The organism is Agrobacterium sp. LY4, from assembly GCF_001526585.1.
Lineage (GTDB): Bacteria > Pseudomonadota > Alphaproteobacteria > Rhizobiales > Rhizobiaceae > Agrobacterium > Agrobacterium leguminum.
On the sequence record NZ_ASYA01000001.1, the window covers coordinates 114962 to 340095 of the forward strand.

The following is a 225134-nucleotide window of genomic DNA, read 5'->3' on the forward strand; positions in this document are numbered from 1 at the left end:
TGATGGTGTAATAACCGCTGGAGCCGTCAGAACCCGTATAGGTCAGGATCGGGTCGACAGCCTTGGGGTCGGCCAGAGCGATCTTGGCGTAGGAGGACGCGCCCATGGAAGCGATGTCGATGGTGCCGCCGAGAAGACCCTGGATGACGCCGTTATAGTCCGGCGACGGGAAAACCTGAACTTCGGCAACGCCGGTCGCGGCCTTCAGGCCATCGGCAACGCACTTGGTGTTGCGGATCTGGTCGGCTTCGTTTTCGGAGCCGTCGAGACCGATGCGCAGAACCTTGACGTCCTGAGCCATGGCGGAACCGGCCAGAACGCCAAGGGCGACTGCCGAAAGAAGGACTTTCTTCAACATGGACTTTCTCCTGTTTCCCGGCGAGCCGGAGTTTGTTGTGAAGTATCGGCCCTTGACGCGGGCGCAAACGATGCTGAGCGGTTCCTCAGAGCCCGGCGAGAGCGAGCGGTTCGGGGCCGGCAGATTGCTGCACCGGACGCGCGGGAAGCTGCGCGCCGGGAATATTGATGCTGGTCGAGGTCATGGTCTCGTCGATACCTGACCCCTGTGAATCGGTTCCGTAAATCTCCGTGACGGCCGCAGCCGTCAGCTCAGTAGGGGTTCCGTCGAAGACGACGCGGCCCTGAGACATGCCGATGATGCGTTCGCAATAATTGCGCGCCGTATCCAGCGTATGCAGGTTGGTGATGACCGTAATGCCCTCGCGTTCGTTGATGTCGCGCAGCGCGTCCATCACGATCTTGGCGTTCAGCGGGTCGAGCGAAGCGATAGGCTCATCGGCCAGAACCATCTTCGGAGACTGCATCAGGGCGCGGGCGATGGCGACGCGCTGCTGCTGACCGCCCGAAAGCGTGCCGGCCGCCTGCATGGCCACATGCTCGATGCCAAGCCTTTCCAGGGCGGCGATGGCCATCAGGCGCTCGTCATTGGTGAAGATGTTGAACAGGCTGAGCGCCGTCGAGCGGTGATTGAGGCGGCCGAGCATGACATTGGTGAGCACATCGAGGCGCGGCACCAGATTGAACTGCTGGAAGATCATGGCGCAGTCGCGCTGCCAGCTGCGCAGCGCCGCGCCCTTCAGCGCCGAAACTTCCGTGTCGTTGAAATGGATGGAACCCGAGGACGGATCGACGAGGCGGTTGATCATGCGCAGCAGCGTCGATTTTCCCGCACCCGAACGTCCGATAACGCCAACCATCTGGCCCTGCGGTATCTCGACATTCACGGAATCGACCGCAGTGTGGTTGCCAAAGCGGCGCGTGACTTGCTTCAGGTGAAAGCTCATTTCCCCGTCCAATCTTCTTTTTGACGGGGTTCGGCGTAACAGCGGTGCGTGAAGTATGGATGTCAGTTTGATGAACAAAATATTACAGATTTCACGGATCTCGCATCCTCCTGTTCGCCGACAAAGCTTTCGGGACGAATCTTGGACCGTTCAAATCCGTGTGTTTTTTTGATCGCATAAACACAAATCCCGGGGTTTTGCCCCGGGATTTGCAGGTGTTCGGTAGAGGGAGATTTCATCCGCCATACTTCGCGACGAAATCCTCGGCGTCCAGATTGCGGAAATCGTCGAGAGCGACGCGCAATGTAGCGTGGTCCCAGTCCCACCACTTCAGATTATCCATTTGCCGGCCCAGTTCCGCCGGGAAGCGTTCCCGGATCAGCCGGGCGGGCACGCCGCCGACGATGGTATAGGGCGCGACGTCTTTTGAGACGACTGCACCCGCCCCGATCACCGCGCCGTTTCCTACCGTGACGCCGGGCAGGATCGTCGCACCATGGCCGATCCACACATCGTGGCCGATGACGACGCGCTTGGCGCGGCGGGCGGTAAAGAAGTCCGTCTCATCCTCCGCATCGTCCCAATAGTTGTGGGCACGATAGGTGAAGTGATGCAGCGTCGCTCGCTGCATCGGGTGATTGGTGGCGTTGATGCGGACGGAGGCGGCGATGTTGACGAATTTGCCGATGGTGGCGCACCAGATCGCACCATCCTGCATGACATAGGAGTAATCGCCCATTTCGACTTCCTCGATGCGGCAGCGTTCCGAAATTTCGGTATAGCGGCCGATCGCGGAGTTGCTGACACGGGCGGTCTCATGGATGACCGGTTCCAGACCGACCTTGACGCTCATGCCGCTGCCTTTCTGGGAGAAAACTGTGAGACGTCCAGAATGCGGTCGGCCACGGCTTCCCGCACCTCCTCGTCATGGAAAATGCCGAGCAGTGCCGTGCCCTTCTGTTTTTTCTCGACGATCATATCGACGACGACACGCCGGTTAAGGGCGTCCAGCGAGGCCGTCGGCTCGTCCAGAAGCAGGATCGCATGGTCGGTGATGAAGCCGCGGGCGATATTCACGCGCTGCTGCTCGCCGCCCGAAAATGTCGCCGGAGGCAGTGACCATAGTTCCCGTGGCAGGTTGAGCTTCGAAAGCAGCATGGCTGCGTGTTCGCGGGCTTCATCGGCGGCAACCTTGCGCGCCAGAAGCGGTTCGGCAACGACATCTATGGCGGCGACACGCGGCACGGTGCGCAGGAACTGGCTGACATAACCGATGGTGCGGTGGCGGATATCGAGGATCGTGCGCGGCGAGGCGTTGCCGATATCGACGACCTGGCCCTCATGACGAACGAGAATCTGCCCGCTGTCGATGGCGTAGTTGCCATAGAGCATTTTCAGGATCGAGCTTTTGCCGATGCCGGACGGGCCGCCGAGCACGACACATTCGCCGCCGCAAACGGAGAAATTGACATCGCGCACAACGGGCAATTCGATACCGTCGCGAAGATGCATGGTGAAGCTTTTGAAGACTTCCGAAACGATAAGAGGCGTCGGCATGGCGTCAAACCTGCAGAATAGAGGAAACAAGCAATTGCGTGTAGGGCTCGCGCGGGTCGTCCAGCACCCGGTCGGTCAGGCCGTGCTCGATGACATCGCCGCCCTTCATCACCATCATGCGATGGGAAAGCAGCCGCGCCACCGCAAGATCATGGGTGACGACCACGACGGCGAGACCGAGATCGTTGACGAGACCGCGGACCAGATCGAGCAGGCGCGCCTGCACGGAGACATCGAGGCCCCCGGTCGGTTCGTCCATGAAGACGAGGCGCGGCGAGGTGACGAGGTTGCGGGCGATCTGCAGGCGCTGGCGCATGCCGCCGGAAAAGGCGCGCGGCTGATCGTCGATGCGGTCGGTGCCGATTTCCACCCGCTCCAGCCATTCGCTGGCCGATTGCCTGATATTGCCGTAATGCCGGTTGCCGACGGCCATCAGCCGCTCGCCGACATTGGCGCCGGCCGAAACCGCCATGCGCAGCCCGTCCGCCGGGTTCTGGTGTACGAAGCCCCAGTCGGTCCGCATCAGGAAACGTCGTTCGGCCTCACCCATATGATAGAGGTCACGCACCGAACCGTCGCGCATGCGATATTCCACGCTGCCCGCGGTCGGCATCAGCCGGGTGGAAATGCAGTTGAGGAGCGTGGTCTTGCCGGAGCCGGATTCGCCGACAATGGCCAGAACCTCGCCGGGATAAAGCTCGAAGGAGACATTGCGGCAGCCGGCGCGGTCGCCATAATATTTGGAAACGTCCCTGACTTTCAGAAGCGGTGCGTCGCTCATTCTGCGGCCTCCTTCACATCCGCCAGCAGGTGGCCTTTATGGCCATGGGCGCGGCGGTCCTCGCAATGGTCGGTATCGGAGCAGACGAACATCCGTCCGCCCTTATCATCAAGCACCACCTCGTCCAGATAGACATTCTCCGCACCGCACAGCGCGCAGGGCTTGTCGAAGCGCTGGATCTCGAAGGGATGGTCCTCGAAATCGAGGCTGACGACGTCGGTATAGGGCGGCACGGCATAGATGCGCTTTTCGCGTCCTGCGCCGAAGAGCTGCAGGGCGTCCGAGAGATGCATTTTCGGATTGTCGAATTTAGGGGTCGGAGACGGATCCATCACGTAACGCCCGGCCACCTTTACCGGATAGGCATAGGTGGTGGAGATGCGTCCGTTGCGGGCGATATCCTCGTAAAGCTTGACGTGCATCAGGCCGTATTCCTCCAGCGCGTGCATGACACGCGTTTCGGTCTCGCGCGGTTCGAGGAAGCGCAGGGGCTCGGGAATGGGAACCTGATAGACGAGGACCTGACCCGAATGCAGTTCTTCTTCGGGAATGCGGTGCCGCGTCTGGATGATGGTCGCATCCTTGGTGCGGGTGGTGACGGTAACATTAGCCACCTTCTGGAAAAAGGCGCGGATGGAAACCGCATTGGTCGTGTCGTCCGCGCCCTGGTCGATGACCTTCAGTACATCGTCTGGGCCGAGGATGGAGGCGGTTACCTGCACGCCGCCAGTGCCCCAGCCATAGGGCATGGGCATTTCGCGGGAAGCGAAGGGAACCTGATAACCGGGAATGGCGATGGCCTTGAGGATCGCCCGGCGGATCATTCGCTTGGTCTGTTCGTCCAGATAGGCGAAGTTGTAGACAGCCAGCCCGTCGTCAAATGAAACTTCTTCAAGCATTGCGCGTTAGCCTTGTGAAAAAAGGAGTACAAGCTCATGGAGATTGGAATTCTTGCAGCCGTGTTCTTTGCTGTGTTTGCAGCATCGACCGTCTTTTGCGCTTACTGGTTTGGCGAGCAGCACAGCCGCTGAGCTATTCGGCCGCATTGCCCATCCACTCCGCGCCATTGGCGTTGACCGCCTCGAAATCGGCACGCATTTTCCTGACCAGACCGAGTTCGGCCTGGAAATCCACATAATGCGGCAGTTTCAGATGTTCGACGAAGCCCGTTGCCTGCACGTTGTCGGCGTGTGAAATGACGAATTCCTCGTCCTGCGCGGGGGCCACGACGTCCTCGCCGAATTCGCCTGCCCGCAGCGCCCGGTCGACCAGCGACATGGCCATGGCCTTGCGCTCGCTTTGGCCGAACACCAGACCGTAGCCGCGCGTGAATTGCGGTGGCGCCTTGGCAGAACCCTTGAACTGGTTGACCATCTGGCATTCGGTGACCTGTATGTCGCCCAGCGAGACGGAAAACCCGAGTTCCGGCACCTCCAGTTCCACCTCCACCTCGCCGATGCGGATTTCGCCGACGAACGGATGGGTGCGGCCGTAGCCGCGCTGCGTCGAGTAAGCGAGCGCCAGAAGGAAACCCTCGTCACCGCGCGCCAGCGATTGCAGGCGCAGGTCACGCGGCATCGGAAACTCCATCGGCTCCCGTGTCAGATCGCCGGCAATATGGTCAGCCGGCATATCGCCGTCGGTTTCGATCAATCCTTCTTGCGCTAGAATGTCTGAAACCCGCATGACATGTTCCGGCTCGCCTTCGCGCTGGGTGGCTGTCTCAACGGCCTCGTCCTCAAGAAGCGAAGGATCGAGCAGGCGATGGGTGTAGTCGAAGGTCGGTCCCAGCAATTGCCCGCCGGGCAGATCCTTGTAGGTCGCGGAAACGCGCCGCTGCACCGTCATGTCAGCGGTATCGACCGGAACCGAATAACCGAAGCGCGGCAGCGTCGTGCGGTAGGCACGCAGCAGGAAGATGGCCTCAATCATGTCGCCGCGGGCCTGCTTGACGGCAAGGGCTGCAAGCGACTGATCATAAAGAGACGCTTCCGCCATCACCCGGTCGACGGCGAGCGAAAGCTGCGAAACGATCTGCGACACCGTCATCGCGGGCAGGTCACGGTCTCCGCGCCGCTTGTCGGCCAGAAGCCGGTGGGCGTTGGCAATGGCGGTTTCCCCGCCTTTGACAGCAACATACATCTTACGCCTCCACGGGTTGAATGCGCGTCGTGCGCGGCAGGCAGACAAATCTGTCGGCGGATGTCAGGATGACATCGACGCCGCGCGGGAAAATGGCATTGTTTTCCGCCCACAGCCGCGGGAATATGTCCGGCAGGCCGGTGGGGCTGATGATGTTGACGTGGCGGATACCGGGGCCGGAGAGCAGCAATTCCCGTCCCCCATCCAGATCAGGCAACTCGATGATGAGCGTGGTGGAGCGGTCGGGATATTCCTGACTTCCCTGCGCGAAGAGACCGAAGGAGGCTATGGCGCTGCCCGCTTCGATGACGGCGAAATGCGCTGCGCTTTTTTCTTCGGTCGGGACCGCACCGGTATGAAATCCGATCCAGCCGGGGACGGTCGTTTTCCGTAGGGCGCCGCTCAGCCAGACCGGCGTATCGTGATCGCAGAGCGCCAGCAGGACCGCGCCGGTGGCGGGGGCGAGAGGCGATGGCGGGGAGACTGCGGTTTCGATTGTCTGCGGCGTGCCCGGCCGGGCCATGCCATCCATGAGTTTCTTGAAAATCCGTTGGGAATCGAAGACGGCATCGGAAAAACCGCCCGTCAATGCTTCGGCCTTGACGCTCATCAATCCTCTCCTCGAACCATGGTGAAGAAATCGACCCGGGTGGCGGCGGTCTCTTTTGTTTTCCTGTCCTTCTCCTCGGCCAATCGTTTCTCGACCGGTGAAAGAAGCTCGGTCTCGATGAAACCGCGGGTCGGGCTTTCCTGCCAGAGCGCATCGAAAACGGCGGCGTACCAGGCCTTCTTGCGGCCGGTGCCGAGAACATGGGCGTGACCCACTGTGCCCGAAGCAAGCTTGACGGTTGCCCGGGTAACGGTCGTCTCACCCAGATTGAAGGGCGCGCCGCCGCCGCCGATGCGGCCTTTGACCATGACGAGGCCGGTTTCCGGCCCGCGCACATTTTCCGTCCGGGGGCTCTCATCCTGCCGGTTCCAGACGGTTTCGAGTTCCTGCACGGTGGCGCGGGCAAGAAGCGCCGCCACCCGCTTTCTGTCTGCATGCAAGTCTGCAGTTTCGTGAATCATCGCTTGACCTCTAATGTCTATTGATATAGACAACTATACAATATAAGGTACATTTAACGTTCGTGAATGACAAGCGTGTGACATGAGCCCTTCGGCAGCGATGAAAAGAAAGAACGGCGTGGCGCTCTGGCGGCAGATCGCCGACAGGATCAGAGGCGAGATCGCGGCGGGCGATCACGATGAAACCGGCATGTTGCCGCCGGAAATGACGCTGGCCGAAAAATTCGGCGTCAACCGCCATACTGTCCGAAGCGCCATTGCCGCACTGGCCAGCGAAGGCATTCTCGAGCCGATGCAGGGGCGCGGTACGATGATCGCCCGCAAGGAGCGCCTGAGTTTTCCGATTTCACGGCGCACGCGATTTACGGAGGGCATCGGCGATCAGGTCAAGGAAATGGAAGCGCTGCTTCTTTCCCACACGACCGAACCGGCCAATGCCGATCTGGCGGCGCGGCTGCAATTGCCGGCGGGTGCGCCGCTCATACGTCTCGAAACGCTGCGCAAGGCCGATAACCGCCCGGTGTCCCGCTCGACCACATGGTTTCCGGCGGATCGTTTCGCCGGAATAGGGGAGGCTTACCAGAAGAGCGGCTCGATTACCGCTGCCTTCAATATGCTGGGCGTGGCGGATTACGTGCGTATTTCCACCGTCATCTCCGCCAGCCATGCGGACACGCAGGATCTGGCCGATCTGGAGCTGTCGCCGGGTGCAATTCTGCTCGTCACTCAGGCGCTGAATGCCGATATGGATGGCGTACCGGTGCAATATGCCATCAGCCGTTTTTCGGCCGATACGGTCGAATTCACGGTGGAGAATTAAGCCGAAGCTTACTCCGCCTGCGAAAGCCCCAGCACATCCAGCATGGAATAGAAGCCCGGTTTCTTGTCTAAGGCCCAGACGGCTGCAGCAATCGCGCCGCGTGCGAAAATAGAGCGGTCGCCGGCATAATGCGAAAGCTCGACGCGCTCGCCCTCTCCGGCGAAGATCACCGAATGTTCGCCGATCACCGAGCCGCCACGCAGCGTGGCAAAACCGATGGTCCCGGCTTCACGCGCACCCGTATGCCCGTCGCGCACGCGAACGGACGATGTGGTGAGATCGACCTTGCGGCCCGCCGCCGCCGCCTCGCCGAGCAGAAGGGCGGTGCCGGAGGGCGCATCCACCTTGTGCTTGTGGTGCATTTCAAGGATTTCGATATCCCAGTTCTGCGCATCCAGCGCCTGCGCCGCCTGCTGTGTGAGAACACTGAGCAGGTTGACGCCGAGGCTCATATTGCCCGATTTGACGATGCGGGCATGGCGCGACGCCGCCTTGAATTTTTCCTCGTCTTCCGCCGAGCAACCCGTGGTGCCGATGATATGCACGATGCGGGCCTGTGCGGCGAGGCCGGCAAAGGTGACGCTGGTTGCCGGCGAAGTGAAATCGATCACCCCTTCCGCATGCAGAAATGCCTGAAGCGGATCGCTGGTGATTTCGACGCCGATCGGGCCGAGACCGGCGATCTCGCCCGCATCGCGGCCGACAAAGGCAGAGCTCTCGCGCGCGACGGCGGCGTGCAGCTGGACGCCGGGCGTCTGGTGAATAAGGCGGATTAGCGCCTGTCCCATGCGGCCCGCCGCGCCGACCACCACCAGTTTCATGCCGCTGCTGCCCATGCTGTCACTCACTTTTCATCTCGGGCGGATCGAGATCCGCCGGTATCTGTCGATTGATGTTTGCAGCAGCGACGTTAAAGACCGCCCGCCCGCTTCGCAAGCATCACATAAGAACAGGCCAAGCGATCAAGCCCTCCAGCGTCGTCCGTCCAGCGACAGGCCGAAATCGGATGGCGTTCTCGAATAGGTGGCAAGCCCGGAAAGAGCCGCCTGCGGATGGGTGACGACGAAGGTGGGGATGGTCCGCATCAGCGCGCTGTGCGGCGCCTTGTCTTCGAAGGCAGCCCGGAATTCCGGGCTCTTCAGCGCCGGAATGATCTTCTGCGAAATGCCGCCGGCCAGATAGACACCGCCCTTCGCCATGAAGATCAGCGCGAGGTCACCGGCCACGCGGCCGAGATAGGTGCTGAAAAGGGACAGGGTCTCTTTCGCCTGCCGGTTATCGCCCGAAAGCCCCTGTGAGGTAATGTCGGCCGGATCGGAAAAGACAGGCTCGACGCCATCGGCGGTGCAGATGGCCCGGTAAAGATTGACCAGCCCGCGCCCGCAAAGGATCTGCTCCCCGGCGACACGGCCCTCGATGGTTTCGATATGCGGGAAAACCGCATAATCACGCGTGCTTCTCGGGCCGATGTCGATATGGCCGCCCTCACCGGGCACCGGGAACCACATATGGCGGGCGTAAACCAGCCCGGCGACGCCAAGCCCCGTGCCCGGCCCAAGAACGACGCGCGATGCCAGCACATCCTTGCGGCCGGAGCCGATGGATTCGCGGTTGTCGTCGTCAAGTGCTGCAATCGCCAGAGCCTGCGCCTCGAAGTCGTTGATGACGATGACATCCTTCAGGCCGAGATTGGCCAGCATGTCCTTCGGCCTGACGACCCAATGGCAGTTGGTGAGCGGAATCTCGTCACCTTCGATGGGGCCGGCAATCGCCAGAATGGTCGAGACCGGCTGGAGTGAGGTCTTGTCCAGAACCGCCTGCTGGATGGCGTCGTCGATGGTCGGATATTCCGCTGTCTTCACGGTGGTGAGGTGAACTGGTTCGGCAAAGGAATCGATCAGAATGGAAAAGCGGGCATTGGTGCCGCCGATGTCGCCAAGAAGGATCGGAAAGGACAGATATTCGGTATCGGACGTCTTCGGCATTGCCTGTTCCATGTTGGGAGGTTCAGTTGGCGACGTGGAAGTCGATGAGATTTTCTGCGGTGGCGCGGTTGAGCGCCATGGGAATATCGTAAACCGTAGCAAGCCGGGTCAGCGCCTTCACATCCACATCATGCGGCATCGCCGTCAGCGGGTCGGTGAAGAAGATCAGCATGTCCACCTCGCCGGTGGCGATCATCGCGCCGATCTGCTGGTCTCCGCCGAGAGGTCCGCTTTTGAGGCGAATGACTTCGAGCCCCGGACAGGCTTCCTGCACCCGCCCGCCCGTCGTGCCGGTGGCGACGATCCTGAAACCGGCAAGCGCTTTCTGGTGGTGACGGGCGAAATCCGCCATATCGTCCTTTTTCTCGTCATGAGCGATGAGCGCGATACAGCGTTGTTCTTCCATGGTCCCAGCCCGTTCCATCAAGAATTAAATCGATTTGAAGCCTTCTATAACAGCTTGCCGCCATTTGAAAAGGGAAGCTGTTGAATGCCCCATTTCTGTTTCAGTTCAATGTCGGGCGCTGGGTGGGAAGCGGAATATCCGAAGGCGGCTGCAGGGCGGGGGCTGCCTGAATGACCTGTTCCACGCTTTGCTGGCGCGTTGCCGGAGCAGGCGAATAGGCTTGGGCCGCAAGTCCCTCGGGGTTAGTGGAAGGGGCGGCAGCCACGGCGGCGCAGGCCGAGGGCAGATCGGAAACCATGACCGGGCGCGGTTTCACCGGCTTGGCATTGGGATCCTTTTTCGGCGGCGCCCATGGTTCCTTGCTGAACCACCACGCAAGCGACTTGTCGCACCCGTCGCCTTTGCCCACGGCCGCCTGCGGTTTGCAATTGGGCGCGCCGGGCGGGCATTCGAGACGGATGTGGAAATGCTCGTCATGGCCGTAGATCGGCCTGATCTTGCCCATGAAGGTGCGGTCGCCGGTCCATGTCTGGCAGAGTTTCTGCTTGATGGCCGGGTTCACGAAGACACGCTCCACCTGCGGGTAGCTTGCCGCCATCATCACCAGCCGGGCATTGAGCGGTGACCACTTGCGGTCATCGACCGTCAGGAACTTGCTCTTGTCCAGCATGGAGATGAAAGGCACGGTTTCGCGCTGCTCCGCGGTGAGCCGTGGGCTCGGCATCGGTCGCCACCAGATGTCGACATCGAGGCCGATCTGGTGCGACGCATGGCCGGTCAGCATCGGCCCGCCGCGCGGCTGGGAAATATCGCCCAGTAGCAGGCCCGGCCAGCCGATCTTCTGGGCATCCTGCGAAAATTGCTCGAGGAAGGAAATCATCTGCGGCTGGCCCCAGCGCCGGTTGCGGGAAAGGCGCATGGCCTGCCAGCCTGGACCGTCCGTCGGCATGGCGATGGCGCCGGACTGGCAGCCCTTGGCATAGGAGCCGATTGGCTGCGAGCCCGTGGCGGAAGGCAGCGCCATGTGGCCGAACACTTCTTTCGCGGGCCTGTCCTCGGCCGATGCGGTTTCCATCTGCAACTGCAGCGCGGAGACGACCGAAATCGCCAGCATGGCCGCTTTGAAAACTCTCGATGATCCCGCCGTCATATCGTCGTGCCCGTCCGATCAGATGATTCTCTTCCCCTTAAGATAAACTGGAACGGGATTTTGTTGAAACCGTGTTTCACCCCGCCTGTTGCAAAGCGGGAGGATAAAGGCGCGGATAAAGAGCTTGTGAGCCAGCGCATCTGTTTTTTGCCAATCTTTGTTTTATGCTCTCTCCAACAAACGCGAAAACAGGGACATTCCCCCGATGATATTGGCACCACTGAAATCCCGTCTCCTCATTGCTCTTGCGGCATCCGCCCTGCTGATACCGGCGGCGGCCTCCGCACAATCGGCCGATGTATGGCGGAAGGGGATTTCGACGGTCGGGGAACTGAGACATCCCGATGGCTTCGATCATTTCGACTATGTGAACACCAAGGCGCCGAAAGGCGGCACCCTTCGCCTGTCGACGGCGGGCACCTTCGATACCCTCAATCCGCTGCTTGCCAAGGGCGAGGCGGCAACGGGCCTTTCTCTTGTTTTCGATACGTTGATGAAATCGACGGAAGAGGAGCTGTCGGCCTCCTACGGTCTTCTTGCCGAGGGCGTGAGTTACCCGGACGATATTTCGAAAGCCACCTTCCGGCTGCGCGCGGAGGCGAAATGGGCGGATGGCAAACCGGTGACGCCGGAGGATGTCGTCTTCAGCTTCGAAAAGGCCAAGGATTTGAGCCCGCAGCTTGCGACCTATTACACCCACGTCACCAAGGCGGAGGTGAGCGGCGAAAGGGACATTACCTTCACTTTCGACGAAAAGAACAATCGCGAATTGCCGCAGATTGTCGGGCAATTGCTGATCGTTCCCAAGCACTGGTGGGAAGCCGCCGGCCCGGATGGCAAGCCGCGCGACATATCGCGTGGCACGCTGGAGCCGGTGATGGGTTCCGGCCCCTACAAGATTGCCTCGGTCTCTCCCGGCTCGACAATCGCTTATGAACGCCGCGACGACTACTGGGGCAAGGACGTCAACGTGAATGTCGGGCTGAACAATTTCAAAACCATCGCCTACACCTTCTTCGCCGATCAGGATGTCGAATTCCAGGCCTTCAAGTCCGGCACCGTCGATTTCCGCCAGGAAGCCTCCTCCAGCCGCTGGGTCACGGGTTATGATTTCCCGGCCGTCAAGGAAGGCCGCGTCAAGAAGGAAGAACTGCCGAATATCTATCGTTCCGTCGGCATCATGCAGGCCTTTGTGCCGAATATGCGCCGCGAAAAGTTCCAGAACCCGAACCTGCGCAAGGCGCTCAACTACGCTTTCGATTTCGAGGAGCTGAACCGAACGCTGGCTTACGGCCAGTTCCAGCGCATCAACAGCTTCTTCATGGGCAGTGAACTGGCCTCGTCCGGCCTGCCGACCGGGCGAGAGCTGGAGATTCTTCAGGAACTGAAGGATCATGTTCCGCCGGAGGTCTTCACGACAGAATATCGCAACCCCGTGGCAGGCGACCCCGCTAAGCAGCGCGACAATCTGCGCGAGGCGGTCAGGCTGATGAAGGAAGCCGGTTACGAGCTGCGCGGCAACCGCATGGTCAATGCGAAAACCGGACAGCCGCTCGATATGGAGTTTCTGATCGATTCCGCCGGCATGGAAAGAACCATCCTTCCCTATGTCCAGAACCTCAAGAAGATCGGCATCAACGCGACGATCCGGACCGTCGACGCCTCGCAATATACCAACCGCACCCGCAGCTTCGATTATGACGTGATCGTCAAGCTCTGGGCGACTTCGGCGAACCCCGGAAACGAACAGGCGGATTTCTGGGGCTCGACCGCCGCCGACCGGCAAGGGTCCAACAATATTGCCGGCATCAAGAACCCCGCCGTCGATGCGTTGGTCAGGAAGGTCATATTTGCGCCCGACCGGGATGAACAGGTGGCCGCCGCACGCGCGCTCGACCGGGTACTTCTGGCAAACAGTTACGTCATACCGCAATTCTACCGTGGTGAGATGTTCATCGCTTACTGGAATACGCTTATCCGTCCGGAAAACCTGCCCCAATATGGTGTCGGTTTTCCGGAAGCATGGTGGTCCAGCCAGGCCGCGAATTGACGCTGGCCTTGCTTTCGCGCCGAAGGCTTGATTCACATAGGGCGAGACGAATCGCTTAAAGCGCAGGCAGCGCTTTCAGGAAAGGACCGGGTTTGACAGAAACGAAGACCGCTGACGTATCGGCCGGGAGCAGAGGCTGATGGGCGCCTATATCCTCAGACGTCTGGCGCTGATGATCCCGACCATCATCGGCATTATGGGCATTTCGTTTCTCGTCATCCAGTTCGCGCCGGGCGGGCCGGTGGAACAGGTCGTCGCGCAATTGACGGGGCAGGGCGACAGCGCCTCCGACCGGCTCTCGGGCGGCGGCGATCTCATGGGTCAGTCCGGCGGTTTCGATGATAGCGGTTCGAAATATCGCGGCGCGCAGGGTCTCGATCCGGAACTGATCGCCAAGCTCGAAAAACAGTTCGGTTTCGACAAGCCGCCGCTCACCCGTTTTCTCGAGATGATGTGGAATTACATCCGCTTCGATTTCGGTGACAGCTTCTTCCGCAATTCCTCGGTGATCGATCTCATCATCGACAAGCTGCCGGTGTCCGCGTCGCTCGGCTTCTGGATCCTGATCATTTCCTACATCATCTCCATTCCGCTCGGCATCAAGAAGGCCGTGTCCGACGGCTCGACCTTCGACGTCTGGACCTCCGGCATCATCATCATCGGTTATGCCGTGCCGAGCTTCCTGTTCGGTATCCTGCTTATCGTCCTCTTTGCCGGCGGATCCTTCTTCGACTGGTTCCCGCTGCGCGGTCTGGTGTCGGATAATTTTGATCAGCTGAACTGGTGGCAGAAGATCATCGACTATTTCTGGCACCTGACCCTGCCGCTTATCGCACTGTCGCTTTCGGCCTTTGCGACAACGACGCTGCTGACCAAGAATTCCTTCATCGACGAGATCAAGAAGCAATATGTCATCACCGCCCGCGCCAAGGGGCTCACGGAGCGCAAGGTTCTTTATGGTCATGTCTTCCGCAACGCGATGCTGATCGTGATCGCCGGTTTTCCGGGCGCCTTCATCTCGGCCTTCTTCACCGGATCGCTGCTGATCGAGAATATCTTCTCGCTCGATGGCCTTGGCCGCCTCGGTTATCTCTCGGTCGTCAACCGCGACTATCCAATCGTGTTCGGCACGCTCTTCATCTTCTCCCTGATGGGCCTCGTGGTCGGCCTCATTTCCGACCTTATCTATACGTGGATCGATCCTCGCATCGATTTCGAGCGGAGGGACGTGTGATGACGCTTGCCCATACCGCCGCAGCCGAAACGATAGAAAAGCCGAAGCGCCCATGGTTTTCGCCGACTACCAAACGCCGCTGGCAGAATTTCAAGGCGAACCGGCGCGGTTACTGGTCCTTCTGGCTGTTCCTGCTCCTGTTTTTCCTGAGCCTGATCGCGGAATTCATCGCCAATGACAAACCCATTCTCGCTTCCTACAAGGGCGAGATTCTGGTGCCGGTTATGGTGGATTATCCGGAGGAAAAATTCGGCGGGTTCCTTGCCCAGACCGATTACAAATCCTCCTTCATTCAGGATGAGATCAACGCCAATGGCTGGATGATCTGGCCGCCGATCCGCTATTCCTATCAGACAGTCAATTCCAATATTCCGCACTCTGCGCCGACCGCGCCTTTCTGGTTGATGGATGAAAAAGACCGTTGCTCGGCCTACCCGCAGGGCGATGCCGATCCCGGCTGCACGCTTGGCAATCTCAACTGGCTCGGAACCGACAATCAGGCCCGCGATGTCACGGCGCGGATGATCTACGGTTTCCGCATTTCCGTACTTTTCGGCCTGACGCTGACCATCGCGTCGGCCCTTGTCGGCGTCACCGCCGGCGCGATCCAGGGTTATTTCGGCGGCTGGACCGACCTGCTGTTGCAGCGTTTCATCGAAATCTGGTCTTCCATGCCGGTGCTTTACATCCTGCTCATCATCGCGGCCATCCTGCCGCCGGGCTTCTTCGTGCTGCTCGGCATCATGCTGCTCTTTTCATGGGTCGGCTTCGTCGGCATCGTGCGCGCGGAATTCCTGCGGGCCAGAAACTTCGAATATGTCCGCGCCGCCCGCGCCCTTGGCGTCGGCAACTGGACGATCATGTTCCGCCACCTTCTGCCAAACGCCATGGTGGCGACACTGACCTTCCTGCCCTTCATCCTTTCCGGATCGATCACGACGCTCACCTCACTCGACTTCCTCGGCTTCGGCATGCCGCCGGGATCGCCGTCGCTGGGCGAGATGATCGCGCAGGGCAAGAATAACCTTCAGGCCCCCTGGCTTGGCCTCACTGCGTTTTTCACCATGTCCATCATGCTCTCACTGTTGATTTTCGTCGGTGAAGCGGTGCGCGACGCCTTCGATCCACGCAAGACGTTCCGGTGATCGCCATGACGGAAACAAAGACCCAACCGCTTCTCTCCGTCCGTGATCTCTCCGTCGCTTTCCACCAGGGCGGCGCGACCAGCATCGCCGTTGATCACGTCTCTTTCGATCTGATGCCGGGTGAGGTCGTCGCCCTCGTTGGCGAGTCCGGTTCCGGCAAGTCCGTGACGGCGAACTCCATTCTCAAATTGCTGCCCTATCCGGCGGCAAGCCATCCATCGGGAAAAATCCTGTTCGACGGCAAGGACATGCTGACTTTGCCGGAACGCTCCCTGCGTGCGGTCCGCGGCAACGACGTCACCATGATTTTTCAGGAGCCGATGACCTCGCTCAACCCGCTCCACACCATCGAGCGGCAGATCGGCGAGATTCTGGAGCTGCATCAGGCAATCACCGGGGCGCAGGCGCAGGCGCGCACGCTGGAACTGCTCTGCAGGTGGGTATCCGTGAACCGGAAAAGCGCCTGAAGGCTTATCCGCACGAATTGTCCGGCGGTCAGCGGCAGCGCGTGATGATTGCCATGGCGCTTGCCAACCGGCCGAAACTGCTGATCGCCGACGAGCCGACGACGGCGCTCGACGTGACGGTTCAGGCCCAGATCCTCGAACTTCTGAGCGACCTCAAGACGAAGCACGGCATGTCCATGCTGTTCATCACCCACGATCTCGGCATTGTCCGCAAATTTGCCGACCGCGTCTGCGTCATGACCAAGGGCAAGATCGTTGAGACCGGCACGGTGGAGCAGGTGTTTACCGATCCGCAGCACGCTTATACGCGCCATCTTCTGGCGGCAGAGCCGAAGGGCGAGCCGCCGCATTCCGACGCGACCAAACCGGTGGTCATGCAGGGTGATGATATCAAGGTCTGGTTCCCCATCAAGGCGGGACTGATGCGCCGGGTGGTCGACCATGTGAAGGCGGTGGACGGCATCGATATCACCCTTCGCGCCGGCCAGACTGTGGGCGTGGTGGGCGAATCCGGTTCCGGCAAGACCACGCTCGGTTTGGCGCTCTCGCGGTTGATTGCGTCTGAAGGGCGCATCAGCTTCATCGGCCAGTCGATCGACCACTATTCCTACGAGATGATGAAGCCGCTCAGAAACCGGCTGCAGGTGGTGTTTCAGGATCCTTATGGGTCGCTCAGCCCGCGCATGTCGGTCGGCGAGATCGTCGCCGAAGGCCTGAAGGTGCATGAGCGGTCTCTGTCTGCCGACGAGCGCGATACGCGTGTCGCCACCGCGCTGGAAGAGGTCGGTCTCGACCCGGCCACCCGCTGGCGGTATCCGCATGAATTTTCTGGCGGCCAGCGCCAGCGCATCGCCATTGCCCGCGCCATGGTGCTTAAACCCCGTTTCGTCATGCTGGATGAGCCGACCTCCGCGCTCGACATGAGTGTGCAGGCGCAGGTGGTCGATCTGCTGCGCGATCTGCAGGCGAAGCACGAACTCGCCTATCTCTTCATCAGCCACGATCTGAAGGTGGTGAAGGCGCTCGCTAACGACCTGATCGTCATGCGCCACGGCAAGGTGGTGGAGAGCGGCCCGGCGGCGGAAATCTTCGCCAACCCGCAGCAGGACTATACCAAGGCGTTGCTGGCGGCCGCCTTCAACATCGAGGCGATGAAAACGAAGGCGATAAGCCAGTAGGCCGCGTTGCGGTTTCTGTTAAGGTGATGATTTTTCTGTTGCTTCGCGGAAAATGCCGACCCATGTTGAGGGGCATGTGATGCGGAAACGGATTGATTGCCATGGCAGCGGATGTGATCGTTTTGGGGGCAGGGATCATCGGGGTCTCCATCGCCCTGCAGCTGGCCCGCAGGGGTAAGTCGGTGGTGCTGGTCGACCGGCGCGGGCCGGGCGAGGAGACCTCCTTCGGCAATGCCGGGCTGATCCAGAGAGAAGGCGTCGTGCCTTACGCCTTCCCGCAGGACCTCGCCCTGCTGCTGCGCTATTCCCTGAACAACAGCGTCGATGCCCGCTATCACCTCTTTGCCCTGCCGAAGATCGCGCCTTTTCTCGGCCGTTACTGGTACAATTCCGCAGCCACGCGCCACGCGGCAATTGCCCGTGCCTATGCGCCGCTGATCGAATATTCGGTTTCGGAGCACAATATCCTGATCGAGGAGGCGAAAGCCGGTGATCTGATCGTCAAGAACGGCTGGATGGAGGCCTACAGGACCGCCGCGAGGCGGGATGCCGATTTTGCTTTCGCCGAGCGTCTGGCGCGCGACCACGGTATTTCCCATACGAAACTCGACGCCGAGGAACTTGCCGCAGCCGAACCGCATCTGAGCCATGATTTCGTCGGCGGCCTGAAATGGAACGATCCCTGGTCGGTGCGCGATCCGCATGCGCTGACGCTCGCTTATGTCCGGCTGTTCGAGAGCCTCGGCGGAAGCTTCGTCAGGGGTGATGCTTCCACCCTCAGCCAGACGGTGAGCGGGTGGACGGTGCGCACCGAAACCGGCGCGGTCGAGGCCGAACATGCCGTCGTGGCGCTAGGCCCCTGGGCGGACACCGTTACGGAACGGCTGGGTTATCGTTTTCCGCTTGGTGTGAAACGCGGTTACCACATGCATTACGCGCCGCAGGAGGGCACGAAGCTCAATAACTGGCTGATCGACGCCGAGCGCGGTTATTTCCTCGCGCCGATGCGAAAGGGCATCCGCCTGACGACGGGCGCTGAATTTGCCGAACGCGATGCACCGAAATCTCCCGTGCAGATCGAGCGGGCAGAGCGGGTGGCGCGCACCGTCTTTCCTCTCGGCGGCCGGCTGGATGCGGAACCGTGGATGGGTGCGCGGCCCTGCACGCCGGATATGATGCCGATCATCGGTAAAGCGCCGCGGCATAAAACATTGTGGTTTGCTTTCGGGCACGCCCACCATGGCCTCACACTTGGGCCGATCACCGGCCGTGTGCTGGCCGAAACCATGCTTGGCGAAACGCCGGTTATCGCCATCGACGCCTATCGCCCGGAAAGGTTCAATCCCTGATAGCTAAATCCGCTGGCCTTCCGGGGACAGGCCACGTAACATGGTCGCATGCAAAGGGAAAAGGGGCAAAACGTCATCATGGTGGCGAGGTTTCTCATCTATCAGCAGCAGGACGACTTTCGTTAGCGCAATTCGCTGCGCATGAAACGAGATGGAAACGGCTTGCTGGTGCATGATGGATGATATTGAAAACGCAAAGAAATTTTTCGCCGATAACCCCGATATCGAAATTCTCGAAGCTTTCGTCATAGACGCGAACGGCGTGCCGCGCGGCAAATGGATTCCGCGCGAACGGGCAATCGACGTGCTCGAAAAGGGAATGGCCATTCCCCGGTCGGTTTATGCGCTGGATATCTGGGGCCGGGATGTGCATGCCGCAGGTCTTGCGGAAGGCACGGGCGATCCGGACGGGTTTTGTTTCCCCGTCCCAGGCACGCTGTCGCGGGTAACATGGCTTGGCCGCCCGACGGCACAGGTTCTGCTGGCCATGAAAAATCCGGATGGAACCGGCTTTTATGGCGATCCGCGCCATGTTCTGGCGCAGGTTCTGGGCGCTTATAAAAAGGCCGGCCTCACGCCGGTCGTGGCGACCGAACTCGAGTTTTACCTGATCGATCCCGTCCGCTCCGCGCTTGATCCCGTTCGTCCGCCGCACAGCCGCGAGGGTCGGTGGCATACGGGCCAGACACAGGTTCTGTCGATTTCCGAACTGCAGGATTTCGAGGACGTCTTCCATGATATTGCCACGGCCTGCCGCGCACAGGGCGTGCTTGCCGATACGACGCTGCGGGAAAACGGTCCCGGCCAATATGAGATCAACCTCAATCATGTGCCGGATGCATTGCAGGCGGCCGATTTCGCGGTCTTTCTGAAACGTATCGTAAAGGGCGTGGCGCGACGGCATGACCTCGACGCCACCTTCATGGCCAAGCCTTACGGGTTGCAGGCCGGCAATGGCATGCATGTGCATTTTTCCGTTCTCGACAGGGACGGCAGGAACATCTACGCCGGAGAGGATGGCCCATCGGATGCCTTGATGCATTCGGTCGGCGGCCTTTTGGAAAACATGGGTGAAAGCATGGCGATCTTCGCCCCCCATGCCAATTCTTATCGACGTCTGACCCCCAGCGAACACGCACCGACCTACGCCTCCTGGGGCATTGACAACCGCTCGGCGGCTGTGCGTGTCATCGTTGCCAGCAAGGCCGCGACCCGTATCGAACACCGGGTCGCCGGCGCCGATACCAATCCCTATCTCGTTGTCGCGATGATCCTGAGCGCCGCATTGGCAGGCATGAAGGAGAAGCGCCAACCGGGCGGCGCAATTGCCGGCGACAGCCATGCGATCAATCACGAGCCGCTGCCCACCAACTGGGACTATGCGTTGCAGCGCTTCACGCGGTCGAGCTTTGCCTATGCGACGCTCGGCCAGAGGTACCGCACGCTGTTTTCCGCCTGCAAGCAGCAGGAGCTTTCCGAATTTTCCCTGCGTGTAACCGACGTCGAATATGACGCCTATATCAGGACGGTGTGAAATGGCTGAGGTAACGAACATTCCCAATCCCGGCCACACATCGTCATGGTATGCGGCCTCCGCGAATGTCAAAACCGTGCGGCCGACGCTCGAAGGCGCGCTGGACGCCGATGTCTGCATCATCGGCGGTGGCTTTACCGGCATTTCCGCCGCGCTGGAACTCAGTGAGCGCGGCTATTCCGTCATCGTTCTGGAAGGCGTCCGCGTCGGCTTCGGCGCTTCGGGTCGCAATGGCGGCCAGATCGTCAACGGCTATAGCCGCGATCTCGAGACCATCGCTGGCCGCTATGGGCATGACAAGGCGGTGAAACTCGGCGAAATGTCGCTTGAAGGCGGCGCGATCATCCGCAACCGCATCGCCAAATACGCCATCGATTGTGATCTGGTCGATGGCGGTTTCTTTGCCGCCTTTACGCCGAAACAGATCCGCGAGATGGAGGCCCATAAGGCCCATTGGGAGAAACATGGCCATGGCGGGCTTGAAATGGTCTCGAAGGCGGATGTCGGCCAGTATGTGAAGACCGATCGATATGCCGGCGGCATGATCGACCGCTTCGGCGGGCATATCCACCCGCTCAATCTGGTGCAGGGCGAAGCGGCGGCGGCGGAAAGCCTCGGTGCTCGCATATTCGAAAATTCGCGGGTCATTGCGGTGGAGCAGAGCGCAAACCCCATCGTGCGCACGGCAACAGGCAGCGTCAAGACGAAATATGTCCTCGTCTGCGGCAACGCTTATCTCGGCAAACTCTTGCCGGAAATCGGCGACCGGATGATGCCGGTCTCAAGCCAGGTTATGGCGACGGAGCCGCTCGATGCCGACCTGATCGAGGCTCTTCTGCCTGCCAATTATTGCGTTGAGGATGCCAATTACATTCTCGATTATTATCGCCGGACATCGGACAATCGCCTGCTCTATGGCGGCGGCATCGGTTATGGCGGCAGCGATCCGGCCGACCTCACGGGCGTGATCCGCCCGAACATGCTCAAAACCTTCCCGCAACTGGAAAAAACGAAAATCGACTTTGCCTGGAGCGGAAATTTCGCGCTGACCCTGACGCGCATTCCGCATATGGGCAGGCTGTCGGACAATATCTATTTCTCGCATGGCGACAGCGGCCATGGTGTTACGACAACCCATCTGCTCGGCAAGATACTGGGCGAGGCCGTTGCCGGCCACGCCGAACGTTTCGATATCTGGAGTTCGCTGCCGAACTATCCGTTCCCCGGCGGCAAGACCTTCCGGGTGCCGCTGACCGTGCTTGGCGCATGGTGGTACGGCATGCGCGACAGGCTTGGATTTTAGAACGTCACCGTCTTCAAACCGGAAAGTGCGTTCTTCGCAATATCCTCCGGTGTGGCATCGATGCTGACGGTCACGACGCCCGGTTCGCCGGTCGGCACTTCCAGCGTGGCAAGCTGGGTCTGCAGCAGCGAAAGCGGCATGAAATGGCCCTTGCGTTCGCCCATGCGCCGGCTGAGAAGCTCCAGGCTGCCATCCAGATAGACGAAAGCCAGCGGGCCGCCAGTGGCCTTGCGAAGCCGGTCGCGATAGATTTTCTTGAGCGCCGAGCAGGAAACGACGACACCGTTGCTTTCGCTGCCCTTGCGCAGTTCCGCGCCGATAAGATCGAGCCAGGGCCAGCGGTCTTCGTCCGTCAGCGGAATACCCTCGGACATTTTATCGACGTTGGATTTCGGGTGAAGCTTGTCGCCCTCTATGAAAGCAACGCCCAGTTTCTCCGCCACTGCTTCCGCGACCGTGGACTTGCCGGAGCCGCTCACTCCCATCACGACAATTGCCTGTGTCACCCGAACCTCGAATGTTTCTGTTTCGACGGTCAGCCCCTACCATGTGCGGCAGGCATCGGGAATATAAAAATGCGGGGCTTGCCTGTGTCAGTGCCCGGTTTTGCGCGCCGCACTCTTCTCCAGGGCGAAAAAGGCAGCATGAATCAGGATCGCCAGCGCCGCAACGATCAGCCCGCCCTGAAGAATGAAGGCCAGATTATTGGATTGCAGGCCGGCAATGATCACTTCGCCGAGGGTGCGCGCCGCGACGGTCGAGCCGATGGTCGCGGTCGAAAGGCTGATGACCGCCGAAAGCCGGATGCCGGCGAGAATGGCTGGAAGGGCAAGCGGCAACTCCACTTTGACAAGGCGTTGCCAGCCGGTCATGCCGCTGCCTCTCGCGGCATCCATCACCGTGGCGGGCAGGGTTGTAAGACCCGTCAGCGTATTTTCGAATACCGGCAAAAGCGCATAGAGAAACAGGGCAATGAGCGTTGGTTTTTCGCCAAAACCGATCATCGGTACGGCCAGCGCCAGCACCGCTACCGGCGGAAAGGTCTGGCCGATATTGACGATGCTGCGCGACAGCGGCAGGAAATCCGCCCCGAACGGCCGGGTGGCGAGAACCGCGAGCGCTCCCGCCGTGAGCGTGGCCAGCCCCGTGGCAATCGCCACAATGGTCAGATGCGACAGCGTGAGGGAAAACAGATTGGCCTGCGTGTAGATTGCCGGCGCATTGGCCTGCACGAGAGGGCGAAACACCGGTGCGAAGACCTGTGGCACGGCAAGGAAGATGGCCAGCGCCAGCGTCAGGAAACCGAGGGCAAACAAGGATAAGGCGTTTTTCATGGGGCTCCGGCGGCACGCTGGAGGAGAACGTCACGCCGCACCCGGCCGGCGGGTTGCCCATTGTCCCTGACGACCGGCAAGGCATCGCAGCCCGCCCATAACATAGCCGACAGAGCGTCGCGCTGGCTTGTATGTTCGCTGAGCGGTTCGCCCTCTGCGTTTCCCGGCTCCACGACATCGGCAACGGAGAGAACGGACAGCAGTTTCAGCGCCCGTTCGTTGTCGCCGATCATGGTGCGCACGAAATCTGTTGCCGGTTTCAGCACCAGTTCGGCCGGCGGGCAGTCCTGCACGATGCGGCCCTTGTCCATCACGGCGATACGATCCGCCAGATGAAAGGCCTCGTCCATATCGTGCGTGACGAGAACGACGGTCACGCCGAGCTTTTTCTGGATATCGAGAAGATCGTTCTGGGCCTTGGCGCGGATCACCGGGTCCAGCGCGCCGAAGGGTTCGTCCATCAGGAGAATGTTCGGCTCGGCGGCCAGCGCACGCGCCACGCCGACACGCTGCTGCTGACCGCCTGAGAGTTCATGCGGGAAACGGTCGGCATAAAGCGCGGGATCGAGCTGGAAGAGATGCATCAGCGCGTCGATCTTCGCCTCGATCCGCTTGCGATCCCAGCCGATCAGCTGCGGAACGGTCGCGATATTTTCGGCCACCGTCCGGTGCGGAAACAGGCCATGGCCCTGAATGGCGTAGCCGATCTGGCGGCGCAGCTTGAAACCGGGCATCGCACTGACATCCTCACCATCGATACGGATCGTGCCGGAGGTCGGCTCCACCAGCCGGTTTATCATGCGCAGCAGAGTGGTTTTTCCCGAGCCGGAGGTACCGACGATGACGGTGACGGTGCGCGGCGCGACAGTCAGCGATACCTGATCCACGACGGCTGCATCGCCATATCGTTTCGTGATGGTGTCGATTTCGATCATGCCTTTTGCCTTCCGCCTGCGCTGAAGAGATTGCTGTCGATGATGGCGTCGAGTGTTATCGCGGCCGCAAAGCCGAGAAGAACCGTCGGCACGGTGCCGAGCAGCACGAGGTCCATCGCTGTCTGCCCGATGCCCTGAAATACGAAAACGCCAAAGCCGCCGCCGCCGATCAGGGCGGCAATCGTCGCCAGGCCGATATTCTGCACCAGCACGATGCGAATGCCGGTGAGGATGACCGGCATGGCCAGCGGAAATTCCACCCGCAGCAGCCGTTGCACCGGCGTCATGCCAAGCCCGCGCGCCGCTTCCCGGACCGCCTGCGAAACACCGGAAAGACCGACCACCGTGTTGGAAACCACCGGCAGCAGCGAATAAAGAAACAGTGCCACGAAAGCGGGCGCCATGCCGATGCCGGCAATGCCGATTTTCGCGGCACCCGGCACAGTGGCCGCGATCCACCCGAGCGGTGCGATCAAAAGGCCGAAAAGGGCGATGGAGGGAATGGTCTGGACGATGTTGAGGCTGTTCAGTACGCCTGCGCGCAACCGCTCGACCTTGTAACAGAGTATCCCCAGGGGGATGCCCACCACGGTCGCTGCGATCAGCGAGCCGATGGCAAGTTCCACATGCCGCAAAGCCTCGGTCCAGAATGTATCGGCCCGGCCGGTATATTCCTTGATGATGGAGAGGTCGTTCCAGAGGCCGCTTGTCAGCACGGCCGCGAGCGCGGCGATGGCCACCAGCAGCAGCAAAATCCGGGCAGCGGGCTTCGGCTCAAGACGCGCAATACAATCCGTAGCGAGCAGAGCCAGCCCGGCAAATATCAGCCAGAAGCCGCTGGCAGGTGAAACGCGGGCAAAACCGTTGCCCTCCGGCATGAGGAAAGATGCCGCCTGCCCGACGAAAACCGCCAGTGCCGCAAGACCGGTGAGCGCGAATGCGAGTTTCAATCGCGTGGGAAAGCGGAAAAAGGCGATGATGGCCGAAAGAAGAACGATGGTGACGAGAACAGTTGCAGCCGAACCCGGAAGAGCTTCAAAGACCGTTCGTGTCTCGCCCTGAACGATCCGGTTGGCACGGAATGTCATGAAAGGTGAGGCAAAAAGCGCATAAAGAAGCAGGCACGAAATCACAACGCCCACTTTGTCAGGCCATTTCGTCAAATCCTGCTCCCCTGTCTTTTGGCCCGTGTACCATGATTTGGGACGGGACCACGGGAACGCACCGGTTCCCGCAACCCGCTCCGGTGCCGCGAGCGGTTACTTGACGAAGCCGTTCTTTGTCAGAAAGTCGAGCGCCACGGTCTTGGCCTGTTCGCCGCCAACCTGCACGCGGGCGTTCAAATCCTGCAGCGTTGCCAGATCGAGTTTTTCGAACACGGGTTTCAGCAGCTCTTCGATATTCGGGTGCTTTTTCAGAACCTCTTCGCGAATGATCGGCGCTGGCTGATAGACTGGCTGCACATGTTTGTCGTCCTCCAGCACCACGAGACCTGAAGGCGCGATGCCGCCATCCGTGCCATAGACCATGGCGGCATTGGCGTTGTTCGTCTGGTTGGCGGCGGCGGCAATCGTGGCCGCGGTGTCGCCGCCGGAAAGCGTGATCAGCTGCTCAGGCTTCATGGTGAAGCCATAGGTGGTCTGAAATGCAGGGAGCGCGGCGGCGGAGTTGACGAATTCGGAAGAAGCGGCAAGGACGACCTCGCCACCATCGGCAACATATTTGCCGAAATCGGAAAGCGTCTTCAGATTGTTCTTGTCGGCAACATCCTTGCGCAGCGCAATTGCCCAGGTGTTGTTTGCCGGCGATGGTGTCAGCCAGACGATCTTGTTAGCGTCGAAGTCGAGTGTTTTCGCCTCTTCATAGCCCTTGGCTGCATCTTTCCAGAGCGGATCGTCCGCCTTGGAGAAAAAGAACGCGGCGTTGCCGGTATATTCCGGATAGATGTCGATCTCACCGGCCGTTATCGCTTTTCGCACAACCGGCGTGGCGCCAAGCTGGATGCGATCCGTCGTTTCGATCTTGTTCTGGTTAAGGACGGCAAGGATGATGTTGCCGAGAACACCGCCTTCCGTGTCGATTTTCGACGACACGACCACCTGCGCCTGAGCGATGGAAACAGAAAGGGCAAGCGCAAGTCCGGCGCCCGTCAACGTCATCAAGCGGTTCATGAATGTTCCTCCGGTGGGTCAGCCTGCCGAACAGGCGAAAGATCGCCGCCGCAATTGCGGCGGAATATAAACGGCCGGGAGGAAAAATGGTTGCATGCCACCTGCGTTTTTGCGTCGATAGCTCCGCTACACGCCGATGGTCAGGTTTCTCCGTCGCGCTTGCGTGCATCCTTGCCCATGACGAGCGGCATGAGAACCGAAAGAAACAAGAGCCTGATGACGTGGTGGGAGCCGACATAGGCGGTATCGGCATGCATCATCACCGCCATCGCCGCCATGGTTTCCAGGCCGCCCGGCGAATAGGCGATCATGACGGCATTGAGCGGAACGCCGGTCACGCCGGAAATCATCCAGGCAATGCTTCCGGCAATCAGCATCACGGCGATGGTGACGACGAAGCCTGCCAGAAAGCCTTTCCGCACGTCCATCAGTGAGACATTCGAAAAGCGCGTGCCGATAAGGCAACCGATCAGCACATAGACGGGCAGGCTGAGCCAGGTGGGAACGCCGCCTTCGGTAAGGCCGGTAATGTGGGTGCCGATGGAAATGGCGACGCCGCCAAGCAGCAGCGCGGCCGGAAACTTCCAGCGCAGGAAAAGCCAGCCGGTCAGAAGCGATGCGCCGATGGTCAGCGCGAGTGTGAGCAGACCCATTGGCGGGTTGGCCACAAGCGGTTCCGTGCTGACGAGATCGAAATATTCGACGATCAGCGGCACGGAAAGCGTCAGCGCCAGCACCCGCACGCTTTGCACGATGCTGACGGTCGCAAGGTCGCTTTTCGTCTCTGCGCCGAGGCTGATAATATAGCTGAGATGACCGGGAGAGGCGCCCAGCATCGCCGTTGTCCGGTCGTAACCGAAGCCATAATGCAGGATCCAGTAGGCGACATAGAGCATGATAACGACAGCGACGAGCACAACGACGAAGCTCACGGGCCAGGTCTTTGCCGCGTCGATCACGGAGGGCGTCACGCTCGTTCCCATAGAAATGCCGACGACGACGAAACAGGCATTGCGGATGAAGGCGGGAACGCCAAGCCTTACACCGGCCAGCCCCGTGATCGTCACGGCAAGCGCCGGGCCGGAAAGAAAAGGTGCCGGAATATCGATGAGGCTGGCGAGTAGCGCCCCTATGCCGCCGACGAGCGCGGTGAGCGCAAATGTATGGAATTCAGGCTTGATGATCATTGCGACGCTGATTGGTTGCTTGAAAAAGCTCGCGACCAAATGCGCCGCTTCCATTCGCGACGTCAACACGCAGGATCAAAAATATTACATTTCATGCGTATTCTATAAAAGAAAAGCCCGTGGCCTGAAGGACACGGGCTATGGCAATTGTCGATGCGACAATGGGATGGTCAGGCAGCCGGAAGGGCGGCGATCTTCGGCATTTCCGTATCGAGGCCCAGCAGGAAGTTGATCTGGGGCCGCGCCTTGACGAGATCGTCGATCGAATATTCCGCCAGAACGTCGAAAAAGGCATTGAGCGCCTTGCGAAGCGCCGAGTTGAGGCCGCAGCTATCCACAAGCGGACACTCCACAGCACCGTCCTCGAAGCATTCGGCCATGGCGAAGCTGTCTTCAGTCACTTTCACCACGTCGAACAGGCTGATCTTTTCGGCAGGTTTGCCAAGACGCACGCCGCCGTTGCGACCGCGCACGGTTTCCACCAGGCCCGCCTTGTTGAGCGGCTGCAGGATTTTGAACAGGAACAGCTCCGAAACGCCATAGGCTCTGGCGATCTCAGGAATGCGGCTCAGATGGCCTTCATTGGCGGCGCAATACATCAACATGCGAACGGCATAGTTGGTCTGTTTGGTCAAGCGCATGCTGGTCTCCTAACTCTCAATGTGGAGTTATATAGTCTCTTTTTCAGTTTAGAACAATTCCAGAAACTGAAAAAACTGGCACCCATCCGATATTTCTCGAACAGCCTTGTTGACCGTCCGGATGATTCATGAACAAACAAGTCAAGAATCGGAATGTAATGGAGGCATTCATAATGGCAAGCTTGAAATCATACTTTTCCGCTGCCGTTTTTTCAGGGCTGACGATCCTTGTCGCCGCGCCCGTCGCTTTGGCAGAGGGGGAGGTTAACGTCTATTCCTATCGCCAGCCTGAATTGATCCAGCCGCTGCTCGATGCTTTCACGAAGGAAACCGGGATAGAGGCGAATGTGCTTTTTCTCGACAAGGGGCTGGTGGAACGCATTCAGGCTGAGGGCGTCAATTCGCCTGCCGATGTGCTGCTGACGGTCGATATCGCCCGTCTCGTCGAGGCGAAGGAGGGCAAGGTTACCCAGCCGGTCCTCAACGATCCCGTCATCGAAAAGGATATCCCTGCCAATCTGCGCGATCCCGAGGGCGAATGGTTTGGTCTCACCACGCGCGGCCGGGTGGTCTATGCGTCTAAGGAGCGGGTGACCCAGAAGGATATTACCTATGAGGAGCTTGCCGATCCGAAATGGAAGGGCAAGATCTGCATTCGCGACGGCCAGCATTCCTATAATATCGCGCTGATCGCCTCGATGATCGCCCATCACGGCGTCGATTATACCCGCACATGGCTGACCGGTCTGAAGAACAATCTCGCTCGCAAGCCTGACGGAACCGACCGCAGCCAGGCGAAATCGATCTTTTCCGGTGAATGCGACATCGCGCTCGGCAACACCTATTATGTCGGCCTGATGCTGACGAATGATCGCGAGCCGGAAGAAAAGGAATGGGCCGGATCGGTGCGGGTGATCTTCCCCAATGCGGGCGATCGCGGCACACATGTAAATATCTCCGGCATGGCGCTGACGAAATACGCACCCAACAAAGACAATGCGCTGAAGCTGATGGAATTCCTGGCCTCGCGCGAGGCGCAGGAAATCTACGCCAAGCAGGTCTTCGAATATCCGGTGCTGCCCGGCGCGGAGCCATCCGATGTCGTGAAGGGCTTCGGCCCCATCAATCCGGACAAGCTGCCGCTGACGGACATAGCGGCCCATCGCAAGCAGGCGTCCGAACTGGTTGATGAAGTGGGTTTCAACGACGGCCCGACCAACTGAGTTAGCTCTTGATCGAACTCTGATAGTTGCGATACCGGTGGGTCAGTTGCCCGCCGGTTTGTTGTCCAGGGAAGCGTTGTAATCGAGAATGGCCTTGCGCCTTTCCGGTGTTCCGGGATGGGTGGACACGATGCTGGTGCCGTCCTTGTCGCCCAGCTTTTCCTCCAGCAGCGCAAAGAACCGTTCGATGGCGGTTGGGTCGAGCCCGGCCTTGCGCATCAGTTCGACGGAGCGCTGGTCCGCCTGCCGCTCGGCATCGCGCGAATGCGATAGCGCCAGAAGACCGCCACCCTGGGTGAGAATATCTTCCATTGCCGAACCGACATCGCCGGCAATCAGCATGACGAGACCGGCAACCCCGGCGGCGCGGTAAAGCTGCCGCAGGCTGTGTTCATATTCCACATGGCCGATTTCATGGGCGAGAACCCCGGTGATCATCTGCCTGTCGTCGCCTGCGAGTTCCACCAGCTCGTCCGTCAGTACCAGCGTGCCATCCGGAAGCGCAAAGGCATTGGGGCCGATATAACCGCCCTTGCGGAAATTCAGCTTGTAGTCCTCGGGCGAACCTTCCGCATGGGCGACGATCCGGGCAAATTCCGCACGGATGGCGTCCTGCTCTTCCTGCGGAAGTTCGCTTGGAGAAAACACCGCCTGGTCGAAGGCCTGCATGGTGCTGGCCGACATGACCTGTGGAACGATGGGCGGCGTTACGGCGACCGCCAGTTCCACCAGCGCCGGAAGCGCCAGCTTATAGGTGCCGTAAGCCAGAAGAACGGCTGCGGCGGTGATGCCGATCAGCCGTGGGCGGAACTGTTCCAGCCAGTGCACGAAACCGGAACGCTTGGTAATGTGCTGGCCAAGCAGCCGGTCCACGCCGTCATTGTCGCGGGTTTCGAACAGCGACCCGTCGGGAAAATGCAACTCCCGGGGGATGGTGCCGACCCGGTGGCTGATCTCCACCGTTTTTATCTCGGCCTGGGTTCTGACGTGGTTGTCCTTCGCGTCGAGCACGAGAAGGACCGTGCCGCCAAGCTTCAGCCTGGCGACGCTGGAAAGGTTGGAGCGAGCGGCATGCCACTCGCCCGCAACGGTTTCTCCGGTATCAGAAACCAAATTCGAAACCTTCCATATCCATATATTCGGCGCTGACGGCGGCGCCTGTCGCCTCCATCGAGGAGAGAACCTCGCCGACATCGCCATTGAAACGGATTGCCGTGCGTTCAACGGTATAACGCGCTTCGCGCACCGCCGCCCATGGCCGCATCAGGCCAAGCGTGAAGACGGTGACGATCAGGTTGGAGATGACGATCCACAGGTAGCGACCGCGATGAAGATCGCTGTGCAGGTCGTGCTTTCCGTCCAGCAGCATGGAGGAGATGACGACATTGCGAACGCCGGTGCGATAGACGACACCCGCAAGACCATAGACCAGAAACGCGCCGAAAATTCCGACATAAAGGGAAGCCAGCGCCGTGGCCATGGCTGCCGTCTCGTCTTCGAGCATAGCGCTATTGGCCGCAAAGGCGGCAATGCCGAAAAAGCCGACTACGATGCCGCCGATCACCACCATGATCGCGGGAATGATCCAGACCCGGTAGAGCTTGCCGATCCTGGGATCGGCGCTGAAAGGCCGGTCGCCGTAACGCAGGTTGCTGAAAATATAGCGGTTCGCCCAGCGGCTGGACAGCGGCGCCAGAATGCCGAAGGAGAAGAACGCGACGAGGCTGCCAAGCAGGATGGAGACAAAAGCGCCCCATGCCGTTCCGACAAAATCAAAACGCACATTGCGATAGCTCGTCACCCGCGCATTGAAACGAATGCTGCGCGTGATCAGCCATGGAAAGAAGATCATCAGCAGGATTGCCGGCACGAAAACCAGGAAGGGATGGATGAGGCCGACGAGCTGCGAGACGACGATGAAGGCAAAGGCGATCAGCCGGCCCTTGAAGATTTGCCCGCCGGTGGCGTGATAACCGAAGGCACGACCGGCCAGCACGGTATTGCCATTGAAATAACGCTTGCGGCGCACCTTTGCCCAGGCGGAATAGATGCCGATGGTGATGATCGTCAGCAGAATATTGACGATCCAGATTCCGAAATATTCCTTGGCATTTCCGCTGAACGAGCCGCGTTCAAGCGCACGCTGATCCGCACTCACTGAGATATCACTCATAATAGTCCCTCATGATATGCCCCTCTCCGGGCAGATTGAGTTTGCAGGCTTCCCCGTTATCGTCGGTTGGCAGCGTCCCCACGCCGCAACTGCTCTCTTACGCCATAACAGCTTTAAGTGGAAATATTTTGAAGGAAAAACTTGATTTTTTAAGTTATCTTTTAATCGAAAAAGCCCCGCCGTGAAAACAGCGAGGCTCTTTGTAATGTAGAGGGCTCTGCCCGCTTACTTCATTGTCGGCATCACGAATTCAGCGCCCGACTTGATACCCGACGGCCAGCGCGAGGTGATCGTCTTGGTCTTCGTCCAGAACTTGATCGAATCCGTCCCGTGCTGGTTGAGGTCGCCGAAGCTCGAAGCCTTCCAGCCGCCGAAGGAGTGATAGGCAAGCGGAACCGGGATCGGAACGTTGACGCCGATCATGCCGATATTGACGCGGCTTGCGAAGTCGCGGGCGGCGTCGCCGTCGCGGGTATAGATCGCGACGCCGTTGCCATATTCATGCTTCATCGGCAGTTCCAGCGCGTCTTCGTAATTCTTGGCGCGAACGACGGAGAGAACGGGTCCGAAGATTTCCGTCTTGTAGATGTCCATATCAGGGGTCACGTGGTCGAACAGGCAGCCGCCGACGAAATAGCCGTCTTCATAGCCCTGCAGCTTGAAGTCGCGGCCATCGACCAGAAGCTTCGCACCCTGTGCGACGCCGCTGTCGATCAGGCCCTTGACGCGCGTCTGCGCTTCTTTGGTGACGAGCGGACCCATATCGGCCTTGTCGTCGGTATAGGGGCCGATTCTCAGGCTTTCGATCTGCGGAATGAGCTTTTCGACGAGACGGTTTGCCGTCTCCTCACCAACCGGAACCGCAACGGAAACAGCCATGCAGCGCTCGCCCGCCGAACCGTAACCCGCGCCCATCAACGCGTTTACCGCCTGGTCGAGATCGGCATCCGGCATGATGATCATGTGGTTCTTCGCACCGCCGAAGCACTGCGCACGCTTGCCGTTCATGGCGGCCGTGCCATAGACATAGCGGGCGATCGGCGTCGAGCCGACGAAGGAGACCGCGCCGATATCGGGATCGGTCAGGATGGCGTCGACGGCGCCCTTGTCACCGTTGACGACGTTCAGGATGCCGGCCGGAAGACCGGCTTCGATCATCAGTTCGGCAAGACGGATCGGCAGCGACGGGTCGCGCTCGGAAGGCTTGAGGATGAAGGCGTTGCCGCAGGCGATCGCCGGCGCGAACATCCACATCGGGATCATGCCGGGGAAGTTGAACGGGGTGATGCCTGCGCCGATGCCGACCGGCTGGCGGATCGAATACATGTCGATGGCCGGACCGGCACCCTCGGTGAATTCACCCTTTTGCAGGTGCGGAATGCCGCAGACGAATTCGCAGACTTCAAGGCCGCGCACGATATCGCCCTTGGAATCCTCGACGGTCTTACCATGCTCGCTGGAGAGCAGCACAGCCAGCTCGTTCATGTCGCGGTTCAGAAGTTCGACGAACTTGAAGAAAACGCGGGCGCGACGCTGCGGGTTGGTAGCGGCCCATTTCGGCTGCGCAGCCTTGGCGCTCTCCACGGCGGCGCGCAATTCGGCGTCGCTGGCAAGCGCAACGGTTGCCTGCACTTCGCCGGTGGCCGGGTTGTAGACATTCGATGTGCGGCCGCTGGTGCCTGGCACATGCTTGCCGTTAATGAAATGACCGATTTCCTTCATGGGTTTTCCTCCAGAATGTGATGGCGCAGCATTACCTTTCGATTTGCACAAATCAATCGCCTGAAATAAGCATCCATTGTGCAAAAATAGACATAAGGAGGGTGTTGTGAACTGGGATGATGTGCGTTTGTTTCTAAGCGTCGCGCGAAGCGGCCAGTTTCTTTCGGCGGCCAGAAAGCTTGGCGTCAACCATGCCACCCTCAGCCGGCGCATTTCCGCACTGGAAGCGGCCATCGGCACGCAGCTCTTCCTGCGGAGCACCAATGGCTGCGAGCTGACCGAAGAGGGGCAGCGCCTTCTTGCCGGGGCCGAGCACATGGAAACCGAAATGCTGAATGCCCAGGCAAATCTCGGCCGCGTCGATACGGCGGTGGCGGGAACGGTGCGCATCGGCGCGCCGGATGGTCTCGGCGTTTCCTTCCTCGCGCCGCGGCTCGGCCGGCTGACGGCGCGTTATCCTGATCTGAAAATCCAGCTCGTGCCGGTGCCGCGCTCTTTCTCCCTGTCGCAGCGTGAGGCCGATATCGCCATCACCATCGAAAGGCCGGAGCAGGGCAGGCTGATGTTTTCGAAGCTCACCGATTATTCGCTGGGCCTTTATGCCTCGGCGGATTATCTGGCCGATTATGGAACGCCTGATGATGTCGAGGCGCTGAAGCGCCACCGGCGGATCGGCTACGTGGAGGATCTGATCTTTTCGCCTTCACTGAACTTTACCGGTGAGATCATGCGCGACTGGGACGCCGCCTTTGAAATCTCCAGCGCCACCGGGCAGACCGAGGCGGTGCGTTCCGGTGCGGGTATCGGCATCCTGCATAATTACATCGCCGGGCAATATCCAGAACTTCTGCGGATCATGCCGCACCTCACCATCAGCCGGTCCTACTGGACGGCCTATCACGAATCCGCCCGTCAACTGGTCCGGGTCCGAACGGTGGTCGATTTTCTCCAGGAACTCGTAGCCGAAGAACGGCGAATCTTCATCTGACATCCCACATGCCGATATTATTAGTACTATTAATTGTTCGGGCCCGGCCGTTCGGGGCTTGACAAAGGATGGCTGGCTGGACGACCAATGCAGCCATTGGGAGAGATCGGAACTGACATGTCTATGATACGTAAGCTTTCGCCGACTGGCCTCGGCGTGGCCGTCATGCTGCTTGGAATGCTGCTTTTCGCACTGAACGACGCCATGGGGAAATGGCTCGTAGCCACCTATAGCCAGGGTCAGGTGATCCTTATTCGCAGCGCGGCGGCGCTTATTATCCTCGTTCCGATCGTCTGGCGTGCCGGCCTCTCCGGCCTTGTCAGAATTGAGCGTCCCGGCCTTCAGTTTGCGCGCGTCTTCTTTTCCACCGCAGAGCTTTTCTGTTTCTATTTCGCGGTCGCGGCCCTGCCGCTCGCCGATGTCATGACCTATTGGCTGGCCGCCCCCATCTATGTGGCGGCGCTCTCGCCGTTTCTGCTCGGAGAAAAGGTGGGCTGGCGTCGCTGGACGGCCATCGCCATCGGTTTTGTCGGCGTTCTCATTGCGCTCAAACCCAGTTCGGCAAGCCTCACCTCCGCAGCATTGTTTTCGATCCTCGGCAGTGCCGCTTTCGCTTTCATGATGTTATCTGGCCGCCAGCTGCGCAATACGCCGGATACGGTGCTTGCCTTCTGGCAGATCATCGGTGCGGCGCTTGCGGGCATTGTCGCGGTATTCCTCACGCCATCGGGATGGCTGCCGGTTCAGTCCAGTTTCGATCTGGCATTCCTCGGCCTGCTCGGCGTCGTCGCCATGACGGCGCATGTGCTGGTCAACCGGGCGCTTAAACTCGCCGATGCCGCCACCGTCGCGCCGCTGCAATATACGCTGCTGCTCTGGGCGGTGATTTTCGGCTGGCTGTTCTTCGGCGATGTGCCGCAGACGAGTATCGTCGTCGGCGCGGGCCTGATCGTTCTTTCCGGCCTTTATATCTTCTTCCGCGAAAATACTCTCAAACGCCGCCGCGAAACCGCTGAAGGACTGGCTGTGGAGCAGGTTTGATCTTTCTCAGGGCCTTGATCACGATCACGGGACTTGACGAAGGCGTGATCTTCGGGGAGTAAGAAAGAGCCCTGCGATGATTTGTCTCGCAACGGCAGAGGAAACAAAGGTGCCGGGCCCCTCTGGCGAGAGTTTTACGGCGCTCTCGCGATGTCGGTACCGCCTGCAAAAATTGGCCGGCGGATTAAAAACTATGAAAAACCTGAATGTGCTTCGCGCGCGTGCTTTCTGCGTGCGGCCTGACGCCCTGCGTCGGTCCGTGAACGCCCTCGTTATGGGAGGCGACCGGACATGAGCGCTGCCCAGAAAAACACCCTTACCTACTTCAAGTGGGCCTTTATCGTCACCGTGGTCGGTTTGATCCTCGGCGGTTATCTCGGTTGGGAAATGACCGGAACGGTCGGCGGCACGGCGACGATCTTCTTCATCTGCGTCGTGCTGGCGGTGCTGGAAATCTCGCTTTCCTTCGACAACGCCATCGTCAACGCCAACAAGCTGAAGGACATGACACCGGTCTGGCAGCACCGCTTCCTGACCTGGGGTATCCTGATTGCCGTTTTCGGCATGCGTATCGTCTTCCCGCTTCTCATCGTGGTCGTCGCGGCCAATGTCGGCCCGTGGACGGCTCTCGTCATGGCGGCCACGCAGCCGGAACGTTATGCGGAAATCATGCGTGACGCCCATCTGCCGATTGCGGCTTTCGGCGGCACCTTCCTGATGATGGTCGGTCTCAACTTCTTCTTCGACCATGAAAAAGACGTGCACTGGGTGCGCTGGATCGAGGAAAAGGCTGCAACCTATTCCTCCGTCAAGGGCATCGAGATTGCCTTCGTGCTGGTCGTCATGCTGATCTTTTCCCGCATCATCGGTGCTAGCGACAATCCGGAACTTGGTCCGGTCGCGGCCAACACTTTCTTCCATTCGGCGATCTGGGGTCTTTTGACCTTCCTGCTGGTGGAAGTCGTCGGCGGCATTCTCGATCGCAGCCAGGAAATGCTGGAAGGTGCGGCGAAAGGCGGCTTCGGTGCGTTTCTTTATCTCGAAGTGCTGGATGCCAGCTTCTCCTTCGACGGCGTTATCGGCGCTTTCGCGCTGACGCAGAACCTCTTCATCATCGCCATCGGCCTCGGCATCGGCGCCATGTATGTGCGTTCGATGACCATCATGCTGGTCGAGAAGGGAACCCTGGCTGAATATCGCTATCTGGAGCACGGCGCCTTTTATGCAATCCTCATCCTGTCCGTCATCATGTACGTGCAGACCATGGTGCATATTCCGGAGGTCATCACGGGCCTTGGCGGCGCGGGCCTGATCGGCATCTCGCTCTGGTCGTCGATCCGCTATAACCGGCGACAGAATGCCGATGCGGTCGATGCCGCGCGCGGCGCGGAGATCTGATCCGCGATATCCTTGCCTTCCGCTGTCGCGGCGGAAGGCAGTTTTTAAGCATTGAATTATTTTTTGCCTGTTTTTATTGCTGTTTATCCTTTGCGAAAAACTTCGCCACAACGCGGAGTTTTTGCCTTAAGTTGCTGTTTTTACGAGTATTTGTGCGCTGCATCAAAATTGGCACGCTTCCTGCGTCTCATTCCGCAAGTCCAGAGGGGACATCATGGCTCGAAAACGGGTCAGCAAATACCGCCGCGCCGCGCGATCTTTCTGATCTGCGCCGTGCGGCGGTTCTGTTTGTGCGGGATGGTTCTTGAGTTTTCCGTTCGGTTGAATGAAAACGATAAGACAACGACTGGAAGGGTCACGGTTTGCCTGCACAATTGTCGCCCACGGAGGCCCTGGGTCTCTGGCATCGTGTATCCACGGCGCAGGTCATTGACGATCAGCCGGATTTGACCTTGCGCCAAACCGCCATCCTGCTGCAGATTTATCTCGTGCCGCCGCCGCACACCGTGCGGGGCCTCGCCGCCATGCTGGGTGTAACCAAACCGGTTATTACCCGCGCCCTCGACAGTCTCGGTGCTCTCGGACTGGTCGACCGGGTTCGGGATGAGCGGGACAAGCGCAATGTCGTGATAAAACGCACCGTGGCCGGTGCGCTTTATCTGGAAAAATTCGGCGATCTGATTATTGATCAGGCACGCAAGATCTAACCTCTGGATGTGAAACCCATGATGCTCGACCGCCGCCTGAATGTCTTCCGCTCCGATCTCGCCGATGAAAAGCTGCAGGGCGTGGTGCAGGCCGAACGTTTTGTCAGCGGCTCGCCCGCGCAGATCGCGGTGCCGGTTGTTGGCCTGCGGCCGACGCCGGACCTTGCCGCCGGCATCGATACCGAGCTGCTGTCTGGCGAAACCATCCGTGTTTTCGACAGGGCGAACGGCTGGGCATGGGTGCAGGCGGATGCGGATGGTTATGCCGGCTATGTGCCGGAAACGGCGATCGGCGATGTCGTTGTCGCCACCCATCGGGTGATTGCACCGCGCACTTTTCTCTATCCGGCCGCTGAATTGCGCAAACCGCCGGTCGCAGCGCTGTCCATGGGTAGCCTGATCCAGATCGTAGGCGAGGCGGAGACACGCGGCACCCGTTACCTGCTGACCGAAAAGGGCGAAGGCATCATCGCCGCCCATTGCCGCGCCGTCGATGTGGCGCTTGAAGAGGACTATGTGGCGGTGGCGCTGCGCTTTATCGAAACGCCCTATCTCTGGGGCGGCCGTTCGGGCTTCGGTATCGATTGTTCCGGCCTCGTGCAGCTTTCCATGGCCATGACGGGCCGGCGGGTTCTGCGCGATACCGACATGCAGGTGAAGTCGCTCGGCGTGGAAATAGAGCGTGATGAATTACGCCGCGGCGATCTCGTCTTCTGGAAGGGCCATGTCGGCCTCATGGAAAACGAGGAAACGCTGCTGCATGCCAATGGCCATACGATGAATGTCGCACGCGAAAATCTCGATGCGGCCATCGAGCGCATCGGCTGGCTTTACGAAAAGCCGACGGCTTTTCGCCGCCTGGAAGACTGAAAAGGCGGCTTTCACGAAATTGTGCCTGTGCGGCCCTTTGTGCGAGAGCCGCCGACAGCCTACATCGGTTGGATGATGGTTCGGGACCGGCATCGATGAAGACAAGAACGGCGACACGATTGGCAGCGATCCTCACGGCGGTTTTGCTGAGCGCGTCGGCGCAGGCGCAGACTGTTTTCCAGAATGGTTTTGCCCCCGCGCCGGATGCCTATGCAAACCTGCCCGGCGTCAAGGATCCGCGCACGCTGCAGCCAAAGGTCCGTTACAATTGCCACAGCGCACTTGGCTCGACCGGATATTCGCGCGGCCCCTATCGGAATGTTTTCGGCAGCCGTGGACTTCCCGTTCAAGGTTACCGCTGCACCGATGAAAACGGAATTTCCAGCTTCGGCGGCAGAAACCCGGTTTCCAAGGACTGGTATCCCGGCATAAACCCCGTAGACCCGACCTTTTGAGGCGGCATCGCCCCAGCAGCGGACCGAAAACCCCATTGCGGTCTTCGGGAAATCGATGCGTGAGCGGTGGCGGCGGGCATTTGCCTGGCCGGTGCTCTGGACTTGTTGTCGCTTTTTCAGATAAATCTTCCGCATGACAGGTTGATACCTGCCGGGGTGCGGAGTGACATCGGCTATTCTGACCTTTGGCCGATATTGGGGAATGCGAGTATGACGAAGACCGATATAGCCACCCGTGTCCATAATCATACCTGGAAACTCGACCCTATCGTCCGCAGCCTGATCGATACGGATTTCTACAAGCTCCTGATGTTGCAGATGATCTGGAAGCTCTATCCGGAAGTCGACGCGACGTTTTCCCTGATCAACCGCACGAAGACGGTGCGGCTGGCGGAAGAGATCGACGAGATGGAGCTGCGCGAACAGCTCGATCATGCACGCACCCTGCGTCTTTCCAAGAAGGAAAACATCTGGCTTGCGGGTAACACGTTTTACGGCCGCTCGCAGATTTTCGAGCCGGAATTCCTCTCCTGGCTGTCGAGCTATCAATTGCCGGAATATGAGCTTTTCAAGCGCGACGGGCAATATGAGCTGAATTTTCATGGCCGCTGGATGGATACGACGCTCTGGGAAATCCCGGCGCTCGCCATCATCAACGAGTTGCGCTCGCGCAGCGCCATGCGTTCGCTCGGTTATTTCACGCTCGATGTGCTTTATGCCCGCGCAAAGGCCAAGATGTGGGAGAAGGTCGAGCGGCTGCGGGAACTGCCGGGCCTGCGCATTTCCGATTTCGGCACCCGCCGCCGCCACAGCTTCCTTTGGCAACGCTGGTGCGTCGAAGCGCTGAAGGAAGGCATCGGGCCCGCCTTTACCGGTACGAGTAACGTCCTGCTCGCCATGGATTCCGATCTCGAAGCCGTGGGCACGAACGCGCATGAACTGCCCATGGTGGTAGCAGCGCTGGCGCAAACGAATGAGGAGCTGGCCGCTGCCCCCTATCAGGTTCTGAAGGACTGGAACCGGCTTTATGGCGGCAACCTGCTGATCGTGCTTCCCGACGCCTTCGGCACGGCGGCTTTCCTGCGCAATGCGCCGGAATGGGTGGCAGACTGGACGGGTTTCCGTCCCGACAGTGCGCCGCCGATCGAAGGCGGCGAAAAAATCATCGAGTGGTGGCAGAAGATGGGCCGCGACCCACGCAAGAAGATGTTGATCTTCTCCGACGGTCTCGATGTCGACGCCATCATCGACACCTACAGGCATTTCGAAGGCCGCGTCCGCATGAGCTTCGGCTGGGGCACCAACCTCACCAATGATTTTGCCGGTTGCGCGCCAAAAACCATCGCCAGCCTCAAGCCGATTTCCATCGTCTGCAAGGTGAGCGACGCCAATGGCCGGCCGGCCGTGAAGCTCTCGGACAATCCGCAAAAGGCCACCGGTGACCCGGCCGAAGTGGAGCGTTACCTGAAGTTCTTCGGCGAAGAAGACCACAAGGAACAGAAGGTTCTGGTTTAAAGCTTTTCCAGGAAAAGTGGAGCCCGGTTTTCCGCCCGGAAATGCTCTAAATTGAGAACGGGCGCTCCGGTTGAGGAAGCGCCCGTGGAAGCCCGAACCTATCAGCAGATTACTTCGCGAACTGGTGTGCGATGTAATGGAAGAGTGCGCGGATGCCCTGCGCTTCCCCGCCGATCGATGAATGATGCCTCTCGCTCAGAGACCAGCCGTAAATATCGAAATGCGCCCAGCGCCTGGTATTGGTAACGAAACGCTTCAGGAACAGGGCGGCGGTGATCGATCCGCCCATGCCGCCCGAAGGCGCGTTGGTGATATCGGCTGCGCGTGAGCGGATATCCTTGTCGTAGCCCATATAGAGCGGCATGCGCCACAGCGGATCGTCCGTGTCGATGCTGGCTTCCGCGATATCATGCGCCAGATCCTCGTCATCTGTATAGAAGGGCGGCAGATCCGGGCCGAGCGCGACGCGTGCGGCACCCGTCAGCGTCGCCATGTCGATCATCAGGTCTGGCGCATCTTCGTCCGCATAGGCCAGCGCATCCGCCAGAACAAGACGGCCTTCAGCGTCGGTATTGTCGATCTGCACCGTCAGCCCCTTGCGGCTGCGGTAGATATCGCCAGGGCGGAAGGCATTGGAGGAGATAGAGTTTTCGACCGCGGGCACGAGAACACGAAGATCGACCGGCAGCTTCGCATCCATGATCATCAGCGCAAGGCCGAGCACATTGGCCGCACCTCCCATATCCTTCTTCATCAACGCCATCGAAGCGGCGGGTTTGATATCGAGGCCGCCGGTATCGAAGCAGACGCCCTTGCCGACGAGGGTGAGGCGTGGATTGCCCTTCTTGCCCCAGTTCATCTCCAGAAGCCGCGGCGCACTTTCGCTGGCCCGGCCGACAGCATGGATCAGGGGTAAGTTTTCCTTGAGCAGATCGTCACCGGTGGTGACCTTCACCTTTGCCTTGTAATGGGCGGCAAGCGCGCGGAAGGCAATCTCAAGCTCATCCGGTCCCATATCGTTGGCCGGAACATTGATGAGGTCGCGCGCAAGGAAAACGCCGGCCAGAACGCGCTTGATCTCGCCGTCTTCCGCATCCTGCGGAATGAGGAGCTTTGCCCCGTTCGTCTTGGTGGTCTTGTATTTGTCGAAGCGGTAGCTGCCGAGACCGAAACCGAGAGCGAGGCGATTGGCGGTCAGTGGTGCGGTCTCGATGTGCCACTCGCCTTCCGGCAGCTCACGGGCGAGTTTCCCGGTGATGAAGGGGATTTCCGAGGGATTGCCGCCGAGGCCGAGAAGCACGCCGCCCAGCGAACCATCGGCGGAAGGAACGAGGAGAATGGCGCCTGCCTCCGCCTTGAACCCCGCCTTCTTTGCCCAATCCAGAGCAACAGGATCGATGGCGCCCTGTTCGATATGGGCCGGCGTGACGGCGAAAACCGGCAATGTGCTGCCGGCCTTGGAGCTGAAAGGGGTTGGGCGTTCGATGAACTGATAGGGCGCCATTGTATGCTTCCGTAAATGTCGAGAATCGGTGCGATTAACGCTCTGTTAGGGTTAACAGATTATTGCTTAAGCGAAAGTTGCGTCATGTGAGTCTGTCGTGTGTCGGGCGCAAGATTGATCATTCTTGGGCGGGGGCGCTGCCATGACTGCATTTTCTTTGGGCGAGACAGGCCGGACCGGGTTGCTGCGGGGAGCATGTCTTGCCGCATTGGTTCTTGCGGTTTCAGGATGCGCGGGCACCAACAAGCCCGATCGCATGTCCACCGGCTCCATTCCCGCCGCCACACGCTCCTATGATCACATGAACATGGAGCAGCTTCGGCAGGCGGAGGAGAGCGCCGGCAAAGCCTATGAACGCAGCCCCAAGGATAAATCGGTCGGCATGAATTATGCCAGCGTGCTGATGATGACCGGCAAGAACACACAGGCTCTCGCCGTCATGCAGCAGATCGCCATCGCCAATCCAGCCGACCGCGATGTCCTTGCCGCCTATGGCAAATCGCAGGCCGCCGCCGGTCAGCTGGAGCAGGCGCTTTCGACCATCCAGCGGGCGCAGACGCCGGACCGGCCCGACTGGCGGCTTTATTCCGCCGAGGGCGCCGTGCTCGATCAGCTTGGACGCTCGAACGAGGCGCGTTCCCGCTACAGGCAGGCGCTTGACCTGAAGCCGAACGACCCGAGCGTATTGTCCAACCTCGGCATGTCCTATGTCCTGTCGAGCGATCCGCGCACTGCCGAAACATATCTGCAATCCGCCATCGCCCAGCCGGGCGCCGATAGCCGCGTTCGCCAGAACCTTGCGCTCGTGGTCGGTCTACAGGGCCGCTTTGCCGAAGCCGAGCGCATCGCGGTTCAGGAACTCTCGCCACAGCAGGCGCAGGCAAACCTCACCTATCTGCGTGCCATGCTTTCGCAGCAGAACTCCTGGCAGCAACTGGCGAAAAAGGACGGCAAGCCGGCTGGTTGATACGCTTTCGCAGGTATAGAAGGGTTGCGCCCTGATCGAACGATTTCCGGTTTCGCTCCTGCGCGTTTCCGTCGCTAGAACGTGTCGGCGACACGAATGCCGGCAGGCCCGAGAATAACGGCGATGAGAACCGGCAGGAAGAACACTATCATCGGCACAGTCAGTTTGGGCGGCAGCGCTGCGGCCTTTTTCTCAGCTTCATTCATTCGCTCGTCTCGACCTTCCTGCGCGAGAACGCGCAGAGCCTGTGCGAGCGGCGTGCCATATCGTTCCGCCTGGATGAGGGCCTGCACCACGCTTTTGACACCGTCCAGTTGGGTGCGCATACCAAAATTCTCAAGCGCGACACGCCTGTCCTGAAGGAAGGACAATTCCGCTGTCGTCAGGATCATTTCTTCCGCCAGTTCAGGCGACTGTTCACCCATCTCTTCCGCTACGCGGCGCATGGCTGCTTCCATTGATACGCCGGATTCGATGCAGATCAGCATCAGGTCAAGTGCATCTGGCCAAGCCCGCTTGATCGAGGCCTGTCGCTTGGTCATGCGGTTAGAAACGTAGATATTGGGAGCATAAAAGCCGATATAGCCGAAAAGAAGAACGGCCATCAGTCGAATGAAGAAGGCTTTATCCGCAAGATTTCCGAGAACGAAAATCCAGGTGAATGCGACGGCCAGAAAAATGAACGGCAATATGAATCGGGCAGCAAGAAATGTATTAAGCGCATTTTGCGAACGAAAACCGGCTGCACGCAGCTTGTTCATTGTGTTCTTGTCGGCGAGCGCTTCCTGGAGATTGAATTTTTCAACGATTCGCCGTGCGGACTTGTTGTTGTTGCCACGCAGGGAGGCCTTGCCGTCTCTGGTTGCAGTTGCCAGACGCTCGCGCTCGCGGCTGCGAATAAGTTCCCGCTCCGACGATACGGCTTTCATGCGCTTGGCAAAGTCCTTTCGTTCGAAGAAAGGCGTAATGAGCGTATAAAGGGTGGCGAAAACTGCCACTGTTACGAGAATCGCAATGATAGTTTGCGGATTCGTCAGGTCTGAAAGGAGATTTCCCGTCATCGGTGACCTCAAATATCGAAATTGATCATTTGGCGCATGATGAAAATTCCGATGAGCATCCATAGTCCGGATGCACCCAGAATGATGTGCCCGCGCATATCCGTGAAGAGGACTGCAAGATAGTCGGGCGATGTGAAGTGCACCAGCAGCATCACAATAAAAGGCAATGCGCCGATAATGACGGCCGACGCTTTTGCCTCCATCGACAGAGCGTTCACTTTGGCGCGCATTTTCTTTCGGTCACGCAATACCTTCGAAAGGTTGGATAAAGCCTCCGAAAGATTGCCGCCTGCCTGTGCCTGGATATTGATGACGGTGCTGAAGAAGCTGACTTCGAAAAGCGGCATGGTCAGCATCATGCGCTCTATCCCTTGGGGAATCCCGATACCAACCTGCTGCGCGTCTACGACCCGTTGAAACTCTGTTTTCACCGGCTCCTGACCATCCGACGCGATCAGTCGCACGGCGTCATTCAGCGGCAATCCGGATTTGATCGAGCGGCACATGACATCCAGCGCATTGGGAAACTCCTCAAGGAATTTTTTCTGCCGGCGCTTGAGGATAAACGCCAATACCCAACGGGGCAGCCCTAAAGCCACCACTGCGCCTATGAGCAGGGCGGTTATTAATGATAGATCATATAGAAGTGCGATGAGAGTGGCGAAAGCCGAAGCACCTGCGCTCAGGAGATGAAACTGCCGAACGGAGATTGCCAGCCCAGCCTGCACGAGTTTATCGCGCAGGCTGACATTTTTTGCTTTTTTCGCCTTTTCATTTTGTTTTTTTTCCATATCCCGCAGGCTGTCCTGCATGGATTTGCGGCGCTTGCTGAGTTCCTGGACCCGATCGCGTGCAGCTTTGATATTTACGTGATCCGTCTCTGCGGCCTGCACCCGCTTGAAACGGCTTGTGGTCTTTTTCTCGACCTCTATCCGCTGAAAAAGAAAGACGTAGGCGAGTGCTCCTGCCGAGATGGCGACAAGTACGGCCAGTAACACTATTGTCGGGTCCATGGCAGTCGCTTTCCCTTAGGATGTCTTTTCCATTTCATCGAGCGCGGCCGCCAGACGTTTCTCTTCGCCGTAATAGCGTGCACGATCCCAGAAATTGGGCTTGCTGATGCCGGTCGATACGTGCCTGCCGATCAGCTTGCCATTCGCATCTTCGCCTTCGATTTCGTATCGCATCAGATCCTGAGTGACGATGACATCGCCTTCCATGCCGATCACTTCCGTAATCTGCGTTATCCGGCGCGAGCCGTCACGCAGACGCGCCGCCTGAATGACGACATCAATCGAGCCTGAGATGATTTCACGTACGGTCTTGGCCGGCAGGGTGAAGCCGCCCATGGCGATCATCGATTCGATACGGCTGAGGCATTCGCGTGGCGTATTGGCGTGAAGTGTTCCCATCGAACCGTCGTGACCGGTGTTCATGGCCTGGAGAAGGTCGAAAACTTCCGGTCCGCGCACTTCGCCGACGATGATACGTTCGGGCCGCATGCGAAGGCAGTTCTTGACGAGATCGCGCATGGTGATCTCGCCTTCCCCTTCGATATTGGGCGGACGTGTTTCGAGCCTCACCACATGCGGCTGCTGCAGCTGAAGTTCGGCGGTGTCTTCGCAGGTGATAACGCGTTCATCCCTGTCGATGAAGCTCGTCAGGCAGTTGAGAAGCGTCGTCTTGCCCGAGCCGGTGCCGCCCGAGATGACGACATTGCAGCGGACGCGACCGATGATCTTGAGCAATGTCGCGCCTTCGGGCGTGATCGCTCCAAAACGCACGAGCTGGTCGAGTGTCAGTTTGTCTTTCTTGAATTTTCGGATCGTCAGCGCCGGACCGTCGATGGCAAGCGGCGGAGCGATGACGTTGACGCGCGATCCATCCGGCAGGCGTGCGTCGCATATCGGGCTCGACTCATCCACGCGTCGGCCGACCTGGCTGACGATGCGCTGGCAGATGGAAAGCAACTGCGCATTGTCACGAAAGCGGATATCGGATTCGATGGTCTTGCCGCCGACTTCGATGAAGGTTTGGCCGGAACCGTTGACCATGATATCGGCAATGTCGTCGCGTGCCAGGAGAGGCTCCAGCGGCCCGTAACCAAGAACGTCGTTGCAGATATCTTCGAGCAGCTCTTCCTGCTCGGCGATCGACATGGCGAAATTTTTGATCGTGATGATGTCGTTGACGATATCGCGAATTTCCTCGCGCGCACTTTCCGCGTCGAGCTTGGCGAGCTGCGAAAGGTCGATCGTATCGATAAGTGCGGAAAATACCTGGCTCTTGGTATTGTAGTAATCTTCCGTGCGGGTACGTTTTCTCTGCGCGGGCGGTGCGTTTGCAGTTGCCTGACGCATTGCCGGTGATTGGCCGGGTTCAAGAGTGTCAATTGCAGCAGAACGAGGCTCAGGCGCTGTCGTCACCTGCATGGGCGCAGGTGCAGCAAGATCCGGCTTTGTGCTTCTGGCTGGGCTTTCAGGCCCGCGTTTTCCGAACATCGGCGTTTCCGTCTAAGGACGCAGGCAGAAGGCCTACTTGCGCTTGAGAATATTCTTCAGTTTTTCCAGACCGCCACGCCTGCTTTTGCGCAGCACGGAGCGGCCTGTGATGGTATGGGCGATTTGCGAAAAGGTTTCCGCCGTCTGGGATTTTTCATCCATTTCGCTGATCATACGGCCGCTATTGGCGGCATTTCCGAACAATTGTGCGTCGAACGGAATGATCGCGATCGGCTCGATTTCCAGCGGCTCAAGGAAATCCGCCGGCGCGATTTCCGGACGCTTGGGCATGCCGACCTGATTGAGAACGAGATGCGGCAATTTATCGTTGGGTCTCAGCTTGATCAGTGCGTCGAAGAGGTTCTTCGTATTGCGCAGATTTGCGAGATCGGGAACCGCCGTTATGACCACCTCATCGGCTTCCGAAAGGACTGCCCGCGTCCAGTCGCACCATTGGTGGGGAAGATCGAGAACCGCGACCGGGGCACTGCGCTGCAAAACCTCGAGGATCGGCAGAAAGGCCTGACGATCGAGATCATAGGTCCTGTCGAGAAGAGACGGCGCTGCCAAAAGCGACAGATGATCGGAACATTTCGTCAAGAGACGGTCGAGAAATACCTCGTCCAGTCGCTCCGGCGAAAAGACCGCTTCAGCCATGCCTTGGGCAGGGTCCTGATCGAAATCGATATTCGCCGTTCCATAGGCAAGGTCCATATCCGCCAGAATGGTTTCCGTGGAGAAAAGACTCGAAATGCCGAAGGCGCAATTATGCGCGATGGTGGACGAGCCTACGCCGCCCTTGGCGCCAATGAAGGCGATGTTGCGACCCAGCGGCTCCGCGTCCGGATCGACGAAGATCGCAGCGATCGAAGCCAGGAGATCGGCCATATTGACCGGGGCGACGAGATATTCGGAAATGCCGTTGCGGATGAGATCGCGATAGAGCGTTATATCGTTGTGCCGGCCGACGATGATGACACGGGTGGAAGGATCGCAAACCTCCGCCAAAGGCGCGAGATCGTCCAGCAGCGAGGCAGGTGAGCTTGCTGTCTCGAGAATTATGAGATTGGGCGTGGGCGACGTGGAAAACATCGTGGCTGCCGCATTGATATCACCTTTGGTCACCCGCAGGGTGACCTTGCTCATGCGCCGGTCGCTGGACAATGCGTCCATGACGCCTTGCATATTGTCGCTGACGCAGAAAGCGTGAACGGAAATGCGGGGCAGGGGCCGCAGGTGGTCCATATCCGAAGCGCGCACGGGCGGCTCGGCTTCTGTGCCGCCGCTTGGCTTGATATCGTATTCTACAGCGCTCATCGTATTTCCTGCCGTGACAAATGTTGGATCCGCATCAATCTGTCGTCGTCGTCGAAGTCTTACCGCGATAGGTGTCGATGACGACCGCGCGGCGCTCGGCATCGATCGGGCTCATGCCGCGCGGACCGACCAGATCCATTGGGTTGGCGATCTGCGCTGCGAGATTGCTTTGGGACGCGCACCCGAAATTATACCAGTTCTTGTTGGCGAAGGTATTATCCGAGAGATCCTCGGGCCATTGCCCGCACTGGCCAGTCATGGCGGTAACGGCGACATAGCTCAGGCGGATGGGGGAGGCGTCGCCATTCGGGGATGCGGCATAACGCGTCTCCATGATCTTGCCGGGCGCCACACCAGCACCGGAAAGCGTCGAGCGGATCTGTTTCGCCATTCGCGATGCGGCCGCCGAATTGGCCGATCCCGACGGGGTCTGAATATTGATGATCCCTGTCGACATCGACGCATAATTCTGGGCAAAACCGCGAACATTATCCGCCATCGCTGTGGTCAGCCGGCTGTCGCTGGCCGAGACCGGAATATCCAGCGAATGCTCCGCTTCCGATAGGGTAATCGGGTGGCGTGTGCGATAATCGTCAGGAATGGCGTTGGTGGTCATCGGATCGCGTGCGCAGCCCTGCAACAGGCCGGCGGCAAGCGCGGCAACGACGACGAGGCCGGTCCGTCTTCCGGAAAAGTAGGGGGAAAAGGAGGAATAGGGTTCCTTCATGACGCTTCCTGCCCTGACCGGGCTTGCTTTGAAGAGGGGATTTTGTGTGCATGTCGTCATTTGTAGATGAATCCCACTGATCCCTGATAGGGCGCCGCCTGAACCTGATCCTTGCGGCCATAGACCTTGTTGACGCGGTTCATGAAATACATGGCGGCATCGTTTTCCGGATTGAAGTTATCGTCTGGCCGGGCGATCTGATTGCGGGCAACGGGCCGCACCAGATAGGGCGTTGCGATGATGACCAGTTCGGTTTCGTTGCGGAGGAAGTCCTTGCTGCGGAAAAGCGTGCCGAAAATCGGAATCTTCGACATGCCCGGAAGCCCGGACATGGCCTGACGGACATTGTCCTGAACGAGACCTGCGATCACGATCGATCCCCCCGAGGGAAGCTCGACCGTTGTGGAGGTTTCGCGCTTTCTGACCGACATGTAGGTCGAACCTGGGACCGTGCGGCCCGAATTACCGGTTACAACATTGCCTTCGTAGGTGGGCTCGGAAACATTGGTTTCAATTTTGAGACTTATTCGGCCTGGCGAAAGCACCACGGGCTTGAAGTTTAACGTGATGCCATAATCGACAGTATTGGTCGTGCGCGTAATTGTGGGCCGCCCGGTGTCTTCGTCGATGTCGACTTCCTGTTCTCCGGCAATCCTGAAATCGCCTCCGACGTAGAACTTTGCCTGCTCTCCGGAAATAGCCGTCAGGCTTGGTTCCGCCAATGTACGCATGACGCCCGCCTGCTCCATTGCAGTGAGATAAGAAGCGAATCTGAGAGACCCCGAGCCTATCGCACCACTGGCAATTCTTGACGCGCCATCGATCACATTGCCAAGATTAGACGGATTCGCAAATTCGAAACCATTACCGCTTGTTGAACTGCTGATGGAGCCGTTGAAGCCGAGTTGCTTCAGAACCTGTTGCTCACTTCGGCGACGGTAACCTTCAGTGTTACCTGATCTTCCCCCTCAATCGTCAGCATGTTGACAATTTGCGATACCTGCCGGCGCTCCGCAAAAATCGCTGCATCGCCGCCATTGTCACCGCCTGTCAGAGATATATTACGGGTGGTGGCCTCACCGCCTTTTAGAAAGGCGTCGGCAAGTTGAACGGCGCGTGCGGAGTCCTGCGGTGTCCGCACCGATCCTGTAAGAACGATGTTGTCCGAAACGATTTCTACCTTGATATCAGACTCGGGAATGAACCGGCGAATATTCGCCTCGAGTCCGGCGATGTCCCGCTCTACTTCCAGATCGAGACTGACGATTTCCCGGCCGCCCTCACCAAAAATGAAAATGTTGGTCTGTCCTACCGTTTTACCGAAAAGATAAATACGTCTGGACGTGCGGGTGACGGCATCGGCAAGGCTCGGATCGGCAACGAGAATGTCGTGTGCATCTTCGGGCAGGTCGATGACCAGCGCCTTGTTTAAACCCAGCTTTAAGCGCTTGCGAATGCCTGTGCCGCTTTCGGTAATCCGCACGATGCTTGCGCTTTGCGCCTCCGCTTCGCTGACGCGCAGAAACTTGGGGGAATGTTGGCCGGGAACGCCTGAAAAGGCCAGGCAGAATGCGAGCCCACCCGCTATCGATGAACGCAGGCGTTGGTTGAGACGATTTGTCATGAGCCTTCCGGTCATTGTGATGCTCCTTGACCGCTCTTCACGATCGAGCCGGATTTGATCACCTGAATTTCCGGCTGTCCGGAACCGCCGCTGAGAAGATGGCCAGCCGAAAGCGTATCGTTTTCCTGCGCATCGGCGACGGAGCGCAAAGCAAGCGTGAGACGGTCCGCCATTTGCTGCGCCACCGTTATGATCTTCGCCTGTTCCGGTGTGAGTTCGAGTGTAGCGGTTGCGCCGACCACCGCCGACGTTCCGTCCTCGCCTTCCTTGATCTGCTGATCGATTGCCAGGACACGAACATTGTTCAAAACATTTTCGGTCAGAAAGTTGTTGTTGTCGCCCTTGCGGACCATGATCACATCGACCCGGTCATTCGGCAGAACGAAACCGCCTGCGCCTGTCGAGACGGAAATCTCGGTGGCGACAGCGCGTTTCCCGGCCGGCAAAAGCGAGGACATGATGCGCGTGCTGGAATCGACCACTTTTTCCGGCCGGATCGGTTCACCTTCGAACAGAGGCAGCCGCACGACCGCGCCGGTGAGTTCGGTGATGGCGTCAGGCCTTTTCGCTTCCGTTATGAAACTGTCGACCACATTGCCCTGTGGCCAGGGTGTCCAGCGCACGGAACTGTCGTTCAGGCGGCTACCGACGGGCAGATTGACCGAAGAGACGAGAACGTTGACCGTCGGTTCTTTCTGGATGATCGTTTCTGCTTTTTCGATGACCTGCTTCGCGCCGGAAATCTGCATGGCGACAAGGCCGGCAAGACCGGCGGCCACCAGAGCAACGGAAAGAATGAAGATACGCGACGGTTTCATGCTCGATCCTTGAGGGAATCAGATTCTTCTCCCGTCAGGATGACGCGCGATTGGTATAATTATGGTTAATAGTGTGCTTGGATTTGTAGTTAACAATTCTATAAACGATTGGGATCGAAATCCTGATCTAGTATAGGCTTGTGATCGCCGCTTTTACGAGGGGGCAATTCCCATAGGTCAGAAGCCCCGCTGCAGCGATACCGATACCGTATGGAATCTTCTTTGCAACCATAAGGGAATCAGGGATCGGTATGCCGATGGCTATGATTTCCTGGGACCGTGATCTCAGCAGTAGTATGCCAACTGTCAATGCGCCGCCGATCAGCGTCACCGCAAGTAAAAATTCTATGAGAGAAATGTTGAAGCCGTACCAGACTGCCGCTCCAGTCAACAGTTTTGCGTCTCCTCCACCCATGACATTGGCAGCGAAGAGCACAAAACAGCAGAGAAAAACGGCGAGGCCGCCTGCGAGACTTAAGATAAAAGTCTGCAAATCCATTCCCGACAGGGGCGCAACGAAAGCGAAAGATAGCAAGAGCACGACGGTTATCGAGTTGGGGATCGTCATGCTGAAAAGATCGTTCAAGGCCGCGAAACTGAGGCAGAGCGGGACAATAAGAAAAATCGCTGCGACGATCATGATTACCCTGCCTTAATCTATCCAATTCAGCTGGAAGAATAGCAAATGCAGGTGATTTCCCAATTCTGGGTAAATCACCTGCATTATACTTTTTATCAATCAAACGCCGCCGGTAGAGGCTTTCGAGTTCGTGAACGAGGTGCTGATGAAAGTGAAAGTGTCTTTCAGCTTACCGCCGACTGCCGTTGTACCACCGATAATGCCAACGGAAATAAGTGCAGCAATCAAACCATATTCGATTGCAGTGGCACCGGATTCGTCTTTCAGGAAACGAGCGAAAATCTTGGTCATAGGGTCTCTCCTAACTTGTGTTGGTTCAGCACGCCGACAACTGTTCTCCGTTGTTCGGTTGGGTTCAAACTACAACGGAGCGATTTCCAAGCGCTTAAAAAAAACGATTAACTCAAAGTAAACGGCAGGATGAGTTTCTCTTGGTAAATAAAAACGAAAAGTATTGTCTGCATTTTTATATTTGCTGATAAACAAATATATTCAGACGCTGGCCATTTCTCTCGTCCGGCTAAGTTTCGGTTGAAAGAGGCGCAGCTGTTCAGTTTTGACGCGGGGCGGAGAGACGTGAAAATATCAATACATTACGAATGGTTACCATCCTCATTGCGGATTTTTGCCATTTAACGCTTCATTCACTAAAACCGCGCATTCTGTGGAGCAATAAAGTGCGGGTAGTGAGCAAGGGCCAAACGCGTGTCATTCGGAAAACTGGCGAAAATTGTGGTCGGCTTGTCCGTCTTTATATCGGGTTCGCTGCAGCCCGCTTTTGCTGAGGATGACATATTGCGCGTTTCGATGAATCACGCCCGTGTCCTTCGTCTCGACCGTGCCGTCAGCAAGGTTATCGTCGGCAACTCCAAAGTCGCCGATGCCACGGTTGCCGATGCCACCACGATTGTTCTGACAGGTCGCAGTTTCGGCACGACCAATCTCGTGCTTCTGGATGCCGATGGCAATCCAATCGTGGATGAACGCATTCTCGTCTCCATCGACGAGGGCAATACGGTGCGTGTTTTCCGCCAGACGGAGCGAACCGTTCTGTCCTGTACGCCGAATTGCGAACAGCATTCGCAAAATAGTGGCGACAAAGACGCTCAGCCATAACAGGCAAGGTCGATCATATTTCAGACAGGACAACAGGCCTTCCGACAAAAAAGGAAGCGGCCTGTTCGTAGCTTTTATGTAAGTGGAAAAGACGAAAAAGCAACACGCTTCCCGGCGTTTACCGGTCGGCTATATGTTGCTGTTTTTTCGGCTAAGTTCTTGATCTGGCTAAGATCAAAAATGGAATGGTGCCCAGAAGAGGACTCGAACCTCCACACCCTTGCGAGTACCAGCACCTGAAGCTGGCGCGTCTACCAATTCCGCCATCTGGGCGACGGAGAGCGATGTACGAGGGCAGCCGCCCGGTGTCAACAGACTTTTTGAACTTTTATGACGATCATTGATTTTAAAGGGAAAAAACTTGGTTGGGGCTGTTGAAACATGTCGCCGGATCAGGTGTCGAGCCCTTCATGCTTCGTTCTGTCCACATGGCCGAGGTCGCGCTGCGGGTCGATGATGTCACGGATTCTCTGCTTGAGTTCTTTGGGGCCAGGAAAACCGCCATCGCGTTTGCGTTCCCATATGGTCGTGCCGTCCACGGTGATCTCGAACAGACCGCCGGTTGAGGGAACGAGGCTGACTTCGCCGACATCGGAAGCGAAGGTCTGCAGGATTTCCTGCGCCATCCAGCCTGCCCGAAGCAGCCAGTTGCATTGCGTGCAATAGCGGATGGTTATGCGGGGTTTGGTCTCGGTCATCCTCACGTCTCCTTCACTGCCTGACGGCAATAATGTTCACGATAATGTCAACTATAATACTCATGTTTTTACCGGGCGTACGCTTGTTCTTATCATGCGGCTTTGCGAACAGAGAAGCTGTCGAAGGCTGAAACGTGGAGATCCTATGGCCCAGTTCGAGAATAATCGTCAGCGTCTTTTCGTTCCGGCGTTCGCACCGCTTTACAATGCGACACACGATCTGGTGGAGACGATCCTGCGCGTTACGGCCGGGCTTCTCCTCGTCACCCATGGGTTCGGCAAGATCGTCAATCCTTTCGGCGCGGTCGGCATGGTGGAGAGCCTCGGTTTTTATCCCGGCGTCTTCTGGTCGCCGCTGCTTGCTGCCACAGAATTTTTCGGCGGCATTCTGGTCGCCATCGGCCTGTTCACACGGCCGGCATCTTTCGCGGCCATGATCGTTCTTTTGGTAACGGTTTATTTTCACGGCATCGTAAAGGCGGAAGGTCTGGGCGGCGCGGAAAAATCGATCCTTTGGGCCACGATTTTCCTGTTCTTTGCCGTTCGTGGTGGCAACCGGCATTCCGCAGACGCAAAGCTGGCGCGTGAATTCTAAGGCGCATCAGGTCAGGTCATCCGTTTGTCGTCGCACTGACGACGCCGCGGCTCTTGAAAATCGATTTTTCTCGTGGTGAAGCTGGATTCGATCGGCACTCTTGGCCGGTTGAATCCATTGTCGTCTCCACGAGGTTTTATGCGCGTCGCAATCATAGAAAACATGGCGGGTACGCCGCATGGGCAACTCGGCGTAGCGCTGGAAGAAGCGGCGGCGGAAATCCATGTGATCCGCGCCTATGCGGGTGAGCCTCTCCCAAGGGATGCCGCCGACCATGATGCGCTTGTCGTTCTGGGCGGCGAACAGAACGCGCTTGACGATGCGCTTTATCCCTATCTGGCCGATCTCGCCCTTCTCATGAAAGCCTTTGGCGATGCTGGTAAAGCGGTCATGGGTGTGTGCCTCGGCAGCCAGTTGCTGGCGCGCGCCTATGGCGGAGAGAATATTCTCTCGGGGCCGCCGGAATTCGGCTGGCAGGATGTCTCCCTGACGGAAGAGGGCGTGTCCGATCCGCTATTGGCCGGGCTGGAAAAGACCTTCCCGATTTTTCAGTGGCATTGCGATACATTTACGCTTCCGCCGGACGCCACGCGGCTTGCGACCAATGGCGCGACACGAAATCAGGCCTTTCGCATCGGCCGTGCGGTCTATGGCACGCAATTCCATTTCGAGGCCTCTACCGCCGTGGTTGACGGCTGGTGTCAGGCGTTTCCTGCTTCCGTCGAAAGAATGTCGCCGGGCTGGCTGGAGAATTATTGTGACCACCGTGGCTTGCGCGCAGAAATGGCCGATGCAGCCGGGCTGGAGATCGCTCGAGCCTGGGTACGGCTCATTCAGATCGCCGATTTTCCGTTGCGAAAGTGATCGAGGCCGAACAGAGTTGCGGCTGATGGACTACCGCGCGAAAGGAGGCGCAAAGATCATGTACAAATTCGAAATCTATCAGGACAAGGCCGGCGAATATCGTTTCCGCTTCAAGGCATCCAACGGGGAAACAATGTTCTCGTCGGAAGGATACCAGGCGAAGGCTTCGGCCATCCATGCGATCGAATCGATCAAGAGAAACTCCCCCGGCGCCGACACTGTCGATCTGACCGCCATGACGGCCTGAGCCGCGCCGCCGCGCGAGAACTCGAACCGTTTCGCCTGCCAGAAATGACGAGCGCATCGGCGGGTGCCGACGTAAAGATAAGATTCAGTCTTTTTTGATAATCTTCCGTTAGCATTTGTATTTCGAGGTCTCCGGGCGGCATCAGAGTGCCCCCGATTTGTTTTGCGTACGGGTTCTCATGCGTTCATCGGCTGTGCCAGCACTTTTCTTCGGTTGCTTCCTGCTTGGAGGCTGCACGTCCAGTTCCGGGCCGGAAAGCCTGATGGCCGGCTTGCCCTCGAAGGAAACGACGAGTTCGGTTACGCCATCCGCACCGGTGCCGCAGGCAGGCGTCGGTACCCAGGCCATCGCCGCTCAACCACGGCAGGAAGTTTTGGCATGGGGCGGGCCGGTGCCTGACGAACCCAAGGCCTTTTCCGCTGTCACCCCCAGGGCGTCGTTAACGCAGAATGCACCTGAAATCCGTTTGCCGGTTCCGTCACAGGCGGCGGGAATGGTGCGGCCGGCGGAGCGCCCCACGATCAACCAGATGGAGCGTCCGGTACAGTTGGCTATGGCTGCGGCCCCGGCGGCGAGCGCCGGTGCACAGATACGCTCCCGCATTTTCCGCTCCAGCTTCAGCGATGCGAAGCCGATCAATTTCGGCAGGGTCCAGCCGCGTCATTTTCAGGTCCATGGCGTGGATGTGTCCCGCTGGCAGGCCAATATAAATTGGCCGCAGCTGCGCACGCGCGGCGCAAATTTCGCCTTCATCAAGGCGACGGATGGCGGCGATCATCTCGATCCGATGTTCCGCACCAACTGGCAGCGTGCGAAGGAGGCGGGCATTCGCCGCGGCGCTTACCACTTCTTCTACTGGTGCCGCAACGCCAGCGAACAGGCGGACTGGTTCATTCGTAATGTACCGCGCGACCCGGACGCCCTGCCGCCGGTTATCGACGTGGAATATAACGGCGAATCGAGTTGCAAGATGCGCCATTCCCGTGAACGCGTTCTGGAAAAGATGCGCGTCTTCATGGACAAGCTAGAGCGCCATTACGGCCAGCGGCCGATCATTTATACGGCGCCCGATTTTTACAAGGACAACCTCCAGGGCGAATTCCAGGATTATCCCTTCTGGCTGCGCGCCGTCGCCCAGCATCCGTCAGTGGTTTATCCCGGCCGCAAGTGGCTGTTCTGGCAATATTCCGGTTCCGGCCTGTCACATGGCGTCGATGGCCGCATCGATCTCAATGTCTTCAACGGCAGTGAGGATGCATGGCATCGCTGGGTGGACCGCCGTTCGAGCTGACGATGGCGGCCGTCAGCGCGCGAATTTTCGCGCGCCTGCAACACAAAGCACCACCACAAGCGTAACGGCGATCATGGCCGGGCTCACCTCCTCATGCAGCAGGGTTGCGGCAAGCGCGAGCCCGAAGAAGGGCTGAAGCAATTGCAGCTGGCCGACGGCTGCGATGCCGCCAAGCGCCAGCCCGCGATACCAGAATATGAAGCCGATCAGCATGCTAAACAGCGAGACATAGGCAAGGCCAGCCCAGGCCTGCGGGTCGATGCCGGCAAGCGTTTCCGGCCCGGTGAAGAAAGCAAGCGGCAGCATTACCGGCAGGGAAAGAACCAGCGCCCAGGAAATGACCTGCCAGCCGCCCAGCTTACGGGAAAGGGCAGCACCCTCCGCATAGCCGAGCCCGCAGACGATGATTGCGCCGAGCATCAGAAGATCGCCGGCCAGTGAGGCCTCGATCCCGGCGGCAAACGAATTCGACAGCGAAAACCCTGCAACAAGCGCGCTTCCAAGACAGGAAAAGAACCAGAACACCGGGCGTGGGCGTTCTCCGCCGCGCAGCACGGCGAAGATTGCTGTCGCGAGCGGCAAGAGCCCCACGAAAACGATGGAATGCGCCGAGGTGACATGCCGCAGGGCGAGCGCGGTCAATAACGGGAAGCCCACCACGACACCGAGCGAGACGATGAAAAGCGATGTCAGATCATCGCGCGCCGGGCGCCTTTGCCTGAACAGAAACAGCAGTGCCATCGCCAGCAGGCCGGCAATGCTGGCGCGGGCGACAGTCAGGAACACCGGATCGAAACCCGTTACCGCAATGCGTGTCGCGGGCAGCGAACCGCTGAATATCACCACGCCTGTCAGGCCGCTCAGCCAGCCGCTCGTCGTCTTGTCCATTGTCAACTCCTGCGTTTTGCCTTTCTTGATCCCGAATGGCTGGCAGGAACAGCGACAATCATATACAATTTCAACAAACTGTTATGGTATCACAAGCGGTACAGTTGGAGGAAAGTTTGGACGGACAAGTCGCTGCGGGCACGCGCATAGAAAAGGTGATGGCAAGTGTGCGACAACGCATCGCCTCGCGCAGCCTCGTGCCGGGCGCGCGCCTGCCGTCGGTCAGGGCGCTGGCGAAGACCATGCAGGTTTCCACCTCCACCATTGTCGAGGCTTATGACCGGCTCGTGGCGGATGGTACGATAAGCTCGCGCCCCGGCTCCGGTTTTTTTGTTTCGGGCCCGCTTGCGCCCCTGTCGCTCGCCCATATCGAGCCGCAGCTTGATAGGGCGGTGGATCCTTTATGGGTCTCGCGGCAGGCGCTGGATGAAGGTTCCGTTCTCGCCAAACCCGGTTGCGGCTGGCTTCCCGCATCGTGGATGCCGCAGGAGGCGTTGAGGCGGGCGACGCGCGGGCTTGCCCGCGCCGACGCCGCCCTGCTGACGGATTATGGCAACCCGATGGGGCTGCTGCCGCTGCGGCAGCTGCTGTCGCGCCGGCTGGCCGAACACGGGGTGCAGGTGGGCGCCAGCCAGATCATGCTCACCGATTCCGGCACGCAGGCGATCGATCTTCTGTGCCGTTTCCTGCTGCAGCCGGGGGATACGGTTATTGTCGATGACCCCTGTTATTTCAATTTCCACGCTCTGTTGCGGGCGCATCGGGTGAAGATCGTCGGTGTTCCCTATACGCCGACCGGACCGGATCTGGCACTCTTCGAGCAGGCGCTGAAAGACCATCAGCCCCGGCTTTATATCACCAATTCCGCAATCCATAATCCGACAGGTGCAAGGCTTTCCGCCGTTTCCGCCCATCGCCTGCTGATGCTCGCCGAGCAGGTGGGGCTGACCATCATCGAGGATGATATTTTTGCCGATTTCGAAACCCAGGCCGCGCCCCGGCTGGCGGCCTTCGATGGTCTGAACCGCGTTGTCCAGATAGGCAGTTTTTCAAAAACACTGTCGGCCTCCGTGCGGTGCGGTTTCATTGCAGCACCCGCCGCATGGGTGGAGGCCCTGACCGATCTCAAGATCGCCACCACTTTTGGCGGAACGCATTTTTCGGCGGCGCTGATCCTCTCGCTCTTGACCGATGGCAGTTACCGCAAGCATGTCGAGGCGCTGAGGCAACGTCTTGCGGCAACGATGCCGGAGGTGGCGGCGCGTCTGAGGTCGGCCGGATGTGTGCCGTGGATCGAACCGCAGGCGGGCATGTTTTTATGGTGCCGCCTGCCGGACGGGGTTGATGCCGCCGATGTGGCGCGCCGCGCGCTTTCGCGGCAGGTGGTGCTGGCCCCCGGCAATGTGTTCAGTTCCTCGCAGAACGCCTCCGGTTTCATGCGTTTCAATGTGTCGCAAATGGCAGGTCCGCAGGTCATGACGGTGCTGGCGGAGGCGCTTCAGCAAGTGCCCGAACCTTGTCGGTTGTAAGCGTTCTGGAAGGAATCGGAACAAAATCCCGTGAACGTCGTTTTCTCCGCAGAATGAAGAGGAGGAAACACCATGACATTCGATCCCAACAACCCGCGTCCGGACCGCGATCTTCGTCCGGAAGTGAATATCAGCAATGAACCGCGTGCCCGCACGTCGTCGTCCTGGGTGCCGTGGTTGGCGATCATCGTCGTCGTATTGGTGGGCGTTTTCGCCTGGTCGCAGATGAGCGGCCCCACCACCGATCCGGCCACGACATCCTCCACCACGCCGCCTGCGGCAACGGATCAGGCACCGGCGCCCATGGCTCCGACCGCTCCGGCAACACCGCCTGCGAACAACACCGCACCGGCAAGCCCGAATACGGGCGGCACGCAGACCCAGCCGTAACGGGCCTACTGATATGATAAAACCGCCTGCCTCCGGGCAGGCGGTTTTTCTTTGCGAGAGGAGGACGGTTGCCCGCCCCTTAAAGCTGCTCCATCGCGGAAGGGTGGTTGGAAACCCTGGACCAGCGGCTGATGGACTCCTGTGCCAGTTGCGAAAGGGCAATGCTTCCGAAACGGGACAGCAGAATGTTTTCCGCCTCTTTCATGGCGTCGAAAAGTGCTGCATTGACGGCCTGTTCGATGACGCAGTTCGGGTTGTCGCCCGCCAGCCCGATTGAGAATAGCTCCGGCGCGCCAAGCGCCCGGTAAATATCGAGCAGCGTGATTTCGCTGAGCGGCCGCGCCAGCACCCACCCGCCGCCATGGCCTTTTTCCGACGAGACATAACCATGCTCGCGCAAGCCGGCCATTGTCCTGCGCACCACCACCGGATTGGTCTGAAGCATCGCCGCGATGCTCTCGGATGTCGCCGCACCCTTATGATTTTCCATATGGATCAGAATATGCAGCACCCGTGAAAGGCGCGTGTCGTGTCTCATTGTCCAAACCCGTCTGTTTACACTGAAGCTATCACTTTCGGGGTGACGTAACAATATAAGTTGCGTGACTATTGACTCCGAAAATCACGTAACAATATAAGTATCGTGAAATGAACGGGCACTTCCGCCTCTTTCCTGAAACGATGGGTGCATCATGAAATTCGACGTCATCATTATCGGCGGCAGCTATGCCGGCCTCTCGGCCGCCCTGCAGCTTGGACGCGCCAGAAAAAACATTCTGGTGGTGGATGCCGGTGAACGGAGAAACCGTTTCGCCAGCCATTCCCACGGTTTTCTCGGCCAGGATGGCAAGGCGCCGGGTGAAATTATCGCCGAGGCGCGCCGCCAGATCGAACGTTACCCGACCATAGATTGGGCTGAGGGCAGGGTGACCGATGCCGAAGGCTCCTTCGGCGATTTTGTAGTCGAGATCGATGGCAAACGCCGTGAGACAGCGGACCGGCTGATCCTCGCCATGGGGGTCACCGATGAATTGCCTGCTATTGCCGGGCTGAAAGAGCGTTGGGGCTCTTCGGTCTTCCATTGCCCCTATTGCCATGGTTACGAGCTCAATCAGGAAAAGATCGGCGTCATCGCGGCTTCACCTTTGGCCATTCACCACGCATTGATGCTGCCCGACTGGGGCGAGACGACCTTTTTCACCAATGGCGTATTCGAGCCGGATGGGGATCAGCAGGCATTGTTGTCGGACCGGGGCGTGCGGGTGGAAACAACCCGCATCCGGGAAATTACGGGGCATGCGGATGTTGTTCTGGCGGATGGACGCAGCATCGCATTGGCTGGCCTTTTCACCCAGCCGAAATTGGGTATCGCCTCGAACTGGCTGGAAAAACTTGGCTGCGCCGTGGAGGAGGGGCCGATGGGATCGACCATCGTGACAGATCCCATGAAACAGACCACCGCCCGCGGCATCTTCGCCTGCGGTGATGTGGCAAGGCCCGCCGGCTCGGTCGCCCTTTCGGTGGGAGACGGCGCCATGGCGGGTGCTGCGGCTCACCGGTCGATCCTGTTTCCGGAGATATGAGAATAAAAGGAATTGATAAAACTGGTGGCCTTGGGAGGCCACCAGCACCAGTAAAAAGATCAATCAGCCCTCGGGCGGAAACGGATCATTGCCATAGGAGTTACGCTCGCGGATGCGACCGTTCTCTCCGTGAACCAGCATTTCCGTTGCCTGATTTTGTGCGATTCCGCGGGCAATATCGATTGCTTCACGTTGGGTTTCCACCACCCTCGTTGCCCGTTCTGCGCCGGCACCTTTTACGGCCCAGCCATCGGGATGAGGAACAACGTGCTGATTGCGTTTATTCGTCATGTTCAGAACCTTTCGTCACGCGGAACGCCGGGAGAGGGCCGCTTCACGGCTGCCGACATGTTTCCGCTCTTTAAGGACATCATTAACGCGGCCCGGATTGACATCGAAACTCGCTGCAATCCGGTTCTGGAATTCACCCTTCCAGTGGCGAAGCCAAATCTGGATGGCGTCATCAAAAGTGAGCGTGTAGCTCGGCATATTGTCGTTGGTCATTATATTCTCCTGACTACGACGGAATGCCCTCTTGAAACGGAGACCGGAAAATGCGATTCTGAAAGTGTTAAGTGCTTCAGATATCGGCATTCCCAGTTATTCCGTCCAACGGATTTGGGCTTGTCCGCTGACACCATGGGTCACATTTCAGGTCGGGTACCAGCCTTCCTGCTTTGTGGCCCTTTTTGTTACTGCCAACCGCGACGGTGCTCTTGGGTGTGGTTGGCTGCCCCTCTTCTAATCATTGCGATTCTCCTGATCTCTTTCATTTGATAATATCATTCGGGTTGCTTGGCAATAAACATTCGGGTAGGATGTAAAAATTATCGCGATAATGAGTGATAGTGGTTTTGAGGAATGTTATGGCTGATGAAGAAAACGGGAAATTAGCGCCGCAACAGCGTAGTCCTGCGTATCCTTACATATCGCTGGATCTGGCGATAGAAAGAACGAAACGAATTTTTACAGAGATTCGTGACCACCCGCAACCAAGGGAGGTTCTAGCGAAGGCATATGGAAAACCGGTGACGAGCAGCGCGACGATCCAAACGTTTGCTACGTTGCTGCAGTATGGTTTGCTCGAAAATGTTTCCGGCCCAGCACGGAAAATGCGCGTGTCCACGCTTGCTCAAGGAATTCTAAATCCACATGCCCCACAAGAGAAAGTGCGGCAAGGATTAAAGGCAGCAGCGCTCAATCCTCCGATATTTTCTGAGCTTTGGTCCCGTTTTGGCGATGCTGTTGGGCTGAACGACAGCGTTCCTCTTTACTATCTCACGTCCGATAGGGGGCATGAACACGGAGGAGTATTTACCGACAAGGCTGCATATGAAGTGCTTCGTGTTTATCGGGCAACTTTATCATTTGCCAATATAAACAGCGAAGCGGGCGCTGACAGTAACAACCAACAGGAGGTTTCGCCTCAAGCAAAAATAGGGGCTAAAGTTGGCGATTTTGTTCAAGTAGAAATTGGCGGCGCATTCCAGCTAAAAGAGCCAAAGCGGGTTGAGAAAATTCAGGAACATGAAGGACGCCTATGGGTTTTCCTCGAAGGTGAAAAAACTGGAGTGGAGATAGGACAGGTCGTTGTTCAAGAGACCGGTAATGTATCAGAAAAAGTAGTTTCGCCTCCTGTGCGTGATTTACCTGATAGCGATAGTCAGGTACCGGAAGGGTGGAGCGAGGAGAGCTTGATCGATGATGGTGGCGATGAGATACGAATACGCTACCGTGGCAAAGCAACGGTAGCGCGCTACGAATTCATTCGAGATTATCTCGACTTTAAGATCCAAAGGCTCGAAAAAAAGTCGACTTAGCTTATTCGTCGTTCATCTTCAAAGCGGCGATGAAGGCTTCCTGCGGAATTTCCACCTTGCCGAACTGGCGCATGCGCTTCTTGCCTTCCTTCTGTTTGTCCAGAAGCTTGCGTTTGCGCGTCGCGTCGCCGCCATAACATTTCGCCGTCACGTCCTTGCGCAGCGCGCGTACGGTTTCGCGGGCGATGACCTTGCCGCCGATGGCCGCCTGGATCGGGATCTGGAACATGTGCGGCGGAATGAGTTCCTTGAGCTTTTCGCACATGCCGCGTCCGCGCCGGTCGGCCGCCGAGCGGTGAACCAGCATGGAGAGCGCATCAACAGGATCGCCATTGACGAGGATCGACATCTTGACGAGATCGCCTTCGCGGTAATCGATGATGTTGTAATCGAAGGAGGCGTAACCCTTGGAGATGGATTTCAGCCGGTCGTAGAAATCGAACACCACTTCGTTGAGCGGCAGTTCATAGGTGATCATCGCACGGTTGCCGACATAGGTCAGCTCCGTCTGCAGGCCGCGCCGGTCCTGACAGAGTTTCAGGATGCCGCCGAGATATTCGTCCGGCGTCATGATCGTCGCCTTGATCCACGGCTCGCGGATTTCCTTGATCTTCACCACGTCGGGCATGTCGGCCGGGTTGTGAAGTTCCTTCTCCGTGCCATCGGTCAGCGTCATTTCATAGACGACCGAAGGTGCCGTCGCGACGAGATCGAGATTGAACTCGCGTTCGAGACGTTCCTGAATGATTTCGAGATGCAGCAGGCCGAGGAAGCCGCAGCGGAAACCGAAGCCGAGGGCGGCGGAGGATTCCATTTCGAAGGAGAAGGAGGCGTCGTTGAGGCGAAGCTTGCCCACCGCCGCGCGCAAATCTTCGAAGTCGGCCGCATCGACCGGGAACAGGCCGCAGAACACAACGGGCTGCGCCGGCTTGAAGCCGGGCAGGGCCTGCGCCGTCGGGCGCTTGTCATCGGTAATCGTATCGCCAACACGCGTATCGGCGACTTCCTTGATTGAGGCGGTGATGAAACCGATCTCGCCGGGGCCGAGGCTGTCGACATTGACCATCTTCGGGGTCAGCACGCCAACGCGTTCGATGCCGTATTTCGCGCCCGAACCCATCATGCGAATCTGCTGGCCCTTGCTCAGCACGCCATCGATGACGCGCACCAGAACCATGACGCCGAGATAGGTGTCGTACCAGCTATCGACCAGCAGCGCCTTCAGCGGTCCGTTTTCGCCGACTTCGCTCTTCGGCGGCGGCAGACGGTTGACGATGGCCTCCAGAACGTCGGGAATGCCAAGACCGGTCTTGGCGGAAATCATCACGGCGTCGGAGGCGTCGATGCCGATCACCTCTTCGATCTGCTCCTTGATACGGTCGGGTTCGGCCGCCGGCAGGTCGATCTTGTTGAGCACGGTGACCAGCTCGTGATTATTGTCGATGGCCTGATAGACGTTGGCGAGCGTCTGGGCTTCCACACCCTGCGATGCATCGACCACCAGCAGCGAGCCTTCGCAGGCCGAAAGCGAGCGGGACACTTCGTAGGCAAAGTCGACGTGGCCGGGCGTGTCGATGAGGTTCAGCACATAGGTCTCGCCGTTATTCGCCTTGTAGTGCAGGCGCACGGTCTGGGCCTTGATGGTGATGCCGCGCTCGCGCTCGATATCCATCGAATCGAGAACCTGTTCCGACATGTCGCGCTCGGCAAGGCCGCCCGTCGACTGGATCAGCCGGTCGGCCAGCGTCGATTTGCCGTGATCGATGTGGGCAACGATCGAGAAGTTGCGGATATGGTCCAGGGGCGTGCGGGTCGAATTTGTGCTCATGTCCCGCGCTATAGCAGGGGCTTGTCACACCGCAAAGCGGGAATTTGGTTAAAAGCCTTTTAAAATGGGCTTTTCAGATCGCAAATTGCTCCGGCCAGTCGCGCCGGGTGGCAACCTGTCCCTCGGTGCGAAGCCTTGCGACGGCGGCAAGATCGATATCGGCGATGAGAAGCGTGCGCTGTGTCACCGCATCGCTTTCGCTTTCCGCGACGATACCGGATGCCGGCATGCCATAGTCCGAAGGCACGTAAAGGGCGGCGCGGCCGCGATTCTCATCGACGGCGGGAGACCAAGGGGCCTCGCCCGCGGTGGGGGAGGAGAGGATGGCATATTGGTTTTCCAATGCCCTGGCCTGCGCGCCTATCCGCACCCGGTAAGCGCCCGCCAGCGTGTCGGTGCAGCTGGGGGCGAGAACGAGTTCGACGCCGAGCTCCGCCAGTCTGCGGCCCAGCATCGGGAACTCGTTGTCGTAACAGATGAGGATGCCGAGCCTGCCTATCGGCGTGTCGAAGGCTTTCAGGCCCTCGATGCCGGCATGAATGTTCCATTGCTCCCGCTCGAAGCGGGTCATGATCTGCTTGTCCTGATAACCGATCAGCCCATCCGGGCCGAACAGCCATGCGCGGTTGCGGAATTGGCCGTCCGGATCCTTCACCGGCGCACTGCCCGGCTGGAAGAGGATTTGATGTTGCCGCGCCAGCTCCTCGCAAAGCTCTACCCAGGAAGGGATCAACGGCTGTATCTCTTCGATGGAACGATGCAGATCGGAGCGCGCGGCGGGTGGCAATTGCCCGGTTAGCGCCATGGCCGAATATTCAGGAAGCAGCAGCAACTCAGCGCCTTTTTCCTTCGCCTCGCGAACAACGGCGGAAAGATGCGCGGCATAAGCCTCCCATGTCTCGATCAGCTCGATGGCATATTGGCTGGCGGCGAGGCGTGTCATTTGTCTCCGTCTCCGGCAAGAATGGTCTTCATCCAGAAGGACAGCGGTTTCGGGCTTTCAACGCTTTCGTCGAGGTCCTGCCATGTGAAACTGGTGCGCAGTTCCGGGTGATGGCTATAACCGCGCTTTTCCCAGAAGGCGTTCAGCGGAACGTAGTCTGCCGGCCGTCGTGGATGGTCTGCGGGCCGCTCCACCGCGCAGAAAGTGCACCGCTCGAAGCCGAGCCGCCTTGCATGCGCCTCCCGTTCCTCAAAGAAGCGCACGCCGACGCCATGGCCGCGATAGCCGGGCAGCAGCACGCTTTCACCGAAGTAGAATATCCGGTCCGGAGCGTAACCCGCTTTGACGAAGGGCGTCTTTACCTCTTCGGTCTCTGCCGCCATCGGCATGCCGGTCGACATGCCGACCACTTTGCCGTCATCAAGCGCCAGCACGAAAACTGCGCCGTCCGTATCGGCATAGGTCGCGAGATAGTTGCGCTCATAGTCCAGCGAGCCATCATAGAGATAGGGAAAGGCGCGGAATACTTCGATCCGCAGCCGCGCCAGGTCATCGAAATAGGGGACGGCGTCGATGCCGGAAAGAGACTTGATTTCGACGGTCATGGGCATTTTCACTTTCGGTTGCACTGGTTATACCGTCATGGAAAACCCGCGCAAGCATTGAACGGAGAAGACGATGACCGCTGCCGAGACCATCCGCGCCTATTACGAAGCCTTCAACCGTCAGGACATGGATGCCTTTCTGGCGCTTCTTCATGATGAGGTCGTGCACGACATTAATCAGGGCAAGCGCCAGACCGGCAAGGCCGCCTTCGCCTCCTTCATGGACCACATGAACCGCTGCTATAAGGAAAATCTCACCGACATGGTCATCATGGCGAGCGAAGACGGCAGGCGTGCTTCCGCGGAATTCATCGTGAACGGCGAATATCTCGCAACCGATGAAGGTTTGCCCGAAGCCGATGGCCAGAAATACGTCCTGCCAGCTGGTGCCTTCTTTGATCTCAAGGACGGGAAAGTTAGTCGAGTAACGAACTACTATAATCTGAACGACTGGATTGCCCAGGTCGGCGCCTGAGACACCCATTTTGCTGCCAAGCAACCGGCGGCAAACACGATGATCAATTTCCACTATCATGGATATTGACTCCATCATATGAGAGTGCAATTCTCATATGATGGAAAACGAAGATCATATTCTTGAACGCTCTATCGGCGAGCGGATCAAAACATTGCGGGCTGAAAACGGCCTAACGCTGGAACGGCTCGCGTCCGAATCCGGCGTCAGCCGCGCGATGATTTCCCGCATCGAGCGTGGAGAAGCGAGCCCCACGGCCTCGCTGCTGGCCCGTATCTGCGCAGCCCTTGGCTTGTCGCTTTCCGGTTTCTTCGCCGAAAACGAAGAGGCTGTTTCCCCGCTCATGAAAAAGCGTGATCAGCAGCTCTGGAAAGATCCGGAGACCGGTTATGTCCGCCGCGCCATTTCCCCGCCGCGTGTGGGATCCGATGTCGATATCGTCGAAGTCGAATTTCCGCCCGGCGCGCGCGTGGGTTTCCCACCGCATGCGGCAAGCCGGGGGATGACGCAATATGTCTGGCTTTTCGAAGGTGTGCTGGAAATGACGAGCGGCGGAAACGTTCACCGGCTGGAGCCCGGCGATTGCCTTTTCATGCCTGTTGGAGAAGGGCATGTCTTCCACAATCCTTCCGAAAAATCTGCCCGTTATGCCGTCGTGCTGGATCAAAAACAGCGCTGATTTTCCCGACAGGAGTTCATATGACCACCATCCGCGTGTTGAACGGACAAGAGACCATCGATGTCTTGCCCGAACTCTGTCAGGTTCTGGCTGCCTGCGTGAACGGCGGCGCATCCGTCGGCTTCATGTTGCCTTTTTCGCCGCAGGATGCGCAGCCTTTCTGGCAAGCCGTTGCAGAAGCGGCAGGCGAGGGCAGCACCATTCATGTGGTGGCGGAGGTGGATGGCAGGGTGGTGGGCACCGTTCAGGTCGGACTTGCCTCCAAACCCAACCAGCCGCATCGCGGCGATCTGATGAAGCTCCTCGTGCATCCGTCCGCGAGAGGCCTCGGGCTTGCCCGCAAACTCATGCAAAAGGTGGAAGAGGAGGCGGCGAAACGTGGTCGTACCCTTTTGGTGCTGGATACGGCCACGGGCAGCGATGCCGAGGCGATTTATCCTCATCTCGGCTGGGAGCGGGTCGGCGTCATCCCCGATTACGCTTTGTTTCCGGATGGACGCTTTTGCGGCACGACCCTGTTTTACAAGCGGATCGGCTAGGCCTCTTAGTCTGCCGCCTTACTGACCCGGCTTAAGCGTGCGGTTGAAGGCGGCAGCGATCATTGTCTCCAATTGCGCGTGAATATCCGCACGGTCCCTCAGTCCGGCCGGTTCGCAGATCGGATCGCGCTCGCCGACGGATTTGAGAAAGGCGTCGGCATCCGGTTTGCACAGCGGCAGGAAGCTGAAATGATTGGCCTCGTCTACCTGCTGATAGGTCGCGCTGGGCACTTCATCCGCGAGTTTATCCGCAAGCACGGCAGGCGGAATTTTGCCCTTGCTGCCCAGATTAATGAAGGTCAGTGGAATATCGATCTGCTTCAGGCTGTCAGGCTGAAAGGCGAGCGCCAGACCGGGATCGACCAGCACGGCGGACCGAATACGGGGATCGCGGTTCTGCTGCTCGAAACGGGCCTTGTCGAGGGTTCTGAGATCGAGCTTCGGCACGTCGACCGCCTCGCCATTGAGATAACCCCGGCCACCGGCGAACCATTGGCAATCCATCATCGTGGAATAGTCTTTGCAATAGCGCGCATAGGCATCGAGATCGGCGCGCGCACCCGAAATCTCCATCGCCGCGCTGCCGCCGAGCGAAAAGCCGAGCACGCCAATCCTTTGCGCGTCGATCGCACTCGACCATTTGCCCTTTGCCGTTAGAACAGTGACAATCGTGGAGAGATCGTCCGTTCGCTCCCAGATTTTCGGCGTGTCGGCGGGTGTGGAATCGCCGCTGGTGGTGCCGGGGTGGTTGGCTCCCGCCACAATGAAACCTTCGCTCGCAAGTTTCGCGGCTATCCACGCCATGCCGGACACTCGTGAACCCGAGCCGTGAGACAGAAGCACAAGCGGCAGCCGACCCGGTTTCACGGCGCCATCCTTGACCATTGGCGTGCCCTGAAAAATCCGGTCATCGCCGGAAAGCGTCTGCGTACCCTTTCCGTCGGATGGGTACCAGATTGTGACGGCCAGGTCCTTGCCGCGTGCTGGCGAATGAATGGTGGTTTCGCTGACGCCGACAGCCTCGCCTGCAAGAACAGGCTGGGTGACGAGAGCGGAAAACAGGATGGTCGTGATGGTGGTGATGGGGCGCATGAAAACCTCGTGCGGTTGGAAAGAACGGGGTTCAATCTGCGCCGCGACATGTTTTTTGCGTCCTTGATCGTGTTAAAGGTCGTCCCGAAACGCGATCTGGTCCATGAATTGGCGATATAGGCCGTTGTTCCGGGGATATTCATTCGTGCTGTTCATTCCGCTACCTTTCGTCGTGGCGCTTCTGCTGGTTGTCATGTTCATCGTTTTCTTGCGAGGCGGAGACGATGTGCGAACCAATCGGGCCTTTCTGACGCTGATCGCGCTTTGTGCCCTGCAATCCGTCCTTGTCGGCCTGCGCTGGGGGTATGGTGTCAGCGAAACCCGTTATGTTTTGCCGGTCCTCGCCGCCTGCCTGCCGCCGCTGGTCTACATTGCTTTTCGTGGGCTGATGAGAGTGGCGGCGGAGAGCAGGATGGTGATGCTTGCCAACCTCGTCCTGTCGCCTTTGCTCATCGTCATCATGGAACTCACCTTGCCGATGGCGATTGATCTTGCGCTGATCGTCATCTTCGTCGGCCACGCCATTGCCCTGCTTCTTCTTGGCAGAAAGGGCCCGGATGGGCTGGACGAGGCGCAATTTGCCAGCGTCACCTCGGCGCACCGGGCGCTTATTATCGCTGCCATCGCTCTTTGTGTTTCTGCCCTATTCGATCTTCTGGTGTTTTTCGATTTCGAATGGGCGCATGGGCAGAATGTTGCAGCGCTGGTCAGCAATGCCAATCTTTTCGGCCTGCTGCTGATTGGCCTCATGGCTGCTCTGGCCGGCAGGAGCAAGGCGCCGCAAACAGCCACGGAACCTGTCGCGGAATTGTCAGCGTCGGCGGAGCCATCGGAACAGGACCGGGATATCGTTGCAAGGGTTGATCGGCTGATGGAGACGCAGGCGCTTTACCGTGATGAGAACCTCAACCTGTCGCGGCTTGCAAGACGCCTCGGCCTGCCGAGCCGGCAGATATCGGGCGCGATCAACCGCTCGCTCGGCGTCAATGTCTCGCAATATGTCAACCAGTTGCGCATCCGCGAAGCCTGCCGGCTGCTGGAAGAGACGGAGCAATCGGTGACGACGATCATGCTGTCCTCCGGCTTCCAGACCAAGTCCAACTTCAACCGCGAATTCCGCCGCGTCACCGGCATGAGCCCGGTCGACTGGCGGGAGCGTGAAGTGTGGAAGCTGGTCTCGCCAAACAAAACGGCCACCCGGCAGATGCCGGATGACCGTCTCAAGATCGTCGGAAAATGATGGGGATCAGAGCGTGCCGTTGCGCTGCTGGATCATCATGTAGGTGTCATAGGTATATTCGGCGATCTGGGCCCAGAGATAGGCATCTTTCTTGAAGGCCTGCTGGCTCTCGTAGATCTTCTTGAAGTTTTCGTTCTTGGCCGAAATCTCCGCATAGGTGTCCTGGGCCGCCTTGTGGCAGACATCGAGGATTTCCTGGCTGAAGGGGCGCAGGATGGCGCCCTGCGCCACGAGTTCCTTCAGCGCCTTCGGATTGCGCGCATCGTAACGTTCCAGCATGCTGGCGCTGCCGGCGGCGCAGGCGTCTTTCAGGATGCGCTTGTAGTTCTCCGGCAGCTCATTGAACTTCTGCAGGTTCACGAAGGCATGCACGGCCGGGCCGCCTTCCCACCATGCCGGGTAGTAGTAATATTTCGCGACCTTGTAGAAGCCGAGTTTCTGGTCGTCATAGGGGCCGACGAATTCGGTGGCGTCGATTGTGCCCTTTTCCAGAGCCGCATAGACATCGCCGCCGGCGATCTGCTGCGGTGTCACGCCAACCTTCTGCATCACCTGGCCGGTCAGGCCGGCGATACGCATCTTCAGACCCTTCAGGTCGTCGATGGTGTTGATTTCCTTGCGGAACCAGCCGCCCATCTGGGCACCGGTATTGCCGAGGAGGATCGAGTAGATATTGTGCTGGGCAAGGAATTCATTCAGCAACTCGTTGCCACCGGCCTGATTGAACCAGGCATTGGTCTGGCGTGCATTGAGGCCGAAGGGAACCGAGGTTCCGAGCGCGAAGGTCGGATCCTTGCCAACGTAATAATAAGCGCAGGTATGCGCCATTTCGACGGTTCCGGCCGTTACCGCATCCGCCGCCTGAAGCGCCGGCACGATTTCACCGCCGGCAAAGTGCTGAATGACGAAGTTGCCGCCGGAGGCTTCCTTGACATGGTCGGCGACGATCTGGCCCGCGCCGAACAAAATGTCGAGGCCCTTGGTGAAGGACGACGTCATGCGCCAGGTGATCTTGGGGTTTTCCTGTGCGATGGCCGGAGCGGCAAGCGCCGTTGCGGTAACACCGGCGCCGAGAGCGCCCGCCTTGCGGATAAATGATCTGCGATCCATGTCGATAAGCCCTGCTATGTCTGCATATTACAGGCGAACCGCACGGTACGCCTCCCGCCGGCTACTAATCATTTATCCCTGCAGCCATCAAGAGGGAATGTTTGAAACTTGCGTGATCTCCGGTGATGCTTGGCGAATATTGCTTCGTCACGTCTTTCCGCGTCACTTGCTTCGCATCAACGCCGGGTCGTCCATTGCGGGATTGTAAAACAGTGAAAGCGTCAGGCTTCTGGCGATGCGTTCCGCCGTTTCCATGAACCAGCCATGGGCCTCTCTGTTCGGCGCGATGTCATCCAGCGTGGCGGAAAAAAGCGCAAGCCACTGCGGAAAAAGCTCCGCCGACATGCCCTTTACGCCGAGATGCGCCTGCACGGGCTTGCCGCCATAGCCGCCATTCTTGAACGCGACAGCCGCCCAGAACTGTTTCATCCTGGCCATATGCTCCGGCCAGCGCCCGGCAAGCCGCGCATCAAAAACCGGGCCGAGCGTGGGATGTTCAAGAACGCGGCCATAAAATGTTTCCACCAGCAAATCGATGAAACCGGCATCGACGCCGATCTCCGCCATGGCTTTTTCCGCCCTGTCCTGAATTTCCGCGCTGTGGGCGGCTCTGGCCGCAACGTCGTTCTGCATGGTGTTTCCTTTTTGGCGAATTTACCCCGCCGCGATGCCGCCCGCAATGCGACCCTTTGCCATATTAGAATTATTCTAAGATGGCTTGATCCTGCTGCAGCATGGATGTATTTAGAATTATTCTAAAAAAGGTTTCAGCCATGTTTCGCAGTCTTTTTTCCCTGTCCAAACGCCCCTTTTCCTCCCTCGGTGAGCAGGAAATCCTCGCGCTCGCCATTTCGTCTGAAGAAGACGATTCCCGTATCTATCGCTCCTATGCCGATCATCTGCGTGCACAATATCCGCAGTCCGCAAAAGTCTTCGATGATATGGCCGAGGTCGAGCAGCAGCATCGAAACGTGCTGATCGACATGCATCGCCGCCGCTTCGGAGAAACCATCCCGCTAATCCGCCGCGAACATGTGCGTGGTTTTTATGAGCGCACCCCGGACTGGCTGGTGAAGAACCTGTCGCTCGAAAAAATCCGCGCCCAGGCCGAATTGATGGAAGCCCAGGCGATCCGCTTCTATGATGAGGCCCTCAAGCGCACCAGCGATGCCTCGACGCGCAAGCTCCTCGGCGATCTGGCCGAGGCGGAGCGGGGTCACGAAGACATCGCGCAGATGCTGGAAGAAAAACACCTGGATGAAAACGGCAAGACCGAAGAGGCGGAAACCGCAAAACGGCAATTTCTTCTGACCTATATTCAGCCGGGTCTTGCGGGGCTTATGGATGGCTCCGTCTCGACGCTTGCGCCGATTTTCGCGGCCGCCTTTGCCACGCAGGATACCTGGCAGACCTTCTTGATCGGCCTCTCGGCCTCCGTCGGTGCGGGCATCTCCATGGGTTTCACCGAGGCCGCCCATGATGACGGCAAGCTTTCGGGCCGCGGTTCTCCGGTAAAGAGGGGCCTGGCTTCGGGCATCATGACGGCCATAGGCGGTCTCGGCCATGCCTTGCCCTATCTCATTCCGCATTTCTGGACAGCGACGGCAATTGCCGCCGTCGTCGTTTTCGTGGAACTCTGGGCCATCGCCTTCATTCAGAACCGCTTCATGGAAACGCCGTTCCTGCGCGCGGTGTTTCAGGTGGTCCTCGGCGGCTCACTGGTGCTTGCGGCCGGCATCATCATCGGTAATGGGTGAAAAAAGAAAGAGCCCGCAATAGCGGGCTCTCAATCCATCAAACATGGAACCAGACGTCAGCGCAATGCGCCGACCAGCACGTCGCGACCGTCTTCGATCGAGACCCAGCGGCCCGTATTGAAGGACGCCTGCCGCTTCAGATAGGTATAGTTGGTGTCGGTCCACAGCTTCACGTCGTCGGTGAGATTGTCGAGAATATAATCGCCGTCGGTGGTGCGAAGGGTCAGCACGGCATGGCCCTCGCCATCCGGCTTGCGCACGACGGTGATCAGAAGATCAGCCACGGAAAAACCACGCTCGACCAGCTTCTTGCGCTTCAGCAGCACGAAATCTTCACAATCGCCGGCGGTCGTCGGATATTCCCAGACTTCGTCCTTGCCGTAGATTTCCTGGTCGGTCATCGCCACGATTGTGGTGTTGACGGACGTATTGACCTCGCGAATGACATCCCAGCCATAATCCGTGACGCGCGGCGGCGGTGTCGCCTTGCTGCGAATATTGCATTCGTCTGCATATTTCTGACAGAACTCATAATGGCCGATCGGCTGGGATGTGATCCCCCCCGTCACCATGGAAGGGCTTCCCTTGGTTTCCGCCGTGGCGGAGGCAGCAGTCATTAGCCCGGCGGCAACTGCAAACAGCAGCGCACGCGCCAGCGGTGCGTTCATCATGAAACCCGTCCCTTAATTCTTAACGAAAAGTTAAGAGGGATAGGGGGCTTGAGTCAATCGCTAGCAATCGGCGGCGCGCAAGACTCGTCGAATATGGTTAAGAGCGTTGCGCAAATGCCTATATTGCAAGGGCTTTGACCGCGGCGAGCATCCGCTCGATATCCTGCGGCCGGGAAAGCCGATGGTCGCCGTCGCGGATCAGCGTCAGCACGAGGTCGTCGGACGGAAGATGTTCGAGAAGCTTCAGCGCATGCTGATAGGGAACATCGGGGTCGCGCATGCCCTGCAGGATGTGAACGGGGCAGCCGGTGGTGATGATCCCCTGCAGCACGCGGTTCTGCTTCCCGTCCTCCATCAGCGCGCGGGTGAAGATGTTGGGCTCTGGGCTATATTCCGAATGTTCCTCGAAATAACCCTTTTCCGCCAGAGAGGTTTTTTCCGCATCCGAAAGGCTGGGCTCTATCAGCTCCTGCGTGAAATCCGGCGCTGGCGCAATGAGGACGAGACCGGCGACGGATGGCGCGCCACCCGCCTTGCGCAGCTCCTCGACCATGCGTAGCGCAATCCATCCGCCCATGGAGGAGCCGATGAGAACGACGCGCGACGGCGCTTTTGCGCGCACCACGGCAAGCGCCTCTTCCAGCCAGCGGGAAATCGTGCCCTTCCTGAAGTCGCCGCCGGAGGCGCCATGGCCGGAATAGTCGAGCCGCAGGCAGGCAAGGCCGTTTTCAGCGGCGAAGCGATCGAGTTCAACCGCCTTGGTTCCGGTCATGTCGGAACGATAGCCGCCGAGCCATACTAGCATCGGCATATTCTCGCCCGAAGCCGCCGGGCGATGAAGGAAAGCAATGTCGCGAGTGTCGTTGTCGGGGCCTACACGCAGGAATTCAGCGGCTTGTTCGGTCATGTATATGCAATTCTCCTGATTTTGGTGCAACAACGGCGGCGTATTTGCAAAAACCGTGACAACAGGTGATCTTTTCGGGCAGATATGCTATTGACTTCGCCACAGCAATAACGACATTTCCGCCGCTTGTACCAAACAAGCTGTTTTTTGCTGACGTGATCCAGAAACAGATCAGGAGAATACGACCATTCGCAGACCTTTCAAAGCCGATGCCCCCGTCAAGGAGGGGCCGCGCTCCAACCGGGAAATTCGGGTTCCCAGAGTTCAGCTTATTGATGAAGAGGGCCAGAACCTCGGTAGCATGCCGACGGATCAGGCTTTGAAACTGGCGGAGGAGGCCGGTCTCGATCTCGTTGAGATTTCGCCGAACGCGGAACCGCCGGTATGCAAGATCCTCGATCTCGGCAAGCTGAAGTACTCGACCCAGAAAAAGGCCGCTGAAGCGCGCAAGAAACAGAAGATCGTCGAAGTTAAAGAAATCAAGATGCGCCCCAACATCGACACGCATGACTATGACGTGAAGATGAAGGCGATGGGCCGTTTCTTTGACGATGGCGACAAGGTGAAGGTAACGCTGAAGTTCCGCGGCCGCGAAATGGCCCACCAGGAACTCGGTATGAAGCTTCTCCTCCAGGTGAAGGAAGACACCCAGGCGATTGCCAAGGTGGAAGCCGAGCCGAAGCTGGAAGGCCGTCAGATGATGATGGTTCTCGCCCCGAAATAATCTTTTTACGCGTTCACATCACCGGCGCGTATCCCACCGCAAGGGGAAATTCTCATTCCCCGTTGCGCTTTTAGCCGACTGCGGTTATAAGCGCGCGTCCGAACGGTCCGGCAGGGCATGCCGAGGCCGTTCCTGAATAGCTTGAAATAGGCCTCGTCTGCCTGTTTCGATACAAAAACGGAGTAGCAAAATGCCCAAGATGAAGACGAAGTCCGCTGCAAAGAAGCGGTTCAAGATCACCGCAACCGGCAAGGTTGTTGCAGCCGCCGCCGGCAAGCGCCACGGCATGATCAAGCGTACCAACAAGTTCATTCGCGACGCGCGCGGAACCATGGTTCTCGCCGACGCTGACGGCAAGAAGGTCGTCAAGAACTACCTGCCGAACGGTCTCTGAGACTTTTCCGCACATTTGGACACTTTAAGGAGATCATGACATGGCACGCGTAAAACGTGGCGTAACTTCCCGCGCCAAGCACACCAAGACACTCAAGGCAGCCAAGGGCTTCTACGGCCGCCGCAAGAACACCATCCGCGCAGCAAAGGCTGCCGTGGATCGTTCCAAGCAGTACGCTTACCGCGACCGCAAGGTCAACAAGCGCAACTTCCGCGCTCTGTGGATCCAGCGTATCAACGCTGCTGTTCGCGAATTCGGCCTGACCTACGGCCGCTTCATCGACGGCCTGAACAAGGCTGGCATCGAAGTCGACCGCAAGGTTCTGTCCGACATGGCTATCCATGAGCCGGCAGCATTCGGCGCGCTCGTCGAAGCAGCGAAGAAGGCGCTTGAGTACCTCAAGGATGCTGGTACGGCCAACGAGTTTGAAACCGCTGTAAAGTAATTACGGCGCGGACAATCTGTTGTTCATTTGAAACCCGCGCCGGTTCTCCGGCGCGGGTTTTCGTTTTTGGAATTCACGGCAGTTTCGGCAAAGGCGTGGAGCGTTTTGCACCGGGGTTGCCAGAAGGGTGGGGCATCCGGCTTTCGGTCGGCATGTTCCATTGGGGGCAAGAATGCTGGTTGCCGCAAGCGAGGCGGAAAAGGCGAAGGGTTTCCACGTCCATCTCGAAGATGGCGATATCGCAGCCTTGATGCGGGCTTTGCTTAAGAGCGAGCGCCGCGTGCAGAAACTCGAGCTTTCCGCGACAACCGTGTGGATCAAGCGTCAGGGTACCGAAACGCCATCCTGGTGGATAAAGCTGCAGACCTTTCTCGCAAAGCTGCTTCCCTACACTTTCATGCGCCCATCGCCGCCGCTCGATGGTGCAGGCCTGATGCGCCGTGAGCTCGAAACATTGCAGGTCTTCAAGGCCCGCGGTTTTCCCGTTCCGCCCATCATCTATTCTTCGTTGACGGCCGTTGTCCTCGGTGATGTCGGCCCCACCATCATGGAGCATATGGACGCGATAAAAACCGCAAGACCGGCGGAACATGATGCCCTGCTGGTAAAATCTGCCGAGGCACTCGGCGAATTGCATGCGGCAGGCCTTTGTCATGGCCGCCCGCATGTGCGCGACTTTTTTCTCGAGCATGGCCGCGTCGGTTTCATGGATTTCGAGGAGCGCCCGCAGGAAGTCATGCCGCTCGAGACGGCGCAGGCCCGCGATATCTGGCTGCTGTTTCTGCAGGTCGCGACACGCGCCTGCGATGCGCGGAAAACCTGCGATGCCGCCTTCGCCCGCTGGCGCGAAAACGCCCCGCCCCGGGCGCTGGAAGAATTGTGCCGTCTGACCGGCATTCTGGGGCGTTTTTTACCGGTTGCCCGGTTGATCGGGCGCGTGCGGATGGGTAGTGATCTGCGACGCTTTATCATGGCGACCGACTATCTGATGAATGCTGTGAACCCCGAAGCCGCTGTTAAAAAGACCGGCAAGGCAGGAAAAGATGACTGAACTTGATACCTTGAAATCGCAATTGATGTCGGAGATCGCCACGGCGGGCGATGAGCCGGCCATCGAAGCCGTGCGTGTTTCCGCGCTGGGCAAGAAGGGCTCGGTTTCGGAGCTTCTGAAGACGCTTGGCAGCATGACGCCGGAAGAGCGCCAGACTCGCGGCGCCGCCATCAACCAGCTCAAGACCGAAATCACCGACCTCATCGGCGAGCGCAAGAATGCGCTGAAGGACGCCGCCATCACTGCCCGGCTGAAAGCGGAAACGGTGGATGTCAGCCTGCCGGTCCGCCAGTCTCCGGCCGAGCGCGGCCGCATTCATCCGATCAGCCAGATCGTCGATGAAATCACCGCCATCTTCGCGGATATGGGTTTCTCGATCGCCGAAGGTCCGGATATCGAAACCGACTATTACAACTTCACGGCGCTGAATTTCCCTGAAGGCCATCCGGCCCGCGAAATGCACGACACCTTCTTCTTCCAGCCGGATGAAAACGGCGAGCGCAAGGTGCTGCGCACCCACACCTCGCCGGTGCAGATCCGCACCATGGAAAGCCAGAAGCCGCCGATCCGCATCGTCATTCCCGGCAAGACCTATCGCCAGGATTCCGACGCCACCCATTCGCCGATGTTCCATCAGGTCGAAGGCCTTGTCATCGACAAGAAGGCGCATGTCGGCAATCTGCGCTGGATTCTGGAAGAATTCTGCAAGACCTTCTTCGAGGTCGACAGCGTGGTCATGCGTTTCCGCCCGTCCTTCTTCCCCTTCACGGAGCCGAGCTTCGAGGTGGATATCCAGTGCGACCGTTCCGGCCCCATCGTCAAGTTCGGCGAAGGCAAGGACTGGATGGAGATTCTTGGCTGCGGCATGGTGCACCCGAACGTGCTGCGCGCCGGAGGGCTGGATCCGGATGAATATCAGGGCTTTGCCTGGGGCATGGGCCTCGACCGCATCGCCATGCTGAAATACGGCATGCCTGATCTGCGCGATTTCTTCAACGCCGATGTCCGCTGGATGAACCACTACGGCTTCCGCCCGCTCGACATGCCGACGCTGTTCGGCGGTTTGAGCGTTTAATCCGGTTAGCCAAGGAGCAAAGACATGAAATTCACTCTTTCCTGGCTGAGAGAGCATCTGGATACCGATGCGACGCTGGACGAGATTTGCGAGCGGCTGACGGCGATTGGCCTCGAAGTCGAGGACGTTGACGACAAGGCGGCCTACAAGCCTTTCGTCATCGCCAAGGTGCTCTCCGCCGAGAAGCACCCGGAAGCTGACCGCCTGAAGGTTCTCTCCGTCGATGCCGGCGACGGCAAGCCGGTGCAGATCGTCTGCGGCGCGCCGAATGCACGCGCCGGCCTCGTCGGTGCGCTGGCGCGTCCCGGCATGTATGTTCCGGGCATCGACGTTACCCTTGCCGTCGGCAAGATACGCGGTGTCGAAAGCCATGGCATGATGTGCTCCGAAAAGGAGCTCAACATTTCCGACGATCACGACGGCATCATCGACCTGCCGGAAGATGCGCCGGTCGGCACCTCCTTCGCTACCTATGCCGGGCTCGACGATCCGGTCATCGAAATCAACCTGACGCCGAACCGCCCGGATTGCACTTCGATCTACGGTATTGCCCGCGATCTCGCCGCTTCCGGTCTCGGTAAGCTGAAAACGAGACCCGCGCCGTCCTTCAAGGTGGAAGGCGCAACCCCGGTCGACGTGAAGCTTGAGCTGGACGATGCGGCGCTCTGCCCCGGCTTTTCGCTGCGCATCGTGCGCGGCGTGAAGAACGGCCCCAGCCCGAAATGGATGCAGCAGCGCCTGCTGGCAATCGGCCTGCGTCCCATCAATGCGCTTGTCGACATCACTAACTACATGACCTTCGACCAGGGCCGGCCGATGCATGTCTTCGACGCCGCCAAGGTCAAGGGCGATCTGACGGTTCGCCGCGCAAAAGAGGGCGAGACCATCCTCGCGCTCGATCAGCGTGAATACAAGCTCGGCCCGAACAATGTCGTCATCGCCGACGAGAAGGGCCTCGAATCCATCGGCGGCGTCATGGGCGGCGAACATTCCGGCTGCGATGAAAACACTGTCGACGTGCTGATCGAGTCCGCACTCTGGGATCCGATCAATATCGCCAAGACCGGCCGTTCGCTCGGCATCATCACCGATGCGCGTTATCGTTTCGAGCGTGGCGTCGATCCTGAATATATGGTTCCGGGTCTGGAGCGCACCACCGAACTGGTCCTCGAACTGTGCGGCGGCGTCGCCGGCGAAGCTCGGGTCGTCGGTTACAAGGGCCATCAGCCCAAGGTTGTGGATTTTCCGCTGGCGGAAGTGAAGCGCCTGACAGGTCTGGAAGTCTCGGCGGAAGAGAGCCTCGCCATTCTCAAAGGCCTCGGTTTCGGCGTCGAGGGAACCGGCGAGCGCGTCTCCGTCACCGTCCCGTCCTGGCGTCCTGATATCGACGGCAAGGCCGATCTGGTGGAAGAAGTCATGCGCATCCACGGCGTCGATAATATCAAGCCAGAGCCGCTTGAAAGCTTCGGCGCCGTCAACGGCCGTATCCTGACCACGCTGCAGATCCGTACCCGCACCGCGCGCCGTGCGCTGGCAAGCCGCGGCATGCTCGAGGCTGTCACGTGGTCCTTCATCCCGGAAGCGCAGGCAAAGCTGTTCGGCGGTGGTTCACCCGCGCTGAAACTCGCCAACCCCATCGCAGCCGATATGTCGGACATGCGGCCTTCGCTACTGCCCGGCCTTCTGACGGCCGCACAGCGCAATGCCGATAAAGGGCATAGTGATGTCGCAATCTTCGAGGTCTCCGGCACCTATGAGGGCGATACGCCTGATGGGCAGCGCCGCGTTGCCGGCGGTGTTCGCCGTGGCACGGCCTCGCTCGCAGGCAGCGGCCGCATGTGGTCCAATGCTTTTAAGGGCGGTGGCAAGCCCGTGGATGTCTATGACGCCAAGGCCGATGCGCTGGCGGTGCTGGAAGCTTGCGGCCTGCCTATGGCCAATGTGCAGATCGAAGCCGGCGGCCCCGGCTGGTATCACCCCGGCCGCTCCGGCACCATCAAGATGGGTCCGAAGGTCGTGCTCGGTTATTTCGGCGAGTTCCATCCAAAGACGCTGTCCGAACTGGATGTCTCCGGCGCCTATTGCGGTTTCGAGATTTATCTCGACGCCATGCAGGAGCCGAAGAAGAAGGCAACCCGCACCAAGCCTGCGCTCGAGCTTTCGCCCTTCCAGGCCGTTAAGCGCGACTTCGCCTTCGTGGTCGACAAGTCGGTAGAGGCGGGCGCCATCATCAAGGCTGCGACCAGCGCCGACCGCAAGCTGATCACCGGCGTCAATGTCTTCGATATTTTCGAGGGCGCATCGCTCGGTGAAAACCGCAAGTCGGTCGCCATCGAAGTGCAGATCCAGCCGGTCGACAAGACGCTGACGGACGAGGATTTCGAGGCCCTCACGGCCAAGATCGTCGGCAATGTCGAGAAATCCACGGGCGGCGTTCTGCGCGCTTGAGCCTGAAGGCAGCTGACGGAATGAAAAAAGCCGCGGCAACTGCCGCGGCTTTTTGTTTTTATCGGTTGGCCATCCGTGACATCTGTTCTGGATAACGCGCACCGGCGACTTTTGCAGGCGAAAGCAGCGCGCCGAGGCTGGCGGCTTCTTCTGCCGTCAGCGACACCTCCGCCGCGGCAACGTTCTTCTCCAGATTGGCGATTTTTGTCGTGCCGGGAATAGGAACGATGAAGTCGCCCTGCGCCAGAACCCAGGCCAGCGCCAGTTGTCCGGCGGTCACGCCCTTCTCAGTCGCCATGTCTTCCAGAAGCTTGATGAGCGCCAGATTGGCGTCGAAGTTTTCGCTCTGGAAGCGCGGCAGGCCGCGGCGGAAGTCGTCGGATGCAAGGCCGTCGAGCGACTTCAGCGCGCCCGTCAAGGCACCGCGCCCGAGCGGGCTGAAGGGGACGAAACCAATGCCAAGCTCACGGCAGGTTTCCAGCACGCCGTTTTCCTCCACGTCGCGGGTCCACAGCGAATATTCGCTCTGTATGGCCGCGATCGGATGAACGGCGTGTGCCTTACGAAGTGTCTCGGCGCTTGCTTCCGACAGGCCGAGATGCTTCACCTTGCCCTGCCGGACCAGTTCGGCCATGGCGCCTACGGTGTCTTCGATCGGAACATTTGGATCGACGCGATGCTGGTAGAACAGGTCGATCTCATCGACGCCGAGGCGTTTGAGAGAGGCCTCGGCGACGGCGCGCACATTTTCCGGGCGGCTGTCGGTGCCCACCATCATCTGGCCAGCGGGTTTGCTGGTGTCGATTTTGAAGCCGAACTTGGTGGCGATGACCACCTTGTCGCGATAGGGCTTCAAACCCTTACCGACAAGAATCTCGTTATTGTAAGGCCCATAAACCTCCGCCGTATCGAAAAAGGTGACGCCGAGTTCGACGGCGCGGTGCAACGTTGCAATTGCGCTGCTCTCATCGCCGGTCGGGCTATAGGCATGGGTCATGCCCATGCAGCCGAGGCCGAGCGCCGAAACGGAAAGGTTGTTTCCAAGGGTTCTTTTTTTCATCTGTTCGTCCTTCCAAAGGAACCGCCCGTCATCAGGGCGTGATGAGAAAATAGCGTCTCGTTGCGGCAAAAATAATCGCTGCAAATCCGCTTGGGTTGTTCTATCATTTAGAACAATGAACCGTGTGCAACTCTCCCAGCTGGCCGTTCTCGCCGCCGTTGCTGAAGGCCGCAGCTTTCGCAAGGCCGCCGCCGAACTTGCCATTGCCCCTTCCGCCGTCAGCCATGCGGTGTCGTCGCTGGAGGCGAGCCTCGGGCTGCGCCTGCTTCATCGTACCACCCGCAGCGTTTCTCCGACAGAGGAAGGCAAGCGGCTTCTCGAGACGCTTGGCCCGGCGCTTGCCGATATCGATGCGGTCATCGAGACGCTTGCCGAGCAGGGCGGAAGACCGGCCGGCCCCCTGCGCATCACCCTGCCGCGACTTGCTGCCGAGGACCTCATCGTGCCCCGGCTGGGTGAGTTCCTGCGGCTCTATCCCGACATTTCACTGGAAATTTCAACGGATGATCGCTTCGAGGATATTGTCGCGAAAGGTTCGATGCCGGTCTGCGGCTCGGGGAGCATCTCGATGCGGATATGATTGCGGTGAAAGCGAGCGGCGCATGGCGTGGCGCTATTGTTGGCGCGCCCTCCTATTTCGCAGAAAATCCACCGCCGCAGGATCCACGGGATCTTATTCGGCATCGCTGCATCCGCCGGCGTTTCGCCAGCGGCCTTATCTATCGCTGGGAACTGGAGAAGAATGGCAAGCCATTGGTGGTCGATGTGCAGGGGCCGCTGATCCTGTCGGACCAGAGCCTCATTCGCCGGGCTGCCATCGACGGGGCAGGGCTTGCCTTTGTTTTCGAGCAGCGTGTTGAAGATGATATTCGGGCGGGCAGGCTGATCCGCGTGCTTGAGGACTGGTGCGCCCCGTTCGACGGTTTTTACATCTATTATCCATCACGCCGGCAGATGAGACCGGCGCTGAGGGCTTTCGTGGATTTCTTCCGCTTCAGGAGTTGATCAGAACTTGATGCGATAGCGGATATGGCCGTCGCTTTTCACGTAGCTGTCGTAGAGCTTCTGGGCGCGGTGATTATCCTCGCCGGTATGCCAGTACAGCCGTGACCAGCCCTTTTCCTTGCAGATGGCGACAAGATCGTCCATCAGCGCCCGGCCCGTTCCCTTGCCGCGGATTTCGCCATCGACAAACAGGTCTTCCAGATAGCAGTCGGGCGTCTTCACCCAGGTGGAATCATGGAAGTGGTGAATGGCGAAACCGGCCATGCGGTCGCCGAGCATGGCCACCCGCATGGAGACGCGGGATGCGGGATCGAGAATGCGCGCCCATGTATGGTCGGTCACGTCATCGGCAAGATCGACATCATAAAAGGCGAGATAGTCGTTCCACAGGCGCAGCCATTCCGTCCGGTCAGCCGGCTGCGCATCGCGAATTCTGAGTTCCATGTTACGCGCCCGCCTTGTCGAGCAGCGTCATCATCTCATCCGTCAGCTTTAACTCGACGGCGCGTTTGAAGCTTTCAAGCTGGGACAGGCTGGTGGCGCTGGCGATCGGCGCGGTTATCGCCTTCTTTCGCAATAGCCAGGCCAGCGCGATATCGGCAAGCTTGGCCCCGGTTTCCACTGCCACCGCATCCATGGCGCCCAGAATGGCAAGCCCGCGCGTATTGACATATTCGCCCACGCGATAGCTGCGGGCGACGCCTTCCGTATCGGCCTTGGCACGATATTTCCCGGTCAGGAAACCGGCGGCGAGGCTGTAATAATTGATGACGCCGATCTCTTCCTTCTGGCAAAGCTCGGCAAGCGGACCTTCGAAATCCGCGCGGTTATAGAGATTATATTCCGGCTGCAGCACGTCATAACGGTGAAGATTGTTCTTCGCAGCCGTGTCCAGCGCGTCCTGAAGCTGGCTGGCGGAATAATTGGAGCAGCCGATGGCGCGGATTTTTCCCTGTTCCTTCAGCTTTGCGAAGGCGGTGAGCGTTTCCTCCAGCGGTACATCCGCATCCGGCTTGTGCGCGAGGTAAAGGTCGATATAGTCGGTTTGCAGCCGCTTCAGCGAGGCTTCGACAGCTTCTGCGATCCATTTGGCGCTGAGGCCGGTCTTCTGGCCGCGATTGTCAAAACCGACCTTGGTGACGATCACTGCATCCTCACGCTTCACGCTCGACTGCTTCAGCCATTTGCCGATAATGGCCTCGGATTCGCCGCCCACATGCCCGTCCACCCATGCGGAATAGACATCCGCCGTGTCGATGGCGTTGAACCCGGCGTCGAAAAAGGCGTCGAGCAGAGCAAAGGAAGTCTTCTCATCCGCTGTCCAGCCGAACACGTTACCGCCGAAAACGATCGGGGCGATGGAGAGGCCGGTGCGGCCGAGGCTTCGTTTTTCCACGGGGAATGCTCCTGTTGCTGTCTTGGTGGCAAGGTTAGCAACTGCTCATCCGCATAACCATTCAATTCCTTTGATGGCATTCATCAGGAAGCAGCGGGGTCTGAGATTATCAGGCCTGAGAGCCGCGATAGTGGCTGGGCGGAAGGCGATTATGCTGTTGCCACACGCGCCGCAAATGCCGGGCGGAAGCAAAGCCCGCCCTCTCGGCGATGGCTTCCATATCGAGACGGCTGTTGGCAAGAATGTCGCGCGCGAGATTGACCCGCATAAGGTTGACATAGTCGATGACGCTGATGCCGGTATGCTCGCGAAACAGACGCGATAAATGCCGTTCACTGAGCGCCGCAATATCGGCCAGCCGCTCCAGCGACCAGTCCTGCGCCGGTTCGGCCATCACCCGGTCCTGAACCCGGTGAATGGCCGGGTGGATGTGGTTGCGGCCGGTGAGCCAGGGGGAGATTTGCGGATCGCTGCCGCTGCGCCTGAGATAAACCACCATTGTTTTGGCAATACGCGCCGCGACCGCCGGGGATGTCAGCCGGGAAACCACATGCAGCATCAGATCGATGCCGGTGGAAATGCCGGCACTTGAGAAGCGGTTGCCATCCTCGACGAAAAGGCGGTTTTCGGCCACCTGGGACAGTGGCGCGATGCGGCGCAGCCCCTCAACGCAGTCGGCATGGGTCGTGCAGTTGCGCCCGTCGAAAAGCCCGGCTTCGCCCGCCAGCAGCGCGCCGGAACAGATGGAAATGACTGTCGTATCGGGGCGCACCGCACGGCGCAGCCATGCCGCCAGCGCCTGCCGCTCTCGCCGTGTCTCCGGATCGTTGTCGAAGCGTGACGTGCTGCCGGAGATCAGCAGGAAAGCATTTTTCGGCAGGGTCTCAGGCAAGCTCTCCAGCCCTGAAAGCGCAAGGCCGATGGAAGATTGTTGTTTGTCAGTCGCAGCAATGTAGCGGCAGTCGAAATGAATGTCCCGTTGTTCCCCGTTGGCATAACGGATCACTTCGAGCGGACCGGCAATATCGAGCAACAGCGCATGTGGCGGCACAAGCGTATAAAAGGGAATGGTGCGCGTGCCGCCTTTATCCATCAGGCGGCCTCTTTCACGGCGGCAAGTGCGTCATCGACGGTCACGATGCGCGCGAAGCGGCCGGCCAGCACCAGCTCGGTCCGCTTGCGGATATCGTCCGGGCTGAAGACGGTGCCGGAAGCATGTGTCATCGGGAAAGTCAGCGTCGCTTCGGTGACGTAGTCGACGCTATAACCGAGATCGGAAGCGTGACGGGTGGTGGTTTCGCAACATTGTTCGGTACGGATGCCGGAGACGATCAGCCGGTTGATGCCCTTCTGCGTCAGCCAGATTTCGAGGCCGGTGCCGGCAAAAGCCGAATGGCGGTTCTTGTGAAAGGTGACATCTGGGGTAATCCGCACACCCTCCAGCGCCCGGATATAGCCGCTGTCTTTTGAAAAGGCCCTGTCGCCATCGACATGGAAGATTTGCACGACGGGAATGCCCGCAGCCCTTGCACCGTCGATCAGTGCCTGCTGCTTCTCCAGATAGGCGGCAAGCTCGCTTTCCTCGAAATATGGTGCATGCCGAAAGGATTCCTGAACGTCGATGACAAGCAGTGCTGTATGGGAAGAGGACATTTCATGTTTCTCCATTGGGTTCGTGCATAGCATAATTCCTCTTATCCAGATCGGAGAAAAGCAGGTATTCCGACAAAGACAGGACAAATTCAGCCATACCTTGTTCTGTCATGCATCTGCGGCTTGCCAGACCGTGTGACGATGGTAAGTTTCCGACGGATGGCAGAGCGGGAGAATGGAATGCTGCGCTTCGGAATAATCTCAACGGCGAAAATCGCTCAGGATCACGTCATTCCGGCGATACAGGATGCGCAGAACTGCGTGGTCAGCGCCATCGCCAGCCGTGACCTCGCCAAGGCGTGTGCGGTGGCGGATCGTTTTTCCGTGCCCCACGCCTTCGGCTCCTATGAGGAGATGCTGGCCTCGGATGTGATCGACGCCGTCTATATTCCGCTTCCGACCTCGCAGCATGTGGAATGGACCATCAAGGCTGCCGATGCCGGCAAGCATGTTTTGTGTGAAAAGCCGATTGCATTGAAGGCGGGGGAGATCGACACCCTCATCGCCGCGCGTGACCGCAACCGTGTTATCGTCTCGGAAGCCTTCATGGTCACCTATGCGCCCGTCTGGGAGAAGGTGAAGGAATTGCTGGCATCCGGCGCGATAGGCACACTGAAGCATGTTCAGGGCGCTTTCAGCTATTTCAACCGCGAGCCCGGCAATATGCGCAATATTCCCGAACTGGGTGGCGGCGCCCTGCCGGATATCGGCGTTTACCCGACCATCGTTACCCGCTTCGCTACCGGCGCGGAGCCCCGGCGCGTACAGGCCACCGTCGAGCGCGACAAGGAATTCGGCACGGATATCTATTCCAGTGTCAGGGCCGATTTCGGCGATTTCGAACTGAGTTTTTATCTGGCTACACAGCTTGCCGCCCGTCAGCTCATGGTTTTCCATGGCACTGAGGGGTACATTGAGGTCAAGTCTCCCTTCAACGCCAATCGCTGGGGTGCGGAAGAGATCGAACTGACCAATCAGGCCCATAACCAGTCGCAAATATTCCGGTTTCAGGATAGCCGCCAATATAAGCTGGAGGCGGAGGCCTTTGCCCGTGCGGCGAAGGGCGAGGGCGATGTCGTGACGCTGGAAAGCTCGAGAAAGAACCAGCTTTTCATCGACGCTATCTACCGGGCGGCGGAAAAGGATGGCTGGGAGACGGTTTAGTCCTGATCTTGCCGTTGCTTTTGAAGCCGCCAATAGCCGTAGAGCGCCAGCGCCAGTGCTGCGATTATTGAAAAGGCAAGCGGGACGAACGGCTGGACGAGAGGATTGCGCCATTGCAGCAGGGCAAACAGGCCGACACTGACGATACGTGAGGTGAGTGTGACGGCATTCATCAGAAAGCTGTTCAGCCTGGCTGACGCCTCACCATTTGCACGGTTCAGCCGCCAGCTTGTTGCAAGCCCCGTTGCTGCGCCCGGCAAACGGGCGGCCAGCGGATCGACACCGAGATAGAAGATAAGCAGACAGGTAACGGCAAGGTCGACGGCCAGTCCGCAAATCTCGGTCAGCGCAAAGTGCGGAAGCCTCAAGACCGTGGGCTTTTAGAGGGTTGGCTGGGTGGAACGCGGGCGCTGCAGCACCAGAAGGCCGAGGACGACACCCACGACACCGAAATTGTAACCGGCGAGCGCCAGAAGCAGCGACATCAAGGGCACGGCTGTGGAAGAAAGTGCAATCGCCACGCCATAGGCACCGATAATCATCATGCAGATGAAAACGATGCTGAAAACCGAACGGAGCGCAACTGCGGTTACGCCGAGCGCTGTGGCGGTAAGAAAAATCATGATGCCGCCTCCTCTTTGGTTGCCGGGCCTGGGGCAAGACGTAACGCCGTTTTCCCTAACGAACCCTTGTTTCCTCCTCCAATCCCCATTTTCCTAACTCGTTAGTTGAGGATATGGTTTCATCGCCGTTAAAATGAGGCTGGCCGGCGCCGGCATTTCCGAATCGACGGGTTTTGGTTACAAACGGGCATGAGCGATATCTTCTCCCACGCAGCATTGAGCAATCTTGCCGAGTTCTCGGTCTCCGAACTGTCGGGTTCCATCAAGCGCACGGTGGAGACGGCTTTCGAGCAGGTGCGGGTGCGCGGCGAGATTTCCGGTTATCGTGGGCCGCATTCGTCCGGACACGCCTATTTCTCGCTGAAGGACGACCGCGCCCGTATCGATGCGGTGATCTGGAAAGGCACTTTCTCGCGGCTGAAGTTCCGCCCGGAAGAGGGCATGGAAGTCATCGCCACCGGCAAGGTCACAACCTTTCCCGGCTCGTCGAAATACCAGATCGTCATAGAAAGCCTCGAGCCTGCCGGCGCTGGCGCGCTGATGGCGCTTCTCGAAGATCGTCGCCGGCGTCTGGCGGCGGAAGGGCTGTTCGATGCGGCCCGCAAGCGCCGGCTGCCCTTCATGCCGCATGTCATCGGCGTCGTCACTTCGCCCACGGGCGCTGTCATTCGCGATATTCTTCACCGCATTTCGGATCGCTTTCCGGTCCATGTGGTCGTCTGGCCGGTCAAGGTGCAGGGGGAAGGTTCGGGCGAGGAGGTGGCGAACGCCATTCGCGGTTTCAACGCGCTTCAGCCCGGCGGTGAGATTGCGCGGCCGGATGTGCTGATTGTCGCGCGCGGCGGCGGCAGTCTGGAGGACCTCTGGAGCTTCAACGACGAAATCGTCGTACGCGCCGCTGCCGAAAGCGAAATTCCGCTGATTTCCGCCGTCGGGCATGAAACCGATACGACCTTGATCGACTACGCCGCCGATGTGCGTGCGCCGACCCCGACGGGGGCCGCCGAAATGGCCGTGCCGGTGCGAGCGGAACTGGAAGCGCAGCTCTCCGGCCTTGCCGCGCGTCTTTCAGGCTCGGTCTCGCGGCAGATGGACAATCGCCGTCAGGGCGTGCGGGCGCTGGTACGCGCGCTGCCGTCGCTCGATCAGCTTTTGGCCCTGCCGCGCCGCCGTTTCGACGAGGTCGCGAGCGGTCTCGGGCGTGGACTAGAATTGACCACGCTGAACAAGCGCCGCGCCTTCGAACGGTCCGCCTCGGGTCTCAGGCCGGAAACCTTGCTGAATGGTCTCAAACAGCACAGGCAACGGATTACCGAGCGCATGCATCGGGCCGAGACCCTGGTGGAGCGCCGTCTGCTGCAGGGAAAAGGCCGTGTCGATGCCTTCGATTCCGCGCTGCGTTCGCTTCCCGCCCGGCTGCTCGGCCAGTTGGAGCGGCAGAAGGAGCGGGTCGTCACCGGCGCGCGCCGGGCCGATACCGCCGTATTGCACCGCATGGCGCAGAACCGCGCAGGCCTTGCCGCCCATGACCGCATCCTGCAATCGCTGTCTTATAAAAACGTGCTGAAACGCGGTTATGCCGTGATCCGCGATGAGGAGAACCGGCCGCTGACCCGCGCTGCCGCTGTCGCTTCAGGTGCTGTGGTCTCGATGGAATTTGCCGATGGCCGCGTCTCGGCCATCACGACGGGGGAGGGGACGCCATCCCCTGATAACCCTGTAGTGCCCAAAAAGAAGCCGGCGAAACCGGCTTCTTCCGATCCGGGAAATCAGGGCAGCCTGTTCTGATCAGATCGACACCGCATCCGAAAAACGGCGGCTGACGGTGAAGGTCTTTTCGATATCGGGATGCAGTTCCATGCCAAGGCCGGCGCCTGGCGGCACAGTGATCATGCCGTTCTTCACCTCCGGCAATGCGGTGACGAGATCGCGATACCAGGTTTTATAGAAGGCGCGCACGCTTTCCTGCACCAGCGCGTTCGGCGCGTTGAGCGACAGATGGGTGGAGGCGCAGAGCACCACCGGCCCGGTGCAATCATGCGGGGCGACCGGCAGATGCCAGGCTTCCGCCATCGAAGCGATCTTGCGCGCCTCCGAAAGCCCGCCGCACCAGCTGATGTCCAGCATCACCACACCGGCAGCACCTGTCTCCAGCAGATCGCGGAAGGCCCAGCGTGAACCGAGCGTTTCCGAGGCGGAAATGGGCGCAGGCGAAACGGCGGCATAACGCGCCAGGCTGGAAAGACTGTCCATCTTGATGGGGTCTTCATGCCAGAAGGTCTGGTAGGGAGTGAGCGCCTTGGCGATCTGCATGGCGGGCAGAAGCTGCCACATGGAGTGAAACTCCACCATGATATCCATCCTGTCACCCACCGCCTTGCGAATTTTTTCGAATGGCTCGAGCGCACTTTTCAGGTCCGGCATCGAGATATATTGCCCGCGCGTCTTTTCCGCCGCCGCATCGAACGGCCAGATCTTCATGGCCGTGATGCCCTCTTCCAGCAGCGAATGGGCAAGCTCGTCAGCGCGGTGTAGGAAGCCGTTGAGGTCGTCGTAATCCTTGCCGCTGGAGAGGCCGTAATTGGCCGTCTGCTGCCCGGTGGCCTTCTTGATATATTCGGTGCCCGCGCAGGTATTGTAGGTGCGGATTTCCTTGCGGCTGAAACCGCCGAGCAGCTGGGCGATGGGCTGATTTGTGGCCTTGCCGAAAATATCCCACAGCGCAATATCGAAGGCGGAGTTGCCGCGCACTTCCGCGCCCGATGAACGGAAGCCGAGATAACCGACGAGGTCCTGCGCCAGAAGGTCGATCTGCAGCGGATCGCGCCCGATCACGCGGGGGGCGATATATTCATGCACATAGGTCTCCACCGTCTCCGCTCCGAAGAAGGTTTCGCCGAGCCCTGTAATACCCTCATCCGTATGGACCAGAACCCAGAGCAAGTTCGTCCGTTCCGCCACGCGGACGGTCTCGAGTTTTGTGATTTTCATGAAGTGTCTCCTCCTCCAGAGGCAGGTCGTGTTCCGTCTGGAACCGTGTTTGAAAAATCAGGCGATGCCGGCTGCCAGAAGCGCGTGCACGCTTTCATCGAAATGCCGCGCCATCAGTGTTGAAGCCGTTTGCGGATCGCCGGCGGCAATGGCCTGTCCGATGGCGATGTGAAGTTCGCTTGCGGCATGGCGCTGCGCATCGGATGTGCGGCTTTTCCAGCCGATTGGCCATGTCTGGCGCGTCACGTTCTGGAAAGCGCCAAGAATGAGTTCGAAAACCGGGTTCTTGGAGGCCCTGGCGACGGCGATGTGAAAAGCAAGGTCGTGTTCCATGACCTTGTCGTTGTCGCCGAAATCCCGCTCCATATTGTTGGCATGGTCGAGAATGGTGAGCGCTTCTGCATCCGTGCGCCTCAGTGCCGCGAGCGTCACGGTTCTGACTTCGATTGTGCGGCGCACATCGTAGATCTGCTGGATGTTGATCTGTTCGGTGTGAATGCCATGTTCGAACATCAAGGACATTGCACCGTGATCTAGCGTCGCCACCGTCGCGCGCTTGCCGGCACTCACGTCGATGAGCCGCATGGCCGAGAGGGACCGGAAAGCCTCGCGAACGACGGTACGGGAAACACCGAGCTGCTGCGAGAGCGAAAGCTCGCTGGGGAGCTTCGCTCCCGGTGCAAGTTCGTTTTCGCGGATATGGCGGGTGATAGCGCCGATCGTGCTGCTGACGAGACCGGATTCATGCGAAATGGCAGTTAACATTTTTCCTCCAACCTGTAGTACAGGTTTATGGAAAATTGCTTACAGGACTTTTTGGAGCGAAACAAGCGCCATCACGGACCCATTGTGTGTTTGTCGGGCTGAAAAGCCTACTTTTCGAAATCCCGCAAAAACCGTTTCAGCAGCCGGTTCAGCGTCGCACGCTCTTCTTCGTTGAGACCGGCGACCAGGCGATGCTGGTTTTCGACGTGAGCGCCTGCCGCTTCCTCGACAATGGCAAATCCCCGTTCCGTCAACGATATCAGGACGCTGCGCCGGTCGTTCGGGTTATGGATGCGCTCCACCAGCCCGGCTTTCTCGAGCTGGTCGATCCGGTTGGTCATGGTGCCGGAACTCACCATCGTCATGGCCAAAAGATCGCCGGGGGAAAGCCGGTAAGGCGAGCCGGAGCGCCGCAATGTCGCCAGCACATCGAAAGCGGAAGAGGAAAGCCCGTGCTTCAGCAGCACCGCCTCCACCTCCCGGCCGAGATGAGTGCTGAGACGGTTCAGGCGCCCGAGCAACCCCATGGGGCCGACATCGAGATCGGGTCGCTCCCTGCGCCATTGCGCCAGAATGTGATCGACGTGGTCCAGCGGTTCTTTGTTCATCACCAAGGCATAACAATTGATGTCTTGACGTCAAGATAAAATTGGCTAGATTGCATTTATCTTGATGTAGAGATTCTTGAAATGAAGAAAAATACGACCTATGCCGCCGATGTGCTGGTGACAGCCCTTGCCCCCGCCATCTGGGGAACCACCTATTTCGTGACGACCGAATTTTTGCCGCACGGTTATCCCTTTCATGTCGCGATGCTGCGCGCATTGCCGGCCGGCGTGCTTTTGCTGCTTTTCGTAAGAAAGCTGCCGCACGGTATCTGGTGGCCGCGCAGCTTCATTCTCGGAGCGCTGAATTTCTCGTTTTTCTGGGCGATGCTTTTTGTGTCGGCCTATCGGCTGCCGGGCGGCGTGGCGGCAACGGTGGGCGCAGTGCAGCCCCTGATCGTGATTGGCCTTTCCCGGCTGTTTCTCGCCGCACCCGTCCGGCCGCTGGCCATCGCGGCCGGTTTTCTGGGCATTGTCGGCGTTGCGCTTCTGGTTCTGGCGCCGGGCGCTGCGCTGGATGGTATCGGCGTGGCGGCAGGTCTTGCCGGTGCCGTCTCCATGGCTTTCGGAACGGTGCTGACCCGTAAATGGCGGCCGCCGGTGTCGAACCTCACATTCACCGCCTGGCAATTGACGGCGGGCGGCCTTCTCTTGCTGCCGGTCGCCTATTTCCTGGAGCCAGCCCTGCCGACGCCGACAGCGGCCAATATTCTCGGCATGGCCTATCTGGGACTTATCGGTGCCGCCGCGACCTATTTTCTGTGGTTTCGCGGGCTTGCCCGCATCGAACCTTCCGCCGCCGCATCGCTCGGTTTTCTAAGCCCGGTCGTTGCAACCCTGCTCGGCTGGCTGGCGCTCGGCCAAAGCCTTACGCCAGCGCAGATCGCCGGTTTTGTTGCGGTGCTTTTCAGCATCTGGCTCAGTCAGCGCAGCCAGTTGCCGAGATAGGTGTCGTCAGGCCCATTCGCCCTTGCGCATCACCGGAACCGTGGAGCCGTCCGGCTTCACGCCGTCAATATCCACCTTGTCGGAACCGATCATCCAATCGATATGGATCAGGCTTGAGTTGCCGCCCTGCGCCTTGATCTCATCCTGCGACAGCGAAGCGCCGTCGAGGAAGCATTTCGAATAGCATTGGCCAAGCGCGATGTGGCAGGAGGCGTTTTCATCGAAAAGCGTATTGTAGAACAGGATGCCGCTTGCCGAAATCGGCGAGGAATGCGGCACCAGCGCCACTTCGCCGAGACGCCGCGCGCCCTCATCGGTGTCGAGCACCTTGTTCAGCACCGCTTCGCCCTTCGAAGCCTTGGCTTCGACGATGCGGCCGGCTTCGAACTTTACCTGGATGTCGTCGATCAGCGTTCCCTGATGCGACAGCGGCTTGGTGCTGGAGACGTAACCGTCGACACGCAGCGCATGCGGGGTGGTGAAGACTTCTTCCGTTGGGATATTCGGGTTGCAGGTCACGCCATTCTTGGCGGTGGAGGCGCCGCCATGCCATTCATGGCCGTCCGCCAGGCCGATCTTCACATCCGTGCCGGGGCCGGTGAAATGCAGCGCAGAGAAGCGCTCGCCGTTCAGCCATGCCGAACGTTTGGCGAGATTGGCATTGTGCTGCGCCCAGGCCGCGACCGGGTCGGCCAGATCCACCCGCGATGCGGCGAAGATGGCGTCCGCGAGCTTGCGAACAGCTTCGTCTTCCGTCACATCCGGAAAGACCTGCTTTGCCCAGGAGGGATTCGGATAGGAGATGATGTTCCAGTTGATGTCGAAATTGGAAATCTTCTCCAGCGCCGGCTTGTAGGCCATGGAGTTGGCCTTGTTGGCGCGGGCTACCTTGGTGGGGTCCTGTTCGGCCAGCAGCATGGGGTTGTCGCCGGCAATCGCCAGCCGCGCCGCGCCATTGGCATAGGCTTTCGCCATGCCTTCGTAGAGCCAGCCGGAAGCCCGGTCGAAATTGGCGTCGCTGGCGTGGCGATAGCGGGCAAGCGTGGTTTCTTCGTCGGAATAGAAGGTGGTGACCAGCCCGCCACCCGCCATATAGGCGTGTTTGGTCAAAAATCGCACCAGCGGCAGGGCCGCCAGCGGTGCGGTAATCACCAGATCCTGATCCTTCTGCAATTGCAGGCCGACCTTGACGGCGACTTCGGCCAGTTTTTCGAGTTTGACGGGATCGATGGGGGAAATGGTCATGATCTGCCTTCGTCTATTTCAATAGGAGGCGCTGACCATAGCCCATTCCTTCCGAAAGCCAAATGCTTTCAGGCGCGCCTCCTGCGCTTCAATCGGCGACCAGCGGCGCGGCAATGGCCTTCAGTGCGCTTTGGGCATCGCGGGGCGAAAGCCTCACCTGCAGGCCGCGTTGTCCGCCATTCATGTAGACATAATCATGCGCCATGGCACCGGCCTCGATGGCCGTCGGCACCTGTTTCTTCTGCCCGAAGGGGCTGATACCGCCGACATGATAACCGGTGGCTCGCTCCGCATCGGCAGGCTTCATCATGCTGGCGGATTTGCCCCCGAAGGCGGCGGCCAGCTTCTTCATACTAACCTCGCGATCCGAAGGGACGACGACGCAGACCGGCTTGCCGTCCAGCTCCGCCATCAGCGTTTTCAGCACCAGATGCGGTGGCTCACCGATCGCCTCGGCCGCCTGCAGGCCGATGCGGTCGGCATTCGGATCGTAGTCATAGGTAACGGTGGTGAAGGCAACGCCGGCCTTGGTCAGCATTTGGGTGGCACGGGTTGTTTTGGACATGGCGGGCTGCGTTCACGCAAAAAGGGTCTGGTAGGTTTCAGGCTTGAAACCGACGGTTATCCTGTCCTTCGCTTCCAGCACGGGACGCTTGATCATGGAGGGCTGCTCCAGCATCAGCCCGATGGCCTTTTCACGGGTGAGATCGGCCTTCTGACCGTCATCGAGTTTCTTGAAGGTGGTGCCGGCGCGGTTGAGAACCGTTTCCCAGCCCGCGGCATCGCACCATGTTTCCAGATGGGCACGGTCGATGCCGGCCGCCTTATAGTCATGGAAAGAATAGTCGACACCGTTGGCTTCCAGCCAGCTTCTGGCCTTCTTCATCGTGTCGCAGTTTTTGATGCCGTAAATCGTGACCGTCATGCCATCTGCCTCTTCGTCTCTAAAAGCACTTCCGGCATAACAAAATATCCGTCTTATTCAACCTGCCTGCTGAAGTGCCCTGCGCATATACCCGGTCCCGGTGCCTAAGCCATGCAAAATCGCAATGGCTGATATCCAAACGAGCGCGAGCAAAGCTGCATGGCTTCCCTGCTGCATCATGAGTTGTAGAACGGGCCGGAAATGCCCATTATCTAGGCATCAAAGATGGAGAGAAAAATGCGTCAGGTTGCAAAGACATCGCGTAACTTCTTCGGTGAAACTTTCGCCGTTCTCGGTGCAGCGCTCTCGGTTTCGGCCGCTGTTCGCGCACATCGCAAGCCCGCCCGCGCCGATCTCGAAGCCCTCGGCATCGACGGCAAGGCTTTCGACAAGGTACAGCTCTAAGCTGATCATCATCCGTTGCGAGGCGATATCGCCTCGCTTGCGCTCAGAATCGATAACCGGATCGGTTTTCGGCTGGCGCGGCGGATGTGCAACTGGCGCGAAGAGCGTCGGATTCGCACAAGAAGGTTCCGCATAGTTCCCAATGGAGAATGCGGAAAAATTGTCGGTATCAGAGCGCTATGCCGCTTCAGGTGCATGTTATCGCACCGACGCCCTTTGTGTCGGCCGTTTCGAAGGTCCGATCACTTTTTCCGGCAAATGTAGCTGGCTTTCAGGCCGTTCATAACGCTCCGCTTTCGGCGAGAGTGCGAAGCGCCCGAGCAGTTCATGCCGTGTTTCGCCATTGTGGCTGAAAACGAGTTCGAAGCTCCCCGCAAGCCAGCTATAGGGTTTGTCAGCCGGCATCAGCTCAATTTTCCCGCAGCCGTAGATAACGGTGAGATGTGGCGTAAACGACGATGCGGCGACATAGGGCAGGTTTGCCCGCCAAAGGGCGCGCTGCACCATTTTCGCCAGAGCCTTAAGTTCCAGCATCTCGCGGCTGCTGCGTAGCGCCAGACTGCTGCGATTGCCGAAAAGCGATGTTCCATCGAATGTGATCGGAACGGGCCGCGCCTTGATCTCGCCCAGCGCTGCCTTCAGCCTCTTTACCAGCCCGTGAGGCACGGTCTCGAAACCTCCAATACAGAGCAGGGTTATATGCAGAAGCTCCGGCGGATAGGCCTCACGCTTCGTCCGCCCTGCGGCATGGCGCGACGCATCGGCAAAAATTCGCTCCGCCAGGGCTGCCGGCGGTTTCACCGTGATCAAGAGCTTGCTGCTAAATCGCGGATTGAAACGCCGTATTTTCTCCGGCTCCCATCCTTCGAAGAAAAGCTGCTTTAAACCTCCTTCATCTGCCAACCCGAAACCCATAGCGATGCTCCACGGCCTTTGCCCGGGCCGGGATATTATCACCAATGGCAATAATTGAAAGAACAAAAGGAGAACAAAAGCATTAGGCGCTTACCAGATGCCGGGAAATAGCCGATAGCGCCTTTCACGGGCATAATCAGCATAACCGGGCAATTCGGCCTGGAGCAGACGATCTTCCCAGCCGGTGCGCAGGATCAGCAGGGCGATGGCCAAAGCGGCGGGGAGCAGCGCCACCCAGGAACCCAATGCGAGCGGTATGCCAGTGAACATGGCGATTGCGGACGTGTAACCGGGGTGGCGCACGATACCGTATGGGCCCGACGTGATCACCTGCTGTCCGCGCTCGCTTTGGATGCGGACACCCGGCTCGAAGAACGGATTGACGGCTTGGGCCCACGCCGTAACCCCAATGCCGCCGACAAGCAGGATATACCCGAGCAGAATGGCCCAAAGCGGCACGATGGACCACCCCATCCGGCCGGCGTCGAGTGCCGCAACCGGGATTTCAGCGGCAAAAGCGAGAAGGATACCGGTGACGAGAAACAGGTCCCATGTCTTGGTGCCCGGCTGGAACCGGCTGCGCGCGCGGAAAATGACCGGGTTCACAAGCGCCAATACTAGCGCGGAAAGGCCAAAGGCGGCGACGACAACCGCGAGGAAAACCCAGCCCGGACACCAGCCGATCCGGCCCGCAGGCAGAAAGATCAGGGCCATCAGACTGAGCGGTGAAATAATGGCGTAGAGGATCGCGGCGGCGCGTGACATTGGCTTCGGATCGACATCGTGTGTCATCGACGGGCTCCCCCATTGTCCTTTGCAGGCGAACGTAGCCTGTCCTAACGGACTGCATGGCACTGGCTAAAGCCGTGCCGGACCGACGGTGCTCTGCAAAGGATGGTCGAAATACTGGCGAAAAACGGCGCAAAGTCAAACGTGCAAGCGGCTTCGTGGCTCGTCAACCGCATGACACGAGCTTCTGGACCCGGACGATGCGGCCTCGGTTCGGGGCGTGGATCAGCTGCCATCGGCCTTGGAATAGGCTCGCCATATCCGTCACGCGCACTCGGTCTCCGGTAAGCTCCTTTCAGCGTTCATAGGTTAAAACCGCCTGGCGTTGACATTCTACCTACTAGTTGGTAGGCTACTCTCATGAAAAATCCACAGACCAAAGCCGATGAAATCCTCCGTTGCGCACGCTCCCTGATCATAAAGGGCGGCTACAACAGTTTCAGCTATGCCGACATTTCCGCTGTGGTCGGCATCCGCAATGCGAGCATTCACCACCATTTTCCCAGTAAGTCCGATCTGGTCCAAAAACTTGTCGCTCAATACAGGCAGGAGGCCGAAGCCGGTATCGCCGAACTGGAGCGAAACATTTCCAACCCGCTCGAACAGCTCCGCGCCTATATCGGCTATTGGGAGGGCTGTATCGCCGAGGCCACTCATCCCTTCTGCGTCTGCGCTCTGCTCGCCAGTGAAATTCCGGTTCTTCCTGAAACGGTCGCTCTTGAAGTGCGCGCGCATTTTCGAAATCTCTCCGACTGGCTAACCGCCGTTCTGGAAAGTGGCGTTGCCCAGGGGCGCCTCGCGCTGAGCGGGACCGCCAGAGCGAACGCTGAAATCTTCATGGCCACCGTGCACGGCGCGATGCTTTCCGCCCGTGCCCATGGTGATGCGACGACTTTTGGCGCAATAACCCGCCCCATGCTGGAGCGCATGACCGCTTAAATTCGGAGTTTCGCGAGGGAGCTCGATGCATGACCTGAGCGGCACGCCACCGAAAAAATAGACCGTATTAAGCTCGCAGATTTGTCGATGACGGTCTGCTTCCCGGACCACCACGTCCTTCTGGACGAGAAAGGCAATCTCTCATGTTCGGAATTTCTCCGCTCGGCTGGATCCATACGCTTGGAAGCCTGCCAGCCATTCCCGCCGCCATTTACATGTTTGCCCGCCACGGTCGAATCGTTCCCCGATCAGCGTTAGGCACTCTTTATCTTGTCTCCATGCTGATTGGCGCTGCGACGGTCTTCCTCGTGGCGCATCAGCCGATCAGTTACGGCGTTGGCGTCCTGACCATCCTGTTCCTGCTCGCAGGTTACGGCATCGAAGGCGTTCTGGGTTCAACGCGCATGGCCAGATATATTGAAACCATCTGTCTCAGCATCAGTGCGTTTCTTTTGATGGTCCCGACGGTCAGTGAAATCCTGCGTCGTGTTCCAGACGGTCACCCTCTGGTTACGGACCTGAAATCGCCGCTGCTTCTCGGCGCTCAGGCAGGGTTGCTGGCGATCCTCGTGGTCGGCCTGACCGCCCAGATCATCTATCTCGCACGACAAAACAGAAACGCCGCGAACTAGTCGCAGCGCTATATCCAAGTCTGTGTCCAACCCCAGTGGCGTTGCCGCAGCCACGGTGGATTGGGGAAGGGCCCCTACCGCGCCTAATCATGGAATGGTTGGCGCGCTTCGATTGTACATTGGCGTGCTCCGATACTGCCACCCAAAGACCAGTCAGATAGATTGAGGCTCGTCACAGAATTGGGAAGTGCAAATGACTGGAACGATCCTCATTACCGGAACTTCGAGCGGCCTCGGCCGTGCCACGGCCAAGCTCTTTCAAGCGAAGGGATGGAACGTCATCGCGACAATGCGCGACCCCGGGGCCGAAACAGAACTGACGAAGCTTGCAAACACGCTCGTTACCCGTCTCGACGTTCAGGATGTCACGTCGATCACCGCCGCGCTGGTCGCCGGTTTGGCGCGGTTCGGGCGTATCGATGCTCTTGTCAACAATGCGGGATACGGTGCCTATGGACCCCTTGAGGCGACGCCGCTGGAGAGCATGCGCCGCCAGTATGACGTGAATGTCCTTGGCCTCATGGCAACGACCAAAGCCCTTTTGCCGCATTTTCGGAAAAACCGCAGCGGCACCATCGTCAACATCTCATCGATGGGCGGACGGATCGCCTTTCCAACAGGCGCGCTCTATCACGGCACGAAATTCGCGGTGGAAGGCCTTTCCGAAGCGCTGCAATATGAGCTTGCACCCCTCGGCATCCGCGTGAAAATCGTCCAGCCCGGCATGATCAACACGGATTTTTCCGGTCGGTCCTTCGAGCACAACAACGATCCGGCACTTGTTGAATATCAGCCCGTTATTCAGGGCATGTGGGATCTGGCGAATTCGATGAAGGATCAAACATCGTCGCCAGAAACGATTGCGGAAGTCGTTTACGAGGCCACAACGGACGAGAGCGACCGGCTCCGCTATGCCGCCGGCGCCGATGCGGAGCAGCTCCTTGCCGCGCGCTACGCGTCGGACGACGCAGAGTTCTTCGCTGGTATGAAGGCACAATTCGGGATGGCTTAAGTCGTCGCCCCTGCGGCGCGCCGGAGTATCCAAGGGTTCATCAGCTCCCCCGATACGCCTCCTGCCCGATTTCCCCCGCTTCCGGAGCGGAAGTGGGGGCGGAATCGGGTGGTGAACTTCTCTCCTACCTGCGGGTGCGCGAGCGAGCAGCGACGGCCATTCCTAGGCGCATTCCGCCCTTGTTGGTGCCGCATGGCGGGCCCGACATCCCGTCCTATGAGCAGACACCCAAGGTCGGGCCCGTTGAACACGAACTCCGATCGGGTTTCGGAGCAAAGCAGCATACCGCCCGCCGATGCCCTGGCTTGATCGGCCCAGATCACAACCCCAGCAAAGCAGGTGCATTTTGACGACTTGGACGCAAGGCTATGTAGATGGCCTGGACTATACGTTCGATTTTTACCGGGAATTGACGCCTGCCTTGTTGGGTTTTGCGGCCCTTTGTAGGGGACAGAAGTTTGCCCTGGAAGGCCGGTCACTGAAATATTGCGAGCTTGGCTGCGGTCAGGGCTTTTCGACCAATCTTCTTGCCGCCGCCAATCCCGACATTGAATTTTATGCCAATGATTTCAATCCCGCCCACATTGCCGGCGCGCGATCGTTGGCGGGTGACGCCGCACTCGCCAATGTGCACTTTTACGAGCATGCCTTTGCGGATTTTGCCGATGAACCCTCGCTTCCGAATGGTTTCGATATCATCGCCCTCCATGGGGTCTTCAGCTGGATATCGGCGAGGAACCGCGGCCAGATCATGGACTTCATCTTTCGCAAGCTGAAGCCCGGCGGTCTGGTCTTCATCAGTTACAACACGCTCCCTGGCTGGGCCGCCACCCTGCCTTTGCGGCGCATTCTCCTCGATCGGGCAAATCGGAATTCAGGACCGCTGCAGCTGCGCATCGAGGAAGCCCTCGAATTCGCGGATACGCTCCTCAAATCGGATGCGGGATATTTCAAGAACAATCCCGCGGTGAAAACGCATTTTGGCCAGATGCAGCAGATGTCGCGCAACTACCTCGCGCACGAATATTTCAATGAGGACTGGCATCCCATGTATTTTTCGGATGCCGTCAGGGAATTGTCTGCGGCGAAGCTCTCATTCCTCGGGTCGGTCGACTTGCTCGATGCGGTCGAGAGCCAGTTGCTCAGCATCGAGCAGCAGGCCTTATTGGCAGCAGAGTTGGATCCGATACAGCGCGAGACTTTGAAAGCCTTCGTGACGAATGAGCAGTTTCGTCGGGACCTGTTCGTAAAGGGCGCTATTCCCCATACGGTTCGAAGTTCGGCGGGCGGCTGGATCGATGCCAGGTTTGCGCTTTCCAGGCCTCGCGACGTCGTTGCCGCAGCCCTGAAAAGGCGTTTCTCAAATCAGCAGCTTCAGGAGGCGATTTACGAGCCGCTGCTGAATGTTCTCTCTGGTGGTCCCGTCACCACGCGGGAAATTTTGAGCGATACCATCGTTGGCCGTTCCCTGTCCTGGGGACAGGTTACGGATACGCTGACCGCCCTCGTTGGCGCGGGATACCTCCAGCCATGTTTGCGGGAGGAGGGGCAGGCGCAGCGCGAGAAAAGCTGCGGCGCGTTCAACGCTGCTGTTTGCAGGAATGCGAAGGACAGCGAAACGCTACAGTTTCTCGCTTCTCCGGTGACCGGCGGAGGTGTCAGGCTGGACAGGTTCGAACAGCTTTTTCTTCTGGCGATCGGCGACTGTAAAGAGCGGCCGGAAGAATGGGCCCATCATGCCTGGTCGGTGCTTGCTCCCCAGGGACAAAAATTGTTGAAGGAGGGAAGAGCGCTCGAAACCGAGGAAGAGAATTTGACCGAACTCACAGCACGGGCGAACGTGTTTGCCGATAATCTGCTTCCTGTATGTCGATCCTTGCGTATAGTGCAATAGATACATAAAGCGCCCGGTCGGCATTGCTAAGAGTGCTGCCGGCCATGTTCTTTTCTGTGAAATGTGCTCTGCGAATGGATGGCTTAAATCGTAGCGCGAGAAACCAGAATGGCCCCATCTGACACCTACGCACTCGACACCGCGACATGGCGTATGGTCTTCAAGGACCTCGGCATCGTCCCGGCCAACGCCCTGCGGCGTGCAGGCCTGCCGGACGATCTTCTGCAACACCCCTCGGTTCGCCTCCCGCCCGATGAATACCACCGCCTCTGGAACGGAATGGAGGCGGAAGCGGGTGATGGACTTTTCCCGCTGCGGGTATGCGAAGCGATCCGCGGCGAAGCTTTTTCGCCGCCGATCTTCGCTGCCTTGTGCAGCCCTAACCTCGTGACGGCCGTCCGCCGTATCGCTCAATACAAGCGGCTGATCGCGCCAATGCGCCTTGAGGTGTCGGAGGAGCATGACAAGATGACCCTGGAACTTTCGTGGATCTGTACGACGCAGCCGCCGGGTTCCCTGATCCTGCTGGAATTGCTCTTTTTCGTTTCGCTCGCTCGCATGGGTACGCGCGAGACGGTTATTCCAGTCGCAGTAACGACGCCTGTCCTGCCCTCGCCGATCGCCCCCTATGAAGCATTTTTGGGTGCAAGCCTGAAACAGGGAGCGCGCCATCAGATCGTCTTCGGCGCGGCCGATGCGATCCGCCCTTTCCTGACATCAAATGCGCGAATGTGGGCAACTTTCGAGCCGCATTTACGTCAGCAGCTGGCCGAACTCGATGGAGAGGTCACGACGTCGCAACGCGTTCGAGAGGCTCTTCTCGCGGGGATCCCGAGCGGCCGTATTTCCATCGAGGCGATCGCCGGGAAACTCGTGATGAGCAAGCGAACCTTGCAACGGCGCATCGAATCCGAAGGTGCCAGTTATCAGCAACTCCTGGCAGAGACGCGCGCAGCGCTTGCACACCACTACCTCAGAAAGACAACCCTGCCTCTGGCGGAAATCTCTTTCCTGCTCGGCTTTGATGAACCGAATTCCTTCTATCGGGCCTTTCGAGCTTGGACAGGAAAGACGCCGGATAGTGTCAGGTATAAACAATGAGCGGAGCCGCTAGGCCCACGGGCGTCTGCCGTTCAGATTGGCACGCAGCGGCGTTTTGGTAGGCCAAAATCATTCCCACTCGATCGTGCCGGGCGGCTTGCTCGTCACGTCATAGACGACGCGATTGATGCCGCGTACTTCGTTGATGATGCGGGTTGCCGCGCGGCCAAGGAAATTCATGTCGTAGGGATAGAAATCCGCCGTCATGCCATCCACCGAGGTCACGGCGCGAAGCGCGCAGACGAAGTCATAGGTACGGTAATCGCCCATGACGCCCACGGTCTGCACCGGCAGCAGCACGGCGAAAGCCTGCCAGATGGTGTCGTAGAGACCGGCCTTGCGGATTTCATCGAGATAGATCGCATCCGCCTTGCGCAGAATATCGAGCTTCTCACGGGTAATCGCACCGGGGCAGCGGATTGCCAGGCCCGGGCCGGGGAAGGGGTGGCGGCCGATGAAGCTGTCCGGCAGGCCGAGTTCACGGCCGAGCGCGCGCACTTCATCCTTGAAGAGTTCGCGCAGCGGCTCGACGAGCTGCATGTTCATCCGCTCGGGAAGACCGCCGACATTGTGGTGGCTCTTGATGGTGACCGACGGGCCGCCGGAGAAGGAGACGCTTTCGATGACGTCGGGGTAAAGCGTGCCCTGCGCCAGGAAATTCGGTGCGCCCTTGCCGTCGGCAGCAATCTTGGCCGCTTCGGCCTCGAAGACCTCGATGAACAGGCGGCCGATGGTCTTGCGCTTCACTTCCGGATCGGAAACGCCCGACAGTTCGCCGAGGAACAGGTCCGCGGCATCCACATGCACCAGCGGAATATTGTAATGGTCACGGAACATGCCGACGACCTGCTCGCTTTCGCCAAGCCGCATCAGGCCGTGGTCGACGTAAACGCAGGTGAGCTGGTCGCCGATCGCCTCATGAATGAGGATGGCCGCAACCGAGGAATCGACGCCGCCGGAAAGCGCGCAGAGCACGCGGCCGGTGCCGACCTGTTCGCGGATCTTGCGGATCATCTCGGCGCGATAGGCCGCCATCGTCCAGTCGGATTTGAGGCCGACGATCTTGTGCACGAAGTTGGACAGCAGCTTGCCGCCGTCAGGCGTATGCACCACTTCCGGGTGGAACATGGTGGTGTAATAATGGCGCGTCTCGTCGGCGGCGATGGCGAAAGGTGCGTTCTCGGAGGTTGCGATGACCTCGAAACCTTCCGGCAGCTTCGTCACGCGGTCGCCATGGCTCATCCAGACGGGGTAGCTCTTGCCCTGTTCCCAGAAGCCTTCGAAAAGCGGGCTCGCCTTCTTGATGTCGATATCGGCGCGGCCGAATTCCGCCGCATGGCCACCCTCGACCACACCGCCGAGCTGCGTGCAGAGCGTTTGCTGGCCGTAGCAGATGCCGAGGATCGGAACCTTGCTGTCGAACACCGCCTGCGGTGCGCGCGGGCTTCCTTCCGCTGTGACAGATGCGGGGCCGCCGGAGAAGATCACGCCCTTGGGCTGAAGCTTCTCGAATGCCTCTGCGGCATTCTGGAACGGATGGATTTCGCAATAGACCCCGGCTTCGCGGATGCGGCGCGCAATCAGCTGCGTCACCTGGCTGCCGAAATCGATGATGAGAATGCTGTCGGGATGGGCTATCTGGGTCATGGCGAGCCTTTAAAGAAAATGGCGGCTTTAGGCAACCCGGAAGCGGGCGTCAAACAGCGGAAATTTGCGAAAATCGCAAGGTTCTAAAGGGCAATCACGCCGTCCTCTATGGCGCGGCAAAGCCGGTGGACGGCATCGGCCAGCTTTTCATCGATGATGTGCAGGTACTCCGTCCAGTCGTCCACATGGTTCACATCCACCTTGCCATCGGAAATGCCGCGCAGACTGACGAGCGGTACGCCGAAGCGCTGGCAGGCTCTTAAAACCGCAAAGGTTTCCATTTCCACCATATCGGCGTCGATCAGCCCGTAGGCCTCGCCTGAAACGACATTGGCGCCCGTGGAAAGCCGCGCCTCGGCAATTTCGGGTATCCGCAAAGGCAAGGCCACTTCTGCGGGCAGATCGAGCAGCGGCGTGCAGCCCTTTTCGAAACCGAAGGCGGAGGCGTCCATGTCGCGATAGGAAACCGAAATCGCCTGATAGATCCCGGTTTGCTCCAGCGTTCGCGAACCGGCGGAACCGAGCGAAACGACGAGGTCCGGCAGGTGATCGGCCGCATCGAGACCGGCAAGAACGGCCGTGACCGCAATCGCCGCTTCGACCGGGCCGATACCGGTCATCAGCGGCGCAATGCGTGCCTGGAGATGGGGACCGTATTCGGGGGAAGCCGCCATGACGAAGAGGACGGATTTATCCGCAACATGCAAAAGCCGGTAGCTCATCCGGTAATATCCTCGCGCCCCTTCACGACCATCATCGTGCCCGTCATGGAGGCGATGAGCTTCGCCGGCCCGTCGGACAGCGCATAGGCGCGGCCATCGGCGACGATCAGGTTGTTCCCTGGCTTGATGATCTCGCCGCGAAACAGGAACCGCTCGCCGCGCCCGGGCGACATGAGATTAACCTTGAACTCGATGGTCAGCAGCGAGGCTTCCGGCTCGATGATCGTATAGGCGGCATAGGTGCAGGCGGTGTCCAGACCGGCGGCGATGACGCCCGCATGCAATATGCCGTGCTGTTGCGTCAGCTTTTCATGAAAAGGGAGTTCGATTTCCACCAGCCGGTGTTCGATACGGCTGATCTCGGCGTTAATCGCCTGCACCACGCCCTGCCGCGCAAAGCTTCTTTCTATCCGCTGACGAAAATCGCCGGGATCCGTGATCTCCATGGCCTACCTGCCTGCTTCTGCCTCATCGCAAACTGACATGGCGCGTAGCGGCAGGCAAGGCAAGGGCGGTGCGGGGATTTAGTTCAACATGCCGATGCTTGCATTCAGCACCGTGGCAAAGGCGACCCACACGGCATAGGGCACGAAAAGCCACATGGATATGCGGTCACGACGGTAGGCGAGCGCCACGAAGGCGACGATGCAGATCAGCATCGGAATGATGATGATGAGCGCCCCCGCCGGGCTTTGCATTCCGAAAAAAATCGGGGACCACAGGAAGTTCAGCACCATCTGCGTGAACCAGAGCCGCATGCGCGTTCCCATCGGCTTGCGGATCCATGTCCGTGCGCCGGCAATGCCGATCAGCACGTAAAGCGCGGTCCAGACAGGCCCGAAAATCCAGTTGGGCGGATTGAAGAAAGGCTTCTGCAGCGATTGATACCATTCGCCGGGCACATTGTTGACGCCGATCAGCGCCCCCACGGCAACAACAGCAACCACAAAAACGACATAGACGGCAAGGTTTCTCATGATCCGTCCAATGCGCCGGCCGGACTTTTGTTCCCCTGTCTTTTCAGTATTTTAGCTGGACAGACGCACGATGTGCTGGTCCCACGCCACGTCGCTGCGCCGGGTCTCGAAAAAGCCGTCATAGGAAGAAACCGCAATGCCTCTTGCGGCGGGCGCGACGCCTGCCGCTTCCCGCACGGTCGTCTCGGAAACGACGCGCCCGGTTTTCGCATCCAGCGTCACGGCGGCGTTGCCGTTGGGCGAGGTCAGGCCCACCAGCCCATCGCGCCGGTTGACGGCAATGGCCCCGACATAATTGGCAAGGCGCACCGTCGTTTCTTCCGGCAGATCGACGAAGGTGAGAGCCTCGCCCCTGGAGAAATGGCCGACAAGCGGCGGGAGATCGTTGCGCGGTCCCTCATATTGGCAGGCGAACCAGATACGCCCGTCATCGCCGAGATCGACATGGCGGGTGGAAAGCTGCCGCAGATGCGCCGGCATGGCGTGTTTCTGGATCACTTGCCCGGTCGAGGCGTCCAGAAGCACGAGGGACGGCTGCATATTGTCGATATTGAGTTTGGTTCGGCCGAAATCCGGATGGGTTTCGATGCCGCCATTGGCGATCACGATCAGCCGGCCGTCATCGCTCACCGTCATGTCATGCGTGCCGATGCCATGCGCATCATATTCGCCGATGCGGGCAAAGCCGTTGCGGGCGTCATAGAGCCCGATAACGCCGCGATTGCCGTCGAAGTCGTTTTCGCTGGCATAGAGGATCGCCCCGTCAGGAGAGAATTGCCCATGGCCGTAGAAGTGGCGGTTTTCCGGCGTGTGCATCACGATCGGTTCGCCGCGCCGCGCGGGGTCGAAGGCCATGAAGAAGGTGCCGGGCCGGCGCGCAAAGGCCACGGTCACGCCGGTCGTATGGCTTGTCGCCATTCCATGGGCGCGGGCAGGAAGCGCCACGCGGTCGATGATCTCGCCGCGCTCGCTCACCGTCGCAATGCCGTAGGACCCGTCACGGGCCCGGAAGGCGGAGGCAAAGACCGCGTCTGTCCGCTCCAGCGCATAAAGTGAACGGGGAGCCAGCGCGGCGAGGAAGGGAACTCCCGCCGCTTTGATGAAGCTGCGCCGATCTATCAGCATCCGTTTGGTGCCGGAGATCATAGGTTCAGTCCCCATCGGCGAAGGAGAAGCCGGAGCTGAGGCCGATGGCGCCGCCATATTGATCGTTCAAGCGGTAGATCAGGTCTTTGCCATTGAGCAGCAGATAATCCACCTTGGCACGCTGATCGTCCTGATCCAGCGCCTTTTGCACATCCGTATCGATGGTCCCGGCAACGCGGATCATCGATTTGGCGATGAAATCGATAGAGTTGACGATGGAGCGCTGATCGGGCGGTACGAGTTCGACCATATCCGCCGTGTGCAGCAGCGTCTGAACCGCCTTGATATTGGTGGAAATGCTCTGCCATGTCAGGCCGGAGCGCCAATAAATGGCGGTGCGGGGAAATCTTGCCTTGTCCGGTCCCTTGTAGAAGGTTTCGATCCGCTGGTCGCGAATGGCTTCGGAGCCATGGACGAGAATGCCGAGCAGGGCAACAAGCGCCTCGCGCTCGTCACGAAAGACGGGGTTGTCCGCTCCGGGCTGCGTCCAGTTTTTCTGCGCGCCGTCAGGTGCATTCCAGCTGTCGGAAAGTTCCGTCGCCACATTGGCGATATTACCGGCGATGGCCGCACCGTAACGGCAGCGGAAATCACCCTTCCTGTCTAGCAGCTCTTCCGCTCCGGTTCCGTAAAGTACGAACTCAAGAGCGCCGAGCCCCTGCGCCGCAACGCTCTTGCCGCTCAAGCCATCCGCACTCGTGACGCTCTCATCCTTTTCGGTAAGATAACGCTGCACCTGTTTCAGCCCGAGACCCTTCTTGTCGGGATAATAAAGCACGCGTTCGAAACGGTTCTTCTCGATGACAGGGCCGACACGCACGATCTCGATGGTTGACCAGCTTGACACCGTATCGACAAAGGCAGTCTTGGCCGCTGCTGCCGTCGTTTCGGAGGGGGCGGTGCAGAAAGCTTTCATGCGGCCTTCCAGCGTCTGCGCCGACTGCCGGAAGCGATCATAGCCGGGACGGATGAAGCCGTTCACCGCCTTTTCCATCACGCCCCGCACCTCAACCGGGTTGAGCGGCGGCGGCGGCATCAGTTCCACATCCTGTGCCCTTGCCGGCGGCGTGGTCAGAAGCAGCAGCACGGACATGACGCCGGAAATTTTTCGCATGGCATTTTTCATCAAAGGGACTCCAGAAAGGCCAGCAAAGCCTGCCGGTCGGATTTTTGCAAGGCGGCAAAGGCGTCGCGCGCTTTTTGCCCTTCGCCGCCGTGCCACAATATCGCTTCCGTCAGGCTGCGCGCGCGGCCGTCATGCAGGTAAAAACCGTTGCCATTGACCTTTTGCGTCAGGCCTATGCCCCAGAGCGGCTGGGTTCGCCACTGCCGTCCGCTGGCTTCTCCTACCTGCTGGCCATCGGCAAGTCCTTCGCCCATGTCATGCAGCAGAAAATCGGAATAGGGCCAGATCAGCTGGAAAGAATGCATGGGGTCGGCAGCGTCGCGGCGTGTGACGAATTTCGGGGTGTGGCAGGCCGTACAGCCGGAGGCGTAGAAAAGCTGCTTTCCGTGCAGAACCGTCGGATCATCGACATTGCGGCGGCGCGGCACGGCGAGGTTTTCGGTGTAGAAGGTCACGAGATCGAGAACCGGATCGGGCGCTTCCACCGGCCCGAGCCTTAGCTGCACGCCGGTCGGCATGGCAAGACAGTCCTTCTGGACGCCGGTACAGTCGCCATAGGCATTCGGCGCATCCGGGGTGGAAATGCCGATATCGTGGGAGAAGGCGCTGGCGCTCTGGTCTCGCACGCTCGCATTCTGCGCTTTCCAGCCAAACCGCCCGAGTTTCACCTCGCCGGTGCGATGGTCTTTGACCCATGCGGGACGCCCGGCAATGCCGTCGCCATTGTTGTCGTCCGGGTCGGCCTTGGCCAGAATATCGGCCTCGGCAATGGCCTCGATCAGGCCAAGCCCGAGGGTGGGCATGGCGATGCGCGCCGAAAGCGTCGTGTCGGCACCGAGCGGACCATATTGCAGGTTCGCCACGGCATAGTCGGGCTTGCGCAGCATCACCACCTCGCCATCCGCAAGCTGAACCGGCTCTTCCGTATAGGCGATGACCGGTTTGCCTTCGGCGGCGAGGCCGGGAATGGCCAGGTTCTGAAGCTGCCGGCCATAGGTCTCATCGGGAAAATTCAGGACCTGGTGGCTGGCAATGGCCTGTCGTTCGGCTTCATTGCGCGCCGGTCGCGCCAGCCGCAGAAACAGCGAGACGGCGTCTTCTCCGGCAAGAGGCGGTCGACCCCTGCCATCCTTCACATGGCAGGTCTGGCAGGATCGGGCGTTGAAGAGCGGCCCGAGCCCGTCCGAGGCCTGTGTGGAGGACGGAGAGGAGACCCAGAGCTTCTGGAACAGCGCATTGCCGAGCTTGAAATCCTGCTTCCGTTCGAGCGGCATGGTGGCGGAAGGATGCGAGAACGCGCCGCTGTCGGCCTTGCTGGTGCTGGTCGTTGCTCCGCCGGCCATGGCCTCGAAAGGTTCCGGCCCGGTAAAATCCGCCGTTGGCGCAGTCACGGCCAGCACGCGGCTTCGATCTTTCTCCGTCAGGTCGCCCCGCAGCGGTTCGGCAAGCGTCATCGACGCCACAAGGCAGGCTGCCCCGGCGAAGAAGAATGGCTTGCGGATCGGCGGCAGCAAAAATTGCATGACAATAAGGGCGGGTGAAAAGTAACGGGCCGCAGCGATCTACGGCCCGTTTTACCGCTTATTTGAAGACGGCGTTCGGATTGTCGAGGCTGTCGGAGCCTTCAAGCTCGATCTTGCCGAGATCGAGCGCCGCGATGACGCGTTCGACAGTCTTTGTCTGGTCGAGAAGGCCGTCGATGGCCGTCTGAACCACGGCGTTGCCTTCCTTGTTGCCTTCGCCGATCATCTGGTCATAGGCCTCGACGGTCTGCGCGCGCTTTTCCATCGCATGCATGGCGTCGAGCGTCTTGTTCAGCTTCGCCAGCATCTCGTCGTTCAGCGCCTTGTCCTTGGCGCCGACCAGTTCCGACAGCGAGGCGCCCGTCATCTTCGTTCCGTCCACGCGGGTATAGTCGCCGGTATAGGCCGAGGCGATGCCAATCGCGTCGTAAAGATGCGAATTGTAGGTGTTGTCGGAGAAGCAATCATGCTCCTCTTCCGGATCGTGCAGCAGAAGGCCAAGCTTCATGCGCTCACCCGCCAGCTCGCCATAGGAGAGCGAGCCCATGCCGGTGAGAATGGCGGTCAGGCCGGCTTTCGGATCGGCTTCCACCGTTTTCGTGGCTTCGCCTTCCGGCGCCCAGGCATCCACCATCTCCTGAAGATCCTTGATAAGCAGGGTCGAGGCGGATTTCAGGTAATCGGCGCGGCGGTCGCAATTGCCGTTCGTGCATTTCGCCTTGTCGTAATCGGTGTAGGGGCGGTTGCCTGCGCCCGGTCCGGTGCCGTTCAGATCCTGACCCCAAAGCAGGAATTCGATGGCGTGATAGCCGGTCGTCACATTGGCTTCGACATCGCCCGCCTCGTGCAGGCTTTCGATCAGCTCGGGGGTGATCTTGGAGGCGTCGACCTCTTCACCGCTGATCTTGATCTTCGGATTGGCGATGATGTTGGCAACGTAAAGCTCGTTCTCGTCGCTTTCCGTGCCATAAGAACCGTCGACATAGTCGATCAGACCTTCATCCAGCGGCCAGGCATTCACCTTACCTTCCCAATCGTCAACGATCGGGTTGCCGAAACGATAGACTTCCGACTGCTGATAGGGAACGCGGGCCTTGATCCATGCTTCCCGGGCGGCCTTCAGGGTTTCTTCGCTCGGCGTTGCGATCAGCGCATCGATGGCCTTGTCCAGCGCCTTCGCCGTGGTCAGCGAATCCTCATATTTCGCATGCGCGACATCGGCATAATGCTTGACGACGGCGGCCGCGTCGGTGGCGGCCCGGGCGGGAAGCGCGGTGAAAGCCGCAGATGCGGCAAGAAGCGCAAAAGAAGCGCTGAGAATGGTTTTGCGGATCATGATCCCTCTCCTTCGGCAGGCGTGAAATGACTTCGCGCCGCGGCAAGCGAGTTCTGACCCAATCACAAACTTGTGTCAAACATTCTAGTTTAGAATGCTTTGAAACAAGACCTGGTGTTGTTTTCCAAGTAAAATCAGTGCTTGCAAAGACAGCGTTATGCTTTGCGTTTCATCAAGCAGAAGAAGAAGCCATCCGTATCTGTGGTTGCAGGCGTCAGCGTCACTGTCTTGCCGTCGGAAGAATGCGGTTTATTCGCGTTGCCGCCGAAAGTCGTCTGCCAGCGTTCCAGTGCGGAGCCGATGGAGAATTCCGGATTTTCCGCGCAGAAACGCCTTACCTGCTGTTCGTTTTCTTCGGGAAGCACGGAACAGGTGACATAAAGCAGCTCGCCGCCCGGGCGTACGAACCCCTTGGCCTGTGAGAGCGCCTCGCCCTGCTGCTGCACGCGCTCTTCCAGATTGCGGGCCGTCAGCCGCCATTTGGTGTCGGGCCGGCGGCGCCATGTCCCGGTGCCGGTGCAGGGCGCGTCCACCAGAACGCGGTCGAATTTTTCCTGGAACGGCGTCAGGCCGGAGGCGCGGTCGTGCACCTGCACATTGCGCGTGCCGGCCCGCTTCAGCCGTTCGATGATCGGCGCAAGGCGCTTGCGGTCGGCGTCAAAGGCGTGGACCTGGCCCTTATTGTTCATGCTGGCCGCCATGGCCAGCGTCTTGCCGCCGCCGCCCGCGCAATAATCGAGGATCTGTTCGCCTTCATGCGCACCGGCAAGATCGGCAACAATCTGGGAGCCTTCGTCCTGTACTTCGAACCAGCCCTTCTGGAAGGACAGTTCGGCGGTGACGTTCGGCAGTCGGGAAGGACCTTCGCCGGCGGGAATGCGCACGCCCTGCCGGGCGATATGCGTGGCTTCCGCGCCGCTTTCTTCCAGAGCCTTCAGCACTTTGTCACGCGTTGCTTTCAAGGTGTTGGCGCGCAGATCAAGCGTGGGCCGCTCGTTCAGCGCCTGCGCCTCGGCGAGCCAGCGCTCTCCAAAGGCGGTTTCGAAGGAGGATTGCACCCATTCGGGTATGTCGCCCTGAATATGGGCCGGTGCATCGCTGAGGGAACGGGACAGAAAGGCCTTCTGCCTTTGTTCATCCGGTGCGGCGGGGGCGAATTTGTCGCCGTAGAATTCCGCCGAAAGGTCCGAAAAGCTTTTGCCCCATTGGCGCAGCAGCACGGCATAACCAAGCGAGGCAGCGCTGTCGTCATCCATCAGCCAGGCGTGCGACAGTTTCATGCGCAGCGCGTCATAGACGATGTTGCCGATTGCAGCCCTGTCGCCGGAACCGGCGAAACGATGGGCAAGGCCCCAATCTTTCAGAGCATCGGCGACGGGACGCCTGCGTCCCTCAATATCCGCCAATACTTCGATTGCTCCGGCCAAACGCCCGCCTAAACGCATTGTCTACCTCGTTCTTGTGCTAAGCCCGGTTGGTAGACGCGAATGGCGGCGAGGGCAAGGCTCAATCGGCCTTGACGATCTCGTAGCAGACCTTGGCCGTGCCGGAGTTGATCATGCCGATGTTCTTGGCGGCTGCCTTGGAAAGATCGAGAACGCGGCCCTTGATGAACGGCCCACGGTCATTGATGCGCACCACAACGGCCTTGCCATTGCGCGCATTGGTCACCTTGACCTTGGTGCCGAACCGCAGCGAGCGGTGGGCGGCGGTCAGGTTGGCGGCGTTCATGCGCTCGCCCGAAGCAGTCTTGGAGGTCAACGCATACCACGATGCGCCTCCACAACCATTTGCCGCATTCGCCTGAAGAGGCGCAATGATGGAACAGGCGGCGATAGTTGCAGCGGTGAAAGTTATACGACGGATATTCAACAAACTGTGCTTCCCTGAAAATCGGCCCCGCGCCGATTGATTGTGCCCTTGCTAAACGGCCATGAACTGGCCTGAACGCCTTTTGATGCGAGATTGTAGGGCGAGGGAAAAATGGCGAAAAAAAGCTGACCTCAAATCACGAACTGTTACAGTCTGTAATATTCGTGATCGTTAGCCGGAAAGCTGTCGGCAGGACATCCTGGCCAAAAGATGGAAAAAATAACGCAGAATCAATGGATAACGGAAATGCTGTTGCAGGTCACGGCTTCGTGAATCCAGTTCACGAAATGTGAGTGAAATATTTTTCTAATGACTACGATTTTAGTGATTTTTGGATGGTTAATAAAATCCTAATTGGCTGAAATAAGACGAAAACCATCCGCAAAAGCGGGATTGGAAGGATTTTTCATCGCTTTTCAGGGTGGGGTTTTTCAGCCTCTCCAGAGGCCGTTTTCCCATAAGTGCCTGAGGGAGAACCTGTACTCCGGAAAGCGGAAATCGAAGCCGAGATCGCGTATTCTGGCGTTGGAAACGCGCTTGTTCTCGCCATAAAAAGAGCGCGCCATCGGCGTCAGATCGGCGGTCTCGAAGGCCTGTTCGGGTGGCGGTTCCACCCCCATCAGCGCTGCTGCGAAGCTCACCACATCCTGCGGCGGGCATGGTTCGTCGTCGGTCACGTTGAAGATGCCGCGTTCGTTTTTCCGTGCCAGAAAGGCAAGTGCGGCACCGATATCCTCGACCCGGATGCGATTGAACACCTGGTCTTTCTTGACCAGCCGCCGCGCCGTTCCCTTCTCGAAATTCATGAAGGCATTGCGTCCGGGGCCGTAAATTCCGGAAAGGCGCAGGATGGAAAGCGGCACATCCGCCTTTTCCGCTGCCGCAGTCCAGGCGGTTTCCGCAGCCACCCGTTCCACGGATCGCGCGGAGACCGGGCGGCAGGGCGTTGTCTCGTCCACCCAAGCGCCGCCATGGTCGCCATAAACGCCGACGGTGGAAAGATAAGCGACCCATTTCAGATTGGGCATGAGCTTTTTCAGATCGCCGCCCAGAAGCGCAAGCAGCGGATCGCCATCCTTGCCCGGCGCGACGGATTGTACGAGATGCGTGATATTGCCCATTGCGGTGACGAGTTCGTCATTGAGCTGAACGCCGTCGAAGAGCAACGGCGTCATGCGTGCGGCGACGAGGTTTGGGAACTTGTCCTGGCTGCGTGTGGTGCCGGAAACGCTTGCTGCTTCGGTTCTCAGCGCGTTAGCGATGGCTTTCCCCGAATATCCCGCGCCGAAAATCATCACATGCATGCGTCACGCCTCTGCCAGTTGCCATTCCATTTCCGCCTCCGGATCAGGCTCCGGCGCGCGACCGGCAGAGTATGTACGGAATTCGTCCCTGTCCATAAGCCGTGACAAAGCCCATGCGGCCATGCCGCGCACTTCGGGCGAAGGGTCGGTTTCGGCAAGCGCCTTGCATCGTTCCACGAATTGCCGGTCGGCCGAGTTGCCCGCCGCGATCAGCACGTTGCGGATGAAGCGATTGCGGCCGATGCGCTTCACCGGCGAGCCGCTGAAGAAACTGCGAAAGGCGGTGTCATCGAGCGTGAGCAGGAAGGCGATGGAAGGTTCCTTCAGATCCTCGCGCGCCTGCAATTTCATCTCGGAGGCGCTGGCCGCGAATTTGTTCCATGGACAGGCGGCAAGGCAGTCGTCGCAGCCATAGATGCGATTGCCGATCATCGGCCGGAATTCGTGCGGGATCGGCCCCTTGTGTTCGATGGTGAGATAGGAAATGCAGCGGCGCGCGTCCAATTGATAGGGCGCGGGGAAAGCGGCCGTCGGACAGGCATCGAGACAGGCGCGGCAGGAGCCGCAATGGTCCCTCTCAGCCTCGTCAAGACAGAGTTCGGCCGTGGTGAACATGCTGCCGAGAAACAGCCAGAGCCATGGGTGCGGCTGACGAGGTTGGTGTGCTTGCCCTGCCAGCCGAGACCGGCGGCGGCGGCAAGCGGTTTTTCCATTACCGGTGCGGTATCGACAAAGACTTTCACATCCTCACCGGCGCGCGCGGCAAAACGGGTGGCGATTTCCTTCAGCCGCCCCTTGATGACGTCGTGATAATCACGATTGCGGGCATAGACCGAGATGGCAGCCTTGTCGGGTTTGGAAAGCAGGCCGCGCGGATCTTCTTCCGGACCGTAGTTCAGCCCGAACATGACGATGGAGCGCACGTCTCCCCAGAGCGTTTTCGGCTCTGCCCGGCGGGCCTCGGTTTCCTCCATCCACGCCATCGTGCCGTGATAGCCATTGTCGAGAAACTGTCTCAGCCGTTCGGGTGCGAGCGGCATGCTGTCCGGCGCGGTGATGCGACACAGATCGAAGCCGAGCGAAAGCGCTTCCTGACGAACGAAGTCCGTCAGTTTATGCGCGCGTATTCGCTGCTTTTCGCTCGCGACGTCGATGGTCGTCTCTCCCGCGGGTTATTCTGCGGCATATATAATGCATGTCGCCCGAAAGTGTGCAGCGGTTTCGGGACAACGACATGCTTTAGATACGCCGCAGGCCACAGCAAATAACCGGGAGGCCAGACCTTAAAAGTCCAGATCGGCGTAGTGGGAGGAAGGGGCAAGGCGCGGAATGCGTTCGCTGAGGAACGGCCGGAAGGAAGGACGGGATTTCACCCGCTGATACCATTCCTTGGCAATCGGCGCTTCGAGCCAGTTGATCTCACCGAGATAATCCAGCACCGAGACCGCGGCAGCCGCGGCAAGATCGGCATAACTCAACCGGTCGCCGGCAAGCCAGGTGCGCGAGCCGGCCAGCCATTCCAGATATTTGATGTGCTGGCGAATGTTGTTGCGGGCGGTGCGCAGCAGCTTGGAATCCGGCGGTCCGCCACCCTGCGCCGCCGTCATCTGCAATTTATAGACCCGTTCCCGCACCAGCGGCCGGGTCACATCGTTTTCCATCTTCTGCAGAAACCATTCGGTCAGGCGGCGGATTTCTGCGCGCTGAAACGGGTCCTCGGCAAGAAGCCGACGGTCGCGCTTCAGAACCCCGTGCGTTTCATCGAGAAATTCTGCAAGCACATAGGGCCCGCTCAGCGAGCGCATATTGTCGTCCAGATAGACCGGCAGGGTGCCGGCCGGATTGAGCGCCAGAAACTCCCGCCGTCTTTCCCACGGCTGCTCTTCCACGAGATCGGTCTGGAACCCGTATTCCGCGAGGATCAGACGAACGAACCGGGATGCGGTCGACATCGGAGAGTGATAGAGAGTTGGCATCGGTACTCAATTTTTACGATTGGTTGTCATGATCGGCATTTGCCGAAAAACTTTTTCAGTTTCGCTTCATCAAGACGCTATAAGAGCTTGGCTACTTTAAAACAAGTTTAACGCAATTGCCTTCCATTGCCACTTTCCCCCTGAAAAGAAGGATACCTCATGGGTGACCAATCGATCATCAGCGCGCTTCTGCTGGGCATTATCGAGGGTCTGACGGAGTTCATTCCCGTCTCCTCAACGGCGCACGTGCTGCTGGCCGGGCATTTCCTCGGTTTCAAATCACCCGGCAACACCTTTGCCGTTCTTATTCAGCTTGGTGCGATCCTTGCGATCCTTCTTGTTTATTTTCAAAAGCTTGTGTCGATTGCGCTCGCTCTGCCGACAAGCGCGAAAGCGCGCCGCTTCGTGCTGGCCGTCGCTCTCGCTTTCCTGCCGGCGGCGATAATAGGTGCTTTGGCGCATGACTTCATCAAGACCGTGCTGTTTGAAACGCCGATGCTCATCTGCGTGGTACTGATCATCGGCGGCGTCATTCTGCTTGCGGTCGACCGCATGCCGCTGAAGCCGAAATATACTGACATCATGGATTATCCGCCGTCGCTTGCCTTCAAGATCGGCCTCTTCCAGTGCCTTGCGATGATTCCCGGCACGTCGCGGTCCGGCGCCACAATCGTCGGGTCGTTGCTGATGGGAACGGACAAGCGCTCCGCCGCCGAATTTTCGTTCTTCCTGGCGATGCCGACCATGCTTGGCGCTTTCACGCTCGATCTTTACAAGAACCGCGATGCGCTGAGCTTCGATGACGGCGCGCTGATCGCCGTGGGTTTCATCGCCGCTTTCGTCTCCGGCCTCTTCGTCGTTCGCTCCCTGCTGGATTTCGTGTCACGGCGGGGCTTTGCACCCTTCGCCTGGTGGCGCATCGCCATCGGTTCGCTGGGACTGATCGCACTTCTGGTTCTGGGTTGAACCAGGGGCGGGAATAATCTCCGTTCGCGACGAACGAACAGAAAAAGAAAAAGCGCCCCCGGAGAACCGGCGGCGCTTTTTCTTTGAAACTTTTAAAGGCCGATCAGTTGGTGCTGATCGAAGCCGTTGCGCAGGGGTCGACGCCATAGGCGGGAGCGCAACCGCTCTTACCCGCTGCAACCGTTCCCGGCGCCATGAAAGAACCCGCCAGAACCACCAAAGCCGCACACGCAAAAAAGAGTGCGATAGATCTGCCCATTTTATGATTGCCTTTCAGACGTTCGTTCGCGCGGATCATGCCGCCGTGTGTGAATTGAGTGGTCGGGATATGTTTGGAATGTGGCGAATATCAATAAAGCAGCTTGTTGAATACCGGGTTAATACGAAGTCTTTTCCACAGTTGCGCTTGTGCCACGCTTGCCTGTGGAGGCCGAACCGCCGTTAACTTTTACCCGGCTTTGCAAAGCAGCCCTGGTTCATTCAACACCTCCCCTGCAGTTGAGGGGAAAATGCACGAATAGCGGTTTGGTTGCAATTGAATTGCGCAAAAACAAAAAGCGGGAATGGCTCCCGCTTTCGTTTATGGTCGATGAGGCTGAAGGTGGGCTTCAGGCCGCTTTTCCGGCATTGGAGAACTGGCCGTGCGGGCGGTATTGCACCATGTAGGAAGGCAGAATGGACGCGACGCGAACGGGGGTGATGCCGATGCCTTCCAGTGTCAGGCCGTTCTTTTCGGCGTCAGTGGAAACGACATTGTCCTTTTTCAGCATGGTCACCTGATCGGGCGTCAGCGGCGGCGCAATCAGCGGCACCATTGAAGCGATCTTGCCAATCATCGACGCGACGCCGAAGGGCAGGTTGACGAAGGGACGCTCCCGATAGGTCGCGGCAAGAACCGCCTCGAGACAGTCACGGAACGTCATGACATCCTGACCGCCGAGTTCATAGATCGCGCCGGGCTTCAGCTTGCCATCGACGCCAAGGGCGACGGCTTCCGCGACATCCTCGACATAGACCGGCTGGAACCTGGTTTTTCCGCCGCCGATCAGCGGCAGGAACGGCATGCTGCGGGCCATCTTTGCGAACTTGTTGAAGAAATCGTCTTCCGGTCCAAAAATGATCGACGGGCGCAGGATCACGGCGCCAGGCAGGATGGAATGAATGGCGGCTTCGGCGCGGCCCTTGGTGCGGCCATAACCGGTCGGCGAACTGGCATCCGCGCCGATGGCGGAGATATGCGTCAGCGTCGCGCCGGCGTCGCGGGCCGCTTCTGCAATAGCTTTCGCGCCGAATTCCTGTACGGCGTCAAAGGTGTTGCGGCCGCTTTCGGTCAGGATACCGACGCAATTGACCACATGGTCGGCGTCTTCCACGGCTTTGACGATGGAATCACGATAACGCAGGTTCGCCTGGGCGAAGGAAATCTGGCCGACATTGCCGAGCGGCTGCAGGAAACCGGCGAGATCCGGGCGGCGCACGGCGACGCGGATGCGGTAACCGCGCTTCGCAAGTATCCGCACGACATGCCGCCCGACAAAACCCGAACCGCCGAAAACGGTGACGAGGGGTGGAAGGTTGGCCAAGGTCATGGGAGGCTCCTCAGAAGCTGTCGATAAAGCGTTTTTCAGTCTCTTAGCCCAAAGCCGCGCGCGCGTGAAGAGATGTTGTCGCGAGGTCAGGAGCCGGTTTGGGAAATGCGGTTGACGGTCGTCAAATTCCTTCGACGATCATCATCTCCGCATCCGCGACCTCCTGGCGGATTTTAGCGGCTGCCTGATATTCGGGAGAATTATAGCAGTCGATGGCGTGCTGCACCGAGGGGAACTCGATGACGACGTTGCGTGCACGCGCCTTGCCCTCCAGCTCGGTCAGCGCGCCGCCACGGGCCAGGAAATTGGCGCCGAACCGCTCGAAAGCGGGCTTAGCCGTCGTGACATAGTCCTTGTAACGCTCACTATCGCGCACATCGACGCGGGCGATCCAATATCCCTTTGCCATTTCATCTCCTCCGATTGTCGTTACTGATTGGCCGGAAAGCTGGCGCGCAGCATGTCGTCAAGAATGGCGCGGGCCGCCGCTTTCGGGTCTTCCGACCTGACGATCGGGCGGGCGACGACCAGATGGCTCGATCCGGCCTTGATGGCGTCGTAGGGTGTCATCACGCGCTTCTGATCGCCGGGATCCGCGCCGGCCGGGCGAATGCCGGGGGTGACGACTGCAAGGTCCGGACCGAGGATTTCGCGCACGGCGGTCGCTTCTTCCGCCGAACAGACGATACCGCCCATGCCCGCCTCGCGTGCCTGCTCCGCCCGGCGCAGCACCAGCGAACGGGCGTCAGAGGCATAACCCGCCTCGGCGAGATCGACGTCGTCCATCGAGGTCAGCACGGTGACGCCCAGCAGGCAGAGGCCGGAGCCCTCGGCGGCCTTGACGGCAGCGCGCATCGCCTTGGGGTAGGCATGTAGCGTCAGCATCGACATGCCCATGCGGGCGATGTTTTCGACACCGGAGGCGACGGTGTTGTCGATATCGAGCAGCTTCATGTCGAGAAAGACCTTCTTGCCGCTCTGGACAAGGTCGCGCGCGAATTCGAGACCGCCGGCAAAGACCAACTGATAACCGATCTTGTAGAACAGAACCTCGTCGCCGATTTTCGACACGATGTCTTCGGCCTGCTGCACAGTCGGAACATCCAGCCCGACGATGAGTTTTTCGCGCGCGGTCATTGTCTTATCCCTGCCATGTTTCCATTGCCGTCCAGTCGCATGTGGGGGACGCGGCTGCAAGTGAAAAGTCGGCGATGGGGAAGCGAAAGAGATTGCCGCCGCCAGGCGGCTGGTCCTTGCTGCGGCTGATGCCGCGGCCTTCGATATGGCATTTCAGAAGCGTACCCACGCCACCATGGCCGACAAAGGCAATCGGCTGCTGCGGGTCGTGCCGGTCAAGAACCGCTTTGACCGCCCTGACGATCCGCGCCTGCGCGTCGATTGCACGCTCCCAGCCGTGAAAACTCTCCTCGGGATGGGCGAAGAACCAGTCCGCCGCCTTTTCGAATTCCGGCGGCGGCAGGAAGCCGGTGGCGGACCGGTCGTTTTCATGCATCGCCTCGACGATATCCATTTCCGCCCCGGAGGTTTCAGCCAGGATTCGGGCGGTTTCGATCGCTTTGGTCTCGGCGCTGGAAACGATGCGGCGCAATGATCGTGCCCAGGGCAGGCGGCTTGCCTCGCGCGTCCGCTCGGCACCCCTGTCCGAAAGCCCCCATTCGGGAACGGGAACAGCCGGATCGATCTTGACCTGGGGGTGGGTAATGTAGAGCGCATGCATGGCAATCGGTCCTCAAGGGCGATGGAAAAGGGCAAATCGGCACCCTAACCATTCGTCACGACCGGGAAATGACGGGTTCCGGCACTCTGTTGAATATCAGGCCCGCGTATAGGTCCACAATTGCGCCGGCGGAATATTGCGCACGATGAAATCGAAATGGCGGATGTGGTAGAGATGCGGCTGCGCGACGATGGGGGAAATCGGTCCGTAGGATATCTGCACGACGGGGCGGCCATGGGGCACGCGCTTCAGCAATTCGTCGAGAAGCTTGATACGGGCGGCCATGGGGAAATTCAGCATCGGCACCGCGGAGACGACGCTGTCGAACATCTGGCCCTTGTGTTCGCCAAGCGTCGCATCGAGATCGAAGGCGTCGCCATTGACGAAATTGACGCCCGGATAGCTCCTGAGCAGCTGATTGTAGAAATCGGTCGAATATTCGATGGCGGTCAGGTTCTCCGGCTTGATGCCGCGCGCCAGAATGGCCTTGGTGATGACGCCGGTGCCAGGGCCGAGTTCGAGAACCGGCAGGCCGGAATGGGGATTGATGACACTCGCCATTTTTTTCGCCGTGATGGACGATGTCGGCACAATGGCCCCGACTTTTTTCGGCTGGCTGACCATGCCCTTGAAAAAGCGGATTTCTTCTTCAAATTTCTGTTCAAGCCGTTGCTTCAGGTTAAGTGCCATAGTTCCCTCAGATGCTTTTGGTCATTGTCAAAAAACTGTTACGCAATGTTGATCCCATTTGGCGCAAAAACAAGGCAAAATGTCGTAACTGGAAAAATTCGCTTACGGTTCGAAATGCGCTGTCGCCGAATCAAAAAAAGCCGGTGAAGCGTTCCACCGGCTTTTTTGATGAAATTTGCGGAAAATTCCCGTTTCAAACGCGCATCGGCATCAGAACATAAAGCGCATCGTCACCGGCGGTGTCGCGAACGAGCGTCGGCGAGCCGGCGTCGGCCAGCAGGAAAATCGCGTCGTCGCCGGAAAGCTGCGAGGTGATGTCGAGGAGATATTTGGCGTTGAAGCCGATTTCCATCGAATCATTGTCGTAACCGACAGCCACTTCTTCCGTAGCACTTCCCGAATCCGGGTTGTTGACGGTCAGCGTCAACTGGCCGTTGGTGAGCGCGAGCTTCACGGCGCGGCCGCGCTCGGAAGAAATGGTCGAGACGCGGTCGACAGCCTGCGCGAAGGTCTGGCAATCGACGCGCATTTCCTTGTCGTTGCCGGTCGGGATCACGCGCTGGTAATCCGGGAATGTGCCGTCGATCAGCTTCGAGGTCAGAACGACCGAACCGATGGTCAGGCGGATTTTTGCATCCGAGACTTCGACGGTGACTTCCAGCTCAGGGTTGTCCATCAGCTTCTGCAGCTCGCCGACGGTCTTGCGCGGAATGATGATGCCCGGCATGCCTTCGGAACCGGAAGGCGCATCCACATCGGCGCGCGCCAGGCGGTGGCCATCGGTCGCGACGGCGCGCAGCTTCAGGTCGCCATTGCTTTCGATGGTATGGAAGAAGATGCCGTTCAGGTAATAACGCGTTTCTTCGGTCGAGATCGCAAATTGCGTCCGGTCGATCAGCATCTTCAGGTCGGTCGCCTTCAGTTTGAAGGTGTGGCTGAAGGTGCCGGCGGTCAGATCAGGGAAATCCGTTTCCGGAAGGCATTGCAGCGAGAATTTCGAGCGGCCGGAAGCAACCGTCATCGAGGAGCCGTCCGGATTGGTCGCCAGAAGCACCTCGGAACCGTCCGGCAGCTTGCGCACGATTTCATAAAGCAGATGCGCCGGCACGGTGGTGGCGCCTGCCTGCTCCACCATGGCCGGTGTCGCTTCGGTGATTTCGAGATCGAGGTCGGTCGCCTTCATGTCCAGATTGGCGCCGGAGGCGCGCAGGAGGACGTTGGACAGGATCGGGATCGTGTTGCGACGCTCGACGACCCGGTGGACGTGGTTCAGCGATTTCAGAAGGTTCGACCGCTCAAGAGTAATACGCATGGACGCTACCGCTTTCAACCGTTGCGAACCGGCCACCGCCGGATCGGCAAGAAGAGTCTTCACCGGCCAGAAAGCCGGATAATGTGGACGGGCAAAATGGCAGAGTTATTGCAGGAAATGCAAGAGCCGAGTGCATCTGCCGCGGGTCATTTTGCTGCTATACAGCATGATCCACAGGCTGGGGGCGTCCGTGGACCTTGTTCGTCGGTTTTCTATTGCCCATAAAGAGAGGAAACCAGAGCGACCGGCCGCGAATAATCGGCCAGAATGATTGGAAGCCGTGTGACGGAAGAAATATCGAACAGCGACTTGAGAGATGCGACAAAGAGCTTCAGGATCGGCACGGCCACCATTCCGGCGCGGCCGCTGGAGCCTGCGCTCTATCTCGTGGCCACGCCCATCGGCAATCTTGGCGATATCACCATCCGCGCGCTGGAAACGCTGGCCTCGGCCGATGTTCTCGCCTGCGAGGATACCCGCGTCACCCGCATCCTGCTCGAACGTTACGGCATCCGCACCCGCCCGCTCTCTTATCATGAGCACAATGCAAACGAAGCGGGGCCGAAGCTCATTGCGGCGCTTGAGGCGGGAAAATCCGTGGCGCTGGTCTCGGATGCCGGAACGCCGCTCGTTTCCGATCCCGGTTACCGCCTCGGCCAGCTCGCGCTCGAGGCCGGGCATCGTGTCGTGCCGGTGCCGGGAGCATCCGCGCCGCTCGCCGCCCTCGTGGGTTCGGGAATGCCGAGCGACGCTTTCCTGTTTGCGGGCTTCCTGCCGGTGAAGGATCGCGGCAAGCGCGACCGTTTTGCCGAACTCGCGAAAATTCCGGCCACCTTGATCTTCTTTGAATCGCCGCATCGCATCGGCGCTTCCGTCAAGGTCGCGTCCGAAGTGCTCGGCCGCGACCGCCGCGCCGTGGTCTGCCGCGAGCTGACCAAGACCTTCGAGGAGTTCCGACGCGGCACGCTGGGCGAGCTTGCGGATTATTACGGTGGTGACCGTGTGGTGAAGGGTGAGATCGTGCTTCTGGTGGAGCCGCCCTCCTATGACGAGATTCCCGATATCGAGGATGTCGAGAAGCTGCTGAAGGATCTCGTCGCCACCATGCCCGCCGCCAAGGCGGCAGGCGAAGCGGCGAAGCTGACGGGCCTGCCGCGCAAGGAGCTTTATCAAAGGCTGCTGGATATGAAGGAAACGGATGGCCGCTGAGGGGCGAAGCAATAAAAGGCGCAAGGCCGAGCGACGTGGCCACGCCGCGGAATATTGGGCGGCACTTTATCTGCTGCTGAAGGGATATCGTATCCTCGCCATTCGTTATCGCACCCGGCTGGGGGAAATTGATCTCATCGCCCGCAAGAAGGACCTCGTCGCCATCGTCGAGGTCAAGGCGCGAACGTCCGGCGAAGGTGCCGTGGATGCTGTCGGTTTCCATTCGCAGCAACGCATTCGAGCGGCGGCCGATCTATGGCTCGCCCGTCGCAAGGATGCCGCGCGGTTTTCGCTGCGTTTCGATATCATCGCCGTTTTGCCGCGACGCCTGCCGCAGCATTTTATCGACGCCTTTTAAGGGGAGGGAAACAATGTCCACCGAGCGGGAAAAAATGGCCGCGGGCGAATGGTACAGCTGCATGGATGCCGAGCTGGATATATTGCGCTGGCGGGCACGAGGGGCCGTCCACCAGCACAATACGATGCCGCCGGATGAGCGCGGGGCAATGGCCCCCTTGCTACGGGCTCTGTTCGCTTCTGTTGGCGAAGGGGCATTTATCGAAGCGCCGTTTCATTGCGCTTACGGCTTCAACATCACGCTGGGCAAAAATGTCTATCTCAATGCCGGCTGCACCATTCTCGATTCCGCGAAGGTTACGATAGGCGACGGTGCGATGCTCGGGCCTGCGGTGCAGATCTATTGTGCGGAACACCATCTGGACCCGGTGCCGCGAGCGCAAGGCATTGAAATCGCAAAGCCTGTCACGATCGGCCGTGATGTCTGGATCGGCGGCGGAGCGATCCTTCTGGCTGGCATCACCATCGGTGACGGAGCGATTGTCGGCGCCGGTTCGGTGGTGACGCGCAATGTGCCGCCGGGCGTGACGGTGGTTGGAAATCCGGCTCGGCCCATAAAGCGCATGGCCGACTGAGATTTTCGTCAGTCGCTGTAATAAATCTGACATCGAACTGTCAAAGAGGCGTCATGGAACGTCTCTATTCGCATCCTCATCCCAATAAATGGTGGAGAGGATTTAGTAATGTTGAAGAAGATTTCCATGGCCGCAGTGGCCGTCAGCATTTCGGCGACGTCTTCCATGGCTGCTACCAACATCACCTGGTGGCACGGCATGGGCGGCCGCAATGGCGAAGTCATCAACGAAGTCGCCCAGAAGTTCAATGAAGCCCAGAAAGAATGCGCTCTGACGCCGGTTTCCAAGGGCTCCTATGAAGAAGCCCTGGCCAGCGGCATCGCTGCTTTCCGCTCTGGCGAACAGCCGAACATCCTCCAGGTTTTCGATGCTGGCGCCGCCACCATCATCAACGCCAAGGGCGCTGTCATTCCCGCCGAAGATCTCATCAACAAGGCCGGTTACAAGTTCGACCGCGACGCCTTCATCAACGGCGTGCGTTATTTCTATGCTGCCGCTGACGGCAAGTTTGTCGGCATGCCGTTCAACTCCTCCGCCCCCATCATGTACGTCAACGACGAAGCCCTGAAGAAGGCCGGCGTCGAAGCCCCGAAGACCTGGGAAGAGTTCGAGCAGGTTGCGCCGAAGCTGAAGGAAGCCGGCTACATTCCGCTCGTTCAGTCGCAGCTCACCTGGCAGTTCACGGAGAACTTCTTCTCCCGCAACAACATCCAGTTCGCCACCAACAATAACGGCTACGACAGCGTCACCGACACCAAGCTCAAGGTCACCGACCCGAACCTCGTCATGATGTTCGACAAGCTGAAGGACTGGAAGGACAAGGGCCTGTTCGCCTATTACGGCGCCGGCTGGAACGACAACCAGAAGCCCTTCGAAGAAGGCAAGGTCGCGTTCTGGATCGGTTCTTCGGGCTCCTTCGGCGGCCTGCAGAAGACGGCGACCATGCCGTTCTCGGCAACCTTCCTTCCCTACTGGGGCTCCATCAAGGGTGCCGGCACCAACTCCTTCATCGGCGGCGCTGCGCTCTTTGCAATGTCTGGCAAGTCTGAAGCCGAAAACAAGTGCGTGGCCGACTTCTTCCAGTTCCTGACCTCGCCGGAAATCCAGGTCTTCTACCACAAGGCAACCGGTTACGTCGCCATCACCAAGGCCGCTTACGAAAAGGCCAAGGCTGAAGGCTTCTACAAGGAAAAGCCGGTCGCGGAAGTCGGTATCCAGCAGCTCTCGCTGCCGGGCGGCGAATGGTCCAAGGGCTACCGCCTCGGCTTCTACCCGCAGATCCGCGCCGTCATGGAACGCGAATATAACCGCATCTTCTCCGGCGAAGTTACGCCGAAGGCTGCTTTCGAGATCATCGAGAAGGAAGGCAACGACCTGCTCGCCCGTTTCGCCAAGACGGCCGGCTGATCGCCTGTTTCGAAACCAATGACCATTGCCGAGCCTCCTTTCCCACGGAAGGGAGGCTCGCTCTCGGATAAGGAAGCGCAAGCGTGGCCTATACATCGTCTCAACCGCGCCGGTTTTTGTCCGGCTGGTCCGCAAAGGCTGGAAAGCCAGCCAAACCTGTCGACGCCGGTATGAAGCGCGTGCAGTTCTCCTCGTCCTACGTACCTTACCTGTTTCTGGCACCGCAGCTTGCGGTGATTTTCATCTTCTTCTACTGGCCATCGGTTCAGGCCATACATTCGTCCTTCTATATCGAAGACCCGTTCGGTTTCGGCGCTTCCTTCGTCGGACTTGCCAATTATTCGGATGCGATCTTCAGCGCCGAATATCTCAGCATCGCCAAATTCACGGTTGTCTTCACCGTGCTGGTCACCTTCTTTTCGCTGGCGCTCGGCTTGCTGCTCGCCGTCAAGGCCGACGCGGTCATTCGCGGCAGCTCGACATACAAGACGCTGCTGATTTCCGTCTATGCCATCGCGCCGCCGGTCGCCGGTCTCATCGGCATGATGTTTTTCGACCAGCATATCGGCCCCTTCGTCAAAATGGCCGCATTCCTCGGTTGGGACATGAAGGTCGGCCTCAACTATTTCGATACGGCCTTCGCTATGATCGTCGTCGCGGTCTGGAAGCAGATCCCTTACAACTTCATCTTCTTCCTTTCGGGTCTTCAGGGCGTTCCGGTCTCCGTGCGGGAAGCTGCCGCCATCGACTGCCGTTCGGGCTTTCGCCGGTTCTGGACGGTGATCATGCCACTTCTGGCGCCCACGGCCTTCTTCCTGCTGATCATCAACATCACCTATGCGCTCTTCGACACGTTCGGCGTCATCGACGTGATGGTGAAGGACAAGGCGGCCAACAATCCGATCACGCTGGTCTACAAGGTGTTTCTGGATGGTTTCCGCGGCAATGACATCGGTGGCTCCTCGGCCCAATCCGTCATCCTGATGCTGGTCGTCTTCGTTCTCACCATCATCCAGTTCCGCTTCATCGAAAAGCGCATCCACTACAATTGAGGGAAAAGACCATGTACAAGACAAAACCCCTCGATCATCTGGTGCTGATCATCGGCGCGCTGTTCCTGATATTGCCGGTCATCGTGGCCTTCATGACCTCCACCCACACCGCTGCGGAAATCCACCGCAGCGGTCTGACGATGATTCCCGGTGACAATTTCATCGAGACTTATGAAAAGGTTCTGACCCAGAAAGGCGGCTTCACCGGGCAGATCACGGGTCTCAACATGGTGCTGAATTCGCTGATCCTCGGCATCGGTTTTGCCGTCGGCAAGATCGTCCTGTCAATGACGGCGGCCTATGCGATCGTCTATTTCCGGTTCCGGTTCGCAACGCTCGCCTTCTGGATCATTTTCACGACGCTGCTTCTGCCGCTCGAAGTGCGCATCATGCCCTCCTACGAGGTGATGAGCAAACTTGGCCTTCTGAACTCCTATACCGGCCTCATCGTGCCGCTTCTCGCTTCGGCGACAGGCACCTTCTATTTCCGGCAGTTCTTCAAATCCGTGCCGGAGGAGTTGCTGGAGGCTGCCCGCATTGACGGCGCAGGGCCGGTGAAATTCTTCATCGACGTTCTCATCCCGCTGTCCCGCACCATGATGGCGGCGATCTTCATCATCATGTTCGTTTATGGCTGGAACCAGTATCTCTGGCCCATGCTGATGACGACGGATGAGGGCTTCTTCACCCTGATGCGTGGCATCAAGTCGATCCTGCAGGTCTGGGTCGGTTCGCAAATTCCCGATTACAACGAAGCTTTCGCGCTCGCCGTGCTGGCTATGCTGCCGCCGGTGCTGATCGTCGTCATTTTCCAGCGCTGGTTCATCAAGGGCCTGACCGAAAGCGATAAATAAGGAGACCGAAATGGCCGCGATAGAAATCAGTCAGGTCTGCAAGGATTATCATGGCGGCGTGCGCGCCGTGCACCACGTCGATATCGACATCCGGGACGGTGAGTTCATCGTTCTGGTCGGCCCCTCCGGCTGCGGCAAATCCACGCTTCTGCGCATGGTCGCAGGGCTTGAGGATATTTCCGAAGGCACAGTGAAGATCGGTGACCGGGTGGTCAATCAGGCCGATCCGGCTGACCGGGATATCGCCATGGTGTTTCAGAACTACGCCCTATATCCGCATATGTCGGTGCGCCAGAACCTGGAATACGGGTTGAAGAACCGCAAGACGCCGAAGACGGAGATCGATGCGCGTGTGGCCGAAGCCGCGCGTATGCTGCAGCTCGAACCTTATCTGGATCGCAAGCCGCGCGCCCTTTCCGGCGGCCAGCGGCAGCGTGTCGCCATGGGTCGCGCCATCGTGCGCAAACCGGCGGCCTTCCTGTTCGATGAGCCCCTGTCCAATCTCGATGCCAAGCTGCGCGTTTCCATGCGCGGCGAGATCAAGCGCCTGCAAAAGCGCCTCGGCACCACCTCGATCTACGTCACCCACGATCAGCTGGAGGCCATGACGCTCGCCGATCGTCTTGTGGTGTTGAATGGCGGCCGTATCGAACAGATCGGCGCACCGCTCGATGTCTATCACACCCCTGCTTCGACCTTCGTTGCGAGTTTCATCGGCTCTCCCGCCATGAATTTGCTGAACGCCGAGTTGCATGGCGATAGCCTCGCCATTGGTCCGTCGCTCTTTGCGCTCAACGGTTTCGCGCCTGTCTCCGGCCCCGTAACGGTGGGCATGCGGGCGGAAGATTTCCGCCTCGCTGCGGCCGGTGAGCAGGGCTTCCCGCTTCGGGTCGATTACATCGAGGAACTGGGTTCGCAGCGACTTATCCACGGCATGATCGGCGACCAGAACCTGACAGTTGCTTTCCCGCCGGATGTCGAGGTTCCGTCTGCGCTCTCCGTCACGATCGCGCCGGAGAAACTGCATTTCTTCTCCAGCGAAACCGGCAAGCGCATCGCCGGCAAAGCCGAGCAGCTGGCGGCGCAGCCCGCGCAAATGGCGACGGCCTGAGCGCATCGCAGAAATCGGCGCGATGACTAAAATTGCGCCGATTGTCAAAACCGCTTCGTTACGATCCCGATGATAGAAGACCTCCAATATTTCACGGGGGTTTTCTAATATGTCCTTCAAAATGATGTTCGCTGCCGCAGCAACCATGGCGGTCCGGACCGTGCCGATATTGCCGGCCTATTTGCGCCGGTCAAAAGACGAGGCCGTCGTCAGCGCATCCTGCACCGATCTGCGGCTTCAGCCGGCCCCCATCAATCCGGAATGGATCATTTCCGGCAACCCCCAGGCGCGCGCGGCGGATCATTCCAGAAGCGGCGACCGTGCTTCAAGCACCGCCATGTGGGATTGCACGGCGGGGGAATTCCGCTGGTTCTTCGGCTGGGATGAAACCGTCTATATTCTCGAAGGCGAAGTGCATGTGACCGCGGAAGACGGTTCCATCAGCATCCTGCGGGTCGGCGATGTCGCCTATTTCCCTGCGGGAACATGGGCCACCTGGCGAGTGGATGATTATGTCCGCAAAGTCGCTTTCATGCGCCGTCCGTTCCCCAAGGCGCTCGCTTTTGCCTATCGCGTCAAGAACAAGCTGTTTGCCGGCCGTTCCTATAAGCTGGCGGCCTGAACCCATAAAACATTCCAGTCGGCGGGGCCTGCACGGCTTCGCCGACGGAATTGTGAAGGTTCAATAAAACTCACACAAACCACCGCTTGCAGCAGTTGCCTTTGAATGGTCGCTGCCCTACATCTTCAGGGTTTTCTGAAGCATTTCCGGGTTTCTACCGGTCCTGCAGGGAAGCTTGAAAAGGCGAGGCAATGGGCACCGCGGGCCGACAAAGCGTCCGCATGCTGCAAGAGGAACATGCGCATGGCGAAGATCAAGAACGTCGCGATCCAGATGGATCATGTCTCCGGCATCAATATCGCCGGTGACTCCACCTTCGCCATGAGCCTTGAGGCGCAGGCACGCGGATACCGGCTGTTCCATTATACGCCCGAGCGCCTTTCCATGCGCGATGGCAAGATTTACGCCACTGTCGAGCAGATGGAACTGCGCGACATCAAGGGCGACCATTTCTCGCTGTCCGAACCGGAGCGCGTCGATCTGTCGACCATGGATGTCATCCATCTGCGTCAGGATCCGCCATTCGACATGGCTTACATCACCTCGACCCATCTGCTGGAACGCATTCATCCGAAAACGCTGGTGGTCAACGATCCCGCCTGGGTCCGCAACTCGCCGGAAAAGATTTTCGTCACCGAATTCGCCGATCTGATGCCGAAGACGCTGATCACCAAGGATGTGGAGGAAATCGCCCGCTTCCGCAACGAAATGGGCGATATCATCCTCAAGCCGCTTTATGGCAATGGCGGTGCAGGCGTCTTCCATTCCGCGCGCGACGACCGCAATTTCTCTTCTCTGCTGGAGATGTTCGGCCAGATGTTCCGCGAGCCTTACATCGCCCAGCAATATCTGCCTGACGTCCGCAAGGGCGACAAGCGCATCCTCCTGGTAGATGGCGAACCGGTTGGCGCAATCAACCGCGTGCCCGCGGAAAACGACGCCCGCTCCAACATGCATGCCGGCGGCCGGCCGGAACCGACGGAACTGACGGCGCGCGAGAAAGAAATCTGCCGCCGCATCGGTCCTGCCTTGCGCGAGCGCGGTTTTCTCTTCGTCGGTATCGATGTGATTGGCGACTATATGACGGAAATCAACGTCACCTCGCCGACCGGCATTCGCGAAGTGCGGAAATTCGGCGGTGCCGATGTCGCAAGCCTGTTGTGGGATGCGATCGAGAAAAAGCGCGAAGCCCAGGATTTCTGAGGCGAGCTTTCGCCGGTCCAGCTTTGTTCCGCGAGTACAACTAGACACAACTAAAATACATCGTCAGCGAGAAATTGTTCGCTGGATGTTCTTGTTTTGTTCTTTTCCCTGTGGCACGTTGCTTGCGGGTGGCCGCGGTAGGGCATGAAGCTCTGACTAGCGCGGCCGGTTTGCGGGGGCAGGCCATGGTGGCAAGGGTCAATACGGTTGCATTTCAGGGCATAGAGGGTGTGCCCGTCGAGGTGCAGGTCATGGTCGCGCCGGGAAAGGTGGGCATCCAGATTGTCGGCCTGCCCGACAAGGCGGTGGCCGAAAGCCGCGAGCGGGTGCAGGCCGCCCTGCATGCCTCGGGTCTGGCGCTGCCGGCAAAAAAGGTCACCGTCAATCTCGCGCCTGCCGATCTGCCCAAGGAAGGATCGCATTTCGATCTTCCCATTGCGCTTGGCCTCATGGCCGCTCTGGGTGCGATACCGGCAGAAATGCTGGCACGTTATGTGGTTCTCGGCGAACTCAATCTCGATGGCACCATCGGTATGGTTTCGGGCGCCCTTCCAGCGGCCATGGGTGCCAATGCGCTTGGCAAGGGGCTGATCTGCCCGGCTGAAAGCGGGCCGGAAGCGGCCTGGGCCGGCGCCGGTATCGATATTCTCGCCCCGCGCAGCCTGATTGCGCTGGCCAACCATTTTCGCGGCACCCAGCTTCTCTCGCGCCCGACGCCCGCCATTCGCGCCAACCCGGTCAATCTGCCGGATTTAGTGGATATCAAAGGACAGGAGAGCGCCCGGCGCGCGCTGGAGGTGGCAGCCGCCGGCGGACACAACCTGCTCATGGTCGGGCCGCCCGGCTCCGGCAAATCCATGCTCGCAGCCCGCCTGCCATCCATCCTGCCGCCGCTGGAGGCGGCGGAATTGCTGGAAGTGTCGATGGTCCATTCCATCGCTGGCCAATTATCCGGCGGCAAGCTTTCGGACCGCAGGCCGTTCCGCACCCCGCACCATTCCGCCACCATGGCGGCGTTGATCGGCGGAGGGCTCCGCGCCAAGCCGGGTGAGGCTTCGCTCGCCCATCACGGTGTTCTTTTTCTGGACGAGTTCCCGGAATTTTCGCCGCAGGTGCTGGATGCACTGCGCCAGCCGCTGGAAACGGGCGAATGCATCATTGCGCGGGCCAATCATCGCGTCAGCTATCCGGCGGAAATCCAGCTCGTTGCGGCGATGAACCCCTGCCGCTGCGGCATGGCGGGAGAGCCGGGTTTCACCTGCGCCCGAGGCCCGCGTTGTGTGACGGATTATCAGGCCCGCATTTCCGGCCCGCTGCTGGATCGTATCGATATCCGCATCGACGTTCCCGCCGTCTCTGCCGCCGATCTCATCCGCCCCGTCGCGTCCGAGCCGAGTGCGGCGGTGGCCGCCCGTGTCGCCCGGGCGCGCCTTGCGCAGCAGGAACGTTACGCGTCGGCGGGATTTGACGCCATTCGCACAAACGCTCGCTGCACGACGACCCTGATAGAAAAATATGCCGAGCCGGATGCGTCCGGGCTGCAATTGCTGCGCGATGCGGCCGAGCGGCTGAAGTTCTCCGCGCGCGGTTATCATCGCATTCTCAAGGTTGCCCGCACCCTGGCCGATCTGGATGGCAAACAGACGGTCGGCCGTATCCATGTGGCGGAAGCCGTGTCCTATCGTATCGCTGGCGAGAGGCTGACGACGGCGGCATAGAACATTTCCAGTAAAGGCACGAAGCGGTTTTTGGTGGGGAAGTGTGTAAAAACAAGTAATTAGAGCACATCTAACGATTCCGTTTAAACCGGATATGCTCCAGAAGGTCGCCTGTTGTGCCTTCCCTGAAAAAACATTGTGCCGCCAGCGGAAGCCGGCGGCACATAAGAATATTCGCTACTCTGGCGCGCGATCGTACCGCGCTTGAAAGCCTGGCTTAAAGTCCAAGGCCTTCGAAAAGCGCCGTCGAAAGGTAGCGTTCCGCAAAGGAAGGAATGATGACGACGATGTTCTTGCCGGCATTTTCTTCCCGCGCGCCGACCTTGATTGCCGCCGCCAGCGCCGCACCCGAGGAGATGCCGACCGGCACGCCTTCCAGCCTTGCCGCCAGACGTGCGGTTTCGAAAGCCTCGTCATTGGTCACGGTGACGATCTCGTCATAAATGCCGGTATCGAGGATGGCGGGTGCAAAACCGGCGCCGATGCCCTGAATCTTGTGCGGGCCGGGGTTGCCGCCGGAAAGAACCGGGCTGTCCGCGGGCTCGACGGCAATCACCTTCACCTCGGGCTTGCGGGATTTCAGCACCTGACCCGTGCCGGTGATGGTGCCGCCGGTGCCGATACCCGAGACGAGAATATCGACCGTGCCTTCGGTGTCGTTCCAGATTTCTTCAGCCGTCGTCTTGCGGTGAATATCGGGATTGGCGGGGTTTTCGAACTGCTGCGGAATGATCGCGTCAGGCAGGGTCTCGGCCAGTTCCTGCGCCTTGGCGATGGCGCCCTTCATGCCCTTGGGGCCTTCGGTCAACACCAGTTCGGCGCCGAGCAGGGCCAGCATTTTCCGGCGTTCAACCGACATGGTTTCAGGCATGGTCAGGATCAGCTTGTAGCCCTTCGCAGCGGCGGCGAAGGCAAGCGCGATGCCCGTGTTACCGGAGGTCGGCTCCACCAGCGTGGTCTTGCCGGGGGTGATCTTGCCCTGCGCTTCCAGAGCTTCGATCATGGCGACGCCGATGCGGTCCTTCACGGAAGCGATGGGATTGAAAAATTCGAGTTTGGCGAGAAGGTTGGCCTTCACGCCCTTCTCCTTCGCCAGCTTGTCGAGCCGCACGATCGGCGTGTCGCCGATTGTTTCCGTAATTGAGGAATAGACGCGTCCGCGTCCGGGCTTTCTGGCTTCGGGCATGATGCTCTCCTGTGTAAGACCGCAAGATTTGAGCGGCAGAATAGGAGCAATAGCTTTCGCAAGCTAGCGAACGTTCGTCCTAATATCCCTAAATTGCAGGAATAATTTCACGATAAATCGCATAAATGCACGAATTTGTTTTACGTGCTGCGGATCGCGATCATGGTGGCGGTTCCGGCCAGAATACCCGCCGCCGTGCGGTTGAGGATCGTCAAGGCGCTCGGCCTTTTCAGGAGGTTACGCGCCTTGGCCGCAAGCAGGATGTAAGGCAGGAGAACCGCCATCAGCACGACGAAGGTGATGGCGAGAAGTGTTGCATATTCCGAAGGGCCGATCATGCGGATATCGATCAGTGTCGGCACCAGCGCCACATAAAACAGCATGGTTTTCGGGTTGCCGAGCGTGATCAGCAGTCCGGACAGGAAGGACATGGGCATGCTGGTGCTTTTCTTGGCCTTCAGCTCCTGCGGCAGCAGACCGGCGGTCCAAAGCTTCCAGGCAATATAAAGGAGATAGGCCGCGCCCGCGAATTTCAGCACCATGAAGGCTTCCTGAAAGGTCTGCGCGACGAAGGCCAGGCCCAGGATCACAGCGGTCAGGTAAATCATGTCGCCCAGCACCAGCCCGAGACCCATGAAGAAGGTTTCGCGAAAGCCCGAACCCAGCGCCCGCGCCACGATCGCCGTCATGCCGGGGCCGGGAATGGCGGCGGCGATGAAGAGGGCGGTGGCATAGGCGAAAAGTGTCGTCAGCGTCATGATCGTGTTTCCTGAAAAATCCGCTAAATCCATAACGAAATTGCCGGGTAAAGACAATCAGTCCGCACGTCTGTCCCAGCGGTGTCGCTAAACGCCGGTGGAGCCGAAACCGCCGGCGCCCCGCGCCGTCTGCGAGGTCTCCGTCACCTCGCTCACAACAACCTGGGTTACCGGAGCGATCACCATCTGAGCAATGCGCATGCCGCGCTCGATGACGAAAACGTCCTGGCCCAGATTGGCGAGGATGACTTTCACTTCGCCGCGATAATCGCTGTCCACCGTGCCGGGAGAGTTGAGGCAGGTGATGCCGTTCTTGATGGCGAGGCCGGAGCGGGGGCGGATTTGCGCCTCGTATCCCTGCGGAACCTCGAAGATGAAACCGGTCGGGACCAGGGCGCGTTCGCCCGGTTGCAGGGTCAGCGGTTCGCCGGCAGGTACGGCAGCGCGCAGGTCCATGCCGGCGGCGCCACGGGTTTCGTAGGACGGCAATTCGAGGTCAGCGCCATTGGCGAGGCGGACGAGCCGGAGAGGGGGGCGATTGTCGTTTTGAAGGGTCATGCGGCATTAGTTTGCCGAGATCGCGGCAAGGTCAATTGCAAATGCGGGCCTGAAACGCTAGATAGCCCGCAATTCCACAGGATTTGTCAGATGGCCGAAACACTTGCCGAGGCGGTCTCCCGCCGCCGCACCTTTGCTATTATCGCGCACCCGGATGCGGGTAAGACCACGCTTACCGAAAAACTGCTGCTGTTCGGCGGAGCGATCCAGCTTGCCGGTGAGGTGAAGGCGAAGAAGGATCGCATCCAGACCCGTTCGGACTGGATGAAGATCGAGCGCGAGCGCGGCATTTCGGTCGTCACCTCGGTCATGACCTTCGAATATAACGACCGTGTCTTCAACATTCTCGATACGCCCGGCCACGAGGACTTCGCCGACGACACCTACCGCACGCTGACGGCGGTGGATGCGGCGATCATGGTCATCGATGCCGCCAAGGGTATCGAGCCGCGCACGCTGAAGCTCTTCGAAGTCTGCCGCATGCGCGATATTCCGATCATCACCTTCATCAACAAGATGGACCGCGAAAGCCGCGACCCCTTCGAGATACTGGATGAGGTGGAAGAGAAGCTCGCGCTCGATACCGCGCCCATCACCTGGCCGGTCGGCCGGGCAAAGACCTTCTGCGGCGCCTATAATCTCGCCGACAGCACCTTCCGTGGCGTCGATACGCAGGTGGAAGCCATGCCGGTCAACGGTCCGCAGGCGGTTGCCGATCGCCTGCCGGAAAATGAGCGCCATCTTTTCGTCGAAGAAACCGAACTGGCGCTGGAAGCCTGCCGTCCTTTCGATCGTCAGGCATTTCTCGAAGGTCATATGACACCGGTGTTCTTCGGTTCGGCGCTGCGCAATTTCGGTGTGCGCGACCTCATCAATGCGCTTGGCGATTTCGCGCCGCCGCCGCGCGATCAGGTGGCGGATACCCGCACCGTACATGCGGCTGAAGAAAAAATGACGGCCTTCGTCTTCAAGATTCAGGCCAATATGGACCCGAACCATCGCGACCGCATCGCTTTCGCCCGCATCTGCTCCGGCAAGCTGGAGCGCGGCATGAAGGCGCGGCTTGCTCGCACCGGCAAACAGATGGGCCTCACTGCGCCGCAGTTCTTCTTCGCCTCGCAGCGCCAGCTGGCCGATACGGCCTTTGCGGGTGACGTGGTGGGCATCCCGAACCATGGTACGCTACGCATCGGCGATACGCTGACCGAGGGTGAAAACCTGGTTTTCCAGGGCGTGCCGAACTTTTCGCCGGAAATTCTCCGGCGCGTGCGTCTGGAAGACGCCATGAAGGCCAAGAAGCTGAAGGAAGCCCTGCAGCAGATGGCGGAAGAGGGCGTCGTGCAGCTCTTTTCGCCGGAAGACGGTTCGCCGGCCATCGTCGGCGTTGTTGGTGCGCTGCAGCTCGACGTGTTGAAGGAGCGTCTGATGGGCGAATATGGCCTGCCGGTCTCCTTCGAAATGTCGCGCTTTTCCGTCTGCCGCTGGATTTCCTCCGATCAGCCGACGGAAATGGACAAGTTCCTCAACGTCAAGCGCGGCGATATCGCCCGCGATCTGGATGGCGATCCGGTGTTTCTGGCGCAGGATGCCTTCTCGCTCCGCTATGAGTCCGAGCGTTTTCCGGCGATCAAGATGGTTGCGATCAAGGAATATCACGTGGCCAAGGCAGCGTGATATCGGCCGGATTGCACTTTGTATGCCAAGGGCCGAGCATTTTCAGGAAAAGTGCGCAGCGGTTTTCCGTCCGGAAATGCGGAAAAAACAAAGAGCTAGAGCATTGAAGGTGATTACGTTTTCACTGGAAATGCTCTAGTTTCCCCTGAAACGGGAAACTGGTCCGGCATCATGACGCTTTCAGGCAAACATATTCTCCTCATCATCTCCGGCGGCATCGCAGCCTATAAGAGCCTCGATCTCATCCGCCGCCTGAAGGAGCGCGGCGCTAAGGTGACGCCGGTGATGACGAAGGGCGCCCAGGAATTTGTCACGCCGCTTGCTGTCGGTGCACTTTCCGCCACCCATGTCTTCACCGATCTCTTTTCCCGGCAGGATGAACAGGATGTCGGCCATATCAGGCTGGCGCGTGACTGCGACCTCGTGCTTGTGGCGCCCGCCACCGCCGATCTGATGGCGAAGATGGCGAATGGTCTGGCAGACGATCTTGCCTCCACCATTCTTCTCGCGACGGATCGAAAGGTGCTGGTGGCACCGGCGATGAACCCGAAAATGTGGGCGGCAAAGCCCACACTGCGTAATGTCGAAACGCTGAAAGAAGACGGCGTGTTTTTCGTCGGCCCGATGGCCGGTGAGATGGCAGAGAAGGGTGAAACAGGTCTTGGCCGTATGGCCGAGCCATTGCAGATCGTCGAAGCCGTCGTCGCACTGCTGGATGAGGGGCCAAAGCCCCTGAAGGGCAGAACGGCGATCGTGACCTCCGGCCCCACGCATGAACCGATTGACCCGGTGCGCTACATCGCCAACCGCTCCTCGGGCAAGCAGGGCCATGCCATTGCGGCGGCTCTGGCGGAACTGGGGGCGGAGGTTACGCTGGTTTCCGGCCCGGTCACCATCGCCGATCCTGCCGGGGTCACGACGATCCATGTCGAGCGCGCCGAGGAGATGCGCGATGCGGTGATATCGAGACTGCCGGCGGATATCGCCGTCATGGTCGCCGCCGTCGCCGACTGGCGGGTGACGGGCTCGTCGGAGCAGAAGATCAAGAAGCAGCCGGGCGATGCGCCGCCGGCGCTGCAACTGACGGAAAATCCCGATATTCTCAAAACCGTCGGCCACCATGAAAAGCGCCCGAGGATTGTGGTGGGCTTTGCCGCCGAAACGCAGGATATCGAGAAGAACGGCCGGGCGAAGCTGGAGCGCAAAGGCGCGGATTATATCATTGCGAATGATGTTTCGGCGGAAACCGGCATCATGGGCGGAGACCGCAACAGCGTGAAGATCATTTACGCAGATGGCATCGACGCCTGGCCGGATCTCGACAAGGCCGACGTTGCAAAACGTCTGGCGGCCCTGATCGCGGAGAAACTCGCATGAGCCTGTTCGATCGCAAGACTTTCGACAAGGTGCTCGGTAAATGGCCGGGCGTGCGTTTCGTCGACCAATGGGATTCGCACGTTGCCAAGGTGGGCGACAAGGTCTTTGCCGTGCTTGGCGAGCGGGAGGACTGGCGGCTGGTCGTGAAATGCTCGGAAGAGAGCTTCGAAATATTGACCTCGCTGGAAGGCATAGGGCAGGCGCCCTATTTCGCCAAACGCAAATGGATATCGATTGGCGATCATTCCCCGCTCGAACAGGAAGAACTGGAGCATTATGTGCGCCGCTCCTATGAGCTTGTCGCAGCCGGTCTGACCAAAAAACTGCGGGGCGAACTCGGTATCGTGATCGATACTGCGCGTGCCTTGTAGTTTTTCGGTTCAGTTCAGTTTGGTGTCTTTGCCGATGATCTGGCGGACGCCTTCCTTGGTGAAGGGCTGCAGGAGCTGCGGCAGGAATCCTTTCGCAATCTTGCCCTTGATGCCGATATCTGTGGAAGAAGGCCTGTCGGGGTTATGGTAGGAGCCGAAGATCAGATCGAAGAAGACGAGATTCTCGCCGTAATTGGTGTTTCCTTCAGGAAGCTGTTTTGAATGGTGCCAGCGGTGCAGGCGCGGGGTGCTGAACACGTAATCGAGCGGTCCCGTTTTCATATCGACGTTGCAATGGGTCAAAATACCGATGAATGCGGTAACGGCACCCAGCCACCAGAAAACCTGTAGCGGTGCACCCATGAAATAGAGCGGAATCTGGCTGAGCGCGATCTTGAACAGGGAATCGGCCACATGGAACCGTCCCGTATTGACGACCCAGAGTCGCACGACGCTGTGATGCAGCGCATGGAAACGCCAGAAGAATACGGTTTCATGCGCAATACGGTGGGACCAGTAGAGGCCGAATTCGGCAATCGTCACCGCAAGGGCGACCTGAACGATCATCGGCAGATGAGACGGCCACAGATCGAACCGCATGGCGGCGAGCGGCTGCAGCACATTGGCGGTCACCATCGGGAAGATTGCCGCTGCGGCGGCTGCGAGCTGGACCAGCCCTTTCGTCAAAAGCGTGTGGCCGATGCTGTTCACGGTCTCGCCATCACCCTCAAGCCATTGGATTTCATAGGGAATATAACGTTCGAGAAGAAACAGGCTCAAAACCGCGCCCGCATAAACGGTCAAAAAGGCCGCGATCGGATGGCTGCTCGTGAAAGCGAAATAGGACCCCACCAGGCCGCCGACGAACACCAGCGGCCAGGAAGAATAGGAAAGGGCCTCTTTCAGTGCTTGCGCTTTTGCCATCAAAATCAAATCCCGTCCGGCATCATCCGTCTATACCGCCCGCGCAATTCCGCGCAGGCATCAAAGCAGCCCTTACCCCGCATCGATCACCTGTCTCGATTGGAGATCAGGCCCTTATCGCTCCAATGCATTACACAAACATGGCACTCACCGGTGCCGAGATGCTCAGCTTATCCTGATTGCGATGTAAAGAAGCGTCAGCGCTATGACCCAGAGTGCCGCCCGTCCCCATTTGGTGTGGCGCGCTTCCGCCTTGCCGATGGCTTCAGCCGTCTGCGCGTCGAAACGCAGACCGTTCTCGCTCATATACATCAACTCGGAATGCAGCTTTTCCGTCTTGGCGGCGATCTCCGGCGCTGCCTCGGCAAGCTTGAGGGCCGCCTTCACGCCGTCCTTCAGATCAGTGACGATGCGTTTCGGGCCGAGATTGTCCCTGATCCAGCCGCCGACAACCGGGTCTGCCGCCTTCCACATGTTGAAGCGCGGATTGAGCATGCGCGACACGCCTTCCACCACCACCATGGTCTTTTGCAGCATCACCAGTTCCGGCCGCGTTTCCATGTCGAAAAGCTCGGTCACTTCGAATAGCAGGGTCAAAAGCTTGCCCATGGAGATCGTTTCGGCCGGCTGGCCGTGGATCGGCTCGCCAATGGCGCGGATCGCCTGGGCGAAGCTTGCTATATCGTGATGGCCCGGCACGTATCCGGCTTCGAAATGCACTTCCGCCACCCGCATGTAATCGCGGGTAATGAAGCCGTAGAGGATCTCGGCAAGGAAGCGGCGTTCCTTTTTGCCGAGACGTCCGGCAATGCCCATGTCGACGGCGACGATCTCGCCCTCAGCATCGACGAAGAGATTGCCGGGATGCATGTCTGCATGGAAGAAGCCATCGCGCAGCGTGTGCCGCAGGAAGGACTGGATCAGCGTGTCGGCGAGTTTGTTCAGGTCGTGGCCGGCGGCCTTCAACCCTTCGATATCCGACATCTTGACGCCGTCGATCCACTCCATGGTGACGACATCGCGCCCGGTGCGTTCCCAGTCGACCTCGGGAACTCGGAATCCGGGATCGTCCTTGGTGTTTTCCGCAAGTTCGGAAAGGGCGGCGGCCTCGAGCCGCAGATCCATCTCGATCTTGGTGGTCTGCTCCAGCGTGCGTGTCACCTCGACCGGGCGCAGGCGACGTGCGGAGCGGACGAAACGCTGCTGCAGATCGGCGATCAGATACATCGCCTCGAGATCGTTCTGGAAACGCTGGCGCACGCCGGGGCGGATGACCTTGACGGCGACCTTGCGCGGCCCCCTCGGCGTATCCACCATTGCCGGATGAACCTGGGCAATGGAGGCGGCGGCGATAGGATCGCCGAATTCCCTGTAGAGATCGGACACCGAACGGCCGAGCGAGCCTTCGATATTGGCTTTCGCCGCAGCCGCCGGGAAAAAGGCCATACGGTCTTGAAGGCTCGCGAGATCGTCGGCGAAGTCGGCGCCCACCACATCCGGCCGGGTGGCGAGAAACTGACCCATCTTCACATAGGAAGGACCGAGCCGCTCGACAGCCACTGCCAGACGGTCGCTGCGCTGCGCCCTTTTCGCCTTGCTGCGGGCGAATGGCTTCAGCAGCGCTTTCAACAATTGGGCGGGAGCAGGCAGGTCATCGGAAGGCAGGGCCAGCACGACGCCTTCGCGCACGAGAACCCAGCCAACCCTTGCGAGGCGGAAATATGCGCCCAAAGTACTCATGCTTATGCTTGTCTCCTGCGTCTGCCGGCCATGGTCTTAAAGCTTCCAGCCGGAATGCAGGGCGGCGATGCCGCCGGTGTAATTGGTATAGGTGACGCGGGAGAAGCCGGCGGTGCGGATCATCGTCGCGAAATCCTCCTGATTGGGGAATTTGCGGATCGATTCGACCAGATATTGATAGGGCTCGGCGTCACCCGTGATCATCTTGCCGAATTGCGGAATGGCGTTGAACGACCAGGCGTCGTAAACGCGGTCAAGCAACGGCATTTCGACCTCGGAAAATTCCAGCACCAGCAGCCGCCCGCCCCGCTTCAGCACGCGATGGGCTTCCTTCAGCGCGACGTCGATGCGCGGAACGTTGCGGATGCCGAACGCGATCGTATAGGCGTCGAAACTGTTTGCCTCGAAAGGCAGTTCCTCGGCATTGGCCTCCACGAAGGTCAGATTGTCGGAAAGCTTCTTTTTTGCCGCGCGTTCTTCGCCGACGGCCAGCATCGAGCCGTTGATATCGAGAACGGTGGCATGCGCCAGACGGTTGGAGGCTTCGATGATGCGGAAGGCGATATCGCCGGTGCCGCCTGCAACATCCAGAACCTTGTAGGTCGCGTCCTTGCGCGGCGAAAGCGAAGAGACCATGGCGTCTTTCCACAGCCGGTGCAGGCCGGCCGACATCACATCGTTCATGATGTCGTAGCGTTTGGCCACCTTGTGGAAGACTTCGTTGACCAACCCCTGCTTTTTGCCTTCGTCCACCTTGTGGAAGCCATAGGACGTTTCCATGCCGCCTTGGGCAGTGGTACGGGCGTCGGTCATCGTCTGTCTCCATATTTATTGCGTGGCGGACCATAGCGGAAACGCCATGGCAACGCTATCTGTTGCCGCATCGCCTGGGCGCGACATTTCGCGTGCACTGTATAGACCACATGGTCCTAACGATAAACTGTCGGATAAGCCAGATGCCAGAATTGCCAGAAGTCGAAACCGTCAGACGCGGCCTTGCGCCCGCCATGGAAGGCGCAAGGGTCCGCAGGCTCCATCTCGGCCGCCCCGATTTGCGCTTTCCATTCCCGCAGGATTTCGCAGCGCTTATCGAAGGCAAGACGATCCTGTCGCTCGGGCGCAGGGCGAAATATCTTCTGATCGAACTGGAGGATGGGCTGACCATCGTTTCTCACCTCGGCATGTCCGGCTCGTTCCGCATCGAGGCGGAAGCGGGCGAGACCGGCGATGCACCCGGCGTGTTTCACCATGCCCGTTCCAAAGACGGCAAGCATGACCATGTCGTCTTTCATCTGGATAAAGGAGAAGAGCGCGTCTGCGTCATCTATAATGATCCGCGCCGCTTCGGCTTTATGCATCTGGTAGAGCGCAACAGGCTCGACCTTTATCCTGCCTTTGCCGAGCTAGGCCCGGAGCCGACAGGCAATGCGCTGAGCGCGGATTATCTGGCGAGCCGGTTTGAAGGTAAAAGCCAGCCCCTGAAAAGCACGCTGCTGGACCAGAAGGTCATTGCCGGTCTCGGCAATATCTATGTCTGCGAGGCGCTGTGGCGCGCGCATCTTTCGCCTTTGCGGGCGGCGGGAACGCTGGTGACGAAAGGTGGCAAGCCCAAAGCGCAGCTCGTCGATCTGACGGAGAAAATCCGCGACGTGATCGCCGACGCCATCGCCGCCGGCGGTTCCTCATTGCGAGACCATATACAGACGGACGGAACGCTCGGTTATTTCCAGCATTCCTTTTCGGTCTACGATCAGGAAGGCCAGCCTTGCCGGACACCCGGCTGCGGGGGTACGGTTGAAAGGGTGGTGCAGGCCGGTCGTTCGACCTTTTATTGCGCCGCCTGCCAGAAGTAACGGAGCCGGAGTACCGGAAGGGGAGATTGCCGTGGACTATGAAACGATACTGGTCGAGAAACGCGATGAGGTGGGTGTCATCACCCTCAACCGCCCCAAGGCGCTCAACGCTCTCAATTCGGTGCTTCTGAAAGAGCTGCGGCACATTCTATCTTCGTTTTCCGCCGATGATTCCATCGGTGCGATCATTATTACCGGTTCGGAAAAGGCATTTGCGGCAGGCGCCGATATCAAGGAAATGCAGGGGCTGGATTTCGTCGATGCCTATGTCGGCGATTTTCTCGGCGGCTGGGACGAGGTTGCGGCCACCCGCAAGCCGGTCATCGCCGCCGTATCCGGCTTTGCGCTGGGCGGCGGCTGCGAACTGGCGATGATGTGCGATTTCATCATCGCTTCGGACACGGCAAAATTCGGCCAGCCGGAAATCACCCTCGGCGTCATCCCTGGAATGGGCGGCTCGCAGCGGCTGACACGGGCAGTCGGCAAGGCGAAGGCCATGGATCTGGTTCTGACCGGGCGCATGATGGATGCCGCGGAGGCTGAGCGGGCCGGTCTCGTGTCGCGTGTCGTGCCGGCTGCAAATCTCATGGACGAGGCGGTGGAGGCGGCAACCCGCATCGCTTCCCTGTCGCGTGCTTCCGTTCTCATGGCCAAGGAAAGCGTCAATCGCTCCTTCGAGGTGCCGCTTGCGGAAGGACTGAGATATGAAAGACGATCCTTCCAGTCGCTCTTTGCGACAGTGGATCAGAAGGAGGGCATGGCCGCCTTCGTGGAAAAGCGCAAACCCGCTTTCCGGAATCGCTAAGGATTCGGAATATCGGCGCTTTTAAGCGTTTTGCGCGTTGACGGGCGTAAGCTTTAGCGGTATATGCCCGCCCACGGTTAAGGAAAGCCATCCGGCTTGTCCGAAATTACTCCCGCATTCTTGGGTTACGTGAGGTCTTCGAACGACCCGATCCTATGGTTGCGGAATTTGGTTTGAATTCGAAGAGAGGCATACATGGCCAATACAACTTCGGCGAAAAAGGCGACCCGCAAGATCGCTCGCCGTACCGCAGTCAACAAGGCTCGCCGTTCGCGCGTTCGCGGCTTCATCCGCAAGGTCGAGGAAGCCATCGCTTCCGGTGATCTCGCAGTCGCCACCGAAGCTCTGAAGGCAGCTCAGCCCGAGATCCAGCGCGCCGCCACCCGTGGCGTTCTGCACGGCAACACCGCATCCCGCAAGGTGTCGCGTCTCGCACAGCGCGTTAAGGCTCTTTCTGCCTAATCCGGCTAATCACAAATAATTATTCAAAAAGCCTGGTCTTTTGACCGGGCTTTTTGTGATTCTAACTGCCCGTTAACCATTGCTGCCGTAACGTGACAAACGCGTGTCAGATGGACGACAGGAAATTTATAATAAAAACAACAGCTTGCTGGAGGTCTCTGGAAAACTCGGGGGCTTTCTCTACGGAAGTCGCGGCTAGTTTTGAGTCAAGAAGATTTTTATTTTTTTGCCAAAATCAGCTCTCAAAAATTGCCAAAATTGAATCTCATTGATTCATAAGCGATTCTGCTTCGCACCTCGTCGGTGATGCAAAACGGCCTTTGCGAGTCAATGGCCGATCTGAGTTTTTGCAGAAAAAACGCCATTGATCTCTCCCCACGATCCTGCCTAAATGCATTTCAACAAGGGGTGCGGATCTCAGTCCACAGATTATCTCGATGATCGTATCGACGATATTCACCTTCTTGCTGGCGGGTCTTTCGGGGTCCGTTTTTTCAGGTCATGGAGCTTTTTGTGCCGTTTCGGTCTCCGGAACGGGCGGGAGTTTTTTGTCCTCAAGAATGCGCCTTAAGGTTGTAACGAAAGGAGCGTTTTAGCGTGTCGCAGGCCTCTCCATGAGGGGGAGGGAAATGGGATAACCGGCTCGCAAACGAGTAGTCGCCTTTGACGTTCTTTCGAGGGGAACGCTGGAGGCAAAAATATACGAGGGGGATCTCTGGCGATCGATCTTTGATCGTCAGGCTATGATTGGCAATTTGAAAGGCGGCAATATGCAATTGAATTTGGCGATGGGTGCGGTGGCTGATGGGGACCGCGCACCAAAGACGCGTGATGCAGCTTGCTCAGATGCGGCAGGGGACAAATCGGCAATGACGCACGATGCGCTGTTTGAACGTTTTAGCGCGCGGCTCAAGGCACAGGTTGGTCCGGAGGTCTATGCAAGCTGGTTTGCACGGCTCAAACTCCATTCCGTTTCGAAAAGCGTCGTCCGTTTTACCGTTCCGACGACCTTTCTGAAGTCCTGGATCAACAACCGTTACATGGATCTGATCACGAACCTCGTCCAGAGCGAGGATCCGGATGTGCTGAAGGTGGAGATTCTGGTCCGCTCGGCCAGCCGCCCGGTCCGTCCGGCTCAGACCGAGGAAAGGGCGCAGCCCGTTCCGGAAGTCGGCGCGGTTCAGCGTAACAAGTCCTTCATTCCGTCGCAGCCCGCGACGCCTGCCGCACAGCCTGCGGCTTCGCAGGCGACCCTGCGTCAGGGCGGTTCCGGGCCTTTGTTCGGTTCGCCGCTCGACACACGTTTCACCTTCGATACCTTTGTCGAAGGCTCGTCCAACCGTGTCGCGCTCGCGGCGGCAAAGACGATCGCCGAAGCCGGTGCCGGCGCCGTGCGCTTCAACCCGCTCTTCATCCATGCGGGTGTCGGCCTCGGCAAGACACATCTTCTGCAGGCAATCGCCAATGCCGCCATCGACAGCCCGCGCAATCCGCGCGTGGTCTATCTGACGGCCGAATATTTCATGTGGCGTTTCGCCACTGCGATCCGCGACAATGACGCGCTGACGCTGAAGGACACGCTGCGCAACATCGACCTGCTCGTCATCGACGACATGCAGTTCCTGCAGGGCAAGATGATCCAGCACGAATTCTGCCATCTGCTCAACATGCTGCTCGACAGCGCCAAGCAGGTCGTGGTCGCGGCTGACCGTGCGCCGTGGGAGCTGGAATCGCTCGATCCGCGTGTCCGTTCCCGTCTTCAGGGCGGCATGGCTATCGAGATCGAAGGTCCCGACTACGACATGCGCTATGAAATGCTCAACCGCCGCCTCGGCTCGGCACGTCAGGACGATCCGTCCTTCGAGATTTCGGATGAAATCCTGACCCATGTGGCCAAGAGCGTGACGGCAAGCGGACGCGAACTGGAAGGCGCCTTCAACCAGCTGATGTTCCGTCGCTCCTTCGAGCCGAACCTCTCGGTTGATCGTGTCGATGAGCTGCTGTCGCATCTCGTCGGGACGGGTGAGGCCAAGCGTGTACGCATCGAGGATATTCAGCGCATCGTCGCCAAGCACTATAATGTGTCGCGACAGGAGCTGGTGTCCAACCGCCGCACCCGCGTCATCGTCAAGCCACGCCAGATCGCCATGTATCTGGCCAAGATGCTGACGCCGCGGTCTTTCCCCGAGATCGGTCGCCGTTTCGGCGGTCGCGATCACACGACGGTTCTGCATGCCGTGCGCAAGATCGAGGAACTAATTTCCGGCGACACCAAGCTCGGCCATGAGGTTGAGCTGTTGAAACGCCTGATCAACGAAAACAACGCATAAAAAAGCGGCCTTCGGGCCGCTTTTTTATTGTCGTCTTGTCTATCGGGCTAAAGCTGGGTGGAGGCCGGCGTCAGCAGGCGAGATCGGCCACCACCGCGTCCAGAATAAGCATGCCGGACGGCGTGCAGCGCAGGCGGGAATTGCCGAGCCTCTCCACGAAACCGTGCTGGAGGAGGAACTCCTCCTTCTCCGGGTCGAGATCGCGGCCGGAAAGGTCGCTCCAGCGGGCGAGATCGATGCCTTCGCGTAGGCGAAGTCCCATCAGCAGCAATTCGTCGGCCTGCTCATCGACGCCGAGCAGCTCCTGATCGATCATGCCATGGCCTTCCCGCTCAACGGTTTCGAGCCAGTTTTCCGGGTGGCGCTCGGTGGCGGTTGCGAGCTTGGAAGCGCCTCTCGTCAGGCGTCCATGCGCGCCGGGGCCGATGCCGGCATAATCGCCATAACGCCAGTAGGTCAGGTTGTGGCGGCTTTCAGCGCCGGGCCGGGCATGGTTGGAAACCTCATAGGCCGGCATGCCGTAACGCTCGGTGATTTCCTGCGTCGCCTCATAAAGCACGGCCGAATGTTCGCCATCCGGCACGATGAGCTTGCCGGCCTTGTGCAGCCCATAGAAGGGCGTGCCTTCCTCGATGGTCAGCTGATAGAGCGACAGATGGTCGACCGCGTAGGAGACAGCCTCTTTCAGCTCGGCGTCCCATTCGGCCACCGTCTGGTTCGGGCGCGCATAGATGAGATCGAAGGACATGCGCGGAAAAATCTCCCGCGCCAGCCGGATGGCCTTCAAGGCATCGGCAACATCATGCAGGCGGCCAAGGAACTTCAGGTCGCGGTCGTTCAGCGCCTGCACGCCGAGCGAGACACGGTTGACGCCCGCCGCGCGGTAACCGCGAAAACGTTCCGCCTCGACGCTGGAAGGGTTGGCTTCCATGGTGATCTCGATACCATCCGGCACATGCCAGAAGCGCGAGACACATCGAGAAGTGCTGCGACCGTCTGCGGATCCATCAACGATGGCGTGCCGCCGCCCATGAAAATGCTGGTCACGACGCGCGGGCCGCTCAGCGTCCGCATATGTTCCATTTCACGGAGAAAGGCCGCCGTAAACCGTTCCTGATCCACCGGCCGGTGACGGACATGGCTATTGAAATCGCAATAGGGACATTTGGCCGCACAGAAGGGCCAATGCAGATAGATCCCGAAACCGGGATCGCCCGTATCCGGCAGAAGCGACGCGCCGGGGGCAGAAAGTTGATGCTCCCCGACCATCGGGTTCATGCCTCCAGGCAGGTTTCTACGAATTTTTTAAACGCCCGGGCACGGTGGGAAAGCGCGAAGGCGTCGCCATGTTTCCAGCCGTGTTTTTCATCCGCGCTCATCTCACCGAATGTGGTGTCGTATCCTTCCGGTTTGAAGACCGGATCGTAACCGAAACCGCTCGTTCCGCGCGGCGGCCACACCACCGTGCCTTCCACCTCGCCGCGGAAATATTCGAGATGCCCATCCGGCCAGGCGAGGCACAGCACGCTGACGAAGCGGCCGGTGCGGTCTTCCGGCTTCGATGCGCCTCGCTCGGCCAGCGCATCTTCGACCTTCTGCATCGCCATGGCGAAGTCGCGGGTGCCATCGGCCGTTTCCGCCCAATTGGCGGTATAGACACCCGGCGCACCATCCAGCGCATCGATGACCAGACCGGAATCGTCGGACAAAGCCGGAAGGCCGGATGCCTTCGCGGAGGCAAGCGCCTTGATGGCGGCATTTTCCTCGAAGGTCGTACCCGTCTCATCCGGCTCTTCGAAATTCAGCTCCGCCGCCGATTTGGCGGAAAAGCCGAAAGGCCCGATCAGATCGGCGATTTCGGCGATCTTGCCCTTGTTATGGCTGGCGACGACGATCGTTCTGGTATCGAGCTTGCGCATGGTGCTTTCCTGTCGGCTCAGGCAATCGCCTGTTTCTGAAGGGCGACCAGTTCGCTGCAACCGGCCTTGGCAAGACCGAGCAGCGTCAGGAATTCTTCCTCGGAGAAGGGCGCGCCTTCCGCCGTGCCCTGAACCTCGACGATGCCGCCGGAGCCGGTGATGACGAAATTTGCATCGGTCTCGGCGGAAGAATCCTCGAGATAATCGAGATCGATCACCGGCTGGTTGGCGAAGATGCCGCAGGAGATCGCGGCGATATGGTCCTTCAGAACCTTCTCGACCTTGATCATGTTACGGGTTTCCATCCATTTCAGGCAATCGTGGAGCGCAATCCATGCGCCGGTGATGGAGGCGGTGCGAGTGCCGCCATCGGCCTGGATCACGTCGCAGTCGATGCTGATCTGGCGCTCACCCAGCGCCTGCAGATCGACGACGGCGCGCAGCGAACGGCCGATGAGGCGCTGGATTTCCTGCGTGCGGCCGCCCTGCTTGCCGGAAGCGGCTTCGCGCTTCATGCGCTCATGGGTGGAGCGCGGCAGCATGCCATATTCGGCGGTGACCCAGCCCTTGCCGCTGTTGCGCAGCCACGGCGGCGTCTTTTCTTCAAGGCTTGCGGTGACGAGCACATGCGTGTCGCCGAATTTCACGAGACAGGAACCTTCGGCATGTTTCGAGAAATTGCGCTCGAAGGAAACCTTGCGCATCTGGTCGGTTTTTCTGCCTGAAGGCCGCATATGATCCACTCTCCATGTTGGTCCCTGCCTTCTAAGGCGAGGTCCGGGCTTTTGCAAAGCCAATTTCCATTTTGCCCCGGCGTTGCAACGCATTATATTGATGCGAGCTGGTTTGAACGACAAAGAACGGACGAAATGGGTTTTTCCGCACCGCTATCAAAAGATCAGGCATCGCTGCTGGATGAACGGTCTCGGGAAATTTTCCGGCGCATCGTCGAAGGTTATCTCGATACGGGCGAGCCGCTCGGATCGCGCAGCCTGTCGCGGCTGTTGCCGATGTCGCTTTCACCCGCCTCCGTCCGCAATGTCATGAGCGATCTCGAAGAGCTCGGCCTCATCTATTCGCCGCATATCAGCGCCGGTCGCCTGCCGACCCAGACGGGGCTGCGCTTCTTTGTTGATGCCTTCATGCAGGTGGGTGATCTGCCCGCCGAGGAAAGGGCGACTATCGACCGTCAGATCGGGCCGGTCGCCGGCCACGAGCAATCGCTGGAAGGGCTTTTGACGGAGGCGAGCCGCATGCTGTCCGGCATGTCGCGCGGCGCGGGCCTTGTATTGACGGCGAAGAACGACGTCATCCTCAAGCATGTCGAATTCATAAGGCTGGAACCCACCAAGGCGCTCGCCGTGCTGGTGGGCGACCACAATCAGGTCGAAAACCGCATCATCGAATTGCCGGCCGGCATTTCCTCATCGCAATTGACCGAAGCGGCGAATTTCATCAATGCCCATCTCTCCGGTCAGACGCTGCATGAGTTGCGCGGTCAGTTCCAGACGCAGCGGGCGGAACTGCAATCGGAACTCGGCATATTGGCGCAGGACCTCGTGGAGCGCGGTCTGGCGGTATGGGCGGGAGACAATGAGGAGGGCAAGCTCGGTCGTCTCATCGTTCGCGGTCGCTCCAACCTGCTCGAAGGTCTCGCCGGCGAGGAAGATATCGATCGGGTGCGCCTGCTGTTCGACGATCTGGAACGCAAGGAAAATCTCATCGAAATCCTCAATCTCGCGGAAAGCGGCTCGGGGGTCAGGATTTTCATCGGCTCAGAAAACAAGCTGTTTTCCCTCTCCGGTTCGTCGCTGATCGTCGCGCCCTATCGCGATGAGGACAATCGTGTCGTGGGTGCGGTCGGCGTCATTGGCCCGACCCGGCTGAATTACGCCCGTATCGTGCCGATGGTGGACTACACGGCGCAGATCATGGCCCGTCTTTCCCGCAAGCAGAGATAGGACACACTCGCAAGGTCAGGGAATGCGGCAAGCTTTTCGCCGCAAGCCTTGATTTTTGCCCGTCAAAGCTCGATATCGGGCGCAACCAACATATTCAAATCTGGAGAACGTCATGACCGACGATACAAAAAAGCCCGGACCTGACGCGGACGTCGCGGAAGAGTTTGTCGATCTTGCTCAGGCAGGTGAAGAACAGGCCGAAACGGCAGAGCCCGATCCGGTGGAGCTGCTCAAGGCTGAGAACGCCGATCTGCGCGATAAATTTCTGCGCCTTGCCGCCGAGATGGACAATCTTCGCCGCCGCACCGAGCGTGATGTCAAGGACGCCAAGGCCTATTCGCTGGCTGCCTTTGCACGCGACATGCTTGCCGTTTCGGATAATCTTCGCCGCGCGTTGGAAGCCATTCCCGATGAACTCAAGACCAATGGCGAAGCCGGTCTCAATGGTTTGATCGAAGGCGTCGAGATGACGGAACGTTCGATGCTGTCGACGCTGGAACGCCACGGCGTGAAGAAGATCGATGCCGAGGGCCAGAAGTTCGACCCGAACTTCCATCAGGCCATGTTCGAAATTCCAAATCCGGCAGTTCCGAACAATACCGTGCTGCAGGTGGTTCAGGCCGGTTTCACCATCGGCGATCGCGTCCTGCGTCCTGCCATGGTCGGCGTCGCCAAAGGCGGCCCGAAGGCGGAAGTTGCCTCATCGGCCGAGCCGGGCACCTCGTCTCTCAACGAAAAGGACGCGTAAGGCATCTATCCTTACGTCATAAAAAACGCGCCTTCAGGGCGCGTTTTTTATTGCCGTTAAACTGAGGGAGTTAGCCCGCGATCAGGCCGCCGTCGCCTGCTCCTGATTGAGGAAAGCGTAGATTGCCGTGTCGGAATCGGTGGCGCGCAGCTTGGCGACCAGTTCAGGGTCGCGCAGTGCGCGTGCAATTCTGGACAACGCCTTCAGGTGATCCGCGCCGGCGCCCTCGGGCGCGAGCAGCAGGAAAACCAGATCGACGGGCTGGTCGTCCAGCGCTTCGAAATCGACCGGTGTTTCAAGGCGTGCGAAGACGCCGGTGATCTGATGGATGCTGTTGAGCTTGCCATGCGGAATGGCGATGCCATGGCCCACACCGGTGGAGCCGAGTTTCTCACGCTGGAGGATGACGTCGAAAACTTCCCGTTCCGAGACTCCGGTAATTCTGGCTGCCTTTGCGGCCAGCTCCTGAAGCAACTGCTTTTTGGAATTCACCTTGAGGGCGGGAATAATCGCATCTTGTTGCAGCAAATCTGCCAACGCCATTCTCTTTTTCCTTCATGCCATCGAGACGATGCAGGAGGCAGATGCGCTTTCGCGCTCTGCCTCCCACGTCTTGTCAGACTGTTCAGCTCTTGATCGTTTCCGCGTCGATCCAGCCAATATTGCCGTCATGACGCCGGTAAACGATGTTGAGATATTCCTTGCCCGGGCTGCGGAACAGCAGAACGGGTTCGTCCGTCATGTCGAGCGCCATCACGGCGCTGGCGACGGACATTGTCTTAATCTGTTTCGAACTCTCTGCCACAATGGTGGGTGCGTAATCCTCAGGAACCTCGTGGTCCTCATCGGGAATAGCATCCATCACCGTATAGGCGATTTCCTGCGACACGCCATTCGCACCATTGTGGTGGTCCTTAAGCTTGCGCTTGTAGCGGCGCAGGCGCTTCTCGATCCGCTCTGCGGCGGCATCGAAGCTGGCCTGCGGATCATTTGCCTGACCCGCCGCATGCAATACAACGCCGGTATCGAGATGCAGCTTGCAGTCGGCGGCAAAACGCGATCCGGACTTCTCCACGGTCACCTGGCCTGAATACCCCCCATCGAAGTATTTGGTAACCGCCAGACCTATATTGTCCTCGATCCGCTGACGGAAAGATTCACCGATCTCCATATGTTTACCAGATACACGCACACTCATGGAAATTTTCCTTTTTGTAGTGATTTGCGAGTACCAGCTTACGTCAAGCCGCGCGCGCATCCAAGCGTTTCGAAGACCTTAAAAAGCCCTCATTCGAATTTTACGCCCATGGACGGTGGAGATGAATCCGTTACAAATGACCTTGCTTACGTGTGCGGCGGGCTTCTAGCCCTTGCCGTGACAAGAGTCAATGGTGCGGCAAAAAACCGCCATAAACGTGATCGCGGCCGCCGCTCAGAAGGCGGAAAGCTTGGCCATCGCCTTCTTTTCCCGACGCCTTTGCACGGAAGAGGGAATGTTCATCGCCTCGCGATATTTCGCGACCGTGCGGCGGGCGATATCGATGCCGTTCTTTTTCAGATTATCGACAATATCGTCATCGGAAAGGACAGCCTCTGCCGCCTCCTGCGCTATCATGGCCTTGATGCGATGACGCACCGCTTCGGCCGAATGGCTGTCACCGCCCTCCACGGCGCTGATTGAAACGCTGAAGAAATATTTCAGCTCGAACAGACCGCGCGGCGTCAGCATGTATTTTTTCGATGTCACCCGGCTGACGGTGGATTCGTGCATCTTGATGGCGTCTGCCACCGTCTTGAGGTTCAGCGGGCGCAGATGATCCACGCCATTGACGAGAAAGGCGTCCTGCTGGCGCACGATTTCCGTCGCGACCTTCATGATTGTCCGGGCGCGCTGATCGAGGCTGCGGGTCAGCCAATGTGCCGTCTGCATGCACTCAGTCAGAAAATCCTGATCCTCGCCTGCACGTGCCTTATGTTTCGACACCTCGGCGAAATAACTCTGGTTGATGAGCACGCGCGGCAGGGTCTCGGGATTGATTTCCACCAGCCAGCCGCCGGTGGAGGAGGGACGAACGATAATGTCGGGAACGATGGTCTCCGAAACCATCGAATCGTAACCCGCGCCGGGGCGGGGATTGAGCGTGCGGATTTCCGCCAGCATGTCGAGGAGGTCTTCCTCATCGACGCCGCAGATTTTTTTAAGGGAGGCGAAGTCGCGTTTCGCCAGAAGTTCCAGATTGTCGATGAAAGCCCGCATGGCCGGGTCGAGCCGGTCCTTCTGGGCAAGCTGGATCGCCAGACATTCGCTTAAGGAACGGGAAAATACACCCGGTGGATCGAAGCCCTGAAGCGTCTTTAGAACGTGCTCGACCGCTGACGGGGCCGCGCCCAGCCGTTCGGCGACGTCGTCGACGGCATCCGCCGCAATATAGCCGGTCTCGTCAAGCTGGCCGATCAGCGCATCGGCGATCATCCGGTCCTCGGCGGCGGATATGGCGAGCGGCAGTTGTTGATTGAGATGGTCGCTGAGGCTCTGTCTGGCCGCGACGAAATCATCGAGATCGTAACTTTCCCCCGACTCCTGGCCGGGCATGGATTTCCATTGGCCAGCCAGTTCAGGCGCATCGGCCTTTCTGGGCTCGGCATCGTCGGGAAAGACGTTTTCGAAGCTGGTATCCAGTTGCTCGCCGAGATTTGCGGCGCGGTCGCCATACCAGTCGTCGCTGTCGGGCGTCACCGTGGCGGATCTCTCCGAGCCTTCGCCGTCCGCGTCGCCGAAACTTTCCGTCTCTGCCGGGGCATCGCTGCTCAAATCGCCATCGTTTGCCGCAATTTCCAGCAGCGGATTGCGCTCCACCTCCTGCGCGATGAACTGCGTCAGCTCGAAATGCGTCATCTGAAGCAGCTGGATGGACTGCATCAGTTGCGGTGTCATCACGAGAGACTGGTTTTGACGCAGCAAAAGGCTGGCAGACAATGCCATGGTGGACGCGAAACTCCCCTTACAGCTTCTCCGTCGCCTGATTTTCCAGAAATTTTACTGAGACGACGGAACTTGGCCCAAAAATTGCTTTTTTATCTTGTTTGGTCAAGCGTCAGGGCGGGGCGCGATGAAGAATCTTTCGCGCGCCGATCATGATGATTTTAGGTCGAAACGACCTGAAATCTTAAATCATGATCTAGATCATATAATTAGAGCGGGATTTCAAGCGAAAACCGCACACACTTTTCGCTATCCCGCTCTAGGCGTTTAAAGGCTAAAATTATTGCCGAGATAGAGACGGCGTACATCCGGATTGTTGACGATATCGTCCGGACGTCCATGCGTCAGCACCTCGCCGGCATGGATGATGTATGCGCGGTCAATGAGACCGAGCGTTTCACGGACATTGTGGTCGGTCACGAGAACGCCGATCCCGCGCGCTGTCAGGTGTCTCACCAGATTCTGGATATCGCTGACCGAAATCGGATCGACGCCCGCGAAAGGTTCGTCGAGCAGCATGAAGGTCGGATCGGTCGCGAGTGCCCGCGCGATTTCCAGACGCCGCCGCTCGCCACCCGAAAGCGCCACGGCAGGCGACTTTCGCAGTTGCGCGATATGAAACTCTTCCAGCAACTCATCGAGCTTGCGGTTGCGCTTGGCAGCGTCCGGCTCATGCACTTCCAGCACGGCGCGGATGTTTTCCTCGACCGTCAATCCCCGGAAGATCGATGCTTCCTGCGGCAGATAACCGACGCCGAGACGGGCGCGTCGATACATCGGCATGGTGGTGACATCATTGCCGTTGATGGCGATCTTGCCGGTATCCACGGGCACCAGGCCCGTGATCATGTAAAAACAGGTGGTTTTGCCCGCACCGTTCGGGCCGAGCAGTCCCACGGCCTCGCCACGGCGCACGACCAGCGAAACCCCGTTGACGACACGGCGCGTATTATAGGTCTTCGTCAGGCCATGCGCGATCAGCGTGCCCTGATAGGGGGTCTTGTCCGCCGGCGAGGCCGCGTCCGCGGATCGGCTGCGCCCGCCGCTGAATATCTTTGAGATCGAGGGTATCTTCACGAGGAAAGACTACTGTTTTTTCTGCGATTTCGGATCGAGCATGATCCGGACAGGGCCGCCGCAGCTTTCCAGCTTGGCCTGTCCCGTATTCATCAGAACGGTGAGCTTGCAGCCGGTGAACACATTCGTGCCCTCCGAAAGCACGACCTGCTTGCCGGTCAGAATGAAGGTCTGCGCCGCCATGTCGAATTCGCCGTGATCGGCCGTCGCCTTCTGGGTCTCGGACGTCAGATAGACATTATTGTCGACGAAGATTTTTTCGATATTGGCATCGCCGCTGGTGAGCGAAGAACCCTCGCCCTTGTAATTCACGGTCATCTTGCCGGCCTGAAGGGTGGTCGTTCCCTGCACCACTTTCACATTGCCGGTGAAATAGGCCTTGCGCTCCTGATCGCGAATCTCGAGCTGATCGCTTTCAATCGCGATCGGCTGGTCGCCGGAGAGCTTGACGCCCTGCATGTTGCTGGTGGTGTTCTGGGCGAAAGCCACAGTTGCAAGACACGAAAAAACAAGACCTGCGGCTGCAAGGCCGGCGGATTTGCCAAGGGAAACGGGACGGGAAATTTGCATCATCTGGACCGGGCTCTCACTTGCCTTCATTCTTGATATTGGATGCAGCGATACGTGCCCGTACCTGCCCCGAAAATGTAATTGTCTTGCCATTATCGGCGATGTCAATCGATTGCGCAACAATCGAGCCGTCGTTTGTTTTGATCGAAACCGGCTCCTGGCTGCTCATTTTCCCGGCCTTCAGATCGACATCCGCAGACTGGAACTTCGCTTGTATGCCATTGCTGAGATTGATGTCAAAAGGGGCGGTCATCTTCAGCTTGTTGGTCGCCCGGTCGAAAATGCCTTCCTGGGCGATCACCTGCGCGACGCTGTCGTTTACCGGCACTGCCGCCAGAACCTTCTCAAGCGTCATGAGATTGGGGTTGGCGATGTCCTGCAACGCACGGTCGGCGTTCATGGAATAATCGATCCCCTTCTCGTTGCGGCCGGCAACAGCGGGTTTTTCCATCACGATCTTGCCGTCTTCAATTCGTGCGCTCTCAAGAGAGACCTCGTCGGGCGCCCAGGTTCGGATAACCGAAACGGCGATGAAGGCGAACGAAATGATTGCCGCGCCGAGCGGCAGAATGATTTTCAGCCGCTTCACGCGCGCAGAATGCCGCAGCGCGGTGTCATAGGCGCCGTTCTGGTCATTGGGCAGCGAAAATGCTGGCGCGGGTTCGCGGAGTCTTTCGAGCATAAGAGTGGGTCCGGAATGCTTCTAGGGCGCCATTCTGGCGCACAATCGAAGCTTGTGTCTCTATCTAAATGTCTTTGGCATGAGTGCTTTGTCCTGCCAATATGGTTTTTGTCTGGAGAGGTGCAAGGGAAATGCGAATTTTATCGTAATTCTGGTTTCCTTATTGTTTCCTTGCGGCTTCGCGTTAGAAGAACCATATGGCCTGAAGCGCAAAAGCGGATGACAGAGGTTTTTATGGACAATATGGCGATAGCGGATCGCAGGCGGTTGCGCCGCAAGCTGACTTTCTGGCGGATTGCCGCCGTTCTCCTGCTTGTCGCCGGTGCTTTCGGTCTCTACCGGTTTTTATGGGATGGACCGCAGCAAAGTGCGAAACCCCATATTGCCCGCGTCGAGGTCTCCGGCCTGATCACCGACAATACCGAACTTCTCGAGCGGCTCGACAAGATCGCCAAGAGCGAGAATGTCAAAGGGCTGATCGTGTCGATTTCCTCGCCAGGCGGCACCACCTATGGCGGTGAGCGCATCTTCAAGGCCATTCGAGGCGTGGCGGAAAAGAAGCCGGTTGTCTCGGATGTGCGCACGCTCGCCGCTTCCGCAGGTTATATGATCGCATCGGCAGGCGATGTCATCGTCGCTGGCGAGACCTCGATCACCGGCTCGATCGGCGTGATCTTCCAATACCCCCAGCTTGGCCAGTTGATGGAAAAGCTCGGCGTTTCGTTGCAGGAAATCAAGTCGTCGCCGATGAAGGCGGAGCCTTCGCCTTTCCATGAGGCGCCGGAGGAAGCGAAGACGATGATCCGTGCCATGGTGATGGACAGCTATGGCTGGTTCGTCGATCTTGTGGCCGATCGCCGCAAGTTGCCGCGCGAGGACGTGCTGAAACTGGCGGATGGATCGATTTTCACCGGCAGGCAGGCGCTCGCCAACAAGCTGGTCGATACTCTGGGCGGCGAAAAGGAAATTCGCAGCTATTTCGAAACGCGCGGTGTTGCCAAGGATTTGCCGATCGTCGAATGGCGCGCGCCGTCGTCCCGTTCGCCTTTTGCGGTTTTCAGTGTTGCGCAAATAGCGAAGTTTCTGGGATATGACGATTTAATTCCCTTCGCAGGCCCCGGCCAGCTCGGTACGGACAAGTTGTTTCTTGACGGTCTTGTTTCCGTTTGGCAGGTTGAGCCGCGTTAAAAATCCAATTCTTTCAGGGGGCAACCGTGATCAAGTCTGAACTGGTGCAGATCGTTGCTGCGCGTAACCCGCACCTTTATCACCGTGACGTGGAAAACATCGTCAATGCGGTGCTGGATGAAATCACCGACGCCCTGGCGGCAGGAAATCGTGTCGAGCTTCGTGGTTTCGGCGCATTTTCGGTGAAAAACCGTCCATCGCGTTCCGGTCGGAACCCGCGCACGGGTGAGTCGGTTTTTGTCGAGGAAAAATGGGTGCCTTTCTTCAAGACGGGCAAGGAACTGCGCGAGCGCCTGAACCCCGGCATGGGTGACGAAGAGGACGATTGATCGTCCTCACTGCCCGCGCCGGAAACGGAGCCGGCGAAATGCCGGCCGCGATGGAGTATTGTCGGATGTCGAAAAAAATCATCAACCTCATCATCCTGCTTCCGCTGGCGATCATCCTCGTCATCCTGTGCGTGGCCAATCGTCAATCCGTGACGCTGGCGCTCAATCCGTTCCGACCGGAAGATGGCGTTCTGTCCTTCACCGCGCCGTTTTTCGTATTCCTGTTTCTGGCGGTCATTTTCGGTGTGCTGCTGGGATCGGCGGCCACATGGTTCGCCCAGGGCAAACATCGCAAACGCGCCCGTATCGAGGCGAAGGAAGCCGTTCGCTGGCATGATGAGGCGAACCGGCAAAAAGCCGCTGCCACAGGCCATCTTCCAAATGCCGGACAACTCCCGGCAAAGTGATGTAGCCGACATTCGTTCCGGCTCCCGGTCGTGATGACTTTAGGCCGGAATGGCCTAAAGTCATCACGACCTAAATCGAAGAACTAGGGCGAGATTTCAGACGAAAACCGCTTACACTTTTCGCCATCCCGCCCTAGGCGAGCGGCGCGTGGAATGCTATTTGCTGCGCCATAAGACGCGGGCAGAAGCGGAAAGATTTCCATTGAAGAAAAAAGACAGCCGGCCGGGCAATCGTGCACGTGCCGGGAGCGAGAAAAAACAGGTTCATGCCGCAAAGCCGGCACGGCGGGCGGAAGTGGCACCGAAAAAGCGCGAGCCGGACGCAGTCCGCAGCGTGCCAAAACCCGCGCCGAGGGAAAAGGTTACGCCGGCGGCAGCCGTTGAGCAGGTGCCCGCGCGGCCGCTCAAGCCTCGCACCGGCGAACGTCCCGCAGAGCAGGTTCCGGTCATTCTGGAATCGAGCGGCGCGGGCGATTTTCACCTGATCGACAGCGGCAACGGCCTGAAGCTTGAACAATACGGCGAATACCGCGTCGTCCGTCCCGAGGCGCAGGCGCTGTGGCAACCGTCGGTTCCCGACCGCGTATGGCAGAATGCCGACGCCATTTTCACGGGTGATACCGATGAGGACGGCATGGGCCGCTGGCGTTTTCCAAAGGCGGCGCTTGGCGAAACCTGGCCACTATCCCTGCTCGGGGTCGATTTTCTTGGCCGTTTCACCGCTTTCCGTCACGTTGGTGTCTTTCCGGAACAGATCGTCCATTGGGAATGGCTGAAAAACGCCGTCGAGACCGCCGACCGGCCGCTGAAAGTGCTGAACCTGTTCGGTTATACCGGCGTTGCTTCGCTGGTCGCGGCTGCTGCGGGCGCCGAAGTTACCCATGTCGATGCTTCCAAGAAAGCGATTGGCTGGGCCAAGGAAAATCAGGCGCTTGCCGGGCTCGAACAGGCACCGATCCGCTGGATTTGCGAAGACGCGATGAAATTCATCCAGCGTGAGGAACGTCGCGGCAGCACCTATGATATCATCCTCACCGACCCGCCGAAATTCGGCCGTGGCACCCATGGTGAAGTCTGGCAATTGTTCGACCATCTGCCGCTGATGCTGGATATCTGCCGGGAAATCCTGTCGCCCAAGGCGCTCGGCCTTGTGCTGACGGCCTATTCCATCAGGGCCAGCTTCTATTCGATGCATGAGCTGATGCGTGAAACCATGCGCGGCGCCGGTGGCGTCGTCGCGTCCGGCGAACTCGTCATTCGCGAAGCCGGGCTTGACGGCAAGACGCCGGGTCGTGTGCTTTCCACATCGCTGTTCAGCCGCTGGGAGCCGAAATGATGAAAGATATGCGCGAAAACACCACGCGCCGGGTTGGCCAGGTCAAGGAAGTGACCAGCCTTGCCAATCCCATCATCAAGGATATCAAGGCGCTCACCCAGAAAAAGGGCAGGGAAGAGACCGGCACCTTCATGGCGGAAGGCCTGAAGCTGGTCATCGACGCGCTCGAACTCGGCTGGACGATCAAGACGCTGGTTTATGCCAAGGCCGCCAAGGGCAAGCCGCTGGTGGAGCAGGCGGCGGTGAAGACGGTCGCATCGGGCGGTCTGGTGCTCGAAGTCAGCGAAAAGGTTATCGCCTCGATCACCCGCCGCGACAATCCGCAGATGGTCGTCGGCATTTTCGAACAGAAATGGAAGCCGCTGAAGGATATCCGCCCGGAAAAGGGCGAGACCTATATCGCGCTCGACCGGGTCCGCGATCCCGGCAATCTCGGCACCATCATCCGCACCGCGGATGCGGCGGGTGCTTCGGGCGTCATTCTCGTCGGCGACTGCACCGATCCGTTTTCGCTGGAAACGGTGCGCGCCACCATGGGTTCGGTCTTCGCCACGCCCGTCGCCCGCGCTTCGGTCGAGGAATTCCTGTCCTGGAAAAAATCGGCGCAGGTCAGCGTCGTCGCCACCCATCTCGCCGGCTCGGTGGATTATCGAAAGATCGACTATGCCGGAAAGCCGGTCGTGCTCCTGATGGGCAATGAGCAATCCGGCCTGCCGCCGGAACTCGCCGGCAAGGCCGACCAGCTCGCGCGCATTCCCCAGCAGGGCCGCGCCGACAGCCTCAATCTCGCCATCGCAACTGCCGTCATGCTGTTTGAGGCGCGGCGACATTTCCTCGAACTCGCACCGGTGACGTAATGGCCAAAGCGGCTTTGTTCTCGAAATTCGGCCCGGCTTTCGCTCTGATCGTCGCCGCACTGGTGCTGGACCAGATCGTCAAGCAGCTGGTCGAAGCCTATCTGCCGCTGCAGGAGATGGTTCCCGTTGCCCCGTTCCTGGCGCTTTATCGCACCTACAATCTCGGCGTGGCCTTTTCGATGCTGGAGGATATGCACGGCTGGTTCATCGTCAGCATGCGGCTCGTCATCGTGGTCTTCGTCTTGTGGCTGTGGCGCAAGACGGCGGCGGACCGCACCTTTGCCCATCTCGGTTTCGCCTTCATCATCGCGGGTGCTGCCGGCAATCTGCTCGACCGTTTTTTTTATGGACATGTCATCGACTATATCCTGTTTCATACGCAGACATGGTCCTTCGCGGTCTTCAATCTGGCTGACAGTTTCATAACCATCGGCGCAGCCTGCGTCATTCTCGACGAGTTTTTGCACGCCCGGACGGCTAAAAAGTAAAATTTTAGGGTTTCAGCCAAACATATCAAAACCGCTGCCGTGGTAGCGGTTGCCTATGAGCGAACTGGCAAGACTTCGGCAAAAAGTTTCAGATGAGCTGGGCCTGGCCGCCACGGCGGCGCAGCCGGCGGATCGTGTCGAGGCAACAACGCGCCATGCGGATGAAGAACATGCGACCGATACCAGGTCGATTGCGCTCTATGTCGCCGCGTCGTTATCGGTCGGGGCTTTTTCCGCAGCCCTGATCGCGCTTGCTGTGCCCTATGCGGTTACAGTTGCGCTGGCGACCTTCTTTGGCGCCGTGCTCGTCGGTGTCCTGCTCTATGCGCTCTTTGATGAATCTTTCCATCAGCCCACTGCGCGGGCTGCGGATTCCGATCTTAGGCTGCGGCAAACGCAAAACCGCTCGCTGATTGCCGAGATGCAGGAATTCATGGGCGATATCGTCGTGATCCGCGACATGAACCGGCGCATTGTCGAAGCGAACCGGGTCTTTCGCGAAATGACCGGCTGTGCGGCGCCCGAAGGGCTGAGCTGCGAGGAAATCGGCATCGCTTTCCGTCCGGGCGACAAGGTCCATGCCTATGATGTGGAGATCGCGACCCCGTTCGGTCAGCGCATCTTTTCCTGGCATGATGTCGTGACCCGCGATCTGGCAAGCAGCCGTCTCCTCATCAGTAGCATCGCCAGAGACGTGACCGAGGAGCGGCTTGCGCTCGGCGAGCGCGAGGACGCCCGCCTGCGTGCCGAAAAGGCCGATGCCGAAAAGGCGAGGCTGCTTGCCACCGTAAGTCATGAAATCCGCCTGCCGCTTTCCGGCATGCTCGGCATGAACCATCTTCTGTCGCAGACGAGGCTCAACGAGGAGCAGCGAAATTATCTCGATGGCATGCGGCAATCTGGCCAGTCGCTGGTGCAGCTTGTCGAGGATCTGCTGGATTATTCGACCATGGAGGCCGGCCGCTTCAGGCTCAACCCGCGCGCGGAAAACCTACGCCGGCTGATCGAGAGCATCGTCGAGATGCTGGCCCATCGCGCCCATGAAAAAGGCATAGAAATTACCTCCTTCGTTGCGCCGAATGTGCCCGATCATCTCGATTTCGACCCGGCGAGGCTACGTCAGGTCCTCTTCAATCTCCTCGGCAATGCCGTGAAATTCACGCAGGAAGGCGGCGTCGTCATCCGGGCGCGCATGGCCGACGACGAATTGCATATTGCCGTTGAGGATACCGGCCCGGGCATGAGTCGGGCGGAACAGGCCCGTATTTTCGGGGAATTCGAACAGGCGGGCCCGTTGTCGCAGCGAAGCGCCGGCACCGGCCTTGGACTTGCGATTTCCGCCCGTATCGTGCGGGAATTCGGCGGCCGCCTCACGGTTTCGAGCCGCAAGGGCAAGGGCAGCACTTTCAAACTGGCGTTTCGCCCGGCGGGCGCCCCTGCCGAAATGGCGGATCCGGCAAGGCGTCATTGCCTGGGGCATACAAATGTCCTGCTCATCGCACCAAAGGGCGTGGCGGCGGCGGTGACGATGGAGGCGATCGAGGCTTTCGGTGGTCAATGCACTCTCATCCATCAGCCTGAGGATCTGGAAAAGCTGAGGAAGAGTTCTGCCGCACGGGCGGCCGACCTTACCGATATCATCGTCGACCGGCGCATTTCGCCGCTGTTCAGGGACGTCCTGAAGGATTGGCCGCAACAGAATGTCCGCCGCACGCTGCTGGTCAGCCCCGAAGAGCGGCCGTCGACCATGCATGTGGCCTTCGACGCCTGGTTGATCCGGCCATTACGGGAAAAATCCCTGATCGACGTCCTGTGCGGCCGTCTGCGCGGCATTGAGAGGCGCGACGCCATCAACGACAACCACCCGGATGTGGGATTTTCCTCGCGGGTGGCGGAAGGGGCGAGCGGTATCGAGATACTCGTGGCCGAAGACGATGCCGTCAATCAGCGCATCATCCGCGCCGTTCTGGAAAAAAGCGGCTACATCGTCCGCGCTGTCGAGGATTTTGAGGCGTTGCGGCTTTCTGTGGAGCCGGGCGCATCCCGCTTGCCTGACCTCATCGTCTCCGATCTCAACATGCCGGGCGGTGAGGGGCTCGATGTGCTTCCCGACCTTCTCCATATGCTGAAGGGCGAAAGAAATATTCCCGTCATCGTGCTCAGCGCAGATGCGAGTGACGCGACCGCCGAAATCCTGCTTGGGGCCGGTGTCGGTGCGGTTTTGAGCAAGCCTGCCGACCCGCGACGGCTGGTTGAGGAAATTCGTCGTCTGCTGGAGGCGAAACGCCTGTCGCTATCATAACTTGACAGACTCGCGCTGGCGGCATTTTGTCACTATTCTGTCGTCAATTAGTGATTTATGACAGGAAAATTCTTTGGTGGCGGAGCGATTCCCCATGGTTGCCGAAATCCTCAATCACGACATTTGTGAAAACAATGTTGTCATTAATCCTCGTCCCGAGGCAGCTCAGGACAATGAGGGTCTTTTCGGCCGTATCGGCACGCTGGAAACACGGCTCGCCAGAAATGAACGCGAGATCGATGCCGCGCAATCCGTGCGTTACCGGGTTTTCGTCGAGGAAATGAAGGCGCGGCTTCCCGCGGAAGCCATGCGCCGCAAGCGCGACATCGATGCCTGGGACAGCGTCTGCGACCATCTGCTCGTGCTCGACAAGGCGATCGAAGGCGACAGCGAAGACCAGATCGTCGGCACCTATCGCCTGCTGCGGCAGGAAATCGCGCTTGCCAATAACGGTTTTTATTCCGCCAGCGAATTCGACATCGCCGGTCTCGTTGCGCGCCATCCGGGCAAGCGCTTCATGGAGCTTGGCCGCTCCTGCGTGCTGCCCGAATATCGCACCAAGCGCACCGTCGAGCTTCTGTGGCAGGGCAACTGGGCCTATGCCGTGAAACACCGCATGGATGCCATGATCGGCTGCGCCTCCTTCCCCGGCGTGCAGCCGGAAGCCCACGCGCTTGCCCTGTCTTTCCTGCATCATAATTGCGTGGCCAAGGGCGAGTGGGAAGCGTCCGCCCTTCCCGAGCTTTATCATGAGATGGACCTCGTTCCGGCAGAGGCGCTCAACGCCCGCAAGGCGCTGAACGCCATGCCGCCGCTGATCAAGGGCTATATGCGCCTTGGCGCCATGTTTGGCTCCGGCGCGGTCGTGGACCATGCCTTCAATACCACAGACGTCCTCGTGGTCCTGCCGGTTTCGTCCATCGCCGGTCGTTACATCAGCTATTATGGCGGCGAGGCCGAGCGCATCAACGGCTGACCGGGTTTTGGCGCAGCCGGGCGGGATGTTCCTGTGGGCAGCGTCCCCGCGCGTGTTGTGTTGAGGTGGAGATTGCCGCTAGTGTCGGCGCTCCTTTTCCGCAACACGATATGACATCGGCAGGCCATTGACGGACGTTCTGACAACCGCTTCCCTGATCTCGGAAGAGAGCCGCGCGACGGCCACTCCGATGATGGAGCAATATATCGAGATCAAGGCGAACAATCCCGGTTCGCTGCTGTTCTACCGCATGGGCGATTTTTACGAATTGTTCTTCGACGATGCGGTCGAAGCCTCCCGCGCTCTCGGCATCACACTGACGAAACGCGGCCAGCATATGGGTCATGATATCCCCATGTGCGGCGTCCCCGTCCATGCGGCGGATGATTATCTCCAGAAACTCATCCTGCGCGGTTATCGCGTCGCCGTCTGCGAGCAGGTGGAAGATCCGGCGGAAGCCAAGAAGCGCGGTTCTAAATCCGTGGTCAAGCGTGATGTGGTGCGGCTTGTCACGCCCGGTACGCTGACCGAAGAAAAACTGCTGTCGCCGACGGAATCCAACTATCTGATGGCGCTTGCCCGCATTCGCGGCAGTGCCGAGGCGCAGTTCGCGCTGGCTTGGATCGATATTTCCACCGGCGTCTTTCGTCTGGCGGAGACAACGCTGACACGGCTGCTCGCCGATATATGGCGCATCGATCCGCGTGAGCTGATCGTTGCCGACAGCCTGTTCCATGACGAGGAACTGCGGCCGGTCTTCGATGTGCTTGGCCGCGTGGCGGTGCCGCAGCCGGCAATCCTCTTCGACAGCGCCACGGCGGAAGGGCGCATCGCCCGTTACTTCAACGTTTCGACACTGGATGGTTTCGGCACCTTTTCGCGGGTGGAAATGGCGGCCGCCGCCGCTGCCGTGGCCTATGTCGAGAAGACCCAGATCGCCGAGCGCCCGCCGCTCGGCGCACCGGAGCGCGAAAGTGCCGCCTCCACGCTTTTCATCGATCCCGCCACCCGCGCCAATCTGGAGCTTGTGAAGACGCTGTCCGGCGAGAGAGACGGATCGCTGCTGCATGCCCTGAACCGCACGGTAACAGGCGGCGGTGCGCGGCTTCTGGCCGAGCGGCTGATGTCGCCCTTGACCGACCCGGAAAGGATCAACGCACGCCTCGATGCCGTCGCCTATCTGATCGATGACGTTTCGCTCTGCGACGGCCTGCGTGATGCGCTGAAACAGGTTGCGGAAATGCCGCGTGCGCTCTCCCGCCTTGCGTTGGAGCGCGGTGGCCCGCGCGATCTCGGTGCCATCAGGCAGGGGCTGGCTTCGGCCGAAAGTATCGCCGCCATTCTCGACCAGGGATTGTTGCCGGACGAGCTGGCGGCGGCGCTCGCGGATTTGAAAGCCCTGCCGAGCGGTCTCGAAGCCATGCTCGGCTCGATGCTTGCCGACGATCTGCCGCTTCTGAAGCGTGATGGCGGTTTCCTGCGTGAAGGCGCCAATCCCGAACTCGACGAGGTGCGAGCGCTGCGCGATCAGTCGCGTCGGGTGATTGCCGGGTTGCAACTGAAATATGCCGACGAGACCGGCATCAAGTCGCTCAAGATCAAGCATAACAATGTGCTGGGTTATTTCATCGAGGTTACGGCGGGCAATGCCGATGTGATGATGGCGACGGACGAGGCCAAGGCGCGTTTCATCCACCGCCAGACCATGGCAGGCGCCATGCGCTTCACCACCACCGAGCTTGCCGATCTTGAAAGCCGCATCGCCAATGCCGCTGCGCAGGCTTTGACCATGGAACTGGAAGCCTTTGAGCGCATGGTCAAGGCTGTGGTGCAGCAGGCGGAAGCGATCAAGGCCGGTGCACTGGCGCTTGCTGTGATCGATGTCGCCTCGAGCCTTGCCTATCTCGCTACCGAACAGGCCTATTGCCGGCCGATCGTCGATGCTTCCATGACCTTTGCGATCAAGGGCGGGCGGCATCCGGTGGTGGAGCAGGCGTTGCGGCGGCAGTCTGCCGGACCATTCATCGCCAACAACTGCGATCTGTCGGCCGTCAACGGCGGCAAGAACGGTGCGATCTGGCTGCTGACCGGCCCGAATATGGGCGGTAAATCGACCTTCCTGCGCCAGAATGCGCTGATCGCCATCCTCGCGCAGATCGGCTCCTTCGTTCCGGCGGACGCCGCCCATATCGGCGTTGTCGACCGGCTGTTTTCCCGTGTCGGTGCCTCCGACGATCTGGCGCGCGGCCGCTCGACCTTCATGGTGGAAATGGTGGAAACCGCCGCCATTCTCAATCAGGCGACGGATCGCTCGCTGGTCATTCTGGACGAGATCGGCCGGGGCACGGCGACTTTTGACGGTCTTTCCATCGCCTGGGCGGCGGTAGAGCATCTGCACGAGGTCAATCGCTGCCGTGGTCTCTTCGCCACCCATTTCCACGAATTGACGGTGCTGTCGGAAAAACTCGGCCGCCTTTCCAATGCCACGATGCGGGTGAAGGAGTGGGAAGGTGACGTCATCTTCCTGCACGAAGTCGGACCGGGTGCTGCGGATCGTTCCTATGGCATTCAGGTGGCGCGGCTTGCGGGCTTGCCTGCCTCGGTGGTGGAGCGCGCCCGCGAGGTGCTGACGAAGCTTGAAGATGCCGACCGCAAGAACCCGGCCAGCCAGCTCATCGACGATCTGCCGCTGTTCCAGATCGCGGTTCGCCGCGAGGAAACCCGCAAGGCCGGACCGTCGAAGCTGGAGGAGGCCCTGAAAGGCTTCAACCCTGACGAAATGACGCCGCGAGAGGCATTGGACGCGCTCTATGCGTTGAAGAAAGAACTTGGCAAGGCTTGAAGGGATAGATTGCCTGTCCATCGCCTTTAAAACTCGCTATAGGACACTCCCATCGCAAGTGGTGGGATTTCCCACAGGACATGGATACCGGCATAGATGGCCATCAAGGACCTGGATTTTTCCGACATTCTCGATGTATCGGCGCTGAAGCGCGAATGCGACATCATCTTCAAGGAAGACGGCAAACGCATTGCCGATATTCGCTCCGATCTGCTGCCGATCTTTCGAAAGGCCAGCACGGAAGGCCGGGAAAAGGCCAGAGAACTGTTGAAAGCCGATGGCAGTGGCATCGATTGCGCCAGACGCATCTCCTGGCTTCAGGATCGGCTGATCGAAATCCTCTATGATCTCGCCTGCCAATATGTCTATCCGAAAGATACGCCGCAGATCGCGGTTGCCGCAGTCGGCGGTTATGGTCGTGGCACGCTGGCGCCGGGATCGGATATCGACCTCCTGTTCCTGCTGCCGGCCAAGAACACACCTGACATGCACAAGGCCGTGGAGTTCGTGCTCTACCTCCTCTGGGATCTCGGTTTCAAGGTCGGCCACGCCACCCGCACGGTGGATGAATGCATCCGCCTGTCCAAATCCGATATGACGATCCGCACCGCCATTCTGGAAGTGCGGGCGATCTGCGGTAAAAAATCCCTGACCGACGATCTCGAAAAACGCTTCGAGTCGGAAGTCGTCACCGGCACCGGCCCGGAATTCATCGCCGCAAAGCTCGCCGAGCGCGACCAGCGCCATCGCAAGGCGGGCGATACGCGTTATCTGGTGGAGCCCAACGTCAAGGAAGGCAAGGGCGGGTTGCGCGACCTGCACACGCTGTTCTGGATCGCCAAATATTATTATCACGTCCGCGATACGGCCGATCTGGTGAAGCTCGGCGTTCTGTCGCGGCGCGAACTCAGGCTGTTCGAAAAGGCCGATGATTTTCTCTGGGCCGTCCGTTGCCAGATGCATTTCATCACCAACAAGGCCGAAGAGCGCCTTTCCTTCGACATTCAGCGCGAAATCGCCGATGCGCTGGGGTATCAGCCGCGCCCGGGCCTTTCCGCCGTCGAACGCTTCATGAAGCATTATTTCCTCGTGGCGAAAGATGTGGGCGATCTGACCCGCATCGTCTGCGCTGCCCTTGAAGACCGGCAGGCGAAGGACGTGCCGGGTCTTTCCGGCGTCCTCAGCCGCTTCGCCCATCGTGTTCGCAAGATTCCCGGCTCGGTGGAATTCGTCGAGGATCGCGGCCGCATCGCGCTCGCCAAGCCGGACGTCTTCAAGAACGACCCGGTCAATCTGATCCGGCTGTTCCACATTGCCGATATCAACAATCTCGAACTGCATCCCGATGCGTTGCGTGTCGTCACCCGCTCGCTGTCGCTCATCAATGACGAGCTGCGGGAAAACGAAGAGGCAAACCGGCTTTTCCTGTCGATCCTGACCTCGCGGCGCGATCCAGCGCTGACGCTGCGCCGCATGAACGAGGCCGGCGTGCTCGGCAAGTTCATTCCCGAATTCGGCAAGATCGTCGCGATGATGCAGTTCAACATGTATCATCACTATACGGTGGACGAGCATTTGATCCGCTCCGTCGGCGTGCTGTCGGAAGTGGACAAGGGAACGGCCATCGATGCCCACCCGCTCGCCAACCAGCTGATGCCGAGCGTCGAGGAACGCGAGGCGCTTTATGTCGCCGTTCTGTTGCACGATGTGGCAAAGGGCCGGCAGGAAGACCACTCGATTGCCGGCGCGCGCGTGGCCCGCAAGCTCTGCCAGCGTTTTCGCCTGACCGGCAAGCAGACCGAAACGGTGGTCTGGCTGATCGAGCAGCATCTTCTGATGTCCATGGTCGCCCAGACGCGCGATCTGCACGACCGCAAGACCATCACCGATTTCGCCGACAAGGTGCAGTCCATGGAGCGGCTGAAGATGCTGCTCATCCTCACGGTCTGCGATATCCGCGCCGTTGGTCCGGGTGTCTGGAACGGCTGGAAGGGGCAGCTGCTGCGCTCGCTTTATTACGAGACCGAACTGCTGCTGTCGGGCGGCTTCTCGGAAGTCTCCCGCAAGGAGCGCGCACAGATCGCCCGGCAGGCGCTGTACGACGCACTCGACGACTGGGGCCAGAAGGCGCGGCGCAAATATACCAAGCTGCACTACGAGCCCTATCTGCTGACGGTCGCGCTGGAAGACCAGATACGCCACACCCGCTTCATCCGTGAGGCCGACAAGCAGGAAAAAGCGCTGTCGACCATGGTGCGCACCCATTCCTTTCATGCCATCACCGAAATTACTGTGCTGGCGCCCGACCATCCGCGCCTGCTGTCCATCATCACCGGCGCCTGTGCGGCGGCCGGCGCCAATATTGCCGATGCGCAGATTTTCACGACGTCCGATGGGCGGGCGCTGGATACGATCCTCATCAACCGCGAATTTCCGATCGATGAGGACGAGACGCGGCGCGGCAACAATGTCGGCAAGCTCATCGAGGAGGTTCTCTCCGGCAAGCAACGCCTGCCGGAAATGATCGCTACCCGCACCAAGAGCCGCAAGAAGAAAAGCGCCTTCACTATTCCGCCCTCCGTCATCATCTCCAACGGGCTGTCGAACAAGTTCACCGTCATCGAAGTGGAATGCCTCGACCGGCCGGGGCTTCTGGCTGACATGACGGCTGTGATCGCCGACCTGTCGCTCGATATTCACTCCGCCCGCATCACCACCTTCGGTGAAAAGGTCATCGATACCTTCTATGTGACTGATCTCTTCGGCCAGAAGGTGACGAACGACAACCGCCAGGCCAGCATCGCCACGCGCCTGAAGGCCGTGATGAGCGAGCAGGAAGACGAATTGCGAGACCGTATGCCGAACGGCATCATCGCCCATCCAGACGTGGCGGCCCTGCCGGCCGCGCGCACGGCAAAGGCTTGAGATTATGAGCCTGATCGGCAAGTTCGCCACCGTCGGCACCGCCACGCTCGGCAGCCGCATCTTCGGCTTCCTGCGCGAAACCCTGATGGCAGCCGCCGTCGGCACCGGCCCGGTGGCGGATGCCTTCAATGCCGCTTTCCGTTTCCCCAATACCTTTCGGCGGCTGTTTGCCGAAGGTGCGTTCAACTCGGCTTTCGTGCCGCTTTTTGCCAAGGAGATCGAGGCGAATGGCATGGAAGGCGCGAGGCGCTTTTCCGAGGAAGTCTTCGGCGTCCTGTTCACCGTGCTTCTGGCTTTGACGATCCTGATGGAACTGTCGATGCCGTTCATCGTGCGCACGGTGATCGCGCCGGGCTTTCTGGAAGACCCGGTGAAATTCGACAACACCGTCCATCTCGCAACCATCATGTTCCCCTATCTCGCCTGCATGTCTCTGGCGGCAATGATGGGCGGCATGCTGAACTCGCTGCATCGTTATTTCGCAGCGGCAATTGCTCCCGTTTTCCTCAACATCATCCTCATCGGCGTGCTCGCTTTGGCATGGTGGAAGAATTACGATCCGCTTCAGGTGGGTTATGCGCTCTCCTGGGGCGTGATGGCGGCGGGCCTGGTGCAGCTTGCCATCGTCTGGATCGCCGTGCGCAATGCCGGCATGCGCATCGGTTTCCGCAGGCCCCGGCTGACGAAGAATGTACAGCGCCTTCTGGTTCTTGCCCTGCCGGCAGCGATTACCGGCGGCATCACCCAGATCAATCTGCTGATCAACACCAATATCGCCTCTGCCGGCGAAGGCGTGATCTCGTCACTTGCCTATGCGGACCGCATTTACCAGCTCCCGCTCGGCGTCGTCGGCATAGCAGTGGCCACCGTGCTTCTGCCGGAACTGGCGCGGGCGTTGCGCGGCGGGCATATGGTGGAGGCCGGGAGCCTGCAGAACCGCTCGGTCGAGTTCGTGCTGTTCCTGACATTGCCGGCTGCCGCAGCACTTCTCGTCATGGCGGAGCCTATCGTTCGTTTTCTTTATGAACGTGGCAACTTCTCGCCTTCGGCCACCGTCACCGTCGCGCAAATCCTTGGCATTTATGGTCTAGGCCTGCCGGCTTTTGTGTTGATCAAGGCATTCATTCCCGGCTTTTTCGCCCGCGAGGATACCCGCACGCCAATGATCTTCGCGGCGATTTCCGTCGTCGTGAACGTCTCCCTGGCGCTGACACTGTTTCCGCGTCTTGGGGGCCCGGGCATCGCCATTGCCGAAATCACCGCCGGCTGGGTGAACGCCGCCCTGCTGTTTGGCATGCTCCTGTGGCGCGGTCACTGGCAGGTGGATATTCCGCTGCTCACCCGCATTCCGCGTTTGCTGCTGGCTGCGGCCTTGATGGCCGGTTTCGTGCACTATGCGCTGACCTATTTGACTTTCGAACTGTCTTCCGCCTCGTCCATTTTCGTGCGTGCGGGCACCATCATGGCTCTCGTCTTCGCGGCCATGCTGGTTTATTTTGTGCTCGCTTTCGTTTCCGGCGGTGCCGATATCGGCATGGTCAAGCGAGCCATCCGCAAGCGCGGCAAAAAGAACGTCGAAACGGAGGCGGGCTGATGTCCTTTGCCGAAAACCGCCGCATCGCGCTCGTCACGCTTGTCGTGGACGATTACGATCGGGCGAAGGCGTTTTATTGCGACATTCTCGGGTTCGAATGCCTTTCCGATCAGCCGCTTGGCGACGGCAAGCGGTGGCTGGTGGTGAAGCCGCAAGGAACCGATGGCGGCGGCCTGCTGCTTGCCGAGGCGGATGGTGAACCGCAGATGCTTGCCATCGGCAACCAGACCGGCGGGCGCGTCGGATTTTTCCTGCACACCGATAATTTCCAGCGCGATTACGAGACCATGCTCGCTCGTGGCGTGCGCTTTCTGGAAGAACCGCGCCACGAGGTTTACGGCTCCGTTGTGGTCTTTGCCGATCCTTATGGAAATCGCTGGGATCTTCTGGAACCGCGCGGCTGACATGCCCTGAAACCGCTTGATTGCTGGGGGCTGCGGGTGCATAAGCGCGCGTGCAATTCCAACCATGGGGCGGGGCCCTCCACAAGCCTTTTCGAGGACGACAATGAACGCATTCAAGCCGCTGGTTTTCTCGGGCGTCCAGCCGACCGGCAATCTGCATCTCGGTAATTATCTCGGCGCGATCCGCAAATTCGTGGCGCTGCAGGAAGATAACGACTGCATCTACTGCGTCGTCGATATGCATGCCATCACCGCCCAGCTCGTTCACTCGGACCTGAAGGCGCAGACCCGTTCGATTGCGGCCGCTTTCATCGCCGCGGGTATCGATCCCGTAAAACATATCGTCTTCAACCAGTCGGCCGTGCCGCAGCATGCGGAATTGGCATGGGTGTTCAACTGCGTGGCGCGCATCGGCTGGATGGAGCGCATGACGCAGTTCAAGGACAAGTCCGGCAAGAATGCCGAGCAGGTGTCGCTCGGCCTGCTGGCCTATCCGAGCCTGATGGCCGCCGACATCCTTGTCTATCGCGCCACGCATGTTCCCGTCGGTGATGACCAGAAGCAGCATCTGGAACTTGCCCGCGATATCGCCCAGAAATTCAATATCGATTTCGGCGATCATATCCGCAAGGCCGGCCTCGGCCTCGACATCACCGTGGGCGATGAGCCGGTGCATGCCTATTTCCCGATGGTGGAGCCGTTGATCGGCGGCCCGGCGCCGCGCGTGATGTCGCTCAAGGACGGCACCAAGAAAATGTCGAAGTCCGACCCTTCCGATCTGTCGCGCATCAACCTGATGGATGATGTCGACGCGATCTCGAAGAAGATCAAGAAGGCGAAGACCGACCCGGACGCGCTGCCGAGCGAAGTGGAAGGCCTGAAGGGTCGCCCCGAGGCCGAAAACCTCGTCGGCATCTATGCCGCGCTTTCCGACAGGACCAAGGCTGATGTTCTTTCCGAATTCGGCGGACAGCAGTTCTCGGCCTTCAAGCCGGCCCTCGTCGAGCTTGCGGTCAATGTTCTGGCCCCCGTCAACAACGAGATGCGCCGCCTTCTCGATGATCCGACCCATATCGACGCCATCCTCAAACAGGGCGGCGAGCGGGCACGCACCATTGCCGAAAAGACGATGAACGAGGTGCGCGACATCATCGGCTTCCTGCGCTGACAGGTCGCCGCTGCGCGAATGCGGCGGGCGGTTTGCGCCTGCCGTGATTTGATATAATCTCCGCCCGAACCGTCGGGCGGTTTCTCGGATCACGGCGGACCTAAGGGAGTGCGGAATGGTTTCAAAACGGCTGTCGCGTCTGGAAGGGCATCGTCGCAAATTTCTCGCTGTTATCGATGACACACCGGAATGCGAAAGGGCCGTGCACTATGCCGGTCGTCGCGCCAAGAACTCCAATGGCGGGCTGGTGCTGCTCTACATGATCCCGGAAGGCGATTTCCAGCAATGGCTGGGTGTCGAACAGATCATGCGGGCCGAGGCGCGTGAGGAGGCGGAAGCCACGCTTGCCAAGATCGCCCAGAAGGTGCGCGAGACCATCGGCATCGAGCCGGAAGCGGTGATCCGCGAAGGCAGCGCCACCGAGCAGATCCACGGGCTGATCGAGGAAGACCGCGATATAGCCATTCTGGTGCTCGCGGCTGGCTCGACGAAGGAAGGGCCGGGACCGCTCGTCTCCTCCATCGCCGGGCGAGGGGCGGCTTTCCCCATTCCTGTCACCGTGCTGCCGGATACATTGTCGGATGAGGAAATCGACGCTCTCTGCTGATCCGGGTCCCGGACAAGATTTAGGGGCTGACGATTTCTTGAATGTAATTATCATGTCAGGGCTTGAAGTGAAGCTTCGCCGGGCGTATTTTTTGGAAAAGTTCTAAATTGCGGGGCGTGAACGGCGACCTCGAAGGAGACAGACGATGTTCATTCAGACGGAAGCCACGCCGAACCCCACGACGTTGAAGTTCCTGCCGGGCAAAGTGGTGCTGGAAAGCGGTACGGCTGAGTTTCTCAACCCGTCGCAGGCGCAGGCTTCGCCACTGGCGGAACGCCTCTTCACCATTCCGGGCGTGACCGGCGTTTATTTCGGTTTCGATTTCATCACCGTCACCAAGGACGGCGCGGAATGGCAGCACCTGAAGCCTGCTATTCTGGGCTCGATCATGGAGCACTTCATGTCTGGCCGCCCGATCATGGGCACGGCTGTTGCGGCCGAAGTGTCGGATGAGGAGGGCGAATTCTTCGAAGAGGGTGACGAAACCATCGTCGCCACCATCAAGGAGTTGCTGGATACCCGCGTCCGCCCCGCCGTGGCGCAGGATGGCGGCGACATCACCTTCCGCGGTTTCCGCGATGGTACCGTGTTCCTGAACATGAAGGGCGCCTGCTCGGGTTGCCCGTCCTCCACCGCCACGCTGAAGCATGGCGTTCAGAATCTGCTTCGCCATTTCGTGCCGGAAGTGCGCGAAGTCGAAGCGGTATAAAAGCGCAAGCCAGGCCACCATGATTGTTCTCGCACTCGACACCTCAGGTGTGGATTGTTCCGCCTGCGTTTATGACAGCGCCTCCGACAGGGTGCTCGGCGAGGTATGCGAAACGATTGGCAAGGGCCATGCCGAAAGGTTGATGGCGGTGATCGACGGTGCTCTGGAGCAGGCGCAACTCTCGCTCCAGAATGTCGGGCGTATCGCCGTGACCATCGGGCCGGGGTCTTTCACCGGTATCCGCGTCGGGGTCGCCGCCGCGCGCGGCTTTGCCCTGTCGCTCGGCGTCGAGGCCGTGGGCGTCACCACGCTTGAAACGCTGGCGCTTCATCATCTGCTTGCAAATCCCGGCCGGCCCGTGGCCGTCGCGCTGGATGCCAAACGCGGCGAAGCCTATCTGCAGACATTCGGTGCGGATGGATCGCCGCTGCGCGATGCCGCGCTTCTGTCTCTGGACGACGCCAAAACGGTCACGACCGGTTTCGACGGCGCCGTTATCGGTTCAGCCGCGCCGCTTTTGGCGGGGCTGGAGGCGGGTTCGGGACCGGATCACTTCCCGATTGCCTCGGTCGCGCGTGCTGCTGCGCGCAAGCCGGCTGGCCAGCCGAAACCCGCGCCGCTCTATCTGCGCGGGCCGGATGCCCGGCCACAGACCGGTTTTGCGCTGGCACGTCAGGGCGTTGCCTGATAGGGCATTCGTCAGCCTGTGCGAATGATTCCTGTGATGCCCGATTCCTGTTATGTTTGACGACTATCTGACCTGGAAGCCCTATTTCGAGATCGTGCCGATGCAGCATGAGGATTGCGCCGCGGTGGCGGAGCTGCATGCGCTGCGCTTTCCGCGCCCTTGGAACGACGGGGAGTTTTCCGGACTGCTGACGCAAGGGTCGGTTTTCGGTGCTGTCGCACGCCAGACCAACGCCTTTTTCAGCAAGCCGCTCGGCGGTTTCGTGCTGGCGCGGGAAGTGGCGGGCGAGGCGGAAATCCTGACCGTTGCCGTGGCCGACAAGTTTGCACGCGCCGGTCTCGGCTGGCGTCTGATGCAGTCGGCCATCCGCGAGGCGATGATGCGCGGCGCCGAAACCATGTTTCTTGAGGTGGATAATAATAATGCCTCTGCGCTGGGGCTTTACAGGAAGCTCGGCTTCAAAACCGTCGCGGAACGCAAGGCCTATTACACCGCAAAGGATGGAACGAAGTCGACGGCGCTTGTCATGCGCCGCGATCTTCGCTAGTTCCCTGCGACAGGCATTTTTTCGGCGAAAGCCGCAAACCGGAATTCTCAAAAGGCCAGAAGACGTGACAGACCTTTCGAAAACGCTGGAGGAGCTTTGTGCCGAACGCGGCATGCGGATGACGGATCAACGCCGTGTCATCGCCCGCGTCCTTCAGGAGTCAGCCGACCATCCCGATGTCGAGGAGCTTTACCGCCGCTCCTCCGCCGTGGATCCGCGTATCTCGATTTCCACCGTCTACAGAACGGTGAAGCTGTTCGAGGATGCCGGCATCATCGAGCGTCACGATTTTCGCGACGGCCGCTCGCGCTATGAGACCGTGCCCGAGGAGCATCACGATCACCTGATCGACCTGAAGAACGGCGTGGTCATCGAATTTCATTCGGCCGAGATCGAGGCCCTTCAGGAAAAGATCGCTAGGGAACACGGCTTCAAGCTCGTGGATCACCGGCTGGAACTTTACGGCGTGCCGTTGAAGCCCGGCGAACACTGAGACGCCGGTGAACAAGCGGGCGTTTTTCTCATGATGTGGCTGCGGACAGCCTATATTGCGGTCGTTCTGCTGATCGTCACGCTCGTCTTGCTGCCGCTTCAACTGCTGGGCCTTGCCTTCGACTGGCGGCTTCGCCGTCGCATTCCCCGCCTCTGGCACCGCATCGCCTGCCATGTTCTCGGCATCCGCGTGCATGTGCATGGCGATGTGGAGCGGGCGAAACCGCTGATGCTGGCGGTCAATCACGCCTCGTGGAAGGACATTCTGGTTTTGGGCAGCATTGCCGACGTGGTGTTCATCGCCAAGACTGAGGTGCGGGACTGGCCGGTTTTCGGCTGGCTCGCCCGCTTGCAGAAAAGCATCTTCGTTCAGCGTGAGCAGAAACGCAGCACCGGCGCGCAGGTGAGCGAGATCGCCAGCCGCATGGCCGATGGCGAGATCGTCGTTTTGTTTCCGGAAGGCACCACTTCGGACGGCAACCGCATGCTTGCCGTCAAATCCTCGCTGTTCGGTGCGGCCTCCACCGCCGCTGAACAGGTTCCGGGCAAACTGGTTTATGTACAGCCGGTCGCCATCGCCTATACTAGGGTGCAGGGCATGGCCATGGGGCGTTACCATCGTGTCATCGCCGCCTGGCCGGGCAGCATCACGCTCGTGCCGCATCTGCTCGGCATCATCAGGGCCGGCGCCATCGATGTCGATGTGACATTCGGTGACAGCATTCCGTTTCACAGCACGGATAACCGCAAGCGCCTGGCGACCGATATCGCCGCCTCCATCCGCTCCATGCTGGCCTTCAGCCTGCGCGGCGGCTGGCGGAATTAGCGAGATCGTAGCTTTTCCGGCATTTTTCTGTTTAATCTGGTGGTGAAAAACACTAGATAGCCGCCATGACCCAGGAAACGCTTGGCCTTGACGCCCCACCCATGATCGCCCGCGAGGGTTCGAACAGCCGGAAGGTCTTCATCAAGACCTACGGCTGTCAGATGAATGTCTACGATTCCGTCCGTATGAGCGATGCGCTGGCGAAGGACGGTTACGTTCAGACGGAGGATATGGGCGAGGCGGATCTGGTTCTGCTGAACACCTGTCATATCCGCGAAAAGGCGGCTGAAAAGGTCTATTCGGCGCTTGGCCGCCTGCGCGATATGAAAAAATCGCGCGAAGAGCAGGGCCGCGAATTCATGATTGGCGTTGCCGGATGCGTTGCGCAGGCGGAAGGCGAGGAAATCCTTCGCCGTGCGCCCGCCGTCGATGTCGTCATCGGCCCACAGACCTATCATCGCCTGCCAGATGCCCTGAAGCGGGTGCGCGGCGGCGAGCGTGTCATCGAAACCGAATATGCGGTCGAAGACAAGTTCGAGCATCTGCCGGTGGCCGAAAAGGCGACGCTGCGCACGCGCGGCGTGACCGCGTTTCTGACGGTGCAGGAAGGTTGCGACAAGTTCTGTACCTTCTGTGTCGTGCCCTATACGCGCGGTTCGGAAGTTTCCCGCCCCGTGCGCCAGATCGTCGATGAGGCGATGAAGCTCGTCGATGCCGGCGTGCGCGAGATCACACTGCTCGGCCAGAACGTCAATGCCTGGCAGGGCGAAGGCCCGAAGGGCGAGAAATGGGGTTTGGCCGAACTGCTTTACCGGTTGGCGGAAATTCCCGGCCTCGCACGGCTTCGCTACACCACCAGCCATCCGCGCGACATGGACGAGCGCCTGATCGGCGCGCATCGCGATCTGCGCATCCTGATGCCCTATCTGCATCTGCCGGTGCAGTCCGGTTCGGACCGCATTCTGAAAGCGATGAACCGTCGCCATACGGGTGAGGAATATATCCAGCTTATCGAAAAAATCCGCGCCGCCCGCCCTGATATTGCCATGTCGGGAGACTTTATTGTCGGTTTCCCCGGTGAGACGGATCGCGATTTCGAAGATACGATGGCGATGGTCGAGACGGTGAAGTATGCGCAGGCCTTCTCGTTCAAATATTCCACCCGCCCCGGCACGCCGGGAGCCGATCTTACCGATCAGGTTGTGGAAGAGGTGAAGGCGGAGCGACTGGAAAGATTGCAGGCCCTGTTGCTGCGGCAGCAGAAGGAATTTGCGGAATCGCTGGTCGGAAAAACCATGGATGTGCTGCTGGAAAAGCCCGGCCGCATGCCTGAGCAGTTGATAGGTCGCTCTCCATGGCTGCAATCCGTGAATCTTGATGCAAAGACTTTGAAAATCGGTGACATTGTTAATGTACGAATCACCGCAACGGGTCCAAACAGCTTGTTTGCCGAGGTGGCAGGGAGTTAGAGTGAGGAGCCGACACTGATTGGGACAGGAGCCTGACCGCTTGAACGCACACGAATTGGTATCAAATTCATCGCGCCAGCCACGCCAAGCCGCGACCGACGCCAATCACTTCGTCCTCACGTTCGAGAATAACAGGATAGCGGGCGAGCTATTCGGTCAGTTCGATCAGAACCTGAAGCTTCTGGAACAGCGCCTCAATATCGACGCTCGCCCGCGCGGCAATTCCGTCGCCATCACCGGCGATGTCGTTGCCACCAATCAGGCCCGTCGGGCGCTGGATTTCCTTTATGAACGGCTGCTCAAGGGCGGAACCGCCGAGGTCTCCGATGTCGAAGGCGCGATCCGCATGGCCATGGCCGCAGACGACCAGCTGACCTTGCCGACGATGGAACGCAAGGCGAAGATTTCCATGGCGCAGATTTCCACCCGCAAGAAGACCATCGCTGCCCGCACGCCGACACAGGACGTCTACATGCGGGCACTGGAGCAATCCGAACTGGTTTTCGGTGTCGGCCCCGCCGGTACCGGCAAGACCTATCTTGCCGTCGCTCATGCGGCGCAGCTTCTGGAACGTGGAGCGGTTGACCGCATCATCCTGTCGCGTCCCGCCGTCGAAGCGGGTGAGCGTCTGGGCTTCCTGCCGGGCGACATGAAGGAAAAGGTCGATCCTTATCTGCGCCCGCTTTATGACGCGCTTTATGACATGATGCCGGGCGACAAGGTGGAGCGCGCCATTCAGGCGGGCGTCATCGAAATCGCGCCGCTGGCGTTCATGCGCGGCCGCACACTGGCCAATGCCGCCGTCATTCTGGACGAAGCCCAGAATACCACGACCATGCAGATGAAGATGTTCCTGACCCGCCTTGGCGAGAACGGCCGGATGATCGTGACGGGTGACCCGAGCCAGGTGGATTTGCCACGCGGCGTGAAATCCGGTCTTGTCGAGGCTCTGCAAATCCTTGGCGATGTGGAAGGTGTGTCCGTCGTGCGCTTCAAGGATGTCGATGTCGTTCGTCATCCGATGGTGGCGCGTATCGTCCGGGCTTACGAATCCCACACGGCCGTGCCGGATGAAAGCCTCGTGAAGGGCAGCTGACGTAAAGACAATGACAGCTCTGGATATTCAAATCAGCGTCGAGGCCGAAGGCTGGTCCTCGGAAGAGGACTTGGCTGCCTTTGCCACCAGGGTGCTGGATGCAGCGGTCGATTTCCTGAAGCGGGAAGAGGACCAACCCTTCCCGAAAATGCCGGTGGAACTGTCGCTGGTCTTCACCGACGACGAAAATATTCGCGAAATCAACGCTGAGTGGCGCGACAAGGACAAGGCAACCAATGTCCTGTCTTTCCCGGCTTTTCCGCTGGAGCCGGGCGGAATGCCGGGCCCCATGCTGGGCGATATCGTCATCGCGCGCGAGACGGTTGAACGCGAGGCCCTTGAACTTGAGAAGAGTTTCGGGGATCATCTGACCCATCTGCTCGTTCATGGGTTCCTGCATTTGTTCGGTTATGACCATATGGACGAGGAAGAGGCGGAAGAAATGGAGTCGCTTGAGACTCGCATTTTGGCGGTGCTTGGCCTATCTGATCCTTACGCGGGTCAGGAACCGCTTTAAATATTGTCTGGAGCCATGAACGAACATCTGCACGACCTGCCAGTGAGGGCAGAGAAAACGGCGAGCAGTCCTCTTCGGAGGAGGGCAGTAGTCACTTACGTCAAGACTTCACTGCAAAGCCGAGATCGACGATCTGGTCGCGCATCGCGCGGTTGCTGAAACCGTCACAGGGCGAGCGCCTGCGCGAGGATTTGACCGACGCGCTGATGGACGACACCGAAATCGGTGCGGCCTTTTCGCCCGAAGAACGGGCGATGCTGAACAATATCCTGCGTTTCCGCGAGGTTCGGGTCGAAGATATCATGATCCCGCGTGTGGACATCGACGGTCTCGATGAGAATATGACGATCGGCGATGCGCTGATCCTCTTCGAGGAAACCGGGCGTTCCCGCATGCCGGTCTATGACGAGACGCTGGATAATCCGAAGGGCATGATCCACATTCGCGATCTGCTGGCCTATGTCGCCAAGCAGGCCCGCAACAAACGCCGGGCCGGTTCGCGAAGCGTCGCTTACGGTGAGGTGAAGGCGCCGCGTTCACCGCGGCCGAATTTCGACCTGGCACGTGTCGATCTGGAGCAGACGGTCGCCGCTGCCGGGCTGGTGCGCAAAATTCTTTTCGCACCGCCCTCCATGCTGGCCTCTGACCTTTTGAAGACGATGCAGGCCCAGAGAACCCAGCTTGCGCTGGTGATCGATGAATATGGCGGCACCGACGGTCTCGTCAGCCACGAGGATATCGTCGAGATGGTCGTGGGTGACATCGATGACGAGCACGACAAGGACGAGGCGATGTTCTCCCGTCTTTCCGCCGATGTGCTTGTCGCGGATGCACGCGCGGAACTCACCGAACTTGCCGAGGCGATCGGGCCGGAATTCGATGTTCGTGAACATCTGGAGGAAATCGATACGCTCGGCGGTCTCATCTTCTTCGCGCTAGGCCGCATTCCGGCCAAGGGCGAGGTGGTCAGGGCCGTGCCCGGTTTCGAGTTCCAGATCCTCGATGCCGATAGCAGGCGTATCAAGGGCGTTCGTATCGTCCGCGATCACGGCTCTGAAGGTGAGGACGATCGCGCTCCAGGCGAAGCGGGCGCCAATGAGGTGATTGCGCTGCCTGCGCCGGATGTCCGCCTTATCACGCACCAGCAGAACGCCGATTAAGGAAGGTCGACGGGGTTTTCTCCGTCGCTTCCACCTTTCGACATATCAATCCGACAGGTATGAATGCCCGTGTTCGGCGTCGAAAAGAACACATGGCGCTTCGGTCGCCATGCCTCCTGTGGACTGCGAATCTTTTTTCCTTTACGTCGGGTCTGAGAGGAAATTCCGTGGCGCGGCCTTGCCGGCTGCGGGCTTTTCCGGACGCGCATAAACGGAGATGGCATGGAGCGTCTTGCAGGCAGGGTAATGCTGGCCGGCGGCATGAGCCGCGCAGTTATGGCGATTGCCGCAGGTGCGGTCGGGGCGCTCGCTTTGCCTCCATTCGGCTTTTTCGCGGCGCTGTTTTTCTCTTTCACTCTGCTTGTCTGGCTCGTGGATGGCTGCACCGGAAAACCGGGCGGCGGCCTCTTCAGCCGCATCCTGCCGGCCTTCGGCATCGGCTGGTGTTTCGGGCTTGGTTATTTCGTCGCGGGCCTGTGGTGGCTCGGCAATGCTCTCCTGCTGGAAGCCGATGAATTCGCCTGGGCGCTGCCGCTCGCCATTCTTGGTCTTCCCGCTTTTCTGGCGTTGTTTTACGGTTTTGCGGTTGCCGCAGCCAATCTCCTCTGGTCGGAGGGCCTGGGCCGTATCGCTGCACTTGCTGCCGCGTTCGGCTTTTCGGAATGGCTGCGCAGCTTCCTGGCCACCGGCTTTCCCTGGAACGCCATCGGTTACGGCATCATGCCCATCCCGATTATGATGCAGTCGGCACATCTGCTTGGCCTTTTCAGTATAACGACGCTTGCGGTTTTCATCTTCGCCTCGCCCGCGCTGATAGGCACGAAAAAAGGCATGTGGCCGGGTCTCGCCGTGGCGGGGCTGCTGCTGGCCGGCCATTTCGGTTATGGCTTCTACCGTCTCCAGACGCCGGCGGAGGTGCCTGCAGACGCGCTGACCGTTCGGATCGTGCAGCCTTCCATCGATCAGTCACGCAAGATGCTGAACGCGGACAGGGCGGAGATTTTTGGCGAGCATCTGCGGCTCTCTGCTCTGCCGCCGGGCGAAGGGAAAAAGCGCCCTGATATCATCGTCTGGCCGGAAACCTCCGTGCCGTTCATTCTGACGCAAAACCCGGATGCTCTGGCGGAAATCGCCAAAACGCTGGAGGATGGACAGGTGCTGTTCACCGGCGCCGTCAGAATGGAAGATCAGGGAGCCGGCCGCCCGCCGCGCTATTACAATTCGGTCTATGCAATCGACAGCCAGGGCGAGATCATCGGCGCGACCGACAAGGTGCATCTGACCCCCTTTGGCGAATATGTTCCCTTTGAAGGCATCCTGCGGGAATTCGGCATCGACAATGTCATTGCCCTGCCGGGCGGATTCTCCGCCGCCTCATCGCGCACGCCGCTCACGCTTCCTTCGGGCAAGACCTTCTATCCTCTCATCTGTTACGAGATCATTTTCCCGGGTGAGATGACGCCGGGGCTGGCCGGCTCGGCCGCCATCCTGAATGTGACCAATGATGGCTGGTTTGGCGATACGCCCGGCCCCTATCAGCATTTTCTGCAGGCGAGGGTCCGGGCCGTTGAGACGGGCGTGCCGGTGATTCGCGGTGCCAATACCGGAATTTCCGCTGTCGTAGACCCCTATGGCCGCATTATTGCGGGGCTCGATTACGGTCGGGTGGGAATTGTTGACGCCACTTTGAGTGGTGGGTCAAACGACGCATTTACTTACGACACACATCGGACGTATTTCTGGTTGATTTTTTCTATCTTGATGATCGTTGCGGTATTTCCCGCCTTGAGTTTCGCTCGGCGCCAGAATTGACCGGGAACCCCTGTAATTGCATAGTGAATACGTCAGTCGTAAAACAAGTTTAGACGCTGTCGAATTGCCGACTCATTTCTTCGAATAGTAATGAAGCGAGATATCAACCCTTTCCGAGTGTCAGGACCGCATGATGACCGAGAATAAGAAAAAGCCTAACCCCATCGACATTCATGTCGGAAGCCGAATTCGCCTTCGCAGAACCATGCTCGGAATGAGCCAGGAGAAGCTGGGTGAAAGTCTCGGAATTACCTTTCAGCAAATCCAGAAATATGAAAAAGGCACGAACCGCGTTGGCGCCAGTCGCCTCCAGAATATTTCCGCGATCCTCAATGTGCCCGTTTCCTTTTTTTTCGAAGATGCACCCGGCGATCAGGCTGGCGGCACACCCGGCATGGCGGAGGCGTCGAGCTCCAATTACGTGGTCGACTTTCTGTCCTCGGCTGAAGGTCTGCAGCTGAACCGCGCCTTCGTGAAGATCGCCGATCCGAAGGTTCGCCGCCGTCTCGTCGATCTCGTCAAGGCGCTCGCCGCCGAAGGTGACGCCGAGTAAGCGCAGCCCGCGCGACGCAGAAAATTTCCGGCACGGGATGCCGGGCACTCAACGGTCCGCAAGGACCGTTTTTTTGCGCTCGATTAGAAAGGAATTCTCACATAAAGATATATTTATGTGGTTGTGTCCTTGTTTTTCGTGGCCGAAATGACTAACAAACTCCAAGACCGTTCTTTGAGGGGAATCCCGCATGCGTGCCAATTATCTGTTCACCAGCGAGTCCGTGGCCGAGGGTCATCCGGACAAGGTTTGTGATCGTATTTCCGATGAAATCGTGGATCTCATCTATCGTGAAGCGTCCAAGACGGGCGTTGATCCCTGGACCGTGCGCATCGCATGCGAAACGCTTGCGACGACCAACCGCGTCGTTATCGCCGGTGAGGTTCGGGTTCCCGATACGCTTCTGAAGAAGGACAAGGACGGCAAGGTCCTCAAGGACGCCGCTGGCCATCCGGTCATCAACCCCTCGAAGTTCAAGTCCGCCGCCCGCAAGGCGATCCGCGACATCGGCTACGAGCAGGATGGTTTTCACTGGAAGACCGCCAAGATCGATGTTCTCCTGCATCCGCAGTCTGCAGACATCGCGCAGGGCGTGGACAACGCCTCCGACAAGCAGGGCGACGAGGGCGCCGGCGACCAGGGCATCATGTTCGGTTACGCCTGCAAGGAAACGCCGGACCTCATGCCGGCGCCGATTTATTATTCCCACCGTATCCTGCAGCTGCTCGCCACGGCCCGTAAAAGCGGCGAAGGCGAAGCGGCAAAGCTCGGCCCCGACGCCAAGAGCCAGGTCACGGTTCGTTACGTCGACGGCAAGGCGGCGGAAGCCGTATCCATCGTTCTGTCCACGCAGCATCTCGATGCAAGCTGGGATTCGAAGAAGGTTCGCGCCGTTGTCGAACCCTATATCCGCGAAGCTCTGGGCGACCTGAAGATCGCTGACGATTGCCAGTGGTACATCAACCCGACCGGCAAGTTCGTCATCGGCGGTCCCGATGGTGACGCCGGCCTGACGGGCCGCAAGATCATCGTCGACACCTATGGCGGCGCTGCGCCCCATGGCGGCGGTGCATTCTCCGGCAAGGACACGACCAAGGTCGACCGTTCCGCCGCCTATGCCGCCCGTTATCTCGCCAAGAACGTCGTGGCTGCCGGCCTTGCCGAGCGCTGCACGATCCAGATTTCCTACGCAATCGGCATCGCCCAGCCGTTGTCGATTTATGTCGATCTGCATGGCACCGGCAAGGTCAGCGAAGATCAGGTCGAGGCCGCGATCCGCAAGGTCATGGATCTGTCGCCGTCGGGCATTCGCCGTCATCTCGATCTCAACAAGCCGATCTACGCCAAGACGTCTTCCTACGGCCATTTCGGCCGCAAGGCTGGCCGTGACGGCTCCTTCTCCTGGGAGAAGCTCGATCTGGTGAAGCCGCTCAAGGAAGCTTTGAGCGCTTGAAGCATTTCCAGTAAAATTGCGTAGCGGTTTTACGTCCGGAAAATGCGTCAACCAGATATCGCGCTTGTTATTTGACGGCGATTGAGAGATACCGTCACCAACTTTTGTAACCCGCACAGCGCCTCATGTGGCGCTGTGCGGGTTAAGTCTATTTGTTCTTGAGAGTATGAGATGACGGAAGAACGGCGTTCGCGCGCGACGGAAGCGTTTTTTGGCAGACGCAAGGGCAAGCCCCTGCGCAATCAGCAGGTCGATACAATCGAGAACCTGTTGCCTTTGCTGAAAATCGATCTGGAAAGCGCCCCGCCGCAAAATCTCGCCGCTCTTTTCCCCGCGGATGTGCGGTCGGTCCGTCTGGAGATCGGTTTCGGCGGCGGCGAGCATCTCGCCCACCGCGCGGTTGAAAACCCGGAGACGGGTTTCATCGGCGTGGAACCCTTCGTCAATTCCATGGCCAAGCTGCTCGCCGCCGTGCGCGAACGCGAGTTGATGAATATCCGCCTTTACGACGATGATGCGACGCAATTGCTGGACTGGCTGCCCGAGGGATCGATCGATCATATCGACCTTCTCTATCCTGACCCGTGGCCGAAGAAGAAGCACTGGAAGCGTCGTTTCGTTTCAGACGTCAACCTTGCCCGCTTCCATCGCGTGCTGAAACCCGGCGGAAAGTTCTGCTTCGCTTCCGATATCGATACCTACGTCAACTGGACGCTGCAGCATTGCGCCCGCCATGGCGGCTTCGAATGGACGGCGGCGAGTGCTGATGACTGGCGCACGCCCTACGCCAACTGGCCGGGCACGCGTTATGAGAACAAAGCGAAAAGAGAAGGCCGCAGCTCGGCCTATCTCACCTTCATTCGTCGTTGAGCGGCTGATCCCTTAGAGTGCCGCATCCACTTCCGCTGCCAGCGGAATGGAAGGCTGGGCGCCGGCGCGGGTGCAGGCGAGCGAACCTGCCACGGCAGCGCGCTTCAGCGCCCTTTCGAAATCCATACCCTGATCGAGGCTGGCGGCGAGATAACCGCAGAAGGTGTCGCCCGCACCGACCGTATCGACCGGTTCGATCTTGAGGCCGGAAGCCCGGAAAACCTTGCCGTTGCGCATGGCGATCACGCCATCGGCACCAAGCGTCACGATCAATGTCTGGCCGGTCCTGTCATGTAGGGCTTTCAGTTCGGTTTCCCGCTCAGAACCGGAAAGGCCGTTCTTTCCGATCAGCAATTCGAACTCGGTTTCATTGGCGATGACGATATCGGCAAGGCCCGCAAGGCGCGGCCCATCGGCGGTCAGTGGCGCAGTATTGATGACGGTGGTGACGCGCTTTGCCTTCGCAGCCGTCAGCGCCGCTTCGATAGCGGGCGCGGGTATCTCGAACTGCAGCATCAAAATATCGCCCGCTGACATTTCCGACAGGGCTTTCGCGGCGTCGGATGCGGAGACTTCACCATTGGCGGCGGGAATGACCGAGATCATGTTTTCCCCGCCTTCGCCGATAAGGATCACTGCCGTCCCCGTAGGGCCGGGCGTGGTCTTCACCAATGAGAGATCGGTGCCGGCGTCGCGCAGCAATGTCAGCGCCGGCGCGGCAAAGGTGTCATCGCCCGCAGCGCCGGCCATCTTGACCGTGGCGCCCGCACGCCGTGCGGCTAACGCCTGGTTGGCTCCCTTGCCGCCGGCGGCCGTGGAGAAGGTCTCGCCCGTCACGGTTTCACCGGGCTTTGGCAGGCGTTTGGCGGTGGCGACGAGGTCCATGTTGATGGAGCCGAAAACAGTAATCATGGAGGGCGTATCCGTATAGAATTCAAGCAAGGCGGCGACTTTGCCCGAGCGGATCACTCGTCGTCAACCACCCGCAACTTTGCCGTTCCCGCCCTGTTCTCGGCAAAGCGTCGAGCCTGCTCGATTTCCCCATGCGAAGTCTCTTTTTCCGTCGGTGAAAAATCGAGACCTTCGATTTTCTGGCCGCGCGCCAGCACCTTGTCGGAGGAGATCAGCATCATATCGATATCTTTTTGGGCCAATCCAAAATGGGCCTGCAGCTTGCGCGTCCGGTCGTCCAGCCGCCGCACATCGTCCATGAGCAATGCCACTTCACCCTGGATGAGATGTGCCTGCTCGCGCATGCGCTGATCCTTGAGCACGGACTGGATGACCTGTACCGACAGCATCAAGAGCGACGGCGAAACGATGACGACACGGGCGCGGTGAGCGCGTTGCACCAGATATTCGAAATGCTGGTGAATATCGGCGAAGATCGATTCGGACGGCACGAAGATGAAGGCCGTATCCTGCGTCTCGCCGCGGATGAGGTATTTCTCGGCCACATCGCGAATATGCACTTCCATATCGCGGCGAAACTGCTGCACGGCGGCGCGTTTGGTTTCGGGCGTCTCGTCCGCCTTGATGGCGTTCCATGCCTCCAGCGGAAACTTGGCGTCGATGACGAGCGGCGGAGCATTGTTGGGCATTTTGATGGTGCAGTCCGGCCGGTAGCCGTTCGAAAGCGTCGGCTGCAACTGGAAGGCTCCGGCCGGAAGCGCATCGGCAATCAACGTCTCCATGCGGGCCTGTCCAAAGGCGCCGCGTGTCTGCTTGTTGGAAAGGATGGCCTGAAGCCCGACTACGTCCTTCGCCAGATCCTGAATATTGCCCTGCGCGGCGTCGATGACCGCGAGGCGCTCCTGCAGGCGGCTCAGATTCTCATGCGTCGACCGGGTCTGCTCCGTCAGTGTTTCGCCAAGGCGCTGCGACATGCCGTCGAGGCGCTGGTTCAGCGTCTGGCTCATCTCGGTCTGGCGGGTGCCGAGCGTTTCCGCCATGGCGGCGATGCGGCCATGCAGTTCGGACTGTGTTTTGAGGAGGTCGGAGATTTCGCCATCCGCACCCGCTTTTTTCGCGCGGCTCGCCGTCACCAGCCAGGTGGTGACCAGACCGAAAACCAGAGCCGCGAGCAGCGCGCCGAAGCTGATGTCGACGGAGCCGGCCCGCAGCGCGGGATCGAGGAGAACGGAGAAATCTATGCTCATGATTAAATCTAGCAGGTTTCTTGTGATTCGGAAGATCAAAACAAGAACATTCCTACGGCGGAAATGAGTCGGGCGGGGCGGATGCCGGAGGCGGTTTGAACCTCGTGTTTTTTATTTCCTCCGCGCAAGAGATACGTTATGGGAAGCCATGACCATCAAACCGCTTATCATTTTGCCCGATCCCGTGTTGCGCCAGCAATCGAAGCCCATCGAAAAGGTGGATGCCGAGGTGCTGCGTCTTGCCGACGACATGCTGGAAACCATGTATGATGCGCCGGGTATCGGCCTCGCTGCCATTCAGATCGGCGTGGCGCGCCGCATGTTGGTGATCGACGTTGCGCGTGAAGGCGAGGAAAAGACCCCGATCGTCTTCATCAATCCGGAAATCCTAAAGGTGTCGGACGATGTCTCGACCTATGAGGAAGGCTGCCTCTCCATCCCCGATTATTACGCCGAGGTCGAGCGTCCTGCGTCGCTCACGGTGCAATATGTCGGCCGTGACGGCAAGCAGCAGACGGTCGAGGCGGATGGCCTGCTCGCCACCTGCCTGCAGCATGAGATCGATCACCTGAACGGCGTTCTCTTCATCGACCATATTTCGCGGCTGAAGCGCGACATGGTCATCAAGAAATTCACGAAAGCGGCCCGCGCAAAGATCTGATCCGTCCTCTCTGGACCGGAATGGACGACAGGGCAGGGGGCGACGATGGCTCTTCGCATCATTTTTATGGGTACGCCGGAATTTTCCGTTCCCACCTTGCGTGCACTGGTGGAGGCCGGCCACGAGATCGTTGCGGTCTACACCCAGCCGCCGCGTCCCGGCGGCCGTCGTGGCCTCGATCTGCAGAAGTCCCCGGTGCATCAGGCCGCCGAACTGCTGGGCCTGCCCGTGCTGACGCCGGTGAATTTCAAGGCAGAGGAAGATCGCCAGCAGTTCCGGGATTTCAATGCCGATGTAGCGGTCGTCGTGGCTTACGGGCTGCTGCTGCCGGAAGCGATCCTCAGCGGCACGCGCCTTGGCTGTTATAACGGCCACGCCTCGCTGCTACCGCGCTGGCGCGGTGCTGCCCCCATCCAGCGGGCCATCATGGCCGGCGATGCCGAGACCGGCATGATGGTCATGAAAATGGAAAAGGGGCTCGATACCGGCCCCGTCGCGCTGACCGCCAAGGTCGCGATCGATGAGAACATGACCGCGGGAGAATTGCATGACAGCCTGATGCTGGCCGGAGCGCGGCTGATGCGGCAGGCTATGGACAAGCTGGAAGCCGGCGACCTGCCGCTCGTCACGCAGGCGGAAGAAGGCGTTCTCTACGCCGCGAAGATCGACAAGGGCGAGACCCGCATCGATTTTTCGAGGCCGGCGCAGGATGTGCATAATCACATTCGCGGCCTTTCGCCGTTTCCCGGCGCATGGCTGGAAATGGACATCGGTGGCAAGGCGGAGCGCGTGAAGGTTCTGGCCTCCGAACTGGCAAGCGGCATGGGAGAAGCGGGCGCGGCGCTCGATGACGCCCTTACCATTGCCTGCGGCAGCGGCGCCGTGCGGCTCACCCGTCTGCAGAAGGCGGGCGGCAAGCCGATGTCGGCGGCAGATTTCGTGCGCGGCACACCGGTTCCGACCACAACGAGGCTCGGCTGATGCCACGTTTCCGCATGACCGTCGAATATGACGGCACGCCTTATTATGGCTGGCAGAGACAGGATAACGGCCCCTCGGTTCAGGGTGCGCTGGAGGCTGCGGTTCGCTCGTTGACGGGAGAGAGCGTCTCCATTCGCGGCGCCGGCCGCACCGATTCCGGCGTGCATGCCGTCGGGCAGGTCGTCCACGTCGATCTTTCCCGAGACTGGGAGCCCTACAAGCTTCGCAACGCCCTCAATGCGCATCTCGCCATGGCGGGCGAAGCGGTGGCCGTCCTCGACGCCGCTTCCGTGACCGAGGATTTCGACGCCCGGTTTTCCGCCCTTCGTCGGCACTACCTTTACCGCATCATCTGCCGCAAGGCCCGGCTGGCGCTGGAGCACAAGCGGGCATGGTGGGTGTCGAAGGACATGGACCATGAGCGCATGCATGAAGCCGCCCAGATGCTCGTCGGCCGGCATGATTTCACTACCTTCCGCTCCGTGCATTGTCAGGCGAACAGCCCGGTGCGCACGCTCGACCGGCTGGATGTGACGCGCACCGGCGATCTCATCGAGATACGTGCGACCGCGCAGAGCTTCCTGCATAACCAGATACGTTCTTTCGCGGGCACGCTGAAACTGGCGGGCGAAGGCACCATGACGCCGGAGGATGTGCGTGCCGCGCTGGAGGCGCGCGATCGCAAGGCCTGCGGCCCGGTCGCGCCGCCGGACGGTCTCTATTTCATGCAGGTCGATTATCCCGACGTCATTCCGCCGCGTCACAGGTACCCTGAAGCCGATATGGCTGAGGACGCGGACTGACCGCTAAAACCCACGCCGGCTCTCAGGCCGGATAAACGCCGAGAAAACGCTGCAGCGCTTCCGACAGAAGCATGCCGGGCACCAGCAGCGTCATGACGATGGCCGAGACGAGCAGCGACTGGTCGCGGATGAAGAACCGCACGATCCGCGAGAAGGCGAAGACCAGCGACAGAAGCAGCGCCAACCAGAGAATGGCGATCAGCCCCTGCAAGGGCGGCAGGAAGAATGCGATCAGGATCAGAACCGCATAGGCGTAGGAAAAAGGCAGCGACAGCCAGTTCATGGTGGTGACGAGCGGCGCGAATTTTTCCCGTGCGCCGAAGGCAAACAGCAGCATGCCGATCAACAGCAGCGGCACGATCCAGCAGATGGCCTCGACCATCGCCAGACGAAAGAAGAAGATGAAGCCCGTTCCGGTGCCCGGCGGATAGCTGGCGAGGAAGGCGGCGCGCAGCCACAGCCATGAAACCAGCATGGCGGGCAGGCACCAGAGGGCGGAATAGAAGGATCGCCACATGCCGCGCTCTGAAAGGTCCAGATAACGTGCGCCATTATGGTCGCCGAGCAGCAGAAGCCACAGGCCCGTCAGATAGAGCCTTATTTCACTTGCCGTCGGCATGGGCGAACCAGCGTTCGATAAAGGTCTCGTAAATGCGCGTCAGCGTTTCGAGATCGGCAACCGCCACACGCTCGTCGACCATATGCATGGTCTGCCCGACGAGGCCGAATTCCACCACCGGGCAATAATCCTTGATGAAGCGTGCATCCGAGGTGCCGCCGGTGGTCGAAAGCTTGGGTTCCTTGCCCGTCACGGCTTCCACCGCGCCGGAAAGCGACGAGATGAGAGCATTGTTCCGGGTAAGAAAGACATGGGCCGGGCGGTCGGCCCAGACGATGTCGTACTTCACCGGTGCACGGTCGGGGCGAAGCTCACCTTCCGCCGCGGCGGCATCGAGGCGGCGGACGATTTCCGCTCGAAGGCTCTCTGCAGTCCACGTATCGTTGAAACGGATGTTGAAGGAGGCCGTCGCCCGCGCCGGGATTACATTGGTGGCGGCATTGCCGGTATCGACGGTCGTTACTTCCAGGTTGGAGGGCTGGAAATTGTCGGTGCCATGATCGAAGGGCGGGTGCATCAGCGCGTGGGTCAGTTGCAGCAGACCGCGAATGGGATTGTCGGCGAGATGCGGATAGGCGGCATGGCCCTGCACGCCATGGACCGTGATGCGGCCGGAAAGCGATCCCCGGCGGCCGATCTTGATCATGTCGCCAAGCTGGTCGGGATTGGTCGGCTCGCCCACCACGCAGGCATCCCATGTCTCGCCCTTGGCGGCCGCCCATTCCAGCAGCTTGGAGGTGCCGTTGATCGACGGGCCTTCCTCATCGCCTGTAATCAGGAAAGAAACGGACCCCCGCGGCTTGCCGTGTCTTTCGATATGGCGCGCGATGGCTGCAACGAAACAGGCGATGCCGCCCTTCATGTCCACTGCACCGCGACCGAACATTTCGCCACCGGCGATTTCGGCCGCAAAGGGCGGATGGCTCCATGCGGCCTCATCGCCCACCGGAACGACATCCGTATGGCCCGCAAACATCAGATGCGGGCCCTCGGTGCCGAGACGGGCGTAAAGGTTCTCCACGTCAGGCGTTCCCGCCTCGCTCGCCACCATCCTGTCCACCTGGAAACCAAGCGGCGAAAGCAGGGTGTCGAGCAGGGAAAGCGCGCCGCCTTCCGCAGGCGTCACCGAAGGGCAACGGATGAGGGCGGCGAGATTGGCAACGGGATCGGTCGTGGTCATGGCAGTCGCTTTATATCAGTCGCGCAGAAGCTCGTTGATGCCGGTCTTGGAGCGGGTCTTTTCATCGACGCGCTTGACGATGACGGCGCAATAGAGGCTCGGGCCCGGTTCGCCGTTCGGGAAAGGCTTGCCCGGCATGGTGCCGGCAACGACGACGGAATAGGGCGGCACTTCGCCATAGGTGATCTCGCCGGTGGCGCGGTCGACGATCTTGGTGGACTTGCCGATGAAGACGCCCATGCCGAGAACGGCGCCTTCACGCACGATGCAGCCTTCGACGACTTCCGAACGGGCGCCGATGAAGCAATTGTCCTCGATGATCGTCGGGCCCGCCTGCAAGGGCTCCAGAACGCCGCCGATGCCAACACCGCCGGAGAGGTGCACATTCTTGCCGATCTGCGCGCAGGAGCCGACAGTTGCCCAGGTGTCGACCATCGTGCCTTCATCGACATAGGCGCCGAGATTGACGAAGGAAGGCATCAGCACCACGTTCTTGGCGACATAGGCGGAGCGGCGCACGACGGCGTTCGGCACGGCGCGGAAACCGGCGGCGCGGAACTGGTTTTCACCCCAGTTTTCGAACTTCGACGGCACCTTGTCCCACCAGGTGGATTCGCCCGGTCCGCCGGTGACGATTTCCATGTCGTTCAGGCGGAAGGAGAGAAGCACGGCCTTTTTCAGCCACTGGTTCACCTTCCAGCTTCCGTCAGCCTGCTTTTCGGCCACGCGTGCCTTGCCGCTATCGAGAAGTTGAAGAGATGTGTCCACGGCGTCGCGAACCTCGCCCTTCGTCGATACGTTCACACCATCGCGGTTGTCGAAGGCGGTTTCGATGATGGTTTCGAGGGAGGTGAGATCCGTAAGGCTCATGGAAAATTCCTTAAAGTCGCGTGGTGTTCGTGGTCACGGATGGTCCCGCGCCGCTGGAAGGCTTTGGTCATTTGATCTAAGGGAGTGTTGGAAAGGCGTCAATGTGATTTGGGTGATTTGGCGCGTCAGACGAAAGGCATGGAAATGACACGACTGAAAAACGGCAAGTTGCGGCGCAAGGACGGGGTATGGGACCCCTTGAAGCGCAGTGCCGTGGACAAGCAGCAGGCCGAGGTCGTTCAAAAAACACCGCAGTCGGATTCCCCGTCCTATCGCCTCGCCTATGTGGACATGGATTTCCTCTGCCGTGAGGAATTGCGCCCCGTCAGGCTTCAATTGGAACTGCTGAAGACGGAAATGGCGCTGACCGAGCGCGGTATCAAATCCACTGTCGTCATGTTCGGCGGCGCCCGTATTCCTGAACCGGGCGGCGAGGCCTGGGCGGCGCGCAACGAGACGCAGAAGCGCAATCTGGAGCAATCCTCGGTCTATTATGACGAGGCGCGCAAGTTCGCGCGGCTTTGCACCGACTATGCCGCGAAATCCGATCACCTCGAATATGTCGTGGTCACCGGCGGCGGTCCCGGTGTCATGGAAGCGGGCAATCGCGGCGCTGCCGATGCCGGCGGCCCGTCCATCGGCCTCAACATCGTCCTGCCGCACGAGCAGGCGCCGAACCCCTATGTCACGCCGGAGCTGAGCTTCAACTTCCACTATTTCGCCATTCGCAAGATGCATTTCCTGATGCGGGCGAAAGCGGTGGTGATCTTTCCCGGCGGTTTCGGCACGCTGGACGAATTGTTCGAGGCCCTGACGCTCATCCAGACGAAGCGCATGGAGCCCATTCCGCTCATCCTGTTCGGAGAAAAATTCTGGCGATCGGTGATCAATTTCGAATTCCTGGCGGATTTCGGCACCATCGCGCCTGAAGATATGAATCTTCTGCATTTCGCCGAAACGGCCGATGATGCATGGAAAATCATCTCGGCCCACTACGAACACTGATTATGCTTGGCGCGACGAAGTAATTTTAGGGCTTAATTAGCAATCTTCTTCTAATTTTGCCCCGTCGCGCTGCAGCGCACTGTCCCCTGCGGACGGGCCTCCATGACGGAGATTTATCATCCGTTGACGTCAGCCTTTTCGGGCGGGCGATTTGATCGAGGCCAAAATGTTCAATTTCCAAGTGAAGTCGCTTGCGACCAAGCTGATCCTCGTAACCGGCTGCGCCATCACCACGGTTCTCGTTGCATCGAATTCCTTCCTCATTTCCCAGACGAGTGAGCGCGTGCACGCGCTGACCATGGATCAGGCCAATACCGAAGCGCGCGCCATCGCCAATGTCATCGCCGCCGATGTCGGTGAACTCGGCAGCGCCGCGCGCTCCATGGCCGGCGTCATCGGCCGTGCGCATCAGGCGAAATCGATGGATCGTCCCGGCATCGTCAACATCCTCAAGGCCAATGTCGAGCAGAATGCCTTTGCTTTCGGAAGCTGGTTCTGCGAGCAGCTCGGCCTTTTTGACGGGCAGAGCAAGGAGATTGCGGGCAGGCTCGATCTCGGCACCAATGAAAACGGCGCGTTTGCGCCCTATTGGTCGAAGACACAGAAGGGCGATATCCAGTTCTCGACCTTCAAGAATGATTATGCGGCGGAATGGTATGCGCTCGCCTCCAAATCCGGCAAGGGCGCCATTACCCAGCCCTATCTCGCCGAAGGCACGGAAGTACCCACAACCATGACCTCGCTTGCCTATCCGGTCATGTCGGACGGCAAGATGATCGGCGTGGCGGGTGTGGATATCTCGCTGGCCTCGCTGTCGCAGAAGCTGCAGGCGCTGCACCCTTTCGAGACCGGCCGCGTAACGCTCGTTTCGCAGGGCGGCCAGTGGCTGGTGCCGCCGACGCCCGCGCAGAACATGAAAGCCTATGACGGAGACGGTGCGAGCACCGTTCAGGCGGCGATCACGTCCGGTAAGCAGGGCCTCATCGAAAATCTCGGCCTCGATACCGACGCGCCCTATAACCGTCTCGTCTATCCCTTCGCCGTTCCGGGTCTCAACGCGACCTGGGTGGTGCTGGTGGATATTCCCCATCAGGCCCTGAACGCACCGGTTCAGGAACAGACCTATATGATGATCATCGGCGCGATTGTCATTCTCGCCGCCGTCATCACCGCGCTTTATTTCGCCGTGCGCCATTTCGTCCGCAATCCGCTTGCCTCGCTGGTTTCCGACGTCAGGACGCTGAGCGACGGTCGCTACGATGTGCCGGTTTCCGGACAGGAGCGCCGGGATGAGACGGGTGCGGTGGCTACTGCGCTTGAAGGTTTCCGCGCGAAGCTTGCCGGCATCCGCGAGATGGAGGCCGAAGCCGAGGCCCAGCGTGGTCACGCGGAAACTGCGCGCCAGCGCTCGGAATCCGAGCGTACTGAAAACAGTCGCATGCAGCAGCACATTGTCGGCGTGCTGGGTGCTGGCCTCAATGCGCTTTCGCAGGGCAATCTCACCTACCGTATCGAGGACGAGTTCCCCGGCGAATATGCGAAGCTGCGCGAGGACTTCAACTCGGCGCTTGCCAGCCTCGAGGAAACGGTTTCCACGGTCAACGCAACCGTCGTCAGCATCGGTAACGGCACGGGCGAGATCACCCGCGCCGCCAGCGATCTTTCGCACCGCACGGAACAGCAGGCCGCAAGCCTGGAAGAAACCGCTGCCGCCCTCAATGAGCTGACCGCGCAGGTTAATTCCAGCGCGGAAAACGCCGCAGAGGCGGCCGGAGCCGTCAGCCATGCCTGCGACGATGCGGGCAAGTCGGGTGAGGTCGTGCAGCAGGCCGTAAACTCCATGGAAGGCATCGCGCAATCCTCGGCCGAAATCTCCCGCATCATCGGCGTTATCGACGAGATCGCCTTCCAGACCAACCTTCTGGCGCTGAATGCGGGCGTGGAAGCCGCCCGCGCCGGTGATGCCGGCAAGGGCTTTGCCGTCGTCGCACAGGAAGTCCGCGAACTGGCGCAGCGGTCTGCCACCGCCGCCAAGGAGATCAAGGGCCTCATCAACACCTCGGCCATGCAGGTGGGCGAGGGCGTCCAGCTGGTCGGCAAGGCCGGTGAGACGATGAAAAAGATCGCCGATCAGGTTCTGCAGATCAACCAGTTGATACGGCAGATTTCCGCTTCCGCCAGCGAGCAGGCAGTCGGCCTCAAGGAGATCAACTCCGCCGTCACCCAGATGGATCAGGTGACCCAGCAGAATGCGGCGATGGTGGAAGAAACTACCGCTGCGAGCGTAACACTGAACAGCGAGGCCGAAACGCTGAAGTCGCTCGTTGCCGGTTTCTCCGTTTCCGGCGGCCATTCCAGCCAGCAGTTGCGCGCCACGGCGGCGGCAATGCGCGCACCCGCCGCTCCGGCGCAGGCGTCGGGCCGCCCGACCGCGCCCCGCGCCCGTCCGAGAACCAGCGGCGCAAACGCGCTGGCGCAGGATGACTGGACGGAGTTCTGACGCGCCATTTCCGCCTCAAATAAAAAGGGCCGCTGGTATCGCCAGCGGCCCTTTTTCATGTCCGCTTCCGTCACAGACGGGCGAAACGTTCCGTCAGCAACTCGAAGAAGCCGTCGGCATCCACATTTCGCATCACGCGGGCATTGGCGGGTCGTTCGGTAACATGCCACCAGTCCACCACGGTCATGCCCATGGTGAGTTCCGAATGGACCTCGATTTCGACATTGCACTCGCGACCCTGAAACAGTTCGGGTTTGACGAGATAGGCAATGACGGTCGGATCATGCAGCGGGCCGCCGTCCGAGCCGTATTTTTCGATATCGAAACGCTCGAAGAATTCCAGCATTTCCGCCATGGCGATGGCCGGCCGCGTGCCAATGTCGCGAATGCGGCTGACCCGAGCCTTGGTTGTCAGCAACTTATGGGTGACGTCGAGCGGCATCATGACGATCGGCATGCCGGAGCGGAAGACGATATCGGCGGCCTGCGGGTCGACATAGATGTTGAATTCCGCCGCCGGCGTGATGTTGCCGCCCTCGAAGAAGCCGCCGCCCATCATCACCAGTTCTTTGACGCGGTCGGCGATTTCCGGCGCCTTCAGGAGCGCCAGCGCCACATTGGTCAGCGCCCCGAGCGTGCAGAGCGTTACGGTGCCGGCGGGTTCCCGCATCAGCGTTTCGATGATGAAATCGACCGCGTGCTGCTTTTGCGCTTCCATTGTCGGCTCATCGAGAACCGGGCCGTCGAGGCCGGTGCTGCCGTGAACGTGCTCGGCGGTGATGGGCTTGCGCACCAGCGGCTTCTCGGCGCCCTCATAGACGGGAATATCGGTGCGGCCGCACAATTCGCTGATGATGCGGATGTTGCGGCTGGTGAGCTTCAGCGGAACGTTGCCGGCGACGGCGCACAATCCGAGAATGTCGATTTCCTCCGGGCTTGCGAAGGCGAGCATGATTGCCGCTGCGTCGTCCTGGCCCGGATCGGTGTCGATAATGATTTTTCTGCGTTCTGCCATGTCTTGCCCGCCGTTGAGATGAGCGCTTTTTTCGAGCGGCGGGTGCTCACTTGTCAAGCCTCATTCCCCAGTGTCCCCTTTGCTCGTCGCCGCGTCTTGCGTATTGCGGTTGTGCTTCCCATATTGCAGGGGCCGGTGCGATTGACCGGCGAGGTTGCCGGAAGCGGGACCGCGAAACGTCGCTTGGTTGCAAGGACAAAAGAGACATGAGCCACATGACGCCATTCACCCACCCGCTTTTGCTGGGTTTTGATGCCATGGAAAAAACGCTGGAGCGCATGGCGAAGGCCAATGACGGCTATCCTCCCTATAATATCGAGCGCCTGCCGGGCAGCGGCGATGTGCCGGAACGCCTGCGCATCACCATCGCGGTTGCCGGTTTTTCGCAGGACGATCTGGATGTGACGACGGCCGATAACCAGCTCGTCATTCGCGGACGCCAGCAGGAACAGGAGAAGCGCGATTTTCTCTATCGCGGCATCGCGGCCCGCCAGTTCCAGCGGGTTTTCGTGCTTGCCGATGGCATGCAGGTCAGGGAAGCGCGCTTGCGCAACGGCCTTCTTTCCATCGATCTGGTCCGGCCGGAAATTTCAAACGTGGTGAAGAAAATTAATATTTCCGTCTCAGAGTAGAACGTGAACGCCGGAATCCGACACGAATCGCTCGGCGTGAAGAAGGAGGCTGAAATATGCTGTTGAAAGAAGCGCATGCGCGTCTCACCCAATCCCAGCTCGCCCATATCGGCGAAGGAGAAGTGGGATATATCCGCAAGATCCGCGCGGAAGACGTCAGCCGCTGTTTCCCGGAAGCGCCCGATCTCGATCCGCAATTGGACCTTTGGGCGCTGTTCGGTGCAGATGGTACGCCGATCCTCCTGACGGACAACCGGTCCAGTACGTTTTTCAAGGCTGCCGAAGACGATCTCCAGACCGTCAGCCTGCATTGAAGAAAAAAGCCCGCTTTTGAGCGGGCTTTTTCTTTAGCGGGTTAAAGGAACGGGCGGTCCGGCATGTCGTCGATGGAGATGACGCCGTCCTTGTTCTTGTCCAGCCGTTCGAACATCTTTTCGCCGGCGGCGGTGAATTCGGCCTTGCTGACCTGACCGTTCTCGTCGGTATCGGCCCAGCGGATCAGCGCGAAACCTGCGCCCTTGCCGCCATGCTTACCCCAGCCCTGATGGCCGAAACGGCCGCCATGTTCGCGCTCGGCATGTCTTTCGGCGCGCTTGCCCTCGGGGCCCTTGCCGTCTTCGGCTTTGGCGTCCTCACGCTCGGGGCGCGGATTGGCGGCGCGGAAAGCTTCCATTTTCGCCTGGCGATACTCACGCATTTCCTTCGGCGTGATCGAGCCGTCCTTGTCCTTGTCGATCTCTGTGAAGAGCGCGTCCTGACGGGCGGCGAATTCCTCCTTGGAAATCTTGCCGTCCTTGTTGCTGTCAGCCACCTTCAGCAGGTGAACGAAGGCCGCTTCCTGGCGGATCGGCATGCGCTCGCCATGGCCTTTGCCCGGAGCGGGTGGGGCGGCAAAGCTTGCCGTCGCGGCCGTGCCGATCAAAAGGGCTGCGCCAAGAGCAGACAGGGCGATTTTTCGTGTGGTCATCGTCATTACCTTTCTTTGGTGTCCCTGAAGAGAAGATAGTGACGTCCAATGCGCCTCACCACTTAAACATCCGTAAGGTGGATGAAGCTTCGGTAATGTTCGCTGCTCAGCCTGCGATGGTTTTCGTCAGGAAACCGGTCAGGTCGTCGGTGATGTAGTCGATATGCGCATCCGTGACGGCGGGGATTTCCCAGCGTTCCATGATGATGCCCTCGAGATTGGCGGGGACGAGCAGAACGGTCTTCATGCCGAGCGCTTTGGGCGCCGCGAGATTGCGGGGTAAATCCTCGAACATGGCGGCTTTTTGCGTGTCGAGTTTCGCAAGCGCCGCGAACTTCTCATAGGTCGCGCTGGCCGGTTTCGGCAGATAGCCCGCAGCGACGATATCGAAAATATCCTCGAAATGATCGAGAATGCCGAGCGCACCGGCGGCGGCCTGCGCATGTTTGACGCTGCCATTGGTAAGAATGAATTTGCGGCCCGGCAAAGCCTTGATTGCCTCGCCGAGTTCCGGATGCGGCTTCAGCGCCGAATAATCGATGGCATGGGCGCGTTCCAGAAACTCGTCCGGGCTGATGCCGTAGTGGATCATCAGGCCCTGAAGCGTCGTGCCGTGGTCATGATAATAGCGTTTCTGCAGCGCCCGGGCCTCGTCGGGATCGAGCTTCAGAAGCTCCGCCACATAGGCCGTCATGTTACGGTCGATCTGCGAAAACAGATTGATGTGATGCGGATAGAGCGTGTTGTCGAGATCGAAGACCCATTCGCTCACATGGTCGAAATCGGCGGCTTCGGGCAGGTTTTTCGGCTTTGTGTCCATGGCCTGCTTTATGCCCGTTTCGAAAGCCGAAGAAAATCGAAAAGACGACGATTGATCAGAAAATCGGGCTTGGCTGCGGCCTCCGGCCCATGATACCGCCAAGGCCATGGAACTCTGGATAGGCATCACTTTCGCAAGCGCGTTCTTGCAGAACCTGCGCTCGACCCTGCAGAAGCACCTCAAGGGCATGATGGGCACCACGGGCGCGACCTTCGTGCGCTTCGTGTTCGGCATGCCTTTCGCTCTCGCCTATCTTGCTTTCCTGCATTTCGGGCTCGGTCGCCCTCTGCCGGTGCCCAACACGTCCTTTGCCGTGTGGGCGACGGTCGGCGCCATGGCGCAGATCGCCGCCACCTTCCTGCTGGTGCACCTGTTCTCGTTCCGCAACTTCGCGGTTGGAACGGCCTATTCCCGCACAGAACCGGCGCAGGCAGCGCTGTTCGCGCTTATTTTCATCGGGGAAAGCGTCAATGGCGGCACATTGGCGGCCATCGCCATCTCGGTCGCCGGCGTCATGCTGATTTCGGTGGCACGCACGGAAGTCACGCCCGCTTCCTTCTTCACGTCGATCTTCAGCCGGACGGCGGGTATCGGCCTTGCCTCGGGGGCTTTCTTCGGCCTGTCATCGGTCGCCTACCGATCGGCGTCGCTTGCGCTTGCGCCGAGCCTTCCCGCTCCGGACGCGATGATGCAGGCGGGCTTTACCCTCGTTGTCGTCATCGTCATGCAGACGGTTTCGATGTTCCTGTGGATCGTCTGGCGCGAACGGGAAGAGTTGCGGCGCATCGCCAGGGTGTGGAAACCGTCGCTTGCGGTCGGTTTCGTGGGCGCTACGGCCTCGTTCGGCTGGTTTACGGCGATGACCCTGCAGCAGGCCGCCGTGGTGAAGGCATTGGCGCAGGTGGAGATGCTCTTCGCCTTCGCCTCGACCGTGCTTTTCTTCAAGGAGAAGATCAACCGGCTCGAACTGTCCGGCTGCCTGCTGATTGTCGTGGGTGTGCTGTCGCTGCTGGCATTCGGCTGAGTGCCAGTTGTTGTGGCGGACAGGCTTGCCGTCCGCCACCTGAAGCACATCAGGGCACGATGAGCGTGCCGGCGCCTTCCGTGAAGATTTCCAGAAGCACGGAATGCGGCGTCTTGCCGTTGAGGATCACCACGCCCTGAACACCGGCCTTGATGGCGTCGATGCAGGTCTCGACCTTCGGGATCATACCGCCGGAAATCGTGCCGTCCTTGATGAGCGCACGCGCCTGCGAGACGGTGAGTTCCTTGATGAGTTCCTTGTTCTTGTCGAGAACGCCGGGAACGTCGGTGAGAAACAGCAGACGCGAGGCGTGAAGCGCACCCGCAATCGCGCCGGCGAAGGTATCGGCGTTGATATTGTAGGTGGCGCCATCGCGGCCTGGCGCGACCGGGGCGATGACCGGGATCATTTCCGACTTGGCGAGCAGGTCGAGCAGGGTGCGGTCGACTTCGGTGACTTCCCCGACAAAGCCGAGATCGAGCACACGTTCGATATTGCTGTCAGGATCGATGACGGTCTTTTTCGCCTTTTCGGCGAAGACCATGTTGCCGTCCTTGCCGCACAGGCCGATCGCCCATTCACCCGTCTGGTTGATAAGGGCGACGATTTCCTTGTTGATCGAGCCGGCCAGAACCATTTCGACGATCTCGACCGTCTTGGCGTCGGTGACGCGCAGGCCGCCCTCGAATTTCGATTCGATGCCCATCTTGGTCAGCATCGCGCCGATCTGCGGGCCGCCGCCATGTACGACGATGGGGTTAATGCCGGATTGCTTCAAAAGGGCGATGTCTTCCGCGAAAGCCTTGCCGAGCGTGGAATCCCCCATGGCGTGACCGCCATATTTCACCACGATGGTCTTGTTCTCGTATTTCTGCATGAAAGGCAGAGCCTGTGCGAGCAGCCGCGCCTGAGTTTCGCTTTCGGAAGACGTCATCTAAAAACCTCGGTCTGTGGTTGCGGCCGTTGAAAGCCTGTCACCGCTCTAAAGCAAGTCTTTGACGGATGAAATAACCTCCTGGCCTTATTGTGTCGGCAGCGGTCAAATTTCTTTTTTTTGGCTGTCCCGGCCCCGTAATGAGATTGACATAAAGGCCCAATGGGACCAGCCTTGCAGGGGAAAGGGGAGGGGTTAATTCAGGACGACATGGGATGTCGCGCGCCGCGGGAGCGATGCTGACCTGAACGACCGAGGAGCGAGAGACCACATGACGGCACCCGATCGAGACAAGCAAAGCGGTTTGCGGGATGAAGTCCTTGCGGGCGAATATGTGTTGGGTGCCCTGCCGCCGGAAAGCATGGCGGAGCTTGCCAAGCGCGTCAAACGCGACCGCCAGTTCGCCGCCATGGTCAGGCGCTGGCGGGACAATCTGGCGGAAACCGAATACCGCGAAAACGCGACCGTCGCTGCGCTGCTGGAACGGGACCCAAGCCGCTCCGGCCTGCCATTCAGGGGCCAGCCGCTACGGGGTGGCAGCATGTTCGCAGCCATGCTTTCGGAGGTCTGGCATTCCGTGCGCTTCTGGCGCCTTCTGGCGTTGACGGCGACGCTCTGGACCGCCGTTCTGCTTTTCACCATCGCCTGAGAGGCGTGCCTCTCAAAGAGAGATCGTTCTGACGATCTCGGCCCGCAGGCTATCCAGCCCGAATGATTTTTCCGAGGATGTGGCGAGAACTTCCGGATAGGCGGCGGGACGCTTGCGGATTTTCTCCAGCGTTTCGCCGATCAGCCGCGGAACGCCGGCATCCTTGATCTTGTCCGTCTTCGTCAGCACGATCTGGTAGGAAACGGCCGCCTTGTCGAGCAGGGTCAGAACCTCCTCGTCGTTCTTTTTCACGCCGTGGCGAGAATCGATCAGCACGTAAACGCGCTTCAGCGTCGCACGGCCGCGCAGATAATCGAAGACGAGCTTGGTCCAGGCATCGACCTGATCCTTCGGGGCCTGCGCATAACCGTAACCGGGCATGTCGACCAGCGCCATCGGCGGCAGATCGCCCGCTTCGCCGGAATAACCATCCGGAACGAAATAGTTCAGTTCCTGCGTGCGTCCGGGCGTATTGGACGTGCGGGCAAGCCCCTTGTGGCCCACCAGCGCATTGATGAGCGAGGACTTGCCGACATTCGAACGGCCGGCGAAGGCAATCTCCGGCGGGCCTTCGGGCGGCAGGAATTTCATTGCGGGAACGCCGCGAATGAAAATCCAGGGTCGCCCGAACAGGGGCTTTTCGGTTGCCGTGCCGGTCTCACTCATTTCGATTGCACCGGCTTTCGCTTGAACAGTCCCTTGATGTTATCGAACAGCTCGATCTTGGCGCCCTGGCGCTTCATGATGACGGCCTGCTGGGTGATGGAGAGCGTATTGTTCCATGCCCAGTAGATGACCAGACCGGCCGGGAAGGAGGCCAGCATGAAGGTGAAGATCAGCGGCATCCAGTTGAAGATCATCGCCTGCGTCGGATCGGGCGGCGTCGGGTTCATGCGCATCTGCAGGAACATGGTGATGCCCATGACAAGCGGCCAGACACCGATCATCAGGAAGTGCGGAACATCATAGGGCAGAAGGCCGAAGAGGTTGAACAGCGATGTCGGATCCGGCGCGGAAAGGTCGTGAATCCAGCCGAAGAACGGCGCATGCCGCATTTCGATGGTGACGTAGATGACCTTGTAGAGCGCAAAGAAGACCGGGATCTGCAACAGCATCGGCCAGCAGCCGGCAACAGGATTGATCTTCTCTTCCTTGTAGAGCTGCATCATCGCCTGCTGCATGGCCATGCGGTCATCGCCATGCTTGGCCTTCAACTCTTCCATCTTCGGCTGCACGCGCTTCATGTTCGCCATGGAAGCATATTGCTTGCTGGCGAGCGGGAAGAAGAGAGCCTTGACGACGATGGTGGTGAGCAGGATCGCCACACCGAAATTGCCAAAATAACGGAAGAAGAAATCCATCAGTTTGAACATCGGCTTGGTGATGAAGTAGAACCAGCCCCAGTCGATCAGAAGGTCGAACTTCGGAATGGCGTAGGTCGTCTCGTAACGATCGACCAGCGGCACTTCCTTGGCGCCAGCGAAAACGAGGCTCTTCAGCTCGATCGACTGGCCGGGCTCGACCGTCAGCGGGTCGCTCTTGAAATCGGCCTGATAGCTCGGCTGATTGCCGGTAATGTGCGAATAACGGGTTTCGAACGGCGTCGTCTGCGGCGGAACGATGGCAGCAGCCCAATATTTGTCGGTGATGCCGAGCCAGCCGCCGGTCGCCTTGGCAACCGTTACCGGTGCTTCTTCGACGTCCTTGTACTTTTCTTCCGTCAGGCTGCCGTCTTTGCCCGAAACGCCGAGGAAACCCTCATGGATGACGAAGACCGGAGGAACTGCGGGCTTGTTGTTGCGCGTCACGCGGCCATAGGTGGCAAAGGAGATCGCCGCCTGTCCGGGGTTCTCCACCTTGTCGGCGACCGAGATCATGTAATGCTCGTCGATCGAAACCGTACGGGAGAAAATCACACCCTTGGAATTGGTGTAGGTGAGGGTGACCGGAGTGGTTTCCGTCAGCTTGTCGCCGCTTGCCAGCGTCCAGACGGTGGTCGGGCCGGGAACGCCGCCGACTTCCTGTGCCGCAACGTAACCGAGTTCGGTGAAATAGCCATCCTTGGTGTCGGAGGGCGAGAACAGCGTGATGATCGGGCTCGAGTCATCGACGGTCTCATGGTAGTCCTTGAGCCGGATGTCATCGAAGCGGGCGCCGGTAAGGTTGATCGAGCCGGCGATGGCGTTGGTCTCGATGGCGACGCGCTGGGTTCTCGCAATCGCCTCTTCGCGGGTCGCCGTGGCGGCAGTCTGCGGCGAAGAGGCGGGCGGTGCGCCTTCAACGGCAGCACCTGGTGCGGCGCCCGGCGCCGGCTGCTGTTGCTGCGTCGTCTGCTGCGCCTGGCGGGCCTCTTCGGCGCGGCGCTGCTGCTCGATACGCGGATTCATATAAAGGAATTGCCAGGCGAGGACGATGACAACCGAAAGGGCTATCGCGATGAAGTAATTACGGTTCTTTTCCATCATTCTTTCCTGGAGCGGGTCTCCTGGGACCGTTTCGGTTTCGCCGTTCCTTCAATTCGCTCGTTAAGGAGAGACTGAAGTTTCGGGAAGGCCGTATCGAGCACGTCCCTGCGGGCGACAATCACATAGTCATGACCGGGCTTCATTGCGAATCCGGCAGAAAGCCTGACGGCTTCCTTGAGACGGCGGCGCATGCGATTTCGCTCGACCGCGTTGCCTTGTCTTTTCGTTACGGTAAAACCGACGCGAGGCTCGGTTTCCGGGGCTTTCCGGTCAAGCACTTCCAGAAGAAAGGTGCCTCCCCGCCGTTTTTCTCCTGCCTGAACGGCAAGGAAATCCGACCGGTTTTTAAGCCGGCCGGGCAGTTTTCCTGTCTTACTCATGTGCCCGCGACTTTCACCGGGTCACAGAGGCGGCAATTAAGCCGAAAGACGAGCGCGGCCGCGCGCACGGCGGGCTGCGAGAACCTTGCGGCCGCCGGCGGTAGCCATACGGGCGCGGAAGCCATGGCGACGCTTGCGGACAAGCTTGGACGGTTGGTAAGTACGCTTCGACATTTATTTAATACCGCGGTGTGCGGCCCTTCTTGAATTTGCAATAATTTGCAAGAGCGTTTCGTTTTTTGCACGGCTAACCCCGCCTGGGCGAGCTTTCAATGGCCGAGCGTGCGCGGCTTATAAGGGCATAGGCCGAGCAAAGTCAATTGCCGAAGGGGTTTTCGCGCTTCACCTTTTGCGGAAAACGCACCGCCATCTCCTTCGCCGACTGCCGATAGAGGCCGATTCCGGCGTGCAATCGATAAAATCTGAAATTCTTTCTTAACGCAGCATTGATAAATCTTGTGACGCGAAAAGTTATGCCAGCTTCCCATTTTCATCGCGCGGCTGGTTTTTGTTGGGGGAACGAAGTTGAGAATTCGCGGTCGTATCAATCTACTTGTCGGGCTGATGAGCCTTGTGGCCTGTACCATCGGCGGGCTGTCCATCTATGCGATCAACGAATTCCGGGTTCGGTCGCATCATTTCGAGGAAACCGCCGAGAGGGCCTACAAGGGCGAGGCGCTCAACCGTCTGGTAACGGCAGTCGTCATGGAGGCGCGCGGTGTCTACGCGGCAGCCGATGTGGCGGTAGCCACCCCCTTTGCCGACGGCATGGTCAAAAACCTCGACGCCATGGAAAAGCTCATTGCCAGCTGGGCGCCGCTCGTGCCGGCGGAACAGCAGGCGAGTTTTGACAAGCTTGTCGGCCGGTCCAAGGAATTCCGCACCTTCCGTCTGGAGACCGTGCGACTGGCGAAGGAAAACGGGCCGCAGGCGGCCAGCCAGCAGGGCAATAACGAGGCGAACCGCGCCAACCGCAAGGCCTATCAGGCGGAGATCGATGGTGTCGTGAAAAACGACCTTGCCGAACTTGAAGTCGTGAAGGCAGGAGTCGATTCTTTCAGCACCGCCATATTCTGGGTGATCGTCGCGGTGACGGTTGCCGGTGTCGGCGCGGGAGCCGCCTTCGGCCTCTACATCGGAACACGGCAGCTCAGCGCGCCCATCCGCAGGGTTTCGCAGGTGATGAATGCCGTGGCCGATGGAAATCTAGACGCGGACGTCCCCTATCTCGGCCGCAACGACGAAATCGGCGAAATGGCTGCGGCCGTCGAGGTCTTCAAGAAAAACGGCAGCGAAGTGCGCCGCATGAATGCGCAGGAAGCCGCCATGCGCGCCAAGAGCGACGATCTGCAGGCCGGCATGGCTATCGTCGTCGACGCCGCGGCCCAGGGCGATTTCAGTCGCCGCATCAACAAGGACTATGGCGACGACAACCTCAATCGTTTCGCCGCGACGATCAATTCGCTCCTCACCGGCGTCCATAATGGCGTATCCGAGACCAGCCGCGTCATCGAAGGCCTTGCGCGGGGCGATTTGACGGAGAGAATGGATGGCGAGTTCCGCGGCGTCTTCGCCGAACTTCAGGGGAACGTCAACCAGACGCTGACGAAGCTGCGCGAGACGATGCGCGAAGTGCGCGGTAGCACGGAAGGCATCAGCGGCAACGCAAACGAATTGCGCTCGGCGGCCGACGACCTGTCGAAGCGGACCGAACAGCAGGCGGCGGCGCTGGAGGAAACCTCCGCCGCTCTGGATGAGATTACCGCCGTTGTTCGCAATTCGACCGACCGTGCGCAGGAAGCCAGCGCCATGGTCGCCGAAACGAAGCAGAAGACGGAAGAGTCCGCCAATGTCGTGCGCGATGCCGTGTCCGCCATGGATCGCATCGAGCACGCCTCGCGCGAAATCAGCCAGATCATCAACGTCATCGACGAAATCGCCTTCCAGACGAACCTGCTGGCGCTGAATGCCGGTGTGGAAGCCGCCCGTGCGGGTGAAGCGGGCAAGGGCTTTGCCGTCGTCGCTCAGGAAGTGCGAGAACTTGCGCAACGATCCGCAACGGCCGCGAAGGACATCAAGGCGCTGATCACCAAATCCGGCGAGGAGGTCGGGCGTGGCGTATCGCTGGTACAGAGAACCGGCGGCGCACTGAGCGAGATCGAGACCCGCGTTCTGGCAATCAACGAGCACATCCATTCGATCGCCACGGCCGCCAGGGAACAGTCCACCGGACTGCACGAGGTGAATACCGCCATCAACCAGATGGATCAGGTAACGCAGCGCAATGCCGCCATGGTGGAGGAGACCTCGGCTGCAACCCACAAGCTGAGCAGCGAGGCGGACCATCTCGTGACGCTCGTGGCGCGCTTCAACGTCGGCGCGGAGAATGCGCAGCGCAGCCCCCGCATCGAGCAGCCAGCGAGGCCGATGACGGTCTCCGCCGGACCGGTGGCAGTCTCCGGCAGGACGCAGGCGGTGGCCTCTCCGGCCCGGAAATTGATGAACAGCGTCAGCCGCGCGCTCAATGCCCAGCCTGCGGCAGCACCCGCGCATGGCGACTGGCAGGAGTTCTAGACGACCAGCGGTCCGCTTCAAACCGAATTATCTTCGAACGCCGCCCCTGCCGGGCGGCGTTTGTTTTTCCGGCAATGAAAACCTTTATTTTGCAGCGCATTGGAAAAATACCCATTAGGTCCTATTATCATCGCTGCATATAAACCGAGCCGTTCCACGCAAGCAGCGGCGCGCATACAGGATCATGGCCCGGTGTTTTCTAAAGGCGTAGACAGCTTGGACCGCACGCAAGACGATCCGGTGCATTGCATGCCGGGATTGACCGCCGGTCTTTCGGGACGGCTGCTGCTGCTCACGGTCATCTTCGTGATGATCGCCGAAGTGCTGATCTTCGTGCCTTCCGTCGCCAATATGCGTCTTTCATGGTTGCGCGACCGTCTGAATACGGCTGCGGCCGCCGGCGCTGTCATCGACGGCCTGCAGGCCGAACTGCCGCGAAGCGTGCAGAACGACACGCTGATGGCAACCGGGGCGAAGCTTATCGCGCTGCGCAAGGACGGCACCTCACGCCTGCTCGCCGTGGCGGAAACGCCGCCGGGTGTCGATGAGCAATATGATCTTTCCGACGTTTCGCAGGTGGCGGCGGTGCGGGACGCCTTTTCCACCCTGCTGTTCGGCGGCAACCGCGTCATCCGCGTTTTCGATGTCGTCGGCGACAGCGACACGATCATCGAACTGGTGCTCGGCGAAAACAAGCTGCGGGCGGCAATGCTTGCCTATGCCCGCAACGTTTTCCTGATTTCCATCGTCCTGTCGCTGATCACCGCAGGCCTGATCTTCATCTCCATCAACCGCATCATGATCCGGCCCATACGCCGGCTGACGCTCGGCATGCAGAACTTCTCGGAGGATCCGGGCAATCCCGAGCGGATTTTCGTGCCCGAGCAGGGGGCAGACGAACTGGCGGTTGCGGGCCGCCACCTCGCCGACATGCAGACCGAACTGCAGAAAACCCTGCGGCAGCAGAAGAACCTCGTGGATCTCGGCCTCGCGGTCTCCAAGATCAATCACGACATGCGCAACATCCTGTCTTCCGCGCAGCTCATGTCGGACCGTCTGGTGGATGCCAAGGATCCGATGGTCAGGAGCTTCGCGCCGAAACTGCTGCGCACCATCGACCGCGCCGTGGCCTATACCGGCGAAGTTCTGGCTTACGGCCAGGCGACCGAAGGCGCACCGAAACGCAAGATGGTGCAGTTGAGCCTTCTGGTGCGGGATGTGCGCGATATTCTGGCGCTCGATCCGGATAGCGGCATCGAGTTTCAGGACAGCGTCCCATCCGATCTCACGGTCGATGCGGATTCCGAGCAGCTTTTCCGAGTCATCCACAATCTCTGTCGCAATGCCGTTCAGGCCCTGCAATCCGATACCGCGAATGCCGGGCTTCGGCATCTCTCCATCTCGGCCCAGAGAGCCGGTAGCGTCGTCAGCATCGTCATCGACGACAATGGGCCGGGAATGCCGCGCAAGGCCAAAGAGAACCTGTTTTCCGCTTTCAGAGGTTCGGCCCGCTCCGGCGGCACGGGCCTCGGGCTGGTCATTGCCCGCGAACTCGTGCTTGCCCATGGCGGCACGATCGCGCTCGTCGAAAAGCCCGGTCCCGGCACGCAGTTCCGCATCGAGATCGCCGACCGCGCCGCCTCCGTACAGGCGGCCAGAACCGCCTGAAAAAGCTGCTTTGCAGCCGGCTCGCGCAATCATTCTCCTCGCCCAAACGGACATGGTATCTGGCCCGTGGAAAATGATCCGCATGGAATTTTCAATATAATCAATTAGATAAATGAATTGCTGCGGAAAAATGACAATTTCGAAGCGAAATCGCTTGCATTCGGAATGAGGACGTTTTAGAGGATCGCCACGCCACCGGAAACGACCGGAACGGCACGCACCCGTAGCTCAGCTGGATAGAGCACCAGACTACGAATCTGGGGGTCAGGAGTTCGAATCTCTTCGGGTGCGCCATTTCTCTTCCCATAAAATTAAGTCCCGAGACAATCGCCGTCACGCGCGATATCGCTGATATCGGCAAGTCCGTTCAGGCGGATGCTTCGACGCTCCCCAGGACCGCGTGAATTCCGAACGTCCCGAATATGTGCTAAAGTCACCCCGTCATCAGATGTCCCCGGGGTGGAAGCCATGTTGGAAGCGGACAAGGTATTTGCGGGTTCGATTCCGGAAAATTACGACCGCTATATGGTGCCGCTGATTTTTGCGCCATTCGCCGCCGATCTGGCGCGTCGGGCGGCGGCCTTGATGCCGATTGATATTCTCGAAATCGCCGCAGGCACCGGCGCCGTCACGCGCGAATTGGCTTCCCGATTATTGCCCGCGGCAAACTATGTGGTAACCGACCTCAACCAGCCGATGCTCGATTTTGCAGCGTCGCAACAGGCGCCGGATCGCCGCATAAAATGGCAGCAGGTGGATGCCCAGACGCTGCCTTTTGAAAGCGCCGTTTTCGATCTCGTCTTCTGCCAGTTCGGCGCTATGTTCTTTAATGATCGCTTGTCGGCCTATCGCGAGGCAAAGCGGGTATTGAAGCCCGGCGGACATTATTTATTCAATGTATGGGACCGCATCGAGGAAAATCACTTCGCGGATGATGTGACGAACGCCCTGGCGCGCCTGTTCCCCGATGATCCGCCGCGCTTCATGGCCCGTACCCCGCACGGTTATCATGATACGGCACTCATTCGCCGCGAGCTGGAGGAGGCCGGCTTTTCCCGCGTGACGATTGAGACGGTGACCGCGCAGAGCCGCGCCTCTTCACCGCGCATTCCGGCCATGGCTTATTGTCAGGGAACCGTGCTTCGGACGGAAATTGAGGCGAGAGCACCGGGAGGGCTCGATACCGCGACAGATTACGCCGCCGCGGCCATTGAAGCACGGCATGGCGGTGGCGCGGTTGCCGCGAAAATTCAGGCGCATGTGATTCTTGCCGCCGTTTAAACCGGCGCTGCCGACCCGGTTCTCAGCCTATAAATGAGTGCGGGGAATATTTGAGCAATACCCCCTAAATATTAGTGGTTTTGGGTGGAGGCCTGTACCAAAGGGTTTTCCGATAGTCCGAGATTATCGGGCTTTCGAGTGTCATCGAACTTTCCGCAAACCTTCGTCATATTGTCATACAATATAAGCATATGCGCTCCAGAAAAGGAGCGCAGAATGACGCCACAATCACTTGAACTTTCGGGCATCGGCAAAGGCTTCGGGGCTGACGATGTTCTGAAAGAGATCGATCTCTCCATCCGTCCCGGAGAGTTTTTGTCTCTCGTCGGCATGTCGGGCTGCGGCAAGTCCACGCTTCTGCGTATCATTGCGGGGCTGGAAACACCGGATCGCGGTTCGGTCTCCATCGGCGATCAGGATGTGACTGAGGTTGATCCGAGCGATCGCAATCTGGCGATGGTTTTCCAGTCCTACGCCCTTTATCCGCATATGAGCGTGCGCCAGAACATTGCCACGCCGCTCAGGATGCGGCGTCTGCCCTTTGCCGCACGCCTGCCGTTGGTCGGACGATTTGCGGCCCCGGCCGAAACGCTGAGCCAGATCGATGCCGCCGTCGAACAGGCGGCCGAGACGCTACAGATCGCGCATCTGCTGGATCGCAAGCCGGCGCAGCTTTCCGGCGGCCAGCGTCAGCGTGTGGCGCTTGCCCGGGCGCTGGTGCGTTCGCCCGCCGCCTTCCTGATGGACGAGCCGCTCTCCAACCTTGATGCGAAGCTTCGCGCCCATATGCGTGAGGAACTGGCCGGCCTGCACCGTCGGCTGGGGGCGACCTTCATCTATGTCACTCATGACCAGATCGAAGCCATGACCATGTCCGACCGCATCGCATTGATGTCGGAAGGCCGCATCGAGCAGCTTGGTACGCCGGACGAGCTTTACCGCAAACCCGCGACGCTGACGGTCGCGCGTTTCATCGGCACGCCATCGATCAACCTGCTGCCGGTCGAAATCGACGCGCAGGGTAAAGTCACGGCCTTTGGACGCGATCTTGGCATCGAGGGTGTGGGCCGCGATGCCGGTCCGGCGACGCTCGGCCTTCGTGCCGAAGATTTGCGCCCGGGCGAAGAAGGTTTTGCCGTGCGCGTGGTGCGCAGCGAAACCCACGGGGCCGACCGCTTCGTGAGCTGCCGCCTGCTGAGCGACGAGACGGTCGCCATCACCCTGCGTCAGGGTGCCGGCGATGCCGTGGGCGCGGATATGAATGGCGTAATGAATCTCGGCTTTGCACCGGAACGCGCGCATCTTTTCGCGGCCGATGGCCTGCGCCGCAAGGTGACGGTGCGCGAACGGGTGCCGGCATGACGGCGGTCGATTTTTCCACAGCCGCGCGCGCGAAGGCTCGCCCGCGGCTGTCAAAGGCGGACCGGCGGATGATCTGGCGGGGCCTGATGTTCGCGGCCCCCGCAAGCCTGCTGCTTCTGGCGATCTATATCGTTCCGATGCTCGTTCTGGCCGGTTTTTCCGTCACCGATTACCAGCTCGGTTCGCTCTCCACCCGCTTTGTCGGCCTCGGAAACTTCGTCAAGGCGTTTCAGGATCCGGTCTTCCTGCGCTCTTTGGCCAATACCGCCATCTATGCGCTCATCGTCATTCCCTTCGGTGTGTTTCTGGCGCTCGGCGTGGCTTTGCTCGTTTATAACCGCAAGCGCAGCCGGGCTTTCTGGGAGGTGGCCTATTTCCTCCCCGTCACCCAACCCTCGTCGCCATGGCAACCGTGTGGCAGTTCCTGCTGCATCCTTCGCTCGGTCCGGTGAATGCGGCGATCAAATGGCTGGGCTTCGAGCCGGTCGCCTTCCTCTCCAATCCCGTCCTCCTCATTCCCACCATGGCGCTGATGGGCGTCTGGCAGATCCTGGGTTTCAACATGGTGCTGTTCCTCGCGGGCCTCACCGCCATTTCGAAGGATCTGCACGAGGCGGCGCGGCTGGATGGCGCCAAGAACCCGATCGACCGCTTCCTGACCGTGACTTGGCCGATGCTTGGGCCGACGACCATGTTCGTGGTGGTCACCACCTCCATCTCGGCCTTCAAGGTGTTCGAGACGGTGGCTGTGCTCACCAAGGGCCGCTTCGGATCGGAAACCCTGCTGTTCGATCTCTATCTCGAAGGTTTCGAATATTCGAACACCGGTTATGCCGCCGCGCTGACGATTATCTTCCTCGCGATCGTGCTGGTCCTGTCTATCGGCCAGACGCTGCACATGGACCGGAAGGTGCACTACTGATGGCCGCACTCCGCAAATATCTCCCACATCTCGTGCTCGCCCTTGGCGCTTTCGTGATGCTCCTGCCGTTCTACTGGATGGTGTTGACCTCGATCCGCTCACCGGCAGAGATTTTCGATGTCTCGCTCTGGCCAATCCCGCAGAAATTCGACGCGGCCGATAATTATTCTAGAGCGGCAGGTCAGGTACCGATGGCGCGTTTCATGCTCAACGGCGTCATCGTCTGCGTCGGCATTCTCGTCGTGCAGATCCTGACGTCGGTTCCGGCTGCCTATGCGCTGGCGAAGCTCCGGTTCCCGGGCCGCAAGCTGCTGCTGGGCCTCGTCATTGCGGCGCTCTGCGTTCCCATTCAGGCGCTCGCCCTCCCGCTCTTTGTCGGTCTCGCCAAGACGGAGCTTCTGAATACTTACTTCGCGATGATGATGCCGTTCTTCCTTTCGGTCTTCGCCATCTTCCTGTTCAACCAGTCCTTCCGCAGCTATCCGAATGAAATCATCGAGGCTGCTCGCATGGACGGGTTCTCGGAAATGGAGATTTGCTGGGGACTGGTCCTTCGCGGATCGCTGCCTTCGCTCGCCGCTTTCTCGATCTTTTCGCTCGTTGCCCACTGGAACGACCTTTATTGGCCGATGATCGTGGTCTCCGACACCAATCTCGCCCCGCCGCCGCTTGGCATGATGCTCTTCGCCGATGTCGAATCCGGCGCGAATTACGGTGCGCTGATGGCGGGCGCCACACTGATTACCGCGCCGATGGTGCTGTGCTTCCTCCTCGCACGGCGGCACTTCATCGCCGGTATTACCATGACCGGCGTCAAGTGACGCCGTTCAGATTTCCTCCTCCCAACCTCTCTGGAGACTGACATGAAACTCAACCGACGCGCTGTGATGGGCGGTCTGGCTCTCGGCATGGCTTTTGCGGGCCTCGCTCAGCCGGTTCTGGCTAATGAAATCACGCTCAACGTTCTCTACAACCTGCCGGGCTTCACCAAGTTCCATCAGCCGCTGGCCGATGAATTCATGAAGAAGAACCCGGACGTGAAGATCAACTTCCTCGCTCCGGCCGCCGGTTACAATGAAGGCCAGCAGCAGGTTCTGCGCTCCGCCGTAACGGGCAATCTGCCGGATGTTTATTTCTCGGGTTACAACCTGACGGCGGAACTCGTTCACACGCTCGCACCGCGCAACCAGATCACCGATCTCGGCCCGTTCATTCAGGCTGAAGGCGGTCAGGCCTTCCTCGACAAGAACTACAGCCCTAAGATGGCTGCACTCGGCCAGATCGACGGCAAGCAGTATGGCCTGCCGGTCAACGCCTCCTCGCCGATCATCTACATCAACTCCGACCTCGTCACCAAGGCTGGCGGCGACCCGGACAAGATGCCGACGACCTTTGCGGAACTCATTGCTCTCGCAAAGAAGATCAAGGCTCTCGACCCGAAGTTCGCCGGCATGAGCTACGACATCAACGGCTGGCCGGATGACTGGTTGTGGCAGGCGCTCATCGTCGAACAGGGCGGCAAGCTCGTTGACGAGAAGGCCAAGACCGTTGGCTTCGACAACGAGATCGGCCTCAACGCCCTGAAGATGACCCGTCAGTTCGTCACCGAAGGCGGCCAGAACCTGCTCGACTGGGATCAGTCGCGCCAGCAGTTCGGTGCAGGCCTCACTGGTTTCATCTTCTCGACGCCTGCCCATGTTCAGACGATCCAGGGTCTGGTCGGCGACCGCTTCAAGCTGAAGACCGCGACCTTCCCGCTCGACAACAAGGAAAAGGGCGGCGTTCCGACCGGCGGCAACTCGGCTGTTATCCTGACCCAGGAAAAGGCCAAGCAGGACGCCGCCTGGAAGTACCTGAAGTGGATCACCGGTCCGGAAGCGCAGAACACCATCGTTCGCATCACCGGTTACCTGCCGACCAACAAGCTGGCCACCGGCCCGGACTTCCTCGCTCCCTATTATGTCGAGAACCCGAATGTGAAGACCGCTTCGCTTCAGGCTGACCGTTCTCTGCCCTGGGCAGGTTATCCGGGTGGCGATTCCGTCCGCATCTGGCGCACCCAGCGCGACATCATCGGCACCGTCATGCGCGGTGAGGTGACGCCGGAAGCTGGTCTGAAGCAGATCGTCGAGCAGACCAACGCCCTGCTGAAATAAGCAAAACCATCGAAAAGGCTGCGGGGAAATCCGTTCCCGCAGCTATTTTGCGCAGAAAGACCTGTTATGAAGATCATCCAGATCACCGACACCCATCTCGTCCCCCCCGGCATTGCTGTAAACGGCGTCGACCCGGAAAAGCAGCTGCGCGCGGCGGTGGCCGATATTGTCGAAAAACATGCCGACGCCGATCTTCTTGTGATGACGGGTGATCTTTGCAATTACGGCGAGCCGGAAGCCTATGAGCTGCTGCGCGATATTCTCGCGCCCGTCTCGATCCCCGTGCAGTTGATGCTCGGCAATCACGACCGCCGCCCGGAATTCGTCGCGGCTTTTCCGGAGCAGCCGCGTGACGATAACGGCTATATCCAGTCCTTCATCGATACCGAATTCGGTCGGCTGCTGTTTCTCGATAGCCATGAGGCCGATGTGATCGGCGGCATGTATGGTGCGGATCGTCTGGCATGGCTGGAGAGTGCGCTGGAAAGCGCGGGCAACCTGCCGGTGACGGTGTTCATTCATCACCCGCCGATGGATTGCGGCATCCGCCATTTCGAACATATCGGCATGCATGATGACGGTGCTGTCATGCGCCGTCTCGCCGCTCATCCGGCCGGTATACGTCATATCATTTTTGGCCATATCCATGTGCCGATGGCCGGTACGACCGCCGAAGGCATCGCCTACAGTTCCGGTCAGGCCTGCGCGCACCGTTTCATCACCGATATCGATGTTGTCGATCCTCTGTGGACGGGCGGCAATCCCTGTTACCGGGTCATAAGCCTGGGCGCATTCGGTCTGCGCGCCTATGATGCGGAAGTGGGGCAGGTCGTGCTCGGTCAGGCGCCTGTCTGCGAAGGTCCCTGACACCGGACGTTTCCGTGTTGCATGGAGATGACCTTCGCCTCGTCGCCTGTTGGCGGTGGTGAGGGAGAGGTTTTGACGATTGCAAGCCTGCGGTGGTGAGAAGACCCCCGTGGCCTGTCGCGCCGATGCGCCACTTCTGGTTTGTTGAACGGGATGTGATGCATCGGAACCATGGTTCCGTGCGCACCCTTGATCTATGTCAGTTTCATCGATGAAACTGCACGCCATAGTCGCCGAAAGGTGGCCAGCCGAATGCCGTGCCATCGTGATGACAGATCATGGAGAATTGCATGCTTGAAAAGCGTATCCGCAACGCGTCCCTCTTGAACAGGATCGTCAGCGCCGAAGAGGCCGCCAGTCTCATTCAGGACGGCATGACGGTGGGCATGAGCGGCTTTACGCGCGCCGGCGAAGCGAAGGCGGTGCCGCTGGCGCTGGCCGAGCGCGCCAAGACGAACCCCATGAAAATCACCCTGATGACCGGTGCGTCGCTCGGCAACGATCTCGACAAGACCATGGTGGAGGCGGGCATGCTGGCGCGCCGCATGCCGTTCCAGTCCGATCCGGCTTTGCGCAGGGCGATCAATGACGGCAAGGTGATGTTCATCGATCAGCATCTTTCCGAAACGGTCGAGCAATTGCGCGGCGGCCAGATCCATGGGGTCGATATCGCCATTGTCGAGGCTGTGGCGATCACGGCGGAAGGCGGCATCGTGCCAACCACTTCCGTCGGCAATTCCGCGAGCTTCGCCATTCTGGCCGACAAGGTGATCGTTGAAATCAACCTGTCGCAGCCCGAGGTGCTGGAGGGGTTGCACGACATCTTCATTCCCGCCAAGCGCCCGACCCGCATGCCCATTCCGGTGGTGGCCACGGATAGCCGTGTCGGCCTGCCGTTCATTCCGGTGCCACCGGAAAAGATCGCCGCCATCGTGCTGAGTGATAAGAGCGACAGTTTTTCAACCGTGCTGCCGCCGGATGACGAGACCAAGGCCATTGCCGGCCATCTCACCGAGTTCCTGCTGAATGAGGTGCGCCACGGCCGCATGACCCATGAGCTCCAGCCGCTCCAGGCCGGCATTGGCACCATTGCCAATGCCGTGATGCACGGTTTCATCGATACGCCGTTTCACGATCTCAAAATGTATTCGGAGGTCCTGCAGGATTCGACTTTCGAACTGTTTGATGCGGGCAAGCTCACCTTCGCCTCCGGTTCGTCGATCACGCTGTCTTCCGCCATGAACGAGCAGGTGATGCCGCGACTGGCGGAATATAAGAGCAGGCTTATCCTGCGGCCGCAGGAGGTCAGCAACCACCCGGAAGTCATCCGCCGCCTCGGCATTATCGGTATCAATACGGCACTGGAATTCGATATCTACGGAAACGTCAATTCCACCCATGTCGGCGGAACGCACATGATGAACGGCATCGGCGGTTCGGGGGATTTCGCCCGCAACGCCTATATGTCCATCTTCGTCACCAAATCGATCGCCAAGGGCGGGGCCATTTCAAGCGTCGTGCCGATGGTCAGCCATGTCGATCATACTGAACATGATGTCGATATTCTCGTCACCGAAATCGGGCTTGCCGATCTGCGTGGGCTGGCGCCTCGCGAGCGCGCGGCGGTCATCATCGCGAACTGCGTGCATCCTGATTATCGCGATGCGCTGACGGATTATTACCGGCGGGCGGCGGCGCGGGGTGGGCACACGCCGCATCTCATCGAAGAAGCGCTCTCCTGGCATGCGGCTCTGCGGGAAAGGGGCACGATGCTGCCGCAGAAATAGGCCTGCATTTTAGAAGGCGCCCCGTTGCCGGTGTGACAGCAGCGCAATTGGGTCCGTTTGGACACACAGGAGCGGAAATTGTCCGCTCCTGTGCTGTGGTTGCTGGCGCGTCTGTTCCGCCTCCGGTAGAAAATCCTCTCCCCCGGCTGCTGTCCGGCTGCCTCTGGGTTGTAGGAGAGTAACGTGATGCCCATTCGCTTCGTGGCCATGATCGCCATTGTCGCCCTGCTCGCCGGCTGCGGGGGGCGTCCGATTGGGGTCATGACGCCGACGGGGCAGACCGTGGCGGGAACCACACCGGTCAATCTTCTGGTCGCCACCACCCGCGCACCATCGGAAAACGCCGCCGTGCTTTTTGGCGGCGAGCGTGGAACGGGTCTGAAGGTGGATGCGGTGACGGTTTCCATTCCGCCCAATGCCAATCGCAAGGTCGGGCAGGTGCAATGGCCGAAGAAACTGCCGCCGAACCCGCTGAAGGATTTCACCACGGTTGCGGTGGAGCCCATTCGCTCCGAAGCCGAGACACGAAGCTGGATCAGCAAACATATCCAGAAGGATCGCCGCGTCCTGGTCTTCGTGCACGGTTTCAATAACCGTTACGAAGAATCCGTCTATCGCTTCGCCCAGATCGTCCATGATTCCGGCACGGATGTCGTGCCGGTGGTCTTCACCTGGCCGTCGCGGGCGAGCATTTTCGACTATAATTACGACAAGGAAAGCACCAACTACTCGCGCGATGCGCTGGAGGAGATGCTGACCCGCCTCGCCAAGGACAAGTCCATCGGCGAGGTCACGGTCATGGCCCATTCCATGGGCACCTGGCTTGCGGTGGAGGCGTTGCGCCAGATGGCCATCCGCAATGGCCGGGTCGATCCGAAGATCGGCAATGTCATTCTCGCCGCACCCGATCTCGATGTGGACGTGTTCAGCCGGCAGTTCGCAAGCCTCGGCAAAACCCCGCCGAAATTCACCCTGTTCGTTTCGCAGGATGATCGCGCTCTCAGCCTGTCACGCCGTATTTCCGGCAATGTCGATCGTCTCGGCCAGATCGACCCATCGGTCGAACCCTATCGCAGCGAGCTTGAAAAGGCCGGCATCACCGTTCTGGATTTGACCAAGCTGCAATCCGGCGACCGACTGAATCACGGCAAATTTGCCGAAAGCCCCGAGGTTGTCCGGCTTATCGGCGACCGCCTTATCGCCGGACAGACGGTGACGGATTCCGATGTCGGCTTGGGTGAGGCGCTGGGTGCCGTCAGCATCGGCGCTGCGCAAACCGTCGGGACGGCGGCGAGCGTCGTGGTCAGCGCGCCGATTGCGGTCTTTGATCCGCGCACGCGTGAAAATTACGGCAGGCAAGTGGAACGGCTCGGCCGCTCCGTGGAAAATACCGTCGGATCGGTGGGCGATACCGCCGGTTCCGTGGTGGACGATCAGGCTGTTCAGTCATCGAGAGTGAATTGCGAGGCGGCCCCCAATCGAAACCGGGCAGAGTGCCGTAACCGATAGATCAAAGATCAAAAGCGCGATGGTGAAACCGTAAGCGGTTTTCATCATCTCGCCCTCGCAGATTTGTATACAGCTTGTATTTTTATCTGTATGGTCGGGTCAACAACCCAACTTCCGGAGTAGACCACCATGCGTTGGAAACGCACCCTCCAGCTTCTCGATGTTCATTGCGAAGGCGAAATCGGCCGTGTCGTCACCGGCGGCGCGCCGAAAATTCCCGGCAACACGGTGGCCGAACAGCTTCACTGGATGAATACCGATCCGCAGGGTGAGGCGCTTCGTCGCTTTCTGACACTGGAGCCGCGCGGCACGCCGATGGGATCGGTCAATCTTCTCCTGCCGCCGAAGCACCCGGATGCGCACGCCGCCTTCGTCATTCTCCAGCCGGATCAGGCGCATGCCAGCTCCGGTTCCAATTCCATCTGCGCGACGACGGCGCTGCTGGAAAGCGGCATGGTGGAAATGCAGGAGCCGGAAACCGTCATCATCCTCGAAACGGCCGCCGGTCTGGTCAAGGCCACGGCCACCTGCCGCGACGGCCGTTGCGAAAAGGTCAAGCTGACCATGGTGCCATCCTTCGTGCATGAGCTGGATGTCAGCATCGACACGCCCGAATGGGGCAGGGTGACGATGGATATTTCCTACGGCGGCATTTTTTATGCGCTCGTCGATGTCCGCCAGATCGGCCTGACGATCGAAAAGGCCAATGCGGCCAAACTGGTCTCGGCGGGCATGATTCTGAAAGATCTGGTCAACCGTGAAATGACCGTCGTTCATCCGGAAATCCCGGCCATTTCCGGTGTCGCCTATGTCATGTTCCGCGATGTGGATGCGGATGGCTCCATCCGCACCTGCACCACCATGTGGCCGGGCCGGGCGGATCGCTCGCCCTGCGGCACAGGTAATTCCGCCAATCTCGCCACGCTTTATGCGCGCGGCAAGGTGAAGGTGGGAGACGAGTATAAATCCCGCTCGATCATCGGTTCGGAATTCGATGTCGGCCTTTCCGCCGTCACCGAGGTGGCGGGCCGCCCGGCTGTCATCCCCACCATTGCCGGGCGCGGCTTCACCTTCGGGCTGCATCAGGTGGGTCTCGATCCGTTTGATCCGCTGGCCGATGGTTTCGCCATGACCGATGTCTGGGGGCCGGAAGCGGGCAACATCTGAGGCATGCTTTAAAAAAATGACATTTACAGCCGCCCGATGAACTTTGGCGGCTGTTTTCCCGCGGCAAAAGATGCTAAGCGGGCGCCAATTCCGTCATGCTCCGAGGTATCCCGATGAAGTCGCTCACCCTGCGCCGCCCTGATGACTGGCACCTGCACCTGCGTGATGGGGCAATGCTGGAAGGGGTGATCGGGGATACGAGCCGCCATTTCGCCCGTGCCATCATCATGCCGAACCTGGTGCCGCCGGTCGTCACCACGGCCGATGCCCGCGCCTATCGCGAACGCATCGTCAAGGCAATTCCCGCGGGTGACCGTTTCGAGCCGCTGATGACCCTCTATCTGACCGAGGACACGCAGGCCGACGATGTGGAAGAGGGCAAAAAAAGCGGCCTCATCACTGCCGTAAAGCTCTATCCGGCGGGTGCGACCACCAATTCCCATGGCGGTGTGCGCGATTTCAACAAGGCCATGCCGGTTCTGGAGCGCATGGCGAAGATCGGTCTGCCGCTTTGCGTGCATGGTGAGGTGACGACGCCGGAAGTCGATATTTTCGACCGTGAGAAGGTGTTCATCGATACGGTTCTGGAGCCTCTGCGCCAGCGCCTGCCGGAACTCAAGGTGACGATGGAGCACATCACCACCCGTGACGGCGTGGACTATATCAAGTCGTCCAAAGCCAACCTCGCCGGTTCGATCACCACCCACCATCTCATCATCAACCGTAACGCCATTCTCGTTGGCGGTATCAAGCCGCATTATTATTGCCTGCCCGTCGCCAAGCGCGAAGAGCACCGGCTGGCGCTGCGGGCTGCCGCGACTTCGGGCGATGCACGCTTCTTCCTCGGCACGGATTCCGCTCCGCATGTGGACCCGCTGAAGGAATGCGCCTGCGGCTGCGCCGGCATCTATACCTCGATCAACACCATGAGCTGCCTTGCCCATGTCTTCGAGGATGAAAACGCCCTCGATAAACTGGAAGCCTTCGCATCGCTCAACGGCCCGGCCTGGTATGGTCTTGCGCCGAACGAGGAAACCGTCACGCTGGTCAAGCGCGAGGAAGCGGTGGCCTTTCCTGAAAAAATCGAGACGGGCGCCGGGCCGGTTACCGTGTTCGATCCGATGTTCCCGCTCCATTGGGATGTGAGTTGATTTTTTAGTAACCGCCGGCACTGCCGGCGGTTTTGTTATGGTCCCCAGGCATTCGCCCTTCTGTGCCGCCTGCGGATACCTGCAATGCTGAACCGAGATGTTGTGCTTTCCGAAAACCGATCCGGGTTTTCGGAGCGATAAACCAAGGCCGAAAAAGGAGAACGCCTATGAACCATTTCACATTCACTGACCGCGCCGTCGTTGCGGAACTGGTTGCGAAGATGTTGTGGGAAATCAAGGCGGTCCACTTCAATTCCGAAAGCCCCTACACCTTCGCTTCGGGCATGAAGAGCCCGGTTTACATCGATATGCGCAAGCTCATCTCCTTCCCGCGCATCCGCTCGGCGGCGATGGATTTTGCGGCGGCGGCGGTGATGCGCGAGGCCGGTTTCGAGAAGTTTGACTGTGTGGCAGGCGGCGAGACGGCGGGCATTCCCTTCGCCGCTTTCCTTGCCGAGCGCCTCGGCCTGCCGATGATCTATTGCCGCAAGAAGCCGAAAGGCCATGGCCGCAACGCCCAGATCGAAGGCCATATGCCGGAAGGCGCACGCGTTCTCGTCATCGAGGATCTGACGACGGCCGGCGGCTCGATGTTCACCTTCATCGATGCCATCCGTGCGTCGGGCGGCATTGTCGATCACGGCATCGCGCTGTTTTATTACGGCATCTTCGAAGAGGCTGAAGCGCGCTTCGCCAACGGCAATGTCAAGCTGCATTACCTGACCACCTGGCGCGATGTTCTGGCGGTTGCCCGGGCTGAAAAACTGTTCGACGAAAAGACCCTCTCCGAGGTCGAAGCCTTCCTCGATAACCCGCTGCCGTGGTCGGCAAAACGCGGTGGTGTCAGCGAATTGCCGCAATCTTAATTTCGGATGCGGCCAGCCCGGTTTTGCGGCTGGCCTTCCGATCGATCTTCGTCTAAATCGATTTAAGTCCATTTGATTTGCTGTTTTGAGGAGGACCGTAATGATCCTGTGTTGTGGTGAAGCCCTGATCGACATGCTGCCCCGGCAGACGACTCTGGGTGAGGCGGGTTTTGCCCCCTATGCAGGCGGAGCGGTCTTCAACACGGCGATTGCGCTTGGGCGTCTCGGCGTTCCATCCGCCTTCTTCACTGGTCTTTCCGATGACATGATGGGCGATATCCTGCGGGAAACCCTGCGCGCCAGCAATGTCGACTTCAGCTATTGCGCCACCCTTTCGCGGCCGACCACCATCGCCTTCGTGAAGCTGGTGGATGGCCATGCGACCTATGCCTTCTACGACGAAAACACCGCCGGCCGGATGATTACCGAGGCGGAGCTTCCGGCACTGGGCGCGGATTGCGAGGCGCTGCATTTCGGCGCGATCAGCCTCATCCCGGAGCCCTGCGGCAGTACTTATGAGGCGCTGATGACACGCGAGCACAAAAGCCGCGTCATCTCGCTCGATCCGAATATTCGCCCCGGCTTCATCAAGGACAAGCAGTCCCACATGGCCCGCATCCGTCGCATGGCGGCCATGTCGGATATCGTGAAATTCTCGGATGAAGACCTTGCCTGGTTCGGGCTGGAAGGCGATGAGGACACGCTTGCCCGCCACTGGCTGCACCATGGTGCGAAACTGGTCGTCGTCACCCGTGGCGCCAAGGGCGCGGTGGGGTATAGCGCCAATCTCAAGGTTGAAGTGGCCTCCGAGCGGGTGGAAGTGGTCGACACTGTCGGCGCGGGTGATACCTTCGATGCCGGCATTCTCGCCTCGCTGAAAATGCAGGGCCTTCTGACCAAGGCCCAGGTTGCCTCGCTGACGGAAGACCAGATCAGGAAGGCTTTGGCGCTGGGCGCGAAAGCGGCCGCTGTCACCGTTTCGCGGGCGGGCGCGAATCCGCCCTTTGCGCATGAAATCGGTTTGTGATGAGCGCGGTTGAACCATTTTGAAAAGGTGGTTCAACACTCTTCCCGGCTTTAAAGCCGTAAAAAACCGTTATTTCGATATTATGAAGCTTGTGTCCGCTGTTTTTTCACGAAACAAGCATCGCATGAGCGTTCCCAAGTCCCATCCTTTTGATTTCGACCCGACCTATGGCATGCAGCGCGAGCAGCTGCTGGCCATCACCCCGCCCGAAGCGCCGCCGGGCTTCGATGATTTCTGGAAAAAGCGCTATCGCCGCGCGCTCGCCACGGATCCCCGGCCGGTGCTGCGCAAGAGCAGGCTCAGCGATCCCCGCTGGCATGTCCTCGATATAACCTACACCTCCACCGGCGGTTTTCGCATCGGCGGGTGGCTGCTTTTGCCGCGCGAAGGGCAGGTGCGTCGCGGCCTCGTTGTGGGCCATGGTTATGGTGGGCGAGGGGAACCCGATTTCGACGTGCCGGTGGAAGAAACAGCCTTGCTGTTTCCCTGTTTTCGCGGGCTTTCGCTGAGCGCGTGTCCGCCGATCTCGTCCGACCCGGCGCTTCATGTTCTCTATAATATCGACAGGAAAGACGACTACATCATCGGCGGCTGCGTCGACGATCTGTGGGTTGCCGTTTCCACGCTCATCAGCCTTTATCCCTGGCTGGAAGGGCAGGTAGGTTACAGCGGCATTAGTTTCGGCGGCGGCATCGGTGCCCTGGCCATCCCTTTCGACGAGCGCATAGACCGCGGTCATCTTGTCGTACCGACATTCGGACACCGGCCGTTCTGGCTGACGTTGCCGACCGTCGGCAGCGCGGATGCGGTTCAGACCTATCAGAAGACCCATGCCAACCTGCTTGAGACGCTGCGCCTGTTCGATGCCGCCTGTGCCGCCACCCGCATAAAAGTGCCGATGCTGATCGCGCCCGCGCTTTTCGACCCGGCGGTCGCACCGCCCTGCCAGTTCGCGGTGGCCAATGCGCTGCCAAAATCAAAATTTAATGAAATATTCATCCTCGACGCCGGGCATTTCGATTACCCTGACAGCGCATCGCAAGATGCGGTCCATAAGGACAAGGTCAGACGGTTTTTCAAGGTACCATGAAACGCGAATATCTCCGCTGGTATAGTCAAAGGCTCCATCGCGACATGGAGCTGCTAATATTCGGACATTCCGGCGCCAAGGTGCTGATGTTTCCCACCCGCGACGGGCGTTTCTTCGAATATGAGGAACTTGGTCTTGTCGGCAGTCTGGCCGACAAGCTGGAGGCGGGCCACCTTCAGCTCTATTGCATAGAGGGGCTGGCCAGAGAGACCTTCTACGCGGCCGGGCATCATCCCGCCGATCGCATTCGCCGGCATGCCGCCTTCGAAGACTATATTCTGAACGAAGTGCTGCCGCTGATGGCCGAGAAAAACCCGAATAGCGATACGATCGTGCAGGGTTGCAGTCTGGG

At 59.5% G+C, this 225134-nt stretch carries 220 protein-coding genes, 2 tRNA genes and 8 pseudogenes (2 of these 230 running past the window's edge); 121 read left to right on the plus strand and 109 right to left on the minus strand.

Going from position 1 to position 225134, the window contains the following annotated elements:
- The 9 genes from phnD to phnG form a co-directional block, all read right to left on the minus strand.
- Positions 1-358, minus strand: partial view of a phosphonate ABC transporter substrate-binding protein gene (gene phnD, locus L904_RS00540; RefSeq protein WP_035264407.1) — the start only. Its footprint begins 548 nt before the window's first position; 358 of the gene's 906 nt are visible here — the first part of the coding sequence; the start codon lies at positions 356-358; its stop codon lies off the left edge, out of view.
- A gap of 85 nt (positions 359-443) precedes the next feature.
- Positions 444-1304, minus strand: a complete 861-nt coding sequence (gene phnC, locus L904_RS00545) for a phosphonate ABC transporter ATP-binding protein (protein ID WP_035264410.1) — start codon at positions 1302-1304, stop codon at positions 444-446.
- A 235-nt stretch (positions 1305-1539) separates the two neighbouring features.
- Entirely contained in the window at positions 1540-2157 is a 618-nt protein-coding gene (locus L904_RS00550) for a DapH/DapD/GlmU-related protein (RefSeq protein WP_020812956.1), read from the minus strand.
- Positions 2154-2861, minus strand: a complete 708-nt coding sequence (phnL, locus tag L904_RS00555) for a phosphonate C-P lyase system protein PhnL (RefSeq protein ID WP_003524417.1) — start codon at positions 2859-2861, stop codon at positions 2154-2156. Before phnL ends, L904_RS00550 begins: the two co-directional genes overlap by 4 nt.
- 4 nt (positions 2862-2865) lie before the next feature.
- The gene (gene phnK, locus L904_RS00560; RefSeq protein ID WP_003524419.1) at positions 2866-3642 is read right to left on the minus strand and encodes a phosphonate C-P lyase system protein PhnK; all 777 of its coding nucleotides are present in this window, start codon (positions 3640-3642) and stop codon (positions 2866-2868) included.
- Positions 3639-4541 carry an alpha-D-ribose 1-methylphosphonate 5-phosphate C-P-lyase PhnJ gene (locus L904_RS00565; protein ID WP_020812955.1) on the minus strand — a complete coding sequence of 301 codons (903 nt, stop codon included), beginning with the start codon at positions 4539-4541 and terminating at the stop codon, positions 3639-3641. The genes phnK and L904_RS00565 overlap by 4 nt, the downstream gene beginning before the upstream one ends.
- 133 nt (positions 4542-4674) lie before the next feature.
- Entirely contained in the window at positions 4675-5784 is a 1110-nt protein-coding gene (locus L904_RS00570) for a carbon-phosphorus lyase complex subunit PhnI (protein WP_020812953.1), read from the minus strand.
- A gap of 1 nt (position 5785) precedes the next feature.
- Entirely contained in the window at positions 5786-6394 is a 609-nt protein-coding gene (gene phnH / locus L904_RS00575; RefSeq protein ID WP_020812952.1) for a phosphonate C-P lyase system protein PhnH, read from the minus strand.
- A complete protein-coding gene (gene phnG, locus L904_RS00580) occupies positions 6394-6855 on the minus strand; it encodes a phosphonate C-P lyase system protein PhnG (RefSeq protein WP_020812951.1) in 462 nt (153 codons plus the stop codon). Before phnG ends, phnH begins: the two co-directional genes overlap by 1 nt.
- Before the next feature lie 82 nt (positions 6856-6937).
- Between phnG and phnF the strand changes: the two genes are divergently transcribed.
- Positions 6938-7675 carry a phosphonate metabolism transcriptional regulator PhnF gene (phnF, locus tag L904_RS00585; RefSeq protein WP_020812950.1) on the plus strand — a complete coding sequence of 246 codons (738 nt, stop codon included), beginning with the start codon at positions 6938-6940 and terminating at the stop codon, positions 7673-7675.
- 8 nt (positions 7676-7683) lie between these two features.
- Here phnF and dapB read toward each other — a convergent pair whose 3' ends face one another.
- The 4 genes from dapB to mepA all read right to left on the minus strand — a co-directional run bounded on the left by dapB (position 7684) and on the right by mepA (position 11216).
- On the minus strand, positions 7684-8511 hold the full coding sequence (dapB, locus tag L904_RS00590; protein WP_020812949.1) for a 4-hydroxy-tetrahydrodipicolinate reductase: 828 nt from the start codon (positions 8509-8511) through the stop codon (positions 7684-7686).
- 126 nt (positions 8512-8637) lie between these two features.
- Positions 8638-9660 carry a glucokinase gene (locus L904_RS00595; protein WP_031234470.1) on the minus strand — a complete coding sequence of 341 codons (1023 nt, stop codon included), beginning with the start codon at positions 9658-9660 and terminating at the stop codon, positions 8638-8640.
- A gap of 22 nt (positions 9661-9682) precedes the next feature.
- A complete protein-coding gene (locus L904_RS00600; protein WP_020812947.1) occupies positions 9683-10066 on the minus strand; it encodes a methylglyoxal synthase in 384 nt (127 codons plus the stop codon).
- Between the two features lie 100 nt (positions 10067-10166).
- On the minus strand, positions 10167-11216 hold the full coding sequence (gene mepA / locus L904_RS00605; RefSeq protein ID WP_020812946.1) for a penicillin-insensitive murein endopeptidase: 1050 nt from the start codon (positions 11214-11216) through the stop codon (positions 10167-10169).
- 205 nt (positions 11217-11421) lie between these two features.
- Here mepA and L904_RS00610 point away from each other — a divergent pair, with 205 nt between their 5' ends.
- The 7 genes and pseudogenes from L904_RS00610 to L904_RS00640 all read left to right on the plus strand — a co-directional run bounded on the left by L904_RS00610 (position 11422) and on the right by L904_RS00640 (position 21476).
- Positions 11422-13266 (plus strand): extracellular solute-binding protein, encoded by a 1845-nt coding sequence (locus tag L904_RS00610; protein WP_020812945.1) that lies wholly within the window; start codon positions 11422-11424, stop codon positions 13264-13266.
- 139 nt (positions 13267-13405) lie between these two features.
- Positions 13406-14500, plus strand: a complete 1095-nt coding sequence (locus L904_RS00615) for a microcin C ABC transporter permease YejB (RefSeq protein ID WP_020812944.1) — start codon at positions 13406-13408, stop codon at positions 14498-14500.
- Positions 14500-15645, plus strand: a complete 1146-nt coding sequence (locus L904_RS00620) for an ABC transporter permease (RefSeq protein WP_020812943.1) — start codon at positions 14500-14502, stop codon at positions 15643-15645. The genes L904_RS00615 and L904_RS00620 overlap by 1 nt, the downstream gene beginning before the upstream one ends.
- Positions 15646-15650: 5 nt before the next feature.
- A pseudogene (locus tag L904_RS00625) lies at positions 15651-17290 on the plus strand (ABC transporter ATP-binding protein).
- A 101-nt stretch (positions 17291-17391) separates the two neighbouring features.
- A complete protein-coding gene (locus tag L904_RS00630) occupies positions 17392-18639 on the plus strand; it encodes an FAD-binding oxidoreductase (RefSeq protein WP_031234468.1) in 1248 nt (415 codons plus the stop codon).
- Between the two features lie 172 nt (positions 18640-18811).
- Complete coding sequence (locus L904_RS00635; protein WP_020812940.1) at positions 18812-20173, plus strand: glutamine synthetase family protein; 1362 nt, start codon at positions 18812-18814, stop codon at positions 20171-20173.
- 1 nt (position 20174) lies between these two features.
- Positions 20175-21476, plus strand: coding sequence for an FAD-binding oxidoreductase (locus L904_RS00640; protein ID WP_020812939.1), 1302 nt, complete (start codon positions 20175-20177; stop codon positions 21474-21476).
- Here L904_RS00640 and L904_RS00645 read toward each other — a convergent pair.
- From L904_RS00645 to rirA, 7 genes are all read right to left on the minus strand, one after another.
- Positions 21473-21961 carry a gluconokinase gene (locus L904_RS00645; protein WP_031234467.1) on the minus strand — a complete coding sequence of 163 codons (489 nt, stop codon included), beginning with the start codon at positions 21959-21961 and terminating at the stop codon, positions 21473-21475. The two genes, L904_RS00640 and L904_RS00645, sit on opposite strands and share 4 nt — an antisense overlap.
- Positions 21962-22069: 108 nt before the next feature.
- The gene (locus L904_RS00650; protein WP_020812937.1) at positions 22070-22810 is read right to left on the minus strand and encodes an ABC transporter permease; all 741 of its coding nucleotides are present in this window, start codon (positions 22808-22810) and stop codon (positions 22070-22072) included.
- Positions 22807-23745, minus strand: coding sequence for an ABC transporter ATP-binding protein (locus L904_RS00655; protein ID WP_020812936.1), 939 nt, complete (start codon positions 23743-23745; stop codon positions 22807-22809). Before L904_RS00655 ends, L904_RS00650 begins: the two co-directional genes overlap by 4 nt.
- A complete protein-coding gene (locus L904_RS00660) occupies positions 23742-24908 on the minus strand; it encodes an ABC transporter permease (RefSeq protein ID WP_020812935.1) in 1167 nt (388 codons plus the stop codon). The genes L904_RS00655 and L904_RS00660 overlap by 4 nt, the downstream gene beginning before the upstream one ends.
- Positions 24909-25004: 96 nt before the next feature.
- Positions 25005-25916 carry an ABC transporter substrate-binding protein gene (locus L904_RS00665; RefSeq protein WP_020812934.1) on the minus strand — a complete coding sequence of 304 codons (912 nt, stop codon included), beginning with the start codon at positions 25914-25916 and terminating at the stop codon, positions 25005-25007.
- A 140-nt stretch (positions 25917-26056) separates the two neighbouring features.
- Entirely contained in the window at positions 26057-27103 is a 1047-nt protein-coding gene (locus L904_RS00670; RefSeq protein ID WP_031234466.1) for an AbrB family transcriptional regulator, read from the minus strand.
- 170 nt (positions 27104-27273) lie between these two features.
- The gene (gene rirA, locus L904_RS00675; RefSeq protein ID WP_035264574.1) at positions 27274-27744 is read right to left on the minus strand and encodes an iron-responsive transcriptional regulator RirA; all 471 of its coding nucleotides are present in this window, start codon (positions 27742-27744) and stop codon (positions 27274-27276) included.
- 173 nt (positions 27745-27917) lie between these two features.
- Between rirA and L904_RS00680 the strand changes: the two genes are divergently transcribed.
- Entirely contained in the window at positions 27918-28967 is a 1050-nt protein-coding gene (locus L904_RS00680) for a Fe(3+) ABC transporter substrate-binding protein (protein ID WP_035264601.1), read from the plus strand.
- 42 nt (positions 28968-29009) lie between these two features.
- On the opposite strand, the gene L904_RS00685 is transcribed toward L904_RS00680, so the two are convergent.
- The 3 genes from L904_RS00685 to L904_RS00695 all read right to left on the minus strand — a co-directional run bounded on the left by L904_RS00685 (position 29010) and on the right by L904_RS00695 (position 32862).
- Complete coding sequence (locus L904_RS00685; protein WP_020809665.1) at positions 29010-30080, minus strand: M48 family metallopeptidase; 1071 nt, start codon at positions 30078-30080, stop codon at positions 29010-29012.
- A complete protein-coding gene (locus L904_RS00690) occupies positions 30070-31140 on the minus strand; it encodes a YjgN family protein (RefSeq protein ID WP_020809666.1) in 1071 nt (356 codons plus the stop codon). The genes L904_RS00685 and L904_RS00690 overlap by 11 nt, the downstream gene beginning before the upstream one ends.
- 225 nt (positions 31141-31365) lie before the next feature.
- Positions 31366-32862: a CoA-acylating methylmalonate-semialdehyde dehydrogenase gene (locus tag L904_RS00695; RefSeq protein ID WP_003524451.1), complete on the minus strand. Its 1497-nt coding sequence runs from the start codon at positions 32860-32862 to the stop codon at positions 31366-31368.
- A 106-nt stretch (positions 32863-32968) separates the two neighbouring features.
- Between L904_RS00695 and L904_RS00700 the strand changes: the two genes are divergently transcribed.
- The 7 genes from L904_RS00700 to pncB all read left to right on the plus strand — a co-directional run bounded on the left by L904_RS00700 (position 32969) and on the right by pncB (position 39836).
- Complete coding sequence (locus L904_RS00700) at positions 32969-33850, plus strand: LysR family transcriptional regulator (protein ID WP_020809667.1); 882 nt, start codon at positions 32969-32971, stop codon at positions 33848-33850.
- Positions 33851-33973: 123 nt separating this feature from the next.
- Entirely contained in the window at positions 33974-34891 is a 918-nt protein-coding gene (locus L904_RS00705) for a DMT family transporter (RefSeq protein WP_031233695.1), read from the plus strand.
- A 291-nt stretch (positions 34892-35182) separates the two neighbouring features.
- On the plus strand, positions 35183-36289 hold the full coding sequence (locus tag L904_RS00710; protein ID WP_020809669.1) for a DUF475 domain-containing protein: 1107 nt from the start codon (positions 35183-35185) through the stop codon (positions 36287-36289).
- A gap of 362 nt (positions 36290-36651) precedes the next feature.
- The gene (locus L904_RS00715) at positions 36652-36996 is read left to right on the plus strand and encodes a MarR family winged helix-turn-helix transcriptional regulator (RefSeq protein WP_003524457.1); all 345 of its coding nucleotides are present in this window, start codon (positions 36652-36654) and stop codon (positions 36994-36996) included.
- Between the two features lie 18 nt (positions 36997-37014).
- On the plus strand, positions 37015-37866 hold the full coding sequence (locus tag L904_RS00720; protein ID WP_020809670.1) for a C40 family peptidase: 852 nt from the start codon (positions 37015-37017) through the stop codon (positions 37864-37866).
- Between the two features lie 95 nt (positions 37867-37961).
- On the plus strand, positions 37962-38321 hold the full coding sequence (locus tag L904_RS00725) for a hypothetical protein (protein WP_031233696.1): 360 nt from the start codon (positions 37962-37964) through the stop codon (positions 38319-38321).
- Between the two features lie 210 nt (positions 38322-38531).
- Complete coding sequence (gene pncB, locus L904_RS00730) at positions 38532-39836, plus strand: nicotinate phosphoribosyltransferase (protein WP_003507389.1); 1305 nt, start codon at positions 38532-38534, stop codon at positions 39834-39836.
- 109 nt (positions 39837-39945) lie between these two features.
- Here the strand turns inward: pncB and L904_RS00735 are convergent, their stop codons facing one another.
- On the minus strand, positions 39946-41340 hold the full coding sequence (locus L904_RS00735; RefSeq protein ID WP_035264577.1) for a M17 family metallopeptidase: 1395 nt from the start codon (positions 41338-41340) through the stop codon (positions 39946-39948).
- A gap of 256 nt (positions 41341-41596) precedes the next feature.
- Between L904_RS00735 and L904_RS00740 the strand changes: the two genes are divergently transcribed.
- Positions 41597-42307 (plus strand): tetratricopeptide repeat protein, encoded by a 711-nt coding sequence (locus L904_RS00740; RefSeq protein WP_003524462.1) that lies wholly within the window; start codon positions 41597-41599, stop codon positions 42305-42307.
- A gap of 74 nt (positions 42308-42381) precedes the next feature.
- On the opposite strand, the gene L904_RS00745 is transcribed toward L904_RS00740, so the two are convergent.
- The 9 genes and pseudogenes from L904_RS00745 to L904_RS00785 form a co-directional block, all read right to left on the minus strand.
- Positions 42382-43368, minus strand: coding sequence for a type II secretion system F family protein (locus tag L904_RS00745; protein WP_020810200.1), 987 nt, complete (start codon positions 43366-43368; stop codon positions 42382-42384).
- 8 nt (positions 43369-43376) lie between these two features.
- The gene (locus L904_RS00750; RefSeq protein WP_020810201.1) at positions 43377-44381 is read right to left on the minus strand and encodes a type II secretion system F family protein; all 1005 of its coding nucleotides are present in this window, start codon (positions 44379-44381) and stop codon (positions 43377-43379) included.
- Between the two features lie 15 nt (positions 44382-44396).
- A complete protein-coding gene (locus L904_RS00755) occupies positions 44397-45869 on the minus strand; it encodes a CpaF family protein (RefSeq protein WP_020810202.1) in 1473 nt (490 codons plus the stop codon).
- A gap of 33 nt (positions 45870-45902) precedes the next feature.
- Positions 45903-47186 carry a CpaE family protein gene (locus L904_RS00760; protein ID WP_020810203.1) on the minus strand — a complete coding sequence of 428 codons (1284 nt, stop codon included), beginning with the start codon at positions 47184-47186 and terminating at the stop codon, positions 45903-45905.
- Between the two features lie 34 nt (positions 47187-47220).
- Positions 47221-47913 (minus strand): CpaD family pilus assembly protein, encoded by a 693-nt coding sequence (locus tag L904_RS00765; protein WP_031233863.1) that lies wholly within the window; start codon positions 47911-47913, stop codon positions 47221-47223.
- Positions 47914-47969: 56 nt separating this feature from the next.
- Positions 47970-49552, minus strand: a pseudogene (locus L904_RS00770) (type II and III secretion system protein family protein).
- Complete coding sequence (cpaB, locus tag L904_RS00775; protein ID WP_020810206.1) at positions 49549-50355, minus strand: Flp pilus assembly protein CpaB; 807 nt, start codon at positions 50353-50355, stop codon at positions 49549-49551. Before cpaB ends, L904_RS00770 begins: the two are co-directional and overlap by 4 nt.
- A 127-nt stretch (positions 50356-50482) precedes the next feature.
- Positions 50483-50995 (minus strand): prepilin peptidase, encoded by a 513-nt coding sequence (locus L904_RS00780; RefSeq protein ID WP_020810207.1) that lies wholly within the window; start codon positions 50993-50995, stop codon positions 50483-50485.
- Positions 50996-51094: 99 nt separating this feature from the next.
- The gene (locus L904_RS00785) at positions 51095-51286 is read right to left on the minus strand and encodes a Flp family type IVb pilin (protein WP_003524475.1); all 192 of its coding nucleotides are present in this window, start codon (positions 51284-51286) and stop codon (positions 51095-51097) included.
- A gap of 441 nt (positions 51287-51727) precedes the next feature.
- Between L904_RS00785 and L904_RS00790 the strand changes: the two genes are divergently transcribed.
- Positions 51728-52111 carry a pilus assembly protein N-terminal domain-containing protein gene (locus L904_RS00790; RefSeq protein ID WP_031233864.1) on the plus strand — a complete coding sequence of 128 codons (384 nt, stop codon included), beginning with the start codon at positions 51728-51730 and terminating at the stop codon, positions 52109-52111.
- A gap of 186 nt (positions 52112-52297) precedes the next feature.
- Here L904_RS00790 and L904_RS00795 read toward each other — a convergent pair.
- Both L904_RS00795 and L904_RS00800 read right to left on the minus strand, forming a co-directional pair.
- Positions 52298-52384: transfer RNA gene (locus tag L904_RS00795), tRNA-Leu, on the minus strand.
- A gap of 119 nt (positions 52385-52503) precedes the next feature.
- Positions 52504-52809, minus strand: coding sequence for a SelT/SelW/SelH family protein (locus L904_RS00800; RefSeq protein WP_020808445.1), 306 nt, complete (start codon positions 52807-52809; stop codon positions 52504-52506).
- A gap of 145 nt (positions 52810-52954) precedes the next feature.
- Between L904_RS00800 and L904_RS00805 the strand changes: the two genes are divergently transcribed.
- From L904_RS00805 to L904_RS00820, 4 genes are all read left to right on the plus strand, one after another.
- Positions 52955-53404 (plus strand): DoxX family protein, encoded by a 450-nt coding sequence (locus L904_RS00805; protein ID WP_020808446.1) that lies wholly within the window; start codon positions 52955-52957, stop codon positions 53402-53404.
- 138 nt (positions 53405-53542) lie between these two features.
- Complete coding sequence (locus tag L904_RS00810; RefSeq protein WP_020808447.1) at positions 53543-54268, plus strand: type 1 glutamine amidotransferase; 726 nt, start codon at positions 53543-53545, stop codon at positions 54266-54268.
- A gap of 58 nt (positions 54269-54326) precedes the next feature.
- On the plus strand, positions 54327-54515 hold the full coding sequence (locus L904_RS00815; RefSeq protein ID WP_003507411.1) for a YegP family protein: 189 nt from the start codon (positions 54327-54329) through the stop codon (positions 54513-54515).
- 178 nt (positions 54516-54693) lie between these two features.
- Positions 54694-55806 (plus strand): GH25 family lysozyme, encoded by a 1113-nt coding sequence (locus L904_RS00820; protein WP_035240397.1) that lies wholly within the window; start codon positions 54694-54696, stop codon positions 55804-55806.
- A 12-nt stretch (positions 55807-55818) separates the two neighbouring features.
- Here L904_RS00820 and L904_RS00825 read toward each other — a convergent pair whose 3' ends face one another.
- Positions 55819-56694, minus strand: a complete 876-nt coding sequence (locus L904_RS00825) for a DMT family transporter (RefSeq protein ID WP_020808450.1) — start codon at positions 56692-56694, stop codon at positions 55819-55821.
- 116 nt (positions 56695-56810) lie between these two features.
- Between L904_RS00825 and L904_RS00830 the strand changes: the two genes are divergently transcribed.
- Positions 56811-58223 carry a PLP-dependent aminotransferase family protein gene (locus L904_RS00830; RefSeq protein WP_020808451.1) on the plus strand — a complete coding sequence of 471 codons (1413 nt, stop codon included), beginning with the start codon at positions 56811-56813 and terminating at the stop codon, positions 58221-58223.
- 72 nt (positions 58224-58295) lie between these two features.
- Positions 58296-58613: a hypothetical protein gene (locus tag L904_RS00835; protein ID WP_003524488.1), complete on the plus strand. Its 318-nt coding sequence runs from the start codon at positions 58296-58298 to the stop codon at positions 58611-58613.
- Between the two features lie 79 nt (positions 58614-58692).
- Here L904_RS00835 and L904_RS00840 read toward each other — a convergent pair whose 3' ends face one another.
- The gene (locus L904_RS00840) at positions 58693-59151 is read right to left on the minus strand and encodes an Rrf2 family transcriptional regulator (protein ID WP_020808452.1); all 459 of its coding nucleotides are present in this window, start codon (positions 59149-59151) and stop codon (positions 58693-58695) included.
- 154 nt (positions 59152-59305) lie between these two features.
- On the opposite strand from L904_RS00840, the gene L904_RS00845 reads away from it, so the two are divergent.
- The gene (locus tag L904_RS00845; RefSeq protein ID WP_020808453.1) at positions 59306-60196 is read left to right on the plus strand and encodes an NAD(P)/FAD-dependent oxidoreductase; all 891 of its coding nucleotides are present in this window, start codon (positions 59306-59308) and stop codon (positions 60194-60196) included.
- 63 nt (positions 60197-60259) lie between these two features.
- Here L904_RS00845 and L904_RS00850 read toward each other — a convergent pair whose 3' ends face one another.
- Both L904_RS00850 and L904_RS00855 read right to left on the minus strand, forming a co-directional pair.
- Positions 60260-60487, minus strand: coding sequence for a DUF2188 domain-containing protein (locus tag L904_RS00850; RefSeq protein WP_020808454.1), 228 nt, complete (start codon positions 60485-60487; stop codon positions 60260-60262).
- A gap of 15 nt (positions 60488-60502) precedes the next feature.
- Positions 60503-60700 carry a hypothetical protein gene (locus L904_RS00855; protein WP_020808455.1) on the minus strand — a complete coding sequence of 66 codons (198 nt, stop codon included), beginning with the start codon at positions 60698-60700 and terminating at the stop codon, positions 60503-60505.
- A gap of 362 nt (positions 60701-61062) precedes the next feature.
- Between L904_RS00855 and L904_RS00860 the strand changes: the two genes are divergently transcribed.
- On the plus strand, positions 61063-62016 hold the full coding sequence (locus L904_RS00860; RefSeq protein WP_020808456.1) for a hypothetical protein: 954 nt from the start codon (positions 61063-61065) through the stop codon (positions 62014-62016).
- Between the two features lies 1 nt (position 62017).
- On the opposite strand, the gene lepA is transcribed toward L904_RS00860, so the two are convergent.
- The 3 genes from lepA to L904_RS00875 form a co-directional block, all read right to left on the minus strand.
- Positions 62018-63856, minus strand: a complete 1839-nt coding sequence (gene lepA / locus L904_RS00865; RefSeq protein ID WP_035264582.1) for a translation elongation factor 4 — start codon at positions 63854-63856, stop codon at positions 62018-62020.
- 61 nt (positions 63857-63917) lie between these two features.
- The gene (locus L904_RS00870) at positions 63918-64787 is read right to left on the minus strand and encodes a carbon-nitrogen hydrolase family protein (protein WP_020808458.1); all 870 of its coding nucleotides are present in this window, start codon (positions 64785-64787) and stop codon (positions 63918-63920) included.
- A complete protein-coding gene (locus L904_RS00875; RefSeq protein WP_020808459.1) occupies positions 64784-65392 on the minus strand; it encodes a GNAT family N-acetyltransferase in 609 nt (202 codons plus the stop codon). The genes L904_RS00870 and L904_RS00875 overlap by 4 nt, the downstream gene beginning before the upstream one ends.
- Before the next feature lie 73 nt (positions 65393-65465).
- Between L904_RS00875 and L904_RS00880 the strand changes: the two genes are divergently transcribed.
- The 3 genes from L904_RS00880 to L904_RS00890 all read left to right on the plus strand — a co-directional run bounded on the left by L904_RS00880 (position 65466) and on the right by L904_RS00890 (position 67085).
- Complete coding sequence (locus L904_RS00880; RefSeq protein WP_035264585.1) at positions 65466-65867, plus strand: ketosteroid isomerase-related protein; 402 nt, start codon at positions 65466-65468, stop codon at positions 65865-65867.
- Between the two features lie 97 nt (positions 65868-65964).
- Complete coding sequence (locus tag L904_RS00885; RefSeq protein WP_020808461.1) at positions 65965-66546, plus strand: helix-turn-helix domain-containing protein; 582 nt, start codon at positions 65965-65967, stop codon at positions 66544-66546.
- A gap of 20 nt (positions 66547-66566) precedes the next feature.
- On the plus strand, positions 66567-67085 hold the full coding sequence (locus L904_RS00890; protein WP_020808462.1) for a GNAT family N-acetyltransferase: 519 nt from the start codon (positions 66567-66569) through the stop codon (positions 67083-67085).
- An 18-nt stretch (positions 67086-67103) separates the two neighbouring features.
- On the opposite strand, the gene L904_RS00895 is transcribed toward L904_RS00890, so the two are convergent.
- Entirely contained in the window at positions 67104-68177 is a 1074-nt protein-coding gene (locus L904_RS00895; RefSeq protein ID WP_020808463.1) for a dienelactone hydrolase family protein, read from the minus strand.
- Between the two features lie 145 nt (positions 68178-68322).
- On the opposite strand from L904_RS00895, the gene L904_RS00900 reads away from it, so the two are divergent.
- Positions 68323-69417 carry an AraC family transcriptional regulator gene (locus tag L904_RS00900; protein ID WP_031233329.1) on the plus strand — a complete coding sequence of 365 codons (1095 nt, stop codon included), beginning with the start codon at positions 68323-68325 and terminating at the stop codon, positions 69415-69417.
- A 6-nt stretch (positions 69418-69423) separates the two neighbouring features.
- Here the strand turns inward: L904_RS00900 and L904_RS00905 are convergent, their stop codons facing one another.
- A complete protein-coding gene (locus L904_RS00905) occupies positions 69424-70527 on the minus strand; it encodes a TRAP transporter substrate-binding protein (protein ID WP_020808466.1) in 1104 nt (367 codons plus the stop codon).
- A gap of 162 nt (positions 70528-70689) precedes the next feature.
- Positions 70690-71160: a group III truncated hemoglobin gene (locus L904_RS00910; RefSeq protein ID WP_020808467.1), complete on the minus strand. Its 471-nt coding sequence runs from the start codon at positions 71158-71160 to the stop codon at positions 70690-70692.
- Between the two features lie 140 nt (positions 71161-71300).
- Between L904_RS00910 and mbfA the strand changes: the two genes are divergently transcribed.
- On the plus strand, positions 71301-72284 hold the full coding sequence (gene mbfA, locus L904_RS00915) for an iron exporter MbfA (RefSeq protein WP_020808468.1): 984 nt from the start codon (positions 71301-71303) through the stop codon (positions 72282-72284).
- Positions 72285-72340: 56 nt separating this feature from the next.
- Here the strand turns inward: mbfA and L904_RS00920 are convergent, their stop codons facing one another.
- Both L904_RS00920 and L904_RS00925 read right to left on the minus strand, forming a co-directional pair.
- Positions 72341-72955, minus strand: coding sequence for a transglutaminase-like cysteine peptidase (locus L904_RS00920; protein ID WP_003524508.1), 615 nt, complete (start codon positions 72953-72955; stop codon positions 72341-72343).
- Positions 72956-73073: 118 nt separating this feature from the next.
- A complete protein-coding gene (locus tag L904_RS00925; RefSeq protein WP_020808469.1) occupies positions 73074-73862 on the minus strand; it encodes a carboxylesterase in 789 nt (262 codons plus the stop codon).
- A gap of 187 nt (positions 73863-74049) precedes the next feature.
- On the opposite strand from L904_RS00925, the gene infC reads away from it, so the two are divergent.
- From infC to pheT, 6 genes are all read left to right on the plus strand, one after another.
- Positions 74050-74586, plus strand: a complete 537-nt coding sequence (gene infC / locus L904_RS00930; protein WP_078051391.1) for a translation initiation factor IF-3 — start codon at positions 74050-74052, stop codon at positions 74584-74586.
- Positions 74587-74776: 190 nt separating this feature from the next.
- A complete protein-coding gene (rpmI, locus tag L904_RS00935; protein WP_035264590.1) occupies positions 74777-74980 on the plus strand; it encodes a 50S ribosomal protein L35 in 204 nt (67 codons plus the stop codon).
- A 40-nt stretch (positions 74981-75020) separates the two neighbouring features.
- On the plus strand, positions 75021-75425 hold the full coding sequence (rplT, locus tag L904_RS00940) for a 50S ribosomal protein L20 (RefSeq protein ID WP_003493358.1): 405 nt from the start codon (positions 75021-75023) through the stop codon (positions 75423-75425).
- 172 nt (positions 75426-75597) lie between these two features.
- A complete protein-coding gene (locus L904_RS00945) occupies positions 75598-76476 on the plus strand; it encodes a phosphotransferase (protein WP_035264593.1) in 879 nt (292 codons plus the stop codon).
- Positions 76469-77551, plus strand: coding sequence for a phenylalanine--tRNA ligase subunit alpha (pheS, locus tag L904_RS00950; protein WP_035264594.1), 1083 nt, complete (start codon positions 76469-76471; stop codon positions 77549-77551). Before L904_RS00945 ends, pheS begins: the two co-directional genes overlap by 8 nt.
- Before the next feature lie 24 nt (positions 77552-77575).
- Entirely contained in the window at positions 77576-79999 is a 2424-nt protein-coding gene (gene pheT / locus L904_RS00955; protein WP_035264596.1) for a phenylalanine--tRNA ligase subunit beta, read from the plus strand.
- Between the two features lie 58 nt (positions 80000-80057).
- Here pheT and L904_RS00960 read toward each other — a convergent pair whose 3' ends face one another.
- Positions 80058-81059 (minus strand): aldo/keto reductase, encoded by a 1002-nt coding sequence (locus tag L904_RS00960; RefSeq protein ID WP_020812421.1) that lies wholly within the window; start codon positions 81057-81059, stop codon positions 80058-80060.
- Between the two features lie 115 nt (positions 81060-81174).
- On the opposite strand from L904_RS00960, the pseudogene L904_RS00965 reads away from it, so the two are divergent.
- A pseudogene (locus L904_RS00965) lies at positions 81175-82083 on the plus strand (LysR family transcriptional regulator).
- Here L904_RS00965 and L904_RS00970 read toward each other — a convergent pair.
- The 4 genes from L904_RS00970 to L904_RS00985 all read right to left on the minus strand — a co-directional run bounded on the left by L904_RS00970 (position 82065) and on the right by L904_RS00985 (position 85113).
- A complete protein-coding gene (locus tag L904_RS00970) occupies positions 82065-82508 on the minus strand; it encodes a GNAT family N-acetyltransferase (protein WP_020812420.1) in 444 nt (147 codons plus the stop codon). The pseudogene L904_RS00965 and the gene L904_RS00970 sit on opposite strands and share 19 nt — an antisense overlap.
- A 1-nt stretch (position 82509) precedes the next feature.
- Positions 82510-83460: an aldo/keto reductase gene (locus tag L904_RS00975; protein WP_020812419.1), complete on the minus strand. Its 951-nt coding sequence runs from the start codon at positions 83458-83460 to the stop codon at positions 82510-82512.
- A 109-nt stretch (positions 83461-83569) separates the two neighbouring features.
- A complete protein-coding gene (locus L904_RS00980) occupies positions 83570-84553 on the minus strand; it encodes a GlxA family transcriptional regulator (protein WP_020812418.1) in 984 nt (327 codons plus the stop codon).
- Positions 84553-85113, minus strand: a complete 561-nt coding sequence (locus tag L904_RS00985) for a cysteine hydrolase family protein (RefSeq protein WP_031234336.1) — start codon at positions 85111-85113, stop codon at positions 84553-84555. Before L904_RS00985 ends, L904_RS00980 begins: the two co-directional genes overlap by 1 nt.
- A gap of 180 nt (positions 85114-85293) precedes the next feature.
- Between L904_RS00985 and L904_RS00990 the strand changes: the two genes are divergently transcribed.
- Complete coding sequence (locus tag L904_RS00990; protein ID WP_020812416.1) at positions 85294-86277, plus strand: Gfo/Idh/MocA family protein; 984 nt, start codon at positions 85294-85296, stop codon at positions 86275-86277.
- Here the strand turns inward: L904_RS00990 and L904_RS00995 are convergent.
- Together L904_RS00995 and L904_RS01000 are read right to left on the minus strand one after the other, a co-directional pair.
- Positions 86274-86645 (minus strand): hypothetical protein, encoded by a 372-nt coding sequence (locus tag L904_RS00995; RefSeq protein WP_020812415.1) that lies wholly within the window; start codon positions 86643-86645, stop codon positions 86274-86276. The two genes, L904_RS00990 and L904_RS00995, sit on opposite strands and share 4 nt — an antisense overlap.
- A 12-nt stretch (positions 86646-86657) precedes the next feature.
- Entirely contained in the window at positions 86658-86900 is a 243-nt protein-coding gene (locus L904_RS01000; RefSeq protein ID WP_020812414.1) for a hypothetical protein, read from the minus strand.
- 189 nt (positions 86901-87089) lie between these two features.
- On the opposite strand from L904_RS01000, the gene xseA reads away from it, so the two are divergent.
- Positions 87090-88688 (plus strand): exodeoxyribonuclease VII large subunit, encoded by a 1599-nt coding sequence (gene xseA / locus L904_RS01005; RefSeq protein WP_020812413.1) that lies wholly within the window; start codon positions 87090-87092, stop codon positions 88686-88688.
- Here the strand turns inward: xseA and L904_RS01010 are convergent, their stop codons facing one another.
- The 3 genes from L904_RS01010 to L904_RS01020 all read right to left on the minus strand — a co-directional run bounded on the left by L904_RS01010 (position 88689) and on the right by L904_RS01020 (position 91264).
- Positions 88689-89891, minus strand: a complete 1203-nt coding sequence (locus L904_RS01010) for a mandelate racemase/muconate lactonizing enzyme family protein (RefSeq protein WP_020812412.1) — start codon at positions 89889-89891, stop codon at positions 88689-88691. It lies immediately after the preceding gene.
- Between the two features lie 57 nt (positions 89892-89948).
- Positions 89949-90656, minus strand: a complete 708-nt coding sequence (locus tag L904_RS01015; RefSeq protein ID WP_003520144.1) for a FadR/GntR family transcriptional regulator — start codon at positions 90654-90656, stop codon at positions 89949-89951.
- 107 nt (positions 90657-90763) lie between these two features.
- Entirely contained in the window at positions 90764-91264 is a 501-nt protein-coding gene (locus tag L904_RS01020) for a MarR family winged helix-turn-helix transcriptional regulator (RefSeq protein ID WP_020812411.1), read from the minus strand.
- An 81-nt stretch (positions 91265-91345) separates the two neighbouring features.
- Here L904_RS01020 and L904_RS01025 point away from each other — a divergent pair, with 81 nt between their 5' ends.
- Positions 91346-92209, plus strand: coding sequence for an EamA family transporter (locus L904_RS01025; RefSeq protein WP_020812410.1), 864 nt, complete (start codon positions 91346-91348; stop codon positions 92207-92209).
- 6 nt (positions 92210-92215) lie between these two features.
- Here the strand turns inward: L904_RS01025 and L904_RS01030 are convergent, their stop codons facing one another.
- From L904_RS01030 to L904_RS01040, 3 genes are all read right to left on the minus strand, one after another.
- Positions 92216-93454: an aminopeptidase gene (locus L904_RS01030; protein WP_020812409.1), complete on the minus strand. Its 1239-nt coding sequence runs from the start codon at positions 93452-93454 to the stop codon at positions 92216-92218.
- A gap of 88 nt (positions 93455-93542) precedes the next feature.
- Positions 93543-94019 carry a Cys-tRNA(Pro) deacylase gene (gene ybaK, locus L904_RS01035; RefSeq protein WP_020812408.1) on the minus strand — a complete coding sequence of 159 codons (477 nt, stop codon included), beginning with the start codon at positions 94017-94019 and terminating at the stop codon, positions 93543-93545.
- Between the two features lie 12 nt (positions 94020-94031).
- The gene (locus L904_RS01040; protein ID WP_020812407.1) at positions 94032-94379 is read right to left on the minus strand and encodes an ArsC family reductase; all 348 of its coding nucleotides are present in this window, start codon (positions 94377-94379) and stop codon (positions 94032-94034) included.
- A 237-nt stretch (positions 94380-94616) separates the two neighbouring features.
- On the opposite strand from L904_RS01040, the gene L904_RS28030 reads away from it, so the two are divergent.
- On the plus strand, positions 94617-94784 hold the full coding sequence (locus tag L904_RS28030) for a hypothetical protein (protein ID WP_003503889.1): 168 nt from the start codon (positions 94617-94619) through the stop codon (positions 94782-94784).
- A gap of 198 nt (positions 94785-94982) precedes the next feature.
- Here the strand turns inward: L904_RS28030 and L904_RS01045 are convergent, their stop codons facing one another.
- Both L904_RS01045 and L904_RS01050 read right to left on the minus strand, forming a co-directional pair.
- Positions 94983-95699 carry a 2'-5' RNA ligase family protein gene (locus L904_RS01045; protein WP_020812406.1) on the minus strand — a complete coding sequence of 239 codons (717 nt, stop codon included), beginning with the start codon at positions 95697-95699 and terminating at the stop codon, positions 94983-94985.
- Between the two features lie 90 nt (positions 95700-95789).
- Positions 95790-96491 carry an isoprenylcysteine carboxylmethyltransferase family protein gene (locus tag L904_RS01050; protein WP_020812405.1) on the minus strand — a complete coding sequence of 234 codons (702 nt, stop codon included), beginning with the start codon at positions 96489-96491 and terminating at the stop codon, positions 95790-95792.
- Between the two features lie 357 nt (positions 96492-96848).
- Here L904_RS01050 and L904_RS01055 point away from each other — a divergent pair, with 357 nt between their 5' ends.
- From L904_RS01055 to L904_RS01075, 5 genes are all read left to right on the plus strand, one after another.
- On the plus strand, positions 96849-97427 hold the full coding sequence (locus L904_RS01055) for a TetR/AcrR family transcriptional regulator (RefSeq protein ID WP_020812404.1): 579 nt from the start codon (positions 96849-96851) through the stop codon (positions 97425-97427).
- 143 nt (positions 97428-97570) lie between these two features.
- A complete protein-coding gene (locus L904_RS01060) occupies positions 97571-98059 on the plus strand; it encodes a hypothetical protein (RefSeq protein WP_020812403.1) in 489 nt (162 codons plus the stop codon).
- Positions 98060-98252: 193 nt separating this feature from the next.
- Complete coding sequence (locus tag L904_RS01065; RefSeq protein WP_020812402.1) at positions 98253-99071, plus strand: SDR family oxidoreductase; 819 nt, start codon at positions 98253-98255, stop codon at positions 99069-99071.
- A gap of 346 nt (positions 99072-99417) precedes the next feature.
- Positions 99418-100965, plus strand: coding sequence for a methyltransferase regulatory domain-containing protein (locus L904_RS01070; RefSeq protein ID WP_020812401.1), 1548 nt, complete (start codon positions 99418-99420; stop codon positions 100963-100965).
- A gap of 108 nt (positions 100966-101073) precedes the next feature.
- Positions 101074-102066, plus strand: a complete 993-nt coding sequence (locus L904_RS01075; RefSeq protein ID WP_020812400.1) for an AraC family transcriptional regulator — start codon at positions 101074-101076, stop codon at positions 102064-102066.
- A gap of 69 nt (positions 102067-102135) precedes the next feature.
- Here the strand turns inward: L904_RS01075 and guaA are convergent, their stop codons facing one another.
- From guaA to L904_RS01140, 13 genes and pseudogenes are all read right to left on the minus strand, one after another.
- Complete coding sequence (guaA, locus tag L904_RS01080) at positions 102136-103713, minus strand: glutamine-hydrolyzing GMP synthase (protein WP_020812399.1); 1578 nt, start codon at positions 103711-103713, stop codon at positions 102136-102138.
- 83 nt (positions 103714-103796) lie between these two features.
- The gene (locus L904_RS01085) at positions 103797-104435 is read right to left on the minus strand and encodes a 5'-methylthioadenosine/S-adenosylhomocysteine nucleosidase (RefSeq protein WP_020812397.1); all 639 of its coding nucleotides are present in this window, start codon (positions 104433-104435) and stop codon (positions 103797-103799) included.
- On the minus strand, positions 104432-104881 hold the full coding sequence (locus L904_RS01090) for a PaaI family thioesterase (protein WP_003520131.1): 450 nt from the start codon (positions 104879-104881) through the stop codon (positions 104432-104434). Before L904_RS01090 ends, L904_RS01085 begins: the two co-directional genes overlap by 4 nt.
- Positions 104882-104959: 78 nt before the next feature.
- The gene (locus L904_RS01095; RefSeq protein WP_020812396.1) at positions 104960-105412 is read right to left on the minus strand and encodes a TspO/MBR family protein; all 453 of its coding nucleotides are present in this window, start codon (positions 105410-105412) and stop codon (positions 104960-104962) included.
- 51 nt (positions 105413-105463) lie between these two features.
- On the minus strand, positions 105464-106558 hold the full coding sequence (locus L904_RS01100) for a DUF1513 domain-containing protein (RefSeq protein ID WP_020812395.1): 1095 nt from the start codon (positions 106556-106558) through the stop codon (positions 105464-105466).
- A gap of 4 nt (positions 106559-106562) precedes the next feature.
- The gene (locus L904_RS01105) at positions 106563-107684 is read right to left on the minus strand and encodes an imelysin family protein (RefSeq protein ID WP_020812394.1); all 1122 of its coding nucleotides are present in this window, start codon (positions 107682-107684) and stop codon (positions 106563-106565) included.
- Positions 107684-109207: a di-heme oxidoredictase family protein gene (locus L904_RS01110; RefSeq protein ID WP_020812393.1), complete on the minus strand. Its 1524-nt coding sequence runs from the start codon at positions 109205-109207 to the stop codon at positions 107684-107686. Before L904_RS01110 ends, L904_RS01105 begins: the two co-directional genes overlap by 1 nt.
- Before the next feature lie 58 nt (positions 109208-109265).
- A complete protein-coding gene (locus L904_RS01115) occupies positions 109266-110543 on the minus strand; it encodes an imelysin family protein (protein ID WP_020812392.1) in 1278 nt (425 codons plus the stop codon).
- Between the two features lie 155 nt (positions 110544-110698).
- Positions 110699-111988: an RsmB/NOP family class I SAM-dependent RNA methyltransferase gene (locus L904_RS01120; protein ID WP_035264100.1), complete on the minus strand. Its 1290-nt coding sequence runs from the start codon at positions 111986-111988 to the stop codon at positions 110699-110701.
- 61 nt (positions 111989-112049) lie between these two features.
- Complete coding sequence (locus L904_RS01125; protein ID WP_003503862.1) at positions 112050-112418, minus strand: septal ring lytic transglycosylase RlpA family protein; 369 nt, start codon at positions 112416-112418, stop codon at positions 112050-112052.
- Positions 112419-112846: 428 nt separating this feature from the next.
- The gene (locus L904_RS01130; protein ID WP_035264097.1) at positions 112847-113719 is read right to left on the minus strand and encodes an SDR family oxidoreductase; all 873 of its coding nucleotides are present in this window, start codon (positions 113717-113719) and stop codon (positions 112847-112849) included.
- 3 nt (positions 113720-113722) lie between these two features.
- A pseudogene (gene queG / locus L904_RS01135) lies at positions 113723-114693 on the minus strand (tRNA epoxyqueuosine(34) reductase QueG).
- Between the two features lie 309 nt (positions 114694-115002).
- A complete protein-coding gene (locus L904_RS01140) occupies positions 115003-115695 on the minus strand; it encodes a glutathione S-transferase family protein (RefSeq protein WP_003520121.1) in 693 nt (230 codons plus the stop codon).
- A gap of 159 nt (positions 115696-115854) precedes the next feature.
- Here L904_RS01140 and L904_RS01145 point away from each other — a divergent pair, with 159 nt between their 5' ends.
- Positions 115855-116661 (plus strand): undecaprenyl-diphosphate phosphatase, encoded by an 807-nt coding sequence (locus tag L904_RS01145; protein ID WP_035264095.1) that lies wholly within the window; start codon positions 115855-115857, stop codon positions 116659-116661.
- A gap of 608 nt (positions 116662-117269) precedes the next feature.
- On the opposite strand, the gene L904_RS01155 is transcribed toward L904_RS01145, so the two are convergent.
- From L904_RS01155 to dnaN, 6 genes are all read right to left on the minus strand, one after another.
- A complete protein-coding gene (locus L904_RS01155) occupies positions 117270-118250 on the minus strand; it encodes a complex I NDUFA9 subunit family protein (RefSeq protein ID WP_020809807.1) in 981 nt (326 codons plus the stop codon).
- A gap of 121 nt (positions 118251-118371) precedes the next feature.
- Entirely contained in the window at positions 118372-118659 is a 288-nt protein-coding gene (locus L904_RS01160) for a DUF1330 domain-containing protein (protein WP_003520118.1), read from the minus strand.
- Between the two features lie 20 nt (positions 118660-118679).
- Positions 118680-119387, minus strand: coding sequence for an orotidine-5'-phosphate decarboxylase (gene pyrF / locus L904_RS01165; protein WP_020809806.1), 708 nt, complete (start codon positions 119385-119387; stop codon positions 118680-118682).
- Positions 119388-119391: 4 nt separating this feature from the next.
- Positions 119392-119988 carry a histidine phosphatase family protein gene (locus L904_RS01170; protein WP_020809805.1) on the minus strand — a complete coding sequence of 199 codons (597 nt, stop codon included), beginning with the start codon at positions 119986-119988 and terminating at the stop codon, positions 119392-119394.
- 96 nt (positions 119989-120084) lie between these two features.
- Entirely contained in the window at positions 120085-120678 is a 594-nt protein-coding gene (gene pmtA / locus L904_RS01175) for a phospholipid N-methyltransferase PmtA (RefSeq protein WP_003520115.1), read from the minus strand.
- 193 nt (positions 120679-120871) lie between these two features.
- Positions 120872-121990 (minus strand): DNA polymerase III subunit beta, encoded by a 1119-nt coding sequence (gene dnaN / locus L904_RS01185; protein WP_031233744.1) that lies wholly within the window; start codon positions 121988-121990, stop codon positions 120872-120874.
- A 267-nt stretch (positions 121991-122257) separates the two neighbouring features.
- Between dnaN and rsmI the strand changes: the two genes are divergently transcribed.
- From rsmI to L904_RS01235, 11 genes and pseudogenes are all read left to right on the plus strand, one after another.
- On the plus strand, positions 122258-123199 hold the full coding sequence (rsmI, locus tag L904_RS01190) for a 16S rRNA (cytidine(1402)-2'-O)-methyltransferase (RefSeq protein WP_020809802.1): 942 nt from the start codon (positions 122258-122260) through the stop codon (positions 123197-123199).
- Positions 123189-123557 (plus strand): YraN family protein, encoded by a 369-nt coding sequence (locus tag L904_RS01195; protein WP_020809801.1) that lies wholly within the window; start codon positions 123189-123191, stop codon positions 123555-123557. Before rsmI ends, L904_RS01195 begins: the two co-directional genes overlap by 11 nt.
- Positions 123558-123591: 34 nt before the next feature.
- Positions 123592-123732: pseudogene (locus L904_RS28570) on the plus strand (maltose acetyltransferase domain-containing protein); the annotation flags it as partial.
- 222 nt (positions 123733-123954) lie between these two features.
- Positions 123955-124119 (plus strand): annotated as a pseudogene (locus L904_RS28575) (DapH/DapD/GlmU-related protein); the annotation flags it as partial.
- 120 nt (positions 124120-124239) lie between these two features.
- Positions 124240-125538: an extracellular solute-binding protein gene (locus L904_RS01205; protein ID WP_020809799.1), complete on the plus strand. Its 1299-nt coding sequence runs from the start codon at positions 124240-124242 to the stop codon at positions 125536-125538.
- 83 nt (positions 125539-125621) lie between these two features.
- Entirely contained in the window at positions 125622-126590 is a 969-nt protein-coding gene (locus tag L904_RS01210) for an ABC transporter permease subunit (RefSeq protein WP_020809798.1), read from the plus strand.
- An 11-nt stretch (positions 126591-126601) separates the two neighbouring features.
- Entirely contained in the window at positions 126602-127444 is an 843-nt protein-coding gene (gene ugpE, locus L904_RS01215; protein ID WP_020809797.1) for a sn-glycerol-3-phosphate ABC transporter permease UgpE, read from the plus strand.
- A 10-nt stretch (positions 127445-127454) separates the two neighbouring features.
- Positions 127455-128555, plus strand: a complete 1101-nt coding sequence (locus tag L904_RS01220) for a sn-glycerol-3-phosphate import ATP-binding protein UgpC (RefSeq protein WP_020809796.1) — start codon at positions 127455-127457, stop codon at positions 128553-128555.
- A gap of 109 nt (positions 128556-128664) precedes the next feature.
- Positions 128665-129177: a cupin domain-containing protein gene (locus L904_RS01225; RefSeq protein ID WP_035264088.1), complete on the plus strand. Its 513-nt coding sequence runs from the start codon at positions 128665-128667 to the stop codon at positions 129175-129177.
- A gap of 243 nt (positions 129178-129420) precedes the next feature.
- On the plus strand, positions 129421-130380 hold the full coding sequence (gene gshB / locus L904_RS01230; protein WP_003503823.1) for a glutathione synthase: 960 nt from the start codon (positions 129421-129423) through the stop codon (positions 130378-130380).
- Positions 130381-130565: 185 nt separating this feature from the next.
- Positions 130566-132098 (plus strand): YifB family Mg chelatase-like AAA ATPase, encoded by a 1533-nt coding sequence (locus L904_RS01235; protein WP_020811509.1) that lies wholly within the window; start codon positions 130566-130568, stop codon positions 132096-132098.
- A gap of 217 nt (positions 132099-132315) precedes the next feature.
- Here L904_RS01235 and cysK read toward each other — a convergent pair whose 3' ends face one another.
- From cysK to dut, 3 genes are all read right to left on the minus strand, one after another.
- Positions 132316-133284, minus strand: coding sequence for a cysteine synthase A (gene cysK / locus L904_RS01240; RefSeq protein ID WP_003520103.1), 969 nt, complete (start codon positions 133282-133284; stop codon positions 132316-132318).
- A 140-nt stretch (positions 133285-133424) separates the two neighbouring features.
- A complete protein-coding gene (locus tag L904_RS01245; RefSeq protein WP_003520102.1) occupies positions 133425-134042 on the minus strand; it encodes a LysE family translocator in 618 nt (205 codons plus the stop codon).
- An 87-nt stretch (positions 134043-134129) separates the two neighbouring features.
- Positions 134130-134600, minus strand: a complete 471-nt coding sequence (dut, locus tag L904_RS01250) for a dUTP diphosphatase (RefSeq protein ID WP_035264085.1) — start codon at positions 134598-134600, stop codon at positions 134130-134132.
- A 90-nt stretch (positions 134601-134690) separates the two neighbouring features.
- Between dut and L904_RS01255 the strand changes: the two genes are divergently transcribed.
- The 3 genes from L904_RS01255 to L904_RS01265 all read left to right on the plus strand — a co-directional run bounded on the left by L904_RS01255 (position 134691) and on the right by L904_RS01265 (position 138022).
- Positions 134691-136274 carry a peptide chain release factor 3 gene (locus L904_RS01255; protein WP_035264080.1) on the plus strand — a complete coding sequence of 528 codons (1584 nt, stop codon included), beginning with the start codon at positions 134691-134693 and terminating at the stop codon, positions 136272-136274.
- A 171-nt stretch (positions 136275-136445) separates the two neighbouring features.
- Entirely contained in the window at positions 136446-137651 is a 1206-nt protein-coding gene (gene coaBC, locus L904_RS01260; RefSeq protein WP_020811020.1) for a bifunctional phosphopantothenoylcysteine decarboxylase/phosphopantothenate--cysteine ligase CoaBC, read from the plus strand.
- Positions 137648-138022 carry an MmcQ/YjbR family DNA-binding protein gene (locus L904_RS01265; RefSeq protein WP_003520098.1) on the plus strand — a complete coding sequence of 125 codons (375 nt, stop codon included), beginning with the start codon at positions 137648-137650 and terminating at the stop codon, positions 138020-138022. The genes coaBC and L904_RS01265 overlap by 4 nt, the downstream gene beginning before the upstream one ends.
- Before the next feature lie 9 nt (positions 138023-138031).
- Here L904_RS01265 and L904_RS01270 read toward each other — a convergent pair whose 3' ends face one another.
- The 3 genes from L904_RS01270 to ubiE form a co-directional block, all read right to left on the minus strand.
- Positions 138032-138946 (minus strand): sterol desaturase family protein, encoded by a 915-nt coding sequence (locus L904_RS01270; protein ID WP_020811021.1) that lies wholly within the window; start codon positions 138944-138946, stop codon positions 138032-138034.
- 165 nt (positions 138947-139111) lie between these two features.
- Positions 139112-140686 carry a 2-polyprenylphenol 6-hydroxylase gene (gene ubiB / locus L904_RS01275; RefSeq protein WP_020811022.1) on the minus strand — a complete coding sequence of 525 codons (1575 nt, stop codon included), beginning with the start codon at positions 140684-140686 and terminating at the stop codon, positions 139112-139114.
- A gap of 36 nt (positions 140687-140722) precedes the next feature.
- The gene (ubiE, locus tag L904_RS01280; RefSeq protein ID WP_035264076.1) at positions 140723-141499 is read right to left on the minus strand and encodes a bifunctional demethylmenaquinone methyltransferase/2-methoxy-6-polyprenyl-1,4-benzoquinol methylase UbiE; all 777 of its coding nucleotides are present in this window, start codon (positions 141497-141499) and stop codon (positions 140723-140725) included.
- Between the two features lie 143 nt (positions 141500-141642).
- On the opposite strand from ubiE, the gene mutM reads away from it, so the two are divergent.
- The 4 genes from mutM (at position 141643) to dnaA (ending at position 146136) form a co-directional block, all read left to right on the plus strand.
- On the plus strand, positions 141643-142539 hold the full coding sequence (gene mutM / locus L904_RS01285) for a bifunctional DNA-formamidopyrimidine glycosylase/DNA-(apurinic or apyrimidinic site) lyase (RefSeq protein ID WP_035264073.1): 897 nt from the start codon (positions 141643-141645) through the stop codon (positions 142537-142539).
- Between the two features lie 31 nt (positions 142540-142570).
- The gene (locus L904_RS01290; protein WP_003520092.1) at positions 142571-143344 is read left to right on the plus strand and encodes an enoyl-CoA hydratase; all 774 of its coding nucleotides are present in this window, start codon (positions 142571-142573) and stop codon (positions 143342-143344) included.
- 195 nt (positions 143345-143539) lie between these two features.
- Complete coding sequence (gene rpsT / locus L904_RS01295; RefSeq protein WP_003493474.1) at positions 143540-143806, plus strand: 30S ribosomal protein S20; 267 nt, start codon at positions 143540-143542, stop codon at positions 143804-143806.
- 869 nt (positions 143807-144675) lie between these two features.
- Complete coding sequence (dnaA, locus tag L904_RS01300; RefSeq protein ID WP_003520091.1) at positions 144676-146136, plus strand: chromosomal replication initiator protein DnaA; 1461 nt, start codon at positions 144676-144678, stop codon at positions 146134-146136.
- A 70-nt stretch (positions 146137-146206) separates the two neighbouring features.
- Here the strand turns inward: dnaA and hemW are convergent.
- The 3 genes and pseudogenes from hemW to rph all read right to left on the minus strand — a co-directional run bounded on the left by hemW (position 146207) and on the right by rph (position 148789).
- Positions 146207-147405 (minus strand): annotated as a pseudogene (gene hemW, locus L904_RS01305) (radical SAM family heme chaperone HemW).
- 5 nt (positions 147406-147410) lie between these two features.
- Positions 147411-148055 carry an RdgB/HAM1 family non-canonical purine NTP pyrophosphatase gene (gene rdgB, locus L904_RS01310; RefSeq protein WP_003520089.1) on the minus strand — a complete coding sequence of 215 codons (645 nt, stop codon included), beginning with the start codon at positions 148053-148055 and terminating at the stop codon, positions 147411-147413.
- Positions 148056-148072: 17 nt separating this feature from the next.
- A complete protein-coding gene (gene rph, locus L904_RS01315) occupies positions 148073-148789 on the minus strand; it encodes a ribonuclease PH (RefSeq protein WP_003503798.1) in 717 nt (238 codons plus the stop codon).
- Positions 148790-148924: 135 nt separating this feature from the next.
- Between rph and hrcA the strand changes: the two genes are divergently transcribed.
- A complete protein-coding gene (gene hrcA, locus L904_RS01320; RefSeq protein WP_020811203.1) occupies positions 148925-150016 on the plus strand; it encodes a heat-inducible transcriptional repressor HrcA in 1092 nt (363 codons plus the stop codon).
- 112 nt (positions 150017-150128) lie between these two features.
- Positions 150129-150764, plus strand: coding sequence for a nucleotide exchange factor GrpE (grpE, locus tag L904_RS01325; protein WP_035259966.1), 636 nt, complete (start codon positions 150129-150131; stop codon positions 150762-150764).
- 81 nt (positions 150765-150845) lie between these two features.
- On the opposite strand, the gene ptsN is transcribed toward grpE, so the two are convergent.
- From ptsN to lptC, 6 genes are all read right to left on the minus strand, one after another.
- Positions 150846-151307 (minus strand): PTS IIA-like nitrogen regulatory protein PtsN, encoded by a 462-nt coding sequence (gene ptsN, locus L904_RS01330; RefSeq protein WP_003503792.1) that lies wholly within the window; start codon positions 151305-151307, stop codon positions 150846-150848.
- A gap of 82 nt (positions 151308-151389) precedes the next feature.
- The gene (gene hpf, locus L904_RS01335) at positions 151390-151962 is read right to left on the minus strand and encodes a ribosome hibernation-promoting factor, HPF/YfiA family (RefSeq protein WP_003520085.1); all 573 of its coding nucleotides are present in this window, start codon (positions 151960-151962) and stop codon (positions 151390-151392) included.
- A 234-nt stretch (positions 151963-152196) separates the two neighbouring features.
- Complete coding sequence (gene rpoN / locus L904_RS01340) at positions 152197-153747, minus strand: RNA polymerase factor sigma-54 (protein WP_020811787.1); 1551 nt, start codon at positions 153745-153747, stop codon at positions 152197-152199.
- Between the two features lie 267 nt (positions 153748-154014).
- Positions 154015-154824, minus strand: a complete 810-nt coding sequence (gene lptB / locus L904_RS01345) for an LPS export ABC transporter ATP-binding protein (RefSeq protein WP_020811788.1) — start codon at positions 154822-154824, stop codon at positions 154015-154017.
- A gap of 9 nt (positions 154825-154833) precedes the next feature.
- Positions 154834-155397 (minus strand): LptA/OstA family protein, encoded by a 564-nt coding sequence (locus L904_RS01350; RefSeq protein WP_003503784.1) that lies wholly within the window; start codon positions 155395-155397, stop codon positions 154834-154836.
- A gap of 13 nt (positions 155398-155410) precedes the next feature.
- The gene (lptC, locus tag L904_RS01355; RefSeq protein WP_003520082.1) at positions 155411-156076 is read right to left on the minus strand and encodes an LPS export ABC transporter periplasmic protein LptC; all 666 of its coding nucleotides are present in this window, start codon (positions 156074-156076) and stop codon (positions 155411-155413) included.
- A gap of 234 nt (positions 156077-156310) precedes the next feature.
- Here lptC and sppA point away from each other — a divergent pair, with 234 nt between their 5' ends.
- The 27 genes from sppA (at position 156311) to trmB (ending at position 185691) form a co-directional block, all read left to right on the plus strand.
- Positions 156311-157264: a signal peptide peptidase SppA gene (gene sppA / locus L904_RS01360; protein ID WP_035259534.1), complete on the plus strand. Its 954-nt coding sequence runs from the start codon at positions 156311-156313 to the stop codon at positions 157262-157264.
- Positions 157265-157266: 2 nt separating this feature from the next.
- Complete coding sequence (locus L904_RS01365) at positions 157267-157593, plus strand: integration host factor subunit beta (protein ID WP_219256707.1); 327 nt, start codon at positions 157267-157269, stop codon at positions 157591-157593.
- A gap of 65 nt (positions 157594-157658) precedes the next feature.
- Positions 157659-158000: a LapA family protein gene (locus L904_RS01370; RefSeq protein WP_003520079.1), complete on the plus strand. Its 342-nt coding sequence runs from the start codon at positions 157659-157661 to the stop codon at positions 157998-158000.
- Positions 158001-158202: 202 nt separating this feature from the next.
- Positions 158203-159336, plus strand: coding sequence for a class I SAM-dependent methyltransferase (locus L904_RS01375; RefSeq protein ID WP_059762455.1), 1134 nt, complete (start codon positions 158203-158205; stop codon positions 159334-159336).
- Complete coding sequence (locus L904_RS01380; protein ID WP_035259956.1) at positions 159333-160193, plus strand: RNA methyltransferase; 861 nt, start codon at positions 159333-159335, stop codon at positions 160191-160193. The genes L904_RS01375 and L904_RS01380 overlap by 4 nt, the downstream gene beginning before the upstream one ends.
- Entirely contained in the window at positions 160193-160681 is a 489-nt protein-coding gene (lspA, locus tag L904_RS01385) for a signal peptidase II (RefSeq protein ID WP_003520075.1), read from the plus strand. The genes L904_RS01380 and lspA overlap by 1 nt, the downstream gene beginning before the upstream one ends.
- 55 nt (positions 160682-160736) lie before the next feature.
- Positions 160737-162983: a hybrid sensor histidine kinase/response regulator gene (locus tag L904_RS01390; protein ID WP_035259958.1), complete on the plus strand. Its 2247-nt coding sequence runs from the start codon at positions 160737-160739 to the stop codon at positions 162981-162983.
- 94 nt (positions 162984-163077) lie between these two features.
- Positions 163078-163959 carry a GNAT family N-acetyltransferase gene (locus L904_RS01395; RefSeq protein WP_003520073.1) on the plus strand — a complete coding sequence of 294 codons (882 nt, stop codon included), beginning with the start codon at positions 163078-163080 and terminating at the stop codon, positions 163957-163959.
- Between the two features lie 127 nt (positions 163960-164086).
- On the plus strand, positions 164087-166801 hold the full coding sequence (gene mutS, locus L904_RS01400; protein WP_035260844.1) for a DNA mismatch repair protein MutS: 2715 nt from the start codon (positions 164087-164089) through the stop codon (positions 166799-166801).
- Between the two features lie 96 nt (positions 166802-166897).
- Positions 166898-169726: a [protein-PII] uridylyltransferase gene (locus L904_RS01405; RefSeq protein ID WP_035260846.1), complete on the plus strand. Its 2829-nt coding sequence runs from the start codon at positions 166898-166900 to the stop codon at positions 169724-169726.
- Positions 169727-169730: 4 nt separating this feature from the next.
- On the plus strand, positions 169731-171320 hold the full coding sequence (murJ, locus tag L904_RS01410) for a murein biosynthesis integral membrane protein MurJ (RefSeq protein ID WP_020812433.1): 1590 nt from the start codon (positions 169731-169733) through the stop codon (positions 171318-171320).
- On the plus strand, positions 171320-171724 hold the full coding sequence (locus L904_RS01415) for a VOC family protein (RefSeq protein ID WP_020812434.1): 405 nt from the start codon (positions 171320-171322) through the stop codon (positions 171722-171724). The genes murJ and L904_RS01415 overlap by 1 nt, the downstream gene beginning before the upstream one ends.
- Before the next feature lie 103 nt (positions 171725-171827).
- Positions 171828-172892 carry a tryptophan--tRNA ligase gene (gene trpS, locus L904_RS01420; protein WP_020812435.1) on the plus strand — a complete coding sequence of 355 codons (1065 nt, stop codon included), beginning with the start codon at positions 171828-171830 and terminating at the stop codon, positions 172890-172892.
- Between the two features lie 115 nt (positions 172893-173007).
- Positions 173008-173499: a universal stress protein gene (locus L904_RS01425; RefSeq protein ID WP_003503758.1), complete on the plus strand. Its 492-nt coding sequence runs from the start codon at positions 173008-173010 to the stop codon at positions 173497-173499.
- Positions 173500-173644: 145 nt separating this feature from the next.
- Positions 173645-174208 carry a NifU family protein gene (locus L904_RS01430; RefSeq protein WP_020812436.1) on the plus strand — a complete coding sequence of 188 codons (564 nt, stop codon included), beginning with the start codon at positions 173645-173647 and terminating at the stop codon, positions 174206-174208.
- Between the two features lie 19 nt (positions 174209-174227).
- Positions 174228-174896, plus strand: a complete 669-nt coding sequence (tsaB, locus tag L904_RS01435) for a tRNA (adenosine(37)-N6)-threonylcarbamoyltransferase complex dimerization subunit type 1 TsaB (protein WP_020812437.1) — start codon at positions 174228-174230, stop codon at positions 174894-174896.
- 52 nt (positions 174897-174948) lie between these two features.
- Positions 174949-175443 (plus strand): GNAT family N-acetyltransferase, encoded by a 495-nt coding sequence (locus L904_RS01440; protein ID WP_020812438.1) that lies wholly within the window; start codon positions 174949-174951, stop codon positions 175441-175443.
- Positions 175444-175507: 64 nt separating this feature from the next.
- Positions 175508-175936 (plus strand): Fur family transcriptional regulator, encoded by a 429-nt coding sequence (locus L904_RS01445; protein WP_003503749.1) that lies wholly within the window; start codon positions 175508-175510, stop codon positions 175934-175936.
- 30 nt (positions 175937-175966) lie between these two features.
- A complete protein-coding gene (locus tag L904_RS01450) occupies positions 175967-176761 on the plus strand; it encodes a 1-acyl-sn-glycerol-3-phosphate acyltransferase (protein WP_020812439.1) in 795 nt (264 codons plus the stop codon).
- Between the two features lie 65 nt (positions 176762-176826).
- Positions 176827-178230 (plus strand): tRNA (N6-isopentenyl adenosine(37)-C2)-methylthiotransferase MiaB, encoded by a 1404-nt coding sequence (miaB, locus tag L904_RS01455; protein WP_020812440.1) that lies wholly within the window; start codon positions 176827-176829, stop codon positions 178228-178230.
- A gap of 40 nt (positions 178231-178270) precedes the next feature.
- Positions 178271-179326 carry a PhoH family protein gene (locus tag L904_RS01460; RefSeq protein WP_020812441.1) on the plus strand — a complete coding sequence of 352 codons (1056 nt, stop codon included), beginning with the start codon at positions 178271-178273 and terminating at the stop codon, positions 179324-179326.
- Between the two features lie 10 nt (positions 179327-179336).
- Complete coding sequence (gene ybeY, locus L904_RS01465; protein ID WP_020812442.1) at positions 179337-179843, plus strand: rRNA maturation RNase YbeY; 507 nt, start codon at positions 179337-179339, stop codon at positions 179841-179843.
- Positions 179844-179995: 152 nt separating this feature from the next.
- Positions 179996-181003: a hemolysin family protein gene (locus L904_RS01470; RefSeq protein WP_003520057.1), complete on the plus strand. Its 1008-nt coding sequence runs from the start codon at positions 179996-179998 to the stop codon at positions 181001-181003.
- Positions 181004-181225: 222 nt separating this feature from the next.
- Positions 181226-182815, plus strand: coding sequence for an apolipoprotein N-acyltransferase (gene lnt, locus L904_RS01475; RefSeq protein ID WP_020812444.1), 1590 nt, complete (start codon positions 181226-181228; stop codon positions 182813-182815).
- Between the two features lie 133 nt (positions 182816-182948).
- On the plus strand, positions 182949-183368 hold the full coding sequence (locus L904_RS01480) for a helix-turn-helix domain-containing protein (RefSeq protein WP_003520055.1): 420 nt from the start codon (positions 182949-182951) through the stop codon (positions 183366-183368).
- A gap of 190 nt (positions 183369-183558) precedes the next feature.
- Positions 183559-184821 (plus strand): methionine adenosyltransferase, encoded by a 1263-nt coding sequence (gene metK, locus L904_RS01485; protein WP_003520054.1) that lies wholly within the window; start codon positions 183559-183561, stop codon positions 184819-184821.
- A 171-nt stretch (positions 184822-184992) separates the two neighbouring features.
- Positions 184993-185691 (plus strand): tRNA (guanosine(46)-N7)-methyltransferase TrmB, encoded by a 699-nt coding sequence (gene trmB, locus L904_RS01490; protein ID WP_020812446.1) that lies wholly within the window; start codon positions 184993-184995, stop codon positions 185689-185691.
- Positions 185692-185703: 12 nt separating this feature from the next.
- Here trmB and L904_RS01495 read toward each other — a convergent pair whose 3' ends face one another.
- Together L904_RS01495 and L904_RS01500 are read right to left on the minus strand one after the other, a co-directional pair.
- On the minus strand, positions 185704-186603 hold the full coding sequence (locus tag L904_RS01495) for a ribokinase (RefSeq protein ID WP_031234342.1): 900 nt from the start codon (positions 186601-186603) through the stop codon (positions 185704-185706).
- 53 nt (positions 186604-186656) lie between these two features.
- Entirely contained in the window at positions 186657-187850 is a 1194-nt protein-coding gene (locus L904_RS01500; protein ID WP_031234343.1) for a DNA recombination protein RmuC, read from the minus strand.
- Positions 187851-187998: 148 nt separating this feature from the next.
- Between L904_RS01500 and def the strand changes: the two genes are divergently transcribed.
- The 3 genes from def to truA are packed head-to-tail and all read left to right on the plus strand — an operon-like array spanning position 187999 to position 190295.
- Entirely contained in the window at positions 187999-188511 is a 513-nt protein-coding gene (def, locus tag L904_RS01505; protein ID WP_003503724.1) for a peptide deformylase, read from the plus strand.
- 45 nt (positions 188512-188556) lie between these two features.
- Positions 188557-189492, plus strand: a complete 936-nt coding sequence (fmt, locus tag L904_RS01510; protein WP_020812449.1) for a methionyl-tRNA formyltransferase — start codon at positions 188557-188559, stop codon at positions 189490-189492.
- Complete coding sequence (gene truA, locus L904_RS01515; RefSeq protein ID WP_020812450.1) at positions 189492-190295, plus strand: tRNA pseudouridine(38-40) synthase TruA; 804 nt, start codon at positions 189492-189494, stop codon at positions 190293-190295. The genes fmt and truA overlap by 1 nt, the downstream gene beginning before the upstream one ends.
- Before the next feature lie 22 nt (positions 190296-190317).
- Here the strand turns inward: truA and L904_RS01520 are convergent, their stop codons facing one another.
- From L904_RS01520 to dapD, 3 genes are read right to left on the minus strand one after another with little or no spacing between them, the layout of a single operon-like run.
- Positions 190318-190914: a hypothetical protein gene (locus L904_RS01520; RefSeq protein ID WP_003520047.1), complete on the minus strand. Its 597-nt coding sequence runs from the start codon at positions 190912-190914 to the stop codon at positions 190318-190320.
- Positions 190898-192094 (minus strand): succinyl-diaminopimelate desuccinylase, encoded by a 1197-nt coding sequence (gene dapE, locus L904_RS01525; RefSeq protein WP_020812451.1) that lies wholly within the window; start codon positions 192092-192094, stop codon positions 190898-190900. Before dapE ends, L904_RS01520 begins: the two co-directional genes overlap by 17 nt.
- A gap of 15 nt (positions 192095-192109) precedes the next feature.
- A complete protein-coding gene (dapD, locus tag L904_RS01530) occupies positions 192110-192964 on the minus strand; it encodes a 2,3,4,5-tetrahydropyridine-2,6-dicarboxylate N-succinyltransferase (protein ID WP_003520045.1) in 855 nt (284 codons plus the stop codon).
- 138 nt (positions 192965-193102) lie between these two features.
- On the opposite strand from dapD, the gene L904_RS01535 reads away from it, so the two are divergent.
- Both L904_RS01535 and L904_RS01540 read left to right on the plus strand, forming a co-directional pair.
- Complete coding sequence (locus L904_RS01535) at positions 193103-193969, plus strand: LOG family protein (protein WP_031234344.1); 867 nt, start codon at positions 193103-193105, stop codon at positions 193967-193969.
- A gap of 166 nt (positions 193970-194135) precedes the next feature.
- A complete protein-coding gene (locus L904_RS01540; RefSeq protein WP_031234345.1) occupies positions 194136-196469 on the plus strand; it encodes a methyl-accepting chemotaxis protein in 2334 nt (777 codons plus the stop codon).
- Positions 196470-196539: 70 nt separating this feature from the next.
- Here the strand turns inward: L904_RS01540 and L904_RS01545 are convergent, their stop codons facing one another.
- The gene (locus L904_RS01545) at positions 196540-197484 is read right to left on the minus strand and encodes a nucleoside hydrolase (protein ID WP_020812454.1); all 945 of its coding nucleotides are present in this window, start codon (positions 197482-197484) and stop codon (positions 196540-196542) included.
- A 206-nt stretch (positions 197485-197690) separates the two neighbouring features.
- On the opposite strand from L904_RS01545, the gene L904_RS01550 reads away from it, so the two are divergent.
- Both L904_RS01550 and L904_RS01555 read left to right on the plus strand, forming a co-directional pair.
- On the plus strand, positions 197691-198116 hold the full coding sequence (locus tag L904_RS01550; RefSeq protein WP_020812455.1) for an Hsp20 family protein: 426 nt from the start codon (positions 197691-197693) through the stop codon (positions 198114-198116).
- Between the two features lie 56 nt (positions 198117-198172).
- Positions 198173-198430, plus strand: a complete 258-nt coding sequence (locus L904_RS01555; protein WP_003520040.1) for a DUF1150 family protein — start codon at positions 198173-198175, stop codon at positions 198428-198430.
- A gap of 41 nt (positions 198431-198471) precedes the next feature.
- On the opposite strand, the gene L904_RS01560 is transcribed toward L904_RS01555, so the two are convergent.
- Together L904_RS01560 and L904_RS01565 are read right to left on the minus strand one after the other, a co-directional pair.
- The gene (locus L904_RS01560; RefSeq protein ID WP_035263941.1) at positions 198472-199089 is read right to left on the minus strand and encodes an EF-hand domain-containing protein; all 618 of its coding nucleotides are present in this window, start codon (positions 199087-199089) and stop codon (positions 198472-198474) included.
- Positions 199090-199189: 100 nt separating this feature from the next.
- Positions 199190-199903: a pyrimidine 5'-nucleotidase gene (locus tag L904_RS01565; RefSeq protein WP_035263943.1), complete on the minus strand. Its 714-nt coding sequence runs from the start codon at positions 199901-199903 to the stop codon at positions 199190-199192.
- A 106-nt stretch (positions 199904-200009) separates the two neighbouring features.
- Here L904_RS01565 and L904_RS01570 point away from each other — a divergent pair, with 106 nt between their 5' ends.
- Entirely contained in the window at positions 200010-200927 is a 918-nt protein-coding gene (locus L904_RS01570) for a DMT family transporter (RefSeq protein ID WP_031234346.1), read from the plus strand.
- Positions 200928-200976: 49 nt separating this feature from the next.
- On the opposite strand, the gene argB is transcribed toward L904_RS01570, so the two are convergent.
- On the minus strand, positions 200977-201861 hold the full coding sequence (gene argB, locus L904_RS01575) for an acetylglutamate kinase (RefSeq protein WP_003503698.1): 885 nt from the start codon (positions 201859-201861) through the stop codon (positions 200977-200979).
- A gap of 271 nt (positions 201862-202132) precedes the next feature.
- Here argB and L904_RS01580 point away from each other — a divergent pair, with 271 nt between their 5' ends.
- Positions 202133-202510, plus strand: a complete 378-nt coding sequence (locus L904_RS01580; RefSeq protein WP_020812283.1) for a hypothetical protein — start codon at positions 202133-202135, stop codon at positions 202508-202510.
- Positions 202511-202522: 12 nt separating this feature from the next.
- Here the strand turns inward: L904_RS01580 and yihA are convergent, their stop codons facing one another.
- Genes yihA through rpmH form a run of 4 tightly spaced genes read right to left on the minus strand, consistent with a single transcriptional unit; the run spans position 202523 to position 205529 of the window.
- Complete coding sequence (yihA, locus tag L904_RS01585; protein WP_035263945.1) at positions 202523-203176, minus strand: ribosome biogenesis GTP-binding protein YihA/YsxC; 654 nt, start codon at positions 203174-203176, stop codon at positions 202523-202525.
- Positions 203173-204972, minus strand: a complete 1800-nt coding sequence (gene yidC / locus L904_RS01590; protein ID WP_035263947.1) for a membrane protein insertase YidC — start codon at positions 204970-204972, stop codon at positions 203173-203175. The genes yihA and yidC overlap by 4 nt, the downstream gene beginning before the upstream one ends.
- Positions 204972-205355, minus strand: a complete 384-nt coding sequence (gene rnpA / locus L904_RS01595; protein WP_003520031.1) for a ribonuclease P protein component — start codon at positions 205353-205355, stop codon at positions 204972-204974. Before rnpA ends, yidC begins: the two co-directional genes overlap by 1 nt.
- A gap of 36 nt (positions 205356-205391) precedes the next feature.
- Positions 205392-205529, minus strand: coding sequence for a 50S ribosomal protein L34 (rpmH, locus tag L904_RS01600; RefSeq protein ID WP_003493611.1), 138 nt, complete (start codon positions 205527-205529; stop codon positions 205392-205394).
- A gap of 351 nt (positions 205530-205880) precedes the next feature.
- Here rpmH and L904_RS01605 point away from each other — a divergent pair, with 351 nt between their 5' ends.
- From L904_RS01605 to L904_RS01685, 17 genes and pseudogenes are all read left to right on the plus strand, one after another.
- Positions 205881-207929 (plus strand): methyl-accepting chemotaxis protein, encoded by a 2049-nt coding sequence (locus L904_RS01605; RefSeq protein WP_020811791.1) that lies wholly within the window; start codon positions 205881-205883, stop codon positions 207927-207929.
- Positions 207930-208178: 249 nt separating this feature from the next.
- Positions 208179-209597, plus strand: coding sequence for an ATP-binding protein (locus tag L904_RS01610; protein ID WP_035263949.1), 1419 nt, complete (start codon positions 208179-208181; stop codon positions 209595-209597).
- A gap of 217 nt (positions 209598-209814) precedes the next feature.
- Positions 209815-209891 (plus strand) — tRNA-Arg (locus L904_RS01615).
- A gap of 174 nt (positions 209892-210065) precedes the next feature.
- Positions 210066-210878, plus strand: coding sequence for a class I SAM-dependent methyltransferase (locus L904_RS01620; protein WP_020811731.1), 813 nt, complete (start codon positions 210066-210068; stop codon positions 210876-210878).
- Between the two features lie 216 nt (positions 210879-211094).
- The gene (locus tag L904_RS01625; RefSeq protein ID WP_020811732.1) at positions 211095-212240 is read left to right on the plus strand and encodes an ABC transporter ATP-binding protein; all 1146 of its coding nucleotides are present in this window, start codon (positions 211095-211097) and stop codon (positions 212238-212240) included.
- A pseudogene (locus L904_RS01630) lies at positions 212237-213162 on the plus strand (carbohydrate ABC transporter permease). The gene L904_RS01625 and the pseudogene L904_RS01630 overlap by 4 nt, the downstream one beginning before the upstream one ends.
- The gene (locus L904_RS01635) at positions 213162-213983 is read left to right on the plus strand and encodes a carbohydrate ABC transporter permease (RefSeq protein WP_035265037.1); all 822 of its coding nucleotides are present in this window, start codon (positions 213162-213164) and stop codon (positions 213981-213983) included. The pseudogene L904_RS01630 and the gene L904_RS01635 overlap by 1 nt, the downstream one beginning before the upstream one ends.
- A 42-nt stretch (positions 213984-214025) precedes the next feature.
- On the plus strand, positions 214026-215318 hold the full coding sequence (locus tag L904_RS01640; RefSeq protein ID WP_003503651.1) for an ABC transporter substrate-binding protein: 1293 nt from the start codon (positions 214026-214028) through the stop codon (positions 215316-215318).
- Positions 215319-215384: 66 nt separating this feature from the next.
- Positions 215385-216185, plus strand: coding sequence for a phosphodiesterase (locus L904_RS01645; protein WP_035265039.1), 801 nt, complete (start codon positions 215385-215387; stop codon positions 216183-216185).
- A gap of 290 nt (positions 216186-216475) precedes the next feature.
- A complete protein-coding gene (locus tag L904_RS01650; RefSeq protein WP_035265043.1) occupies positions 216476-217972 on the plus strand; it encodes an acetyl-CoA hydrolase/transferase family protein in 1497 nt (498 codons plus the stop codon).
- A 186-nt stretch (positions 217973-218158) separates the two neighbouring features.
- Positions 218159-219481, plus strand: a complete 1323-nt coding sequence (locus tag L904_RS01655; protein WP_035265045.1) for an alpha/beta hydrolase — start codon at positions 218159-218161, stop codon at positions 219479-219481.
- A 129-nt stretch (positions 219482-219610) separates the two neighbouring features.
- Positions 219611-220648 carry a 4-hydroxyproline epimerase gene (locus L904_RS01660; protein ID WP_003520015.1) on the plus strand — a complete coding sequence of 346 codons (1038 nt, stop codon included), beginning with the start codon at positions 219611-219613 and terminating at the stop codon, positions 220646-220648.
- A gap of 113 nt (positions 220649-220761) precedes the next feature.
- Entirely contained in the window at positions 220762-221799 is a 1038-nt protein-coding gene (gene pyrC / locus L904_RS01665; RefSeq protein WP_035265162.1) for a dihydroorotase, read from the plus strand.
- Positions 221800-221966: 167 nt separating this feature from the next.
- Positions 221967-222665, plus strand: a complete 699-nt coding sequence (locus L904_RS01670; protein WP_035265048.1) for an orotate phosphoribosyltransferase — start codon at positions 221967-221969, stop codon at positions 222663-222665.
- A gap of 100 nt (positions 222666-222765) precedes the next feature.
- Positions 222766-223692 carry a carbohydrate kinase gene (locus L904_RS01675; RefSeq protein WP_035219136.1) on the plus strand — a complete coding sequence of 309 codons (927 nt, stop codon included), beginning with the start codon at positions 222766-222768 and terminating at the stop codon, positions 223690-223692.
- Between the two features lie 124 nt (positions 223693-223816).
- Positions 223817-224782 carry an acetylxylan esterase gene (locus tag L904_RS01680; protein WP_035265165.1) on the plus strand — a complete coding sequence of 322 codons (966 nt, stop codon included), beginning with the start codon at positions 223817-223819 and terminating at the stop codon, positions 224780-224782.
- Positions 224779-225134 carry the start of an esterase family protein gene (locus L904_RS01685; protein ID WP_035265050.1) on the plus strand. Its footprint extends 373 nt past the window's final position, so the window shows 356 of its 729 coding nt (coding positions 1-356); its start codon is at positions 224779-224781; its stop codon lies off the right edge, out of view. The genes L904_RS01680 and L904_RS01685 overlap by 4 nt, the downstream gene beginning before the upstream one ends.

What these genes read in the sequence shown, in the direction of transcription:
- L904_RS00670 (WP_031234466.1), bottom strand. Translation starts at nt 27,103, where the DNA reads ATGATCATCAAGCCTGAATTCCATACATTTGCGCTCACCGCGCTCGTC.
- L904_RS00850 (WP_020808454.1), bottom strand. Translation starts at nt 60,487, where the DNA reads ATGACGAATAAACGCAATCAGCACGTTGTTCCTCATCCCGATGGCTGG.
- mbfA (WP_020808468.1), top strand. Translation starts at nt 71,301, where the DNA reads ATGTTTCGCAGTCTTTTTTCCCTGTCCAAACGCCCCTTTTCCTCCCTC.
- mepA (WP_020812946.1), bottom strand. Translation starts at nt 11,216, where the DNA reads ATGACGGCGGGATCATCGAGAGTTTTCAAAGCGGCCATGCTGGCGATT.
- L904_RS00845 (WP_020808453.1), top strand. Translation starts at nt 59,306, where the DNA reads ATGAAATTCGACGTCATCATTATCGGCGGCAGCTATGCCGGCCTCTCG.
- L904_RS00695 (WP_003524451.1), bottom strand. Translation starts at nt 32,862, where the DNA reads ATGAAGGAAATCGGTCATTTCATTAACGGCAAGCATGTGCCAGGCACC.
- coaBC (WP_020811020.1), top strand. Translation starts at nt 136,446, where the DNA reads ATGACGCTTTCAGGCAAACATATTCTCCTCATCATCTCCGGCGGCATC.
- L904_RS01645 (WP_035265039.1), top strand. Translation starts at nt 215,385, where the DNA reads ATGAAGATCATCCAGATCACCGACACCCATCTCGTCCCCCCCGGCATT.
- L904_RS00945 (WP_035264593.1), top strand. Translation starts at nt 75,598, where the DNA reads ATGCTGGTTGCCGCAAGCGAGGCGGAAAAGGCGAAGGGTTTCCACGTC.
- L904_RS01060 (WP_020812403.1), top strand. Translation starts at nt 97,571, where the DNA reads ATGTTCGGAATTTCTCCGCTCGGCTGGATCCATACGCTTGGAAGCCTG.
- L904_RS00895 (WP_020808463.1), bottom strand. Translation starts at nt 68,177, where the DNA reads ATGCGCCCCATCACCACCATCACGACCATCCTGTTTTCCGCTCTCGTC.
- L904_RS00565 (WP_020812955.1), bottom strand. Translation starts at nt 4,541, where the DNA reads ATGCTTGAAGAAGTTTCATTTGACGACGGGCTGGCTGTCTACAACTTC.
- L904_RS01235 (WP_020811509.1), top strand. Translation starts at nt 130,566, where the DNA reads ATGGTGGCAAGGGTCAATACGGTTGCATTTCAGGGCATAGAGGGTGTG.
- L904_RS00765 (WP_031233863.1), bottom strand. Translation starts at nt 47,913, where the DNA reads ATGAAGGAACCCTATTCCTCCTTTTCCCCCTACTTTTCCGGAAGACGG.
- L904_RS00600 (WP_020812947.1), bottom strand. Translation starts at nt 10,066, where the DNA reads ATGGAAGAACAACGCTGTATCGCGCTCATCGCTCATGACGAGAAAAAG.
- L904_RS01425 (WP_003503758.1), top strand. Translation starts at nt 173,008, where the DNA reads ATGGTTTCAAAACGGCTGTCGCGTCTGGAAGGGCATCGTCGCAAATTT.
- argB (WP_003503698.1), bottom strand. Translation starts at nt 201,861, where the DNA reads ATGACGTCTTCCGAAAGCGAAACTCAGGCGCGGCTGCTCGCACAGGCT.
- L904_RS00755 (WP_020810202.1), bottom strand. Translation starts at nt 45,869, where the DNA reads ATGTTCGGAAAACGCGGGCCTGAAAGCCCAGCCAGAAGCACAAAGCCG.
- L904_RS00780 (WP_020810207.1), bottom strand. Translation starts at nt 50,995, where the DNA reads ATGATCGTCGCAGCGATTTTTCTTATTGTCCCGCTCTGCCTCAGTTTC.
- L904_RS01010 (WP_020812412.1), bottom strand. Translation starts at nt 89,891, where the DNA reads ATGAAAATCACAAAACTCGAGACCGTCCGCGTGGCGGAACGGACGAAC.
- L904_RS00885 (WP_020808461.1), top strand. Translation starts at nt 65,965, where the DNA reads ATGATGGAAAACGAAGATCATATTCTTGAACGCTCTATCGGCGAGCGG.
- grpE (WP_035259966.1), top strand. Translation starts at nt 150,129, where the DNA reads ATGACCGACGATACAAAAAAGCCCGGACCTGACGCGGACGTCGCGGAA.
- L904_RS01480 (WP_003520055.1), top strand. Translation starts at nt 182,949, where the DNA reads ATGACCGAGAATAAGAAAAAGCCTAACCCCATCGACATTCATGTCGGA.
- L904_RS01450 (WP_020812439.1), top strand. Translation starts at nt 175,967, where the DNA reads ATGATGTGGCTGCGGACAGCCTATATTGCGGTCGTTCTGCTGATCGTC.
- pncB (WP_003507389.1), top strand. Translation starts at nt 38,532, where the DNA reads ATGACGAAGACCGATATAGCCACCCGTGTCCATAATCATACCTGGAAA.
- L904_RS01100 (WP_020812395.1), bottom strand. Translation starts at nt 106,558, where the DNA reads ATGATCTCCGGCACCAAACGGATGCTGATAGATCGGCGCAGCTTCATC.
- L904_RS01220 (WP_020809796.1), top strand. Translation starts at nt 127,455, where the DNA reads ATGGCCGCGATAGAAATCAGTCAGGTCTGCAAGGATTATCATGGCGGC.
- L904_RS01620 (WP_020811731.1), top strand. Translation starts at nt 210,066, where the DNA reads ATGTTGGAAGCGGACAAGGTATTTGCGGGTTCGATTCCGGAAAATTAC.
- L904_RS01655 (WP_035265045.1), top strand. Translation starts at nt 218,159, where the DNA reads ATGCCCATTCGCTTCGTGGCCATGATCGCCATTGTCGCCCTGCTCGCC.
- L904_RS01650 (WP_035265043.1), top strand. Translation starts at nt 216,476, where the DNA reads ATGCTTGAAAAGCGTATCCGCAACGCGTCCCTCTTGAACAGGATCGTC.
- yidC (WP_035263947.1), bottom strand. Translation starts at nt 204,972, where the DNA reads ATGGAAAAGAACCGTAATTACTTCATCGCGATAGCCCTTTCGGTTGTC.
- L904_RS00880 (WP_035264585.1), top strand. Translation starts at nt 65,466, where the DNA reads ATGACCGCTGCCGAGACCATCCGCGCCTATTACGAAGCCTTCAACCGT.
- L904_RS01580 (WP_020812283.1), top strand. Translation starts at nt 202,133, where the DNA reads ATGACGGCACCCGATCGAGACAAGCAAAGCGGTTTGCGGGATGAAGTC.
- def (WP_003503724.1), top strand. Translation starts at nt 187,999, where the DNA reads ATGACCATCAAACCGCTTATCATTTTGCCCGATCCCGTGTTGCGCCAG.
- L904_RS01550 (WP_020812455.1), top strand. Translation starts at nt 197,691, where the DNA reads ATGAGCCACATGACGCCATTCACCCACCCGCTTTTGCTGGGTTTTGAT.
- L904_RS01570 (WP_031234346.1), top strand. Translation starts at nt 200,010, where the DNA reads ATGGAACTCTGGATAGGCATCACTTTCGCAAGCGCGTTCTTGCAGAAC.
- L904_RS01000 (WP_020812414.1), bottom strand. Translation starts at nt 86,900, where the DNA reads ATGATTTTTCTTACCGCCACAGCGCTCGGCGTAACCGCAGTTGCGCTC.
- L904_RS01225 (WP_035264088.1), top strand. Translation starts at nt 128,665, where the DNA reads ATGTCCTTCAAAATGATGTTCGCTGCCGCAGCAACCATGGCGGTCCGG.
- L904_RS01130 (WP_035264097.1), bottom strand. Translation starts at nt 113,719, where the DNA reads ATGCATGTGATGATTTTCGGCGCGGGATATTCGGGGAAAGCCATCGCT.
- L904_RS00610 (WP_020812945.1), top strand. Translation starts at nt 11,422, where the DNA reads ATGATATTGGCACCACTGAAATCCCGTCTCCTCATTGCTCTTGCGGCA.
- L904_RS00815 (WP_003507411.1), top strand. Translation starts at nt 54,327, where the DNA reads ATGTACAAATTCGAAATCTATCAGGACAAGGCCGGCGAATATCGTTTC.
- L904_RS00750 (WP_020810201.1), bottom strand. Translation starts at nt 44,381, where the DNA reads ATGGACCCGACAATAGTGTTACTGGCCGTACTTGTCGCCATCTCGGCA.
- phnC (WP_035264410.1), bottom strand. Translation starts at nt 1,304, where the DNA reads ATGAGCTTTCACCTGAAGCAAGTCACGCGCCGCTTTGGCAACCACACT.
- dnaA (WP_003520091.1), top strand. Translation starts at nt 144,676, where the DNA reads ATGACGCACGATGCGCTGTTTGAACGTTTTAGCGCGCGGCTCAAGGCA.
- L904_RS00620 (WP_020812943.1), top strand. Translation starts at nt 14,500, where the DNA reads ATGACGCTTGCCCATACCGCCGCAGCCGAAACGATAGAAAAGCCGAAG.
- L904_RS01120 (WP_035264100.1), bottom strand. Translation starts at nt 111,988, where the DNA reads ATGCGTTTAGGCGGGCGTTTGGCCGGAGCAATCGAAGTATTGGCGGAT.
- dapE (WP_020812451.1), bottom strand. Translation starts at nt 192,094, where the DNA reads ATGACCACGACCGATCCCGTTGCCAATCTCGCCGCCCTCATCCGTTGC.
- L904_RS00630 (WP_031234468.1), top strand. Translation starts at nt 17,392, where the DNA reads ATGGCAGCGGATGTGATCGTTTTGGGGGCAGGGATCATCGGGGTCTCC.
- L904_RS01145 (WP_035264095.1), top strand. Translation starts at nt 115,855, where the DNA reads ATGGGTGACCAATCGATCATCAGCGCGCTTCTGCTGGGCATTATCGAG.
- L904_RS01270 (WP_020811021.1), bottom strand. Translation starts at nt 138,946, where the DNA reads ATGGCAAAAGCGCAAGCACTGAAAGAGGCCCTTTCCTATTCTTCCTGG.
- L904_RS01110 (WP_020812393.1), bottom strand. Translation starts at nt 109,207, where the DNA reads ATGCAATTTTTGCTGCCGCCGATCCGCAAGCCATTCTTCTTCGCCGGG.
- L904_RS01565 (WP_035263943.1), bottom strand. Translation starts at nt 199,903, where the DNA reads ATGGACACAAAGCCGAAAAACCTGCCCGAAGCCGCCGATTTCGACCAT.
- L904_RS01205 (WP_020809799.1), top strand. Translation starts at nt 124,240, where the DNA reads ATGTTGAAGAAGATTTCCATGGCCGCAGTGGCCGTCAGCATTTCGGCG.
- L904_RS01105 (WP_020812394.1), bottom strand. Translation starts at nt 107,684, where the DNA reads ATGAAAAATGCCATGCGAAAAATTTCCGGCGTCATGTCCGTGCTGCTG.
- L904_RS00745 (WP_020810200.1), bottom strand. Translation starts at nt 43,368, where the DNA reads ATGACGGGAAATCTCCTTTCAGACCTGACGAATCCGCAAACTATCATT.
- L904_RS00910 (WP_020808467.1), bottom strand. Translation starts at nt 71,160, where the DNA reads ATGCAGAACGACGTTGCGGCCAGAGCCGCCCACAGCGCGGAAATTCAG.
- miaB (WP_020812440.1), top strand. Translation starts at nt 176,827, where the DNA reads ATGACCCAGGAAACGCTTGGCCTTGACGCCCCACCCATGATCGCCCGC.
- L904_RS00825 (WP_020808450.1), bottom strand. Translation starts at nt 56,694, where the DNA reads ATGGACAAGACGACGAGCGGCTGGCTGAGCGGCCTGACAGGCGTGGTG.
- phnK (WP_003524419.1), bottom strand. Translation starts at nt 3,642, where the DNA reads ATGAGCGACGCACCGCTTCTGAAAGTCAGGGACGTTTCCAAATATTAT.
- L904_RS01540 (WP_031234345.1), top strand. Translation starts at nt 194,136, where the DNA reads ATGTTCAATTTCCAAGTGAAGTCGCTTGCGACCAAGCTGATCCTCGTA.
- trmB (WP_020812446.1), top strand. Translation starts at nt 184,993, where the DNA reads ATGACGGAAGAACGGCGTTCGCGCGCGACGGAAGCGTTTTTTGGCAGA.
- rph (WP_003503798.1), bottom strand. Translation starts at nt 148,789, where the DNA reads ATGCGGCCTTCAGGCAGAAAAACCGACCAGATGCGCAAGGTTTCCTTC.
- L904_RS00870 (WP_020808458.1), bottom strand. Translation starts at nt 64,787, where the DNA reads ATGACACGCCTCGCCGCCAGCCAATATGCCATCGAGCTGATCGAGACA.
- L904_RS00595 (WP_031234470.1), bottom strand. Translation starts at nt 9,660, where the DNA reads ATGCCGAAGACGTCCGATACCGAATATCTGTCCTTTCCGATCCTTCTT.
- L904_RS00835 (WP_003524488.1), top strand. Translation starts at nt 58,296, where the DNA reads ATGACATTCGATCCCAACAACCCGCGTCCGGACCGCGATCTTCGTCCG.
- L904_RS00650 (WP_020812937.1), bottom strand. Translation starts at nt 22,810, where the DNA reads ATGAAAAACGCCTTATCCTTGTTTGCCCTCGGTTTCCTGACGCTGGCG.
- lspA (WP_003520075.1), top strand. Translation starts at nt 160,193, where the DNA reads ATGGCCAAAGCGGCTTTGTTCTCGAAATTCGGCCCGGCTTTCGCTCTG.
- L904_RS00690 (WP_020809666.1), bottom strand. Translation starts at nt 31,140, where the DNA reads ATGAGTGATATCTCAGTGAGTGCGGATCAGCGTGCGCTTGAACGCGGC.
- rirA (WP_035264574.1), bottom strand. Translation starts at nt 27,744, where the DNA reads ATGCGCTTGACCAAACAGACCAACTATGCCGTTCGCATGTTGATGTAT.
- rplT (WP_003493358.1), top strand. Translation starts at nt 75,021, where the DNA reads ATGGCACGCGTAAAACGTGGCGTAACTTCCCGCGCCAAGCACACCAAG.
- rpmH (WP_003493611.1), bottom strand. Translation starts at nt 205,529, where the DNA reads ATGTCGAAGCGTACTTACCAACCGTCCAAGCTTGTCCGCAAGCGTCGC.
- L904_RS00680 (WP_035264601.1), top strand. Translation starts at nt 27,918, where the DNA reads ATGGCAAGCTTGAAATCATACTTTTCCGCTGCCGTTTTTTCAGGGCTG.
- L904_RS00985 (WP_031234336.1), bottom strand. Translation starts at nt 85,113, where the DNA reads ATGTCCTCTTCCCATACAGCACTGCTTGTCATCGACGTTCAGGAATCC.
- L904_RS28030 (WP_003503889.1), top strand. Translation starts at nt 94,617, where the DNA reads ATGCGTCAGGTTGCAAAGACATCGCGTAACTTCTTCGGTGAAACTTTC.
- tsaB (WP_020812437.1), top strand. Translation starts at nt 174,228, where the DNA reads ATGATTGTTCTCGCACTCGACACCTCAGGTGTGGATTGTTCCGCCTGC.
- L904_RS00645 (WP_031234467.1), bottom strand. Translation starts at nt 21,961, where the DNA reads ATGGGAGTGAGCGGCTCCGGCAAGTCCACGGTCGCGGAAGCAGTGGCG.
- L904_RS00615 (WP_020812944.1), top strand. Translation starts at nt 13,406, where the DNA reads ATGGGCGCCTATATCCTCAGACGTCTGGCGCTGATGATCCCGACCATC.
- L904_RS01380 (WP_035259956.1), top strand. Translation starts at nt 159,333, where the DNA reads ATGATGAAAGATATGCGCGAAAACACCACGCGCCGGGTTGGCCAGGTC.
- L904_RS01195 (WP_020809801.1), top strand. Translation starts at nt 123,189, where the DNA reads ATGGCCGCTGAGGGGCGAAGCAATAAAAGGCGCAAGGCCGAGCGACGT.
- L904_RS00970 (WP_020812420.1), bottom strand. Translation starts at nt 82,508, where the DNA reads ATGGAACTCAGAATTCGCGATGCGCAGCCGGCTGACCGGACGGAATGG.
- L904_RS00980 (WP_020812418.1), bottom strand. Translation starts at nt 84,553, where the DNA reads ATGGATAAAGGCGGCACGCGCACCATTCCCTTTTATACGCTTGTGCCG.
- L904_RS01160 (WP_003520118.1), bottom strand. Translation starts at nt 118,659, where the DNA reads ATGGCAAAGGGATATTGGATCGCCCGCGTCGATGTGCGCGATAGTGAG.
- sppA (WP_035259534.1), top strand. Translation starts at nt 156,311, where the DNA reads ATGGACAATATGGCGATAGCGGATCGCAGGCGGTTGCGCCGCAAGCTG.
- phnG (WP_020812951.1), bottom strand. Translation starts at nt 6,855, where the DNA reads ATGATTCACGAAACTGCAGACTTGCATGCAGACAGAAAGCGGGTGGCG.
- L904_RS01075 (WP_020812400.1), top strand. Translation starts at nt 101,074, where the DNA reads ATGGCCCCATCTGACACCTACGCACTCGACACCGCGACATGGCGTATG.
- fmt (WP_020812449.1), top strand. Translation starts at nt 188,557, where the DNA reads ATGGCTCTTCGCATCATTTTTATGGGTACGCCGGAATTTTCCGTTCCC.
- L904_RS00720 (WP_020809670.1), top strand. Translation starts at nt 37,015, where the DNA reads ATGATGCTCGACCGCCGCCTGAATGTCTTCCGCTCCGATCTCGCCGAT.
- pmtA (WP_003520115.1), bottom strand. Translation starts at nt 120,678, where the DNA reads ATGGCACTTAACCTGAAGCAACGGCTTGAACAGAAATTTGAAGAAGAA.
- L904_RS01085 (WP_020812397.1), bottom strand. Translation starts at nt 104,435, where the DNA reads ATGAGCTACCGGCTTTTGCATGTTGCGGATAAATCCGTCCTCTTCGTC.
- L904_RS01555 (WP_003520040.1), top strand. Translation starts at nt 198,173, where the DNA reads ATGCTGTTGAAAGAAGCGCATGCGCGTCTCACCCAATCCCAGCTCGCC.
- L904_RS01535 (WP_031234344.1), top strand. Translation starts at nt 193,103, where the DNA reads ATGGAAATGACACGACTGAAAAACGGCAAGTTGCGGCGCAAGGACGGG.
- L904_RS00960 (WP_020812421.1), bottom strand. Translation starts at nt 81,059, where the DNA reads ATGAAAAAAAGAACCCTTGGAAACAACCTTTCCGTTTCGGCGCTCGGC.
- L904_RS01675 (WP_035219136.1), top strand. Translation starts at nt 222,766, where the DNA reads ATGATCCTGTGTTGTGGTGAAGCCCTGATCGACATGCTGCCCCGGCAG.
- L904_RS00655 (WP_020812936.1), bottom strand. Translation starts at nt 23,745, where the DNA reads ATGATCGAAATCGACACCATCACGAAACGATATGGCGATGCAGCCGTC.
- L904_RS01625 (WP_020811732.1), top strand. Translation starts at nt 211,095, where the DNA reads ATGACGCCACAATCACTTGAACTTTCGGGCATCGGCAAAGGCTTCGGG.
- ybaK (WP_020812408.1), bottom strand. Translation starts at nt 94,019, where the DNA reads ATGTCCAAAACAACCCGTGCCACCCAAATGCTGACCAAGGCCGGCGTT.
- L904_RS00990 (WP_020812416.1), top strand. Translation starts at nt 85,294, where the DNA reads ATGCTGCGCTTCGGAATAATCTCAACGGCGAAAATCGCTCAGGATCAC.
- L904_RS00820 (WP_035240397.1), top strand. Translation starts at nt 54,694, where the DNA reads ATGCGTTCATCGGCTGTGCCAGCACTTTTCTTCGGTTGCTTCCTGCTT.
- ybeY (WP_020812442.1), top strand. Translation starts at nt 179,337, where the DNA reads ATGACAGCTCTGGATATTCAAATCAGCGTCGAGGCCGAAGGCTGGTCC.
- L904_RS01065 (WP_020812402.1), top strand. Translation starts at nt 98,253, where the DNA reads ATGACTGGAACGATCCTCATTACCGGAACTTCGAGCGGCCTCGGCCGT.
- L904_RS00640 (WP_020812939.1), top strand. Translation starts at nt 20,175, where the DNA reads ATGGCTGAGGTAACGAACATTCCCAATCCCGGCCACACATCGTCATGG.
- dut (WP_035264085.1), bottom strand. Translation starts at nt 134,600, where the DNA reads ATGACCCTTCAAAACGACAATCGCCCCCCTCTCCGGCTCGTCCGCCTC.
- L904_RS00925 (WP_020808469.1), bottom strand. Translation starts at nt 73,862, where the DNA reads ATGACCGAACAAGCCGCTGAATTCCTGCGTGTAGGCCCCGACAACGAC.
- L904_RS01495 (WP_031234342.1), bottom strand. Translation starts at nt 186,603, where the DNA reads ATGATTACTGTTTTCGGCTCCATCAACATGGACCTCGTCGCCACCGCC.
- L904_RS00805 (WP_020808446.1), top strand. Translation starts at nt 52,955, where the DNA reads ATGGCCCAGTTCGAGAATAATCGTCAGCGTCTTTTCGTTCCGGCGTTC.
- pheT (WP_035264596.1), top strand. Translation starts at nt 77,576, where the DNA reads ATGAAATTCACTCTTTCCTGGCTGAGAGAGCATCTGGATACCGATGCG.
- L904_RS00860 (WP_020808456.1), top strand. Translation starts at nt 61,063, where the DNA reads ATGGCTGATGAAGAAAACGGGAAATTAGCGCCGCAACAGCGTAGTCCT.
- L904_RS00735 (WP_035264577.1), bottom strand. Translation starts at nt 41,340, where the DNA reads ATGGCGCCCTATCAGTTCATCGAACGCCCAACCCCTTTCAGCTCCAAG.
- L904_RS01395 (WP_003520073.1), top strand. Translation starts at nt 163,078, where the DNA reads ATGGTTGCCGAAATCCTCAATCACGACATTTGTGAAAACAATGTTGTC.
- L904_RS01660 (WP_003520015.1), top strand. Translation starts at nt 219,611, where the DNA reads ATGCGTTGGAAACGCACCCTCCAGCTTCTCGATGTTCATTGCGAAGGC.
- cysK (WP_003520103.1), bottom strand. Translation starts at nt 133,284, where the DNA reads ATGCCCGAAGCCAGAAAGCCCGGACGCGGACGCGTCTATTCCTCAATT.
- dapB (WP_020812949.1), bottom strand. Translation starts at nt 8,511, where the DNA reads ATGGGCAGCAGCGGCATGAAACTGGTGGTGGTCGGCGCGGCGGGCCGC.
- guaA (WP_020812399.1), bottom strand. Translation starts at nt 103,713, where the DNA reads ATGACCCAGATAGCCCATCCCGACAGCATTCTCATCATCGATTTCGGC.
- L904_RS00840 (WP_020808452.1), bottom strand. Translation starts at nt 59,151, where the DNA reads ATGAGACACGACACGCGCCTTTCACGGGTGCTGCATATTCTGATCCAT.
- murJ (WP_020812433.1), top strand. Translation starts at nt 169,731, where the DNA reads ATGAGCCTGATCGGCAAGTTCGCCACCGTCGGCACCGCCACGCTCGGC.
- L904_RS00665 (WP_020812934.1), bottom strand. Translation starts at nt 25,916, where the DNA reads ATGAACCGCTTGATGACGTTGACGGGCGCCGGACTTGCGCTTGCCCTT.
- L904_RS00710 (WP_020809669.1), top strand. Translation starts at nt 35,183, where the DNA reads ATGAGCGCTGCCCAGAAAAACACCCTTACCTACTTCAAGTGGGCCTTT.
- L904_RS01255 (WP_035264080.1), top strand. Translation starts at nt 134,691, where the DNA reads ATGGCCGAAACACTTGCCGAGGCGGTCTCCCGCCGCCGCACCTTTGCT.
- ubiE (WP_035264076.1), bottom strand. Translation starts at nt 141,499, where the DNA reads ATGACCGACGCCCGTACCACTGCCCAAGGCGGCATGGAAACGTCCTAT.
- L904_RS00550 (WP_020812956.1), bottom strand. Translation starts at nt 2,157, where the DNA reads ATGAGCGTCAAGGTCGGTCTGGAACCGGTCATCCATGAGACCGCCCGT.
- L904_RS01020 (WP_020812411.1), bottom strand. Translation starts at nt 91,264, where the DNA reads ATGAACAAAGAACCGCTGGACCACGTCGATCACATTCTGGCGCAATGG.
- ubiB (WP_020811022.1), bottom strand. Translation starts at nt 140,686, where the DNA reads ATGAGTACTTTGGGCGCATATTTCCGCCTCGCAAGGGTTGGCTGGGTT.
- rnpA (WP_003520031.1), bottom strand. Translation starts at nt 205,355, where the DNA reads ATGAGTAAGACAGGAAAACTGCCCGGCCGGCTTAAAAACCGGTCGGAT.
- L904_RS01140 (WP_003520121.1), bottom strand. Translation starts at nt 115,695, where the DNA reads ATGCCAACTCTCTATCACTCTCCGATGTCGACCGCATCCCGGTTCGTT.
- L904_RS01015 (WP_003520144.1), bottom strand. Translation starts at nt 90,656, where the DNA reads ATGTTAACTGCCATTTCGCATGAATCCGGTCTCGTCAGCAGCACGATC.
- phnH (WP_020812952.1), bottom strand. Translation starts at nt 6,394, where the DNA reads ATGAGCGTCAAGGCCGAAGCATTGACGGGCGGTTTTTCCGATGCCGTC.
- L904_RS01405 (WP_035260846.1), top strand. Translation starts at nt 166,898, where the DNA reads ATGGCCATCAAGGACCTGGATTTTTCCGACATTCTCGATGTATCGGCG.
- L904_RS01520 (WP_003520047.1), bottom strand. Translation starts at nt 190,914, where the DNA reads ATGCCGACGGCAAGTGAAATAAGGCTCTATCTGACGGGCCTGTGGCTT.
- gshB (WP_003503823.1), top strand. Translation starts at nt 129,421, where the DNA reads ATGGCGAAGATCAAGAACGTCGCGATCCAGATGGATCATGTCTCCGGC.
- L904_RS01095 (WP_020812396.1), bottom strand. Translation starts at nt 105,412, where the DNA reads ATGAGAAACCTTGCCGTCTATGTCGTTTTTGTGGTTGCTGTTGTTGCC.
- L904_RS01090 (WP_003520131.1), bottom strand. Translation starts at nt 104,881, where the DNA reads ATGGAGATCACGGATCCCGGCGATTTTCGTCAGCGGATAGAAAGAAGC.
- L904_RS01040 (WP_020812407.1), bottom strand. Translation starts at nt 94,379, where the DNA reads ATGACGGTCACGATTTACGGCATCAAAAACTGCGACACGATGAAGAAG.
- L904_RS01245 (WP_003520102.1), bottom strand. Translation starts at nt 134,042, where the DNA reads ATGACGCTGACGACACTTTTCGCCTATGCCACCGCCCTCTTCATCGCC.
- L904_RS01045 (WP_020812406.1), bottom strand. Translation starts at nt 95,699, where the DNA reads ATGGGTTTCGGGTTGGCAGATGAAGGAGGTTTAAAGCAGCTTTTCTTC.
- L904_RS01370 (WP_003520079.1), top strand. Translation starts at nt 157,659, where the DNA reads ATGTCGAAAAAAATCATCAACCTCATCATCCTGCTTCCGCTGGCGATC.
- L904_RS00855 (WP_020808455.1), bottom strand. Translation starts at nt 60,700, where the DNA reads ATGACCAACGACAATATGCCGAGCTACACGCTCACTTTTGATGACGCC.
- L904_RS01560 (WP_035263941.1), bottom strand. Translation starts at nt 199,089, where the DNA reads ATGACGATGACCACACGAAAAATCGCCCTGTCTGCTCTTGGCGCAGCC.
- rpmI (WP_035264590.1), top strand. Translation starts at nt 74,777, where the DNA reads ATGCCCAAGATGAAGACGAAGTCCGCTGCAAAGAAGCGGTTCAAGATC.
- L904_RS01055 (WP_020812404.1), top strand. Translation starts at nt 96,849, where the DNA reads ATGAAAAATCCACAGACCAAAGCCGATGAAATCCTCCGTTGCGCACGC.
- L904_RS00725 (WP_031233696.1), top strand. Translation starts at nt 37,962, where the DNA reads ATGAAGACAAGAACGGCGACACGATTGGCAGCGATCCTCACGGCGGTT.
- phnL (WP_003524417.1), bottom strand. Translation starts at nt 2,861, where the DNA reads ATGCCGACGCCTCTTATCGTTTCGGAAGTCTTCAAAAGCTTCACCATG.
- L904_RS01050 (WP_020812405.1), bottom strand. Translation starts at nt 96,491, where the DNA reads ATGACACACGATGTCGATCCGAAGCCAATGTCACGCGCCGCCGCGATC.
- pyrC (WP_035265162.1), top strand. Translation starts at nt 220,762, where the DNA reads ATGAAGTCGCTCACCCTGCGCCGCCCTGATGACTGGCACCTGCACCTG.
- dapD (WP_003520045.1), bottom strand. Translation starts at nt 192,964, where the DNA reads ATGAGCCTTACGGATCTCACCTCCCTCGAAACCATCATCGAAACCGCC.
- L904_RS01680 (WP_035265165.1), top strand. Translation starts at nt 223,817, where the DNA reads ATGAGCGTTCCCAAGTCCCATCCTTTTGATTTCGACCCGACCTATGGC.
- L904_RS01635 (WP_035265037.1), top strand. Translation starts at nt 213,162, where the DNA reads ATGGCCGCACTCCGCAAATATCTCCCACATCTCGTGCTCGCCCTTGGC.
- lptC (WP_003520082.1), bottom strand. Translation starts at nt 156,076, where the DNA reads ATGCTCGAAAGACTCCGCGAACCCGCGCCAGCATTTTCGCTGCCCAAT.
- phnF (WP_020812950.1), top strand. Translation starts at nt 6,938, where the DNA reads ATGAGCCCTTCGGCAGCGATGAAAAGAAAGAACGGCGTGGCGCTCTGG.
- L904_RS01115 (WP_020812392.1), bottom strand. Translation starts at nt 110,543, where the DNA reads ATGATCCGCAAAACCATTCTCAGCGCTTCTTTTGCGCTTCTTGCCGCA.
- L904_RS01415 (WP_020812434.1), top strand. Translation starts at nt 171,320, where the DNA reads ATGTCCTTTGCCGAAAACCGCCGCATCGCGCTCGTCACGCTTGTCGTG.
- L904_RS01440 (WP_020812438.1), top strand. Translation starts at nt 174,949, where the DNA reads ATGTTTGACGACTATCTGACCTGGAAGCCCTATTTCGAGATCGTGCCG.
- L904_RS01545 (WP_020812454.1), bottom strand. Translation starts at nt 197,484, where the DNA reads ATGGCAGAACGCAGAAAAATCATTATCGACACCGATCCGGGCCAGGAC.
- ptsN (WP_003503792.1), bottom strand. Translation starts at nt 151,307, where the DNA reads ATGGCGTTGGCAGATTTGCTGCAACAAGATGCGATTATTCCCGCCCTC.
- hpf (WP_003520085.1), bottom strand. Translation starts at nt 151,962, where the DNA reads ATGAGTGTGCGTGTATCTGGTAAACATATGGAGATCGGTGAATCTTTC.
- L904_RS01610 (WP_035263949.1), top strand. Translation starts at nt 208,179, where the DNA reads ATGCCGGGATTGACCGCCGGTCTTTCGGGACGGCTGCTGCTGCTCACG.
- L904_RS00810 (WP_020808447.1), top strand. Translation starts at nt 53,543, where the DNA reads ATGCGCGTCGCAATCATAGAAAACATGGCGGGTACGCCGCATGGGCAA.
- xseA (WP_020812413.1), top strand. Translation starts at nt 87,090, where the DNA reads ATGAGCGATATCTTCTCCCACGCAGCATTGAGCAATCTTGCCGAGTTC.
- L904_RS01670 (WP_035265048.1), top strand. Translation starts at nt 221,967, where the DNA reads ATGAACCATTTCACATTCACTGACCGCGCCGTCGTTGCGGAACTGGTT.
- rpsT (WP_003493474.1), top strand. Translation starts at nt 143,540, where the DNA reads ATGGCCAATACAACTTCGGCGAAAAAGGCGACCCGCAAGATCGCTCGC.
- yihA (WP_035263945.1), bottom strand. Translation starts at nt 203,176, where the DNA reads ATGAGTGAGACCGGCACGGCAACCGAAAAGCCCCTGTTCGGGCGACCC.
- trpS (WP_020812435.1), top strand. Translation starts at nt 171,828, where the DNA reads ATGAACGCATTCAAGCCGCTGGTTTTCTCGGGCGTCCAGCCGACCGGC.
- L904_RS01030 (WP_020812409.1), bottom strand. Translation starts at nt 93,454, where the DNA reads ATGACCATTTCCCCCATCGATCCCGTCAAACTCGAAAAACTGGCCGAA.
- L904_RS00635 (WP_020812940.1), top strand. Translation starts at nt 18,812, where the DNA reads ATGATGGATGATATTGAAAACGCAAAGAAATTTTTCGCCGATAACCCC.
- truA (WP_020812450.1), top strand. Translation starts at nt 189,492, where the DNA reads ATGCCACGTTTCCGCATGACCGTCGAATATGACGGCACGCCTTATTAT.
- L904_RS01430 (WP_020812436.1), top strand. Translation starts at nt 173,645, where the DNA reads ATGTTCATTCAGACGGAAGCCACGCCGAACCCCACGACGTTGAAGTTC.
- L904_RS01390 (WP_035259958.1), top strand. Translation starts at nt 160,737, where the DNA reads ATGAGCGAACTGGCAAGACTTCGGCAAAAAGTTTCAGATGAGCTGGGC.
- L904_RS01350 (WP_003503784.1), bottom strand. Translation starts at nt 155,397, where the DNA reads ATGATGCAAATTTCCCGTCCCGTTTCCCTTGGCAAATCCGCCGGCCTT.
- ugpE (WP_020809797.1), top strand. Translation starts at nt 126,602, where the DNA reads ATGTACAAGACAAAACCCCTCGATCATCTGGTGCTGATCATCGGCGCG.
- L904_RS00740 (WP_003524462.1), top strand. Translation starts at nt 41,597, where the DNA reads ATGTCCACCGGCTCCATTCCCGCCGCCACACGCTCCTATGATCACATG.
- L904_RS00760 (WP_020810203.1), bottom strand. Translation starts at nt 47,186, where the DNA reads ATGAGCGCTGTAGAATACGATATCAAGCCAAGCGGCGGCACAGAAGCC.
- hrcA (WP_020811203.1), top strand. Translation starts at nt 148,925, where the DNA reads ATGGGTTTTTCCGCACCGCTATCAAAAGATCAGGCATCGCTGCTGGAT.
- L904_RS01640 (WP_003503651.1), top strand. Translation starts at nt 214,026, where the DNA reads ATGAAACTCAACCGACGCGCTGTGATGGGCGGTCTGGCTCTCGGCATG.
- mutM (WP_035264073.1), top strand. Translation starts at nt 141,643, where the DNA reads ATGCCAGAATTGCCAGAAGTCGAAACCGTCAGACGCGGCCTTGCGCCC.
- L904_RS00905 (WP_020808466.1), bottom strand. Translation starts at nt 70,527, where the DNA reads ATGGATCGCAGATCATTTATCCGCAAGGCGGGCGCTCTCGGCGCCGGT.
- metK (WP_003520054.1), top strand. Translation starts at nt 183,559, where the DNA reads ATGCGTGCCAATTATCTGTTCACCAGCGAGTCCGTGGCCGAGGGTCAT.
- L904_RS00920 (WP_003524508.1), bottom strand. Translation starts at nt 72,955, where the DNA reads ATGATGAACGCACCGCTGGCGCGTGCGCTGCTGTTTGCAGTTGCCGCC.
- L904_RS01025 (WP_020812410.1), top strand. Translation starts at nt 91,346, where the DNA reads ATGAAGAAAAATACGACCTATGCCGCCGATGTGCTGGTGACAGCCCTT.
- L904_RS00705 (WP_031233695.1), top strand. Translation starts at nt 33,974, where the DNA reads ATGATACGTAAGCTTTCGCCGACTGGCCTCGGCGTGGCCGTCATGCTG.
- dnaN (WP_031233744.1), bottom strand. Translation starts at nt 121,990, where the DNA reads ATGCGTATTACTCTTGAGCGGTCGAACCTTCTGAAATCGCTGAACCAC.
- L904_RS00875 (WP_020808459.1), bottom strand. Translation starts at nt 65,392, where the DNA reads ATGACCGTCGAAATCAAGTCTCTTTCCGGCATCGACGCCGTCCCCTAT.
- rpoN (WP_020811787.1), bottom strand. Translation starts at nt 153,747, where the DNA reads ATGGCATTGTCTGCCAGCCTTTTGCTGCGTCAAAACCAGTCTCTCGTG.
- L904_RS00570 (WP_020812953.1), bottom strand. Translation starts at nt 5,784, where the DNA reads ATGTATGTTGCTGTCAAAGGCGGGGAAACCGCCATTGCCAACGCCCAC.
- L904_RS01155 (WP_020809807.1), bottom strand. Translation starts at nt 118,250, where the DNA reads ATGACCTTGGCCAACCTTCCACCCCTCGTCACCGTTTTCGGCGGTTCG.
- L904_RS01170 (WP_020809805.1), bottom strand. Translation starts at nt 119,988, where the DNA reads ATGCATGCGCTCTACATTACCCACCCCCAGGTCAAGATCGATCCGGCT.
- rdgB (WP_003520089.1), bottom strand. Translation starts at nt 148,055, where the DNA reads ATGCGCAAGCTCGATACCAGAACGATCGTCGTCGCCAGCCATAACAAG.
- pyrF (WP_020809806.1), bottom strand. Translation starts at nt 119,387, where the DNA reads ATGACCGCGCGCGAAAAACTCATCGTCGGGCTGGATGTTCCGACTGTG.
- L904_RS00800 (WP_020808445.1), bottom strand. Translation starts at nt 52,809, where the DNA reads ATGACCGAGACCAAACCCCGCATAACCATCCGCTATTGCACGCAATGC.
- L904_RS00785 (WP_003524475.1), bottom strand. Translation starts at nt 51,286, where the DNA reads ATGACCAAGATTTTCGCTCGTTTCCTGAAAGACGAATCCGGTGCCACT.
- pheS (WP_035264594.1), top strand. Translation starts at nt 76,469, where the DNA reads ATGACTGAACTTGATACCTTGAAATCGCAATTGATGTCGGAGATCGCC.
- L904_RS01500 (WP_031234343.1), bottom strand. Translation starts at nt 187,850, where the DNA reads ATGAGCATAGATTTCTCCGTTCTCCTCGATCCCGCGCTGCGGGCCGGC.
- lnt (WP_020812444.1), top strand. Translation starts at nt 181,226, where the DNA reads ATGGAGCGTCTTGCAGGCAGGGTAATGCTGGCCGGCGGCATGAGCCGC.
- cpaB (WP_020810206.1), bottom strand. Translation starts at nt 50,355, where the DNA reads ATGAAACCGTCGCGTATCTTCATTCTTTCCGTTGCTCTGGTGGCCGCC.
- L904_RS01265 (WP_003520098.1), top strand. Translation starts at nt 137,648, where the DNA reads ATGAGCCTGTTCGATCGCAAGACTTTCGACAAGGTGCTCGGTAAATGG.
- L904_RS00890 (WP_020808462.1), top strand. Translation starts at nt 66,567, where the DNA reads ATGACCACCATCCGCGTGTTGAACGGACAAGAGACCATCGATGTCTTG.
- rsmI (WP_020809802.1), top strand. Translation starts at nt 122,258, where the DNA reads ATGATTGGAAGCCGTGTGACGGAAGAAATATCGAACAGCGACTTGAGA.